Origin of the sequence: Flavobacterium gillisiae, from assembly GCF_900107635.1 — a bacterium.
GTDB classification, from domain to species: Bacteria; Bacteroidota; Bacteroidia; order Flavobacteriales; family Flavobacteriaceae; genus Flavobacterium; species Flavobacterium gillisiae.
Genome location: NZ_FNRD01000003.1, coordinates 173,015 through 342,233 on the forward strand (window position 1 = coordinate 173,015; position 169,219 = coordinate 342,233).

The 169,219-nt window shown below is 33.8% G+C and carries 134 protein-coding genes, 5 tRNA genes and 1 other RNA gene (1 of these 140 only partly in view); 68 read left to right on the top strand and 72 right to left on the bottom strand.

The window, feature by feature from the left end; genetic code table 11:
- The 4 genes from BLV35_RS05955 to BLV35_RS05970 all read left to right on the top strand — a co-directional run.
- A protein-coding gene (locus BLV35_RS05955; protein WP_091086267.1) for a hypothetical protein crosses the window boundary here: on the top strand, positions 1-572 show its 3' portion. The gene continues 43 nt to the left of window position 1, outside the view; only the last 572 of its 615 coding nucleotides appear in the window; its start codon lies beyond the left edge, outside the window; it ends in the stop codon at positions 570-572.
- 379 nt (positions 573-951) lie between these two features.
- Positions 952-3,483: a PIG-L family deacetylase gene (locus tag BLV35_RS05960; RefSeq protein WP_091086271.1), complete on the top strand. Its 2,532-nt coding sequence runs from the start codon at positions 952-954 to the stop codon at positions 3,481-3,483.
- A 121-nt stretch (positions 3,484-3,604) separates the two neighbouring features.
- Positions 3,605-5,332, top strand: coding sequence for a sodium:solute symporter family protein (locus BLV35_RS05965; protein ID WP_091086275.1), 1,728 nt, complete (start codon positions 3,605-3,607; stop codon positions 5,330-5,332).
- Between the two features lie 6 nt (positions 5,333-5,338).
- The gene (locus BLV35_RS05970) at positions 5,339-5,779 is read left to right on the top strand and encodes a carboxypeptidase-like regulatory domain-containing protein (RefSeq protein ID WP_091086279.1); all 441 of its coding nucleotides are present in this window, start codon (positions 5,339-5,341) and stop codon (positions 5,777-5,779) included.
- Positions 5,780-5,850: 71 nt separating this feature from the next.
- Here BLV35_RS05970 and BLV35_RS05975 read toward each other — a convergent pair whose 3' ends face one another.
- The 5 genes from BLV35_RS05975 to BLV35_RS05995 all read right to left on the bottom strand — a co-directional run bounded on the left by BLV35_RS05975 (position 5,851) and on the right by BLV35_RS05995 (position 9,519).
- Positions 5,851-6,693: a DUF2911 domain-containing protein gene (locus BLV35_RS05975; protein ID WP_091086283.1), complete on the bottom strand. Its 843-nt coding sequence runs from the start codon at positions 6,691-6,693 to the stop codon at positions 5,851-5,853.
- Positions 6,694-6,756: 63 nt separating this feature from the next.
- Entirely contained in the window at positions 6,757-7,422 is a 666-nt protein-coding gene (locus BLV35_RS05980; RefSeq protein WP_091086287.1) for an HAD family hydrolase, read from the bottom strand.
- 51 nt (positions 7,423-7,473) lie between these two features.
- The gene (locus BLV35_RS05985) at positions 7,474-8,190 is read right to left on the bottom strand and encodes a tRNA threonylcarbamoyladenosine dehydratase (protein WP_091086290.1); all 717 of its coding nucleotides are present in this window, start codon (positions 8,188-8,190) and stop codon (positions 7,474-7,476) included.
- 70 nt (positions 8,191-8,260) lie between these two features.
- Positions 8,261-8,917, bottom strand: a complete 657-nt coding sequence (locus tag BLV35_RS05990) for a TatD family hydrolase (protein ID WP_091086294.1) — start codon at positions 8,915-8,917, stop codon at positions 8,261-8,263.
- Positions 8,917-9,519 (bottom strand): DUF1684 domain-containing protein, encoded by a 603-nt coding sequence (locus tag BLV35_RS05995; protein ID WP_091086725.1) that lies wholly within the window; start codon positions 9,517-9,519, stop codon positions 8,917-8,919. Before BLV35_RS05995 ends, BLV35_RS05990 begins: the two co-directional genes overlap by 1 nt.
- A gap of 95 nt (positions 9,520-9,614) precedes the next feature.
- Between BLV35_RS05995 and BLV35_RS06000 the strand changes: the two genes are divergently transcribed.
- The 4 genes from BLV35_RS06000 (at position 9,615) to BLV35_RS06015 (ending at position 13,699) form a co-directional block, all read left to right on the top strand.
- The gene (locus BLV35_RS06000; RefSeq protein WP_091086296.1) at positions 9,615-10,835 is read left to right on the top strand and encodes an MDR family MFS transporter; all 1,221 of its coding nucleotides are present in this window, start codon (positions 9,615-9,617) and stop codon (positions 10,833-10,835) included.
- A 254-nt stretch (positions 10,836-11,089) separates the two neighbouring features.
- On the top strand, positions 11,090-11,458 hold the full coding sequence (locus tag BLV35_RS06005; RefSeq protein ID WP_091086299.1) for a BlaI/MecI/CopY family transcriptional regulator: 369 nt from the start codon (positions 11,090-11,092) through the stop codon (positions 11,456-11,458).
- A gap of 39 nt (positions 11,459-11,497) precedes the next feature.
- Positions 11,498-13,264, top strand: a complete 1,767-nt coding sequence (locus BLV35_RS06010) for a M56 family metallopeptidase (protein ID WP_091086302.1) — start codon at positions 11,498-11,500, stop codon at positions 13,262-13,264.
- A 294-nt stretch (positions 13,265-13,558) separates the two neighbouring features.
- Positions 13,559-13,699 carry an SsrA-binding protein gene (locus BLV35_RS06015; RefSeq protein WP_091086305.1) on the top strand — a complete coding sequence of 47 codons (141 nt, stop codon included), beginning with the start codon at positions 13,559-13,561 and terminating at the stop codon, positions 13,697-13,699.
- On the opposite strand, the gene BLV35_RS06020 is transcribed toward BLV35_RS06015, so the two are convergent.
- Complete coding sequence (locus BLV35_RS06020) at positions 13,696-14,208, bottom strand: adenine phosphoribosyltransferase (RefSeq protein WP_091086309.1); 513 nt, start codon at positions 14,206-14,208, stop codon at positions 13,696-13,698. The two genes, BLV35_RS06015 and BLV35_RS06020, sit on opposite strands and share 4 nt — an antisense overlap.
- 69 nt (positions 14,209-14,277) lie before the next feature.
- Here BLV35_RS06020 and BLV35_RS06025 point away from each other — a divergent pair.
- Positions 14,278-14,351: transfer RNA gene (locus tag BLV35_RS06025), tRNA-Arg, on the top strand.
- Between the two features lie 112 nt (positions 14,352-14,463).
- Here BLV35_RS06025 and BLV35_RS06030 read toward each other — a convergent pair.
- Both BLV35_RS06030 and BLV35_RS06035 read right to left on the bottom strand, forming a co-directional pair.
- A complete protein-coding gene (locus BLV35_RS06030; RefSeq protein ID WP_091086312.1) occupies positions 14,464-17,508 on the bottom strand; it encodes an AAA family ATPase in 3,045 nt (1,014 codons plus the stop codon).
- A gap of 12 nt (positions 17,509-17,520) precedes the next feature.
- Positions 17,521-18,744, bottom strand: a complete 1,224-nt coding sequence (locus tag BLV35_RS06035; RefSeq protein ID WP_091086315.1) for a metallophosphoesterase family protein — start codon at positions 18,742-18,744, stop codon at positions 17,521-17,523.
- 203 nt (positions 18,745-18,947) lie between these two features.
- Here BLV35_RS06035 and BLV35_RS06040 point away from each other — a divergent pair, with 203 nt between their 5' ends.
- Positions 18,948-19,595: an SIMPL domain-containing protein gene (locus tag BLV35_RS06040; RefSeq protein ID WP_091086318.1), complete on the top strand. Its 648-nt coding sequence runs from the start codon at positions 18,948-18,950 to the stop codon at positions 19,593-19,595.
- Positions 19,596-19,795: 200 nt separating this feature from the next.
- Here the strand turns inward: BLV35_RS06040 and BLV35_RS06045 are convergent, their stop codons facing one another.
- Entirely contained in the window at positions 19,796-20,176 is a 381-nt protein-coding gene (locus BLV35_RS06045) for a hypothetical protein (protein WP_091086322.1), read from the bottom strand.
- Positions 20,177-20,268: 92 nt separating this feature from the next.
- Between BLV35_RS06045 and tnpA the strand changes: the two genes are divergently transcribed.
- The 4 genes from tnpA to BLV35_RS06060 all read left to right on the top strand — a co-directional run bounded on the left by tnpA (position 20,269) and on the right by BLV35_RS06060 (position 22,615).
- Entirely contained in the window at positions 20,269-20,730 is a 462-nt protein-coding gene (tnpA, locus tag BLV35_RS06050; protein WP_091086325.1) for an IS200/IS605 family transposase, read from the top strand.
- Between the two features lie 28 nt (positions 20,731-20,758).
- The gene (locus tag BLV35_RS19140; RefSeq protein ID WP_143031841.1) at positions 20,759-20,974 is read left to right on the top strand and encodes a hypothetical protein; all 216 of its coding nucleotides are present in this window, start codon (positions 20,759-20,761) and stop codon (positions 20,972-20,974) included.
- Positions 20,975-21,360: 386 nt separating this feature from the next.
- Complete coding sequence (locus BLV35_RS06055) at positions 21,361-21,753, top strand: hypothetical protein (protein WP_091086329.1); 393 nt, start codon at positions 21,361-21,363, stop codon at positions 21,751-21,753.
- Positions 21,754-22,045: 292 nt separating this feature from the next.
- Positions 22,046-22,615: a pentapeptide repeat-containing protein gene (locus BLV35_RS06060; protein WP_091086332.1), complete on the top strand. Its 570-nt coding sequence runs from the start codon at positions 22,046-22,048 to the stop codon at positions 22,613-22,615.
- Positions 22,616-22,680: 65 nt separating this feature from the next.
- On the opposite strand, the gene BLV35_RS06065 is transcribed toward BLV35_RS06060, so the two are convergent.
- The 12 genes from BLV35_RS06065 to glyA form a co-directional block, all read right to left on the bottom strand.
- Complete coding sequence (locus BLV35_RS06065; RefSeq protein ID WP_091086338.1) at positions 22,681-24,108, bottom strand: TolC family protein; 1,428 nt, start codon at positions 24,106-24,108, stop codon at positions 22,681-22,683.
- Positions 24,086-27,265: an efflux RND transporter permease subunit gene (locus tag BLV35_RS06070; protein WP_091086342.1), complete on the bottom strand. Its 3,180-nt coding sequence runs from the start codon at positions 27,263-27,265 to the stop codon at positions 24,086-24,088. Before BLV35_RS06070 ends, BLV35_RS06065 begins: the two co-directional genes overlap by 23 nt.
- Positions 27,266-27,290: 25 nt before the next feature.
- The gene (locus BLV35_RS06075; RefSeq protein WP_091086345.1) at positions 27,291-28,373 is read right to left on the bottom strand and encodes an efflux RND transporter periplasmic adaptor subunit; all 1,083 of its coding nucleotides are present in this window, start codon (positions 28,371-28,373) and stop codon (positions 27,291-27,293) included.
- A gap of 828 nt (positions 28,374-29,201) precedes the next feature.
- Entirely contained in the window at positions 29,202-29,879 is a 678-nt protein-coding gene (locus BLV35_RS06085; protein WP_091086729.1) for an ABC transporter ATP-binding protein, read from the bottom strand.
- A gap of 1 nt (position 29,880) precedes the next feature.
- Positions 29,881-31,137, bottom strand: a complete 1,257-nt coding sequence (locus BLV35_RS06090) for an ABC transporter permease (protein WP_091086350.1) — start codon at positions 31,135-31,137, stop codon at positions 29,881-29,883.
- On the bottom strand, positions 31,137-32,225 hold the full coding sequence (locus BLV35_RS06095; protein WP_091086352.1) for an efflux RND transporter periplasmic adaptor subunit: 1,089 nt from the start codon (positions 32,223-32,225) through the stop codon (positions 31,137-31,139). Before BLV35_RS06095 ends, BLV35_RS06090 begins: the two co-directional genes overlap by 1 nt.
- A 134-nt stretch (positions 32,226-32,359) precedes the next feature.
- Complete coding sequence (locus tag BLV35_RS06100; RefSeq protein WP_091086356.1) at positions 32,360-32,857, bottom strand: GNAT family N-acetyltransferase; 498 nt, start codon at positions 32,855-32,857, stop codon at positions 32,360-32,362.
- Between the two features lie 102 nt (positions 32,858-32,959).
- Entirely contained in the window at positions 32,960-34,750 is a 1,791-nt protein-coding gene (locus BLV35_RS06105) for an ATP-binding protein (RefSeq protein WP_091086359.1), read from the bottom strand.
- A gap of 11 nt (positions 34,751-34,761) precedes the next feature.
- Positions 34,762-35,214, bottom strand: a complete 453-nt coding sequence (locus BLV35_RS06110) for a response regulator (protein ID WP_245712023.1) — start codon at positions 35,212-35,214, stop codon at positions 34,762-34,764.
- A 48-nt stretch (positions 35,215-35,262) separates the two neighbouring features.
- On the bottom strand, positions 35,263-35,817 hold the full coding sequence (locus BLV35_RS06115; protein ID WP_091086362.1) for a helix-turn-helix domain-containing protein: 555 nt from the start codon (positions 35,815-35,817) through the stop codon (positions 35,263-35,265).
- A 180-nt stretch (positions 35,818-35,997) separates the two neighbouring features.
- Complete coding sequence (gene miaE, locus BLV35_RS06120) at positions 35,998-36,591, bottom strand: MiaE family protein (RefSeq protein ID WP_091086365.1); 594 nt, start codon at positions 36,589-36,591, stop codon at positions 35,998-36,000.
- Positions 36,592-36,750: 159 nt separating this feature from the next.
- Positions 36,751-38,025, bottom strand: a complete 1,275-nt coding sequence (gene glyA / locus BLV35_RS06125) for a serine hydroxymethyltransferase (protein WP_091086372.1) — start codon at positions 38,023-38,025, stop codon at positions 36,751-36,753.
- A gap of 107 nt (positions 38,026-38,132) precedes the next feature.
- Here glyA and fahA point away from each other — a divergent pair, with 107 nt between their 5' ends.
- On the top strand, positions 38,133-39,416 hold the full coding sequence (gene fahA, locus BLV35_RS06130) for a fumarylacetoacetase (RefSeq protein WP_091086376.1): 1,284 nt from the start codon (positions 38,133-38,135) through the stop codon (positions 39,414-39,416).
- Between the two features lie 101 nt (positions 39,417-39,517).
- Here fahA and fsa read toward each other — a convergent pair whose 3' ends face one another.
- The 4 genes from fsa to ffs all read right to left on the bottom strand — a co-directional run bounded on the left by fsa (position 39,518) and on the right by ffs (position 41,569).
- Positions 39,518-40,174, bottom strand: a complete 657-nt coding sequence (fsa, locus tag BLV35_RS06135; RefSeq protein WP_091086379.1) for a fructose-6-phosphate aldolase — start codon at positions 40,172-40,174, stop codon at positions 39,518-39,520.
- A gap of 160 nt (positions 40,175-40,334) precedes the next feature.
- The gene (locus tag BLV35_RS06140; protein ID WP_091086381.1) at positions 40,335-40,535 is read right to left on the bottom strand and encodes a hypothetical protein; all 201 of its coding nucleotides are present in this window, start codon (positions 40,533-40,535) and stop codon (positions 40,335-40,337) included.
- Between the two features lie 2 nt (positions 40,536-40,537).
- Positions 40,538-41,341: an SDR family oxidoreductase gene (locus tag BLV35_RS06145; RefSeq protein ID WP_091086384.1), complete on the bottom strand. Its 804-nt coding sequence runs from the start codon at positions 41,339-41,341 to the stop codon at positions 40,538-40,540.
- 130 nt (positions 41,342-41,471) lie between these two features.
- An RNA gene (gene ffs / locus BLV35_RS06150) (signal recognition particle sRNA small type) lies at positions 41,472-41,569 on the bottom strand.
- 87 nt (positions 41,570-41,656) lie between these two features.
- On the opposite strand from ffs, the gene BLV35_RS06155 reads away from it, so the two are divergent.
- Together BLV35_RS06155 and hutI are read left to right on the top strand one after the other, a co-directional pair.
- A complete protein-coding gene (locus tag BLV35_RS06155) occupies positions 41,657-42,706 on the top strand; it encodes a glutaminyl-peptide cyclotransferase (RefSeq protein WP_091086388.1) in 1,050 nt (349 codons plus the stop codon).
- A gap of 14 nt (positions 42,707-42,720) precedes the next feature.
- On the top strand, positions 42,721-43,959 hold the full coding sequence (gene hutI, locus BLV35_RS06160; protein ID WP_091086391.1) for an imidazolonepropionase: 1,239 nt from the start codon (positions 42,721-42,723) through the stop codon (positions 43,957-43,959).
- 49 nt (positions 43,960-44,008) lie between these two features.
- Here the strand turns inward: hutI and BLV35_RS06165 are convergent, their stop codons facing one another.
- Complete coding sequence (locus tag BLV35_RS06165; protein ID WP_091086394.1) at positions 44,009-44,893, bottom strand: hypothetical protein; 885 nt, start codon at positions 44,891-44,893, stop codon at positions 44,009-44,011.
- Between the two features lie 100 nt (positions 44,894-44,993).
- Here BLV35_RS06165 and BLV35_RS06170 point away from each other — a divergent pair, with 100 nt between their 5' ends.
- Together BLV35_RS06170 and BLV35_RS06175 are read left to right on the top strand one after the other, a co-directional pair.
- Positions 44,994-46,031 (top strand): formimidoylglutamase, encoded by a 1,038-nt coding sequence (locus BLV35_RS06170; RefSeq protein ID WP_091086397.1) that lies wholly within the window; start codon positions 44,994-44,996, stop codon positions 46,029-46,031.
- A 132-nt stretch (positions 46,032-46,163) separates the two neighbouring features.
- Complete coding sequence (locus BLV35_RS06175) at positions 46,164-47,423, top strand: DEAD/DEAH box helicase (RefSeq protein ID WP_091086400.1); 1,260 nt, start codon at positions 46,164-46,166, stop codon at positions 47,421-47,423.
- Between the two features lie 419 nt (positions 47,424-47,842).
- Here BLV35_RS06175 and BLV35_RS06180 read toward each other — a convergent pair whose 3' ends face one another.
- The 4 genes from BLV35_RS06180 to aroC all read right to left on the bottom strand — a co-directional run bounded on the left by BLV35_RS06180 (position 47,843) and on the right by aroC (position 54,112).
- On the bottom strand, positions 47,843-50,011 hold the full coding sequence (locus BLV35_RS06180; protein ID WP_245712024.1) for a tetratricopeptide repeat-containing hybrid sensor histidine kinase/response regulator: 2,169 nt from the start codon (positions 50,009-50,011) through the stop codon (positions 47,843-47,845).
- 319 nt (positions 50,012-50,330) lie between these two features.
- Positions 50,331-51,611 (bottom strand): dicarboxylate/amino acid:cation symporter, encoded by a 1,281-nt coding sequence (locus tag BLV35_RS06185; RefSeq protein WP_091086405.1) that lies wholly within the window; start codon positions 51,609-51,611, stop codon positions 50,331-50,333.
- A gap of 81 nt (positions 51,612-51,692) precedes the next feature.
- Positions 51,693-52,973 carry a dicarboxylate/amino acid:cation symporter gene (locus BLV35_RS06190; protein ID WP_091086409.1) on the bottom strand — a complete coding sequence of 427 codons (1,281 nt, stop codon included), beginning with the start codon at positions 52,971-52,973 and terminating at the stop codon, positions 51,693-51,695.
- An 80-nt stretch (positions 52,974-53,053) separates the two neighbouring features.
- Entirely contained in the window at positions 53,054-54,112 is a 1,059-nt protein-coding gene (gene aroC, locus BLV35_RS06195) for a chorismate synthase (protein ID WP_091086412.1), read from the bottom strand.
- A 189-nt stretch (positions 54,113-54,301) separates the two neighbouring features.
- Between aroC and BLV35_RS06200 the strand changes: the two genes are divergently transcribed.
- Positions 54,302-55,147 carry a UDP-2,3-diacylglucosamine diphosphatase gene (locus BLV35_RS06200; RefSeq protein ID WP_091086416.1) on the top strand — a complete coding sequence of 282 codons (846 nt, stop codon included), beginning with the start codon at positions 54,302-54,304 and terminating at the stop codon, positions 55,145-55,147.
- 173 nt (positions 55,148-55,320) lie between these two features.
- A complete protein-coding gene (locus BLV35_RS06205; protein ID WP_091086419.1) occupies positions 55,321-55,824 on the top strand; it encodes a hypothetical protein in 504 nt (167 codons plus the stop codon).
- Positions 55,825-55,872: 48 nt separating this feature from the next.
- Here BLV35_RS06205 and BLV35_RS06210 read toward each other — a convergent pair whose 3' ends face one another.
- The 9 genes from BLV35_RS06210 to BLV35_RS06250 all read right to left on the bottom strand — a co-directional run bounded on the left by BLV35_RS06210 (position 55,873) and on the right by BLV35_RS06250 (position 66,686).
- Entirely contained in the window at positions 55,873-56,301 is a 429-nt protein-coding gene (locus tag BLV35_RS06210; protein WP_091086423.1) for a protease complex subunit PrcB family protein, read from the bottom strand.
- Positions 56,302-56,328: 27 nt separating this feature from the next.
- Positions 56,329-57,498, bottom strand: a complete 1,170-nt coding sequence (gene bshA, locus BLV35_RS06215; protein ID WP_091086427.1) for an N-acetyl-alpha-D-glucosaminyl L-malate synthase BshA — start codon at positions 57,496-57,498, stop codon at positions 56,329-56,331.
- A 99-nt stretch (positions 57,499-57,597) separates the two neighbouring features.
- Positions 57,598-60,600, bottom strand: a complete 3,003-nt coding sequence (locus BLV35_RS06220) for a serine hydrolase domain-containing protein (protein ID WP_091086431.1) — start codon at positions 60,598-60,600, stop codon at positions 57,598-57,600.
- An 18-nt stretch (positions 60,601-60,618) separates the two neighbouring features.
- Positions 60,619-61,101, bottom strand: a complete 483-nt coding sequence (locus tag BLV35_RS06225) for an ABC transporter ATPase (protein ID WP_091086435.1) — start codon at positions 61,099-61,101, stop codon at positions 60,619-60,621.
- A 50-nt stretch (positions 61,102-61,151) separates the two neighbouring features.
- Positions 61,152-61,943: a (Fe-S)-binding protein gene (locus BLV35_RS06230; RefSeq protein ID WP_091086438.1), complete on the bottom strand. Its 792-nt coding sequence runs from the start codon at positions 61,941-61,943 to the stop codon at positions 61,152-61,154.
- 82 nt (positions 61,944-62,025) lie between these two features.
- On the bottom strand, positions 62,026-63,363 hold the full coding sequence (locus BLV35_RS06235) for a 4Fe-4S dicluster domain-containing protein (RefSeq protein ID WP_091086441.1): 1,338 nt from the start codon (positions 63,361-63,363) through the stop codon (positions 62,026-62,028).
- Between the two features lie 5 nt (positions 63,364-63,368).
- The gene (locus tag BLV35_RS06240; protein ID WP_091086444.1) at positions 63,369-64,334 is read right to left on the bottom strand and encodes an MlaD family protein; all 966 of its coding nucleotides are present in this window, start codon (positions 64,332-64,334) and stop codon (positions 63,369-63,371) included.
- A gap of 48 nt (positions 64,335-64,382) precedes the next feature.
- Positions 64,383-65,516, bottom strand: coding sequence for an N-acetylmuramoyl-L-alanine amidase family protein (locus BLV35_RS06245; RefSeq protein WP_091086736.1), 1,134 nt, complete (start codon positions 65,514-65,516; stop codon positions 64,383-64,385).
- 111 nt (positions 65,517-65,627) lie between these two features.
- Positions 65,628-66,686: an N-acetylmuramoyl-L-alanine amidase family protein gene (locus BLV35_RS06250; RefSeq protein ID WP_091086447.1), complete on the bottom strand. Its 1,059-nt coding sequence runs from the start codon at positions 66,684-66,686 to the stop codon at positions 65,628-65,630.
- Positions 66,687-66,765: 79 nt separating this feature from the next.
- Here BLV35_RS06250 and BLV35_RS06255 point away from each other — a divergent pair, with 79 nt between their 5' ends.
- Both BLV35_RS06255 and BLV35_RS06260 read left to right on the top strand, forming a co-directional pair.
- Positions 66,766-69,513, top strand: coding sequence for a putative LPS assembly protein LptD (locus BLV35_RS06255; RefSeq protein WP_091086450.1), 2,748 nt, complete (start codon positions 66,766-66,768; stop codon positions 69,511-69,513).
- Positions 69,514-69,577: 64 nt separating this feature from the next.
- The gene (locus BLV35_RS06260) at positions 69,578-69,958 is read left to right on the top strand and encodes a RidA family protein (protein WP_091086453.1); all 381 of its coding nucleotides are present in this window, start codon (positions 69,578-69,580) and stop codon (positions 69,956-69,958) included.
- On the opposite strand, the gene BLV35_RS06265 is transcribed toward BLV35_RS06260, so the two are convergent.
- From BLV35_RS06265 to BLV35_RS06285, 5 genes are all read right to left on the bottom strand, one after another.
- Positions 69,939-70,313 (bottom strand): methylglyoxal synthase, encoded by a 375-nt coding sequence (locus BLV35_RS06265; protein ID WP_091086457.1) that lies wholly within the window; start codon positions 70,311-70,313, stop codon positions 69,939-69,941. The genes BLV35_RS06260 and BLV35_RS06265 overlap by 20 nt on opposite strands.
- A gap of 4 nt (positions 70,314-70,317) precedes the next feature.
- Positions 70,318-71,169, bottom strand: coding sequence for an N-acetylglucosamine kinase (locus tag BLV35_RS06270; protein ID WP_091086461.1), 852 nt, complete (start codon positions 71,167-71,169; stop codon positions 70,318-70,320).
- A 129-nt stretch (positions 71,170-71,298) separates the two neighbouring features.
- A complete protein-coding gene (gene gap / locus BLV35_RS06275; protein ID WP_091086465.1) occupies positions 71,299-72,303 on the bottom strand; it encodes a type I glyceraldehyde-3-phosphate dehydrogenase in 1,005 nt (334 codons plus the stop codon).
- 78 nt (positions 72,304-72,381) lie between these two features.
- A complete protein-coding gene (gene pfkA / locus BLV35_RS06280) occupies positions 72,382-73,368 on the bottom strand; it encodes a 6-phosphofructokinase (protein WP_091086467.1) in 987 nt (328 codons plus the stop codon).
- A 469-nt stretch (positions 73,369-73,837) separates the two neighbouring features.
- Positions 73,838-78,271 (bottom strand): translocation/assembly module TamB domain-containing protein, encoded by a 4,434-nt coding sequence (locus BLV35_RS06285; RefSeq protein WP_091086740.1) that lies wholly within the window; start codon positions 78,269-78,271, stop codon positions 73,838-73,840.
- Positions 78,272-78,475: 204 nt separating this feature from the next.
- Here BLV35_RS06285 and tsaD point away from each other — a divergent pair, with 204 nt between their 5' ends.
- The 9 genes from tsaD (at position 78,476) to BLV35_RS06330 (ending at position 88,111) form a co-directional block, all read left to right on the top strand.
- Positions 78,476-79,498 (top strand): tRNA (adenosine(37)-N6)-threonylcarbamoyltransferase complex transferase subunit TsaD, encoded by a 1,023-nt coding sequence (gene tsaD, locus BLV35_RS06290; protein WP_091086470.1) that lies wholly within the window; start codon positions 78,476-78,478, stop codon positions 79,496-79,498.
- A 3-nt stretch (positions 79,499-79,501) separates the two neighbouring features.
- The gene (locus tag BLV35_RS06295) at positions 79,502-80,209 is read left to right on the top strand and encodes a 16S rRNA (uracil(1498)-N(3))-methyltransferase (protein ID WP_091086474.1); all 708 of its coding nucleotides are present in this window, start codon (positions 79,502-79,504) and stop codon (positions 80,207-80,209) included.
- A gap of 109 nt (positions 80,210-80,318) precedes the next feature.
- Positions 80,319-80,957: a DUF4159 domain-containing protein gene (locus tag BLV35_RS06300; RefSeq protein ID WP_091086479.1), complete on the top strand. Its 639-nt coding sequence runs from the start codon at positions 80,319-80,321 to the stop codon at positions 80,955-80,957.
- A gap of 436 nt (positions 80,958-81,393) precedes the next feature.
- On the top strand, positions 81,394-82,338 hold the full coding sequence (locus BLV35_RS06305; RefSeq protein ID WP_091086482.1) for a zinc metalloprotease: 945 nt from the start codon (positions 81,394-81,396) through the stop codon (positions 82,336-82,338).
- Positions 82,339-83,062: 724 nt separating this feature from the next.
- Complete coding sequence (locus BLV35_RS06310) at positions 83,063-84,013, top strand: zinc metalloprotease (protein WP_091086486.1); 951 nt, start codon at positions 83,063-83,065, stop codon at positions 84,011-84,013.
- Positions 84,014-84,090: 77 nt separating this feature from the next.
- Positions 84,091-85,182, top strand: a complete 1,092-nt coding sequence (locus tag BLV35_RS06315) for an AI-2E family transporter (RefSeq protein ID WP_091086489.1) — start codon at positions 84,091-84,093, stop codon at positions 85,180-85,182.
- A gap of 2 nt (positions 85,183-85,184) precedes the next feature.
- Positions 85,185-86,366, top strand: a complete 1,182-nt coding sequence (locus BLV35_RS06320) for a THUMP-like domain-containing protein (protein WP_091086492.1) — start codon at positions 85,185-85,187, stop codon at positions 86,364-86,366.
- Between the two features lie 2 nt (positions 86,367-86,368).
- Positions 86,369-86,935, top strand: coding sequence for a hypothetical protein (locus tag BLV35_RS06325; protein WP_091086496.1), 567 nt, complete (start codon positions 86,369-86,371; stop codon positions 86,933-86,935).
- A 219-nt stretch (positions 86,936-87,154) separates the two neighbouring features.
- A complete protein-coding gene (locus tag BLV35_RS06330; RefSeq protein ID WP_091086500.1) occupies positions 87,155-88,111 on the top strand; it encodes an aldo/keto reductase in 957 nt (318 codons plus the stop codon).
- Between the two features lie 64 nt (positions 88,112-88,175).
- Here BLV35_RS06330 and BLV35_RS06335 read toward each other — a convergent pair whose 3' ends face one another.
- The 4 genes from BLV35_RS06335 to BLV35_RS06350 all read right to left on the bottom strand — a co-directional run bounded on the left by BLV35_RS06335 (position 88,176) and on the right by BLV35_RS06350 (position 89,237).
- Positions 88,176-88,832 carry a M15 family metallopeptidase gene (locus BLV35_RS06335; protein WP_091086503.1) on the bottom strand — a complete coding sequence of 219 codons (657 nt, stop codon included), beginning with the start codon at positions 88,830-88,832 and terminating at the stop codon, positions 88,176-88,178.
- 83 nt (positions 88,833-88,915) lie between these two features.
- Positions 88,916-88,989: transfer RNA gene (locus BLV35_RS06340), tRNA-Arg, on the bottom strand.
- Positions 88,990-89,028: 39 nt separating this feature from the next.
- A tRNA-Pro gene (locus BLV35_RS06345) sits at positions 89,029-89,103 on the bottom strand.
- 50 nt (positions 89,104-89,153) lie between these two features.
- A tRNA-Ser gene (locus tag BLV35_RS06350) sits at positions 89,154-89,237 on the bottom strand.
- Positions 89,238-89,477: 240 nt separating this feature from the next.
- Between BLV35_RS06350 and BLV35_RS06355 the strand changes: the two genes are divergently transcribed.
- Both BLV35_RS06355 and BLV35_RS06360 read left to right on the top strand, forming a co-directional pair.
- On the top strand, positions 89,478-90,656 hold the full coding sequence (locus tag BLV35_RS06355; RefSeq protein ID WP_091086506.1) for an acetyl-CoA C-acyltransferase: 1,179 nt from the start codon (positions 89,478-89,480) through the stop codon (positions 90,654-90,656).
- 64 nt (positions 90,657-90,720) lie between these two features.
- Positions 90,721-91,482, top strand: coding sequence for a C40 family peptidase (locus BLV35_RS06360; RefSeq protein WP_091086510.1), 762 nt, complete (start codon positions 90,721-90,723; stop codon positions 91,480-91,482).
- Between the two features lie 49 nt (positions 91,483-91,531).
- Here BLV35_RS06360 and BLV35_RS06365 read toward each other — a convergent pair whose 3' ends face one another.
- Both BLV35_RS06365 and gyrA read right to left on the bottom strand, forming a co-directional pair.
- Positions 91,532-92,803, bottom strand: coding sequence for a tetratricopeptide repeat protein (locus tag BLV35_RS06365; RefSeq protein WP_091086512.1), 1,272 nt, complete (start codon positions 92,801-92,803; stop codon positions 91,532-91,534).
- 54 nt (positions 92,804-92,857) lie between these two features.
- Entirely contained in the window at positions 92,858-95,506 is a 2,649-nt protein-coding gene (gyrA, locus tag BLV35_RS06370; protein ID WP_091086514.1) for a DNA gyrase subunit A, read from the bottom strand.
- 255 nt (positions 95,507-95,761) lie between these two features.
- Between gyrA and BLV35_RS06375 the strand changes: the two genes are divergently transcribed.
- From BLV35_RS06375 to BLV35_RS06385, 3 genes are all read left to right on the top strand, one after another.
- Complete coding sequence (locus BLV35_RS06375; protein ID WP_091086518.1) at positions 95,762-98,311, top strand: ATP-dependent Clp protease ATP-binding subunit; 2,550 nt, start codon at positions 95,762-95,764, stop codon at positions 98,309-98,311.
- Positions 98,312-98,452: 141 nt separating this feature from the next.
- Positions 98,453-99,826, top strand: coding sequence for a 30S ribosomal protein S6--L-glutamate ligase (gene rimK, locus BLV35_RS06380; RefSeq protein WP_091086522.1), 1,374 nt, complete (start codon positions 98,453-98,455; stop codon positions 99,824-99,826).
- Between the two features lie 10 nt (positions 99,827-99,836).
- Positions 99,837-100,346: a DUF421 domain-containing protein gene (locus BLV35_RS06385; RefSeq protein WP_091086525.1), complete on the top strand. Its 510-nt coding sequence runs from the start codon at positions 99,837-99,839 to the stop codon at positions 100,344-100,346.
- 104 nt (positions 100,347-100,450) lie between these two features.
- Here the strand turns inward: BLV35_RS06385 and BLV35_RS06390 are convergent, their stop codons facing one another.
- The 3 genes from BLV35_RS06390 to hutH are packed head-to-tail and all read right to left on the bottom strand — an operon-like array spanning position 100,451 to position 104,025.
- Complete coding sequence (locus tag BLV35_RS06390) at positions 100,451-101,788, bottom strand: inorganic phosphate transporter (RefSeq protein WP_091086529.1); 1,338 nt, start codon at positions 101,786-101,788, stop codon at positions 100,451-100,453.
- A gap of 30 nt (positions 101,789-101,818) precedes the next feature.
- Positions 101,819-102,463 (bottom strand): DUF47 domain-containing protein, encoded by a 645-nt coding sequence (locus BLV35_RS06395; RefSeq protein ID WP_091086532.1) that lies wholly within the window; start codon positions 102,461-102,463, stop codon positions 101,819-101,821.
- 53 nt (positions 102,464-102,516) lie between these two features.
- On the bottom strand, positions 102,517-104,025 hold the full coding sequence (gene hutH, locus BLV35_RS06400) for a histidine ammonia-lyase (RefSeq protein ID WP_091086535.1): 1,509 nt from the start codon (positions 104,023-104,025) through the stop codon (positions 102,517-102,519).
- A 682-nt stretch (positions 104,026-104,707) separates the two neighbouring features.
- On the opposite strand from hutH, the gene thrA reads away from it, so the two are divergent.
- The 5 genes from thrA (at position 104,708) to BLV35_RS06425 (ending at position 111,689) form a co-directional block, all read left to right on the top strand.
- Positions 104,708-107,155, top strand: a complete 2,448-nt coding sequence (gene thrA / locus BLV35_RS06405; RefSeq protein WP_091086538.1) for a bifunctional aspartate kinase/homoserine dehydrogenase I — start codon at positions 104,708-104,710, stop codon at positions 107,153-107,155.
- A gap of 38 nt (positions 107,156-107,193) precedes the next feature.
- The gene (locus BLV35_RS06410) at positions 107,194-108,114 is read left to right on the top strand and encodes a homoserine kinase (protein WP_091086541.1); all 921 of its coding nucleotides are present in this window, start codon (positions 107,194-107,196) and stop codon (positions 108,112-108,114) included.
- 114 nt (positions 108,115-108,228) lie between these two features.
- Positions 108,229-109,518, top strand: coding sequence for a threonine synthase (gene thrC / locus BLV35_RS06415; RefSeq protein WP_091086743.1), 1,290 nt, complete (start codon positions 108,229-108,231; stop codon positions 109,516-109,518).
- A gap of 528 nt (positions 109,519-110,046) precedes the next feature.
- Positions 110,047-110,760 (top strand): peroxiredoxin family protein, encoded by a 714-nt coding sequence (locus tag BLV35_RS06420; protein WP_091086545.1) that lies wholly within the window; start codon positions 110,047-110,049, stop codon positions 110,758-110,760.
- A 290-nt stretch (positions 110,761-111,050) separates the two neighbouring features.
- A complete protein-coding gene (locus BLV35_RS06425; RefSeq protein ID WP_091086547.1) occupies positions 111,051-111,689 on the top strand; it encodes a hypothetical protein in 639 nt (212 codons plus the stop codon).
- A gap of 237 nt (positions 111,690-111,926) precedes the next feature.
- Here BLV35_RS06425 and BLV35_RS06430 read toward each other — a convergent pair whose 3' ends face one another.
- A complete protein-coding gene (locus BLV35_RS06430; RefSeq protein WP_091086551.1) occupies positions 111,927-114,377 on the bottom strand; it encodes a hybrid sensor histidine kinase/response regulator in 2,451 nt (816 codons plus the stop codon).
- 210 nt (positions 114,378-114,587) lie between these two features.
- Here BLV35_RS06430 and BLV35_RS06435 point away from each other — a divergent pair, with 210 nt between their 5' ends.
- On the top strand, positions 114,588-115,097 hold the full coding sequence (locus tag BLV35_RS06435; protein WP_091086554.1) for a GNAT family N-acetyltransferase: 510 nt from the start codon (positions 114,588-114,590) through the stop codon (positions 115,095-115,097).
- A 158-nt stretch (positions 115,098-115,255) separates the two neighbouring features.
- On the opposite strand, the gene BLV35_RS06440 is transcribed toward BLV35_RS06435, so the two are convergent.
- The 3 genes from BLV35_RS06440 to BLV35_RS06450 form a co-directional block, all read right to left on the bottom strand.
- On the bottom strand, positions 115,256-115,639 hold the full coding sequence (locus BLV35_RS06440; protein ID WP_091086557.1) for a DUF3037 domain-containing protein: 384 nt from the start codon (positions 115,637-115,639) through the stop codon (positions 115,256-115,258).
- The gene (locus BLV35_RS06445) at positions 115,617-116,411 is read right to left on the bottom strand and encodes a HipA family kinase (RefSeq protein WP_091086559.1); all 795 of its coding nucleotides are present in this window, start codon (positions 116,409-116,411) and stop codon (positions 115,617-115,619) included. Before BLV35_RS06445 ends, BLV35_RS06440 begins: the two co-directional genes overlap by 23 nt.
- Positions 116,412-116,565: 154 nt before the next feature.
- The gene (locus tag BLV35_RS06450) at positions 116,566-117,417 is read right to left on the bottom strand and encodes an NAD(P)H-hydrate dehydratase (RefSeq protein ID WP_091086562.1); all 852 of its coding nucleotides are present in this window, start codon (positions 117,415-117,417) and stop codon (positions 116,566-116,568) included.
- Positions 117,418-117,653: 236 nt separating this feature from the next.
- Between BLV35_RS06450 and gcvT the strand changes: the two genes are divergently transcribed.
- The 4 genes from gcvT (at position 117,654) to BLV35_RS06470 (ending at position 122,761) form a co-directional block, all read left to right on the top strand.
- Complete coding sequence (gene gcvT, locus BLV35_RS06455; RefSeq protein WP_091086565.1) at positions 117,654-118,736, top strand: glycine cleavage system aminomethyltransferase GcvT; 1,083 nt, start codon at positions 117,654-117,656, stop codon at positions 118,734-118,736.
- 232 nt (positions 118,737-118,968) lie between these two features.
- Complete coding sequence (locus BLV35_RS06460) at positions 118,969-121,005, top strand: S41 family peptidase (RefSeq protein ID WP_091086569.1); 2,037 nt, start codon at positions 118,969-118,971, stop codon at positions 121,003-121,005.
- Positions 121,006-121,107: 102 nt separating this feature from the next.
- Complete coding sequence (locus tag BLV35_RS06465; protein ID WP_091086573.1) at positions 121,108-121,821, top strand: YebC/PmpR family DNA-binding transcriptional regulator; 714 nt, start codon at positions 121,108-121,110, stop codon at positions 121,819-121,821.
- An 82-nt stretch (positions 121,822-121,903) separates the two neighbouring features.
- Positions 121,904-122,761, top strand: a complete 858-nt coding sequence (locus BLV35_RS06470; protein ID WP_091086577.1) for a DMT family transporter — start codon at positions 121,904-121,906, stop codon at positions 122,759-122,761.
- 356 nt (positions 122,762-123,117) lie between these two features.
- Here the strand turns inward: BLV35_RS06470 and BLV35_RS06475 are convergent, their stop codons facing one another.
- From BLV35_RS06475 to BLV35_RS06520, 10 genes are all read right to left on the bottom strand, one after another.
- The gene (locus tag BLV35_RS06475) at positions 123,118-123,546 is read right to left on the bottom strand and encodes a hypothetical protein (RefSeq protein WP_091086580.1); all 429 of its coding nucleotides are present in this window, start codon (positions 123,544-123,546) and stop codon (positions 123,118-123,120) included.
- A gap of 504 nt (positions 123,547-124,050) precedes the next feature.
- Positions 124,051-124,350 (bottom strand): type II toxin-antitoxin system RelE/ParE family toxin, encoded by a 300-nt coding sequence (locus BLV35_RS06480; RefSeq protein WP_091086584.1) that lies wholly within the window; start codon positions 124,348-124,350, stop codon positions 124,051-124,053.
- Positions 124,350-124,595: a type II toxin-antitoxin system ParD family antitoxin gene (locus BLV35_RS06485; protein ID WP_091086588.1), complete on the bottom strand. Its 246-nt coding sequence runs from the start codon at positions 124,593-124,595 to the stop codon at positions 124,350-124,352. Before BLV35_RS06485 ends, BLV35_RS06480 begins: the two co-directional genes overlap by 1 nt.
- 105 nt (positions 124,596-124,700) lie before the next feature.
- On the bottom strand, positions 124,701-125,882 hold the full coding sequence (locus BLV35_RS06490; protein ID WP_091086591.1) for a retropepsin-like aspartic protease: 1,182 nt from the start codon (positions 125,880-125,882) through the stop codon (positions 124,701-124,703).
- Positions 125,883-126,017: 135 nt separating this feature from the next.
- Complete coding sequence (locus tag BLV35_RS06495) at positions 126,018-126,770, bottom strand: hypothetical protein (protein ID WP_091086595.1); 753 nt, start codon at positions 126,768-126,770, stop codon at positions 126,018-126,020.
- Between the two features lie 154 nt (positions 126,771-126,924).
- On the bottom strand, positions 126,925-127,428 hold the full coding sequence (locus tag BLV35_RS06500; protein ID WP_091086598.1) for a hypothetical protein: 504 nt from the start codon (positions 127,426-127,428) through the stop codon (positions 126,925-126,927).
- Positions 127,429-127,611: 183 nt separating this feature from the next.
- A complete protein-coding gene (locus tag BLV35_RS06505; protein ID WP_091086601.1) occupies positions 127,612-129,543 on the bottom strand; it encodes an amino acid permease in 1,932 nt (643 codons plus the stop codon).
- 300 nt (positions 129,544-129,843) lie between these two features.
- Positions 129,844-132,759: an FAD-binding and (Fe-S)-binding domain-containing protein gene (locus BLV35_RS06510; RefSeq protein ID WP_091086605.1), complete on the bottom strand. Its 2,916-nt coding sequence runs from the start codon at positions 132,757-132,759 to the stop codon at positions 129,844-129,846.
- Positions 132,760-132,884: 125 nt separating this feature from the next.
- The gene (gene nagB, locus BLV35_RS06515; protein ID WP_091086609.1) at positions 132,885-134,810 is read right to left on the bottom strand and encodes a glucosamine-6-phosphate deaminase; all 1,926 of its coding nucleotides are present in this window, start codon (positions 134,808-134,810) and stop codon (positions 132,885-132,887) included.
- 115 nt (positions 134,811-134,925) lie between these two features.
- Positions 134,926-135,675, bottom strand: a complete 750-nt coding sequence (locus BLV35_RS06520) for a DeoR/GlpR family DNA-binding transcription regulator (protein ID WP_091086612.1) — start codon at positions 135,673-135,675, stop codon at positions 134,926-134,928.
- Positions 135,676-135,892: 217 nt separating this feature from the next.
- Between BLV35_RS06520 and BLV35_RS06525 the strand changes: the two genes are divergently transcribed.
- From BLV35_RS06525 to BLV35_RS06625, 21 genes are all read left to right on the top strand, one after another.
- A complete protein-coding gene (locus tag BLV35_RS06525) occupies positions 135,893-138,952 on the top strand; it encodes a SusC/RagA family TonB-linked outer membrane protein (RefSeq protein ID WP_091086616.1) in 3,060 nt (1,019 codons plus the stop codon).
- 19 nt (positions 138,953-138,971) lie between these two features.
- On the top strand, positions 138,972-140,240 hold the full coding sequence (locus BLV35_RS06530; protein WP_091086619.1) for a RagB/SusD family nutrient uptake outer membrane protein: 1,269 nt from the start codon (positions 138,972-138,974) through the stop codon (positions 140,238-140,240).
- Between the two features lie 76 nt (positions 140,241-140,316).
- Positions 140,317-141,129, top strand: coding sequence for an N-acetylmuramic acid 6-phosphate etherase (gene murQ / locus BLV35_RS06535; protein WP_091086622.1), 813 nt, complete (start codon positions 140,317-140,319; stop codon positions 141,127-141,129).
- 11 nt (positions 141,130-141,140) lie between these two features.
- On the top strand, positions 141,141-142,649 hold the full coding sequence (locus BLV35_RS06540; RefSeq protein WP_091086624.1) for a sodium:solute symporter: 1,509 nt from the start codon (positions 141,141-141,143) through the stop codon (positions 142,647-142,649).
- A gap of 51 nt (positions 142,650-142,700) precedes the next feature.
- Positions 142,701-143,909, top strand: coding sequence for an anhydro-N-acetylmuramic acid kinase (locus tag BLV35_RS06545; protein WP_091086627.1), 1,209 nt, complete (start codon positions 142,701-142,703; stop codon positions 143,907-143,909).
- A gap of 29 nt (positions 143,910-143,938) precedes the next feature.
- Entirely contained in the window at positions 143,939-145,210 is a 1,272-nt protein-coding gene (locus BLV35_RS06550; protein WP_091086631.1) for an acyltransferase family protein, read from the top strand.
- Between the two features lie 188 nt (positions 145,211-145,398).
- On the top strand, positions 145,399-146,973 hold the full coding sequence (locus BLV35_RS06555) for a glycoside hydrolase family 10-like protein (protein WP_091086635.1): 1,575 nt from the start codon (positions 145,399-145,401) through the stop codon (positions 146,971-146,973).
- Positions 146,960-148,234 (top strand): MFS transporter, encoded by a 1,275-nt coding sequence (locus BLV35_RS06560; protein ID WP_176980587.1) that lies wholly within the window; start codon positions 146,960-146,962, stop codon positions 148,232-148,234. The genes BLV35_RS06555 and BLV35_RS06560 overlap by 14 nt, the downstream gene beginning before the upstream one ends.
- 173 nt (positions 148,235-148,407) lie before the next feature.
- Complete coding sequence (locus BLV35_RS06565; RefSeq protein ID WP_176980582.1) at positions 148,408-150,006, top strand: glycoside hydrolase family 3 protein; 1,599 nt, start codon at positions 148,408-148,410, stop codon at positions 150,004-150,006.
- Between the two features lie 215 nt (positions 150,007-150,221).
- Positions 150,222-151,679: a Na+/H+ antiporter NhaC gene (nhaC, locus tag BLV35_RS06570; RefSeq protein ID WP_091086644.1), complete on the top strand. Its 1,458-nt coding sequence runs from the start codon at positions 150,222-150,224 to the stop codon at positions 151,677-151,679.
- Between the two features lie 184 nt (positions 151,680-151,863).
- On the top strand, positions 151,864-152,502 hold the full coding sequence (locus BLV35_RS06575) for a peroxiredoxin (protein WP_091086647.1): 639 nt from the start codon (positions 151,864-151,866) through the stop codon (positions 152,500-152,502).
- An 87-nt stretch (positions 152,503-152,589) separates the two neighbouring features.
- Positions 152,590-152,898, top strand: coding sequence for a thioredoxin family protein (locus tag BLV35_RS06580; RefSeq protein WP_091086648.1), 309 nt, complete (start codon positions 152,590-152,592; stop codon positions 152,896-152,898).
- 41 nt (positions 152,899-152,939) lie between these two features.
- Positions 152,940-153,197: a DUF6952 family protein gene (locus BLV35_RS06585; protein ID WP_091086651.1), complete on the top strand. Its 258-nt coding sequence runs from the start codon at positions 152,940-152,942 to the stop codon at positions 153,195-153,197.
- A 188-nt stretch (positions 153,198-153,385) separates the two neighbouring features.
- Positions 153,386-153,883: a thiol peroxidase gene (tpx, locus tag BLV35_RS06590; protein WP_091086654.1), complete on the top strand. Its 498-nt coding sequence runs from the start codon at positions 153,386-153,388 to the stop codon at positions 153,881-153,883.
- 10 nt (positions 153,884-153,893) lie between these two features.
- Positions 153,894-154,268, top strand: coding sequence for a diacylglycerol kinase family protein (locus tag BLV35_RS06595; RefSeq protein ID WP_091086658.1), 375 nt, complete (start codon positions 153,894-153,896; stop codon positions 154,266-154,268).
- Between the two features lie 22 nt (positions 154,269-154,290).
- Positions 154,291-156,729, top strand: coding sequence for a DNA translocase FtsK (locus tag BLV35_RS06600; protein ID WP_091086661.1), 2,439 nt, complete (start codon positions 154,291-154,293; stop codon positions 156,727-156,729).
- A 4-nt stretch (positions 156,730-156,733) separates the two neighbouring features.
- Positions 156,734-157,375 (top strand): outer membrane lipoprotein periplasmic chaperone LolA1, encoded by a 642-nt coding sequence (locus tag BLV35_RS06605; RefSeq protein WP_091086747.1) that lies wholly within the window; start codon positions 156,734-156,736, stop codon positions 157,373-157,375.
- 8 nt (positions 157,376-157,383) lie between these two features.
- On the top strand, positions 157,384-158,823 hold the full coding sequence (locus tag BLV35_RS06610; protein ID WP_091086665.1) for an LptF/LptG family permease: 1,440 nt from the start codon (positions 157,384-157,386) through the stop codon (positions 158,821-158,823).
- 9 nt (positions 158,824-158,832) lie between these two features.
- Complete coding sequence (ribB, locus tag BLV35_RS06615) at positions 158,833-159,966, top strand: 3,4-dihydroxy-2-butanone-4-phosphate synthase (protein WP_176980583.1); 1,134 nt, start codon at positions 158,833-158,835, stop codon at positions 159,964-159,966.
- A 166-nt stretch (positions 159,967-160,132) separates the two neighbouring features.
- Positions 160,133-160,217 (top strand) — tRNA-Ser (locus BLV35_RS06620).
- A gap of 251 nt (positions 160,218-160,468) precedes the next feature.
- Complete coding sequence (locus BLV35_RS06625) at positions 160,469-161,707, top strand: site-specific integrase (protein ID WP_091086671.1); 1,239 nt, start codon at positions 160,469-160,471, stop codon at positions 161,705-161,707.
- Between the two features lie 235 nt (positions 161,708-161,942).
- Here the strand turns inward: BLV35_RS06625 and BLV35_RS06630 are convergent, their stop codons facing one another.
- From BLV35_RS06630 to BLV35_RS06645, 5 genes are all read right to left on the bottom strand, one after another.
- The gene (locus tag BLV35_RS06630; protein WP_091086674.1) at positions 161,943-163,721 is read right to left on the bottom strand and encodes a DUF6119 family protein; all 1,779 of its coding nucleotides are present in this window, start codon (positions 163,719-163,721) and stop codon (positions 161,943-161,945) included.
- 84 nt (positions 163,722-163,805) lie between these two features.
- Positions 163,806-163,946, bottom strand: coding sequence for a hypothetical protein (locus tag BLV35_RS19260; protein WP_176980584.1), 141 nt, complete (start codon positions 163,944-163,946; stop codon positions 163,806-163,808).
- Positions 163,947-164,009: 63 nt separating this feature from the next.
- Entirely contained in the window at positions 164,010-164,798 is a 789-nt protein-coding gene (locus tag BLV35_RS06635) for a hypothetical protein (RefSeq protein ID WP_091086677.1), read from the bottom strand.
- A 166-nt stretch (positions 164,799-164,964) separates the two neighbouring features.
- A complete protein-coding gene (locus tag BLV35_RS06640) occupies positions 164,965-165,462 on the bottom strand; it encodes a DUF4468 domain-containing protein (RefSeq protein ID WP_091086680.1) in 498 nt (165 codons plus the stop codon).
- A gap of 279 nt (positions 165,463-165,741) precedes the next feature.
- Complete coding sequence (locus BLV35_RS06645; protein ID WP_091086684.1) at positions 165,742-167,919, bottom strand: ATP-binding protein; 2,178 nt, start codon at positions 167,917-167,919, stop codon at positions 165,742-165,744.
- Positions 167,920-169,219 lie beyond the last annotated feature (1,300 nt).

Sequence of the window (169,219 nt, forward strand, 5' to 3'; positions counted from 1 at the left end):
TATCCAGTTCAATTCAAGCACAAGTTTCAGTAAATTTAAATATAGGAACAGCTCCAGCCTGGGGTCCTTCAGGATATGCAGCAGCAGAATATTACTATTTACCGGACGTACAAGCCTATTATGACGTTAGAGCATCCCTATTTGTATATTTTGGAAATGGAAGATGGGTTAGATCAAGATACTTACCAAGACAATATAGAAACTATGATTTATACAATGGATATAAAGTAGTGCTAAACGGGTACCATGGTCACAGACCTTATGCTCACTATAATAACCACAACCAAAGATATAGTGCAAAGTATAGAAATCAACGTCAAAGAACAATTGGACATAGATATGACGATCATAGATATGCAAATAGCAATCATAGAACATATGATAATCACAGATATGCAAAAAATCACAGGTATTCAAATGACAGAAGATATGCAGATAGCCATAGATCATCAAATGACCGTACATCTGTAAGAAACCATAAAAAATCCGATAATCATAAAAAGTATGATAATCGCAAAAGCAATAATAAAAAGCGTGGGAACCATGAAAAAAATAACCATGGGAGACGTTAATCTCAAGTATTAAATAGATTAAAAAAAGAGAGCACTATAACAGAGGGCACTGAAAAAATCTCTCTTTTTAAAAAGTCATTAAAAAATCGATCAAATAAGGGTTTGATTTGCTTTAATCTCTATTTTTTACTCAAATTTGATTTTCTGATAGCTCAAGGTTTTTAGAACAAGAAAAAAGAGCATAAACACTACCGTTTATGCTCTTTTTTGGTTTTTACTATTTCTTGTCTTGAAGGGACTTTTTCAGTGCCCTCCTATAACAGTGTTCTCTTTTTTTATATAAGTATATCAGTTTCTTTTCCAACAAAGAAAATAAGAAACCTAAAAAAAAAATATTTAATTACTACATTTGAGCTAATTGCAATTAAACTTTAAAAAAATGCTCAAAAATAAAATTCAATATATTTTAATTTTTCTTTTTTGTTTCCAAATACTACTAGCGCAACAGCCTCAAAAACCAAATTCAGTTGAAATTTACAACCAAATTCAGAAGTTAAATTTCTTAGGATCTGTACTCTATATCGCAGCACATCCAGATGATGAAAATACACGTCTAATTTCTTATTTATCCAATGAAAAAAAAGCAAGAACGGGATATTTGTCATTAACACGTGGTGATGGAGGCCAAAACCTAATAGGTCCTCAATTACGGGAATTGCTAGGAGTGATTAGAACACAGGAACTACTTGAGGCCAGAAAAATTGATGGTGGCGAGCAGTTTTTCTCCCGTGCCAATGATTTTGGGTTTTCGAAAAACCCTGATGAAACACTTGAAATTTGGGATAAAGAAAAAGTACTTTCTGATGTAGTTTGGGCAATACGAAAATTTCAACCCGATGTAATCATAAACAGATTTGACCACCGTAGTGCAGGTACAACACATGGACATCATACAGCCTCAGCATTACTTAGCACCGAAAGTTTTAATTTAACTAATGATGCTACCGTTTTTCCTGAGCAATTAAAATTAGTTAACACCTGGAAGCCTAAACGTCAGTTTTTCAATACTTCTTGGTGGTTTTATGGTAGCAAAGAAAGATTCGATGCCGCAGATAAAACAAATTTAACAACCATTGAAACCGGAGTCTACTACCCTAACCTAGGAAAGTCAAACCAAGAAATTGCAGCCTTAAGCAGAAGCAGCCATCAGTCGCAAGGTTTTGGCAGTACAGGAAATCGCGGTGAAGAATCAGAATATTTGGAACTTATCAATGGTGAAAGATTAAAAAACACGGCTGATATTTTTGAAGGAATTGATACCAGTTGGAATCGTGTTCCTGGTGGAAAACCCGTTGGAGAATTACTCTCTCAAATTGCTTCAAAATATGATTTTTCGAATCCTTCAGCAAGTATTTCTGATTTGGCCAAAGCGTATTCAATGATTCAGTCCTTAAAGGATAATCAATGGAAAGCACTAAAACTACAAGAAATTGAAAGTACAATCGCGGCTTGTTCTGGCTTGTATCTTGAAGCAGTATCTGTTAATCAGGAAGCAACTCCTGGTAGTATAGTACCACTAAAACTAGAAGCGATAAACAGAAGCAACATCGATATGCAATTAGTTAGCGTAACCACTTTGCCATCCCAAAAAAATACGGTCTTCAATACCGCTTTAAAAAACAATAGTGATGAAAACATAACCCTAGATTTTCAACTGCCTTCAACAATCGAATATACACAACCCTACTGGCTTAAAGAAAAAGGAACTGTTGGGATGTACACTGTTGCTGACCAGAAAAACATAGGGATTCCAGATATTATCAGAGAAGTAAAGGTGTTTTTTAATGTTCAAATTAACGGAATTACAATACCATTTGAGCGCTTTGTAGTCTATAAATACAATGATAAAGTAAAAGGAGAAATGTATAATTTTCTTGATATTGTACCCGAAGTGACTACAAGTATCACAGATCATGTTTCGTTTTTTAATAACGGAAACAAAAAGCCAATTGCGGTAAAAGTAAAAGCCGGAAAAGATAATATAAAAGGGAATTTACAACTAGAATTACCTAACAATTGGACTGTTTCACCGCAATCTATTCCCTTCACCTTAGATAAAAAAGGAATGGAACAATTGTTTTACTTTGAAGTAACTCCTCCCGCAACGCCTAGTGAAGTCATTGCTAAAAGTGTTGTTACTGTGGATACTAAAAGATTTAATAAAGATCAAGTAATAATAGATTACCCGCATATCACTAAGCAACAGATATTGAAACCTGCTGAAGCAAAATTTATCAAATTAGACCTTAAAATAAACAATCAAAAAATTGGTTACATCATGGGCGCAGGTGACGAAGTTCCCGAAGGTCTTACACAGATGGGTTATAAAGTAACACTTTTAGATCCTGACGAAATCACGCCTGAAAAATTAGAAGCTTTTGATGTTGTGATGACCGGAATCCGCGCTTATAATGTACTTCCTTCATTGGAAAACAAACAAAAAATACTTCTTGATTTTGTTAAAGGCGGAAAAACGATGATCGTTCAATACAATACACCAGACAGTGCAATTCCTGCCGACATTTCTCCTTATCCATTAAAAATATCTCGTGACCGAGTAACCGAAGAAAATGCAGAAGTACGATTTTTAGCCCCTAACCATCCTGTTTTAAATTATCCCAATAAAATCACGACTAAAGATTTTGAAGGTTGGACGCAAGAACAAGGTCTATATTATCCAAGTGAATTTGACAAGGCCTTCACTCCTATTTTATCTTCAAATGACAAAGGAGAAAGTCCAACAAATGGTGCCTTATTGGTTGCGCCTTATGGAAAAGGATACTATATTTATACCGGTTTAAGCTTATTCAGAGAATTACCGGAAGGAGTGCCAGGTGCTTATAGACTTTTGTCGAATATGATTTCGTTGAAAGCGCCAGTAACCGTTCCTGCACAAACCTTAAAAAACTAAAGTCATAAACATGGAACCAAAAAAAACAAAACCTTGGAAAAAGGATTACACAATGGTACTGGTAGCTAATGCTATTTATATCTTAGCTTTTTATCTAATAATGAAATTATACTCTTAAACTATGCAGTTATTCGATTGGATTGTACTTATAGGTACCTTACTTTTTATTGTGGTCTACGGCGCTTGGAAAACCAAAGGAAGTAAAAACGTAGAAGACTTTATTCTTGGTGGTAATGAAACACCTTGGTATACTGTTGGACTTTCTGTAATGGCCACGCAAGCCAGCGCCATCACCTTTTTATCAACTCCTGGACAGGCGTATCACGACGGAATGGGATTTTTACAGTTCTACTTTGGTCTGCCTATTGCTATGATTGTTATTTGTTTGACTTTTATTCCAATATACCATAAATACAAGGTTTATACCGCTTATGAATACCTCGAGCAACGATTTGATCTAAAAACCCGTTCGCTCGCCGCAATTTTATTCTTATTTCAACGCGGATTAGGAACAGGGTTAACGATCTATGCTCCTGCCATTATCCTATCGGCGATACTAGGATGGAATCTTACCTACATGAATATTGTCATTGGTGTACTTGTAATTGTCTACACCTTTTCAGGAGGTACAAAAGCGGTAAATGTCACCCAAAAACAACAAATGTTTGTGATTATGTCGGGAATGTTAATTACTTTTTTCCTTATTCTGCATTTTTTACCAAACGAAATGACCTTCAGTAATGCGTTGCATATTGCTGGTGCAAATGATAAAATGAACATTGTAAGTTTTTCTACAGATCCAGAAGATAAATATACCTTTTGGAGCGGAATCACTGGTGGTTTTTTCTTGGCTCTAGCCTATTTTGGAACAGACCAATCGCAGGTAGGTCGTTATTTGTCAGGGAAATCAGTTCGCGAAAGCCAAATGGGATTAATTATGAATGGGCTTTTAAAAGTGCCTATGCAATTTTTCATCTTATTGACTGGAGTAATGGTTTTTGTTTTTTTCCAATTCAATCCAGTACCTTTAAATTTCAATCCAAATAATAAAGTTACCGTTGATAAATCGCAATACAAAGCAGAATATCATGTTTTAGAACAGAAACTGGATGCGCTCTCAGAAGATAAAAAAGTAATTAATCTGCTGTATATAGATCAACTTAATCAAGACTATGATAATCCAATTCTACGAAAAGAATTAGTTGCCTTATCTACGAAGGAAAAAGATTTAAGGGATCGAGCCAAAGAAATTATTTTAAAAGCCGATAGCGGTAGCGAAACAAACGATAAAGATTATGTCTTTTTTCACTTTATATTAAACTACCTACCTAAAGGACTTATAGGACTATTATTAGCCGTAATAATCTCTGCTGCCATGTCTTCGACTGCTTCTGGTCTTAACGCCTTAGCTTCTACAACGGCGATAGATATCTATAAGCGAAATATAAAAGGAGTCAAATCAGATAAACATTATCTTAATGCCACAAAATTTTTCACTTTGTTCTGGGGAGTTATTGCCATATTATTTGCCTGTATTGGTACGTTGTTTGAAAATTTAATTCAATTAGTAAATATTATTGGTTCGATATTCTACGGAACAGTACTAGGAATTTTCTTGGTAGGGTTTTACATCAAATTTGTAAAAGCCCAGGCTATCTTTTACAGTGCATTGGTAAGTCAAATTACGATTTTTATAATATACTATTATGCAATCTATATCTATCCAAGCGGAGAAGAAAAACTGGGTTATTTATGGCTGAATTTCATTGGTGCCATGCTTGCCATTGTCCTTTCGGCAATACTACAATCTACTGTTTTTAGAAAAGAAAAAGACGCAATTAAAGTATAAATCCCAATGAAAAAATACCGCTTTATTTTACTATTATTTCCTAGCTTAGTTTTCTTTTTTGGATGTTCATCCATTAAAAACGAGTTGACACCCACATACAACAAGGGTGGGTATAAAGTAAATGTAATTAAATCTAAAATAAATTCAGATGAAGTAACTATTAAAGGGAAAGTCTTTGATGTCAAAACAGGTATTCCGATAGAGCGTGCAAGCCTAACTTTAGGATGTTATAAAATGCAAACTTCACCTCAAGGAGAATATTCTTTTAAAACTAAAAATTACAAATATGATTATGATTTCATCGAAGTAATTGCTTTTGGGTATAAAACAGTCCTAACCAATTATCTTGATTTGACCGCTAAAAATGAAGTTAAAATTGATTTTTATTTAATTGAAGATGATAGACCTTTTATCGATTGCCCAATGGTAAAACAGTTAAAAAACTAATTCTACTTCATAAAAAAATCCCGTTTCACAATCAAATGTGAAACGGGATTTCTTTATATAAGAATTGAGATTTACTTACTCCATTCTGAAATACTTTCTTTGTTCATTTTAACATAATCCTTATTTCCAGCGACTTCAGCAGCCTTAAGAGATAATTTTGCAGTTTCGACAGCTCCTTTTTTATCACCTTGTTTTGCTTGAATCAATGAACGCTGACGTAAAAAATAAAACGGTTTCTCCGCACTTAATTCTAATGCTTTATCAATGTAGGTTCTTGCTGTATTAATATCTCCGTTAGATTGATAGTAAAACTGAGCTGCTGAAAAATAATCTGTAGCAGCAGGACCAGCTAATACCTTTTCTATACTTGCAATCGCATTTTTTTGACTAGGTACTTCAAATTTTAAAGCAACACGAGAATTTTCCCAATACATTTCTAAGAAAGCAAAATTAGTATCCAAACCATTTATTCCAATTGTAAAAGTCTCCACCGCTTTTGGTGTAGATTCTTCCTTTACAACTGTACGTAGTGCAACATTTGCTTCATTAAATTCTTTTGGTGTACCCCAGTTGTCTGTCGCAGTATAAAAAATAACTTCCCAACTTTGAATATTTGGAATCGTATATAGTGCATATTTTCCTTTCTTCAATGTTTTACCATCGATGATGACGTCATCACTAAACGATATTGTGGTGTTTTCATTAGCTCCTGTTCTCCAAAGTTCTCCAAAGGGAACCAAGTTACCAAAAACCGCTCTACCTCTTGCAGATGGTCTAGAATAAACAATTTCTACATCCGTCAGACCTACAACTTGATCAATAGTCGACTTCGGACTCGATTGTGGTGTTTTAATTTGTGCCTCAATTGTAAATTGAGTGATGATAATAGCTAAAGCAATTAATATTTTTTTCATACTATTGTGATTATTTGTGAATTTCAAAATTACAAATTCAGATAGTTTAATATGTTAATTATTCTATAATTTGGATTTAATAGTTTTAACTTTTTCAAAATCTAATTCCGAAAAATGATTAATTATGACATCCGCCTCTGATAAATCTTGCATTTTAGAATGAATGCTATTGTAACCTACGCAGTAAATACCAGCCGCTTTAGCCGCTTTAACACCGCTTGTACTGTCTTCAATAATTATACAATTCGCTTTTGGAACAAGTGATAAAGAAGCGGCATGTACGAAAATTGCAGGATCTGGTTTGGATTTTGGAAAATCCTCACCACTCACAATATGTGTGAAGTAGTTATGCAACTTAAAGCGACCAAAAACCCTTTCAATAGTTACTTTGGAAGCGGAAGAAGCTAAAATTAACTGCATTCCTTTAGCATGAAAATCGATGATTAGTTTTTCTACTCCTTCTAATAATTCTAAATCTTCTTTGCTGTCGAAAGCATCATTGAAAATAGCTCTTTTTCTTTGGATCATCTCTTCAACATCCTGTTCCAAATTGAAAATAGCTTTTATTTTCTGAAAAACATTCCTAGTAGAATTTCCTGTAAATGAAGTAAATTGCTCTTCAGTTACATTTATATTTAATTCGCCAAACTGCTGAAAATAAGCATAACGATGTACCGGTTCGGTATCTACAATTACGCCATCCATATCGAAAATTACTGTTTGTATCATTTTTATTTTGCCACAAAGGCGTAAAGACATTTCGTCTTCTTTAATTTTTCACTACTCCTTTTTTAATAAATAACGAATCACGGTTTCAGCAGCGTATAGACCAAATAATCCCGGCATATAGCTGTTCGTTCCATAAAAAGATCTTTTATAATTTGAGCCATCGGTCATTTTCAAACTGGCATCATCTTGAATTTCCGATGAAAAAACCACTTTTAATTTATCGATTTTGACTTCTTTCAAACGTCTACGGATTGTTTTTGCTAGAAAACAATTTACAGTAGTACTGATATCAGACACTTTCACTTTTGAAGCTTCCATCTTTCCACCAGCACCCATGCTGCTTATTATCTTTACTCTTTTTCTTTTGGCCGCAATGATCAAATTCAATTTAGGCGTTATGCTGTCGATACAGTCTAAAACATAATCAAATTCTTCGCTAACGATTTCAAATGCACGTTCTGGCGAAAGGAATTCCTGAACTCGTGTCAGTTTTAATTCCGGATTAATATCCATCAATCGATCGCCTACGATGGTGATTTTAGGTTGTCCTATTGTCGAATGTAAAGCTGGTAATTGACGATTTATATTTGTAATATCGACCACATCTCCATCTACAATCGTCATGGTCCCTACTCCTGCTCTAGCCAAAAATTCAGCTGCGAAAGATCCCACGCCACCAAGGCCTACGACCAATACATTTGCTTTTTGTAGTTTATCTAATCCTTCTTTTTTAAATAAAAGCTCTGCTCTTTCTGTCCACTCTGCCATTGCTGTTTTTTTGTTTAAAAGTTTAAGGTTTAAAGTTCAAAGAAACTTCTCCTTCTGACTATTTGCTATTTTAAATCAAGTCCGTTTTAAAAACGGCTTGAAAATTACTGCTTATTTGTTTTTGGATTTCCTCCAAATTTACGCCCTTATATTTAGCCGCCAAATTATATACGGCATCTATATTTTCTTCTACAGTATCCGTTTCTAAGAAAAAACGATTATTTGGAATACTTGTAAAAACCGATTCCAATTCTGGATTACGTAATAAATATTTTCCAAACGAAATATAAAACCCGTTATCCAATAGTTGTTTGGCCAATTGCGTATTTTTAGAGTACCCATGAATAATCATAGGAACTGAAATATTCAATCTCTTCTTAGTATCAATCACTTCCTGAAAAGCCGCTACACAATGAATTACCACTGCTTTATTGTATTTCTGTGCCAAAAGCAATTGCTTTTCGAAAACTAATTGTTGCAGCTCTAATGGTATTTCTATTCTTTTATCTAATCCACATTCTCCTACAGCAAGGCAATTTTTTTCTTGTAATTTGCTTTCGATAATTGCCAAATCTGTTTCCACTCTATCCTCCACAATATACCAAGGGTGAATTCCGATGGAATAAAATGGAATCGTCGCGTCGAACTCCTGCGGATACTGATTAACTAATTCTAGCACATCAACATGGTTAGTGAATTTATGAGTATGGAAATTGAAGAATTTCATTAGTTATGAAAGTTTTTAACGCCCGCCTTAATTTCGATATCCAAATCATTTTCTAAAGGAACCTTAGGACAGGAATAAATATGATTGTAAGCACAATATGGATTATACGATGTGTTAAAATCTATAGCAATCGTGTTTCCTTTAGGTATTTCCAAATCGATATACTTTCCTCCTATATAACTTTCGTTGCCGCATGTAAGATCTGAAAACGGCAAAAATAAATAATCTTTGTATTTTTTCTGTTTCGAAAGTTCAATATTCTTATATACATTCAATTTTAATGCTTTTCCATCAATGGTGAAGTCCACTTCTCCATATTTCACATAGATTGGTTTTCTGTCCGTTGATGTTTTCATCTCAAACGGTTTCTCCTTTTCTGTTCTTGTAAATTGGGCTATAACAAAATATTTTTCATTTATTGGATAAAAATTTAAAGTCTTAAAACTTGCCAAATCACCCTTAGTTAAAGGACTTGTTTTAGCATCGGCATATTCACCATTAATTTCTTTTTGAAATTTCTCTGTAGAACTGATTTTAAATTTTTCTTGTGCAAAACCAAAAGTTAATTGCAATAAAAAAATAAGGAGTAGGCTGTTTTTCATCTTTTTCATTTTAGCAAAAATAGTTTAAAAGTTACAAAGCCGCAAAGACTTAAACTTACAAAGTTTTTTACCTTTGCAGTTCCTAACTAATTATAATGCTAAAAACCGCTTTTAATCGCTACATAAACAACTTCAAAGGATTTTCAAGAGAGATTTGGATACTTACCATTATTACGTTTATAAATCGTGCTGGAACGATGGTGCTTCCTTTCCTATCTAAATATTTAAAGGAAGATTTACATTTTTCCTATGGGGAAGTAGGTTGGATTATGGTTGCTTTTGGAATGGGATCCATGTTGGGCTCGTGGCTGGGTGGCAAACTTTCGGATAAAATAGGCTTCTATAAAGTAATGGTTTTTAGTTTGTTTAGCAGCGGCGTTTTCTTTTTCATTCTGCAATACATTACCTCCTTTTGGGGCCTTTGCTTAGGAATGTTCAGTATTATGACCTTGGCAGATATGTTTAGACCGGCAATGTTTGTGTCACTTGGCGCTTATGCTAAACCTGAAAATAGAACCCGTTCGTTAACTTTAGTGCGTTTAGCGGTGAATCTTGGTTTTGCTGCAGGACCAGCTTTAGGTGGTTTAATAATTATGGGAATGGGCTACAAAGGCCTCTTTTGGGTCGATGGAACCTCTTGTATTGTAGCTATTTTAATTTTTGCTATACTGGTAAAGGAAAAGAAAAAAGCTTCATATCAAGACCCACATGCTACTATATTAGCTGCTGCTTCTGTATTTAAAGATAAAATATTTTGGCTATTCTTATACGTTAGTTTTGTAACGGCTATGATTTTCTTTCAACTCTTTACCACTTTACCACTCTATCACAGTGAGATGTTTGGTTTAAGTGAGTTTCAATCCGGTCTATTATTAACCTTAAATGGGCTGTTGATTTTTGCCCTAGAAATGCCAATTGTTAGTTATTTTGAAAGAAAAAAAGTTCAGAAACTAAAAGTCATTCTTTGGGGTTCCCTTTTAATGTCCCTCAGCTTCTACACCTTATTAGTCAATGTTTGGGCAGGAATTTTAATCATCAGTATGATCTTTATCTCTATTGGTGAAATACTAGCTTTTCCATTTTCGAATACATTTGCTTTGAGTAGAGCACCAAAAGGTCATGAAGGACGATATATGGCTTTGTACACGATGAGTTTTAGTTTAGCTCATATTGTTAGTTCAAAAGCTGGACTTGAAATCATTGCTGCATTTGGTTACCAAATCAATTGGTTGGTTATGGGAACCCTAGGTGTCACAGCTGGCTTTTGTTGTATCTGGTTGCAAAAATTACTTAAAACCGAAAACAGCCTCGTCTAAGCTAACCACCACCTCTACTGCACTTTTATTTTTTCTTTTTATTTTTAAAGGAGTAGTTTTTGCGCCCTAATTTGCTTAAAACTTAAAAAATAGTTAAATAACTGCTTTTATAGTTTGTTAACTATAAATATAGTTGTAAGTTTGAATTGCGTTAAGGATAGTAGGCGACATCCTCGTAATCCCGACCTTTAGGGACAACGAGATACAGCCGGATAGCCTGACCCGTAGGGAAACGCCCAAATAAATATTATGCTATGCAAAAGTTAACAAACAAAGAAGAAGAGATCATGCAAATTTTATGGAAGCTAAAAAAGGCATTTGTAAAAGAAGTAATGGCAGAAATAACGGAAGATCAGCCACATTACAATACGCTTTCGACCATCGTGCGGAATCTGGAAGAGAAAGGATACGTTGCCCATAACGCATACGGAAATACGCATCAATACTACCCAATAGTAAGTATTGAAGACTATAGAAAACGTTTTATGAGTACGGCAATTGATACTTATTTTAATAGTTCATATAAAAATATGGTGTCCTTTTTTGCAAAAGAGGAAAAGATTTCGGCTGCTGAATTAAGGGAGATTTTGGCGATGATTGAAGCTCCAAAACAAGAGAAATAATACTATAATTTTAAGGAGGCGACACAAAAACTATCATTTATGGAATCAATTGCACTTTACTTATTAAAATCCGGTGGTTTGCTGCTGCTGTTTTTTGTTGCTTATCATTTTTTGTTGCGAAAAGAAACGTTTTTTACTAGCAACCGATGGTTTCTTTTGGCTGGATTAGTTACTTCAGCCTTGTTACCGTTACTGGTTTTTACAAAAATAATATGGGTAGAGCCAACTCCTATAAACTATGATTGGTCATCATTGCCACTCAGTACAGCCATTGAAGAAGATCACACCGAAGAATATATTTACTTAGGACTTGCATTAACGTACTGCACTGCAGTATTGAGTTTGTTGGCTAAATTTGGGTTTGATTTTTACAGTCTTCAAAAAGTCTTTAAAGGAAAGCCGATTCAACGGCAAGCTGATTTTAAATTTATTGACATCAAGGAAAACCTGGCTCCTTTCTCCTTCTTTAATACCATTGTGTACAATTCGGCTTTATACAGTACTGCGGAGCTAGAAAGTATAATAGAACACGAAAAAGTGCACAGCGAGCAGCATCATACCATAGATGTATTGATTTCGCGCTTATTTTGTATTGTATTTTGGTTTAATCCCATCGTTTGGTTTTACAAAAAAGCAATCCTACAAAATCTAGAATTTATTGCTGACAGCGAAGCTTCTAAAAAAATATTAGATAAAAAAGCCTACCAAATCACGCTTTTAAAAATAACAACACAAGAGAATTGTGTTGCCATTACCAATCATTTTTATCAATCATTAATCAAAAAACGAATTGTTATGTTAAACAAAAACCAATCAAACAAAAGGAATTCCTGGAAGTATGCAAGTGTAGTTCCTGCATTAGTTGGCTTTGTATTGTTGTTCCAAATTGAAGTTGTAGCACAAGAAAAGCTGAAAGAAGAAATTATTAAAGTGAGTTCAAATGATCCTTCTGGAGCTAATGATGTACTGCATCAAGAAAAAGATAGTACTAAGAAATATAGAGCTATCATGGTAAATAAATCCCAAAATAAAGGTTTGGATGCCAATACTGAAATTTTTATTGATGGAAAAAAAGTTACTAAAGAAGAGATGGATAATACTAATCCAAATGACATTAGTACTATGAATGTTTCTAAAACCAATGATAAATCGACCGTTACCATTATAACCAAAAAAAATAGCCTTAGTCCCGAAAGCAAAGTTTGGATCAATAATAAACTAACAGAGATTCCTGACGATGATAAGGTAATGGTTTTTGAACAGAATAGAAATGCAACTCAATTAGAGTTAGAGAAAATAGACCCTACCAATCTTAATGGCGTACAAAAACCAAAAACTACGCGTACTGTTACCGTTGTAAAAAGAGAGAAAGAGGGAATAACTTTAGATACCGATATTTATATAGATGGTATTAAATCCACTAAGAAAGAACTAGACCTATTAGATCCTACTTTAATAAGTAAGATGAACGTTACTAAATCTAAAAGTTCTACTGAAAAAAATGACAAAATTGAAATCCAAACTAAAAACAACAATGGCTGGGAAATAAATTTTCGGTTAAGTGATTCAAAGGATAACGTTAAAAATATACAGCAAGATAAAAATGTAGATTATAAAAAAGCAGTTGTAATAATAAATGGAAAAATAAGTGATTATAAAGCAATCGACAAACTAGACCCTGAAGATATTATTAATGTGGGTATACAAAAACCATCAAATGGAACTGAAATTACAAAACAAAACGCTATAAAGAAATATGGTGAAAAGGCAGTAAATGGTATTATAGAAATTGAAACTAAAAAATAACTTCATCCCACTATTAAAACCAAAAAAGACGGTCAGCATCATGAGGGCACTGAAAAAGTCCCTAAAATGTAAAAATTGTAAAAAACAAAAAAAGAGCATAAACAGTAATGTTTATGCTCTTTTTCATTATTATAAACCTCTGTAAACTCAGAAAATCAAATTTGATTAAAAAAAAGATATCAAATTAAATCAAACTCTTATTTAATCGACCTTTTAGCGAGTTTTCGAAAACAGGGACTTTTTCAGTGCCCTCAGCATCATGACCGTCTTTTTTTATATCTTTGAAAAAAAAGTATGTTTAAAATTCTGGCGAAAATCAATAAAATACTGTTACCAAGTTTTACAAAACAGCGAACGGATTTGGCCAAAGCCAAAAAATGGCAAATGGCAATCATTGGCTACCGCTATTATGTTACAACCCGCGCTTTAGGTTAATATGTAATCGCCGAAAAAATCTCATATTCCTTGATTTTTTCTCTTCCCTTTAGAAAAGAGATTTCCATTAAGAAATTCAATTGAACGATTTCACCTCCCAGCCGTTCTACTAGTTCGCACACTGCTTGTGCCGTTCCTCCAGTAGCAAGGACATCATCATGAATCAGTATCCTATCTCCTTTTTGGATCGCATCGGTATGAATCTCTAAAGTATCGGACCCATATTCTAAATCATAGCTTGCAGAAATAGTGTCAAAAGGTAACTTATTAGGTTTTCTAACTGGTATAAAACCAACATTCAATTCTTGTGCAAGCAGCATTCCGAAGAAAAATCCTCTACTCTCTACTCCTATCACTTTATCGATTTGCTTTCCTTTTAAGGAATCGACCAATGTTTTTAAGCATTCGGTTCTCCCTTTTGGGTCAATTAGCAAAGGAGTAATGTCTTTAAACAAAATTCCTTCTTTTGGAAATCCCTGAATATCACGTATATACTTTTTTAATGACATTTTTTTTAATTTTATATTAAATAAGACTTGCAAATCACACATTTATTCCTAACTTTGCACCCGCAATACGGCCTTGTGGCGCAACTGAATAGCGCACTTGATTACGGCTCAAGAGGTTACTGGTTTGAATCCAGTCAAGGTCACAAAACCCCAACAGATGTTGGGGTTTTTTTATGTTTTACAGTCAAAATCCGCCTAAAATCAACTAATTAGAGCTAAGATAGTATCAAGCATAAAAGTCGGGAACTAAACACCCTACCTCCAACTCTCTCTCACCACACTTCCATGCTCCTCATCCTTTATCACATTGATAGAACGAGGAATACGTTCTTGCAGTTCTGCAACGTGCGAAATGATTCCGACAATTCGGTTTTCCTTGTAAAGCGATTGCAGGGTTTCAAATACAATAGCTACACTTTCGGGGTCTTGCGTTCCAAAACCTTCGTCAATAAAAAAGAAATTCTTATCGTTTTTATTTAAGGATTGAACGCTCTCCGCCAATGCCAAAGCCAAACATAAAGAAGCTTGAAAACCTTGGCCTCCTGAAAGCGTTTTTACACTTCTAGAAGCACCGTCGTTTAAGTAATCAATCACTTCAAATTCGTTGGAAGTATTGATCGTCAAACTCAGTTGGTTTTTAGTCATACGATGAAAACGGACATTGGCCACATCTGCTAAATTTTGCAAATAAATACTAGAAACATAGTTTACAAAACCACTTGCGTTAAACATATTGGCCAGCGTAGCTAAGTTTGTAGAACGTGTATTTAGTACTTCAAACTGAGCTAATAAGGCTGCTTTTTCTACCAACGATGCGTTGATACGTTTTAAGTTGTCCTGCAAAGTAGATAGCTTTCCTAATTGCGTTTCAAACTTTAATTTACCCTCTGCAACCAGAATTCGTTTATCTTCAAAAATTGTACTATCAAAGCGCTCGTTCATTACCAACTTCTCTGATTCGATAACAGCATTCTCTGCTACTTTTAAATCTACAGCAAACTGCTTGGCTCGGGCTTTCTCTACTTCAATGTCCCAAGTTTTAGAAAGAATTGCCTGCACAGCATCTATCGAATCTAATTGATGTGTTTGAAGTAATGTTGTTATTTTCTTTTGGATTTCGAGTACTAATTGTTCGTTTGAAACCACTTGGTCACTGATCAGTTTCAAACTGGCTTCTATACCTGCTAATTCTTTATCTTGAAGTACAATCGCATCCGATTTTAATTTATATTCTGATGCTATTCTGCTGTTTTCTAAATGTAATTTTGTTTTTTTATCGCGAATTACCGCTATATCGGTTTGCGCATAAACCGCGAAGTCAAGTACTTTTAGCTGAGATAATTCATTGGTAATCGCTCCTGATATGGCTGCTTTTTCATTGGCGATATTTCCTTTATTTGTCGATTGAACTTTCAGTTGTTCTGCTAGTTGTTCCTGCAGTGTACGAGTATCTTTTTCCTTTTTTTCGGTCTCGGATATCGCTTTTTCAATAATTTGTTGCTCTTGCTTTTTCGCCAAGAAACCAGGATTATCTGTAGCACTAAATGCTGCCCAAATAAATTTTGAAAGATGAATTTTGGAGTCGGATTCCAAAGCTTCTTTATCAATAACAGTAAGTCGCAATTGTTCGACGGCATGTGTACTATCGTTTTCTATTTTGAAAGCTTTCTTTTCGAGTAAAGCAATTTCTTTTTCGCTATTTTCTAATTTTAAAATCGTGGCTTCCACAACCGCCAATTGGTCCGAAACATCTTCGGCTTGCATCACATGAGGATGTTCCAGCGACCCGCACAAAGGGCAGTTTTCGCCATCGTGCAAATTATGGGCAAAATGCGCTAATTCTTTGGAAACCAAAAGCTTTGTTTTGGTTGCCAAAACAGTTTTGTTTTCTTTCGAAAGCTGTTCTCGTTTTGTATCTAAAACTGTTTTCCAAGTCTCCACAGGCAAGTCTAATTCTGAAAACAAAACTTTTTGCTTCTCTAAATAGTCTTGAATAACACTGATTCTTGTCGCTTTCGTCGTTAATTGCTCTACTAAAGATTCTTGTTTAGTAAACCAATTCCCCAGCTCTCCCAATACGTTTCCATCGAGTTTTTTAGACTTCAAAGCAACCAATTCTGTTTGAATAGTCGCTAATTCTTTCTTTAACTCGATTTCTTTTTTTTCACTTTCTAAAAATAATAGTTCGCTAGCTTTACTCTTTTTCTCGATTAACGCAACTTCCAACTGCAAACCAACTATTTTTTCAATCGATTCTAAATCGGAGACTTTATTTTTAGAAGTTTCTAATTGGTCGAACAGCGGTTGTAATTGTTCCATTACAGTTTGATTCGCTTTCCTGCTCTCCTCTACTCCTTTTTTATTGCTTTCGAGCAAAACCAATTGTTCTTTTGCTTTAGATAAAGTTATGTTTGCAGCACCCAACTCATTTAGTACCACCTTAAAAGCTTTGTCTGTGATTTCAAACGTATCGATCTCCGTTTGTAGCGCATCCATTTTGGGTTTTTGTTCGATAAAAGTCGAAAGAAGGCTTTTCTTTTTTTCTAAATCTTCAAAATTAGTTTTTAAAGTGGTCATTTTTTGGAACTCGGTTTCCACCAATTCCAATTCGGTTTTATTCGTTTGTAATTCTGTATTCGCTACTTCTACTTCCTCTTCTAAAGCTGAAATGGTTTCTTTCGAAATCGCTTCAAACCCTGATAAAGCTCCTTTAAGTTGATCCAATTGTGTTCTGGCAGCACTTTGCGCGGTTGCCACTTTCGACGCTAAATCAAATCGCTGCAAATGAAAAATTTCTTTCATCATATCCGAACGATCTTTTCCTTTTAAGTCTAAAAATTCTTTGAACTTCCCTTGCGGAATGATGATTGTACGACGAAAATTTTCATAGGTAAGTCCGATTAATACCGTTGCATCGGCAGAAGTCATGGGAACCCATTCCTCCTCTTTCCATTCGTACGCCAAGCGTTCTATAGTTGTGGTTTCTTCAAAACGTTTTTTATTTCGCTTCCAATCGGCTACAAACTTGAATTTTCGTTCTTCAAAATTTAGAAATTCAAATTCGATATTAGCTCTATCTGATTTTAGATTTAGCATGTTATACGAACGTTTGTCTCTGCTGTTCAATCGCTCCGTTTCTCCATACAAGACAAAACCAATCGCTTCTAAAATAGATGATTTCCCAGAACCAACTGCTCCAAAAATCCCAAACAAACCCGCATTTGTCAATTCTTCAAAATCAATGGTTTGCTTTTTTTGGTACGAATACAAACCGCTAATACTTAATTTTAATGGTAACATAAAGGGTGTTTTTTAATCGTTTTTAGCTTGACTTCCGATAATTTCATTGAACAAATCCAATAATTCGTCGTTGGGTTCTTGTTTGTGTTTGGATACAAAGTAATCTTTAAATAATCCTTGAATATCTTGTTCCAAATTGACTTTGGGAGCATCCTTATTATCAGCACCATTCTTATTCACAATAGGAATAATGAAGATAATTCCGTCGTGGCTTTCATGGATTTTCTTTAAATCTTGAGTGGTAAAAAAGGTATCACTCACCAAGGTCAATTCAACCAAACAATACGGATTGTCTAGTAACCAACTTACGGCTTCGTCTATATTTTCAAATCTTTTTCGATGTAAAACCCGACCCGATTGCAACGGAATACCCGTAAATTTTACGGCCTCATTGGGTTGCGCTTCAATTAGAACTACTTTCTTTTCTTGTCCCGCTTCCGAAAAACTATAGGACAGTGGACTACTGGAATACACTACAGGACTTGGATGCCCGCCCACATTCTGAAAGCGATGCAAATGTCCCAAAGCAGTGTATTGCATTTGGTTCGGAATACAATCGGTATAAACGATATCAGCATTCCCAATACGCAATGGTTTTTCGCCATCGGGCTCTTCTAGGATTTCACCTCCACGCTTGAGCATGTACAAATGGGTAGTCAGGATATTCACACCCTTAGTATCGCAATATTTATCGGCAAGTGCAGCCCAAGAATCTTGCAATAACTGATTCAATTGTTGTTCTTTATTTTCGGCTCCTAAATAGGTTTTCAAGCGCATTTCGTTCGCGTAAGGCGTAGTTATTATTCGAATAGGAAAATCGTATTGCGGCAACTGAATTTCTATAAACCCGTTTTCTGATTGGGTTATTTCGAACCCGTTCTCAATAGTTATGGTTGGAATCGTAACATCTGGATTACCTACAAACAATATCCCACATTCACGCGCCAAAGGATTTGGGGAATCTATTCGATCTGGACTGTCGTGATTTCCTGCAATAGCAATTACAGGACGTTTGCCATTATTGGTGAGTCTTTTGAGCGTTTTATATAGTAAATCTATGGCTTCGATTGGCGGATTGAAGGTGTCAAATAAGTCACCTGCCACTATAACTACATCTGCATTTTGACTGTCGGCAATTTCGCAAATTTCATTCATGACGATCTTCTGTTCTTCCAATCGCGAAAAATGATCCAGTTTTTTTCCTAAATGCCAATCGGCAGTATGCAGTATTTTCATGCTATAATTTTATAATGTGTAGTTTATTATCAAATCGGTTCAACAGTAGCCTTCACAATAGCAAACTAGCCGAAAAATACCTTTTTATACAAATGAAACGTTGTAAAATTACTAAATTAAAAACGATCTTTAGTACGGAAAACCGTAATGTAATTCTCTAAATTGTTTGTATTATTGTTTTGAAAATAATTAAAATAGTCACTATGAACAGAACGTTAATCATCACCGGAAAAGGAAAAGTTTCAGCCACACCAGACATTGTTTACATTCGATTTCCTATACTAGTAAATGATGTCCATTATGCAACTGCTGTAAAAGGTTTAGACGGGATTGTTGCATCCCTTCGTAATTGTATAACCACAAATGGCATTAATAAAAACGAGCTTAAAACTTCTGATTTCAGGGTGAACACACAAACGAAATGGAACGACAATACCAAAGAATATGAGTTCTCAAAATTTGAAGCGCATCACGACCTCCTACTGCAATTGCCTTTTGATACAGAGCTGATAAACAATACCACTAACGACATCGTTAAACTAGAAAGGAATATCGAATTCCAAATTAGTTTTGGAGTAAAAGACAGTACCATTTATAAACAATTATTGATTGAAAATGCGATTTCCGACGCCAAAAAAAGTGCCGCTATTATAGCTCATGCATCTGATATTAAATTGAAAGAAATTCTAAATATCAACTACTCTTTTTCAGAAATAACCTTTAGGTCTGACCTAAACTACAGCTATGATAGTTGTCTTATGGAAACAAATGAAAAAATAATGCCCGACTTGAATCCCGATGCTATTGATGTTAATGAATCGATAACAATTACGTGGCGAATTGAAAATTGATCAATATCGTTATTTTGAATGGATTGAATAGGACGGATGGATTGAATAGGACGGATGGATTGAATGGACGGATGGATGGATGGATGGAAATCCATCCCTACAATATGGTCCGAGCCTACGGCTCTAAAGCTGCACGTAAAAGTTCCGTAGTATCGACCCTGTGGACGGACTGAAGTCCATCCTTACAATATAATCCGAGCCTACGGCTCTAAAGCTACACGTAAAAGTTCCGTAGGAACGACCCATTTTGTAGCAACGGATTTTAATCCGTTGAAAATAAAACGAACGCCCCATATTGCAACATCAAATTTTAATCCGTTGAAATTAAAACAAACGCCCCATATTGCAACAACAAATTTTAATCCGTTGAAAATAAAACGAACGACCCATATTGCAACATCAAATTTTAATCCGTTGATATTAAAACAAACGCCCCATATTGCAACAACAAATTTTAATCCGTTGAAAATAAAACGAACGATCCATATTGCAACATCAAATTTTAATCCGTTGAAATTAAAACAAACGCCCCATATTGCAACAACAAATTTCAATCCGTTGAAATTAAACGAACGACCCATATTGCAACAACAAATTTTAATCCGTTGAAAATAAACGAACATACATTTTTCATAACATACATTTTAATCCATTGAAATAAACACACACAACCATGGCCAATACCTATCATCAAGTTTACATACAAGCTGTTTTTGCTGTAAAATATAGAGAAGCTGTCATTGACAAAGAGTGGAAATCACAGTTAATGGCCGTAATTGGAAATTTAATTAACGAAACAGGTTGCAAGACCATTATAGTAAATGGAATCGAAGACCATGTGCATTGTTTTCTAGGATTAAAACCTGTGGTTTCTATTTCGGAATTAATGAAAACCGTAAAAGCAAAATCATCGAAATATATCAATGATAATAAATTAACCAAAAACAGATTTGAATGGCAAGAAGGTTACGGAGCCTTTTCTTATAGTCATTCGCAAATTGAAAATGTTTATAATTATATCGCTAATCAGGAAAAACACCACCAAAAACAAACTTTTATAGAGGAATACAAAGAATTCCTAAATAAGTTTGAGGTGCCATTTGATGAGCAATATCTTTTTGAAGATTTAATTTAATCCAGGGTTTAACACAAAAATTAAAAAAATGCTCCGAGCCTACGGCTCTTTGGTTTTGCTTATCGTTATTTTTGGATGGATAATATTGGACGGATTGAAGGACGGATTAAAATCCATCCCTACAATATGTTCCGAGCCTACGGCTCTTTGCTCACGTACAAGTTCCATAGGAACGACCCATATTGTAACAACGGATTTTAATCCGTTGACCAAACCACAATATGGTTCGAGCCTACGGCTCTAAGCTGCACGTACAAGTTCCGTAGGAACGACTCATATTGTAACAACGGATTTTAATCCGTTGACCAAACTACTTACAAACAGTGGAGAAAATGCTCCGAGCCTACGGCTCTTTGGTTTTGTTTATCGTTATTATTGGATGGATTAAAATCCACCCCTACAATATGGTTCGAGCCTACGGCGCTAAGCTGCACGTACAAGTTCCGTAGGAACGACCCATATTGTAACAACGGATTTTAATCCGTTGACCAAACACGAGTCAACTCTCAGTTTCCATCACCTACCATCTTATACCGCGGCAAATTAATCTCATGTGCTTGCGGATAAGGCGCTCAATGGGTACTTCTCACATCTTCTTTCATCCGTTGTTGGGTAATAAACTGATGGTCTTTGGCGTCCGAATACCTTGGATCAGGAGTTTTAGATAAACCAAAAAACCAAATCGAATTTTGGTTCAACCGGCACAAAGTATTAAAATTAAAACCAAATGAGCTCTTCAATGAATTAGTGTTGTTTCCGTTATACCAAGTCAATAAAACCCCGCTTTTTAATTCAAGAGAATTAGAAACAGGACTCTATATTATGAAAAAGGAAATTGGATTAATTAGTTGTTTAGAATTAGAAATTGATACCGACATACTTCAAATAGATGATTTTAAATTCATAACAACAGCATTCAAAAACGAGCGCTTTCTAAGTGAAATTAAATATCAAAATCAAAATTTGAATCCCGTAAAAAACGATACCGTTATTACCTATCAAACTGGTTTTGAGATTAAATAAATAGTACGTAATTACCTAAAATAGAAAAGAAAGTGTGTCCTTCACAATCCCAGTGGGCGACAAAGATAGAATCCTGTTTTGTAAAATCACTTCCTTCGTTATCTTAAACTGCTTTTCTATTCTTGCACTCAATTCACCTGATAATCAATCATTAAAAAAACATCGCGGCTTCTACAAATCTTGTAAAAAAAAACGATTTGAAATTTGTACATTTGACCGTATAAATAAACGCAATCATCTAAATAATCGATAATTGCGTTTTTATTTTTTACCACATTTACCCCTAAAACAAATGTCTGAATACAACCTTGATTTACAATACAATGATATCATTTATGATGAAAACGAAGTCAATTTCAAGGAATTTGAATCTTGCACTTTTACCAATTGTGATTTCTCCCAATGTAATTTTATTGCAGTAACGTTTATCGATTGCAATTTTAATTCTTGCAATTTCTCTAGTTCAAAAATAAATCATGTTGCCTTAAGAACAGTCTTTTTCAACAAATGTAAAATGACCGATGTGAACTTTGCTATGTGCGACAAACTCATTTTTGAAGTTCATTTTAAAGATTGTATTTTGGATTTCTCCAAATTTTATACCTTAAAGATGAAAGGGACTACATTTACGAATAGTAGTTTAGTTGCGGTTGATTTTATGAGTACTAATTTAACCGAGGTCTTATTTAGCAACTGTGATTTATACCGTTCTGAGTTTGAAAAAGCAGTCGCTGACAAAGCCGACTTTAGAACGAGCTACAACTATTCAATCGATCCTACAAAGACAAAACTTAAAAAAGCCCAATTTTCTATTGAAGGTCTTAAAGGACTGTTGACCAAGTACGATATCCTTGTTGCATAAATTATTTTAGCAAAAAAAAGAGCCGGAAAAATTTCCCGACTCTGATTTTCGAATTAAATTGGCAACTATCTCCAACCGCCTCCGAGATTTTTATATATATTTACAACGGCATTCAATTGATTTTTTCTGGTTTCAATCAATTCCAATTTTGTTTCTAATGCATCACGTTGTGTCAGTAATACTTCTAAATAATCAACTCTAGCCGACTTAAACAAATCATTCGACACATCGATAGATTTATCTAAAGCTGCTACTTGTTGCGATCTTAGATCATAGCTTTTCTCTAGATTATCAATATTAGAAAGCTGGTTTGACACCTCTAAATATGCATTTAAAATAACGCGTTCATAGTTGTACATCGCCTGAATTTGTCTTGCGTTTGCACTACTAAACTCTGCTTTTATAGCATTTCTATTAATTAACGGCGCTGCTAAATCTCCTGCCAAAGAGTACAATAAAGAAGCAGGTGACTTAAACAAAAACGATGTTTTGAAAGCATTATACCCTACTCCTGCTGAAATACCAAAAGAAGGAAAAAACTCTGCTCTGGCTACTTTTACATCTAATTTGGCTGCAGCCAATTCTAGTTCGGCTTGTTTAATATCCGGACGATTCGTTAGCAATTGCGAAGGAATCCCTGCATGAATAGATTCTGGAACAATACTCAAAACAGCGGTTCTGTCTCTAGGAATCTCCTGAGGAAAACGCCCTAAAAGAAAGTTGATTCTATTCTCCGTTTCCTTGATATTTTGATTAATATCAAACTCCATGCTTTGTGACTTAAGTACCTCTGCTTGAAATTTTTGTACCGCAAGTTCTGTTCCTCTAGCCGCTTCTTTCTGTAATTTTACAATCTCTAACGCATTTTTTTGAAGCGCTATATTTTGTTTTACAATTAGAAGTTGGTTATCTAAAGATTGTAATTCGTAATACGAATTAGCCACTTCAGCAACAAGATTAGTCAGTACAAAATTCTTCCCTTCTACGGTTGCTAAATAGCGTGTTACTGCTGCTTTTTTCGCAGTATGCAGTTTATGCCAGATATCTACTTCCCAATTGGCGTAAGCTCCAATGGAGAAATCCGTTAATGGATCAGGCGTTTCTTTGCCTGGTGCAATTTCAGTAGAAGCATCTCCCGCACCTTGGCTGGTGTATCGACCTACTTTTTCTACACCTGAACCCGCTCTAAGTCCAACTGTTGGTAATAAAAATCCTTTTCTAATTCGCGCCTCGTTTTTAGCTATTTCAATTTCCTGCAACGTAATCTGTAGCTCTTGATTATTTTGAAGCGCTATATCAATCAGGTTTTGCAGGTTCTTATTAGTAAAGAAATTTTGCCACTTCATACTTGCAATAGTAGTGGTGTCTGTACTAGTAACAAATGCATTTGGAACATCTACTTTAGCCGTACTTTCTACAACTGATGGTGCTTTACAGCCTACTATCGTAATACAGATAGCTATGGCAATACTATTTTTCTTTATGAACTTCATTGTTATCAATTTCTTCAGTTAATGGATTTTCTTCTTCATTTTTTACCAACTTGTATTTCTCTGCTATTCGACCAAAGATGTAATACAAACCAGGAATAACAAACACACCGCAAATAGTACCGATAAGCATTCCTCCTGCTGCGGCAGTTCCAATAGTTCTATTACCAATTTTACCTGGTCCGCTAGCAAACACTAATGGTAGTAAACCTGCTATAAAAGCAAATGAAGTCATCAAAATAGGTCGGAACCTTGCTTTTGCTCCTTCCATTGCAGCTTCTAGCACTGATTTTCCGGCGGCATGTCGCTGAATGGCAAACTCCACAATCAAAACGGCATTTTTACCCAGCAACCCGATCAACATCACCATGGCAACCTGAGCGTAGATATTGTTTTCTAATCCTGTCAACTTCAATAAAAGAAAAGCTCCAAATATACCCGCTGGCAAAGATAGAATTACAGATAATGGCAATATAAAACTTTCGTATTGCGCTGCTAATACCAAATAAACGAATCCTAAACAGATCAGGAATACCCAAATTGCCTGATTCCCTTGTGATACTTCATCTGCAGAAATACCTGCCCAATCAATATCATATCCCCTTGGCAATTTTTCAGCAGCCACTTCTTGAATAACTTTAATTGCTGTACCACTACTATATCCTGAAGCTGCAGCACCACTAATCTCTGTAGAAGTGTACATATTGTGCCTGGTAATCTCCGAAAGTCCGTATACTTTTTCTAACTTCATAAAAGCAGAATAAGGAACCATTTCATCTCGGTTATTTTTCACATAAAGTTTCAAAATATCCTCTGGCAATGCACGGTATTCTGGCGACGCTTGAACAATTACTTTGTAATTAATTCCGTATTTAATAAAACTAATCTCGTAATTACTACCTACTAACGTAGACAACGTATTCATTGCATTCTCAATAGAGATTCCCTTTTGTTGTGCTAAATCATTATCAATTTTCATCATGTACTGAGGAAAACTAGCACTAAAGAAACTGAACACATTAGATAACTCAGGACGTTTATTCAACTCTTTTACGAAGTCATTGTTAATCGCCTCCATTTTTTTGTAATCTCCTGAACCCGTTTTATCTAGTAAACGAAGCTCAAATCCTCCGGCAGCTCCATATCCGGGTACTGCAGGTGGTTGGAAAAATTCGATATTTGCACCTGGAATACTTTTAGATTTTTCTTCTAATTCGGCCATAATCTCAACAACAGAATGCTTTCTATCATCCCAGTCCTTAAGATTAATCAAACAAGTTCCTGCATTAGAACCTGTTCCTTCAGTCAGAATTTCATATCCAGCTAAAGAAGAAACTGATTTAACTCCATCTACCGTTTCAGCAATTTTTTGCAGTTTTACTGAAATATCATTAGTTCGTTCTAATGAAGATCCTGGAGGTGTTTGAATAATAGCATAAAACATCCCTTGATCCTCATTTGGAATAAATCCAGAAGGAACGGTGCTACTAATTAGCCATGTTCCTGCACAAAATCCTACCAATGCAATAAAAGTAATTGCTCTTCTATTTATAATTTTTCCCAGTAAATTTTGATATTTACCTTGCGTAAGGTTAAATAGGTTATTAAAACCATCTATAAATCTATTTACAGGCGTTTTCTTTTTAGGTTTACCATGATTGTTTTTTAACATCATCGCACAAAGTGCAGGTGTTAATGTCAACGCCACGATTCCCGAAAGAATAATTGCTGTTGCCATTGTAATAGAGAACTGTCTATAAAACACCCCAACTGGGCCAGACATAAACGCAACTGGAATAAATACTGCAGCCATCAAAAAAGTAATAGCCACAATAGCTCCTGCAATCTCATGCATCGCTTTTTTAGTCGCTTTTAATGGGCCGATATGTTCTTCCTCCATCTTAGCGTGCACCGCTTCAATAACCACAATGGCGTCATCGACGACGACTCCAATTGCCAAAACCAAAGCAAACAACGTAATTAAGTTAAGTGAAATATCGAACAATTGCATGAACATAAAAGTTCCAACTAATGATACTGGCACCGCAATTGCTGGAATAATTGTAGAACGCCAATCCCCCAAGAAAAGAAATACCACTAACCCTACCAAAATAAAAGCTTCGATTAAAGTGTGTATTACTTTTTCAATAGAAGCATCCAAAAATTTAGAAACATCATACGAAATTTCGTAATCCATTCCTTTTGGAAATTTTTTCTTGATGGTTTCTAGTTTGGCTTTTACATCTTCAATAACCTGATTTGCATTACTACCAAATGACTGTTTTAATACAATTGCTGCAGATGGTTTTCCATTTAGATTCGAATAAATATCATACATCGAACTTCCAAACTCGATATTAGCAACATCTTTTAATCTTAATATTTCGCCATTAGCATTGGATCGTAATATTATATTTCCATATTGTTTTTCGTCTGTGAATCTTCCTGAATATTTTAATACATATTCAAATGCTTGCGAACGTTTACCGGAGGCTTCTCCTGTTTTTCCCGGTGAAGCTTCTAAACTTTGACTTGACAAAGCCTCCATTACCTCATCAGTAGAAATTTTATAGGCCAACATACGGTCGGGTTTCAACCAAATACGCATAGCATATTCACGAGTTCCTAAAATATCTCCAGAACCAACACCATTTACCCTTTTCAATTCAGATAAAACATTAATATCGGCATAATTGTACAAAAACTTTTGGTCGGTATTTTTATCCGTACTAAAAAGGTTTACATACATCAACATACTTGGAACTTCACGAGTAATTTTCACACCTTCTCTTACCACTAATGGCGGTAGTTTATTAACTACCGAAGCCACACGGTTTTGAACATTAATAGCGGCTTGATTGGGATCAGTACCTAAGTTGAATACGACTTGAATACTAGCTTCACCGTCATTTCCAGCATCAGAAGTCATGTATTTCATTCCCGGAACTCCATTTAAGGCTCGTTCTAAAGGAATAACAACTGATTTGATCATCAATTCTCCATTAGAACCAGGGTAGTCTGCTGTAACATTCACCATTGGTGGCGAAATAGAAGGAAATTGGGTAATAGGTAAATTCATCACCGATAACACCCCTAAAAAGACAATTATTAGCGATATTACTATCGACAAAACGGGCCTTTGGATAAATTTATTAAACATTTTTATATTTTTTTATATGATTAATTTATTCCGCTTTTAATCTTAAATGCTCAATTACAAGTTTAGGATCCATTGTTTTGCATTTAATTTTATCGCCCTCTTTTACCTTTTGAACACCTTCTAATAAAATCATATCGCTAGCTGAAACACCACTTTTTAGCACATATAAATCAGGCATTTCCCCTTTAATTTCAATTTCTTGTGAATGTACAATGCAGTTTTTATCTACTAAAAACACATACTTTTTGTCCTGTATTTCATAAGTCGCCTTTTGTGGAATTACTAAAGCATTTTTAAGCGGAACAGTCATTAGCACTTTACCTGTTTCTCCATTTTTGAGCAATTTATCTGGATTAGGGAATCGAGATCTAAAAGCTATATTTCCAGTTTCGCTATCAAATTCACTTTCTATAACCTCTACTTTTCCTTTGTATTTCAATGGAGTACCGTTTGCTAAAAGTAAACCTACTTGGTTTTGAGCACGGTTTTTAATATCCGTTTCATAATCTAAATATTCTGGCTCAGAAACATTGAAATAAGCATACATTTCACTATTGTCAGAAAGGCTAGTCAATAATTCACCTTCGTCAATAAGACTACCTAATTTTTTAGGAAGTCTATCAATAGTTCCCGCGAATGGTGCTCGGATATCAGTAGCCGATAAATGAAATTTAGCCATTGCCATTTCGGCTCTTGCCTGATCTAATTTAGCTTTGGCTACAGCCAATTCATTTTTAGAAACTACATTCTTATCCGCTAAATCTTTAGTGTTTTGTAATTCTATTTCTGAAGCTTTTACTTCGGCTAGCGCCTTTTGATATTCAGCTTCGTACATCGTAGGTAATATTTTAAATAATATTTGACCTGCCTTCACATATTGACCTTCATCAACATAAATTTTTTGTAAGAACCCTTTTTCTAAAGCTCTAATTTCTATGTTTTTAACAGACCGAATTTGTGAGACATATTCCTTTGTAAATGAAGTGTCAACTACGACCGGATTTGTAACTGAAAACGTTTCTGCTACTTCTTTCTCTTCTTTTTTTGAGTTACAACTCGTTAAGCTTATTAGGGCGATTAGCCCCGATAAAATGGCAATTCTCTTCATGATGGTTTATGAATTGAGTACTTGATTGATTGGATTTAAAAAATTTTACAGGGTAAAACAAGGCATCAGTAACCATGACGTGTCCGAAAACCGTCATAGGAAAAAACAAAGGAATTCTTTTCTCTTAGAGATTAAAAATCATTAATTTATCAACTGATGAAGCCAATAATCAAATTCTTAAAACTCTTATTATAATGTAGATTGGTTGGGAATATCCAAAAAAAGACGGAAAGTTTTTTATGCCTTTTAAATAATCTTTTAAATAAAAGAAATTGGAATTTGTAATATACCATTTGTGAGTAGCCTCAAAATTTAATGGTGTAAATTTATTCGAGGTATTATCTGAATTAAGATTATCCTCTCCAGTATCTGTATCTTCAATAATTTTATTATACTGATCTGAATTATCACGTAAACCTTGATTTTCTAAAAAATGGTTTTGAGTCAAAGAGTTCTGCGTACTACAAGAATGTGTACGGTTAACAGTTAAATTTTCACCTTTGCAAAAAAAGAATGAGCAAAGGAATATAAAAAAAATTGTTGCTCTCATTTCGAGGTCAAATGTAGTTAAACAATGAAAGTGAAAAATAATTTTATGATTTTGTTAAGTAAAAATCAACGCAATCGTTTTTCTTGGAAATGGCTGCAGCAACGAAATAGTTATAAGCATTTAGAAAAGAATTAATTAGTACTTTTATAGACGAAACCTTTTATTATGAATTACTTTAAATCCTTATTCATTTTTACCGTATTACTTCTTAAAATGTACTAAATATTTGCTTTTTATATTTGAATAACTTTCAAAAAGTAAAAAAGCAATCTATTTTCCTAAGAAATTATTCGGCCGTCCTCCATTGTAATTATTCGATCTGTTTTATCGGCAAAATCAGGATCGTGAGTTACAATCAATATTGTTTGATTAAAATCTACAGTTAATCTTTTGAAAATATCAAATACGATATCACCACTTTTCCTGTCTAAGTTTCCCGTAGGTTCATCCCCCATAATAATCAAAGGATCATTTATTAAAGCACGAGCAATAGCAACACGCTGCTTTTCTCCTCCGCTCAATTGATTGGGCATTTTTAAAGCATGCTGAGCTATCTCTAATGTTTTTAAATGTCCCATCGCACGATGCTCTAATTCCTCTTTAGAATATTTTCCTAGCTTCAGTCCTGGAAGCATCACGTTATTTAGAACATTATATTCTGGTAACAGATAATGAAATTGAAATACAAAACCGATTTTTTCATTTCTAATTTTAGCCAAATTAGCATCAGATTGCCCAGTAATAAGCTCATTATGTATTAGTAGCTCTCCTTCATAATCCGTATCCATGGTAGATAGCAAATATAACAAAGTCGATTTCCCACAACCTGACTTACCCACTATAGATACAAACTCTCCATAATTAATCTTCAAATCAATGTCTTTGATTACTTGAAATTTCTTCGGATTGTAAAAATATTTGATTAACCCTTTGGTTTCTAAAGCTGTTTCTTTCATATCATTTTCCTCTAATAATTTCAACAGAATCTACCCTACTCGCTTTCATGGCCGGAAATAAACCAGAGATAATTGTTGTAAAAAGCGCAAATACTATTCCGATGCCGTAGTAAGCAATATTATAATCAATAGGATAGGTCGTAACAGATGGTACAGAAGTCGTTGTGAATGGGATAATGTCAATTATACTAGAAAAGATATAACCGAAAATTAATCCAAAAATGCCTCCCGCAACTCCTATTATTATCGATAACGATATAAAAATCCATTTGACATCGTTACCGGAAAAACCAGTGGCTTTAAGAATAGCAATACTATCCATTTTTTCATAAATCATCATATTCAATATGTTGTAAATTCCAAAACCGGCAACTATCAATAATACGATTCCTACTGCGTAAGAAATAATGCTACGAACAGTACTTCCTGTTTCAAATTGCACATTTGCGGCCAAGTAATCTATTGTGTCCAAATTAAACACAGTATGAAACTCTTTGGCCATAGCCTCAGCCAATTCTTTATTATAAAGATTAACTTGAATATCAGTAATATAATTTTTAGGTTGACCTAATAATTTTTGAGCGGTAGTTAATGACGTATAACTAGACATATTGTCAATATCAGCGATCCCTGTTTCAGAAATCCCTACTATTTTTAAGGAGGCTAAATTTCCATTAGAAGTGGATACTTTAATAATATCTCCTTTTGAAAGTAACATCTTATCCGACAAGCCTTTTCCAATAATGATGCTATTGTTCTGATTCAAATCAGACAATTTACCTTCTTTAATATAATCGCTTGTCTTAAAAAGAGTGTTCTCTGCAACAACATCTATTCCGTTTACAAAGCCAGAAATTTCGATAGTTCCTGAATTAAATAAAACAGAAGCAGTCACTTTTGGTGCGACATCAACTACTCGTTTATCTTGTTTTAAAGCCCTAATAATCGACATGCTGTTGTATATCGATTTTCCTCGATCTTTTGGTTTTATCGAATGAATAAAAGCAGCATTCCCCTTATATTCATAAGACAATGATAGAGGTTGATGATCCGATGGTTTTACTTCATTATACATCCGAATGTGTGGTGTTCTATTCAGCATTAATCCATCCAGTAATTCATTCAATCCGCTCATAAAACTGACCAAAGAGATAAACATAGCAATACTAAAAGTGACACCCACAGCGGCAACAATAGTTTGTTTAAGTCTAGCTCTAAGTAAATGAAAAGCGATATCTAAAATAAGTTTATAATTCACTATTTTGGTATATAAATGGTTTCATCCTTTTTCAATCCTTCTAAAATCTCCACCTTTTGGTAATCACTCAAACCTATTTTCACTTTTCTTCTCTCCTCATTATTAACAATCACATATTCATTGTCTACTAAATAACTTCTAGGAATAGTAATCGTATTTTCTTTTGTCTGAATAATTATATTTGCTTCGGCTGTTAGATTAGGATATAGTTTTCTTGGTGCTTTAACAAAGTGAGCTTCAATTTTAAATGTACGGGAACGGGCATCCATAATGGGATATATTTTATCAACAATTGCTTCAAAAACTTCTCCTTTATAACTATCCATAGTAACTAATACTTTCTGACCTAAAACTACACGTACCATATCATTCTCATCTACTTCTAGCTCCAATACAAACGAATTTGCCTTCCCTATTATCGCAAGTGGCGTCTGAGTGGTAACTAAGGTACCTTCATCAACCAAAACATCAAACAATTGTCCAGCAATAGCACTTTTAATACTAAAGTCACTTTGGGTGTTTTGGCTATATTTAAGATTGATGTTGTTGCGATCTTGGTCGTTCTTCAATTGTGCTTTGAGTTGTGCCAATTGCTTTTTAGTCGACTCATAATTTATCTTAGCGCTTTTATAAGCTAATTCGAATCTTTCAAAGTCAACTTCTGAGATCCCTTCAAGCGATCTGATTTTATTGTTTCTATTATAAATGGATTCGTCAAGAGTTAGCTTATCCTTTGCCGATTGTACTTTTAGCTCCATCTCTGCAATTTTATCTTTGATATAAAGGCTATTACCTTGACTAAGTTGGTAAGCTAATCTGGAGTTTTCAGTGTTTAATTCTGCTTTTTCGCTTTCAAGTTCAAAAAGCAACTGACCTTGACTTACAGCTTGTCCTGCAGTAACTTTAATATTTTGCAAAATACCATTTACAGTGGAGTAAACTGTATATTGATCATTTGCTTTAATAATTCCTGACGCATAGACACTTTCGGTTACAGTACCAAGGGTGGGTTTTATTCCTTCGTTTTTTTTCGAACAAGACAGCGCTAAAAACAGTACCGCTAATAAAGTATAATTTCCAAATTTCATTTCAATCGATTTAATAAAAATAAGTGACAAATAAACACTTAAATTTACCGCTTTTTTCTCACAATATATCTATTAAAATAGTTTTTAAAAGAACAACCAGACGGTTTCTTGAAATTACACTGAAGAAGCTAAAATTACAATTGTTTTTCTAACATGTAATCTTCCATTAAATAGCCGTGATCCAATTCTATATCTTCTTTTCCAACAATTTCAAAACCTAGTTTTTGATAGAAGGTTAATGCTTTATTGAATCGATTTACATTCAAGGAAAGAATCTTTGCGTGATTCTTTTTCGCATAATCTATAACGGAATCAATCAACAACTTGCCTACCCCTTTTCCTTGCGCTTCAGGAAGCAAGTATATCTTATGCAAACGAGTGACCTTATCATTTAAATAATCATGCTGAAAGGAAGCAAAACCAAGACAAACCTCTCCCTCAGAAGCTAAAATAAAATGATGTCCATTATTAGTCGCATTATCTCGTAATACATCCACAGAATAAAAGGCTTTTAACATATATTCCAATTGCGCTGCAGATAAAATTTCGCCATATACATCGGGCCAAGTTTTATAGGCAATTTCTCGAATTGTTTTAAAATCTTTAGAAGTAGCTTCTGAAATAGTTATCATGTAGATGGATTGTGAAATTTATAATTATACAAACGTAAAAAAAATAGTATTTATAAAACGTTTTTTTACCTGAACTTATTCTACTAAACCTACTATTAAATATTAAGCGTCTTTAGGTAGATAAATAGAAAACATAGTACCAACATTTGGTTCTGATTGAACTTTAATACACCCGTGGTGATTGTCAACTATTTTTTTACAAATAGCTAAACCTAAACCTGTTCCCGAATATTTAGGACCTGTTTCTAAACGTTGAAATAACATAAATATCTTTTCAGCATATTCTTGCTTAAATCCTATTCCGTAATCTTTAATTATAATTTTATGATAGTCACTATCCAAAATCAATTTATCGTGATAATATTCCTCGACACCAATATCTTCTGAATAAATATTAATATGAGGAGCAACAGTGTCCTTACTGTACTTTAATGAATTAGATATCAAATTTACAAAAAGTTGATCTATTTGAAAAGACATTCCTTTTATCGTAGGCAAAGTTCCTACTTCTATAACTGCTTTTTTATCTTCTATATCAGACGACAAATCATCAATCACCAATTTTACAATATCCTTTAAATTAACTTCTTCAAAAACCTTATCTCCTTTTACAGTTCTAGAATAATTAACTAAATCAATTAGTAGCGTTTGCATTTTATTAGCCGAAATACCAATTTTTGACAAATATACCTTTCCTTGTTCTGAAATAGTTTCCTTATCACTAGCCCCTATTCTGGAAATAAACATTTGAATTTTATGGAGTGGCTCTTGTAAATCATGGCTTACGATATTATTGAAAGACTCTAATTCTTCATTAATACTTTTTAGTTCTATATTACTTTCTTCTAATTTTAGTGTTTTTTCATACTGATCGGTCATGTCATAATTCACTCCCGTTTTTATCATTTCTCCTTTGCTATTTTGGGTAAAGCTTCCTACTGACTTAATGTATTTAATTTCGCCATTAGCCAATACAAAACGAAACGTTAGCGATGTAGGTTCATAGCTTATCAATGAATCCTTATGACTTTGTATGACATACGCTAAATCATCGGGATGAATGTATTTTGTGAGGTTTTCTAATTTGGGTTCAAAAGCATAAGGCTCTTCTCCTAAAAGACGATAAAAATTATCAGAGAAAGTATATAATCCTGTTTCTGCATTAATTTTCCAGTGACCAAATCCAGCTATTTTTTCAGCTTTGTTAAACGATAGATTTAAAAACTTTAATTCGTCATTGGCTTTTTTCAACTCAACAAGATCAACATTTGTTTTATTAAATGACAATAGCAAAATCAATAATGTAAGTATTACCAATAAAAAAGCACTTATAATAGAGTCTTCTAATTCAAATTGATGATTAACATTATGAACTTTTATTTTATCACCTTCAGCATTTATCGTTTTATAGACAAATGATTTCATCGTCTCCGTAAAATCATTACTCTCCTGAAGCTTAGCCTTGAATCCCTCACTATCAAAGGTTTTACTTTTTGATAACAATAAAGTCTCTCTAAACAAATTAAACCTATGATCTATTAACTTATTAAGTAAATCAATATCTTTAATTCTTCGGGGATTATTAGCTACTAATTTTTTTATTTTCTCAATATTTTGATCAATCTCCCCTCTTTTTAAAAATCTATTTTTAAGATAAGATTCGTCTTTCGTGATGATATATCCTCTTAGATTACTCTCATACATACTAATTGTTGATAGTACCTTTTCGAGCTCTAATTGGGTTTCGGTTGAATTTGTAATTAAGCCTACCGATGTGTCAAGACTTCTCATCTGGGTATAAAAAATGGACGCGATATAGCCTACCACCACAATTGCTACAACTAAAGCAACCTTAAATATTTGAGTATTTTTATATAATTTTATTAACTTCACAAGCAGTTTTTTTAGATGCTAAAGAAAAAGGTTTCCTTATTTAACCCTGAAGAATGAAACTGCCAGTTGATATTTAAAACATCTTTGATCACTTTTTTTAATTTGGCAAAATCATTGGGCTTTTTAATGTAAATATTAGCACCTTCAACAAATGTTTCTTCAATATCTTTTTCAGACGAAGAAGTTGAATATATGGCAATTGACACATCTTTAAATCTAACATCGGCTCTTATGACTTTAAGACATTCAAATCCTGACATGTAAGGCATATTTAAATCCAAGAACAATATATGCGGCATTATTATATCAGGGTTTGATAAATAATCCATTAAGTCTTTACCGTCGTTAAACAATGTCAACTTATTATTCATTTTAAGCTCCATCATTGCCTCACTAAAAAAAGTACGGTCATCCTCATCATCATCTGCTATCAAAATGTGCATAGAATCTTTATGTGAAATCATATATATACGGTGTTATTTTTTGTTTTTTACTTATTGCGACAATTGACGTTAATTGGCTAAATTTCTTCTCTTATCTACAATTCTTTTAAAGGCTGAAGGCGTTAACCCTGTCACCTTTTTAAACTGACTTGATAAATAAGCCACACTACTATAATTCAATTTATACGATACCTCAGTTAAAGTCAATTGATCTTCTAGTATTAATTTCTTTGCTCTTTCAATTTTTTGAATAATGATAAAATTCTCAATAGAAGAATAGGTGTTCTCCGTAAAAACATTAGTTATATATCCATAACTTAAATTAAGTTTATCAGATAAATATTGAGAAATAGTAATTGCTGGCAATTTATCATTCTCATAAATCATTTCTACGATAGTATCTTTTATTCTTTGTATCAATTGGCTCTTTTCATTGTTTACAATATAAATTGCGTACTTATTTAAAGAAGCTTGAAGTTCAGCAAAATCGGCATCAGAAACAGTATTGCTTATTTCAATCTCTCCTAATTCTAAAAGCTTGTGTTTGATATTTAATCTTTCTAATTGTTCTTGTAAAATCACTCTACAAGCAACAATTCCATCATATTTTATATAGAGCCTCATTTAATAAAAATTAAAATTGTTTAACATTATAGGTTATAAATATATATTAATTTTATTAATCGAAGAAAAAAATAAAGCTTCTGTTGCTTTATTTCTCCATTTCAAAAGCCTAATAATAGTATAATTTTCTGATTTCTATCCTTTTATATTGCATGCTAAATATTACAATCCACATCCCATTTATCCGTGAATCGTTTCGTTTTTACCGTAATTTTCTATTATGGAAGCTTCAAAATCGATCCATTCTCTCCAGCGTTTTTCTACATCAATTCCAGTTCCATATTTTCTCGCATAGGTAATAAACGTGGTATAATGTCCCGCTTCGCTTTCCATTAAATCACGATAGAACAGCGCTAATTCTTCATCCTGAATATTTTCTGACAGCACTTTAAAACGCTCGCAGCTTCTAGCTTCAATCATCGCCGAAAAAAGCAATCGTTCTACTAAACTGGAAACTCTACTTCCATTTCCGTTTTTTTTCATGTACGAATACAACTCATTCACATAATCGTCTTTGCGCTCGCGGCCTAATTTTAACCCACGCTTAATAATGATATTGTGAACTTGCTCAAAATGATCAATTTCTTCTTTGGCCAAAGCCAATAGATCCTTTACTAAATCCTGATGCTCTGAATTATTAGTAATTATAGTTATTGCGTTAGTGGCTGCTTTTTGTTCACACCAAGCATGATCCGTCAAAATTTCCTCGATATTTTTCTCAACAATATTTACCCATCTTGGATCCGTTGGTAATTGCAATCTTAATACACCCATCTTTTTTTGTTTAAAGTTTATAACAGTTTAAAGTTTGAATTCAAAAAAAAAAGTTTAAAGTTTAAAACATGCGATACATTTTCGTAAACACATCCTTTAAACTTTAAACCTGACCCGAGCTAAAGCGAACTGGCGAAGCGAACTTTAAACAAAAGTTTTTTAGAAAACGAAAATAGCTCTTTCGCTCATCATTTCGTTAACTTCATTAGCCACTTGTTCAATGATATCTTCATTTGTGTGATTCATCAACACTCTGTCGATTAATTCAACTATCGTTTCCATATCTTCTTCAACTAATCCACGAGTGGTGATAGCTGGAGTTCCAACACGGATACCAGAAGTTACAAATGGTGACTTGTCATCAAATGGAACCATATTTTTATTAACAGTGATTTCTGCTTTTACTAAAGCATTTTCTGCTTCTTTTCCTGAAATCCCTTTGTTTCTCAAATCAATCAACATCATGTGGTTGTCTGTACCTCCAGAAATGATATTGTACCCTCTTTTCACGAAAGCATCTGCCATTGCATTCGCATTTTTTTGCAATTGCAAAGCATAAGTAAAGAACTCATCTTTCAAAGCTTCACCAAAAGCAACTGCTTTTGCAGCAATGATGTGCATTAAAGGTCCTCCTTGGTTTCCAGGAAAAACAGCTAAGTCCAATAATGATGACATCATTCTGATATCTCCTTTTGGAGTTGTTAAACCAAATGGATTAGGAAAATCTTTACCCATCATAATCAAACCTCCACGAGGTCCACGTAATGTTTTATGTGTCGTAGTTGAAACGATATGGCAATGAGGAATTGGGTCATTCATTAAACCTTTAGCAATCAATCCTGCAGGATGTGAAATATCAGCAAATAAAATAGCGCCAACACTGTCAGCAATTACTCTAAAACGCTCAAAATCCATATCACGAGAATATGCCGAAGCTCCTGCAATAATCAATTTTGGTTGTTCTTTTGTAGCTATTTCTTGAATTTTATCATAATCTAAACGTCCTGTTTCTGCATCAACACCATAGAAAACTGGGCTATACAAACGTCCCGAAAAATTTACTGGAGAACCGTGCGTTAAATGTCCACCATGAGACAAGTCAAAACCAAGAATTTTGTCACCCGGTTTAAGGCAAGCAAAGAAAACTGCTGTATTAGCTTGTGAACCAGAATGTGGCTGCACATTAGCATATTCAGCACCAAACAATTCTTTAGCTCTATCAATAGCAATTTGCTCCACAACATCCACTACTTCGCAACCTCCGTAGTATCTTTTTCCTGGATATCCTTCTGCATATTTGTTAGTCAAAACAGAACCTGCTGCTTCCATTACTTCATCACTTACAAAGTTCTCTGAAGCAATTAGTTCTAATCCGTGTATTTGTCTTTCTTGTTCTTCTAGAATAAGGTCAAAAATTTGTTTGTCGCGTTGCATTTCTTCGTTTTTAGTTAATTTGAAGCAAAAATACAAAAAAACGTTTGTGAAACTGTTAGATTATAATATATTTGAAGTATAATTTTCAACAAAACAATTAACATATTATGTCAATAACAGCCAACGATACCAAAAGAAAATCATGGTTAGAGATACCAGAAAACAGTGATTTTCCAATTCAAAACATTCCCTTCGGAGTTTTTCTTACTAAAGAAAATGTGGTGACTGTAGGTACCAGAATTGGCGATTCAGCTATAGACTTGGGCGCTTTACAGCAATTAAATTACTTTGAAGGTATTGAATTGACTGATGATATGTTCATGCAAGACACATTAAATGATTTTATCTCTGATGGTAAAAAAACATGGCGATTAGTACGTAATCGTATTGCTGATATATTCGATGAAAACAATCCTAAATTAAGAGACAACGCAAAGCATAAAGACATCGTTATTTTTAAAATGGACGAAGTAGAAATGCAATTGCCCGTTCTTATAGGGGACTATACTGACTTTTATTCCAGTAAAGAACACGCTACTAATGTAGGAAAAATGTTCCGCGACCCAGAAAATGCTTTATTGCCTAACTGGCTTCACATCCCTGTAGGATATCACGGAAGAAGTTCTACCATTATCCCTTCAGGAATTCCGGTTCATAGACCTATTGGTCAAACATTACCAGCTGGTGAAACGACGCCAGTTTTTGGACCTTCTCGTTTAATCGATTTTGAACTAGAAACTGCATTTATTACTACTGACGCAAACGTAATGGGAGAAATGATTCCTATCAACGAGGCCGAAGATTATATTTTTGGAATGGTACTATTAAATGATTGGAGCGCTAGAGACATTCAAAAATGGGAATATGTGCCACTTGGACCCTTCTTAGCTAAAAACTTTGCTTCTTCTATCTCTCCTTGGATTGTAACTATGGATGCCTTAGAGCCTTTTAGAGTTCTTAGCCCAAAACAAGATCCGAGTCCACTACCTTATTTACAACAAAAAGGGAAGCACTCATTTGATATCCATTTAGAAGTAGCAATACAACCAGAAAATGTAGAACCTACTGTTATAAGCAATTCCAACTTTAAACATATGTATTGGACCATGAGTCAGCAATTAACACACCATACCTCAAACGGTTGTCGTGTAAATTCTGGAGACATGATGGGATCAGGAACAATTTCCGGACCTACGCCAAATAGTTATGGTTCTATGCTTGAGTTGACTTGGGGAGGAAAAAATCCAATAAAATTGAATGACGGTACAGAGCGTAAATTCATAAATGATAACGATACTGTAATCATGAAAGGTTTTTGCGAAAATAGCCAAGTTAGAATAGGTTTTGGAGAAGTTTCTTCTAAATTATTACCTCCTTATGTAAGAAAGTAATTTACTAATAATCATAAAAAAGCCCCATTTGCATCTGCAAATGGGGCTTTTTATTTCTAAGCAACATACTGTGAGTTATCACTGAATACTGCTATCTTCTTTTACTTATTTCCTTTTTCGAAATCAGCTACAAATTGAGCTAAACCGATATCAGTTAATGGGTGTTTCAACAATCCGTAAATCGCAGAAAGTGGTCCTGTCATTACATCAGCACCAATTTTAGCACAGTTTACAATATGCATTGTATGACGTACTGAAGCAGCAAGAATTTCTGTTTCATAACCGTAGTTATCATAAATCAATCTGATTTCTTCAATCAATGCCAATCCATCAGTTGAGATATCATCTAAACGACCGATGAATGGAGATACATAAGTAGCACCTGCCTTAGCCGCTAATAAAGCTTGACCTGCAGAGAATACTAATGTTACATTTGTTTTAACACCTTTATCAGAAAAGTATTTAGCAGCCATTACACCTTCTTTGGTCATTGGCAATTTTACAACGATTTGCTCATGTAAATCAGCTAATTCTTCACCTTCTTTAATCATTCCGTCATAATCAAGCGCATTTACTTCAGCACTTACATCACCGTCAACAAGATTACAAATGTCAACATAATGCTTCAAAATACTGTTTTTTCCAGTAATTCCTTCCTTAGCCATCAATGATGGATTAGTAGTAACTCCGTCTAAAACACCTAACGCTTGCGCTTCCTTAATTTGAGCTAAATTAGCCGTGTCAATAAAAAATTTCATAATATCTGTTTATTTAATTGTGTGTTTGTATTTTGGGCGTGACCACAAGGGTCAGGCTATACGCTACAAGTTCTCGCATAGTTTCGCTATCGCTACACTATACTGTGGGCTTTTCGCTGCTATCCTTCACGCAAATTCGATGTAAAATTACAATTTAAAATTACTTAACTAAATTGTTTTTATTCAATTCTTTCAATTCATCCCTTATTTCTTCGAGAACATTAAGCATATCCTCTTTATAGAGTTCATTATTATTCATTTTAGCACTAATGGATTTCAAGATTCCGCGAATGATAAACCAAAAAATAATAACAAGTAACCCCATTAGTATTTGAGGAAGTAATTCTTTTATATTTTCCATAACTATAGTTTGTAATGGTTCATTAGCATTTTTTCGTAAACTTTATCAGGAAGAATTCGTTTCAATACAATCGAAAACTTCTGCATAAAAGCCCCAACTTTATAATGGACATTCGGCTCTTTAGTCTGAATAATTTTATACACCGCTTCTGCCATTTCATTTGGATTACTACCACCATCGACATGCTCATCCATCGTTCGCAACGATTCTCCATAAGAAGCCTCATAAGCAGACCCCTTTATAACTGGTGCATGATAACGCCCCGAAGCAATATTAGTAGCAAAGTCACCTGGAGCAACATTTGTAATATGAATCCCAAAGGACTTCACTTCCATACGCAATGCCTCAGTTATTAGCTCTAAAGCTCCCTTTGAAGCAGAGTAAATGGAGCGATACGGCAATCCCATATATCCGGCAATCGAGGTAACATTAATGATCAAACCTGATTTCTGTGTGCGCATTTGCGGCAACACAGCCTTCATCACTTCAATAGGTCCGAAGAAGTTAGTCTCAAAATTATTTTTGATTTCTTCTGAAGGAATTTCTTCTAGTGGTCCCGTAATACCAACACCCGCATTATTAATCACAATATCTAATCTACCTGAAGTGGCGATGATTTTTGCGACAGCAGCCTCAATTGATTCAGAATTACGAACATCTAAAGCCACTAATGGAAAAATAGAATTGAGCACCCGTTCTGGGTTTCTACTCGTTCCATAAACAACAAATCCTTTATGATGTAAAAACTCCCCAATTGATTTCCCTATTCCGGAGGAACCTCCTGTAATCAAAACTACTTTACTCATTCATTGTTGCTTTTATTGGTTGGTTCAAAAATAAAAAAATCCTCCCGAAGGAAGACTACTTTTGAAATTATTTTGAAAACATTTTTAAAATTTGGCAAAAAAAAATCTGAACAATGTCCAGATTAAAAAAAAATGGCAAGCGACCTACATCGCACCGCTCAACCACGTACCCTTGCTATGTTCCCATCCTGGGGGAGTCTGCAGGAGCTGGTCGTGTAGGACTTGCCGGTGCAAATATACAATCTTTTTATATTTTTACAAGCGCTTTGCTCGCTAAAAATAACATTGTATATTGGTCTATTCAAAATTCATACTATGAAAAATTATAACTTACTATCAGTCATTTTATTAGCAATGACACTTTCTAATTGTGGAGATACAAAAAAAGGAGAAAATACTATATTTAATTTCGATACATCAAAATTTGCGGCAAAACACATGCCTGAAGAAGCACTAACTTTAGAAATTCTGAACCCACAATCGAAAGCTGTTGATAGTACTATATATTATGTAAACGATACTAAGATAGGAGCTACAAAAGGACTAGAGAAATTAATCTTAGAATTAAAAGACCAAAAACTTGGTTACCAAAACCTAAAAGCACTAGTATACTATGAAGGTGAAAATTCAGAAGCGACTGCCAGAGTAGAACTGGTATCAAGCGTACAGCCTAAATTATTGAACTATAAAATTGTAAATACACATCCACACGATACGCTTTCTTTTACAGAAGGTCTAGAATTTTACAAAGACACATTATATGAAAGCACTGGGCAAAAAGGCTCTTCTTACTTTAGAAAATACGATTACAAAACCGGAAAAGTATACAAGCAAGTAGATCTTGATGCTAAATACTTTGGCGAAGGAATTACATTCCTAAACGACAAGTTATACCAATTAACATGGCAAGAAAAAACAGGTTTTATCTATAATGCCAATACCTTAAAATTAGAAAAAACATTTGCTTTTACTAAAGATATTGAAGGATGGGGAATGACTAATGATGGAAAAAACATTTACCAATCAGATGGAACAGAGAAAATTTGGACAACAAATCCACAAGACCTAAAAATGTTAGATTACATTAACGTCTATTCTGGCAAAACTAAAATCAAATCAATCAACGAATTAGAATATATTAACGGTAAATTCTATGTGAATGTTTGGCAAAAAGACGCCATTGCGGTCGTAAACCCTGCAACAGGAGCTGTTGAAGGAATCATCGACCTATCAGGTTTAAGAAAAATGGTCAAAAATACCACAGCCGAAGTTTTAAATGGAATTGCCTACAACCCAAAAACCAAAACTATTTTTGTAACTGGAAAAAACTGGGATAAAATGTTTGAAATCACCGTTTCTGAATAACAAAATAAACAACAATGACCACATTAATTATAAATATAAAGGAATTGCTTCAGGTTCGCGAAATCTCAGTTGCCAAAATATCTGGTGCTGCAATGGCTATTCTTCCTACCATCAAAAATGCGTACTTACTTATAGAAGACAATTTGATTGCTGATTTTGGTTCTATGGATAATTTACCCAAAACACAAGCACATCAAACTATTGATGCCACAGGAAAAATGATATTGCCTTCCTGGTGCGACAGTCATACCCACATTGTTTACGCAGGCAATCGCGAACAGGAATTCGTGGATCGCATCAACGGCCTCAGCTATGAAGAAATAGCGAATCGTGGTGGCGGAATCTTAAATTCAGCTAAAAAGCTAAATGAAGCAACCGAAGAAGAAATCTACAATCAGTCCAAAGAACGTTTAGAAGAAGTCATGCGTTTAGGGACTGGAGCGGTCGAAATTAAATCTGGTTATGGCTTAACCATGGACGGAGAATTAAAAATGCTTCGCGTAATCAAACAACTGGCACAAAACTATCCCATAGCTATAAAAGCTACGTTTCTGGGTGCTCATGCAATTCCATTAGCTTATAAAGAAGATCGAAAAGGATACATTGATATGTTAATCAATCATATGCTTCCTGAAATTTCCAAAAATAACCTAGCGCAGTTCATAGATGTATTTTGCGAGACTGGTTATTTTACAGTTGAGGAAACAGAAAAAATTATAAATGCTGGAATACACTTTGGCTTAAAGCCAAAAATTCACGTAAACCAGTTCAATTCAATTGGTGGGATTCAAGCAGGAATCAAATACAATGCATTATCTGTCGATCATCTTGAGGTAATGACAACAGAAGATATAAAAGCATTAAAAAACACAGAAACGATGCCTGTAGCCTTACCTTCGTGTTCTTATTTTTTAAGTATTCCTTACACACCCGCACGCGAAATGATTGCAGCTGGACTTCCACTTGCACTCGCTACGGATTACAATCCTGGGTCGACTCCATCTGGAAACATGAACTTTGTTGTAGCTACTGCCTGCATTAAAATGAAAATGACTCCTGAGGAAGCGATCAATGCCGCTACCATCAACGGAGCGTATGCAATGGGAATTTCAGATACCCACGGAAGTATAACTATTGGTAAAAAAGCAAACATTATTATCACGAAACCAATCCCTTCCTACTATCAATTGCCATATGCTTTTGGCAGTAATTTAATAGACAGCGTATTTCTTGAAGGAAAAATTATTATATAAAAAAAGAGGAGCTATTAAGCTCCTCTTTTTTTTTAGTACAAGTTTATACTTAGTTCAAAGTAAAACTAGTTTTTGAAACGATTTCATTTTTATCAAAAACGTTTACATAATAAGTCCCTTTTGCAAAATCTTTACCAGGTAAATTTTCTGTAACCTGAACTGTTTTATTTTCGTATTTTACAGTAGTCATGAAGCTATACGTTAACGTATCATCACCAAAACTTACCGTTTTTTTGTCTCCTAAAACATTATTCTTACCATCAATAACTTGAACATAATATGTTTTATCTCCAGATTTTGCTACTTGATTTGCAGCAATTGTAAAACTAACTTTAAGCATATCTGCTCTGCTAGCTTTGTCTGTTTCGATTTGTTTTCCTGAACTTCTTACTTTAAACGCCGAACCTTGCATGTTCAGAACAGTTAATTTTGAAGCTTTTTCTACCGTTTTTGCTAATTCTTCATTTTGACCAACTAAAGCCTCATTGTATTTTTTAGATTCTCCAAGGACAACTACTGTACTATCACGTTGTGACGTTACCTTTACATTTTCCTTTTTCAACCCTTCATTTTCAGCCATTAAAGCTTTCATGTTGTTTTGAAGTGCAAAAAATTGCTTTTTGTATTTCGACATTGAAGCTACATCCCCTTTCGATTTATTCAAATCAGCCATAAGACTTACAACTTTGTCTCTTTCTTGAATCAACTCATCAGACATTGAAGTGTTTTCAGAAATTGCAGCGTCATAAGTAGCTTTTAATTCTTGTAAATCTTTCATGACTACTTCTTTGTCAGTCATTGTACTTTTCAATTCTGTTTGAACCGTTTTTACATCAGAAGTAACCTTAAAGATATAGATTAAGCTTCCTACTAATAAAACTGCTAATACAGCGATAACCGCCTTCAGACTTGAACTACTTTTTTGATTTTCCATTTTTAAAATATTTTTTTTTTCAAATTTAACAATATATATTCAAGTTATAACGTAAGTTAACACAATTATATTATTTTTGAAAAAAAACATTATTCTTTTTATGGAAAAGCTATTGCCTTTTACAATGAACGACCTTGCCAAAATCACCAATCACAGAAGTGGTGAAATAAAATTTGGAGAAAAAATGCTTACCGTACCCAAAGGAGTAGATGTTGTAACCTTTTTACAAAACTCTGAAGCAAAGTATGTCTTAATAGGAATCCCAGAAGACATAGGTGTAAGAGCAAATTTCGGAAGACCTGGTGCCGCTTCAGCATGGGACACAGCAATTAAAAGTATTGCCAATATTCAGCACAATCGTTTTTGTAAAGGGAACCAAATCATAGTTCTTGGGCAAGTTAATGTTTGCGAAGAAATGAAAGAAGTCGAACATTTAGATTTCCATGATATCGATGACCGTTCTAAATTGAGTCAGTTAGTTGAAAAAATTGACAAAGACGTTTCTCATATTATTTTTAATATTATCAAATCAGGTAAAACTCCGATAATAATTGGCGGAGGTCACAATAATTCCTACGGTAATATAAAAGGGACTGCTCTTGCAAAAGGAAAATCAGTAAATGCAATTAACTTTGATGCTCATTCTGACTTTAGAATCCTAGAAGGGCGCCACAGCGGAAATGGATTTTCATACGCTTACGAAGAGGGTTTTCTTAAAAAATATTTTATTTTCGGATTACATGAAAACTATACCTCCAAAAGTGTTTTAGATCTTATCAAAAAAACAGAGGACCGTGTACGATACAATACGTATGACAGCCTCGCAATTCGAAAAGAAAAGGATTTTAATCAAGAAATGATAAGTGCGCTTGAATTTATAAACACTGATTTTTTCGGAATTGAAATTGATTTAGATGCTCTCCCAAATATTGCGAGCAGCGCCATGACTTTGAGCGGTTTCTCAATAGAGGAACTCAGACAGTTTATTTCTTTTTTCGGTAAAAATAAAAATGCAGCTTACATACATATATGTGAAGGCGCACCCGACTTAGGAGAAGAAAAAAACAACCATTTGATAGGTAAGTTAATAGGGTACTTGGTGACTGATTTTATAAAAGCCAATAATAACACTAACTAATTCATACCTTAAAGTCCTTCAAAACAAGGATAAATCCAGACGAACTCAGTTAATAAATAAGCATCAAAAATAATAATACTATCTTTGCATGACTATCCTTGTACTTAATACAGGATATTTAATTTCAAAAATATGTTATTCGAAGATTTATCACTTTCAAAAAGTATACAAAGAGCCGTATATGAACAAGGCTATACAAACCCCACTCCTATTCAAGAACAATCTATTCCACTAGTATTAGCTGGAAAGGATTTAATAGGTTGTGCACAAACTGGAACTGGAAAAACAGCAGCTTTTGCTATACCAATTATACATCAATTACACCGTATTGTAGGCTCTTCAAAGAAAGCCAAACAAATTCGTGCCTTAGTAGTTACACCTACAAGAGAACTGGCTGTCCAAATTGGACAAAGTTTTGACACTTATGCAAAATACACCAACTTAACACAATTGACCATTTTTGGCGGTGTTTCACAAAACCCGCAGGTTGACGCCTTAAAAAGCGGTGTTGATATTTTAATCGCAACCCCGGGAAGATTACTTGATTTACACAAACAAGGTTTTATTGACTTAGATCATTTGCATGCGTTGGTACTTGATGAAGCAGATCAAATGCTTGATATGGGGTTTGTAAACGATGTAAAAAAAATCGTAAAACTTACTCCTAAGAATAGACAAACCTTATTTTTCTCCGCAACAATGCCAATCGCAATTCGCGAACTGGCTGAGATGTTTTTAACAAACCCAGAAACAGTAACTGTTTCTCCGGTTTCATCTACTGCTGAAAATGTAGAACAACATGTCTATTTTGTTGAAAAAACAGAAAAAAGAAACTTACTATATCACTTGATTAAGAATCAAGACTTATCTGATGTATTAGTTTTCTCAAGAACGAAACACGGTGCAGATAATGTTGTGAAAGCCTTACGTAAAAACGGAATTGCAGCTGAAGCCATACATGGTGACAAATCTCAGAATGCAAGACAACGTGTGTTAGAAGCTTTTAAAAATAAAGAAGTAGGTGTTCTGGTTGCTACTGATATTGCAGCTCGTGGAATTGACATTGATCAATTACCTTATGTTATAAACTTTGATTTGCCAAACATACCTGAAACATACGTTCATCGAATAGGAAGAACAGGACGCGCCGGAAATGGTGGTGTCGCTATTTCATTTTGTAGTAAAGACGAACACGGTTATTGGAAAGACATTCAAAAATTAATTAAAGTTGATGTAAAAACTGTAAGCGACCATCCTTACCCATGGCATTCAGGAAATCCTGAAACAGCTCCTGGAGGATCTACAAAACCAAAAAATTCAAATAGAAGTGGCGGAGCTCATAAATCAAGAAAGTCAGATGCTTCAAAGCAAAATAAAAAGCGCTGGTATTAAATAATTTATTATTACTGGTAAGTTATAAGAAACACCTTTTCCAACATGGAAAAAGGTGTTTCTTTTTTATTACACAACTACTTATATATGATTTAGTTAAATGCTATCATTGTTCACGAAATTGATATACACTCGTTTCTTTTATAATTTTAATAATCATTTATGACTAAAAAATTATGGAAGCATTAGTAAAATGAAAATTACTGTCGAAAAAAATTTGTTATCAATCCCTTTCTAGACCAATTAATCTTTACTAATAAAGTGATGAAAAGTAAATCAATACCAACTATAAAGAAGGTCTATTACATTTAGAAATTACCAAAAAAGAAGGTAAGAAAAAAAGTCATGAAGTGATTTGAATTAAAAATAGTCTAATATGACTTTGCGATTCTCTTTTATACTATTTGAATAAAAAAATTCTACACTAGCTCAGTCTCGTTTTCTTCATATAAGAGCTGATTGATCGTTTTAAACAATAGAATTGGCTCAAAAGGCTTGATAATAATGTCATTAATTCCAGCTGAAAGCGCCTCTTCAATAATTTCATCTTTGTCAAATGCAGTTAATGCAATTACGGGAGTAACTATACCTTTTTGACGCAGTCTTATAGTAGTTTCAAATCCATTCATCAATGGCATATTTATATCCATCAATATAATATCAAAGGTTTCAGTTTCAAGGATCTCCAGAGCGTCTATTCCTGAATCTACTACGATACATTTGTAATTATTTTTTTCAATAATTTTTTTGGTGATAAGCTGATTAATTTTGTTATCATCCACCACAAGTATCTTAAATATTTCGCTTGACGTTAAATCAACCTGAATCTTATTTATGAGCTCAATACTTTTAGCCGGGTCATGATCAAACGCAATGGTAAAAGTGAAGGTTGTCCCTTCTCCTATTTTACTTTTTAGCGAAATGGTACTATTAAACAATTCTAATAATCGCTTAACAATAGACAAACCCAAACCTGTACCTTGATAATCAATTTCTTTTCTTCCTATCTGTACAAATTTATCAAATATTTTTTCTTGATCTTCTTCAGCGATTCCTACTCCATTATCCTGTATGTTAAATTCGATAAAATGAGCTTTATTTTCGATTTTAACTAAATCTGCTTTAATTGTCACTTCCCCGTTGTTCGTAAACTTTAGTGCATTACTCACCATATTTATTATAATTTGAGAAAATCTTAATTTGTCTCCAATTAAATATTCTGGAATTGATGGATCAATCACAACATTAATATGATTATCATGACTTTTAGCAATGAATGATAATGAATTCTTAATCAGATTAATTTCATCCGACATGTTGAACGTTAAACTTTCGAGTACTATTCTATTTTCTTCTATTTTATTAATTTGAAGAACATCGTTTACAAGTGAAAGTAAATAACGTGCCGAGAATTTAAGGGAGCTTAAATGAGGGCTATCTGCTAATTCTTTATGCTCGTCTAACAACATATTTGTAATCCCGACAACACCGTATAAAGGCGTACGCAGTTCATGACTGATCGTCGACACGAACTGTGATTTTAAATAAGAAGCTTCTTCCGCTTTCTCTTTTGCAATGAATAATTTTTCATTCGCTATAATGAGATCCGCATTGATTTTCTTCTTGAAACTGTAATTTTTATAAACACTATAAAGCAAAAGCAGCACCACAGTCAAGGCAATAATAAATAGCACCACAATAACTCTTGACTTTTGCAAGCTTAAATATTGTAAGCTTATTTCATTTTCTATTGTATCAACCTTTCTCTTATACTCATCTAACTCTAGATTTACACCTACAATATTTGCTCTCTTGACTTTATCAGAATCTTCAAGTGACTTCCTTATTGAATTATAAATGACCAAATTTTCATACGCCTTTTTATAGTCTCCTTTTTTCTTTAAAAGATTAGCATACTCTTGATGTGCATAAGATAAATCAGATTTCTCATTTCCTTCATTTCCTAATCTAATTGCATTTTTAAAAAAGGAATCAGCTTTATCTAATTCTAATTTATTGGTATAATACATACCATTTAGCATATTTAGTGCGACAATTGTCCCTTTACCACCATAATCACTTTGATGTTTATTTATAAAATCTAAATAAGGTCTCCCTTTTTCAAAATTACCTCTATAAAAATAAGCCCATGCGATATTCATTTTTGTGATATAGATCCCTCTAGTATCATCAATTTTAGTACTATATTCTAATGCTTTTTTATAATAATTTACTCCTTCGTCAAGTTTATTTAATTCAAAACAATATATATTCCCAATGTTATTATTTAGCGAGCTCTTGATTGTATCATTACTACTCTTATCGGCATAAGCAAGTCCCTTTTTATAATAAAAAATAGCCTTATCAACTTCAGAAAGAGCTTCAAAAGTTGCAGCAATTGTATTGTAAGATTTAGCAACAAGGTAGTCATCATTTCTATTTATGGCGTAACGCAATGCCACTCTTGCGGTCGCAAGTGATTGTTCGAATTTAAATGCAGACAAATTGTCCGTAGCTTCAGCAGTTAATTTTAAAATTGCTTTTCTAGAGAGTGTGTCCGTTTTAGCAATAGGACCATTGCTAAACATATTTAACGTAAAAAAAAGGAATAAAAGTATCCGACTGTGCAGCATAAATTACTTTTTGGTTACCAAATATACATTTATATAATTGAGTATCAAGATTTAAATTAAATAGATATTAACAAATCATTAAATTATTAAAAAGAAATATCTTACAAGTTAATTTAGCACTATAAATTAAAAATATAGATGAAAACCTACAAACAAATTTTAACAGAAATTAAAAAGCCGTTCAGCGTATTTATTAAAGATAGATTCTCTTTAATAAATACGCTGAACGGCTTTTCTATAGACCAATAGTAAATGTCAATAAGTCAATTTCAACCTAAAAATCTTTTGGATGGTGTAACTTCCCTACTGATTTTGCCACTATAGTAGCAACCGTAGAGTCACTAGTCACGTTCACAACTGTTCGACACATATCCAAAGGTCTGTCAATAGCAAAAATAAGTGCTAATCCCGCCTCTGGAATACCAGCCTGACCTAAAACAATAACAAGCATTACCATTCCAGCACTAGGAACTGCCGCAGAACCTATAGAAGCTAGCGTCGCCGTAACAACAATCATTAATTGCGTATTTAAGTCTAAGGGATTAGGAAGCATTGCCTGAGCAATAAAAATAGCTGCCACCGCCTGATATAGACTTGTACCATCCATATTTACAGTAGCACCTAGCGGTAATACAAAACTAGATACTTCTTCATCAACCCCAACATGTTCTGTTACGCATTCCATGGTTACCGGTAATGTAGCGGCACTTGAACTTGTAGAAAAAGCTAACAATTGGGCAGGCGCGATCGCTTTGAAAAATTTTATTGGATTTACTTTTGCAAAAATCAATAACAAGGTAGGATAAAAAATAAAAGCCATAATAAACAACCCTAATACAACAGTCAATCCGTAAATTCCTAATGCTCTTAGCGTACTAAAATCGGGGATTTCTACCATTAAAGACGCCATTAAAGCAAAAACACCATACGGTGAGAAAAGCATTATAATGTCAATTATCTTCATAATAACTTCATTTAATCCTTTAAAAAAATCAACAACAGGTTTTGCTTTTTTTTCATCGACTAAAATAAGTCCAATACCAAGAAGGATAACGAAAAGTATAACTTGTAACATACTCCCATTATCACTCAACGCTTTGAAAAAGTTATCTGGAACAATATCAATCAATGGTTGAAGCGGACCACTCTTTTTAGCAGTTTCGGCCATCTGTATTTTTTGTGAGGCATCTACTGAGAAATTTTGAATCAAACTTTCTCTCGACTCTTTATTAATATACCTTCCAGGTTTTATTAGATTAGCTAATCCCAATCCAATACTAACGGCTATTACGGTCGAACATAAATAAAACAAGACCGTTCTACCACCTAGTTTTGAAAGTTTTGAAATATCTTTTAAATCCGCTAATCCAACTATCAATGAAACCACTATTAATGGAACAGCTATCATTTTAAGAAGATTTATAAAAATGGTACCAAAAGGTTTAATCCAATCTACTACGATTCCTTTTTGTTCTAGATTCTTCATTAATAATCCAAACAGTAATCCTAATATCATTCCTATTAAGATTTTCCAATGCATCGCAAGTTTTTTCATAATTCAAATTTTAATTTTAGCGGTCAAGCCAAATATACAAAAATAAAAAACTCCTCAAATTTGAGGAGTTCTTAGTATCATTTAGTCTAGGGGAGCTATATCTATTTCATTATTTTCTTCCCATTTTCCAACTACCGAAGTAGCTAATGCATTTCCTAAAACATTAGTTGCACTTCTAAACATATCGCAAAAATGATCTATCGGTAATATCAAAGCGATTCCCTCAATTGGAATATCAAACATACCACAGGTAGCGGCCACAACAACTAAACTCGCTCTTGGCACTCCTGCAATTCCTTTACTAGTAAGCATCAAGACTAACAACATGGTCATTTGAGTTGCCAAATCTAAATGAATTCCATAGGCTTGTGCAATAAAAATACTGGCAAAAGTCATGTACATCATACTTCCATCTAGATTGAAAGAATAACCTAAAGGCAACATAAATGAAACGATTTTGTCTTTTACTCCAAAACGCTCTAGTTCTTCCGTTAATTTTGGAAAAACTGCTTCGCTACTTGTCGTTCCAAAAGCAATAATTAATGGGCTAACGATTCTTTTCAATAGTACTGTCATTCTACTTTTTAGAAAAATATAACCCACAAGGATTAATACTATCCAAAGTGATGAAATACCAATTAAAAACGAACCGAAAAATTTAAAATAAGTGATTGCCAATTCTTGAAAATCCCTAACTGCAAAAACTCCTGCAATGGCTCCAAAAACTCCGATTGGAGCAAAATTCATCACATAATTCACCATTTTTAAAATGATATGCGACATTTTATCCAATGCAGTAACAACGGGTTTAACGTAGTCACCAATCGATGCAGCAGCTAAACCAAAGAAAATAGAAAACACTACAATCTGTAAAATTTCATTAGTAGCCAATGCTTCAAAAATACTTTTAGGAACAATATGCTCAATGAAATTTTCAAACGAAATACTTTGAGTTTTAGCCGCAACTTCTGATGCTGAAGATAAATCAACATTAGATAAATTCAATCCAACTCCAGGCTCAAGAACATTTACAAAAAACATTCCTAACAATAGAGACATTAAAGAAGCTGTAAAAAACCAGCCTAAGGCTTTTCCTCCAATTCTTCCTACTGCACTAACATTTCCTAATTTTGCAATACCCACAACTAAAGTGGTAAATACTAAAGGCGCAATAATCATTTGCACCAATCTAATAAAAACGGTAGCTAAAATTTTTATTTTATTACTAAAAGATAAGGCTGATTCTGCCGAAATAGAATTGTGTATTACAACTCCTAAAATGGCTCCTAGAACCATTGCAATTAGTATTTGAGTAGTCAAGTTCGATGATATTGACTTCTTTTGTGTTTCTGTAGAACTCATTTGGTTTTATGGGTTGGTTTTATGGGTTGGTTTATCATTAAAAGTACCTCCTTAAACAGGGGTTACCATTCAATTAGTTTTTAATATATTTTGTTAATCAAATAAAAGTCAGCTAATACAATTGCCGCCATCGCTTCCACAATAGGGACTGCACGAGGTACAACACATGGATCGTGGCGTCCTTTTCCTGTCATTTCTGTAATATTCCCTTGATTATCTAACGACTCTTGTTTTTGCATAATGGTAGCCACTGGTTTAAAAGCTACTCGGAAATAAATGTCCATTCCGTTGCTAATTCCACCTTGAATTCCTCCAGAAAGATTTGTTTTAGTCGTTCCGTCTGAATTGTATAAATCGTTGTGTTCACTACCTTTCATTTTAGCTCCACAAAAACCACTTCCATATTCAAATCCTTTAACTGCATTGATAGAGAGCATTGCTTTACCAAGCTCAGCATGTAGCTTGTCAAAAACAGGTTCTCCTAAACCAATTGGTACATTCTGAATCACACAGGTAACGGTTCCTCCTACGGTATCTCCTTGCTTGCGAATTTCTCGTATGTACTCTTCCATTATCACCGCCGATTCTTCATCAGGACAACGAACAGGATTATTTTCAGTTTTCGAAAAGTCTAAATCTTGGTAGGGTTTTTCCAGAAAAATAGGTCCTACTGAAGATACGTAGGCATTAATTTTAATATCTGGCAACATTTGCTTAGCAATAGCGCCACCCACTACTCTACTGGCTGTTTCACGTGCGGAACTTCTTCCACCTCCACGATAGTCTCTAACACCATATTTCTTTTCATAAACATAGTCTGCGTGACTGGGTCTATAATTATCTTTTATATGAGAGTAATCGTCTGATTTCTGATTTGTATTAGGTATAATAAAACCTATAGGCGTACCTGTTGTTTTCCCCTCAAAAATACCAGACAAAAACTGAACATCATCTGGTTCTTTCCTTTGTGTAACTATGGCAGATTGACCTGGTTTTCTTCTGGACATTTCAAGTTGAATTGCCTCTAAATCTAGTGTTATACCTGACGGACATCCGTCAATTATTCCACCTAATGCTTCTCCGTGGGATTCTCCAAAAGTTGTTATTCTAAATAGGGTCCCGTAGCTATTTCCTGCCATTATAATAAGTTTGGAACAAATATATGTTTTATGACTTAAAGTAAAAAATTTAAAATTAGGATTACACAACAAAGTTCCCAACATAAAAAGATAAAGTTTAGTTAATAGTTAATGCTAATTCATAACAATCTGATAAAATGGAATCCATAACCCAATGCCTAAATTTGTGAAACTTCAAATTAGAATCAATTGAAAAAAAGAAAAGTGGAGATCGTTGTAATTTCTGATGTGCATCTTGGAACTTTTGGTAGTCATGCCGTAGAGCTCAATAAGTACCTATCATCTATAAAACCCAAAATATTAGTTCTAAATAGTGATATCATCGATATATGGCAATTCAGAAAATCATATTTCCCTCAAACTCATTTGAAAATCATTCAAAAAATAATGAGCCTTGCTTCTAAGGGGACTAAAATCTATTACATTACAGGAAATCATGATGAAATGCTTCGGAAATTTAGTGATCTAAACATGGGTAACATCACACTAGTAGATAAATTAATATTGGAAATGGATGATAAAAAAGCATGGATCTTCCATGGTGATGTTTTTGATGCTTCCGTAAATCATGCAAAATGGATTGCTAAATTAGGTGGATTGGGATACGACTATCTCATTCTTTCCAATCGATTCGTTAACTGGTGTTTAAAAAAAATTGGTAAAGAGCCCTATTCCTTTTCGAAAAAAATAAAAGCAGGTGTAAAAAAAGCTGTCAAACACATTTCAGATTTTGAAGAAACGGCCACCGAACTTGCAATTGAAAAAAACTACGACTATGTAATCTGCGGGCATATCCATGAACCAAAAATTATAAAAAAGGAAAATAAAAACGGCTCAGTTTTATACTTGAATTCGGGGGACTGGGTCGAAAATTTAACTGCTCTAGAATACAACAAGAAAAGATGGAAACTATACCGTTATCAGGAATCCAATTTTTCAGAAGAAGAAAATCTTTTTGAAATGGAAGACAATTTAAGCTCTCAATTAATTTCAACTGTGCTCTTTTCAAATAAATTAACACATTCTAATATTTAATTAAAAATTCACTAGATTTTCAATAACTATAAAAATAAGTCAAACTACTGATAGTCAATATTTACTTTACAAATTAACAAAACATAAGGTGTGAATTTTGAAACAATTAACAATTATAATATAAATTATTCCTTAACATTTCGTTGTAACTTTGCAACAACAAATATTTATTTATGAAAAAAATTATTTTATCAGCTTTTATGTTAATTGGATTAGCATTTAGCACACAGGCACAAGACATCTCTAAAAATGCATTAGGTTTACGTTTAGGAGACAGTGGTGGTTTCGGAACTGAAATTACTTACCAAAGAGCTTTGGGAAGCAACAACAGACTTGAACTTGATTTAGGTTGGAGAAATAGAAAAGACTACAATAATAATGGTTATGATGACAACGCAATCAAACTTGCTGCTTTATACCAATGGGTATGGAACATCGATGGTGGTTTCAACTGGTATGCTGGTGTAGGTGGTGGTTTAGGTAGTTACAGTTATGATAACAACAACACTCATTACAATGATACATTTGCATTTGCTGCAGGGGACATAGGAATTGAGTATAACTTTGACATTCCATTGTTGATCTCTTTAGATTTCAGACCTGAATTTGGTGGAAATGGTTACTACAAAAACAACTACGGTTCTGATATTGCATTAGGAGTTAAATTCCAATTCTAGTATTACACTGTTTATATAAAAAATGCCACTAGAAATAGTGGCATTTTTTTATTTAATAATAATTTCCTTTTTAGAATTAATCTTGACAACACAAAACGGATAAGTGACACCTTGAGTTACCATCGCATCTGGCTCCGGACTACTCTCTTTTACATTGATAATTATATTTTTTTCGGTTTCCTGAACACTTTCAACCGCTACTGAATAACCTCCAGTACTTTTTTCACCCATATTCAAAATAACGAAATTTGATCTTTGAACATCAATAGAAGTAATCTTATTTTTCAACTGCTTATCGTTCTGCAACATTTTTATTTCATTTGGTTCAGTCAAGATCTCGTAGAAATGAATGTTTCCCCCTCCATCAGATTGTTGCGTCAATACTTCAAACAAAGGTCTTTTTACACCTACTTTTGTAGCTTTCGCTCCACAGGATACTAATAAAAAGACAATAAACAAAAAACTAATTTTTTTCATTGGGATATTTTAAGTCGATTAACTGCGTTATTCCTTTTTTGATTGATTCAAAAACTTATTTTTTTTCGAATACTTCTTAATTGCTTTTTGATATAAATCAACATACAATGGTAAAATGTTTTTAATATCAAACTTTTTTGCAACAGACAACGCATTTTCTTTAAATTTTAAAAGAACACTATTGTCTTTTAAAATTTTCAATGCATTCTCAGCCATTTCATCTGTATTTCCTACATCACTCAAGTAACCAGAAATTCCTTCGAAATTTACTTCAGACAATCCCCCAGAATTACTAGAGATGACAGGAACTCCCCAAGCCATCGCTTCTAATGCTGCGAGACCGAAACTTTCAGTTTCAGATGGCAATAAAAATAAATCAGTGTAACTTAAAATTTTATCAATTTCATTACTGTTTCCAAAAAAGATTACTTTGTCAGTAATACCTAATTCTTGACATAAATATTCTGCTTTTTCTTTTTCAGGACCATCACCTACCATCATTAATTTAGCAGGGATTCCCTGTTGAATTTTATGAAATATTTTGATAACATCAGGAATTCGTTTTACTTTTCTAAAATTACTGATATGCGTAATTATCCTTTCATCTCCTTTAGCCATCACAGAACGATGACAAGGAATATTGGGATCTTGAATATTCTTGTCTAACTCTATAAAATTAGGAATGACATGAATATCTTTTTTTATGTTGAACAACTTATAGGTATCGTCTTTCAAGCTCTGTGAAACTGATGTCACCACGTCTGATTTATTGATACTAAAGCTTACTGCCGGTTTATAAAAAGGATGATTTCCAACCAAAGTAATATCTGTTCCGTGAAGGGTAGTCACCATAGGAATTTCAATTCCTTCATCTTTTAGCATTTGCTTAGCCATATAACCCGCATATGCGTGAGGAATAGCGTAATGCACATGTAGCACTTCTATTTTGTAAAGTTTAACCATATCGACCAGTTTGCTCGATAGTGCTAATTCATAAGGCTGGTAGTGAAACAATGGATATTCAGGAACATTAACCTCGTGATAGTGAACATTGGGATTTAACAATGCTAAACGAACGGGTTGACTGTACGTAATGAAATGAACCTCATGGCCAAGGCGAGCTAATTCTAGCCCTAACTCTGTAGCCACAACTCCACTTCCTCCAAAGGTAGGGTAACAAACTATTGCAATTTTCATGTATTTATTTTAATGTAACGAAATTAAGGAAAATAGGGACGCTATTTTTTAAAATGCTAAAAGAAATCTTTAATCAGATATACGCTTTAAACTAATGTATTATCGTTCAATTGCATCATATATTATTTCTTGAATGTCTTCTCGAATATTTTCTCTTGATAATTTATTTGTTGAATCTCCAGGAAATGTTCTATTGGATAAGAAGATATATACGATTTCCGTTTCCGGATCTGCCCAAGCCATTGTTCCTGTAAAGCCAGTATGCCCAAAACTCGTCATAGAAGCACAGCCACAAGTGGGGCCTTTGTCTCCTAACTGCGGTTTATCAAAACCTACTCCTCTTCTGTTACCTTCTGAACAAAAATAACAGGTATTAAAGTCATCGAATGTTTTCTCAGAGAAATATTGCTTGTTCCCGTAATTTCCTTTTTGCAAATACAGTTGCATTATTTTAGCAACATCCATACTATTTGAAAAAATCCCGGCATGTCCACCAATTCCGCCTTCCATTGCAGCACCCATATCATGAACATACCCCTGTATAATCTGATGACGGAAATAGCTGTCAATTTCTGTTGGAGCGATTCTGTCTTTAGCAATTCTTTGCAACGGATTGTACATCGTATTATTGGCGCCAAGCGGTTTATAAAAGTTCTCACTGCTTAAAACATCTAATTTTTTTCCAGTAAGTTTTTCTAAATACTCTTTTAGAATAATGAAAGTGAAGTCGCTGTATCTGTATTTTTTTTGCGGAAGCAAATTACTGTCTACAATCAACTTCATAATCGTATCATGGTAATCATTTCTTAAATAAAGACTATCAGCTACTTTTGTTGAATACTGTGCCTCTGATATCTTTTTATAATATTTATCTAAAGGGTTACCCTTTTTGTCTACCGTAGCTTTATAAAAAGGAATCCAGGGTTGCAGTCTGGCATAGTGAGATAATAGCTCCTTAAAGTGTATGTCTTTCTTATTTGAATTTTTAAATACAGGAAGCATGGAGTCTAATCTCGTTTCCATGTTTATTTTCTGCTGATCATATTCCAACATTACATTGGGTAACGTAGATAAGATTTTAGTTAAAGAAGCAACGTCATACACATCAGTATTAGCTACTTTAGATTTCTTGTCATAAGTCTGATATCCAAACGACTTCTGATAAATAACTTTCCCTTTTCTTGCCACTAAAATTTGCATTCCGGGCGCCATCTTTCCATTGATTGCTTTTTGCGCTACCGCTTCAATTTTATTTAGAATTAAAGGATTCATGCCCACATTTTCAGGTGATGTAAATCCTAAAACATTCAATTTTCCTGTCGAAAGTCCAAAATTAGCAATAAAATCTGACGTGACAGTTACTGGCATTTTCCCTTTAGCTGCAATAGCACCAAAAATCAACTCAGCAGAAACCTCTTGTGCAATAGGGCTGTTTTGATACGAAAGCACTACACCTTCGATATCATTAAAACTTTCTACTGGAATCAAAGAATAAGGAGATGCAAAAACATCTAATATTACCTTATTATTTCTAGATATAAAGGCCAGTTTTTGTAATTCTGATTTGCTAAAATCAAAGTTCTTCCATGGAGAATCAGAAATATGGTAGCCAATAATAACCTTTGTGAATTTATTTAATTTAAGCTGTAAACTATCTAAATTAGTATCCGAAATTTCAGTGACTTCTGTATACTTTTTTAAGGTACTAAGAAAACGACTATTTGTAGCATCCCCAATTTTTACATAGGCAATTTTTTCGTTTTGTAAGTCCTTTATTGGTAATATAGCCTCTTCATTCTTTAATACCGTCAATGCATTTTCATATAATTCATACTGCAATGCATCGTTTTTAGAACTATTAAGATCTGCAACTAAATTATCAGTAACAATGGGTTTAAAGCTATTAAGCCCAGCAATATATTTATATTTTAAAATTTTCTTTACAGAATACTCTAATCTTTTTTCACTAAACAAAGAATCTTGAAAGGCTTTAGTCAAGGTTTCAATAGCCAAAGGAACATTCTCTGGAAACAATAAAATATCATTACCAGCTAAAAATGCGTCTAAGTCTATTTCGCCTGGTTTTTTGTAATTACTGGCTGCTTTCATATTCAAAGCATCTGTAAAAATTAACCCCTTAAAACCTAACTCTTTTTTTAAAATAGTAGTCACTACATTATAGGAAATAGAAGAAGGATAATTAGGTCTAGATTCTAAGCTAGGAACATTTAAATGAGCAACCATTACAGAAGAAAGCCCCTCTTTAAACATTTGCTTATAAGGGTAAAACTCCATTACTTCTAATCTTTCCTTAGAAAAATTTACTGTCGGCAGCGCTTTATGCGAATCCGTTTCGGTATCTCCATGTCCAGGGAAATGTTTTCCTGTGGCAAAAATCCCTTGGTGCTGCAGTCCTTTCATCAAAGCGATAGCTCTTGCTGTGACGTTATACTTGTCTTCTCCAAAAGAACGAAAACCAATTATAGGGTTTTTCGGATTGGTATTTATGTCCAATACGGGACCAAAATTAAACTGTATCCCAAGACGTTTACTTTGCTCTCCTATTTGAATTCCCATTTTTTCAATTAAATTCATATCCTGAACTGCTCCAAGAGTCATGTTCCAAGGATAGGTATAAGTTGAATCTAAACGCATACTCAATCCCCACTCCGCATCATTCCCTATAAATAGTGGGATTTTTGATTGTGCTTGAAACCTGTTGATAAGTTTTGCTTGTCTAACGGGACCCCCTTGAAAGAAAATCAACCCGCCCACTTTTGAATCTGAAATTAATTTTTCAATAGAGTTAACATGTGCATTATCTTTATTTGAATAAGCAGCAACCATAAAAAGCTGACCTAAACGTTCCCTAAAAGTCATAGTTGTATAGACACTATCTACCCATTTCTTGCGCTCCGTAAATAGAGCAATAGGTTCTTGAATCGTATCCGTATCCAAAGAATTGTCTACTATATATTCATCTACAACTGTAGGAATATGTGCAAATTTAGCTTTTGACTCATTCTTTTTTGTAGTACTACAGCTTGCTACAAAAAAAAATAAGACATAAAGAAATAAGTTTCTAATGTCTTTATTTTTCATTAAAGTATAATTTAATATTTAGAAAAAACGGCTATGCCAGCTATCGATAGCCGGAACTTCCCATGATTCATTATATTCCTGAATATTGTTAATTAGATTATTAAAAACGATAGTGTTTTCAGTAACCGCTTTGTCTTTTACCATTTTTTTAAAATCGATTAATGGCTTATGGGCAATATGCTCTCCTAGTTTAAAAGTAACATTCATTTTGTCCAATAGATCAACATTGTATTTCTTTTCCAGAGATTGGATAAATTCAACAGAAGAATCTATAGAACAACCCGTTGCTGTCTGAACATCTTGATCAACAGCCAGTATAATAAATCTATTGTATTTTAACTGATAAGAAGAAACTAAACTTGTTCCATGTGCAGCCCAATTTTCGAGAAATGCCTGCAAATCAGTTTCAATTTCAGAAAATTCGGCATCCGAAAATTTTCTATTCGATTGATAGATCCAAATTTTGGATTCTTCCGGTAAATCTTCAAATGGTACGTACATTTTTTTGTTTTATTTTTAAATTTCGAATTTTAGATTTTAACTCTAAAGTTCTATAAATCTTGAGCATTTGCAATTAATTCTGCAATGTCCATCACTTTTACATCACCTTCTTTTTCTTTGTTTTTAATACCATCCGTCAACATAGTATTACAAAACGGACATCCCGCAGCAATTATTTCTGGCTCGGTATCTAAAGCGTCTTCCGTTCTTTCAACATTAATTTCTTTGTTTCCTGGCTCTGCATCTTTAAACATTTGAGCACCTCCAGCTCCACAGCACAATCCATTAGCACGAGAACGTTTCATTTCTACTAACTCGGCGTCCAGTTTTTGAATCAGCTCTCTAGGCGCTTCATAAACATTATTAGCTCTTCCTAAGTAGCAAGGGTCATGAAAAGTAATTCGTTTTCCTTTAAATTGTCCTCCTTCGATTGTCAATCTTCCGTCATCTAACAATGATTTCAAGAATTCAGTGTGATGTACTACTTCGTACTTCCCACCTAATTCTGGATATTCATTTTTCAAAGTATTAAAACAATGCGGACAGGCGGTAACAATTTTCTTAGCTTCATACGCATTCAGAACTTCAATGTTCATCATTGCTTGCATTTGAAACAAGAACTCATTTCCAGCTCTTTTTGCCGGATCACCAGTACAACTCTCTTCAGTACCAAGTACTGCGAAAGGAACGTTTGCACGATTTAAAATTCGCACAAATGCCTTTGTTATTTTTTTTGCTCTATCATCAAAACTTCCTGCACAACCCACCCAAAACAATACTTCAGGTTGTTTTCCTTGGGCTAGCATTTCCGCCATTGTTGGCACTATTAAATTCTCTGACATTTCTTATTTTTTTATTCAGTTAGTTGACTAACCGGTTATTTGACAAGTGGCTAAAAAAAATACCCACCTAAACTTTACACAATTAATTTTCGTTTTTCCAATTCAATCTATCCTGCTGATTGTATTGCCATGGCGCTCCATTATTTTCAATATTGGTCATCATCGCATTTAACGGCATTGGTGCAGCACTTTGTTCCATAACTAGGTAACGACGCATATCCATAATGATAGATAACGGACTAATATTTACCGGGCATTCTTCAACACATGCATTACAAGATGTACAAGCCCAAAGTTCCTCTGGAGTAATGTAATCATTCAGTAATGTTTTGTTATCTGGAATAAAAATACCTTTATTAGCATCTATATTTCTTCCTACTTCTTCCATTCTATCTCTCGTATCCATCATAATCTTACGAGGAGATAATTTCTTACCTGTTATATTTGCAGGGCAAGATGAAGTACAACGCCCACACTCAGTACAGGTGTATGCATTTAACAACTGAACCCAATTTAAATCCTGAATATCACTAGCTCCAAACTTAGCGGGAACCTCACCCTCTGCAGGAGCTGGTGCAGCAGCAAATGGATCAGCATTAGGATCCATCATCATTTTAACTTCTTTAGTTACTGCTTCTAAATTATCAAACTGTCCTTGTGGATTCAAATCTGCAAAATACGTATTTGGAAACGCCAATAAGATGTGTAGGTGTTTTGAAAAATACAAATAGTTCATAAAAATTAAAATCCCAATAATATGCAACCACCAAGATGCTTCAAAAATCAGCATCACTAACTCGTTTGACATTCCGTTAAATAACGGTTCGATGAATTGGCTAATAGGAAAAGAGCCTGCTACTATAAAATGAGAAAAGCCTCCTGGTACATTTTGCAAATGTAAATCAGTTGCATTCATTAATAAAAACAAGGTCATCAAGACTACTTCAAAATAAAGAATATAATTAGCATCGTTTTTAGGGAAACCTGTTAGATCTTTATTGATGAATCGTTTTAATTTTATGACATTTCTTCTAATCCAGAAAACACTAACCGCAATCAATACTAAAACTGCCAATATTTCAAATGAAGCAATTAACACATCATAAGTAGCTCCTAAAAAAGCAAAAACTCGGTGTGTGCCAAATAAACCGTCAATAATAATTTCCAATAATTCAATATTGATAATTATAAAACCTAAATACACCACAATATGAAGTGCTCCAGCTACGGGTCTTTTTACCATTTTTGACTGCCCTAATGCAATCATAGCCATGTTTTTCCAGCGGGCGCTAGGATTATCTTTTCTATCTATCTCGATACCAAGATTGATGTTTCTTCGTATTTTTTTTATGTTAGCAAAAAAATAACCAAACCCGATAATTAATAATAGGGCAAATAAAATATTGTCTAAATAGCTCATAGTTGCTAGTTTTTTTCTTTTGAAATAGTATCGGTTTCAGGTGCTTTATACGGTTTGTTTTTCTTACCAAAAAGAGAAACATTTACATATCGTGTTGGATAAAGTCTCACATCTTGCAGCAAGAGCTCTAATTCTTTTGAAGTTTTAGATAAGTTGTTATACAATGCATCATCATTCAATAATTTACCCATTGTCCCGTTTCCAGATTCTAATCCTTTCATAATACCATCTACTTTCGCCAATGTCTTATTTAGATTTCTCACTGTTTTTCCTAAATCAGCTTTATTTAAAGAGTCTGAAATTTTAGAAAAGTCACCTGATATCTTATTGAAATTAGTTACAACTCCTTTAATCTGGGTTTTGTTTTCATCAAGTATAGTATTCATACTCAAGGAAGCCTTATGAAACTGCTCCATTGTCTTACTTAATTCAGCTAAACTCTTTCTCAAGTCTTCTTGTGCTTTCTTATCTAAAACGTTATTAACACCTGTGATAAGAACATCGGCATTAGCCATAATCTTATCTAGTTTTTCTTGAAGTGGAACTAGTTTCTCCCCTACTTTATCAGTAAGACCCAATCTAATTTCCCCTTTTAGGTTTTCGCCACTTAATGCCACCGACTTGTCTTTGAAGTTAGGCTCTATAGCAATTTGCTTTCCGCCAATAAAACCAGGCTCATAAATTGTAGCGATACTTGACCTTGAAATAGGAAAATCAGATTTAATTTGCAGTTCTACTAACAAATGACCCGTGTTTTCATTGATCGTAATTTTAGCTACTCTACCTATTTCTAATCCATTTAGCGTAACGGGTGCCGAGGAAGTCAATCCCTCTACTGTTTCGTATTCGACATATAATATTTTGTAACTATTTAATAGGTCTCTCCCTTTTAAGAAGCTGTACCCCCAAATAAATAATAATATCGATGCAATTACTAAAACTGCAGTTTTAATTTCTCTTGTTAATTTCAAAATGTAAGTATTTTGTACAAATTTAATATAAAATAACTGAACTTCTTATTATTTAATCGCTTCTTGGATGCTTATCTTCTTTCCGTTTTTAAAAGCAATCAGAAAGGCAGAGTTATATCCTCTTGCCTTAGCTTCCTCTAAAAGATTCTTAGACTCATCATAATCAGCAGTTTCACCGTACATATATTTATAGACATTGTTTTCATAGTCCATCGATATATTTTTTAAACCTTTAAAATTTCTGGGTTGTAAATCCATCTTTCTTCCACTTGCAGAAATTTGAACTTTGAAGAGTACTTGAGAACTATCTTGTTTACCAGCTACTTTGCGATTGTCTACTGATTCTGTAATCGTTTTTGTTCTAACTGGAGTTACAGTCGCAGCACTGTCAGTATTCCTTTGTGAAGGTCTAGCTTCAGAATTTTCTGCACCACCAGTTCCGTAATATTCGTTTTTATAACTAATTATTGCATTCGCAATAGCGCCGGCAATTTCATTTTGACCGTCCTCTGAGTCTAATCTATTTCCTTCAGCATAGTTAGATATAAAACCCATCTCAACTAAAACTCTTGGCATGTATGCCTTATGCAGCACCATAAAAGGGGCTTGTTTAACACCTCCACCACGGATTCTCTTTCCTAAACGTTCAAATTCATTTTCGATTTTACTGGCCAGCGAAATACTATTATCCAAATATTCTTCCTGCATCAAAGTCATTCCGATCATTGTTTCTGGAGAATTAGGATCAAAACCTTCGTATTTTCTTTTATAATCCTTCTCTAATGTAATTACAGAGTTCTCTTTCTTAGCCGCCTCAAGATTTGAAGCAATTTTATTCATACCCATAACATAGGTTTCTGTACCATCGGCAGCAGTATTTCTATTGGCATTACAGTGAATGGAAACAAAAACATGAGCGTTTGCTCTATTTGCAATATTGGCTCTTTCGACTAAGTCTACAAAAATATCCGTCTTTTTTGTATAAATTACATCGACTTTAGAATTAGCTTCAAGCAACTTACCAACTTTGAGAACAACTGCCAAAGCAATATTTTTTTCGACATGTCCATTGTATACAGCGCCAAAATCATGTCCGCCGTGACCTGCATCGAGCGTAACTTTAAAGTTAGTATTTTGACCTAAGGAAATATTACTAATCAAAAAGGAAAGAAATAATAACACTTTTAAAGCACTACCATTATTACTATTTATCAATTTCAAAATTTATTTATTTTTTACAAATTTAATTATTCTTCTCAACAACATCAAAACTATTATGACAAGACTTTAATCTTAATTACTGCTAACCACGAATGCATCTGGATATCCAACCATCTGAGCTTCAACTTGCATTTTATTGGCCTGTTCTAGACTAGATGTCTCCCCATACATGTATCTATATAAATCATTTTCAAATGTACTTGATATATTACTTAATCCATTGAAATTACTGGATATTAAAGGTATGTTTTTAGAGCTCGCCAAAAGTTGAACTTTATAAGTAATAGTATTACTTGAAGAACTGTTAGTACTTAAAGGAATATTATCTCGATTTTGAACTGCTCTATCTACAATAGATCCTGTTCCAAAATATTTCTTTTTATATTCTACTATTGCATTTGCTATTTGAAACGCCATTTGGTCTTGTCCATCATCTGAATTTAAATACTCACCCTCCTCTATATTTGATAGAAAACCGAGTTCAATTAATACACTAGGCATATAAACAGCATCTAAAACCCACAGCGGCTGTTGCTTAATCCCTCTAGAGTTTCTTTTTAAATTATTTGTGAAATTATCCTGAATCTCTGTAGCTAATATGATACTGTTGTTTAAATTTTCTTCTTGTAGCATAGTCAACCCAATCAAGGATTCTGGCTTATTGGGATCAAATCCCTGATACGTGTCTTTAAAATTATCCTCTAATAAAATTACAGAATTTTCTTTTTTGGCCACCTCTAGATTTAAATCACTTCGAGACAAACCCATTACAAAAGTTTCTGTCCCGTAGGGCTGAAAACTTTTTACTGAATTACAATGAATAGAAATAAACAAATTAGCATTCGCTTTATTCGCAATTTTAGGCCTATTAGCTAATTCGATAAAAACATCCGTAGTTCTAGTATAAATAACTTTAAAATCGGCTATTCTTTCCAAAAAACGTCCCACTTTAAGAGTCGTTTTAAGTGCAATGTCTTTTTCAGTAAACCCATGATACGAATTTCCTGGATCTTTACCACCATGACCCGCATCAAGTATTATTGTGAAATTTTGATCATTCTGAGAAAATACATCCGTATTGTTACACATTATAAAAATAGCTATCAACAAACTATAATAATTGAATTTCATATGTTAAAGTTAATTTTATTAGAACTCTAGTACTTAATTTTTTTATTTGATTATTTTTGCCAAATAATAATCTGTAAGTTTGACACTTCAAAAAACAGGCCATAATTTTACAAAATTAGCATTTAAACCTTTGCAGACAAACTTATTTAATATCGTTTTAGTATCATTTTTCCTAACAATGGGATGTGCCAATTTATATTCTCAGGATATATCAAAAAAAACGACCGCTATAACGCCTAAAAAGCAGGTAGACACTTCTTCGTTAGCCATTAATAAGGACAAATCATCTATTTCAGCCCTAAAAAAAGAAACGGATACTCTTCCTAAAAAAGATACTATTAAACCTAAAAAAGCCTTTCTTGATGGTAAGGTAAAATATAAGGCTGACCAATATGCGAAGATAGATCAAAAGAAAAAACTAATCACTTTATACGACAAAGCGGAACTTTATTATCAAGATGTTGAATTAAAGGCCGGAATAATCGTTATGGATTACGAAAAAAATGAAGTTTATGCCGGAAGGATAAAAGACTCTACAGGAAAATATACGCAATACCCCAATTTTAAGCAAGGAACAAATGAAGTACAACCGGACTCTATTCGCTTTAATTTTAAAACAAAAAAAGCATTAATCTGGAATTCAAGGTCGGAACAGGGAGAATTTAGAATCAAAGCTGCTATAACTAAAAAAGAAAACGATTCTGTTTACTTTTTAAAAGGTGCACGTTTCACAACATCAACCAACGTTGATAATCCTGAATATTATTTCCAAACTAACAAAGTAAAATTTATCCCTGGAAAAAAGGTAATTACAGGTTTAACAAATTTAGTTATTGCCGATGTTCCCACACCGATAGCACTACCCTTTGCTTATTTCCCGCTTAGTAAAGAGACTAATATATCCGGTATCATATTACCTAGTTACAACGACTCAAATACTAGAGGTTTTTCATTGCAAAATGGAGGGTACTATTTTGCTTTAAGCGATAATTACGACTTAACTATATTAGGAGACTATTATACTAACGGTAGTTATGGAATGCGTTTTGAATCCTCTTATGCAAAGCGATATGCTTTTAGAGGTAATCTGAATTTTAGATATGAGAACTTAATCACAAGCGAACGAGGCTATCCTGATTATGCCAAACAAAAAATTTATAATATTCAATGGTCGCATGCTAGAGATTCAAAAGCGAACCCAAATTCCAGTTTTTCGGCATCGGTAAATCTTGGAAGCAGTAAGTATTTCCAGCAATCGATAAATCAAGCTAATATTGGATCTAATCTTAACAACACCTTAAGCTCCTCGATTTCCTATTCGAAAACATTCGAAACAGTACCACAGGTAAGAATGTCTTTATCTGCGACCCATTCACAAAATACGCAAACTGAAGTAATTAACATGACCTTGCCTACACTTCAACTTAGTGTCGATCGAATCTATCCTTTCGTTGGAAAAGACGGTCTTAAAAAAGGTTTTTTCAAAAACATCAATCTACAATATAATTTAAATGGTCGAAATACCATTACAACTACCGATTCACTTTTTTTTAAACCACAAATGTTTAAAGATGCGCAGTTAGGAGTGCAACACAGCATTCCTCTAAGTACAAATTTCAAACTGTTTAAATATTTTAGTGCTTCGACCTCTCTAAATTATGAAGAAGTTTGGTATGCAAAAACAATTGAAAGAAGCTACGATGCCGACCAAAGTGCAGTTATCGATAAAACTGTAAGCGGTTTTGACGCATTTAGAACGTATTCCTTTTCATCAAGCGTTGGTACCACTATTTATGGTACTTTTAATTTTGGTGAAGACAAAAAAATAAAATCAATCCGACATGTCATGAGACCTTCTGTTTCTTATGGTTATACACCCAGTTTTGAAAAATACTATGACACATATGCTTCTGACGCTACTGGGACAATCACAAAACAATATTCACGATTTGAGGGCGGAATCTTCGGTGCTCCGGGACTAACCAATTCTAATACTCTTGGGTTTGATTTAAGCAATACATTTGAAGCAAAAATGACTGATAAAGACAGTACTAAAGTAGAAGCGAAAAAAGTAATGTTGCTAAACAACTTAAATCTCTCGACAAGTTACAATCTTGATGCAGACGGAGTAACTACACTTGCTTGGTCGCCGGTTAGGGTTAGTGGTGGAACACAATTATTTGCTAATAAAATGAACGTCAACTTTGGCGCTACCTTAGATCCTTATGCCATTGATAATTCAGGGACCAGAATCGCTACCTTTAATATTAATAACGGAGGAAGTTTATTTAGAATGACAAGCGCTAATATGACTTTAAATTATTCTATCTCCAGTGGTAAAAATGATAAAAAAGATAAAAATTCTCAAAGCGAAAGAAACGGTGGTCGGGAAGATGACCTTTTTGGAAAAAACACTATCGTAAATAACGGTTCTAAAAGTCAATTTGACGGTAGCGAAGAACAAGGGACAGATAAAATTTCAGAATTCTTCAAGTCAAAATTACCTTGGGACATGACCTTTGCTTATTCATTGACGTATGGCAATACTAATCGAGAAAATGAAATCATTGGCAACTCAATTATGATTTCAGCCAATGCTGATTTGACACCTAAATGGAAATTAGGAGTTTCAACTGGTTATGATTTTGTACAAAATGGAGTTACTTATACTCAACTTAGATTTGAAAGAGATTTACTTAGCTGGAGAATGGACTTCAACTGGACACCTTTTGGAACAAATGCCAACTGGGGATTCTTTATTGGAATAAAATCAGGGGTACTGAGTGACATCAAGTGGGACAAACGAAGTACAAATACATCGCGTTAATACGTTAAGTCTTATCTATTGATTTCAGCCGCATTAACCCATTAAAAAACTAAAAAACATTTATATGAAAAAGATAATTTTTACTGATAAAGCTCCAGCACCTATAGGACCTTATAATCAAGCAGTTCTTAAAGGAGACACACTTTATGCTTCTGGTCAAATTGCTATCAACCCCGCAACAGGAGAGTTAGTATTAGATACGATCGAAGCAGAAACTAAGCAAGTAATGCAAAATATGAAAGCAGTACTAGATGAAGCTGGAATGACATTTGAAAACATCGTTAAAACGACTATATTCATAATGGACATGAACGATTTCGCAAAAATAAACAGCGTTTACGCTACTTATTTCAATGAAAAAACCGCTCCAGCTCGTGAAACGGTTCAAGTGGCTTGTTTGCCAAAAAATGTAAATGTTGAGATTTCTATGATTGCAATTCTATAGCTTTCAATAATAATTGAGCGGTTGCTTCGTTTGTAGCTATTGGCACATTGTGTACATCGCACACACGAAGCAACATGTTTATGTCTACTTCATGAGCATGACTGGCCAATGGATCTTTGAAAAACAAAACCATTTTAGTTTTACCCTCTGCCACTCTAGCTGCAATTTGCGCGTCACCTCCCATAGGACCCGAAAGCATCTTTTTTACTTTAAATCCAGCTTTTTCAGCCTTACCTCCGGTAGTTCCAGTCGCAATAAGTTTTATTTTAATATGTTGTAATATAGCTGTGTTTTTATTTAAAAACTGAACCATATCCGCTTTTTTTCCATCGTGGGCAATAATAGCAATTTCCATATAATTATTTGTTCGCAATATGATAAGCAATTAAACCATCTATAGGTCTTCTAAGAACATTTCCTAATTGCAATTCATATTTATCAAAGGTTTCTTGTAATTCCTCTTTCAAATAGAATGCAATAGACCCCACAAAATGTACGGGCACCTCTTTGCAGTTATCATATTGTTTTATATAGTTTTTCACGAAAGACTTCATCCCTTTAAAGATAATCTTCCTGCAAAACTCTGTGTCTTTATGTTGAATTAAAAACTTTGCGAAAGTCGCTAAATAAGCATTCGGATTGTCTTCTTTATACAATTTACTTTTAATAAAATCAGGATCTACATTGTATTCTTTTTCAAATACAGTAGCCAATTCTTTTGGCATTTTATTGAAATAATACTTACGTAACAACTCTTTCCCAAAAACATTACCGCTACAATCATCCATTACAATATAACCTAATGATTGTACTTTTTGATGCAATTCTTTTCCGTCAAAATAACTACAGTTAGAACCTGTTCCTAAAATAGAAACAATTGCTTTTTCACCTCTAGGTGTAGTCGCATAAACTGCAGCGTAAGTATCTTCTTCAACCGATACAATTGCGTTAGTAAAATAGCTTTGAAAAGCTTGTGATAGATTTAATTTCATTCTATCTGTACCGCAACCTGCCCCATAAAAGAACAAATGTGTAGCTGATTTTTTACTTTGAACAATATCAAAACGGTCATTTAAACGTTCAATAATTTGTTCGTTTTCAAGAATCTCAGGGTTTAATCCCAATGTTTGTGTGGTAAACAACACTTTTCCATCATCGTCTATTGCAATCCAATCTGCTTTTGTAGAACCACTATCAACTAATAATCTCATTTCTTTTGGTTTTTGGTTATCTTCTCTTTCTTCTAAATGTAATAAAGATTTGGTTTAGTCCAATTTATCTTTAAAAATAAAAAAAAATCCCGTTTAAAAATTAAAAACGGGATTTTATTATAGTAAAGATTATTTTAATCCTGTAATATGTACAGATAAATCAATTAGTTTACTAGAGTAGCCATATTCATTATCATACCAAGAGATGATTTTGAAGAAAGTAGAGTTCAATCCAATTCCTGCGTTAGCATCAACGATTGAAGTTCTAGAATCACCAACAAAATCTTGAGAAACAACTAAATCTTCAGTAAATCCTAAAACACCTTTCATTGTAGTTTCAGAAGCTTTTTTCAATACTGCCATGATTTCTTCGTAAGACGTTTCTTTTGCAACTTTTACCGTTAAATCTACTGCAGAAACATCTGTTGTAGGAACACGGAAAGCCATACCAGTCAATTTTCCATTTAATTCAGGAATTACTTTTCCAACTGCTTTTGCAGCACCTGTAGAAGATGGGATAATGTTACAAGATGCAGCACGTCCACCTCTCCAGTCTTTTCTAGAAGGACCATCAGTAGTCATTTGAGTAGAAGTTGTAGCGTGAACAGTTGTCATTAACGCCTCAACGATTCCAAAATTATCATTGATAACTTTAGCCAATGGAGCTAAACAGTTTGTAGTACATGAAGCATTAGAAACGATCAAGTCAGACGCTTTAGCTTCCGTATGGTTTACTCCCATTACAAACATTGGAGCATCTGCAGAAGGTGCAGAAATGATTACTTTTTTAGCACCACCTTTGATGTGCTCATTTGCAGTTTCAACAGTTGTGAAGAAACCTGTACACTCAGCAACTACATCAACATCAACTTCATTCCATTTTAAGTCAGCAGGATTTCTTTCTGCAGTAATACGGATGTTTTTTCCGTTTACGAAAAGTTGTCCTTCTTTAACTTCAACAGTTCCATTAAAACGACCGTGAACTGAATCATATTTTAACAAGTAAGCTAAATGATCAACATCTAATAAATCGTTGATTGCTACTACCTCTACATTGTCTCTGTTAAAAGACTCTCTAAATACAATTCTTCCAATTCTTCCAAACCCGTTTATTCCTAATTTTACTTTTGACATCTTAATTAATTTTTTGTTTATTTTACTGTAACTTTCATTTAAAGTCTAATTTCCTCACAATAAACTTCATTTTTTTATTTATGTTGACATAATATCAGAGACTCTAAGTAACTCTCTGTCTATTTCTGTCTTTCCTTTTATGGCTTGCTCCAATGGTGTTAGTACAACAGTATCATTTTGTAATCCAACCATATAATTTGATTTTCCTTCTAATAATGACTCAACTGCTTTCACACCTAATCTACTTGCTAGAACTCGGTCAAAACAAGATGGTGAACCACCACGTTGCATATGACCTAAAACAGAAACTCTCACATCATATTCAGGTAAATTTGCTTCAACGTAATCTTTTAATTCGAATACATTTTTACCAATTTTATCTCCTTCTGCAATTACAACGATACTTGATGATTTTCCTGAAGCTTTACTTTTTTGTAAAGATTCTAATAATCTATCCAATCCTAAATTTTCTTCTGGAATAAGTATTTCTTCTGCTCCAGCTCCGATACCCGCATTCAAAGCGATATGTCCTGCATCTCTTCCCATAACTTCGACAAAAAACAGTCTATTATGTGAACTTGCAGTATCTCTAATTTTATCAATTACTTCAACCACAGTATTTAAAGCTGTATCATATCCTAATGTATGACTAGTCCCAAATATGTCGTTATCGATAGTTCCTGGAATACCCATCACTGGAAAGTCAAACTCGGCATTAAATATCATACCTCCTGTAAAGGTTCCGTCTCCTCCAATTACTACTAAAGCATCTATTCCAGCTTTTACAAGATGGTCATGTGCTTTTTTTCTTCCTTCTGGAGTTCTAAATTCAAGAGAACGAGCAGATTTTAAAACTGTCCCTCCTTTATTTACAATGTTATTTACACTTCGAGGTCCCATTTCTTTGAAGTCTCCTTCAATCATTCCCTGATATCCTCTGTAAATCCCTATACATTCTATATTATGGTAAGCACAAGTTCGAACAACTGATCTAATAGCAGCATTCATTCCAGGCGAATCTCCACCCGAAGTAAGAACACCTACTTTTTTTATTGTTTTTGGCATTATTTAAGTATTAAAGCGTAAATTTAGAAAACATAATGCACTTTTTACGTTATGTTTTTATTAAATTAATCAACTACAGTAAATTCAAACGTTTTCGTTAATAAGTTTTCGAAAAATCATAAAAAACACTGTTTTTTTTAATAAAAGTTAATTTATTTAAATATTATTTGCTAATTAACTACTATTTAGCAAAAACAGAAGCTAAAGGAGCATAAAGCAAAAGAACTCTAATACAATCCTAAACCATTCTTTTTCTTAATAAAAGTACTTATCGGAAATGAAGTAATACAATAGTATCTATTTCCAAAAAAACAGGAATGTGATATAACCAAGCATACTTGCGTCAAGCCAGCTGCTATCTATCCAGTGCCAATATATTTCCATAATAATTATCAGGGACAGTCCTTAATTAAACACACGACAAACTAAAAAAAATGTTGTTTAAAGATCTACGCAGAATAGAACAAGCTTAATCCTCCTCTGGGATTATTGCTTCATTACTTTTCTTGGGAGTTTCAGTTTTAGGACTCTTAGGCTTAGAGAAATTAATATATTCTGGCGCTAAGTTCGAATCCTGATATTGCTGAGTAAAAGTACTTTCTACTCCTAATTTTTGATTTTTAAATATCTTATTAACCAATTCTTTAAAGGTATCAAAATCTACTTCGTAAGTCACCCCTACTCCTTGCGTATATCCAATTCCTTGTCCAATGTAATTGATGTCATTTTCACGGTTAAACAAACGTAAATTAAGAGTTCCATCTTCATTTACTCTGTATTGAATTTCTAAATCCCCAACAATTGCCGACTCATTAATCCCACCGAAAGGCACACCTACTTTTCCGTTAATCGTGATTCTCTCATTCACTTTTGATGAAATCGTCGCGACAAATCTTCCGTCAGTTTCTTTTCCTATTCTTCGATCTGCTGAAATATAATTAAGACCAACTTTGAATTTTTCATTATCTGATTTTATAATACCACCCAATAAACTGGAGGCGGTTTCAAACAAACTTCCTGAAAAATCAGACTGACTTACTCCTTCAGGACTTAAAAACCCACCTGTTGATAATAAATAAAGTGCTTGCGTTTGTCTGATGTCTTTGTCATTCAACTTGTATTGAATCTCTGATTTTAAGACACTGCTCACTGTTGGGAACTCAATATTAAAATCAGGTTCAGGACTAGCTAAATCCCCACGAATTCCAATAACTACCTCTACCGGTACTTTTCTATTAAATGATGAATTTTCTAATAATACTGCTGGGTTGGCAATCGTTTTATACACAGCTTCCAGATTCAGTTGTGCTTTCATTGGGTTTCCTTCCCAAGAAATTGAACCTCCTTTCTTAACATCAAATTTCTTATCAATTAGTCCACCATATTTAAAATTATAGGATCCTTCATATGCCTGGAAATCACCCCACATATTAAATTTTCCTAAAGTGTTAATCTTAAACAATAAGGATCCAAAACCTCTCCCTTTGATTCCATGTCCTGAATTACGATCTAAAATCACTTCCACTTCAGCATCATCTGTGATATCAAGATCAAACTCTAATTCTAATCCTTTATACTTCCTACTATCTTCAACGATTCCCATCTGGATATTATACTTCTCCTTGGCGGTCAAAAAATGAACAAAAGAATTATCACTAACACTTTCGGCATAATTTATCGGGATTTTGACTTCAGTACCCTTCTCTGATTTTGCCTCTACTTTAATAAATAAACCATTCGTTGGCCCTTTTATGGTAGCATTACCATCTATAAATGCTGTCCCATAATATGCTGCATCTTCTTTATCCACAGTATTTAACACTAGTAATCTTTTAGTACTTACCGCCAAATCCAGTTTCCAATCTCCAAAATTATTATGCTCGATACTCCCATTTAAAATTCCCTTTGTTCCAAATTTTGAATCAGTCAAGGTATTGTTTCTAAACAAAAACTTCTGACCAACAAGATCGATTACCGATCTGTCATTTAATTCATAATCTACATTCAAATAAGGAATTGTCAGACCCGTCTTTTCAACATATAAACGTCCATTAATTGCGGGCTTTTTTAAATTACCCTGAATCGTAGCGTTTCCACTAACTAGTCCTCTTATATTTGAAATTACATCTCCTCCTAATGAACTTAAAACTCCTAAATCAAATTTAGCAAATTTCAATTTCATATCAAGAACTGTTTCTTTATCGATAATTTGGAAATTCCCAAAAGCATTAAACAATTCAAAATTTTCATTTTCTAAAAAGGAATTTATTGTAAATTTCTCTAAATTCTGGTCTCCTTCAATATCAAATTTTAAATCCCCAAGATCCGTTTTATTTATATTCAAATGATCTATAACCAGTGAAGCTGTAGGTTTGTAAATTGCTTTATTCTGTTTAAAACTAATATCTCCGTTTATATTTCCTTGAAAAACAAATTTATCGTCTTCCGGTGTTATCTTATAGAGATCAACATCTTTAAAACTTAGTTTTAAATCCTTGTTTGTATTGTCTTTTATAGTTCCTTTTAACGATATAGCTTGATCTTCATGAGATAAAATGATATCATCTATCTTGAAGTTTTTAAAAGACTTGTCAAAAACAATTTGATTATTTGGCGTTTCCTCTTCATTTAAAAACCACAAATAATCCTTAAATTTCATCTCGGACTTACTTAATCCTACAACATTATCGTTGTCCTTATTAATAGTATGGTATAAATTCAGATTAAAATAATCTTCTCCTTTTGGTCCACCTTTAAATTCTGACCTAAAGAATAAAGTATCCTTCATCGTTATATTAATAAGACTAAAATCACGGATTTTGTAATATTTAGTTTTAATACTATCTAGTTCAACATAAGCATTGTAAAGTGGGTTTTTATTATCAATCGACACTCTGATATTATCGAATGTATTTTTTGCTGCTACAATTTGCGGTGAATTAAATTTTAGTTTAAATTCTTGAGTATCTGATTTAATGTTCCCTTTTACAACGGTGTTAGAACCAATAGCAATTTCAGGATACAACAATTCGATAATTTTACTATAAATCGTAAAATCAAACTTTAAAAACTGTCCTTTACTAACTTTGTTGGGCTTGAAATTAGTATATAAACTCCCCAAAGAATTCTTAACTAAATTCCCGAGTTCGCTAAATTGAAATTTCCCCACAATTTCACCTTCAATAATATCAGGAGAGTTTACGGTAATTGTTCGAACTCTGTCCGCATCAAAACTGGAGTTGACATTAAAATCATCAAAATTATAAGTGTCTTTTCCATTTTGATAAGAAGTCTCTTTTATATAGACGTTTCCTTGTAAATTTTCAATTGAATTCCCAGTAACCTGAACAACTACATCTCCTTTAAATATAGAAGTAGAATCGTTAACAAACTTCAACTTGTTTAAGTCGGCATTTTCTACATTGATATGAAAATCATATTTGTTTTCTTTATTACTTAAATCCAATAAACCGTCAAAGTTCATAATAAGATTAGGGTCGTTTATCGAAATCTGCCCCTTGTAATTAGGAGCTTTAAAATTACCGTTCACTACTACATTAGTATAGGTATAATCATTAAAATCAATTTTAGAAACATCCCCTTTAAGCGCTGTATTAAGATATTTCTCTGTAAATCCTTTACCGTCTACATCAATGTTCATGGTAATTTTCCCCAGATCTTTGCGGTCTAACAAAGTTCCCAAATCAAAATCTTCCAAAACAACATTACCCATATAAGAAGCTTTGTCGATAAAATCAATACTTTTCATACTGAAAAACGATTTTACGCTCCCTAAATCGGAGACCAATGTAAAATCAGCATCAATGGCAGTAACACTTAACTGAGAATTACCTACTAAAGTAAATCTGCCCAATTTTTTTAGTTCCACCGGTAATTTCTTTCCTAAAATATTAGGAAGTATGGTTACCAAATTATCATAACTACTTGAAATTCTGCCAAACTCGCCATCCATATAAAACTTCTGATTAGCGTCACCAAATAAGTTTTTGAAAACTATTGAACCATCAATACGAGTATTGTTTGAATCAGCTAGATTTAGATTTTTGATGTTCAACTTATTTAATGGCCCTTTAATATCAGCATTTATTTTGAAAAATAGGTTTTTACCTAATTCATTATAAAAATGTCTAATGTCATTGGTAGCAATTTGCGAGGGTTTGATTTTAACGTCAAAATTCACCTTGTCCGTGAAATTTGAAAAATCACCTGCTTTATAATTTAGAATTACATTAGCCTTGAATTTTGATTCTTTAGTAGTCAAATCAAGATTGCCAAATTGAATTTTCTTTTTAGTATAAGTAAAGTTAGAACTCATATTTACAACATACAAACCACGATGATCAAGAAAAGACATTTTAACTATGTTTGTCTTTAAATCTGGACCATAGAGTAAAAAATTACTAAGAGTAGTATTTAAATTTGTGAAATTAATGTCAACTGGATTTGTTTTATTTTCATCTGTGACAGTAAAATGAGCATCAGTAACGTAGGCATTATCAACTTTTAATAAAAATTTCCTTGTGGAGGGTGTGTCACTATCGAAGGCATTTATAAACTGATCTAAATTAGTTTGTTTTTCATTCTTATATAAATTAATTTTAAACAACAAGCCATCAAGTCTGACATCTCCAAAAATCAAATCCCCATCTAGAATTTTTTTCCCTTCTAGTATGTTAGTATTTACAATTTTAGAAAAAATCAAAGTATCTTTATGATGATCTAATATTAAAACATTTTTAAACTTCACGCCTCCAAAGGCAGACACACGAACTGCTTCAATGGAAATATTTGTTCCAAAGTCTTTATTAATACTATTTGTAAAATGCTGTGCTATTTTTGTCTGAACAAAAGGTATCGAAAGTGCAATACCGAGTAATAGTATGAGCACAATTAGCCCCAAAATGAAACGGAAAAATATTTTAATGAATTTTTTGATACCTATTGTTGTTTTATTTTTATCTTAAAATATTATTTTGCCCAAGGAAAGAGCGGCACCTTTAATAAAAATTCTTTAATTTTGGCTGCGCCGTAAAATTATAAAAAATAAAATCGGTTTGTAAATATAATTCAAAATTTGTGCCTTTTTATGCAAAATTCCGAGGTTTTTATTCTTGCTATCGAAAGTTCCTGTGATGACACGGCAGCTGCCGTTTTACATAACGACAAAGTACTGTCTAATGTTGTGGCAAATCAGCTCATTCATGCCCAATATGGTGGCGTTGTACCCGAATTAGCGTCACGCGCGCATCAGCAAAATATTGTTCCAGTTATAGATGCGGCACTTCGCAAAGCAAACATCAGCAAGGAACAATTGTCAGCAATTGCTTTTACCCAAGGTCCTGGATTAATGGGTTCGCTTCTTGTGGGGAGTTCTTTTGCTAAATCAATGGCTTTAGCCCTAGAAATTCCTCTTGTTTCAGTCAATCATATGCATGCTCATATATTAGCTCATTTCATAGATGAAGAAGGATTTGAAAAACCTAGTTTTCCATTTCTGGCTTTAACGATTAGTGGCGGACATACTCAGATTGTGCAAGTCAATGACTTTTTTGACATGACTATCATCGGAGAAACAACGGACGATGCTGTAGGCGAAGCATTCGATAAAAGTGCAAAAATATTGGGTCTTCCTTATCCTGGTGGTCCTTTAGTTGACAAGCATGCTCAACTAGGAAACCCAAAGACATTTGCATTTACCAAACCCAAAGTTCCTGGATTGAACTTTAGTTTTTCAGGTTTGAAAACGGCTATATTATATTTTGTACAAAAGAAAAAATTAGATAATCCCGATTTTATCGCTGAAAACATAAATGACATTTGTGCTTCTATTCAATATACAATTGTCGAGATCTTAATGGATAAATTAAAATTAGCTGTAAAAGAAACCGGAATTAATCAAATTGCCATCGGTGGTGGCGTATCTGCTAATTCTGGAATCAGAAAAGCCATAAAAGACGCAGAACAAAAATACGGTTGGAAAACATTTGTTCCAAAATTTGAATATACTACCGATAATGCCGCAATGATTGGAATTGTGGGTTATCAAAAATTTTTATCAAAACAATTCGAAACTGCTGCTGTAGTTTCTAAAGCACGAATACAATTCTAAATTATGCAATTATTTTATAACCCCAATATAGACGCAACGACCGAAACCTTTTCTTTTGACAAAGAAGAAAGCAAACACATTATAAAGGTATTGCGTAAAAAAGATACCGATATATTGTTTGTAACTAATGGCGAAGGAGATTTATTCGAAACTGAAATTACCCTAGCTTCTGACAGTAAGTGTACCGTAAAAATTATTTCTTTCGAAAAAAAGCCAAAATCAAAATACCAATTGCACCTAGCCGTTGCTCCAACAAAAATGAACGACCGCTACGAATGGTTTCTTGAGAAAGCAACTGAAATAGGAATTCATGAAATCACACCCATTATATGTGACCGCTCTGAAAGAAAAGTGATTAATAAAGAGAGATTTGACAAAATCATTTTGACTGCCATGAAACAGTCTAATGAATTGTATCTTCCTAAATTAAATGAGGCTGTTTCTTTGAAAGATTTTTTAAAGCAAAAAAATGAAGGTCTGCAATTAATAGCACATTGTGAAGAAACAGATAAAAAAACGTTGAAATCCGTTTTGCAACCAAATGAAAACATCACTTTACTTATAGGTCCTGAAGGTGACTTCTCCGAAAAAGAAATAGCGATGGCAATTGACAATCATTATATTCCTGTGTCTTTAGGAAACACCCGATTAAGAACGGAGACTGCAGCAATTGTTGCCTGTCATAGTGTTGCTTTTTTCAATGAAGAATAGCATTTTAAAAAAATTATACTTGTAAAAAGAGGAAGGACTTGTTTGAATAGTATGGGGCAATGCGAACTGAAAATTACATATCACCTATAAGAATAATACGTATTACCATATGAAAAAGATATATTTTGTTTTACTACTACTCTCCATCTCGTCCTTTTCTCAAGAAATTGCTTTAGTAAAATATAGTGGTGGTGGTGATTGGTACGCTAATCCCACTTCATTACCCAATCTAATTAAATACTGTAATTCAAATATAAATACTACCATAAATATAAAACCCGCAACAGTAGAACCGGGGAGCCCTGATTTATTTTCTTACCCTTTTATTCATATGACGGGACATGGAAATGTTGCTTTTAGTGATGCTGAAATCAGTAATCTAAACAAATATATGGCAGCAGGAGGCTTTCTTCATATTGACGATAATTATGGAATGGATCAATATATTAGAAAAGAAATAAAAAAAATATTTCCAAATAATCCACTTATTGAAATACCTGCCAACCACCTTATATTCCAGAAACCCTATCTCTTTTCCAGTGGATTACCCAAAATCCATGAACACGAAGGAAAACGTCCCCAAGCTTACGGTATTTTCATAGAAAACAGACTTGTATTGCTTTATACTTTCGAATGTGATTTAGGCGATGGTTGGGAAGATGCAGAAGTGCACAATGACCCGGTAGCGGTCCGTGAAAAAGCATTAAAAATGGGAGCAAACATAATAAGTTACATTTTTAACAATTAATATTTTTGTTAAATTCTACCGTAAAGAATCCATAATTCAATTTTAAAAGAAACCGCTTCTTCTCATAATTTTATTTTTTTTAGCCAAAAGACAACTTTTTCTTTTTGCAAAATTAAAAAAGCATCTCGCTTGATCCATTTAGTGATAAACTAAGATGGATCTTTTGTCATTCCTCATGGCTAAAAACACTTCGATTAACCCATTTATTAAAATTAGCAGCTGTATTTTCATCAAACGACAATTAATAAAAAGTAAGATATATCGTTCTTTTTAGCATAATTTTTTATAGCTGAATTTTAAAAAAGCCCGCCAAATAAGCAATCTTAAATTTTTGTTAATTTATTTTTTAAATTTATTTTTTTTATTTGTGTTTTTGTTATAAAATTGCGGAATGGTTTCCAAAAATCATATTTAATTAACATAACCTACAGTTTTTATGAAAAAGATTATTTTATCTGCAGCAGCATTTTTAATGCTATTCTCTTGTCAAAATGACCAGACAGAATCAACTACAACAACAAACGCGATTGCCCAACGCGGTTGTGCATCACAAGAAGTGCTTGCTGCCCAATTGGCCGCTGACCCCACTTTAGCAATCCGAATGAATCAAATTGAAGCCTTTACGCAAAACGCTAAATTAACTGGTCGTTTAGTAAACGGAAAAGTTGAAATTCCTGTCGTAGTAAACGTGCTATACAGAACTGCAGCTGAAAACATTTCTGACGAACAAATTCAATCTCAAATTGACGTTTTAAACGAAGATTTTAATGGAGCTAACGCTGACTATAATGATGTCCCAGCTTTATTCTCTGGAGTAAAAGCAAATGTGGGAATAACATTTGTACTACAAAACATAGTAAGAAAATCTACAAGAACAACTTCCTTTTCTACTAATGATGCTATGAAAACTTCAAATAAAGGAATCGCACCTACATCACCTACAACGGTACTAAACATGTGGTCATGTAATTTAGGCGGTGGTATTCTTGGTTATGCACAATTCCCTGGAGGATCATCTTCAACTGACGGTGTTGTAATTGATAATAATGCATTTGGGCGAATTGGTACCGTTTCTGGAGTTTACAACTTAGGAAGAACAGCTACACACGAAGTAGGACACTGGATGAATTTACGTCACATATGGGGTGACGCTACTTGCGGAAGCGATTTAGTTGATGACACTCCTTCACACAATACTGCGAACTATGGTGTTCCAGCTTACCCACATTATAGCACATGTACTGGTACTCCAGTAGAAATGACAATGAACTATATGGATTATACAGATGACAAAGGTATGTACATGTTTTCTAGCGGACAAAAAAGTAGAATGGCTGCAATATTTGTCTCTGGTGGAGCAAGAGCTGGTTTCGGAATCTAATTACAACCAAATATAAAAACACTAAAACTCGCTACTTGTTAGCGAGTTTTTTTGTTTACTACCCCTTAATTATAAAATCGACTAAACCGATTGAGTTTAGAATCACGTTCTGTTTTTTTACTTACTCTTATTGTATAATATACTAATACTGATTCCTTCCTTGCGAAAAGAAAGGCTCTACAATAATTTTACAGTTGTTCGATTACTGTCCAAAAACAACTTTTGCCAACATTATTTTAAATATCCACGAATACTAAAAAAAGCCAATAAATTTTAAATTACCTGAAACATCAGAACAAATCGAGAACACTTTGGTAAAATCAATAAATTTTTTAGAAAAAATATTCAACTAATATAAAGTCAATTTAGCTTACCATAAAAAAATGGAACTTTAAATCTAAAAGACATCACAAAAAAGGCAGCTACTAAGAAGCTCGATTTCTTAAATAAGAAAAACATAAAAAACTTAACAGCAATATATTAAATAACAAAATAAACCAATTTAAAGGCTTAAAAACAGGATGGAATTGTCGAAATTAAACACAAATTTACCTTACAGAAACACAAATATATATTGCAAACATTCCATCAAAAAACTATTTGTTAAAACCATTATTTTTAACAAAAAATTATTATTTTCTTGTCAATAATTTTTATTTTTAAATAAATTGTTATAAAATTGTGATATTATTAACCGAAACCAATTTTTTATAACAACTTTATTATGAAGAAAATTATTTTATCCGCCGCCGCATTCATGATGCTTTTCTCGTGTCAAAATGACCAAACAGAATCAGCAACTACAACAGCAAATGCTATTACCCAGCGTGGTTGTGCATCTCACGAAGTACTAGCTGCCCAACTAGCCGCTGACCCTACATTGGCAATTCGAATGAATAAAATCGAAGCTTTCACACAAAATGCAAAGTTAACAAGTCGTTTAGTAAACGGCAAAGTTGAAATTCCTGTAGTAGTGAACGTATTATACAATACTGCTGCCGAAAACATTTCCGATGCACAGATACAGTCTCAAATCGATGTTTTAAACGAAGATTTCAATGCTGGAAATTCTGATTACAATTCAGTACCTACCATATTTTCTGGAGATAAAGCAAATGTTGGAATCACCTTCGTTTTAGAAACTATCAACAGAAAATCTACTAAAAAGAAGTCATGGGGAACCAGAGACACAATGAAAAATGGAAAAAGAGGTGGTATTGACGCAACTTCTCCAGATACTAAATTAAACATGTGGGTTTGTACAATTGGAGGAGGAATCCTAGGATACGCACAATTTCCTGGTGGAAATGATTCAACAGATGGTGTTGCGATTGATTCTAAATACTTTGGTTTATCTGGTTCTGCAAATGCACCTTATAACTTAGGTAGAACAGCTACTCATGAAGTTGGACACTGGATGAATTTACGTCATATTTGGGGTGATACAACTTGTGGTGATGATTTAGTTTCTGATACACCTACACACAACACAGCAAACTACGGTGTTCCTGCTTATCCTCATTACAGTACTTGTACTGGGACTCCGGTAGAAATGACAATGAACTACATGGACTATACTGATGATCCAGGTATGTATATGTTTACAAACGGACAAAAATCAAGAATGGCTGCTTTATTTGTTTCTGGCGGATATAGAGCCGGTTTTGGAATCTAAATTTTATTAAAATATCAATACTAAAACTCGCTACTTGTTAGCGAGTTTTTTTTATCTTTATATCCTAAAAAAATTAAATGGTTACGTCAAAAACTATAGCAAACGGAATTTTAAGAGCAATTACCGTTATTGTATTGAGTGCACTTCTTCTTTATTTTCTATACCAAATCCAATCCGTATTAATATACCTAATAGTGGCGTTAATACTTACTCTAATTGGGAATCCAGTTTTAGATTTCTTTAGAAAAAGATTAAAATTTAATCACGTTTTTGCAACCATTGGTACCTTATTTATTTTTATGATCATTATCGCTGGCTTTATAATGATGTTTATTCCTTTAATTTTATCGCAAGGTCAAAATTTGTCACTACTAAATACTAGCGCCATTGAGCAACAAACAATTCAATTAGTAAGCCAAATAAGTGTATTTTTAGAGAACCATCATATTGATTCATCAAAAGCGTTAAGCGCATCAGAAATCAGCTCTAAAATAAATTTCAACATTATCCCCAATTTTTTAAATGCAATTCTGGCAACTATCAGTAGTTTCGGAATGGGATTAGCATCTGTTTTGTTTATAACATTTTTCTTCCTTAAAGAAAGGAAATCATTTTTTACAGGAGTAAAAAAACTAATTCCAGACAACCATGAAGAACAAGTTCTGAATTCCTTAGAAAAAATAAACTCCTTGTTGTCCCGTTATTTCATTGGTTTGTTACTGCAATTATTTATTGTTTTTGTTTTATATCTTACCGTCTTACTAATCTTTGGTGTTCCCAATGCCTTTATCATTGGTTTCTTATGTGCTGTTTTAAATATTATCCCTTACATAGGACCATTAATTGCCTCGGTTTTAGCAGCAATTTTAACGATGCTTAGCAACCTAGGAAGTGATTTTCAATCGGAAATTTTACCTACGACAATATATGTTTTACTTGGTTTTTGGATTGTTCAAGTTATTGATAATAATTTATCCCAACCTATTATTTTTTCAAAAAGTGTTAGTTCTCATCCATTAGAAATATTTCTTGTGATACTCATTGCAGGTTTCCTTTTCGGCATTTTAGGAATGATTGCCGCGGTTCCTCTTTATACCATACTAAAAGTGATAGGCAAAGAATTTTTTCCGGAGAATAAAATAATCCACCTTTTAACTAAAAACATTTAATTTTGGATTTAAACATACTAAATTCTGAAATTCAAGAATTTATAGATCGTAATATTGGCGTCAGCATTTCAAAATTGGCATTGTTAAAAAACCCATTTCCAGAAGTACAATGGATTTCTATTTTGAATCAAATTGAAGCAAAAACAAAAGCAAAAGATAAACTACCTAATTGGTTCAACACCAAGAATATTATATACCCCAGTAAAGTTTCTATAGAACAAACTTCCTCAGAGAAAACAGCGCTATATAAATCTACTGTTGTTTCTGGTAGTTCGCTAATAGATTTAACAGGAGGTTTTGGTGTAGATGATTATTATTTTTCGAAAAGTGTTACTACTGTTAACCATTGCGAAATTAATCCAGAACTATCTGAAATTGTAGCACATAATTATATACAGCTAAGCATTGAGAATATCACTTGCCATGCCGGAGACAGCTTAAATACTTTAGAGTCATTAAACCAAAAATGGGATTGGATCTATATTGATCCTTCTAGACGTAATGATGCCAAAGGAAAAGTTTTTATGCTAAAAGACTGTTTGCCAAATGTTCCTGATAATCTCAATAATTATTTTAAAAACTCGGAAGCTATTTTAATAAAAACAGCCCCTTTACTTGATATTTCAGCAGGCGTATTAGAGCTAGAAAATGTAAAAACCATTCATATTGTGGCTTTAGAAAATGATGTAAAAGAACTACTGTGGGAATTGCATAAAGACTACCTGGGAAAAATAATGATTAAAACAGTCAACATACAAAAAGACAAAACAGAAACATTTGATTTTATTTGGAATGATCAATCTCAGGCATCAAACTACAGTGTACCTCTCAACTACCTATACGAACCGAATAGCGCTATAATGAAATCAGGTGGGTTTGATGAAGTAAGTCATTATTATGCCTTAAACAAGCTTCAAAAACATTCTCATTTATATACTTCTGCAAATTTAATTTCATTCCCCGGAAGAATTTTTGAAATTAAAAACTGTATTCCCTACAACAAGCTAGAAATGAAAACTTTTCTACAGGATAAAAAAGCAAATATCACCACTAGAAATTTCCCGGAAACCGTTGAATACATTCGTAAAAAATGGAAAATAAAAGACGGAGGAAACTCGTACTGTTTTTTTACTACTGACGAGAATAACAATAAAATTGTCTTAATTTGCAACAAAATACAATAAAAATGAAACAGCTAGTTATAATAGTATTCTTATTCGTAACAGGAAATCTATTTGCCCAAACACCATGTGACTATAGTACGAACGTCAATGATTCTATAGGAACTTACAAATCAACCAGAGAATATATGATCTCTGAGAAAAACTTTGCAGGAAATTCGAGTTATATTTTTTATTCGTTAGCACTAGCTGACGGCACGCCAATATTAAGTGTTCAAATTATTCAAAAAAGTAAAGGCTTTTTAAAAGCAAATTGTTTTGATAAAAATTCGAAACTATTTTTACAGCTACATAATGGAAAAATAGTGACTCTATTACATATCGATCAAGAAAATTGTGGCACCATGCTGCGGGATGACAAAGATTTCGACAATAGAGTTATGGTAGGACAATTTATGTTTATGAAAGGTAGTATTGAAGATTTAAAAAGTTCTCCTATTTCCTTGATGAGGATCAAGTATTTAACAGAAACTGAAGATTATGTAATCAAAAAAGAATTCCAATCGGAATTAAATAACGAAGTATATCAGCCTGAAAACTATTTCATTACTAACTTGAGATGTATCGAATAACATATCCGCAATCCCATTTCACATTAGAAACTTTATCTTTTATTCCTTATTTAAAGCTATAACACACTTATTTACAGTGTTTTAACCAGTTTTTGAGTAAAAAAGCAAAATACCATCTGAATAAAAAACGACTCAAGTTTATTTCTATTCTCTTGATATGATTACAAATTGTAGCATCAGATGAATACTATTTTCGTCTTTAACCTCTAAATTAATACTATGAAATATAATAGATGTGGAAAAAGTGGCTTGTTACTACCACAAATATCGTTGGGATTGTGGCATAATTTCGGATCTGTAGATTCGTTTGAAAACGCAGAGAGTATTGCCAAAGAAGCTTTTGATAAAGGAATTACTCATTTTGATTTAGCTAATAATTACGGACCAGTACCAGGTTCGGCCGAAACTAATTTTGGCAAAATACTTAAAAACAACTTTCAAGGAAACTTGCGTGATCAAATGGTTATTTCAACTAAGGCAGGATATACTATGTGGGAAGGACCTTATGGCGATTGGGGTTCCAGAAAATATTTATTATCTAGCTTAGACCAAAGTTTGAAACGAATGAATATTGACTATGTTGATATTTTTTATTCACATCGTTTTGATCCAGAAACACCTTTGGAAGAAACAATGATGGCTTTAGACCATGCTGTGCGTAGCGGAAAAGCATTATATGCCGGAATTTCTAATTATAATACTGAGCAAACTCGCGAAGCAACTACTATATTAAAACAATTAGGAACACCTTGCCTGATACATCAAGAAAAATACTCCATGTTTGTGCGTAAAGCAGAAGAGGGACTATTGGATCTTCTGGAAGAAAAAGGGGTAGGTTGTATCGCATTTTCACCATTGGCGCAAGGACTGTTAACAGACAAATATTTAAATGGCATTCCTGAGAATTCTAGAGCTTCTAATCCCAACGGACATTTAAAAACTGATGAAGTTACTGAAGGGAGAATACAGAAAATTATCGCGCTAAATGCAATAGCGCAAGAGAGACGTCAGTCTCTAGCTCAAATGGCACTGGCTTGGTTGTTAAAGGACAATAGAGTTAGTTCTGTTTTAATTGGAGCCAGCTCTGTAGGACAGTTGAATAATAATATTGATAGTCTGAAAAACTTAGTTTTTTCTGAAGATGAATTATTAGCAATAGAAACTATTTTAGAATAAAAGGTTTTAGTTTGCTAAAAAAAAACGTAAAACTCAAAATATAAATTTCGCCTTTCTGAATAACTTATTCGCAATCCCATTTCACATTAGAAACTTTATCTTTTAAGCCCGATTTTAAATTATAATGCCACCATTCTGAATCGAAGGAATTGAAATTAACAGCTGTCATTACACTTTTCAACAACATTCTATTGTCTTTTACTTTTTGAGATAAATTATCATATCCATGACTGGCTTCAACACCAAAAAAATCAAAGGGAGTTCCCATATCCAGTTCATTGCCATCAGTGTCAACTAAAGTGATATCTACGGCTCCTCCTCGATTGTGGATAGATCCTTTGGCTGGATCAGCAACATATTGCGGGTTCGAAACAATTTTCCACATTCTTTTTTGAATATCCAAAGGGCGATAGCAATCAAAAAGTTTAATTCTATACCCCTTTTTGATAAATTCCTTATTGGCTTCAACCAAAGCTACAACTGTTTTCAGACGCAAATAGCACTCCGCACAGTCATATACCTTTGCCTTCAAAAAATTATCTTCAGCCGCATATTTCATATCATATACGAAATCGCTACTATAATCTTTCAGATTGACAAAGGTTGTGTCATTAACTAGAGATAGGTTGTCATTATTTATAGGAATTTGTACTTGTGATTTACAAGAAACTATGGTAAAAAATAAAACAAATAGAAAGAAGGATTTATTTTCAAAGGTCATGTGGGGTTATTTTTTTTTATAAAAATAAAACATTTGAAACTATTATATACAAAAAAACGACACTATTACTAGTGTCGTTTTTGTGAAGGCAGAAGGATTCGAACCTTCGACCGCCTGCTTAGAAGGCAGGTGCTCTATCCAGCTGAGCTATGCCTCCATTTTTCTTTTAAAACTTAAATGGAAAAAGTTTTTATTGTCGGGGTGGCAGGATTCGAACCTGCGGCCTCCTGCTCCCAAAGCAGGCGCGATAACCGAGCTACGCTACACCCCGTAACAATCTTTCAATAAACAAACTTCAAAATCAACGACTTTAAAATTATGCGGAGGGACAGGGACTCGAACCCTGGCACCGATTGCTCGGTGACAGTTTAGCAAACTGCTCCATTACCACTCTGGCACCCCTCCAAGCTCAAAGAAAACATGTCCTTTTTGCGGTTGCAAATGTAACACTTCATTGCATTACTCACAACTATTTTGCGGCTTTTTTTTAATGTTTTTTTACATTTTTATAAAACGAGTTCACTATCAAACATATAGCTTTAAATAAAAACAATATTTATTTTGCAAAAATATAATAATCAAATCAAAATCAGATTTAGTTTTAAAATGATTAAATTTGCTACATAAACCAACATTATAAAAATCATGAACAAAAGAGTTGTTATCGTTTCTGCCGTTAGGACACCTATCGGAAGTTTTATGGGTGGATTATCTACAGTACCCGCTCCAAGATTAGGCGCAATAGCCATTAAAGGAGCATTAGATAAAATAAAGTTAGATCCAAACTTAGTTGATGAAGTTTATATGGGTAACGTTGTTCAGGCTGGCGTAGGACAAGCTCCCGCACGTCAAGCAGCAATTTTTGCAGGTTTACCTAATACTGTTGCTTGTACAACAATAAATAAAGTATGTGCATCCGGTATGAAATCTGTTATGCTCGCAGCCCAAGCTATCCAATGTGGTGACGCCGAAATCGTAGTTGCAGGTGGTATGGAAAACATGAGTTTAATTCCTCACTACATGAATTTGAGAAATGCAACAAAATTTGGTCCTTCTAGTATGGTTGACGGAATGCAAAAGGACGGTCTTGTTGACGCCTACGACAATAATGCTATGGGCGTTTGTGCAGACTTATGTGCTTCTGAATATGATTTTACTAGAGAAGACCAAGATAATTACGCAATTCAATCGTATGAGCGTTCTGCAAAAGCTTGGCAAGATGGTAAATTTGATAACGAAGTTGTTCCTGTTTCAGTTCCTCAACGAAAAGGAGATCCAATTATAGTATCCAAAGACGAAGAATTTACAAATGTTAAAATAGATAGAATTCCAACGTTAAACGCTGTTTTTTCAAAAGATGGAACTGTAACCGCTGCAAATGCATCAACTATAAATGATGGAGCAGCAGCTATGATTTTAATGAGCGAAGAAAAAGCAATTTCTTTAGGTTTAAAACCTTTAGCCTTTATCAAAAGTTATGCTGATGCGGCACAAGAACCAAAGTGGTTCACAACAAGTCCGTCGAAAGCAATTCCTAAAGCCTTAGACAAAGCAGGTATAAGCATCAGCGATGTTGATTATTTTGAATTTAACGAGGCATTTGCAGTTGTAGGATTGGCAAACGCTAAAATTTTAGGTCTAGACAACGATAAAGTAAATGTAAATGGTGGAGCAGTTTCACTTGGACACCCACTAGGTTGTTCTGGAGCCCGTATTATCATTACATTATTGAATGTTTTAGAACAAAATAATGCTAAAATTGGAGCCGCAGCCATATGTAATGGCGGAGGTGGTGCTTCAGCAGTTGTTATAGAAAGAATTTAAATAATTATGAGTTATGAGTTTTCATACTCATAACTCATAACTATTAACTCATAATTTTACATAAATGTTCGGAATTTGTAATCTGGCTATAATCCCGCTTCGGTTTGAACCTAGTGATAGAAGCGAAATCGTTTCTCAAGTTTTATTTGGTGAGCATTTTGAAGTTTTAGAACAACAGAAACAATGGTCTCGTATCAAAATGCATTTCGACAGATATGAAGGCTGGGTAGATTCTAAACAATACCAAGTTATTTCTGAATCAAACTTCAATCGGCTATCAGAGGATCCTATCATTTTAAATTCTGATTTAATCGAATACGTTACAGGACCTTCTAACCTGTTAATGCCAATACCTCTAGGAGCTTCTATTACGTTTATCAGCAATGACAACATAAACACAAGTCATTTTGATTTTGAAGGCACTACAGTCAATGGCGTCAAAGACAAAAAGCACCTCATCAGTACAGCATTTTTATATTTGAACGCGCCTTACCTTTGGGGAGGAAAAACGCCTTTCGGTATTGATTGTTCTGGTTTTACCCAAATGGTCTACAAACTTAATGGGTACAAATTATTAAGGGATGCATCACAACAAGCTACTCAAGGAGAAGCTTTAAGTTTTATTGAGGAAAGCGAACCAGGTGATTTGGCTTTTTTTGACAACGACGAAGGCAACATCATACACGTGGGCATTATCATGGAAAACAATTATATTATTCACGCTAGCGGAAAAGTACGAATTGACAGATTAGATCATTTAGGAATCTACAATGCCGAAATAAATAAGCATACCCACAAACTCAGAGTTATAAAAAAGATTATATAAAAAAAGCCTATCTGAATCAGATAGGCTTTTTTTAGTCTTAAAGAATATATTACTTCATTTTTGCTTCTAAAGCTTTTTTCTCAGTAGTCATTTCCAATGCACTATACACATTCAAAAGTGTTTTAGCAACATCATCGTTTTTTGAATCTACTTCTAATGCTTTTTCAAGAAAAGGAATAACACTCTTAAATATATTTTGTCTTTGAGTTTTCAAAACTGCGTAACGCTTCATATCTTTATCTGAAGTCCCTAATTTATTCATCTCCACAATAATAGAAGTCTCTGCGTCTAACTTTAATGCTGCCATATTGATATAAGCATTAACATATTTAGGATTGATCACAATCGCTCTTGCGTAATATTTTTCAGCATTAACAGCATCTTTAGCATTAGCACTTAACACTCCTAAGTTAAAAACTAAATCAGCATCGTTAGGGCTTTTTTCTAATACTTCATTAATTAATTTTTTGTAAGTCTCAAAATCCTTAGTTTGCAAATATAAATTTGCCTGAGTCAAAATCAATGAAGTATCTTCAGGGTTTGCAGCTCTAGCTTCTGAAATCGCTTTTTTAGCTTCTTCTGTTTTACCAGCATCAACCAATATCAAAGCCATGTTTTTGTATATCTCTCCTCTTTTAGAAGGAATAACTTCATTTCTTGGCTTCTCATGAGTACCTAATTTAACCACTTTATCTCTTTCTGCAGCAGTAGTAAAAAGATCTTCTTCGTCTGATATTTTATTTACTGCTAAATAATTAGTTGCTTTTCCAGAATAATTATTCGCTTTCAACTCTTCATATAACTTCATTGCTTTATCATACTCCTTTGCGTTCACATAAGTAGAAGCAGCATAATATAAATTCAAAGTATCTTTTTTATCTAACAAATAAGCATCATAAAGTTTCTTTGCACTTTCGCCATGTTTATCAACTTTAGAGTCAGCAATAGCGCTATTTATCAATTTGTACTTTATCTCAATAATTGATTTAGTAGCCTGAGACGAATATTTTGATTTCCCAGATGCTTTCTCCACATCTACTAAACTTAAATAAGCATCTGCAGCCAAAGATAAATTTTTATCTGTATCTACTTTTTTATTTGCTAAATCTAGGTATGTATTTCCCTTTAAAAAGAAAAACTGCGCTTTCTCATCATCACTTGCGTTAGAAATTAACGATTCAGCTCCTTGTAAAATAGTCGCTGCTTCTTGTGAGTTTCCTTTTTTAAACGCTTTTTCAGCAGCTTTCATTTCGTCTTTTTGAGCAAAAGATGCTACCGATATCAATAAAGCTGATGCTAGTACTACATATTTACTTTTCATAAAATTCTATTTTATATTTAATTAATTTTTCTTGTTTTTGTATATTATTCTTAATTATGATTCATCATCATCGTCCGACTCATCTTCAACCTCTTCTTCATCGTTTGAATCTTCATCTTCGTCTTCATCGTCTTCAACAACCCCATCATCTTCTAAAACTTCTAAGACAGGCTTAACTCTTTCGATTGCTTCGACTTCAACAACATTACCGTCTTCATCAACAACAACTTCTTCAGGATCATCTTTCATTACCTTAGTAACAGCAGCAATCGAATCTTTACCTTTTAAGTTAATCAGTTTCACACCTTGAGTAGCACGCCCCATAACTCTTAAGTCTTCAACAGCCATTCTAATAGTCAATCCTGATTTGTTAATAATCATTAAATCATCTGCATCAGTAACCGCATTTATCGATATAAGATTACCAGTTTTCTCAGTAATATTTAAAGTTTTAACTCCCTTACCACCACGATTGGTAATACGATAAACATCTTCTCCATCGTCATCAACTAATTTAGTTCGTTTTCCGTATCCATTTTCAGTTACTACTAAAACTTGTGAATCGTTTACAGCATCCTTATCTACAGTAACCATGCCAATTACCTCATCAGAATCATCTTTAAGAGAAATTCCACGAACTCCAGAAGCTGTTCTTCCCATTGGACGAGTCTTAGATTCTTCAAAACGAACTAACTTTCCAGACTTCACAGCAAGGATAATTTGGCTTTCACCATTCGTTAATTTTGCTTCTAGTAACTCATCTCCTTCTTTAATTGTGATTGCAGCAACACCATTAACTCTAGGTTTAGAATATTTCTCTAAAGACGTTTTCTTAACCTGACCTTTTTTAGTTACCATAATCAAATTATGACTCTTAATATAGTCTTGATCTTTTAGATCCTGAGTACAGATAAATGCTTTTACCTTATCATCGCTCTCTATATTCACAAGATTTTGAATCGCTCTACCTTTAGCTGTTTTACTTCCTTCTGGTATTTCATAAACACGCATCCAGAAACATTTTCCTTTTTGAGTAAAGAACATCATATACTGATGATTCGTCGCCACAAACATGTGCTCTAAGAAATCTTGATCTCTCGTTCCTGCACTTTTTTGACCAACTCCTCCTCTATTCTGTGTTTTGTATTCCGTTAGGTTTGTACGTTTAATATATCCTGCATGAGAGATTGTAATAACCACATTCTCATCAGCAATTAAATCTTCAATACTTACATCACCACCTGAATATTCAATTAAAGAACGACGTTCATCTCCGTATTTCTCACGAATTTCAACAAGCTCTTCTTTAATCAATGCAATTCTTAAATTCACATCTGCTAATAAACCTTTTAAGTAATCAATTAACTTCATGATTTCATCATACTCAGCTCTTAACTTATCTTGCTCAAGACCTGTTAATTGACGCAAACGCATTTCAACAATTGCTCTTGCCTGAATATCGGATAATTTGAATCTTTCAATTAATTTTCCTCTTGCTTCTTCAGTATTTTTCGAAGCCTTGATAAGTGCAATAACTTCGTCAATATTATCTGACGCAATAATTAATCCTTCTAATATATGTGCTCTTTCCTCTGCTTTACGCAATTCAAATTGAGTTCTACGAGTCACTACATCATGACGATGCTCTACAAAATAGTGAATCATGTCCTTCAAATTCAACATCTGAGGACGGCCTTTTACCAATGCAATATTATTAACACTGAAAGAAGACTGTAATTGAGTATATTTATATAGTGTATTCAAAACTACATTAGGCGTTGCATCCCGTTTCAAGATATAAACGATACGCATACCATTTCTATCTGATTCATCACGAATATTTGCAATTCCTTCAATTTTCTTATCATTTACCAGATCAGCAGTACGCTTAATCATGTCCGCTTTATTGACTTGGTAAGGAATTTCAGTAACAATAATACACTCTCTTCCGTCTACTTCTTCAAAACCAACTTTAGCACGCATCACCACTCTACCTCTTCCGGTTTTGAATGCTTCACGCACCCCTTCATAACCGTAAATAATACCACCAGTTGGAAAATCTGGTGCTTTAATATAGTTAATCAGTTCATCGATCTCGATATCGTTATTATCCATGTACGCCAAAGTACCGTTGATTACTTCGGTAAGATTGTGAGGCGGCATATTAGTTGCCATACCTACCGCAATACCAGTTGCTCCATTGATCAATAACGTAGGAACACGGGTCGGCATTACTTTTGGCTCATATAGAGTATCATCAAAGTTCAATTGAAAATCAACTGTCTCTTTTTCGATATCTGCCATAATTTCTTCCGAAATTTTACGCATTCTAGCCTCAGTATAACGCATTGCTGCAGGGCTATCACCATCAACAGAACCAAAGTTACCTTGACCGTCAACTAGTAAATAACGCATGCTCCATTCCTGAGCCATACGAACCATAGCATCATAAACAGACGTATCTCCGTGCGGGTGATACTTACCTAAAACTTCTCCGACAATTCTGGCGGATTTTTTATGGGCTTTATTTGAAAAAACTCCTAAATCATACATTCCATAAAGAACTCTTCGATGAACTGGTTTCAAACCATCTCTAACATCTGGAAGTGCTCTTGATACAATTACTGACATCGAATAATCGATGTAAGCTGATTTCATTTCATCTTCTATGTTAATAGGAATTATGTTTTCTCCTTCAGACATAAGTTGTTATATTAAAATATTATATTAGTTTCAAAACGTGCCAATATACAGCTTTTTGAAATTTTTTAAAGCATTTTAACATTCTTATTTGAAAGATTTATTAACAAATTATCTCCCCCTTTTGTTTAATAAATTAAATGCCATTTTACGATATTTCCCCATTTTTTTTGTCAATTAGCTGACACGACATCTTCAGGTATGATTCTTGTTTTTAAAATACTAATTCACTAAATTTACATATACAAAATATACATTATGGATGATAATTTTTCACCAAGAGTAAAAGATGTTATTACCTACAGCAAGGAAGAAGCCTTGCGACTAGGTCATGATTTCATAGGAACTGAACACTTGATGCTAGGTATCCTTCGAGATGGAAATGGTAAAGCAATTCAAATTTTAAATAACCTTTCTATCGACTTGGACCATCTGCGTAGGAAAGTAGAAATACTAAGCCCCGCAACCCCTGGCGTAGAGACTAATTTAGAAAAGAAAAATCTTCATTTAACTCGGCAAGCAGAACGCGCTTTAAAAACCACTTTTTTAGAAGCAAAAGTGTTTCAAAGTTCCTCTGTTAGTACAGCGCATTTATTGCTTTGTATTTTAAGAAATGAAAACGATCCCACAACCAAGTTACTGAATAAACTTAAAATTGATTACGATGTAGCTAAAGAACAATATATAAATATGACACCAAACGAAGAAGAATTCTTGGAAAATTTACCAAGAGCTACAGACTCTTATAATGACGACGCAGGACAAGATGACAGTCTTAAAGAAGGTAATTTTAATAATCCAGCCAATAAATCCAATAAGAAATCTAAAACACCTGTATTAGACAATTTCGGAAGGGATTTAACAGAAATGGCCGAAGAAGGTAAACTAGATCCCGTTGTAGGACGTGAGAAAGAAATTGAACGTGTTTGCCAAATTTTAAGCCGACGTAAAAAGAACAATCCACTCCTTATTGGTGAGCCTGGAGTTGGAAAATCAGCTATTGCCGAAGGTTTAGCTTTGCGTATTATACAAAAGAAAGTATCTCGTATCCTTTTCAATAAACGTGTTGTTACCTTAGATTTAGCTAGCCTTGTTGCAGGAACTAAATACAGAGGGCAGTTTGAAGAGCGCATGAAAGCAGTTATGAATGAATTAGAGAAAAATGATGATATCATTCTTTTTATTGATGAAATTCACACTATTGTGGGTGCTGGTGGAGCTACTGGTTCATTGGATGCATCCAATATGTTTAAACCCGCTCTAGCAAGAGGAGAAATCCAATGTATCGGTGCGACAACACTTGATGAATACAGACAGTATATTGAAAAAGACGGTGCATTAGAGAGACGTTTTCAAAAGATAATTGTAGAGCCAACTTCTGTTGAAGAAACAATTACAATTCTAAACAACATCAAGAACAAATACGAAGACCATCATAATGTTATTTACTCACAAGAAGCAATTGAAGCTTGTGTTAAATTAACAGATAGATACATGTCAGAACGCTTCTTACCGGACAAGGCTATTGATGCTTTAGACGAAGCAGGTTCTCGTGTGCATATAACCAACATTGAAGTTCCGAAAAAAATTCTTGATTTAGAACGTCAACTGGAAGAGATTCGCGAACTAAAAACCGCTGTTGTCAAAAAACAAAAATATGAAGAGGCTGCAAAACTTAGAGATGACGAGAAACGCATCGAAAAAGAATTAGCAATCGCTCAAGAACAATGGGAAGAGGACGCAAAAAACAATCGGATTGAGGTTACGGAGGACAATGTTGCCGATGTAGTGTCAATGATGACTGGAATTCCCGTGAACCGTATTGCACAAACAGAAAGCAACAAACTAGCTATATTACCACAACTTATCGAAAGTAAAGTTATTGGACAAAAAGAAGCTGTTTTAAAAATCGCGAGGTCTATTCAAAGAAATCGTGCTGGATTGAAAGATCCAAACCGACCAATCGGCTCCTTTATTTTTCTAGGGCAAACAGGAGTTGGAAAAACACAATTAGCCAAAGTTCTTGCTAAAGAATTATTTGATTCTGAAGATGCATTGGTTCGTATTGACATGAGTGAATACATGGAAAAATTTGCAATCTCTCGTTTAGTTGGTGCACCTCCGGGATACGTAGGTTATGAAGAAGGTGGTCAATTAACAGAGAAAGTACGTAGAAAACCATATTGTGTTGTATTATTGGATGAGATTGAAAAAGCACATCCAGACGTTTTCAATATGTTACTACAAGTCTTAGACGATGGTTATTTAACTGATAGTTTAGGTCGAAAAATTGATTTTAAAAACACCATAATTATCATGACTTCAAATGTTGGAGCAAGACAATTAAAGGATTTTGGTCAAGGCGTAGGATTTGGAACAGCTGCAAGAGCCGCAAGTGTAGATGACAATTCTAAGAGTATCATCGAAAATGCGTTAAAAAAAACCTTTGCTCCTGAATTCTTAAACAGAATTGATGATGTAATTGTATTCAACACATTAGAGAAACATGATATCGATTTAATTATCGAAATCGAATTGAAAAAATTATATGCTCGCCTTACTGAACTAGGATATAAACTGACTCTTTCTGACAAAGCAAAAGCTTTTATTGCAGACAAAGGTTTCGACAAACAATTTGGTGCAAGACCATTAAAAAGAGCCATTCAAAAATATGTTGAAGACTCACTTGCCGAAGAGATTATTACTTCTAAAATTTCTTCAGGAGATGAGATATTCATGGATATTGAAGAAGGAGCTCAGGAATTAAGCGTAAAAGTTAATAAAGCCGAAGAGCCTACAAAACAATAGAAAATCGTATTTTAGATAACAAAATAAACCCGTTACGTTTTTATAACATAGCGGGTTTATTCTTTATGTAAATTTATCCTGTTATTAAAAACAAATATTTACATTTGACTTTTATAATTAGACATTAAAAAAATAAATATTATGCTTCAAGAAAAAGTTATTCTAGGTAGTGAAGAATGGTGCTCCTTTCCTGAACTGGGAATTCCCACAATAAAAGCCCGTGTAGATTCTGGTGCAAAAACATCTGCTTTACATGCTATTAACATAGCTCCTTTTATTAAAAATGAAACAAACTGGGTACGATTTGACATCAACCCTATTCAGAATAATTTAAAAACAGTCATCCATTGTGAGGCCCCACTAATCGATAAGCGTATCGTAAAAAGCTCCAGCGGTTTTAGAGAGCAACGCTATGTGATTCAAACAAATTTAAAAATTGGAGACTCTATTTGGCCTATTGAAATGACTTTGACTAATAGGGATTCCATGGGATTCAGAATGCTTCTAGGAAGAGAAGCCATGAGCGGAAGAGTTCTTGTTGATCCAGAACAACAATACCTATTGGGTCAACCTACCACTGACAATCTAAAAGAATTATATAAAAATTCAGAGAAAGCAGCTACCGGTTTGCGCATCGGAGTTTTAGCCAGTAATCCAGAATTATACAGTAACAAACGTATTATGGAAGCTGGAGAAATGCGTGGTCACGAAATGCACTTCTTAAACATTAAAGAATGCTATATGAAGCTGGATGCACAAACTCCAGAAATTCATTATAGAGGCGGAATAATCTTGAATCAATTTGATGCCATTATTCCTAGAATAAGACCAAGTATTACTTTTTACGGTTGTGCCTTAACTCGTCAATTTGAAGCTTTAAAAGTTTATAGTTTAAACTCGGCGAACGCCATTACACAATCAAGAGATAAATTATTCTCTTTACAGTTGTTATTAAATAGCGGAATTGGGATACCTACTACTGGTTTTGCCAATTCTCCATTGGATACTAATGACTTGATTAAAATGGTTGGTGGTTCACCATTAATTGTAAAATTATTAGAAGGAACTCAAGGAAAGGGTGTTGTACTTGCTGAAACTAAAAAAGCAGCAGAAAGTGTCATTAATGCTTTCAAAAGTGTAAATGCTAATATACTTGTTCAAGAATTCATCAAAGAAGCTGATGGTAAAGATTTACGATTATTTGTAATTGACGGAAAAGTAGTCGCAACGATTCAGCGTGAAGCGATGCCAGGCGAATTTAGAGCTAATATTCACCTTGGCGGAACTGCTTCTATCATAAAACCAACTGCTGAAGAAAAAAGAATAGCCATAAAAGCAGCTAAGGCAATGGACTTAAAAGTAGCAGGAGTAGACATTATTCGTTCTTCTAAAGGTCCTTTGTTACTAGAAGTAAACTCTTCTCCAGGATTAGAGGGAATTGAAGGTGCTACTAATAAAGATATCGCTGGTGAAATGATCAAAGCTATTGAGAAAAATTTTAAACATAGAATGTAAATAGCCGCTAATGAATCTCTACCTCGATATCATATTTAGGACTACCGCCGTCTATTTCTTTATGATTATCGCTTTGCGTGTTTTTGGTAAAAAAGAATTATCTCAACTCAATTCAAGTGATATTATCTTAATTTTATTAATCAGCAACTCGGTTCAAAATGCCATGGTTGGTAGTAACAATAGTCTAAGCGGAGGTTTAATAGCAGCTACAGTACTTTTTTTGATTAACTACATTTTAAAAAAAGCAATGTTCAAATTTAAATTTTTAAAGGATTTAATTCAAGAAAAACCAGAAATACTGATCCATGATGGCAAAATTGATTTTAAAATTTTAAGTAAATTGAATATCACTTCTGATGAATTAAGAGAAGCTATGAGAGAGCATGGAATTGATCATTTCTCTGACGTAAAACTATCAATGCTTGAAGTAGATGGAAATATAAGTATGATTTCAGGAAATGGTAATCTAAAACAAACGCATTATAAAAGATTGAAAAAATTAAAAAAAATAGTCGAATAAATTCAAAATAGCCATTTCAGGAAAAGACATTCATTAAACTACAAAAACCATCCTAACTTTACAATTAGGATGGTTTTTTATTTATTTCGAAAAATAAAATACTCTTATAAAAACAAGCTAAGGAAATAGTAAACTAATCCTGCCAATAACGCCGAAATAGGAATCGTTAACACCCAAGCCCATAAAAGACTCACTGTAACTCCCCATCGCACCGCAGATACACGTTTCGTCAGACCAACTCCGATGATAGAACCAGTTATAGTATGAGTGGTACTCACCGGAATTTTTAAATGTTCGGTGAAATACAAGGTTAAAGCTCCAGCTGTTTCAGCAGCAACACCTTCAAACGAAGTTACTTTTGTAATTTTAGAACCCATTGTTTTTACAATTTTCCAACCACCACTTAATGTCCCTAATGCAATTGCTGTATAACAAGCTAATGGAATCCAGGCAGGCATCACACCCGCTACATCATCTTTTGGTAAAACAACATTTAACCAGTCAGGCATACTATCTTGAGCTGATCCTGTAGTATGAATATATACCGCAACTGCCGCTGCAATTATACCCATTACTTTTTGTGAATCGTTTCCACCATGACCTAAACTAAACGCAGCAGAAGACAATAACTGCATTTTTTTCAACCATGCAGTAGCTTGATTCAAGTTCAAACTACTAAAAATTAAACAAAATGAGCTAATGGCTAAAATGATAAACGCTACCAAAAACCATTTAAGATTATGCGACTCAAAAGCCACACTCCAAAAATGAGAATCAAATCTTGGTTTTTCTATTGCATCATAATATTTCATTTGACTCTCCACAAACCAGATCGTAATACCCATTATAGCTAGGGTAACCAGTTTTGGGGTAATCGTTTTTTTAGACGCATTTAAAAGCCAAATTGAAATTAAATATGACATCAGAGCTCCCAATAAAGGGGCTAATACTATAAAAAGAATAATGATAGAAACACCTGAGGGCACTCCGCCGTCTTTCCCTGCTTTATACCAACTGACAATATCGTACCAGTAAGCAGTAGTTCCATCCTCTAGTAAATAACCTGAAAAACCATGAACAGCAATCGCATGAGCAACTGCAGCTCCCGCAAAACCTCCTATTAAGGTATGCGATGAACTTGAAGGTATCCCCAACCACCAGGTCAACAAATTCCAACAAATCGCAGCAATAACACCGGCAAGTATAACCACAAGATTAATCTCCATCGTATGCGCCGTTTTAGCTACGGTATCAGCCACTCCAAATCCAAAAACCCAATAGGCCAAGAAATTAAAGAAAGCAGCCCAAAGAACCGCCTGAAAAGGAGACAAAACTTTTGTGGCAACAACGGTAGCAATAGCATTGGCCGCATCATGAAAACCATTGATGTAGTCAAAGATTAAAGCCAATACAATGATAACTATAAGTAAAGTAAATTCCATAAATGTAATTTCAAAAAGTAACCGATTAAATTAAGAATGCTTGACAGCAATTGATTCTAAAACTCCGGCTACACTTTTACACTTGTCCGTTGCAGTTTCTAATACCGATAAAACTTCTTTGTATTTTATTATGGTGATTGCATCAGTTTCATTTTCGAATATTTCAAAAATCGCTTTGTTATAAACGGTATCTGACTTATTCTCTAATTTATTAATTCTGGCGCAAGCCTCAGTAATATTCTTGATGTTCTTAAAATTTTTCAATTCTTTAACTGCGACATCAATACTCTGACAAGCTTCAAGATTAATTTCAGTCAATTTTCTAATCGACTTTGTAATTTTATCAACTTGATACAATCTCATTCTGCTTGCTGCACCCTGAAGATTATCAGCAACATTGTCAATAGATGTTATTAAGGAATGTATATCTTCTCTGTCAAATGGAGTAATAAAATTTCTACTCAATTCAAGATTTGTTTGACGGGTAATATGTTCTCCTTTTTGCTCTAATTTATCAATTTTCTGAAAAAGTGCTTCTCTTTCTTTTAAAGGAAGATTTACCGCTTCATGCAAGTTTGAAGCTAATTCAATTAAGTTGCTTGATGCTTCTTCGAATAAGGGGAAAAACTTTTTATCCTTTGGGACTAAAAACTGGAAAATACTATTTATTGACATCTTATTATTTTTTAGGGCGCAAATTTACTATAATTATATATTGGATTGACTAATTAGTCTAACAATTCCTCTTCAATTTGAAAACTATTCAAAAAAGAAACGGTTTTCTCTATGTCATAATGTAAAATACGATCTTCTTTTACAAACGGAACTTCTTCTCTGTACGAGCTCAAAAACATTTCGATAAACTCACTTGACTCAAGCGGTCTTCTAAATTCAATCGCTTGAGAAGCATTCATTAATTCGATTGCTAAGATACGCTCTAGATTGTCCATCACACGTAACGCTTTTGTAGCACCATTCGCTCCCATACTCACATGATCTTCTTGCCCATTACTAGAAACAATGCTGTCTACACTAGAAGGTGTCGCTAATTGCTTGTTCTGGCTAGCAATACTAGCAGCAGTATATTGCGGAATCATAAATCCGGAATTCAATCCTGGATTATCCACTAAAAATGCAGGAAGGTTACGCAATCCCGAAATCAATTGATAAGTTCTTCTTTCAGAAATACTACCTAGTTCAGCTAAAGCAATTGCCATAAAGTCTAAGGCTAATGCCAATGGTTGTCCGTGAAAATTACCTCCTGAGATGATTTGGTCACTTTCGATAAATATATTTGGATTGTCTGTAACCGAGTTAATCTCCGTTTTAAAGACTTTCTTAACGTAATCAATAGCATCTTTTGAAGCTCCGTGAACTTGCGGAATACAACGGAAAGAATATGGATCTTGTACATGTACTTTCTCCTGTTCGATAATTTGACTTCCTTCCAGAAATTCTTTTACACGACTTGCCGTTGTAATTTGGCCTTTATGAGGACGTATAAAATGGATCAACTCATTAAATGGTTCGATACGACCATCAAATCCTTCCAAAGATATTGTACCAATCAAATCCGCTAAATAGGAAAATTTATTGGCTTTCATTAAAATATGAGCACCATAAGCACTCATAAATTGCGTTCCATTTAGCAAGGCCAATCCTTCTTTGGACTGCAATACGATTGGCTCCCAATTAAAGTGCTCCATTATTACACTTGAATGAACTTTTTTACCTTCAAAATACACTTCTCCTTCTCCTAATAATGGTAAAGACAAATGCGCTAAAGGAGCTAAATCACCAGATGCACCAAGAGAACCTTGGGTATAAATAATAGGTAAAATATCATTGTTGTAAAAAGCAATCAAGCGATCCACTGTCTGTAATTGTATTCCTGAATGTCCGTAGCTCAAAGACTGAATTTTCAGCAACAACATTAGTTTTACTATTTCATTTGGAACTTCTTCTCCCGTACCACAAGCATGTGATTTTACTAGGTTTTCCTGAAGTTTTGATAAGTTTTCATTAGAGATTTTAACATTACAAAGTGAACCAAAGCCAGTATTTATTCCGTAGATAGGTTCAGAGTGCGTTGCCATTTTTTTATCTAAAAAATCCCTGCATTTCTGAATGTTAATTTTGGCCTCATCAGACAGTTCTAACAACATCTGATTTGCAATAATTTCGTTTACCGTCTCTAGGGAAAGTAGTGCGGTACTTATATAATGTGTATTGTCCATTTAATCTTAAATTTTAAAAGCCAAAATTGGAGAAATCAATATTAAAAAGCAACATATAATAGCAATAATTTAAAACTTAGATTAAAAAGCATCACTTTACTAAATTTGATGCATTTTACCACAGAATAATCCTGCTTTACAAAGAGACTATTTTAACTACTGCGGCGTCGTTAATAATAAGGTTACTACCACAGTTTTTAAAAGTCGACTAACGTCCCGAAAAGTAAAAAGGATTACTCACACCCCATAAATGAGAATAAATTAGCAATTGAAATTAAAAAAAGGAGCTCAAATACACCTAATTATATCTTCTTGCATCCAAATTAAATAACAATAGCCTCCACAATCTGCTCATAAAATAAGAAATATTCAACAGAAGCTGATTTCTCTCCTTTTTATTAAAATATTCGCAAAAAACCATATAAAGGAGGTTGATTTTTATAAAAAGCTGTATTTTTGGAAAATAATAATGACAAATAACAGAACAACATATCAATCTTCGATAACAACTCAAATTTGGGTTGCAACTTCTGTTACTTCTACATTTACAGCTACAACAACTACTACCCCTTAGGGGTATACATTTTACATATAATCCTATTTTATATTTTTCTTTTTTTAAGAAGGAAAGATTTTAGGTGGGTAAATAGCATTGCCATTTTTCTAAAATAAAACAAACACAATGAAAGTATTAAAATTTGGCGGAACTTCGGTAGCCAATGCACAAAATATAAAACTAGTCCTTGAGATAGTTCAAAACCAAGCAAAACAAGACCAATTAATCGTAGTTGTATCTGCCCTTAGTAAAGTAACTGATCTACTTCAGTTGGCTTCATTAAGAGCCGCTTCTAATGATGAAAGCTACAAGGAAATTGTGGCTGATATTGAGAAAAAACATTTAGATGCTGTAAAAGAATTGATTCCTGTAAGCGAGCAAAGTAGCTTACTAAGTCATATCAAACGCATCATCAATCATCTAGAAACTTTATTAGACGGTTGTTACCTTCTAGGAGAACTATCAAATAGAACTGCTGACACTATTTTGAGTTTTGGAGAATTGCTTTCTTCTTATATCATCGCTGAGGCACTTAAACAAGATTTTAAAAGCAGTAATTATAAAGACAGCCGTGAGTTAATTAAAACCAACAATAATTTTGGAAAAGCTGCCGTAAATTTCAAAGTTACTGATGAATTAATTGTTGCTTTTTTTGCCTCGAATGAAAGTCAGGTGGTTGTAATGCCTGGTTTTATTTCGTCTTCTATTGATGGAATCAACACTACTTTAGGACGTGGTGGATCAGATTATACCGCTGCAATACTAGCTGGAGCATTAGACGCGACTGATTTAGAAATCTGGACTGATGTCAACGGTATGTTTACGGCTAACCCGAAAATCGTAAAACAAGCCCAACCAATTGCTTCTATATCGTATCAAGAAGCGATGGAGTTGTCTCATTTTGGTGCCAAAGTGTTGTTTCCACCCACTATTCAGCCAGTTCTAAGAAAAAATATTCCTATTCATATCAAGAATACTTTCGAACCAAAAGCAGAGGGAACTTATATTTCTAATCAATCTATTTCTAATGGTCAGCCTGTAAAAGGAATCAGCCATATTGAAAACATCACATTGATCACACTTGAAGGTCCAGGAATGATTGGAGTATCTGGTTCGTCAAAAAGACTTTTTGAAGTTTTATCTCTTGAAGAAATCAATGTTATCTTTATTACTCAAGCTTCTTCCGAACACTCTATTTGCATTGGAATTCTAAATGAAGATGCCGAAGCCGCCGAAGCTGCAATCAACAAAGCCTTTGAAATCGAGATTTTGCAACACAAAGTAGATCCTTGTATCGTAGAAAAAAATCTATGTATTATTGCTTTAGTTGGCGAAAACATGAAAAACCACCAAGGATTGAGCGGTAAAATGTTCAGTACTTTAGGAAAAAACAATGTCAACATTCGTGCGATTGCCCAAGGTGCTTCTGAAAGAAACATATCAGCAGTAATCAATCAAAGAGATGTAAAAAAAGCATTGAATACACTTCACGAACGTTTCTTTGAAGACAATACAAAACAGTTGAATTTGTTTGTTATGGGTGTTGGTAATGTAGGTGAGAAATTCATCGATCAGATCAACCAACAAAAGAAGTTCCTAAAAGAAAACTTAAAAATAAATCTTCGTGTAATCGCTTTGTCTAATTCACGCAAAATGATTTTTGATGAAGATGGAATTGACTTAAAAGCATGGCAACCTCTTATCGAAAAAGGAGATGCTGCGGACCAACAATTGTTTATTAACAAAGTAAAAGAGCTGAATTTACGTAATAGTATTTTTGTGGATATCACGGCAAACGAAGGTGTTTCTAAAACATACGAGCATTTCTTAAGACAAAGTGTAGCCGTTGTAACTTGTAATAAAATCGCCTGCTCTTCTGCTTTTGAAAATTATAAAAATCTTAAAACTTTATCCCGAAGATACAATGCCCCTTTCTTGTTTGAAACAAATGTTGGAGCAGGATTACCTATCATTGACACAGTTAAAAATCTAGTCGCATCAGGAGATAAAGTCAACAAAATTCAAGCTGTTTTATCTGGTAGTTTAAACTTTATCTTTAATAATTTTGATGAAAATAACGCTTTCAATGAAGTAGTAAAAGAAGCTGGTGTTCAAGGATTTACAGAGCCTGACCCAAAGATAGATTTGAGCGGAATTGATGTCGCCAGAAAGATTCTAATTTTGATTCGCGAGAGTGGTTACGAAATGGAAATTGAAGAAATTGAAAATCAATCTTTCCTTCCTGCTGCTTGTATGGAAACTACAAATAATGAAGATTTCTTTAAATCTCTTGTAGAACATGCTGCTCATTTTGAAGGTATTTTGGCGGAAGCTAACGCCAAAGAAAGTCGCCTAAAATTTGTTGCTCAATTTGAAAATGGTAATGCTAGTGTCGGTTTGCAATTCATCCCAAAAGACCATCCTTTTTACAACTTAGAAGGAAAAGACAATATTGTATTATTCTATACAGATCGTTATGTTGACCAACCTTTATTGATAAAAGGTGCAGGTGCCGGAGCTGCAGTTACTGCTTCAGGAATTTTTGCCGATGTGATTCGAATTGGAAACGTATAGCCCCTAACCCCTAAAGGGGAACAAAAACTATAAAGAAAATGAACGAAATAAAAATATTCTGTCCCGCTACAATTGCTAATCTATCCTGTGGATTTGATGTACTCGGTCTTTGCTTAGACAATGTGGGGGACGAAATGATTATTAGAAAATCAGATCAAAAGGGGATTCGCATCACTAAATTAGTCGGTGCCGATTTACCCTTAGAAACGGAGAAAAATGTGGCTGGAGTTGCTGCTTTGGCAATGCTCGAAGCTTTGAAATCAGACGCGGGATTCGAAATCGAAATATACAAAAACATCAAAGCCGGTAGCGGAATCGGAAGCAGTGCTGCCAGCTCTGCAGGAGCGGTTTTTGGAATCAATGAATTGCTTGGTCGCCCTTTTGAAATAAAAGACTTGGTGCAATTTGCTATGCAAGGCGAAAAACTAGCTTGCGGAAACGCTCATGCCGACAACGTTGCTCCTGCCCTATTGGGTGGATTTACATTAGTGCGAAGCTACAGTCCTTTAGATATTATAAAAATAGAAAGTCCATCAGAATTGTATGCGACGGTAGTTCATCCTCAGATTGAACTTAAAACATCCGATGCTCGTTCCGTATTAAAGCAAACGGTTTCCCTAAAAAGCGCAATTATGCAATGGGGAAATGTGGGCGGATTAATTGCCGGTTTATATACTAAGGATTATGACTTGATAGGCCGCTCGCTACATGACGAAATCGTGGAGCCGTTGCGTTCTGTATTAATTCCTGGTTTTGACTTAATCAAACAAACCGCATTAGAAAACGGTGCTCTAGGATCTGGAATATCAGGTTCTGGCCCTTCTATTTTTGCTTTAAGCAAAGGAAGAGACGCCGCCGACAAAATCGCCAAAGCCATGAGCGCAGTCTATGACGAAATGAAATTACCGTATGAAATTCACGTTTCAAAAGTGAATCCTGATGGAGTACGTATATTATAACACAATTTAAAAATATTTAAGATTTTTGATTAACGATTTTTGATTTCAGATGTAACTTACGTTGCTAGAAAAAATCAAAAATCAAAAATCGTTAATCTTCAATCAAAAATCACAATGAAATACTACAGTTTAAACCATAACGCCCCAAACGTTTCCTTTCAGGAAGCAGTAATACAAGGATTAGCTTCTGATAAAGGATTGTATTTTCCAGAAAACATAACACCACTGCCTCAGGCCTTTTTCGATACTATCGAAAATTTAAGCAATGAAGAAATTGCTTTTGAAGCTATTAAACAATTTGTAGGAGATGAAATTCCCGCTGATGTACTTAAAGAAATCATTGCTGACACCCTGTGTTTTGATTTTCCGGTGGTCGAAGTAGAGAAAGGAATTTACTCCCTTGAATTATTCCATGGCCCAACAATGGCGTTTAAGGACGTAGGAGCGCGTTTCATGTCACGATGTTTGGCCTACTTCAATAAAGACAAAAAAGACAGTAAGAACACCGTTCTTGTTGCTACTTCCGGAGATACCGGTGGTGCAGTTGCAAGCGGGTTTCTAGGTGTTGCTGGCGTAGAAGTGATCATTTTATATCCTTCTGGAAAAGTGAGCGACATTCAGGAAAAACAGCTTACGACTTTAGGTCAAAACATTAAAGCACTCGAAGTAGATGGTGTTTTTGATGATTGTCAAGACATGGTTAAAAAAGCTTTCTTAGACGATAGTTTAAAGCATCATAATCTAACTTCGGCAAATTCGATTAATATCGCACGGTGGTTGCCGCAAATGTTTTACTTTTTCTTTGCTTACAAGGAATTGAAGAAGCAAAATAAGGAATTGGTATTCTCTTGCCCGAGTGGGAATTTCGGAAATATCTGCGCCGGAATCATGGCAAAAAAGTTAGGCTTGCCCCTACTTCATTTTGTGGCTTCCACCAATGTAAATGATACAGTGCCCCGATTTTTAGCAAGTGGATTTTATGATCCTAAACCATCCAAAGCAACGATTTCTAATGCGATGGATGTTGGGAATCCAAGTAATTTCATTCGAATTCAGGAAATGTACCACAACGATTTGGCCCAATTCAAGAAAGACTTCTCTTCTTATACTTTTACAGATGAAGAAACAACTGAGGCGATGAAAACTATTTATAACACAAACGGCTATATCGCTGAACCGCATGGTGCCGTGGGTTATTTAGGATTGAAAAAAGAATTGCATAACTATCCAAATGCTATTGGTATTTTCCTTGAAACTGCACATCCTATTAAATTTTTGGACGTTGTGGAACCAGCTTTAAATGTAAAATTACCGATTCCTGCACAAATAGAAAGTGTGATGGATAAAGAAAAAGTAAGCACTAAAATTAAAACATACGAAGAGTTGAAAGCTTTTTTAGGATAAACTTTCAACATCAAATATAACAACCGACTGAGAAGTGATTTTCAGTCGGTTTTTTTTATGTAACTAATTCTCCGTTTTTATAATTAGTTTTCTGTAAGTAAAATCACTAGTTTTGATTTAAATAGTAGAAAAATAGGGATAAGATAAATAACCCTTTGATTTTAGATCTCTATTCGACTTTGTAGTACTAGCATGAACTAATTGCTTCTCCTATTGAAAAAGACAATGTTACTACTAATGCTTTTATTTGGAATGCTATCTTGTTCGTCAAAACAAAACCAGAAGAATAAAAGGACTTTTTTTGTTATAAAAATTTTAGAATTAAAATTATATGAACATCATTCTTTAGATTCCAAACTCATCAAAAAATAAAAATGGGAGAAATTTATAACTTATATACTTTTTAAAAACAGAACAATCAAAAGAAGATGGCAACACAAAATTAGCATAATCGATATTTATTACTAAATCAAAGGTCATTGCAACTATTCTTATACAAACCTTTATCTATACAATAAAACAACACTTATGAAAAACATTCAACATATCATTTTAATTATCACATTGTTCTGTGCAAATACGATTCAGAGTCAGGAAGAAACTATCGGCGTAAACTGGTCAAAGACTTTTGTCGAAAAGGATTTTAATAATACCAAGCTCTATAATAAAAAAACAGGAATCGAAATCTCAAAGAAAGAGTTTGGAATACTCGTTCAAGAAAATCCGAATTTGTCTTTGGAGAAGGAGATCGATGAGGCTGGAAATGTTACTAGGTATATGTATGATCCGAATAATCTAAATAGTTATGAAAAACGAGCACTTAACGCTACAGCATCTGCTAAAGGTAACTTTCCAAATTTCAAGCTAACAACAATTGACGGAACACAAATAGAACTTTCTAAACTAAATGGGAAAATTGTTATTCTGAGATTTGAACTTTTTGCTACCGATTTCCATTTTAAAAAACAAGAAATTCAGGAACTTGACGAAAAAATCAATGCACTAGAAAATAAAAATGCCGTTAAAGCTATTATCGTCTTTCAATGCTCTGAAAGTGATGTGCGAAAAGGTTTTGACCTCGAGAATTCGAATTTTGAATTAGTCGCCAATGGACAAAATTTTATTGAAAAATATGGCATATCACGATTCCCATCAACACTACTAATTGACCAAGATGGAAATCTCATTGAGAAATATGTTTATTCGGAAGATATTACTTTAAAAGATCATATTAAAAAATAGTACTACAGTATCATGTCTTGAATTAATTTATCTGATTTACACTTAATATAGTAAGTGCTAATATTGTTCATACAACACTTTTTTGTCTGAAATAGATTTAACAAGTAAGTCTTATTGAGCAAACCAACTATATGGCTTTTTATAGTCTAAAAAATTCTTGTTTTTAACATCTCTTAACATACTGTTTTGTACGATTTAACATTAAATAACTTGTACTCTTTACACTATAAGGGATGTCGTCTATCTTATTATGCCTAATTTTACATCAAACTTTAAAAAAGGATAATACAATGAAAAACTTAAAACTGATTGCTCTGGCAATGATTCTGATTACTGCCGTTAGCTGTAAAGATTCTAAGAAAGAGACGGAAGGAACTACTACAGAAATTCAAACGACAGATGGAACGTACAGTGTAGTAAATGATTCTACCAAAGTGAGTTTTACTGCTTATAAAACAACAGACAAAGCAGCTGTTGGCGGTACATTTAAAGAAATAACATTAACGAATTCAGGACAAGGAGAAACAGCATTAGAAGCTTTGAACGGTACTAAATTTAGTATTCCAGTAAGTAGTTTATTTACTAATGACGCTACGGGAACCAGAGATCCTAAGATTTTAAAATTCTTTTTTGGAGTGATGAAAAACACAGAACTTATCTCGGGTGAGTTTAAAGTTGCTGCAGATAATACTTGCTCTATAGATATGCTATTAAACGGAAAAATAGCAAATATTCCTTTACAATATACCACGAATAGTGATACTAGCTTGTCTTTTGATGGAGTGATGAATTTAGAAAACTGGGATGCTTTAGCAGCAGTAGCGTCAATCAATAAAGCATGTGAGGCATTGCATACAGGTAAAGATGGTGTAAGTAAAACATGGAGCGAAGTAGCAGTACATGCTGATGTTTTATTAAACAAAAACTAGACTGACTAGTATTCAGTTCTACTGAATTCTTTCGTTTGGAAAGCAAATACCTATTTAGTTATAAAGCTACTGACAATGTAAAGTTAGTAGCTTTTTTTTTATGAGAGTAATTATCGATATCCCTTCTTATTTACATTAATATTCCGCACGTTAAATCTACTTCATCAACTCAATAACAGGACAAACATGGTCTTATAAACTTGTTCTAGAAGAAGACAGAGAATAGACTAATTACACTTAGTCTTTGAAGTATTTAAAAATCAAAAGTTTCAATTCTTCCACTTTTAAAGGCTTTGAAATATAATCATTACAATTTGCATCAATTGCTCTTTCCATATCTCCAACTAAAGCGTATGCGGTTTGTGCAATTATAATTACCTCTTTATTGAATTTTCGTATCTCTCTGGCCGCTTCATGACCATCCATTATTGGCATCTGAATATCCATAAATACCAAATCTATATCCGGATTATTACGACACGCTTCTACTGCTTCTAATCCGTTTCTTGTATTGATAATTTCACTCCCGTATTCTTTAATGACTTTCGAAATAAGCTTTTCTGATATTGCATCATCTTCGGCAATAACTATTTTTAGCTTTTTACTAAAGCCTGTTCTAACTGGTGATACAATTTCGCTACTAATTGTTTTCTCAATACTCAGGTCCTGTATAAACGGAAGCGTAAAATAAAATACCGTTCCTTCTCCTTCCTCAGACTTAAGCCTTATTGATCCTCCCAAAATTTCTACATAGGCTTTAGAAATAGACAATCCTAAACCAGCGCCTTGCAACGCCATCTTATTGGCAATATCAGCCTGAATAAATCGTTCAAAAATTGCTTCTTGTCGGTCTTTTGGCACCCCAATTCCGGTGTCTTTTACATAAAATTCAAGAAAGTCATCCTTTATCGTATAACCAAATTCTACACTTCCTTTTTCGGTATGATTGATCGCATTTTTCACCAAATTTGTCAATATTGCAAATACTTTTTCACGGTCAGTTGTTATGAAGGCTTCATTAGAAGGCAAAGTATGTTTATAGGATAGCTGAACACCTTTTTTTTCTGCCTCTGGAATGAAGAAAGTATAGATGTATTCTAATTGTTCATTAATATTCGATTTCTGAAGATGAACTTCCATTTGTCCGGACTCAATTTTCGAAATATTAATAATATCATTGATAATATTGAGCATTCTTAACCCACTTTTTTCAATAATCTTAATGTACTTTCGCTGCTTTTTCCCTTTAAGATTGGGCTCTTTTAACAATTCTGCAAAACCTAAAATACCGTTCATAGGCGTACGTATTTCGTGACTCATATTAGCAAGAAAAGCTGATTTTAAACGATCTGATTCTTCTGCCTTTTCTTTAGCAATATTAAGGTCTATCTCTAATTGTTTCCTTTCGCTAATATCAAATTCTATCCCATCCCAGCAAACCAATCCACCAATGATTCTAGGCTTTGCTATAGAATAAGCCCATCTAATACTTCCGTCTGGATTTATTACTCGGACTTCTACGACATAATTAGACATATTGTGTATTGCCTTTAATTCTGCGACTCTCATGATTTCTATGTCGTCAGGATGAATCCTTCTGTAAATTAAGCTAGCATCCTCAATTACTTCAGCTGCCGTGCATCCGTAAAGTTTAACAACGCCATCACTCACATAATTAAATTTTCTTCTGTTATCATCGAGCGTAACTATCTGGTAAATCATACCGTTTACTAGATTATCCGCAATTAATTTTAATTGGTTTTCGTTTTCTCCGGCTTTTTCTTTTGCTTTAAAGAGCTCTTCAGTTCTTACTTTTACCCTTTGTCTTAGTAATAATACAAAAACTAATGAAAGAATTAAAACTATAAAAACGACAAGAACAAACCACTTTATATAACTAGGGACTAGCAATTTAGCATCCTTCTCTAACCAGTGAAATAATGACTTATAATATTTAGAACTAGCATCATTTTTTAATTCAGAGATATTTCTATCGAATAATTCAACCATCGCAGCATTTTTATTTTTTGTAAATGCAAAATGCAATCCTAATGGTCTAATTAAGATTCCCGTTGGTTTTATAGTCTTGTCAAATAAGTTTGAAAAAGTAAAAAAGCGATCGGCTATGATTACATCAATTTTACTGCTTTTAAGATCATTAACACATTGTTTATAACTATCATACGTATAAAGCTTATAAGTAATATCAAACTCCTTAGAAACAAAATCTGTCATGTATCTCTCTTCGATAGAACCTTTTAAAACACCTACTTTCAGGTTTTTTAAATCCAATATTGAATGTAAATTCAATTCCTTTCTAGAAAACAATTCTGCCCACGAACTTAGTACAGGTAATTTACTTAAGGTAAAAATAGAATCTCGCTCTGCTGAAAATACTACATCGGGTAACATATCAATTTCACCAGTTTGCAACTTTTTATAAAGATTGTCCCAAGTGTTAAACTCGTATTCAAATTTCAAGTTTTCCCTTTCCCCAATTTCTTTAATAATATCAATAAAAAAACCATCGGGTTGTCCGTTCTTATTCAGAAATATTTTTGGAGGATTATCATACACTCCTACTTTTATAACCTTACCGCTATTATTTTGTGAAAAAATCGTTCCAGAAACCCCAGAACAAATTAGAATCAAGAGAAACGTATAATAACTATATGTGTAATTTTTCATCTCTATCTATTCAATAATTTGGTAAACACGAATATATAAATTTTATCTGAATAAATACATTTGCAAATTTCCAATTACAGAAATCAATTGAGTCACTTCATGCCATGGATTTCAACCTAATTAACACTGTATAAGAACTCCAATAAAATCTCATTTTGTTCCCTTTTTATTTATATTTGTAACTATAAAACACAATTCAGTATTTCCAAAATGATTACAATAGCAACACTAGAAGACGTTTCAGAATTAAGTAGATTAATCAACTCGGGGTATCGCGGGGAATTTTCTAAAAAAGGATGGACCACCGAAGCCAACATATTAGAAGGTAGCCGAACGAACGAAGCCGAACTGAAGGAAATCATTGGTACCACTGAAAATACGTTGCTAAAATTCACGGAGGACAACCAGATTATTGGATGTGTTTTGTTGGTCGAAAAAGAACAACAATTGTATTTAGGCATGTTGACAGTATCACCGGAATTACAAAATAGCGGAATTGGAAAAAAATTATTGCAACAAGCCGAAGTCCATGCTCAGACATTGGGTTTACCTACAATTGTAATGACAGTTATCTCAATTAGAACGGAGTTAATTGACTGGTACAAACGCCACGGTTATGTGGATACAGGAGCTAGAGAAGCTTTTCCAGAAAGCGACATTCATATTTCAATCGTAGAACAGCCTTTGGAGTTTATCGTTTTAGAAAAAAAGATAGATTAAATCTACTACTATAAAAATTGTTACCCCTCTAGGAAGTAGCGAATACAAACAAAGTGGAATCAAATTTTTCTTTCACCATATAAGTAATCGAAGTTCATTTAAGTTCGTTAAGAAGAACTTCCTCTTCATACTTATATGGCTATGTCTTTAATTATAATTTATAAAACCATATCTTTAAACAACCTTTGTACGGTGCGTTCTAAATCATCACACAATCCCGGATGTGGTCGTGATGTTTGAATTGCCGAGCTACGCAAAGCCGTTAACCAACGAAAACGCGATGGAATATCAAATTGTGCAATGGGTCCGCCCTGCTTTGTTCCGTGCGCTATTTTCTGGAAGGACTCCAGATTTAACTGCAGTTGTTCCAAATCTAAATCACCAGAAAACAGCTCCATCTTTGCCAAATCAATAGTATAAAGCATCTTTATGAACTTCGCTTTTTTGCAAAAAACAATAATCCCTACATTGAGGAACTCTTCACGCTCTACCCTTGGTACAACGCGGATTACCGAGTACTCATATAAGTGCTTCTCTTGCATTTTGGGCTTCTTTAATAAAAATTTGAGAATGGTTCAGGCGCATTGATAAAAACTGAAAATAAACTTCACGTACTGCTTCAGGGCTTTCATCCGTATCTTGCCAGTCCAGCCATTCCAGAGGAATAAGATCTACTATCGATTGCAAGGTTTCTGGCGTTAAAATGGTTTTGAATAAAGCATCTGCTTCTTGTATCAATGAAGCTTGCGGCAACAATACATGGTCTTTAATAAGTGCAAACGGGCTTTGGGCGTGTTTCTCCCAATTAGTCCACGAATGATGAAAGTAAAAACTTGCGCCATGATCAATAAGCCATAACTCTTTGTGCCAGATCAGCATATTGGTATTCCTGAAAGTTCGATCGACATTAGTGATAAAAGCATCTAACCAAACAATCTGCGAAGCCAGTTTAGCATCTACTACCGTGACTACAGGATCAAAATTGATAGCTCCCGAAAGAAAATGTAACGCTAAATTGAGTCCTTGACTTCCTTGCAATAAATCCTGGATTTCCTCATCGGCTTCCGTGCGACCAAAGGCTTCATCGAGATTTGCATATACTAGCACGGGAATTTGTAACTTTAAAACACGAGCAATCTCCCCTCCTATCAATTCGGCGATTAAGGCTTTCACCCCATGACCCGCTCCCTTGAATTTTAAAACATATTTAAAATCATCGTCGGCTTCCGCCAAAGCTGGTAACGAACCACCTTCGCGCAAAGGCGTAATGTATCGGGTAACATTTACAGTTCTAAGATTGAAGTCTCTTTTCATATTCGGAATTTACTGAGGTACAAACTTACAAATAACTAGGGTGAAATTAAAACCTCTTTTATATAATGATTTTCTTCTATGTCCCAATTACTCTTACTATGTAAAATGAGATTCCTCCCTTGTCGGAATGACAATTTTGCGTTTAAAACAATAATTACTCCAAATTTTCTAAACTCAAATACGCTTTTCCTATATTAGAAATAATATCCGAAGCGATAAAGGCTTGATGTCCAGTTTCTGGGAGTGCGATATCGGCCGTTAAACCATGTAAATAAACTCCCAAAATAGCTGCATCAATAGGTTCATAGGATTGTGCCAGTAAACTCGTGATTATTCCGGTTAAGACATCTCCGCTTCCGGCTGTGGCCAAAGCGGCATTTCCCGTGCTGTTCCTGTACACCGTTTCGGCATCAATAATGTACGTTGGCGCTCCTTTCATTACTACAATTACATCGTAGTGCAGCGAAAAGTCAATTGTTTTCTGAAACTTTTCTTCCTCTGAATCCCATTCACCTATTAATCGTTCCAATTCTTTAGGGTGCGGTGTCAGAATCGTTTTGGAAGGTAATAACGTAAGCCAAGATCTATTTTTTGATAAAATATTCAATGCATCAGCATCTACTACTAATGGAATGTTGTTCGCTATCAAGAATTCGTGAAGTGCTTTTTGCGTTGGTTCCTCCTGCCCTATTCCTGGACCAATTCCTATCGCTTGCGGTTTAATGTCGAATACAATCGCGGAAATGTGTTTTTTCTCAACATCAGTTAAAACCATGGCTTCGGGAATAGCTATTTGCACAATTTGGTAGCCGCATTTAGGAACAAAAGCCGTTACTAAGCCACAACCCGTTCTCAAACATCCTTTTACAGCCAGTACTGCTGCGCCTATTTTACCATAACTTCCCGCAATAATTAGCGCATGTCCTTGAATGCCTTTGTGCGTATGTGCATCTATGGGTTTGTAGCGTTTTAGTATTTCGTTTTGGTCAATGTAAATCGGATTCATCTGATAATTTGTTTGTTTAAAATTACGTTTTTTATCTGAAACAGAATCGTTCTCAATCACGAAATTACCTAGCCCAGATAGAAATGGAAATCCTTTTACTTTTATATTTAAAAAGTAAAAGATTGCAATGGATAGCTGGAAATAGCTCCTAAAAACTATTGAATTTACATAAATAATGCCTTAAATATGATAATTTTTGAATAAATTAGCCACTTCAAATTTTATATACACACACAATGAAAAATACTGCGCTTACGCACATACACGAGAGTTTGGGAGCAAAAATGCTTCCGTTTGCTGGATACAATATGCCCATTTTATATGAAGGGGTGAATGCTGAACATGAAACGGTTAGAAATGCTGTGGGTGTCTTTGATGTTTCACACATGGGAGAATTCTTGCTTTCAGGCCCAAATGCCTTGGCTTTGATCCAAAAAGTGACTTCAAATGATGCATCAGTTTTGACTGTTGGAAGAGCGCAATATTCTTGTTTACCAAATAGTGACGGAGGAGTTGTAGATGATTTGATTATCTATAAAATGAAAGAAGAGCAGTATTTATTAGTCGTAAATGCTTCGAATATTGAAAAAGACTGGAATTGGATTTCGGCTCTAAATGATTTGGATGTCGACATGAAAAACATTTCTGAAGACTATTCATTATTAGCAATCCAAGGACCAAAAGCGGTTGAAGCGATGCAAGCCTTGTCTTCCATTGATTTAGCAGCTATCAAATACTATCATTTTGAAGTAGCTGATTTTGCCGGAATTGATAATGTGATTATCTCTGCAACAGGTTACACTGGTTCAGGAGGTTTTGAAATTTATTGTAAAAACACCGAAGTAGAACAAATCTGGAATAAAGTATTTGAAGCTGGAGCAGCTTACGGAATCAAACCAATTGGTTTAGCGGCACGTGATACTTTGCGTCTTGAAATGGGTTTCTGTTTGTACGGAAATGACATTAGCGACACCACTTCACCACTTGAGGCTGGATTGGGTTGGATCACAAAATTCACAAAAGAGTTCACCAACTCAGAGAATTTGAAAAAACAAAAAGAAGAAGGAGTTATTAGAAAACTAGTTGCTTTTGAAATGCAAGAGCGTGCTGTACCTAGACATGACTACGAAATCGTGGACGGAACGGGAGCCGTAATAGGTATTGTAACTTCAGGAACAATGTCTCCATCAATGAACAAAGGAATTGGATTGGGTTATGTAACTGTAGCAAATAGCGCCGTGGATAACGACATCTATATTCGCATCAGAAAAAATGATGTTCCTGCTAAAGTGGTAAAATTACCATTCTACAAGAAATAAATTAGAATTTATTCTATAACCGCCGCTCATTCGCTAATTTTTTACAACATCACTTAGTATGTTTTAAGAATCAGCGAATTAGCGGCTTTTTTTTAAGTATTCTTCAATTTTAGTAGTCAAATATTAGGTTTAATTAGTCGTAAAAAATTAGCTGAAATCCAGCACTTTACGTAACTTTATAATTCAGCAAAATTGCTTTTTTTTAGCTTTTTTCGAAATTAATAAAGTGGAGATGAAAATAATTTCACTGGTCTTCTTGCTTACTTCCTTTTCGCTTTTCGCCCAAAGTGATACTAAAACATGCATTTTACTTTCTAAAATAAATAAGCTTATTCAAAGCGAGCATTTTCAACCAAAACCGATTGACGATAGTTTATCTGTTTTTATATTTGATAACTTTATTGATGGACTCGATCCTTCTAGAAATATTTTACTAAAGTCAGAATACGAAGCACTTTCCTTTAAATTCCGTTTGAACCTTGATGACTTAATCCTTACTAACGATTGCTCATTCCTGCCTGAAATTGTTGCGGTTTATAAAAATGGTCTATCGAGAAATAAAGCCATTTTAGAAAAAATGAAGACTGATACCATCGGTTATAAAGTAAAAGATACGATTCGGTTTTATAAAAAAATATTTCCATTCTATCTGGAACAAAATCAACTGGAAACAGCCTGGAGAAAAAGCATAAAATATAAAATCCTTGATGATATTGTTTCTCAAAACAATAATCTAGACTCCATAGCAACTACGTTCACAGCCTTAGAACCCATCTCTAAAAGATTAATTATAGCAAACGAAATCTGTAAAATAAATGCGATTTTGGAAAAAGAATCGGGTTTTAAAGAAAATTTATTCGATAATTTTTGCAGTTATTTCGACCCACACTCTGCCTACTTCAACGTCGAAACCAAATCCAGTTTTGTGGCTTCCTTATCAAAAGAGCATCTGTCAATGGGCATGAACGTAAGTTTGAATGATCGCAATGAAATTATAGTCATAAAAATAGATCCCAACGGCCCCGCCTTTCAAACTGGAGGAATAAAAAAAGGAGATCAAATCATTGCAGTTTCCAACCTAAAAGAAACATTACAGGTTTCCTGTGCCACTCTGGAATCTATTTCAAACATGATTCTTTCCGATGCAAATAAAAAAATAATGTTGACATTGAGAAGAAGTTCTGGTAAAAACTTTGATGTACTAGTGGAAAAAAAACTGATAAAAGACGAAGGCAATGCTGTCTATAGTTTTATTATTGCTAATAAAAAACGCAGATATGGCTATGTGAAAATCCCGAGTTTTTACACTGACTTTGAAGGTAATAGTGGCAAAGGATGTGCCGAAGACGCAGCGCTAGAAGTACTAAAACTGCAGAAAGACAGTATTCAGGGTGTTATAATTGATTTGATAGACAACGGAGGAGGCTCCATGGACGAAGCTATAAAACTCGCGGGAATGTTTATCGATATTGGACCTATCTCTATTATACTGGATAATAAAAAAGTGCAAACCATTATAAGCGACCCTTATCCTGGGATGATATACAAAGACCCTATAGTGATACTGGTTAACGGGAATTCAGCTTCGGCAAGTGAGTTTTTTGCTTCCGCATTACAAGATTACAATAGGGCGCTGTTGATGGGAAGCGCTACTGTGGGCAAAGCAACCATGCAGTCGATAATGCCATTAGAACCTACTGATACAGAAAACTTTGTAAAACTCAGTATTAACAAATTTTATAGGATCGACGGGAAAAGCAATCAGGCTACAGGAATTATTCCCAATGTGTTAGTTCCCGAAATCTATGAAGTCCTATACACTAAGGAGTGCAACAATCCTACTGCTTTTAAAAACGACAGTATTGCAATTTCTCTTGTTTATAACCAATTCATTAAAAATACCGCGATGGCAAAAATCGCAAAGAAAAGTACCGCTAGAATCGCTACGAACTCCTATTTCAATGAAACAAAAAAACTGAATAAAAAAATTGAATATTTAGTAAACACACCAAAATTACCACGGCCGGTAACCATAGATACGGTTATTAAAGACCAATCTGAAATCAATGCGATGTGGGAGGAAATTAATGCATTCGATACAAAAAGTAACAATTTGATCATTCATAATTCAAACCTCAATAATTATCTGCTGACCATCAACCCTTCGGAAAAAGCAAATAATGAATTCCAACTGGAAACATTGAAAAGAAACCACTATTTAAGTGAGGCTATTGCGATAATTAATGATTTGAATTCCGTGAAAAAATAACGAAAACACAATATTACCCAAATTTCATAAAAAGAACGGAAGAGGGTTTTGGTATAAATAAGGAATAACTGTATTTTTGCAGTTCAATATAATAAATAAGAAATGGGAAGAGCGTTTGAATTCAGAAAAGGGAGAAAAATGAAACGTTGGTCAGCAATGGCTAAAGCATTTACTAGAATTGGAAAAGACATTGTAATGGCCGTTAAGGAAGGCGGACCAAATCCTGAAGCTAATTCAAGATTAAGAGCCGTTATCCAGAACTCTAAGGCAGCAAATATGCCTAAAGAAAATGTAGAACGTGCCATTAAAAAAGCAACTGATAAAGATACTGCAAATTATAAAGAAGTTTTGTTTGAAGGCTACGCTCCTCATGGGATTGCGCTTTTAATTGAAACGGCTACTGACAATAATAATAGAACTGTTGCTAATGTGAGAAGTTATTTCAACAAATGTAATGGGACTATGGGAACACAGGGTTCTGTTGAATTTATGTTTGACCATACTTGTAACTTTAGGATTCCAGCAGACGGACTTGATCCTGAAGAATTAGAATTGGAATTAATCGATTTTGGAGCTGAAGAAGTTTTTGAAGATGAAGATGGAATTTTAATTTATGCGCCTTTTACAAGTTTTGGAACGATCCAAAAAGAGCTTGAAAACCGTAATCTAGAAATCCTTTCTTCTGGTTTTGAAAGAATTCCTCAAAACACTACCAAACTAACAGAAGCTGAAATGGCTGATGTAGAAAAATTGATCGAAAAAATGGAAGAAGATGATGACGTGATGAACGTATATCACACTATGGAAGAAGCATAAAACTAAATCCTGACTATATTTAAAACTCTAGCTTCGGCTGGAGTTTTTTTGTTTCAAATTGTATAATATAAAATTACCACTCATGTTATTTCTTATTTTAAGTATTTTATGCAGCGTTACTGTAGGTGTGATTTTTAAATTGTCGCGCAACTATAACATCAGCGTTATTCAAATTGTCAGCTGGAATTACCTTTTTGCTTTAGTATTGTGTTTCTTTACTTTTAGCCCAGATTTCAATGCCATAGATCACACAGCACCATGGTCCATCTATATCACATTAGGAATTTTGCTGCCATCGATATTTATCTTTTTAGCCGTCTCCATAAAACATATGGGAATCGTAAAAACAGATGCTGCCCAAAGGCTTTCGCTATTCATACCGCTACTTGCCGCCTGGCTAATTTTTAAAGAAGATTTCAATCTACTAAAGATTACGGCTTTTTTGATAGGCTTTCCTGCCCTATTACTTATCCTTTCTAAACCGGCAGCCAATACCAGCAATAAATGGATGTATCCTGCTGCAGTACTCATTGGATTTGGACTCATCGACATCCTTTTCAAGCAAATTGCTCTATATACCAGCCTTCCATTTACGAGTTCGTTATTTGTGATTTTCGCAATTTCCCTAACACTCATGATTGCAGCAATCTTGTACGATGTTATCGCACGAAAAACACCATTAACAGCCATCAATATTCTTTTTGGTGCATTGGTAGGTGCTTTTAACTTTGGTAATATCCTTTTCTATCTAGAAGCGCATCAAGCTTTTGCCGACAATCCCTCAACTGTTTTCGCGGCAATGAATATGGGTGTTATTATTCTGGGGAGTCTTTTGGGTATTCTCGTTTTTAAAGAAAAAATGAGTAAACGAAACTATGTGGGACTTGCATTGGCATTAGTTTCTATTGTATTAATTGCGCTTTCGCAAATGGATGTTTAGAATGCTATTTTTTATGGCTGTGGCCAAAATAGATTGAAAAGCCTTATTTTCAATTTTAACTACTCTAGGAATTATGCAACATTAAAAGTTGGTAAACGGATGAAACGAATTTTAACGCATAATCACTGATTAGAATTACGAATAACCCGTTTATATCAGTGTTATTCGTGTTATTCGTGGTTTTTATTTTTGAGTATGTCTTAGCTGACACATAGATTTATTACTATCAAGCGCGGCTTCGTTGTTCATCTTTAATGATGCAACGCACATCTAATTTTTTTGATTTAGTTTACGGGCACGGAATGCAATTCCGCGCTATCACAGGATAATTGTCGAGATTTATCCGAGCGATCGGGTTAGTTTCCAGCACTTAATGAATAACTTCCGTCTCCTTTGAATGAGGTCAGCGTAATAGTAACAGTCCACTTTCCAGGTTTTCCAACGCTTGTCACACCATCTATACTGTCAGGATCCGTATTGCCATTAAGGCTTCTATTAAGCACGACAGTCCCATTAGCGTCTGCAACTACAATCTGGAATATTCCAGATGCTGTGGCAGTAATATCAGCATTATAGTCAGCTGTTGTCAAATTATTTGTCCAAGTAATTGTTCTTGATCCATTTCCGCCTTTTCCAGTAAAATCTCCACCAATGTCTCCTGAAGGCCCTTCGTTAACAGTAATATTTACATTCGACTCATCATCATTAGAACAAGATGTAAATGTTCCAATGAATAGTGTCATTGCAATTAAAATTGTAAGTAGCTTAAAATTTGAGGTTTTCATATTTTTTTAATTTTTGTAAATTATTTATGTATAATACGATTAAGTCGATCAAATTCCTAATTATAGATAACGAAATTATTTTGATTTAATTTTAATATAAAGGTTTAAAGTAAAAAAAACTTTTTTATCCGTTAGATCAGTGACATCCATGGTCAATTTTTGACTCAATTTAAGTGGATTCATAGATTTATTATATAGCTGTCGCCAAAGTCGATTGAAAAGTTTTTTTTTTCAATTTTAACGATTCTAGGAGTTATGCAACTTTAAAAGTTGGCCAACGGATGAAACGAATTTTAACGCATTATCACTGATTAGAATTACGAATAACCCTTTTATATCAGTGTTATTCGTGGTTTTTATTTTTGATTATGTATTAGCTTATTACTATCAAGCGCGGCTTCGTTGTTCATCTTTAATGATGCAACGCACATCTAATTTTTTTGATTTAGTTTACGGGCACGGAATGCAATCTATTTAGGAAAGGCTGTTAGCCAGTAGCTTTTTTTACTCCGCTAATCTATTTTCAATATCCATTCTTTCGTATAAAACTCTAACGACTTCAATTTCATTTTTCTTATCTTTTTTGAAGAAAATTAAATGTGATTTTACTTTTGAATATTTATATGATTTTCTAATGTTTGCGGAGTCACGAGCCATCTCAAAATTAACTACGATATATTCAATTTCGTCAATAATTAAGTTATAATATCTATCTGCTTGTTCAGCAGACCAATTTTCTGCCGTATAAATCCAAATGTTGTTAATATCTTCTAATGCCTTTTCACTAATTATATACGCTGACATTATTTTTGAAAATTAGCTTTTAGCGTTTCTAGATTTATATCGCGGTCAAAATTTCTAATTTTACTACTCTTTTCTCCCATTTTTAATTCATTGATAAGAGATTTTGCTTTATTTTCTTCTTGCTCAAAAACTCTTAAAGCAGTTCTAACAACTTCACTTACTGAACTATACTTTCCTGTAGAAATTTGTTCATTAATAAAATTTTCAAAATAGTCTCCTAATAATATCGATGTATTACGTGCCATAATTTTTTTTTCAAAGATACCAAAAATTGGTATTAGTTCAAAAGAGTCATCCTTTTTTTTGATTTTTTTAGACTGATACTTATTTATTCACTGTAGATTCGCTCATTATTTCGGTAGTTTTTTATTTATTATAATTTCAAATATCTCTCCTTTTTGTGGTTTTACTTTCAATTTTATATCCCCTTCATTTTCTGAAATTAAATCTTGGGTTACTAAATCACATATTTCGATTTCCTTCCCATTAATTTCGAGGATTTCGTCGCCATAGCTTATTTTCTTGTTTAGTTCGGTATCCCATACAAACCCAATTATTAATTTCTCGTTTTTTAGTGTTCTAGTAAAATTAAATTCAGACTTCTCTATATTTACCTTTTTAGATTTAGGATTTAAGTAAAATCGTTTATTTACATAGTCAATTGTTATAACGGCGTATTCCAATAATTGAGTACCAATTCTTGAATTATTATCATTAATTGTATTTGTAATACAGTTCTCAATTTCAAGTTCATTAATTTTTAATAAAGGTAAATGAAGTCGGATATGCTTTTCAACGGGCACGTCACCAAATAAGCCAAGCGAAGAAGCCCCAACACTTTCTCCTATTTCAGTAAAGATCTTTTCTTTTTTAAAAACGTCATAATGTTTATGAGAAATATCATAAAGTCCTCCCATCCCTGTATCAATTAAAACTTGTTCTTTTCCGCTCTTTTTCCCTTGGAGATTAATCCATAAATACGGACTACTTTGAGCTCCAATAAGTTCAATTTTATTAGACTCTTTTTTACTAAGAGATAAGTTTTTTATATTGTCAGTAAGTCTTATTTTCTTTAATCCGGCATCAATTTGTATAATTGAATTTCTTAACATATTGCTACCAATAAAACCATCAATTCCAAAACATTTAAAAACAAAATTAGCACGTAAATCATAAACTAAAGTTGCCGTATTTTCGAATATTATGTTTCCAAAATTTAGCTTTTCTATAGATACCACCTTTAGCTTAGCTTTTATTCCACTTGCATCCGTTATTGGTATCGTTTTTAAGAGTTGAGGCTTTATTAAATCATTAATCTCTTTTGAAATGATATTTGGAGCACCCGTATCAAGCATAAATTTATATGTCACTCCCTGAATCTCAACAGGAACAATAATTTTATCTCTGATAAATTCAAAGTCAAATTCTTCGAAGTAGTTTTTTGATTTCGTTTCTCCAATATTTAAGTCAATATCTTGAGCAAAAACAGTAGCTGTCACAAATATAAATAAGTAAATAAATTTCTTTTTCATTTTTTAATTTTAAAATCATAATTGATATTTGTCTGTCTCCAAATCGTTCGTGAGATCGTAACCACTCCATTTTCAGCTTAACTAAAACGCGATGCGAAACGGTAATTCCACTAAATTCCAGCTAGCTCAAAATGGCTAATAGTGTGTGTTATTTCTTTCCATTTCGGTGATTTCTATTTCAATTGGCTTTTCATATTTGGCAGTCGTAATTTCTCCTAAACTTGTTTTCTTATGAGTAAAAATTATTTTTCCGTTTTTAACTTCAATTTTGTCAACTAAATAAAATATGTCTTCATAAAAATATAAATTTCTAGTTGTTATATTTTGAATATCGTTTTTTTTATCAAAGTATTTCACTACAATTTTTGACAAAGTTTTTTTCGGATTAATCATATAACCAATTTCAATTTTATATGAATGTGTTTCTTTGGTTTTATATGCGATTTCAATTTCCGTTTCAAATTTATTCAGCAAATTTTGCACTTCAATTATTTTTTCAATTTTTTTGTTATCTTTTTCGAAAAGTAAAGTTAAAGATTTAAATGTAACGTCTTTGACTAATTGATTTTTTTCAAATTCTGTTAGCGAATTAAATGTTTTTGGTTCAATTCCATAATCAACATATTTTATCCGTTTGTCTAGAAATTTTTCGCTTTCAACTAAATTTCCCGATTTTAGATTTTCGGTAAAATTTATATAAATATGATCAAATTCTCCAGATATAAATTCACACTCATTTAGTTTTCTTGCAATTCGTTGACCGATTGAATTTGTATCGTCAGTAATCTGGTAAACATTACCAATAAGTCCGTTAAAATCTCCAGTGAAATCTTTCGGTTTTATTTCGTAATAGCGAATATCTTTTAAAATTCTGTCGGTTAATCTCATTCGGTTTTTCAGTGATATACACTAACGTTTAGTATAAGAATATGTAGCTGAAAGCGTGGCACTTTCCTGTCAAACTAGGAGAAAACTGAAGCGGGCTAAAACCCTCGAGTTTACTTCTATTTCGGCTATTATTTTTATACATTGTTGACGGTAGTTATTTTTTCAAGTCTGGGTCAGCTGCAACCTTCCCAACAAATGCTTTTTCTCTGTCTTTATCAAAATCATCAGAACCAAATTCTAATTCTCCTCTAACTGAATTTCTCAAATCCACTATTATGTCTGTAGATACTGATTCAGATATTATTTTTTTTAAGGTTTCAATTACCTCAGTTTTATCACAAGAACAAGCTAATTCGTTAAAACAAGTCCTTACCTCTTCAGTCGTTATTTTTCCGGGTTTAATATCTCCTTTTTTAGCATTTGGGTATTCATAATTACTCAATAATGCATCTGCAATATTCAAGGCATTTAAGCACGCAGCTCTCTTAATTTGCCATCTATTTTCTCTTAATGATTCCTCTTTTTTAAGTAGGTTTTCAAATGATTTTAAATCCTTATTGATTTTAGGTAAAATCCAGTTGTTATATAGTATTCCATTTATTAATGTTGCACCAGTTAAAGTGAGTCCAACTACTGCAAATATTTCTGTTATATTCATAATGCAATTCCTTTTGTTAATTACCATCAACTTGTACATTACATCAAATATACACTTCTTTCTCACATGCTTTCATACAATAATACTATTTTTCTTATTTAAATTTTACGAATCAAAACAACTCGACATAAAAAAACCGCCTTGAACTGAATCAAGACGGCATTGCTATAGATTTTGTATTTCTTAGGCTTCTTTCAAATTCAGCTTACTGTTTTTTCGGCTAAAGCCAAAGTAAATCATTAGGCCTATCAGCAACCAAGCCGTGAAATAAATCCAGTTCCACACACTTAGTTCTGCCATCATGTACAAACAACTCACCAGACCTAATAATGGAATCAAAGATAAATTTTCAGCAAAAGACCAGAACGTAAGTCCTACCAAAACAATAAGGAAAATCCACATTGGGATTTTGTGTTTAAACAGGCTAAGACCACTTTCATATTTCAGCGAATTGTCTATTGGTAATCCTGCCACAACAGCGGCATATTTAGCATCCTCTTTTTGGTACTGACTCAGTAAATTTTCTAAATCCAGAGTCGCATCAGTCGTTTTTTGCGCTCCAACACTTACTAGGTAATCATATACTTTTGTAGATTCTTCTTTATTTAATGAAGTGATAATTGTAGTAGCATTGTTTACTTGGGTTTCATTAGTAAGGAAATCCATTGTCGCTTTATTATTATAATTAAAAGCATAATACAAGCCCGCGGCCAACATGAAAGGAATCACGTATTTTGAGTTTACGTAAGGCGTTTTAAATTTTCCTCTTGGTATATCAGTTCTATTCTGCAATACCAAAACTCCGGCACAAACCAATACAAAGGCAAATAAGGTTCCAATGCTACACAAATCAGTAACCATTGTCAAGTTTAAAAACAAGGCCGGAACCGACACTACAAAACCTGTTACTATAGTTGCATAAGATGGTGTTTTATACTTGGGATGTACTCGTGAGAAACGTTTTGGCAACAGCCCATCACGACTCATACTCATCCAAATACGAGGTTGTCCCATTTGGAAAACTAATAAAACACTCGCCATGGCTATCACGGCACTTACCGCAACAATACCAGACATCCATTTTAAATCTAATTTATGAAATACAAATGCTAAAGGATCACCCACATTTAACTCGCTGTAATTGACCATTCCGGTTAACACTAAAGCAACAACAATATATAAAATAGTACATATTATAATCGCCCACATCATACCACGTGGTAAATCCCGTTGCGGATCTTTACATTCCTCTGCAGTAGTTGAGATAGCATCAAAACCAATGTAGGCAAAGAAAACTGCTGATACTCCTTTCAAAACTCCGCTCACGCCATTAGGAGCAAATGGAGTCCAATTATCAGTATCAACATAAAACACCCCTACTGAGATTACCAGAAGAATAATACACAGCTTTACCACAACCATCATGTTACTGGCATTACGTGATTCTTTCATTCCACGATAAACTAAGGCCGTAATCAATATGATAATAAACAAGGCAGGTAAATCGGCCACAAAATGAAACGAACCTATTGTTGGCGAAGTTGTCCAAGCAGTATAAGATGCTTTTAAACCTTCTCCTAAATTCTCGTATGATTTTCCGCTTTGCATTAGTGCCGTAGCGTCTTTATATCCATTTGATGCGGTTAGATAATCCATCTGAATCCATTGAGGCAAATGAATGCCACCACTCTCTAGTAGTCCTGTAAAATAATCACTCCAGGAAATGGCGACCGTAATATTCCCAATGGCATATTCCATGATTAATGCCCAACCAATAATCCAGGCAATTAGTTCCCCAAAGGCAACATAGGAATAGGTATATGCACTTCCAGAAACGGGAACCATAGACGCAAACTCTGCATAAGCAAAGGCAGCAAAACTACAGGCAAGAGCCGTAAATAAAAAAAGGAAAATTACAGCTGGGCCTCCATCGGAGCTAGCCTTACCAATTGTACTAAAAATACCGGCACCAACGATGGCAGCAATACCAAAAGCCGTCAAATCTCTTGCCGTTAAATGTCGACCTAGCGCTTCGTGGCCGTCGGCTTCATTTTTTTCAATCTGTTTTAAGATATCCTGAACGGTCTTCTTACGAAATAAACTAGAAAATGCCATGCGTTAAATTTTTACATTAAAAATTATTATCCTGTAAATAACATCCCATTATTTTAGCAATAACGTAAGTTTTATTTAAAAACCAAATGTATAAAACAATTTCAAATTCCAATGATACGACCCTTATTATTTATTAAAATACAATAAAAAGTCAAATTTCAAATTACAACCTGATTTAAAAGTCAATCCGTTAATTAAGAATGCCGTTAAAAATTAAAAAGATTGCAATGGCAATTCCGCTGTAAAAACGAGCTTTCAAAAAAGAGCAATTCCTCCCTTCTAAAAGTCAAAAAACGCTAATTATTTCAGAAAAGTATTCAAAATACTTACCGGATGTTGTGCTTTTCTATTGGTTCCATCAAAAATTTGATGGCGGCAACTTGTACCTGCTGCGGCAATAGAAGTTGTTGCAGCGGTGGACCTTATTTTTGGAAATAAAGTATCCTCTCCCATCTGCATACTAATCTCATAATGCTCTTCTTCATAACCAAAAGAACCTGCCATCCCACAGCAACCCGAATTATAAATCGTAACTGTACTGTTTTTTGGCACGTTCAACATAGCAAAAGTCGCCTCTATTGAACTTAAGGATTTTTGGTGGCAATGACCGTGAATTTTTATATCTCTTACTTCATCAGAAAACTGCTCCGAATTAATTTTACCCAATGCGATTTCCTTTTTGAAAAACTCTTCAATTGTCAAGCAGTTTTCGGCTAATTTTTCGGCGGAAGTCTTGTCATCAGCCAGACGAATGTATTCATCTCTAAAAGTCAATATAGCTGATGGTTCGATACCAATCAACGGAGTTTCAGCCGATATAATTCCTTTAAAAGTATTCACGTTTTTAGTAGCAATAGCTTTCGCTTCTTCCAGAAAACCTTTGGATATATAGGCTCTTCCACTTTCTTCATGATCTACAACAACAACTTCGTAGCCCAATTTAGAGAGTAATTCAAAAGCATCAATTCCTACTGAAACATCATAATAATTCGTGAATTCATCACAAAAAAGATAGAGTTTTCCATTGACATAGGAAGCAGCTTTTGTTTTTGATTTATTACTTTCGATCCATTTTCTGAATGTTTTAGGAGCTAATAATGGTACTTCCCTTTTTGAAGCCACACCCATTCCTTTTTTTACCAAAGGTTGATTGACCATAAAATTAGTCAATGCCGGAAAAACACTTCCTAGTTTATTCAGTTTGGCGTTATTAGCAAAAATCTTATTTCGAAGAGAAAAACCATTTGCCTTTTGGTATTGGTATAAAAATTCAGCTTTAAGCGCACCCACATCCACATTAGAAGGACATTCACTGGCGCAAGCTTTACAACTTATACAAAGTTCAAAAACTTCGTATAATTCTTTGTGATCGAATTTATTATCTTTTTCTGAATGTGTCAAATATTCTCGCAAAGTATTAGCACGGGCACGAGTAGTATCTTTCTCGTTACGGGTAGCACGATAACTAGGACACATAGTTCCTCCTGCCGATGGTAATTTCCGACAATCACCAGAACCATTGCATTTTTCGGCAGCTCTTAGAACGCCCATGCTATCTGAAAAATCTTGAATCGTTTTGATATTAGGTTCCTCTCTCCCAGTTTCGAAACGAAGATTTTCGTCCATTTTTAACGCATTAACAATTTTTCCCATATTCAAAACTGAATTCGGGTCGAAAGCCAATTTGATGCGTTTTAATAACTCGTAGTTTTTTTCGCCAATCATAAATGGCAAAAATTCACCACGTACAATTCCGTCTCCATGTTCTCCACTCAAGGATCCGCGGTATTTTTTTACTAACTGCGCTACTTCGGTAGCAATATTTCTAAACTGATAAACGCCTTCTTTTGTTTTTAAATTCAAAACCGGACGCAAATGCAATTCTCCTGCACCAGCATGAGCATAATAAATCGCCTCTTGTCCGTGGCGTTTCATCATCGCCGAAAAGTCAGCAATATAATTGGGTAAATCACTCAATTCAACAGCAGTATCTTCAATAGAATCGGCTGCTTTTTCATCACCTACAATACTTCCTAAAAGTCCGAGACCTGCTTTTCTAAGTTCGTTTACTTTCTCGATATCAGCACCGTATAATTTTGGCGAAGCATAACCAAAATTATTCTCTTCTAAATCTTTAATTAAAGCATTAGCTTGCATTTCGGCATCTTCCATACTCGTATGCGAAGCTACTTCAAACATCATTATTGCTTTGGGTTCACCCTGAATAAAAAACCTATTTTTACTCTGCTCTTTGTTTGTTTTAGTACAATTAAGAATCGTATCATCAATCATTTCACAGGTGTACAAATGGTGTTTCATGGCAATCATGACCGCCTCTAAACTCTCTTGAACACTGGTAAAATGCGTTACTACCATCACATTATTAGTAGGTGGTAAATCATCAACTTTTAAAGTGACCTCAGTCGTAAAAGCTAAAGTTCCCTCAGAGCCACAAAGCAATTTACCAACATTTATTGTAGGTTGGCTTCCGCCAAAAAGATCAGAATACAATAGAATATCTACTGCATATCCTGTATTTCGTCTATGGATTTCTGGTTTCGGGAATTCTTTTATAATTTCCTTCTGTGTAGCTTCATTCGATAATTCCTCGTAAAGGATTCTGTAGATTTTATTTTCGAGAGAATCGCCTTTTGTTTTTTCGATAAATTCAGCAGAAGTTAATTCGCCAAAAACAACTTGAGAGCCATCACTTAAAATAGCTTTTATCTCCACAATTTTATCTCTGGTCACTCCGTAGCGTATCGACGTGGTCCCAGATGAATTATTCCCTACCATTCCTCCTATCATACAACGATTAGAAGTAGAAGTATTAGGTCCAAAAAATAATCCGTGGGGTTTTAAATATAAATTCAGTTCATCCCTGATCACACCGGGCTGAACGGTAATCGTTTTATTTGCTGCATCGAAAGAGACAATCTTAGTAAAATGTTTAGACACATCTACAATAATACCGCTACCAACTGTTTGTCCCGCTAAGGAAGTTCCCGCAGTTCTAGGTGTTAGAGCAAGCTTATTTATATTGGCAAAACGGACCAACTTTATAATATCGGCCTCATTTTTAGGTAAGGCTGCCGCCAAAGGCATTATTCTATAAGCAGAAGCATCTGTCGCATAGAGTGTTTTATGAAGATCATCAAATAGAAGAGTTCCTTCTAAGGATGTAGCTAATTCTTTTAATTGAGGCAAGTTGGGCATTAGTAAAATGTATTGCTTTTGTTTTCACAAATATAAATGATAGCGCTTTATAATGGAACATTAATAGCTACTAAAACAAAACACCTAATCGCGATTTTGTTATAGCAGCCATATTGTATCATTTTTTAGTAGTCAAAACGCTTGAAAGCTTCTATAGCCTCATATTCAGCCAAGCCTAAGTTATCATAGCTTTTTGCCGTACTTTTATTGCGCTCCTCTGCTCTTACCCAAAATTCTCTAGAATCATTCCCTTGAAACATTACACGATCCTTTTGAGACTGATGGAATAAAATAGCATGTCTTTTTAATAATACTTCATCCGGACTAAGCGGTACTGCCATATCAATTTCATCAATAGCCCACTCATGCCAAGCACCTCTATACAACCACAGCCAACAATCATCCATAAACGACTTGCTTTTTAGCGTAGCCATAGCTGCAAAAATGGCATTCAAACAAACCTCATGTGTTCCATGCGGATCTGCTAAATCTCCAGCTGCAAATACTTGATGCGGTCTTATTTTTTCAATAATATCCATAACAATGGTAATATCAACTGCAGCTAAAGGATTTTTCTTGATTTGACCTGTTTCATAAAATGGCAAGTCCAAAAAGTGAATGTTAGTATCGTTCAAACCAATATATCTGGTTGCTGCATACGACTCCCTTCTTCTGATAAGCCCTTTTAATTTTCGAACTTCAACGGAATCCATTTCATCTTCTTTTTTATTATTTAAAAAATGAATTACCTCTTTAAAATCTATCTTAGTTCGGTCTTCGCCAATAAGATCATTGCATACCTCAGCAAATTTCAAAGCTTCATCATCCGTGACGGCAATATTTCCAGATGTTTGATACACCACATGCACATCATGCCCTTGCTTAATTAGCTTTGAGAAAGTACCTCCCATTGAAATCACATCATCATCTGGATGAGGGCTAAAAAGAATAACTCTTTTTTTAGACGGGTTAGCTCTTTCCGGTCTGTTAGAGTCATCCGTGTCGGGTTTACCTCCTGGCCATCCAGTAATCGTATGTTGTAACTGATTAAACATATTAATATTCAAATCATAAGCTGATCCTTCTTGTGCTAATAAATCAGACATTCCATTGTTATTGTAATCTCTGTCCGTTAGTTTTAAGATGGACTGATTTGTTTTTTGGCAAAGCCACACTATTGCCTTACTTTTTAATGCCGGAGTCCAAACACATTCCTCTACTAACCAAGGTGTTTTTAATCGGGTTAATTCAGAAGCCGCTGATTGATCTAACACAAAGGTTGTATTATCATGATTTTGTAAAAAAGTAGCAGGGATTTCTGGGCTAATTTCTCCTTGAATCGTTCTTTCTATTACATCTGCCTTGTTTTGCCCCCAAGCTAATAAAACAACTCTTTTAGATCTAAGAATAGTAGAAACTCCCATGGTTATGGCTCTAGTAGGAACATTGTTAATTCCATTAAAATCTGAGGAGGCATCTACCTTTGTAATATGATCTAGCGTTATTAGTCGGGTTCCAGAATTGATATGTGATCCTGGTTCATTAAAACCAACGTGCCCGGTACGTCCTATTCCTAATAACTGAAAGTCAAGCCCACCAGCATTTTTAATTTTCGATTCATAATCAGCACAGTATTGATGTAGCTCTTCAATAGCAACTGCGCCATTAGGCACATTTACATTTTCAGGCTTGATATCAATATGATTGAAAAGATGGGCGTGCATGAAGTAGTGATAGCTTTGCTTATTTTCTTTTTTCATTGGATAATATTCGTCCAAATTAAAAGTAATCACATTGCTAAAGCTAAGACCTTCTTCTTTATGCAAACGCACTAACTCATCATACACTCTTATAGGTGAAGAGCCCGTAGCCAATCCTAGTATGCATTTTTTATTTTCGGCTTGCTTTAATTTAATTAGTGTCGCTATTTCTTGCGCAACAGCTTTTGAAGCGTCTACTGAATTTATAAAAATTTCATTATGAATTTTCTCAAAACGAGTTGTTTCATATTTTCCTGGTGCTACATAGCTTAGGTTACGAATGGCATCCATAATTTAGTTGTATTTTTAAGAAGGTTAATACAACAAATGTAGAAAATAAAAATCTAATAGCGCATTTAAACGCGTTATTTTAACGCTAAATTATCAAATAACGCAAAATACCGCATTAAAGTATCATAACCCCAGCTCTGCGGTATTCTTCTAACACCTCATCCTCTGGATCTAAGTCGGTTACCATCGTGTTTAGTCTACTAATATTACAAACTACATGGGGCATTTTGCTATTTAATTTATCAGCAGTAAACATTAAAACTACTTTATCAGAAGCTTCCAGCATTGCTTTTTTAACAATCGAAACTTCATAACCCATTTCCGTCAGGCCCTGTTTAGCACTTATACTACTTACTCCCATAAAACAAATATCTGCTTTGATTTTAGATAAGACCTGCAGCACATCCATTCCAATTGTTACCATAGCATTTTTTTGCATCTTCCCACCTATGAAAATTAGGTCAATATTCGGGTATTGAGATAATTGCATAGCAATAGGCAAACTATATGTATATATTGTTGCTTTTAATAATGGCGGCATTAACTTCGAAAAAACCAAGTTTGTAGTACCACCACTCATAATTATCACCTGACCATCATGAAGTAAAGAAAGTGCCTTATGTCCTATTTCTTTTTTCTTATTCTCGTTAGATATTACAATATTAAATACATTTCTAGGTTTATCAGCAACGGGTATCGCGCCTCCATAAACTTTTTCAAGAAGCCCTCTTTCATCCAACTTATTTAAGTCTCTTCTTATAGTATCTTCAGAGACAGCCAAAAGCTCAGCCAACTCAATGGTACTAATTCGCTGTTCTTCAGCAAGTTTATTCAGTATATAATTGCGTCTTTCTGCTTTTAACATAGTCGTAATGTAAATGATGGAATGCAAATGTATTAAAATAAATCATTAATACGGAGACAATTAGCGAAGCCACGAGATTAAATGCGATTTTAAACCAACAAAACATGCGTTATATTGCATTATTAAAGCTGAAAATGAAAATAAATCGAAAGATATCGCATTTATATGCATATTATAAATATATTTGTGTACTAACCATAACATAAACCAAATAATTATGAAAAAATTATTCCTGATTTCATTATTGTTTTTGTTTGTTCAAACCACATTTGCACAAACAAAAACAATTACTGGAACTGTAAAAAACAAAGCTGATGGGATTCCTATTCCAGGAGTTACAGTTCTTATTAAAGGTACTACTAAAAGTAGTGTTACTGATTTAGATGGTAACTATACGATTAATGCATCGTCTACTGACGCGCTTGTCTTTAGTTATATTGGTTTTGAAACAAAAGAATTTAAAGTAACGGAAAAAACAACTAATTACAGTATCAATTTATCTGAAGAACTTAACACTTTAAACGAAGTTGTCGTTCTTGGATCTACAGTGCGAGTTACTAGGAAAGAACTTGGAAATGCTGTTACAAGTTTGAAAGCCGAAGGACTCAATCAAGCCAAACCTGTAGACCTTTCATCTGCTTTACAAGGAAAAATTGCTGGCGCCCAAGTTTCTCAAAACTCTGGAGATCCTGCTGGAGGATTTAGTATCAAACTTAGAGGTACTTCCTCTATTCTAGGTTCATCAGACCCTTTATATGTTATAGATGGAGTTGTACTGAATAATGCAACGACAAATCTAACAAACCTTAATGTAAGTAAAGGAAATTCGAATCTACAAATTGGACAAAATAGATCCTCTGATATAAACCCAAATGATATTGAAAGTATTGAAATATTAAACGGAGGTGCCGCTGCAGCAATATATGGCTCACGTGCTGCTAATGGAGTTATTTTGATCTCAACAAAAAAAGGAAAATCAGGAGACACTAAATATACGTTTTCAACAAGCATGACTTCAAATAGCCTCCGTAAAAAAGTTTATGTTAATATGTCTGACAAACAATTCGTCAATTCTTCTCCTGCATTATTTCCGATACAAGGGCAGCCAGCAAGTGCAACTACTGTATTAGTAGCTGGTAGAAATCTAGAAACTCGAACTATTTCTGGAATAAAAAGATATGATTATCAAGATGATGTTTTCACTACTGGAATAGGAAATGACACCTATTTTTCTTTACGAGGAGGCGATGACAAAACAAAATATTTTTCCTCTATTGGTTATTTGAAAAATGAGGGAATTGTTAAGAATACTGATTTTGAAAGATTAGGAGCCAAATTAAGGTTACAGCATGATTTTAGTGATAAACTAACAGCATCAATTGGTCTAAATTATATTACTTCTAGCTCTAACGAGAAGCCAGATGGAAATGTTTTTTGGAGCCCAATTAATTCTATAACAATAACAAATAACATTTATGATATCAATCAAAGAAGCTCAAATGGTGATCTATTGGCAGTAGACCCTAATAGAGTAAATCCTTTATCTGTAATTGAAAATTTCAAAATCACACAAAAGACAGATCGTATGGTTTCTGATATTCAATTGAATTTCAAACCATTCGAAAACTTCAATGCAGACTTTATTTTTGGATTAGATAATTACAACCAAAAAGGAAAAGTTTTTATACCTAGATATCCATACGCTCCTGTTAATGGAACTTACTTTAATGATGGTTATGTTTCCGAAGCATCAAATAGGGTCGTACAATTCAACAATGATTTGAACTTGAGATACCTTTGGAATATTACTAAAAATATAAAATTAACATCCTTTGCCGGTTATAATATTCAGACTTACAGAGACGAACTCTTTGCTATTGAAGGAAGAAACTTAAAACCATTTGTTGAAACAATTAATGCTTTTAACACATTACTTCCAGGATCGCCTAACGCTGGCGAATCAAAATACAATTTATGGGGATACTACTTACAGGAAACTATAGGGTTCAAAGACAAACTTTTCATAACTATTGCTGGAAGACAAGATGCGTCAACTGTTTTTTCAAAAGAAAATCGTTCTCAGTTTTATCCAAAAGTAAGTGCTAGTTACGTAATATCTGATGAAAAATTCATGCAAAATTCTCCTATAACCTCTGCAAGATTGCGTGGTTCGTGGGGAGAATCTGGAAGTTTAACAGCAATAACTCCATATGCAAGGTTCACAAATTATGCTACAGGAAATCTTATAGGAAATACTTCCTTTACCCTCGAAGGTTTCAAAAAAGGAAATTTAGACTTACGACCTGAGAAAAGCTCAACATACGAGGTCGGTGCAGACATAGGTCTTCTAAAAGACCGGGTAAATCTATCTTTTAGTTATTACAATGCAGATATAAAAGATTTGCTTTTACCTGTACAACTAGCAAGTTCAACAGGCTCTACCAATACCATCCAAAATATTGGAGAAATGAACAATAAAGGTATAGAAATTGGGTTACGTTACGATGTCATCAAGAAAGAAGATCTTAATCTTGATTTATACGTAAATTATAGCCGCAATAGAAATAAAGTGACTGGTTTACCGCAACAAAGATTCAAATTAGACAGTAATCCTTCCGGAGCCCCCGTATTTGTGGAGAAAGGGCAACCTATTGGTATATATTATGGGACTTACTACGCTAGAAATGCCGACGGTAGTTTATTACTAACTACTGCTGGTTACCCTCAAGTCGAGAAAGGTGATACTTCAACAGGAACTGCTATAAGAGATGCTTCTGGACAGCCCACAGGAACGATATTAAACAAACAAATAGGAAACCCTAATCCAGAATATATTATTTCTTTTGGCGCCAATTTAAATTACAAAAAATTTGGAATGTCTATTTTATTTGATGGTGTTCAAGGTGTTGATGTATTTGACGCTGATTATAGAACAAGACAAGGAGTTGGAAGTGGTGAATTAGTTGAAAAAGAACTTAACGGTGAATTACCAAGAGGATATATTTGGTCCATATATGGAATTGAAGAATTTAGAGTTGTCGATGGTAGTTATATTAAATTGAGAGAAGTTTCCCTAAGCTATTCTTTCGGGAAATTGAATAACTTTTTTGATGACTTAACCATCAATGCAAGTGGTAGAAACTTATTTTCATGGGATAAATTCACGAGTTTTGACCCCGAAACTAATTCTGGAGGGCAGTCATCTGTAGCCAAATATAATTTTGGTACAGTGCCTATTCCTAAATCATATTCATTAGCATTAAAATTTCAATTTTAATAAAAAAAAAGAAAAAAAAATGAAGAAAATATTTATATCCATACTAATAGTAAGTGTTTCATTTACTTCTTGTAACGAGGAATTCATAGATCCTACTAAACCTTCACAAGAGCAAATTCTTAATAGTAGAGATGGTTTAATAGGAGCGGCAAATGGCCTCCAGCAGTTGTGGAGTACAACTAGACTAAGCCCTGTTTACACTATAATTACAGCAAACGGGTTTTCTACTAATGAATTGAGACTAATCAATGCAGGTAATGCAGATGAGGGTGAATTATCAATTGGAGGTGTTTCTTTAACTTCTAAAAATGCACTAACCAATAACCTGTGGTCACAATGTTTGGTAATTAACGCTGAATCCCAAAAAATAATAGACAACATTAATGTAATTACTATTGAAAATGAAAAAGCAAGTGTTTTTACACATGCTTCAATTTATAAAGCAATGGCATTGGGTTCATTAATTCAATTTTATGAAAGTATCCCATTGAAAACAATGAAAAATGCTCCATTTAATTCAAGAACCGAGGTACTAACTGCAATAATAGCTACATTAAAGTCTACTGAGCCTTTTTTAGCTAATGCAAATGGATTTACAGGTTTAGTATCTGGTATTAAATATAAAAATACCGTAAATGCACTGTTAGCACGCTACTATCTAATGTCTAATAATTATGATAAAGCAATAGAACATGCCAATTTAGTTGATTTAGCCTCTAAATCAACATTTACATATGATGCTGTAAGTAATAATCCAATTGCTTTCAATTCGATTTTAACCAACAATGTATATCAGCCAATAGACAGAAGCTTCGGCCTACCTAGTAGTCTCGCACCAATAAGTGCAGATGCTCGTATCGACTTTTACATCACTCCTGGTTCTAGTCCCGCGACTGCCGCTGGTTTTTTTAATTCAAATATAAAAGCTATACCAGTTTACTTACCTGGAGAAATTACATTAATTAAAGCTGAGGCATACGCCAGAAAGACTCCTAATATGCTCGTTGAAGCAAAAGCAGAACTTGATAAAGTATTGACAAAGACAACAGCTAATGATGCATTTGGAATTGGCGCAAATTTACCTCCATACATTGGTTCATTAAACCAAGCGAGTCTTTTATTCGAAATTTATAGAAATCGTTGTATTGAATTATACATGTCAGGTCTAAAGTTAGAAGATAGTAGACGTTTTAGTCGTCCGACAACAGAAAGAAACCGAAACTGGTATCCTTATCCAGACTCAGAACGCTTTAATAACAGTAATACACCAGCTGATCCTGCTAATTAAAAAAATTAACGAGGTATTTAATCTTTATTTACCTCGTTTTTATTTAAATGAATTTCTTTAGGGAAAAAAAAGAAAAATGAAAGAAAAAAAACCTGATACTGAAAAAAATTCTCTTTATTCTAATTTGGAAAAAATGAGTGTACAAGAAATTCTTTATGGCATTAATGCCGAAGACAAGAAAATAGCTGATACAATTAAAGAGCAAATTCCCAATATTGAAAAATTAGTCGAAGCTATTGTTTTAAAAATGAGATTGGGTGGGAGATTGTTTTATATTGGAGCAGGTACTTCGGGAAGAATCGGCATTTTAGATGCGTCAGAATGCCCTCCTACTTTTGGGGTCCCTCACGATCTAGTTATTGGAATTATCGCAGGCGGTGATTCTGCAATCCGCAAAGCAGTTGAAAATGCTGAAGATGATTATAATCAAGCTTGGGATGATTTAAAAAAACAAAAAATTACAAATTCAGATTTTGTAATTGGTATAGCAGCGTCTGGAAATACCCCTTACGTTGTAGGTGGACTAAAGAAAGCAAAAGAAAATAATATTTCAACAGCAAGTATCGCTTGTAATAGCGACTGCTTAATTTCTAAGGAGTCCAATTATCCTATCGAAATAGTAGTTGGTCCTGAATTCTTGACCGGGAGCACTCGCATGAAAGCTGGGACTTCTCAAAAATTAGTACTTAACATGATTTCTACATCAGTAATGATCAAACTAGGTAAAGTTTATGGCAATAAAATGGTTGACATGCAATTATCCAATAAAAAATTAGTAGAAAGAGGTGTAAAAATGCTTATGGATGAATTGAATATCGATAATGATTATGCTGAACAATTATTATTAGAACACAAAAGTGTCAGAGCGGCAATAATTGCCAGTAAGTAAAAAAAATATAAATGACTCCTCATATAATTCTAATTCTTTTCATCTCTTATTTCGCAATCCTATTCTTTATATCTCATGTTGTTAGTAAAAATGACGGTGGAAATGATGCTTTCTTTAAAGCGAATAAGAATTCAAAATGGTATTTGGTAGCTTTTGGAATGATTGGTACTGCGCTTTCAGGGGTCACCTTTATTTCCGTTCCAGGAGAAGTTGGTTCACCCAATGGTGAACAATTCAAATATTTCCAATTCATTATAGGGAATGCAATAGGTTTTATTATTGTTGCAAAACTGCTTCTTCCCTTATACTACAGAATGAATTTAACTTCTATATACGGATATATTGAACAACGTATGGGGCTATATAGTTATAAGACAGCAACCTCTATATTTTTGATCAGCAGAACCATATCTTCAGCCTTTAGGCTATACTTAGTGGTTATTGTTTTACAACGATATGTCTTCGATTATTATAATATTCCTTTTGCTATAACGGTCTTAATCTCATTACTATTGATATTTTCATATACTTATAGAGGAGGATTAAAAACAATTATAATAACAGATACTTTGCAAACTTTCTTTTTAGTGGCCTCTGTTTTTCTGACAATTTACTTTATTTGTAATAGTCTTAATCTGAGTACTACAGAAGCCTTTAATGAAGTAAAAAACAGCAACTACTCTAAAGTGTTTTTCTTTGACGACTTCCTTACAAGTAAATATCATTTTATAAAACAAATACTAGGAGGAGTATTTGTTACAGTAGCAATGGTAGGACTTGATCAAGATTTAATGCAAAAAAATCTAAGTTGTAAAAATATAGGTGAAGCACAAAAGAACATGTTTAGCTTTACAGGAATATTCGTTATTATCAATATATTTTTTCTAAGCGTAGGAGCACTACTTTATATTTATGCTAAAAAAAATAGCATTGCTATTCCACTAGATTTAATAACCAATAAACCCCGAACTGATTTACTATTCCCAGAAATAGCTTTAAAACATCTTTCGACGATACCAGCTATTATTTTTCTTTTAGGTTTAATTGCAGCCACTTTTGCAACGACCGATTCTGCATTAACAGCTTTAACGACTTCTTTTTGCGTGGACTTTCTCGGTATGGATAAAGTAGAAAATAGTGGAGCAAAAAATATGATTAGAACAAGATATCTCATTCATTTAGGTTTTTCTGGTTTAATTTTTCTAGTAATACTTGTCTTTAACTCCATAAATGACAGTTCAGTTGTTGGTATGATTTTTAAAGTAGCCTCTTACACTTACGGTCCATTGTTAGGTTTATATATGTTTGGACTGTTTTTAAAATCAAAAAAAGTAAATGACAAAATAGTGCCTTTTATCTGTTTATTATCGCCATTACTAACCTATTTGATTGATGAAAACTCAAAAATACTATTTTGGGGCTATGTATTTGATAATGAATTAATTATTTTAAATACCATAATTACATTTATCGGTTTATGCATTATCAGTAAAACTACGAATGAACGCTATCAGTTTTAGATTAGCGCATCAGGCCCGTTATTATATTAGTAAAGTTTAAAAGTTGTACTCATGAACAAAAATATTGAATCCCTTTATAATATTGCTAGAAAACCCGTTCGGAAAATTATTGGATTAATGTCTGGCACATCATTGGACGGACTTGACATAGCTTTATGTGAAATTTCAGGTTCGGGAGAAAATACAAGTGTCATAGTAACAAATTTTGAGACCTCAGAATATTCTAATGAGATTAAAAAAGAAATCCGTACAGTTTTTGCTGAAAGAAATATTGATTTTCAACATTTGGTATTACTTAATGAATGGATTGGCTTGCTACATGCAAAAATAATAAATAAAGTCCTTCTAAAATGGAACTTGAAGCCCTCTGAAATTGACATAATAGCATCACATGGGCAAACAGTAATGCACATTCCTAAAATCTTACATAGAATAGATAAATTTCCAAATGCGACTTTACAAATTGGTGATGGAGATCATATAGCAGTAAAAACGGGAATTATTACAATATCTGATTTTAGACAAAAACATTTGGCAGTAGGTGGTGAAGGAGCTCCGCTGGCAGCGTATGGAGATTATTTTCTTTTTGGAAAAAAAGATAAAAATAGAATTATGTTAAATTTAGGAGGAATTGCTAACTTTACTTATTTACCATCAACTATGAATTCTGAAGAAGTTTTTGTAACCGATACAGGAACAGGAAATACTTTAATTGATGCTTTTACACGTTTACATTTTCCACAAATGGCTTACGACAAAGACGCTAAAATAGCAAAAAAAGGACAAGTAAATCAACCTCTGCTATCTCAGCTAAAATCAGATTCTTTCTTTAAAACTTCATTTCCCAAAACTACTAGCCCTGAATTATTCAATATCGGATATGTTCAAAAATCTATCCTAGAAAGCAATACTAACGCAATCAGTGTCCCAAACTTATTAGCAACATTAACCCGTTTTAGTGCTGAAACAATTGCTGAAGCTATAGAGCATGCTGTCAAAACTGCGGGTTTAAACATCAACCAATTTACTATTTACGTCTCAGGAGGCGGAATGCACAATCCACTATTAATCAAATATTTAAACGAACTGCTTTCTTGTGAATTTAAGAGAACCGATGAATTGGGAATTTCAGGTGACGCGAAAGAAGCGGTATTATTTGCAATTTTGGCGAATGAAACTTTATCAGGTGGTGAAGCTAAATTCGGAAAAAGAAAAGGTATCCCTTCCATTTTAATGGGCAAAATTTCATTTCCAAACTAAAACCCCTATTCATTCAAAAATAAAAAATAATGAAAAATGACAGAATAATTTCAGTCGATATTTTAAGGGGAATGACGATTCTATTGATGATTATCGTCAATAATCCTGGGAATTGGGGCGCAGTATATACTCCACTATTACATGCAAAATGGAACGGCTGCACTCCTACAGATTTGGTTTTCCCAACCTTTATTTTTGTCTTAGGAATTGCTATTCCCTTGGCAATGCCAAAAAAAAATTGGAATCAAGAAACATTCATTAAGATCATAACACGAACACTTCGAATCATTAGTTTAGGTTTATTTTTAAATTTCTTTAGCAGAATCTCCATTTTTAGTGATAATCAAATCTCGTTACTTTTCGTTCGCCTAAGCATAACAATTCTTGTAGGATATGCTTTATTAGGTAATTTCAATCCAAAAATCAAACTTTTCTTAGCCGTTTGTATTTTTACGATTTTACTTTTCTTAGCCTATAGCGGAATTGAAAGTTTTAAGGACGTGAGATTACCTGGTGTCTTACAACGCATTGGTATCGTTTATCTCATAGCTAGTGTAATCTATCTAAAAACAGAATTAGACACACAAATAGTGATTACAATTGCTTTATTAATTGGTTACTGGGCAATACTTACCATCGTTCCTGTCCCCGGAATTGGAACCGCAAATTATAATGAAGGAACGAACCTTTCCGCTTGGTTAGACTATTATCTTTTGCAAGATCATATGTATGCTGCTACCAAAACTTGGGATCCTGAAGGTATACTAAGTACGCTTCCTGCCGTTGCAACTGCATTAATAGGACTAATCATAGGGAAATTGCTACTTACTAATGATTCCAAAATTGAAATTATTAAAAAAATGGCTATTATCGCTTGTGTTTTGACCGTTACTGGATTACTATGGTCGTTTCTTTTCCCGTTGAACAAATCACTTTGGACAAGCTCTTATGCTTTATATAGTGCCGGAATAGGTTTATTTATACTAACCTTTATACATTACATTATTGAAATAATCGGTGTTAAAAAAGGATTCTTCTTTTTCTTAATCTGGGGAGTGAATCCTATGATTGTCTTTTTTCTATCAGGAATCCTGCCCCGTGCTTTAGGGATGATTACTTTTCAGAATCCTGAAAATGCCGATGCTAAAATATCAATTTTAAACTATGCTTATCAATTTTGGATTAACCCTAATTTTGACAACGAGAAATCAGCTTCCTTGACTTATGCGCTACTTTATGCTTGCCTATGGTCGTTACTACTATGGTTTTTCTATAAGAAAAAATTATTTTTTAAAGTTTAAGAAAACGATACTTACATAATGATTTAATTTACATTGGTTTAATCTAAAATAGGGCTACTGAGCCGTTTTAATAAAAATAGCTTTGGCAAAGTAATTGAAGTAGTCAAAAAAGTAAAAATTTAATACTTAAATTTCTCATAAACTTCACTAAAAAAACTATTTTTGAACTCTATAAAAACATCCCGATAATGAACCCTAGCAAATACCTATATTTATTTATTTCCTTTATTTTGTTGTCTTTTTCTGAAGGAAGTGCACAAGAAAAAGCGAACTATCCTAAAAACGAATTTAGAGCAGTTTGGATTGCCACAGTGGTAAATATCGACTGGCCAAAAAGCGGTTCGGATCCTATTGAGAAACAAAAAGCTGATTATCTTGAAATTTTAGATACCTATAAAAAATTAAATTACAATGCTGTAATTGTACAAATTAGAAGCGTCGGTGATGCTTTTTTCCCTTCGAAACTAGCCCCTTGGTCTAAATATTTAACTGGAAAAGAAGGCCTAGCACCCAACCCTTATTATGACCCATTAGAATGGATGATTACGGAAGCTCATAACCGTGGTTTTGAATTTCACGCTTGGTTGAACCCTTATCGTGCCACTATGGATTTAAGAACTGATATTCTAAGTCCTACCCACGACTATTTTAAACATCCAGAATGGATGATTAAATATGGCGGAAAGTACTATTACAATCCTGCCTTGCCTGAAGTCCAAACTCATTTAATTGCGGTAGTGGACGAGGTGGTTAGGAACTATGACATCGATGCCATCCACTTTGACGATTATTTCTATCCTTATAAAATAGCGGGAGAAAATTTTAATGACACTGCTTCATTCAAAAAGTATGGTGGGGGAATGAGTTTAGCCGACTGGAGGCGTTTGAACGTGAATAATTTTGTGAAATACTGTTCCTTTTCTATCAAAACAATAAAGCCTTGGGTTCAATTTGGGATTAGCCCGTTTGGTGTTTGGCGCAATAAATCGGTAGATCCAAGAGGTTCCGACACGAATTCTGGACAAACAAATTATGATGACTTGTTTGCAGATCCGGTTGCCTGGATGGAAAACTGTTGGATTGACTACCTACTTCCGCAATTGTACTGGAGTATCGACCATAAAACAGCTTCTTATGCAAAATTGATCAAATGGTGGGCTGAGAACTCAACAAATACCGCAATTTACATGGGGAATGGAAGTTATAAAATCAACACCGATTCAGATAAAAAATGGAATATTCCAAGTGAAATTCCTGATCAGATTGATTTGACTAGAACCTATAAAAATATTGGAGGAAATGCTTTTTTCAGTGCTAAATCATTTGTGAATAGAAACAAAGCGGTAACCGATTTGCTTTTGCAAAATCAATACAAGTATCCAGCACTTCCCTATGTTGTTCCTAATTCAAGAAGAACAGACATTGAGATGCCAGCAGTTACTAATATTACAACTAACCATTTGATTTCGACTGTAACACTTAATTACCCCTTGCTGAGCAAAATACGCTATGTACTGGTTTATGGTGCCAAAGACAGTTCTAAACTGGATGTTAATAATCCAAGTCAAATTATTGATAAAATAGCTTTTAAGGAAAAAAAGGATAGTATCAGTATCAAAATCCAGAAGAGTCTTTTAGAAAAAAATAATATTTGCGCCATCTCTTTTATTGATTATTATGGGAATGAAAGTCAGGCAGTTCTTTTAAATAAAACAACAGAAACCAAAACGATTCAAAGTTCTTTAAATGATGAAAACAGATAATAGACCCTGGTATTGGATACCTTTTTTGAACTTTGCCTCGGGCTTGCCTTACGCTATCATTATCTCGGTTTCGGTTATTATGTACAAAAACCTGGGAATTGACAATGAAGACATCGGAATATATACGAGTCTATTGTACCTCCCTTGGGTAATAAAACCATTATGGAGTCCATTTATCGATATGTACGCGACCAAAAGAAAGTGGTTTTTAGCCATGCAATTAGTAATTTCTATTGCCTTTTTACTTGTGGGATTAACGATTCCTATGAATAATTTCTTTGTAATAAGTCTTGCCATTTTTTGGGTCGCGGCTTTTGCATCTGCGTCGAATGATGTTGCAAGTGATGGTTTTTATATGTTGGCTTTAGAGAAAGAACAACAATCTTTTTTTCTTGGAATACGCAGTACCTTCTATCGTCTTTCCATGCTTACCGGAAATGGATTGATTGTAATAATTGGTGGTTATCTAGAACAAGAATATGGCGATAAACAAAAAGCGTGGTCTTACACTATGGTTATCGTTGGTTTGATTATGGCTGCATTAACTATTTACAATTATTTTTCTACGCCAAGAACTGAAGTAGCGACAACTAAAGACGAGAAATCATTGGAACCAAAAGTCAGTTTTGGAGCCGTTTTCGCTAGTTTTTTTCAAAAGAAACAAATTGGATTTGTGCTGGCATTTATACTATTATTCCGCTTGGGCGAATCCCAATTACTTAAAATGCTAACTCCTTTTCTAATTGACGACCAAGGTGTTGGCGGAATGGGACTGACGACACAAGATGTAGGGATTATCTATGGAACGTTCGGAGTGATTGCGTTGACTGTTGGTGGAATCATTGGCGGAATTGTAATCTCAAAAGATGGTCTTGGTAAATGGATGCTACCTATGATTCTGGCAATGCACTTGCCTATAATTGGATTTGTTTTATTAGCACATTTTCATCCCTCCTCTGTTTATTATATTTATGCTACTGTTATTGCAGAGCAATTTGGTTACGGTTTTGGTTTTGCTGCCTTTATGATGTATTTGATTTATGTGGCGGACGGCGAATCGAAAACCTCGCATTACTCGATTGCTACTGGATTTATGGCATTGGGAATGATGCTTCCCGGTATGGCAAGCGGATTTATCCAAGAATATTTAGGCTACGGAAACTTCTTTATCTGGGTATTTCTAGCCACTATTCCCGGATTGATTCTGTCAAGATTCTTGATTTTTCCGAGGGATTTTGGAAAGAAATCGGAGGGGAAATAGCACGACTATTTTCGATAGCCACTAATTCACTAATTTTTTTTTGAATTTGAGAGTTCGCAGTTAATATCGAAGCATATAAATGATTTAAAATCTGCAAAATTGATTAACAATCTTTACTATTTTTAATCTATGGATTTGTGGCAAATAATCAGTAGAAAATAATTTTTATCAAAATGACATTAGAACAAAAAATAGGGCAATTCTTTTTTCCAGCCGTTTTTATTAACGATACCGAAGAAAACATTCAAGCAACTGAAGAATTAATTAAGAAGCACAACATCGGTGGTCTTACTTTTTTCCATAGTAGAGCCAGTGCTGCCACTAATTATGAAACTAAGAAAAAAATTGTTTTTAATGACGACAGTTACCAGCGACTTACTGCTTTAATTGTGCGGTATCAAAAGTGCGCTACTACTCCATTATTGATGAGCATTGATGCGGAATGGGGATTAGCCATGCGCGTCGAAAAAACACCACAATATCCTTATGCCATAACATTAGGCGCTTTGCCAATTAGTGAATCTCATTTGGCTTATGAAGTAGGAAAACAAATAGGCCTAGATTTAAAATCAGCGGGGCTTCATTATAATTTGGCACCACTAGCTGATATCAATAACAACCCGAATAATCCAGTGATTGGATACCGTTCCTTTGGCGAAAACAAAGAAAAGGTAGCCCATTTTGCTTTGGAATACTTACGCGGAATGAACGACGTAGGTATTTTAGGCTGCCTAAAGCATTTTCCAGGACATGGCAATACGAACGTAGATTCTCATTTAGGATTACCCGTTTTAGAGGAAACGTTGGAGCAATTACTTGAAAATGAATTATATCCTTTTATAAAGGGAATCGAAAGTGATGTCGACTCAATTATGATAGGACATCTCGCTGTTCCTGCGTTGAATGAAGGAGCAAATACTTCGGCTACTTTATCCAAATCAGTGATTGAGACCCTTTTGCGAAAGCAATTGAATTATGATGGACTAGTGATTTCGGATGCATTGAACATGCATAGTGTTTCCAAGCTGTACGAAAGAAAAGGCCAACTGGAATGGGAAGCCTTTAATGCTGGAAATGACGTTTTGTGCTTTGCCGAAAATGTACCAGAAGGCATTCAAGAAATACTTAAAAATGCAACTCCAGAACGCATTGAAGAAAGTTACAATCGCTTGATGAAATGCAAGAAAAAAGCAGGGTTATTCGAAGAACAAAAACAAACAACTACAGAATTAGATTTTGCAACAGCTTCTCTTTTGAATCGTAAAATAGCCCAACGCTGTCTTACTAAGCTTAAAGACAATAAAAACACAGCAGTTGCTACTGATGCAGTGAAAAGAGGCACATTAGCAAAACTGAGTATCTATAAAAACACTGAGAATACTTTTTTCAAAACCCTTGCTCCTTCCCTATCTGCAAAAGAATATTCTGTAGAAATGGATACTACGAATAGTCTATCAGCAATTGAAAAAAGTCTAAAGGATTATGACACTATAATTATTGCTCTTTTTGTTCCAAAGGCAAAACCAATGAATAATTTTGACATTGAAGAGGCTGTTTTACAATTACTCAAAAAATTATTTTTATCAAAAAAATGTATTTTATATGTATTTGGTAACCCTTATGCTTTACAAATTTTGCCGGACTTACAATCCGTTAGTGGTCTTGTTCAGGTATATCAAGATTTCGAGGAGTTTCAGGAAGCGGCCGCGAATCAATTACTTGAGAACCTACCCTCTCAAGGAACTCTACCCGTGCACATTAACAACTTGTAAATAGACTTAAAAGTGTAAGCCTCGTTTTTAAAAGGAGAACTGTATTTAAGTCCTTTTCCCTACAATGGAAATCAAATTCTAATAAAAAAACAGAAATATATCCGTTTTTCGCAAAGATATTTCATTTAAACAAATAGCTGAACGGAAGTTTTCACAAAATCTGTTTAGGCTGATAGGAACTTTTTTATCTATATTGCAAACTCAAACGATATAGAATGGATACAAAAATTCACAGAAATAAAGAATTATCAATTTGGGAAGCTTTAATTCCAGTTGCGGCACTTGTCGCAATGCTCGGTTTTAACGTATATGTATATGGCGATGAAGCTTTGAGCGGCAGTAATCAATTTGTTTTATTGTTAGGCGCTGCTGTTGCTGCGATTGTAGGCTTTTTTAACAAAGTTACTTATCACAAAATGATGGAGGAAGTAGCTGAAAACATAAAATCTACTGTTGGTGCCATTCTAATATTGCTAATGGTTGGTGCTCTGGCTGGTACCTGGTTAATAAGCGGAATCATTCCGTCAATGATCTATTACGGCTTACAAATTCTGAGTCCAGCTATCTTTTTACCGGCTACCGTAATTATATGTTCCATAATTTCTATTGCGACAGGAAGTTCGTGGACTACGAGTGCTACCGTTGGTATCGCTCTAATCGGTGTTGGTGGTGCCTTGGGATTTGATTTAGGTATGGTTGCTGGAGCAGTAATTTCTGGCGCTTATTTTGGAGATAAATTATCACCGATGTCAGACACAACTAACCTTGCTCCTGCAATGGCTGGAACTGATTTGTTTACCCACATTAGATACATGACATTAACCACCATTCCAACGTATGTTATTACACTAATCTTATTTATTATCTTGGGATTATCTGTTGACATAAAAGGAGATGTAAATATTGCCGCCTTGCTAACAGATATTGAAGCTTCTTTTACTATTTCACCTTGGTTGTTTGTGGTACCCGTGATCGTAATTGGCTTAATCATCAAAAAAACAGAGCCTTTAATTGCGTTATTAATCGGAACATTATTAGCGGGAATCTTCGCTATAGTATTTCAACCCCATATTATAAATCAAATTGCAGGTGTCGAGCATATGACTTTCCAATCTGCTTACAAAGGAGTTATGGATGCCATAACTGGAAAAATACAAATACCTACCGATAATAAAACGCTGGCTGATCTCTTTACTTCAGGAGGGATGCAAAAAATGCTAGGCACCGTTTGGTTGATTCTTTGTGCTATGGTTTTTGGAGGAATTATGGATGCTATAGGTGCTTTGGCAAGAATAAGTCATACATTATTAAAATTAGCACATACCACTTTCGGACTATTCGCTTCTACTGTTGGAAGTTGTTTAGCGTTAAACATTACTGCTTCTGATCAGTATTTAGCTATTGTAGTTCCCGGTAAAATGTTTGCAAAAGCATATAAAGAAAAAGGTCTTGCTCCAGAAAATTTAAGTAGAACACTTGAAGATGCCGGAACAGTCACTTCTGTATTAATCCCTTGGAATACCTGCGGAGCTTATCAATCCGGTACGCTAGGTGTTTCCACTTTAGATTACTTGCCGTATGCCTTCTTTAATATATTGAGTCCGTTTATGACTTTGATATTTGCTGCATTCAATATCAAAATCAGACAATTGGTAACTGATGCAAAAAATTAATTAAGAAAACGACTAATCACATACATTCCTAATGCCATGACTATCTTACAGTTGTGGCATTGCTTTTTAATACAATAATCTAAAACTATAGCTCTATCAAAATATATAATTAAAACTGATTGTTTGAACATGACCTTATTACCTACTTTTGCCGAAACAAAAATTAATAATAAAACATATAATTATGTCATTAGTAGGTAAAAAATTCCCAAGTATTGCAGTTGACGCTATCTCAGAAATGGGAGACAACTTGAAAATAAACATTTTTGAAGAAGCTACAAAAAACAACAAAAAAGTAATTTTATTTTGGTACCCAAAAGATTTTACATTTGTATGCCCAACTGAACTTCACGCTTTTCAAGCAGCTTTACCGGAATTTGAAAAAAGAAATACAATAGTAATTGGTGCTTCTTGCGATACAAATGAAGTTCATTTTGCTTGGTTAAACACTGCAAAAAACAATGGTGGAATTGAAGGTGTTACTTACCCAATTCTTGCAGATACTAACAGAAACTTATCTAACATATTAGGTATCCTTGATATCGACTCAACTGAATACAGTGAAGAAACTGACTCAGTAATGATTGAAGGATCAAACGTAACTTTTAGAGCGACTTACTTAATTGATGAAACAGGGAAAATCTTCCACGAAAGTGTAAACGATATGCCTCTTGGTCGTAACGTAAACGAATATTTACGTATGGTTGATGCTTATACTCATATCCAAGAAAAAGGAGAAGTTTGTCCTGCAAACTGGGAAGCTGGAAAAGAAGCAATGAGCGCTGACAGAAAAAGTACTGCTGAATACTTAAGCTTAAACTAAATCAATAACAATGTCAATTGCAATAACAATTTTCGATTAAAAATATTGAATATTACTATTGCAATTGCATTTTGAAATTTAAACGATATGTTAATAGATTTAAACGAAGATACATTACAGAATTTAATATCAAAAAACGAGAAAGTAGTCGTTCAATTTTCGGCATCTTGGTGCGGGAATTGTCGAATAATGAAACCAAAATTCAAAAAATTGGCTTCAGAAAACGATGCAATTACTTTTGTACTTGTTGATGCTGAAAACTCTCCTGAATCAAGAAAATTGGCCAACGTAAGTAACCTTCCTACTTTTGCGACTTTCGTAAACGGGGTATTGGTAAACGAAACACAAACTAACAAACAAGAAGTGCTAATTGAATTAGTGAATGAAATAGTATAATTTATTTAACTGTTTTCATTTCTAAAATATAAATAAAAAACATGAAATTACCCGTAATAAAGCATTTGACGCAGTTTATAGAAGAAAATGATCAAGACTATATCATTGAAACTATCGACGTTCTGGAAGCAATGACAGAAATCCCATCTTTAAAAGATGAAGAATTAGATGTCATCGGTGAATTAATTTCTAACATGTATGGCGCAATAGAAGTTCATAAAATGGTAAAAAATGGAACTGATAAAAAAGAGGCCTTAAACACTTTTATGAAACGAGTTTTAGGTTCTATCGATAAATAAAAGTCTGGCAACGGGCTCAATCATACGAAAAACGCACTCAGAAATGGATGCGTTTTTTTCTTTTACGGCCTATTTATCAAAAAGACACTCGATTACACACGTTTGTTCAATGTTCTAAAATCTTAAATCTTAAAACCTAATTCTTAAATAATTTTCATACTTTTGAACCACAACGAAAAACAAAAAACATGGCATCAATTACATTAGGAGGAAATCCAATACATACTTCAGGAGAATTACCAAAAGTGGGAACGCAACTAGCTGATTTTAAATTAATACAAAACGATCTATCTGTAGCTTCACTAAGTGATTTCGCAGGAAAAAGATTGGTACTAAATATATTCCCAAGTATCGACACTGGAACTTGTGCTACTTCAGTAAGAAAGTTTAATGAAAGTGCTGGTAAATTAGAAAATACAGCAGTATTATGTGTTTCTAGAGATTTACCATTTGCTCAAAAACGTTTTTGTGGCGCTGAAGGACTTGAAAATGTAGTTAACTTATCTGACTTTAATTCAGGAGATTTTGGTAAAACAAACGGTCTTGAAATCCTTGACGGTCCATTGGCTGGCTTGCACTCAAGAGCGCTTATTGTGGTTGACACAAACGGTACAATTATCCATACAGAGCAAGTTCCAGAAATTGCTAGTGAACCAAATTACGAGGCTGCTTTAGCCGTACTATAACATTACTTTAATGGAATTTCAAAAAGACAATAGCTTCGTTACAGGAAGGCTGAAAAGTGTCGGTTATGCCGTAAAAGGCGCTATCAAGTTAATCACGACGGAACACAGTATAATGGTCCAATTTTCATTGGGAATTTTAATTACCATTGCTGGATTTTATTTTCACATTACTGCAACGGAATGGCTTTTCCAAACTTTGGCAATCGGCTTTGTGATGAGTATTGAAGGCCTAAATACGGCTGTGGAAAAAATCGCTGATTTTATTCATCCCAATTATCATGAAAGAATTGGTTTCATAAAAGACATTGCCGCAGGAGCTGTATTTTTTGCAGCTTTAACAGCAATAATTATCGGTTTAATCATATACGTGCCACTAATTTTTTAGGCATTAGTACATACAATCAAGGATGGCGAAAACAACAAAAAAAGAACCTTTAGACAAGAAAAACAATTCAAAAGCTAAAGAAAGTACACCGTGGGTATTAACGAAACAGCACAAGATCGTGCTGGGCAGTCTTTTAATCTTATTTTCTGTTGCTTTACTGGTTGCTTTTATCTCCTTTTACATTCACGGACAAGAAGATCAAAGTGCCGTTTCTGAACTTACAGATCGATCGGAAACGGTTCAAAATTGGCTTGGTAAATTCGGGGCTTTTTTGGCAGATTTGATTGTTTACAAAGGTTTTGGACTTGCCTCTTTTCTATTTGTTCGCTTATTTTTCTTGACTGGAATCTTTTTCATTCTTGGCATTTCATCTAAGAAGCTGAAAGGAATCTGGTTCTGGGACTTATTTGCTATTATTATTTTGTCGGTATTATTTGGTTTTTTTGCTACTTCAGTACCTGAATTAGGAGGAACTGTTGGTTATGAGTTGAATTTATTCCTACAAGATTATATTGGAAAAACAGGAACACTTTTAACTTTGATTTTCGGTCTGATTCTTTATGTTATTTTTAAACTTAAACTCTCTCCGGAAAGAATCCAATCTTTTTTCGAAAACACAAAAAAAGAAATCAAGTCGGATTTAGGCTCGAATACATCTCCTGATAAGGGTAGCTCTTATAATTTAGAAGAGTTCGCCATAGCGGAAGAAAAAGAATTAGATAGTCCTCCACCGCTTCCAAAACCTTCGCAGTTTGAAGTTAACAAAGAAGCTTTAAAACCAACGATAAGTCATTCTTCAGAAATCAATCTCGATCCCGTTGTTAAACCAAAGGCTGTTGAAGAAGTATTGATGGATAAAAATGCCGTTGATGATTCATTTGTTATTGAAACAGCACCTGAAGAAGATCTTATTGAAGAGAATTTAGCTTCAAGGCTAGTTTCTGATTTTGGTTTATTCGATCCTACTTTGGATTTATCCAACTATAAATACCCTACAATTGATCTTTTAAAAGAATATTCAACTGGTGGAATCACGATTAATCAGGAAGAATTAGAAGAAAACAAAAACAGAATTGTAGATACGCTGCGCAATTACAAAATAGAAATTGCACAAATTAAAGCGACTGTTGGTCCATCTGTAACCTTATATGAAATAGTTCCTGAAGCGGGAATTCGTATTTCAAAAATTAAAAACCTGGAAGATGATATCGCTTTATCACTTTCGGCATTAGGAATTCGTATCATTGCTCCTATTCCTGGGAAAGGAACAATAGGAATCGAAGTTCCTAACAAAAATCCAACCATGGTTTCCATGAAAAGTGTAATTGGTTCTGCTAAGTTCCAGGAAGCTGAAATGGAGCTACCCATTGCATTGGGTAAAACAATTTCTAACGAAACCTTCGTGGTCGATTTAGCAAAAATGCCTCACCTATTGATGGCAGGTGCTACCGGACAAGGAAAATCTGTGGGTTTAAACGCTGTTCTTACCTCATTGCTTTACAAGAAACACCCTGCGGAAGTTAAATTTGTATTGGTCGATCCTAAAAAAGTAGAACTTACTCTTTTTAATAAAATTGAAAGACATTATTTAGCGAAGCTTCCAGATAGCGAGGATGCCATCCTTACTGACAATGCTAAAGTAGTCAATACTTTGAACTCTCTTTGCGTGGAAATGGATAACCGTTATTCGTTATTGAAAGATGCGATGGTACGAAACATTAAAGAATACAACGATAAATTTAAGGCTAGAAAACTAAATCCTGAAAATGGACATCGATTTTTACCCTACATTATATTAGTAGTGGATGAGTTTGCCGATTTGATAATGACCGCCGGAAAAGAAGTCGAAGTTCCCATTGCCCGTTTAGCACAATTAGCCAGAGCGATAGGAATTCATTTGATTATAGCAACACAAAGACCTTCGGTAAATGTAATTACAGGTTTAATCAAAGCCAACTTCCCTGCTAGAATTGCCTTTAGAGTAACATCAAAAATCGATTCAAGAACTATTTTGGACACTTCTGGAGCTGATCAATTAATTGGACGTGGAGATATGCTTTATACGAATGGTAATGATATTGTGCGTATACAATGTGCTTTTATAGACACGCCCGAAGTAGAAAAAATAACCGATTTCATTGGTTCCCAAAAAGCATACGCAACAGCTTATTTACTTCCAGAGTTCGTGGGAGAAGATAGTGGCATCAATCTTGATGTAGATATCTCCGAGAGAGATACTTTGTTTAGAGAAGCTGCCGAAATTATTGTTAATGCACAACAAGGCTCAGCATCATTGTTACAAAGAAAACTAAAACTAGGCTACAACAGAGCTGGCCGACTAATCGACCAATTAGAAGCTGCTGGAATCGTAGGACCGTTTGAAGGAAGTAAAGCACGTGGTGTAAACATCTTAGACATGAGTTCTCTTGATCAATTTTTTAACAATGAACAAAATAATTAATACTATGAAAAAAATTATTCTAATTACATTTATCCTACTTTTTAGCTTTTCGACACAAGCACAAGACAAAAAAGCAAAAGCGCTTTTAGATCAAGTGACTGCAAAAGTTAGAAGTTATGACAACATTGTAATTGATTTTAAATATTCTTTGAACAATTCAAAAGAAAATATCAATCAGGACAGTAAAGGAAATGTAACGATGAAAAACAATCAATACGTTTTGAATTTCATGGGTATTACTAAAATATTCGACGGTAAAAAAACCTATACTATTGTTCCGGAAGATGAAGAAATTACGATTTCGAGCTTTAACGAAAAAGATGACAGTGCCATTACACCTTCAAAAATGTTAACATTTTTCAATAGTGGTTACAAATACTCTATGGATATCCTACAAGATGTAAGAGGACGCAAAATACAATACATCAAATTAATCCCTACTAATCCTAGAGATCAGCGAAAAGAAATACTATTGGGTATTGATGTTCAAACAAAACACATCTATAATTTGATAGAAATGGGTAAAAAAGGAACAAAAACTACTTTAACCGTTAATTCTTTTAAAACCAATCAACCTTTGTCAAAAAATCAATTTACCTTTGCCGAAAGTAAATATCCAAATTACTACATCAATAAATTAGATTAATACTCTAGGTGAAAATTCTCGACAAATACTTATTAAAAACATTCCTGATTACATTTACTACGGTATTTGTAATCTTGTTTTTTATATTCATACTGCAGACTGTTTGGCTCTTTATAGCTGAACTAGCTGGTAAAGATCTGGATATAGCTTTAATCATTAAGTTTTTGATGTTCTCGATGCCTCGAATAATTCCGCTGGTATTACCCCTTTCCATATTGCTTGCTTCGATAATGACCTTTGGAAATCTAGCGGAGAACTATGAGTTTGCAGCTATGAAATCAGCGGGCATATCATTGCAAAGAGCTATGAGAAGCCTCACCGCATTTATTCTTTTATTAAGTATTGTTGCTTTCTTTTTTGCCAACAATGTAATTCCGTACGCAGAATATAAATTTATCAATTTCAGAAAAAACATCGCGCAAGTAAAACCAGCCATGGCCATAGCCGAAGGACAGTTTAGCGATGTGGGAGATTACAATATCAAAGTCAATAAAAAGTCTGGCGATAACGGGAATATTTTGACTGGTATTACTATCCATAAGAAATCCAGTATAGGTGACGGAAGTAAAACCGTAATCAAAGCAAAAGACGGAAAATTAGTCAGCAGCGAGAAATCTAGTATCTTACAATTAGTACTTAATAACGGTAACTATTATGAGGATCTCGTTCCTAAAAAATATGAAGACAGAGCAAAATTGCCTTTCGCGAAAAGCGCCTTCAAAAAATATACTCTCAACATCGATTTATCGCAATTGAATAAAGTGGACGTCGATGAAAATAATATCGCCAACACCAATACAATGCTAACGATTAATGAGTTAAGCTATACATTGGATTCCTTGCATAAAAATTTGAAAACCGAAATCGTATCGTATTCGGAAAACATCAATTTAAGAACTGGAATAACCAACAACAACATTCTCCCTAAAACAGTCGTCGAGAAAAGAAAACAACTTCCCGCCGATATTTTATCAGTGTATACTGATAAACAAAAATTGGAGATATTAAAAATGGCAAACAGCAACACGGTCAGTACAGGATACTCCATTGATGCTACTAGGGTTAACTTAGAAAACAAACAGAAAAACATTAACAACCATCAACTTGCATTTTACGATAAATTTGTAATCGCATATGCCTGTTTTATGATGTTTTTTATAGGAGCTCCTTTGGGCGCCATTATTAGAAAAGGTGGTCTTGGATTGCCTATTATATTTGCTGTTTTAATTTTTATTTCCTTTCACTTTATAAACACTTTCGGAAAAAAAATAGCACAAGAAAATGGCCTATCTCCTTTTATGGGAGCCTGGATGTCATCCTTTATTCTGACCCCATTAGCTATACTATTAACCTATCGCGCAACAAATGATATAGGATTAATAAACATGGACGTTATTTTAAGTCCATTCCAAAAACTATTTCAAAAATTATTTCCATCTAAAAAATAAATACCTATCATGGTTAAAAATAAAATACAACTTAACACAATAGAAGAAGCAATCGAAGACATCCGTCAAGGGAAAATAATCATAGTTGTTGACGATGAAGATCGTGAAAACGAAGGTGATTTTTTGGCTGCAGCCGAAAAAGTAACACCGGAAATGATTAATTTCATGGCTACTCACGGCCGTGGGTTGATTTGTGCTCCATTAACTGAAAGCCGTTGTAAAGAATTAGGATTACACGTGATGGTTACTAACAATACTGACCCGATGGAAACTGCTTTTACGGTTTCTGTAGATTTGAGAGGTGGTGGTGTAACCACAGGAATATCTGCTGCAGATAGAGCTAAAACTGTTTTATCTTTCGCTAATTCTGATACCAAACCACATGATTTAGCCAGACCGGGACATATATTTCCTTTGATAGCTAAACAAGGAGGCGTCCTTAGAAGAACAGGTCATACTGAAGCTGCTATTGATTTCGCAAGATTGGCCGGTTTTAAGTCGGCGGGAGTTATTGTAGAGATTATGAACGAAGATGGCTCTATGGCACGCTTGCCTGAATTGGCAAAAGTGGCTAAAAAGTTCGATTTAAAATTAGTTTCTATCGAAGCTCTAGTAGCCTACAGAATGCAACACGACAGTCTGATTGTTAAAAAAGATGATTTTGATATAGAAACTCGTTTTGGTACTTTTCGTTTGAGAGCGTACGAGCAAACGACCAATAAACAAATTCATATCGCACTTACGAAGGGAACTTGGAATCTAGGCGAGCCTGTTTTAACAAGAATCAATTCATCTCAAGTAAATAACGATTTATTAGGTACTTTAACTAATAATGCAGACCAGCAGCTTGATGATATGTTTAAAATCATAAACGAGCAAGGTAAAGGAGCTGTTATCTTTGTCAATCAAGATATGCAGTCCGTAAATTTACTGAACCGTATCTCCGAATTGAAAGCATTACAATCAGAAGGAAAAATGAAAGCTCCTAAAATCATTATTGATAGTAAAGATTATGGGATTGGTGCTCAAATATTACACGACATTGATATTTCTAAAATTAGATTAGTCTCAAATACAGAGCAAGGAAAACGAGTTGGAATGATTGGATACGGCTTAGAAATCACGGAATATGTAAAATACTAAAATATTTTGATTTTATTTCTAAAAATATTTTCAAGCTAATATAAAGGAAATGAAACGATTAAAAAATAGTTTAAAAAACAGTTGAAATTTTTCTTCAAATTGTTTTTGTTAATCGAAAAAGGTGCTTATATTTGCACTCGCAATCAGGTAATGGTTGTCGCTCACTGGAGAAATGGCAGAGCGGTCGAATGCGGCAGTCTTGAAAACTGTTGACTGTAACAGGTCCGGGGGTTCGAATCCCTCTTTCTCCGCTGGTTAATTCAAATAACCTCCCAAAACCCTTTAAATCGTATGATTTAGAGGGTTTTTTCTTTTATACCCCTTCCAAATTATTCATAGTTTATCATATTAAAAGGGGTACTATTCGGGGCACTTGCAAAATTCAAAAAAATTGTGCCCCTACCTATGGTAATCCCAATAATAGCAAGGAGTTCATTAAATGGACATCTTGTTTTGTGTTGATAGTAATTTTAAATTTCTATTAACTTAAAGGTCACCAGCTATGAATGAAAACATCTCAATCCTCTTTTACTTAAAAAGAGCCAAAGTCAACGCACAAGGGTTAGTTCCTATTTTTCAAAGAATAACTATCAATGGCAAACGCATTGATAATAGTACAGGAAAGTTTATTGATCCCTCCAAATGGCATACCGAAATGTCTAAAATGAGGGGTGCCTCAGAAGAAGCTCGTTCAATAAATGGACATCTTGAACATTTGAAATCCAAAATATACGATGCTGAGAAAAACTTAATCAAAACCGACATTCCTATAAATTCTGAAACATTAAAAAACAAATTACTAGGTATCAAAGAACGCCGCAGAACCCTCATCCCTATCTTCCAAGACCACAACAACAAAATCAAAGAATTGGTGGGTAAAGAATATGCACCAGGAACATTGGAACGTTACAATACTTCTTTAAAGCACACCAAAGATTTTCTGGAATGGAAATACAAAATATCCGATATCGAGATTGATAAAATAAACCATGCTTTTATAACCGATTATGAATTCTACTTGCGTAGTGTTCGAAACTGCGCCAACAACACCGCGGTTAAATACATAAAGAACTTCAGCAAAATCATCAAAATATGTTTGGCCAATAATTGGATTGACAGAAACCCTTTCAGTAACTACAAAGCCAAAGTCAGAGAAGTGGAACGCGTATATTTATCAGAGAAAGAGATTCAGAATATCATCAACAAAGATTTCAAAACAGATAGATTATCATTAGTACGCGATATCTTTCTTTTTAGCTGCTTTACCGGCTTGGCATACATTGATGTCAAAAACTTAACAAAGTCCCACATAAGCCTTGGTATTGACGGAGAGAAATGGATATTTACACACCGCCAGAAAACAGAAACGGCTTCGAAGATTCCAATTCTTCCAATTACCCAAATGATTATTGATAAATACGAAGATCATCCAGAATGCTGCAATCAAAACAAACTGCTACCCATTTTGAGTAACCAGAAGATGAATGCCTATTTAAAGGAAATTGCCGGCGTTTGTGAAATTGAAAAAGAACTTACTTTTCACATTGCCCGACATACTTTTGCAACCACTGTAACACTCACAAACGGGGTTCCTATTGAAAGCGTGAGCAAAATGCTAGGACACAAAAACTTACGAACCACACAACATTATGCAAAAGTTTTAGATAAAAAAGTGAGTGAGGACATGATGATTTTGAGAGATAAATTTAAAGAAGGTTTAATGGTTCAATCGATGATTTAGTTTTTATTTTTAGAATTAAGAAAAATCTGTTTATATTTTCATCTAATAATTTATAAATTAAAGTTTGAGACATTTAAAACAGAGGGAATTATTGTAGGAGGGCCTGATACAGATAACCTAATTTATATACAAGTAAAGAGATCCTACATTCATAACCCTACAAACTATCTGTTTTTACATATAAAACGAGTTTACTTTAGATATATTATGAATTGAAAGAGTCTTACAATGACATTCATTCTCGATTTATCTGAAAAGTCAACATGTCATAATAATTTGCTCTCATTTCACTTGAACATTGAATTAGTGAAAATCGTGCAATATTCGATTCAAATTTATCAATATGACTTTCAACTTTTAAATCAACTTTTAGTTGAGAAGTAAATGCCAATACAAAAGTTATTTTTCTATTAAACAAGTTTTTAAATTCTTCTAATGATAAGCCGTCAATATTATGTTGCTTTTTAACGAGACTATTATAAAGTTTATCTAATATGTTTTTTTCTTTTGTACCTAATGCATCTTTTAAACGCCTTGCGGCAATAGTTACTTGATTTGTGAGTTCTCGCATGTTAGAACTAAAGCCATATTTTACATGAATTAAATAGATATTTGAATCGTCATAATTTAAAATATCACATAATTCCACACCATCAGTAATAATTGTATCAATTACAATGTAGTTTGGAATATTATTGTACTGCAAATTATATTGCTTTTCAGTATTTATTAATTGCTTATTCCAACTTAATTTGAGAATATGCTTTGGCGCGGGATAAGTTTTTAAGATATGTACCGTATTTATTTTCAAATCATTTATAAACGAATCACGCAAAATATACCATTTTGTGTCTATGAGAAATACTGGTTTTCCTTGTACAGGAAATTCTGTTGAAATGTGAAATAAAAAGCCTGAAGTAACTGTACTCTTTTTATTATTGTTTTGGTAACAAGAAATTCTAACACCTTGAAGAAAAATTTTAAAATTAAATAGATCATTATCTCCATATTTCTCAACAGCTCTTGACAAAACAGCATCATAAATTTCAGTTTTATCGTTTACTTTTTTAAACATAACATACCCCCCACCTTCTGTTTTTTCTTTTAATTTATATTCATCAGCTTCATAAAATTTTTCAATATTGTTGGGATTGGCAAAGTCGTATTCAAATTTATTATGAGGACTTAAATTTCGATTTCCTACATTTCCAATATCATTATACATTCTTTTAATTAATTCCGGCTTGCAAAAATTATCTATAAATACATTATCGGTGATTTCCTGATATGAGCTTAAATAATCGGATGGAACTAATTCAGAAATATAACCCAGTTCAATAATGATCTTGTGTAGGCTTTCAAAATCAACACCTTTTTTTATTTTGAAAGCTTTTCCAACAAATACTTGGATTCTATCATTAGGTTTACTTTTTAAAAAATTGAAATGTAAATCTGTTATTTCTTGACTTAATTTCAAGTGTATTTCTTGAGGAACTTTTCCGAATTTTATAAAATCTATTATTCGGTAATTTCCACGGAATTGTTGATTTTGACCTGCAACTGCCCCTGTAATACCTCTAGATTTTATTGATGCTAATTCGTCTAATTCAGGTTTCATAATCCTGGCATAAACATTAAGCCCAAACGAATGATCAATAAAAGGAAGAATCATTTGATATGCATTACCTCCAATAACGCAAAAAATATCATATTCCGTTACTATGAATAATATTAGTGAAAGTTTTTGTTGGCTAAAGTTTTCATCATCTCTTAAATTGTGTGGTAAAAATTCATGCCAATCAGAAACAAATTCTTTTGAATTAAATAAGTAGAGATAATATGTGAAATTTTCTTTTGTTATGCTTTTTAAATTCTCGGCTTTGAAGTCTGACTTGATTCCAAGAACCTTTATTGACGTAGTAATTACTTTCACAATTATAGATTCAGCGTCTTTTAAATCCTTTAAGATACGCTGCTTTTGATCAATTCTATAAATCTTTGGATTTTGTGTCATGAGCTGTCTTTTCTTATCTGATTGTTTATGTGATTAACGATAGAGTGATTTCGTATAGAAAGCGCTAAAAGATCTTTTTAGAACTCAATTTAAAGTAAACATAGTTGATTTGTCGTGCAAAAAAGGCGCATTATAAAATATTTGAACTCTACCACTATAAGAATCAATTCCCATAAGTAAACTACCGCCGGTTCCGTTCAACATGGACTTTATTACTTCGTCCATTAGCTCTCGCTCGGGTGTTGGATTTTCAAGCCCAACCTTAGCTGTTAGCCGATCGCCCTATATTTAATTAAATTCCGCTTTTATAAATGTTAAACCGTTTTTTTTCATCATTCTGTACTTGTCGTTCAATTCAGTCCAAGGAAGAATTTCGTAGATATAAAGCCAATATCTGTCAAAATCATCAATTTTAAGATATTTTGCTTGGTCTTTATATTCCTTTAAATATGCTTTCTTTTCGTGTTTTTTGTCATAAAGGAATGAAACCATCATAAATATACAATCTGTTGATAAAATTGAATCATCTTTAAGCGTTGTTAAGTCAATTTTAAAATCATATTTTAATGACCAATAAACGGCATAGGAACAAGCTTCATGTATTTTTTTCTTAACACCGTAAGCATAAATATCTTTTGCAATTTCTTTGATAATTGATTTGTCAATATTATGGGTTTCAAAAACTTTAACTTCAAGTAGATTTATTAAATATGGATATAATAAAACTAGATGATGAATTTGCTTTATGTAATAATTTTTTGCGTTTTTATCTAAATGCTTATTAGATATGATTTTTATTGCATAATTAATGATTGAACCATCTGATTCTTCATCTAACATTAATTCAATTGCAAAATCTAAAAAACCTTTTAATTCTTTTACTCTAATTGCTTCTTTTCCATTTACTATGTATGTGTTAGTAAAATTAAAATGATTCAATTTCGTAACCCAATTCTTGACACTTGCTTGTGGCAATGGAATTGTTTTGGATTTTTTATTGTTTAACGCTAATTCATATTTTTTTAATTCTTCGGATAAACACAAAAAAAATCTGTCAGATTCTTCGTGAGAATCCACATTCTGGTTCTATCCGTTTTTCTACTGTGTTGTCTGACGCTTTGCCGCTTTGAAATGGCGCATGCTTCGTAACCTTTCGGTTAACGTGTTAAAATAAAGTTGATACGAAACGGCAATTCCACTAAATCATACACCAGCTCAAAGGCTGTTAACTGTAGTGCATTTTTTACCAATCACTTTTCTTATTTGTATTTTGTAAAATATATATTTTTAATTCATCTATTGAAGTTTTTATGTCTTTTTCAGTTGACTTAAAAATCGATTTTTTGAAACCTAAACTTTTGCTTTCAAAATCCATATTTCCTGAACCAGAGCTATAATAACTGAAATTAGAATAAGTATATCGCATTTTTCCATCTTTAAAATCTAAAACTAAAGTATGAGAAATAAAACCTTCCTTCATAAACAATGTTGATCTGAAATTACCTTTCGCAATTATTTTTAAACTTTCTTTATCTGCTAGTTGAATAACGTCTTTTGCTGATTTATAATTTAGCACAATCCATTCCTTAGCTTTAGTGAAAATTACATCAGCTTTTAAACCGTCAAGTGCAATTATTTCACTCGCTTCATATTTTTGAGAAATACTGTCTTTTACAATACTTTGTCCAAATGTGTTTATTGAAAAAAGAGTAAATAAACATACTGCAAATAATTTTTTCATTATATTTTTTTTATAGATTCCAATTTTGACGCGCAGGCATTATAGTTAACGAGTAAACATCATCAAATATATACAACTTTACAGGAATTATTAAACTTAGTAATCTCCAATAATAAACAAAAAAAACAGAAAGCTACTCCCCTATTTTCTGAGACCTTACCGACCTTATACTATTATGAATAACCAATCCCCTTAAGTAAACTACCTCCAATTCCGCTCAACATTGCTTCATTGTTCGTTTTTCAAGTCCAACGAAACCTTATCTGTTAGCAGCAGTTCTTAATTTAGATTACACGTTTTCTCATATAAATCTTTCAAGTGATTTACTGACATATCGATCAATGGTTCAAACATAAATGCGTTTATATGAATATTCTCTGGGGTCATCAAATTAACTTTATCAAGAATTGAAACAGCTGGACTAGTGGAAAATTTAATTTTATATGCTTGATATAATACATTTGTCTGATTGTTTGTAATCAAGTTCAAATCGACTTCTGGTAGTTTGCAGATAAGATAAATTTCAGCTTTCAGCCTAATAGCTATTGCAAGCGTTATTTTATTTTCTATGTTAATTTCATTTAAATTAGGATCATTACTTATTGCATCAGCCGTTTCAAATATGAATTCAAATAGATTTTTATTTCCAAAGTCTATTGTCTTTCCGTCAAGCTTTATTAGTCTAGATTGAAATATATCAAAAGTATTCTGAACGGTTAAACTTTCAGAACCTCTCTTTTTATGCATTGAGCTAGTCAATAATTTGTAATCTTCACATTCGATAGATTCGGTATACTCAATTATATTTCTGACAAACGCAATTAGACTAATAAAGAATCTAGGCTTTTTGTAGTTAGAGACTAAATGCGCAAAAAGGTCATTCCGATACTGTCCCAGATGAAGCTTTATTTCTTTTTCATCGCTTTTAGTAGCCATGTAAACAACTTTATGTGGTAGGGCAATTCTAGAAGCAATTGTGCGATAGAAGTCAAAATTATGAGTAAGAATAACTATTCGAAAATCGTTTGACAAATGTAAGTCACGGATATATTCAATAATAGCAAATTTATTTTTATAGTCAAACGAATCCGCAACATCATCAAAAATTATCAGGTGTTTGTCCGTACTATTTTTTCTTGATTCAATTTCGAATAGAAATTGGAGAATAAAATATGCTCTTTGCTCTCCTTTGCTAAGAATTTTTAAAAGATTTTCGCTGTTTTGACGTACAGGATTTTCGTTTTTATCGATGTAGTCAAATTCTAAATTAGCAGTGTCTTCCTTTAAAAGAATATCTTCTTGATTTACCAGAATGACCTCAAAAGGAACATAAAATCTAGAATTGAAAGTCTGAATAATTTTTTTCCAAAGATCAATTTCCTTTTTGGCTTCAATTATAATTTTCTCAATTTCAATTTTTTGTACTTCATAGTGTCTCGCTAAAACTTCAGTATCAGATTTTATTTCTGATAAATAATTTACCCAAATCTTCTTTTGAAAACCATTATAGTCGCTTAATTCTACTAAAATTGAATTGTCTTTTTCTATGACTTTTTTAAATGTTCTGAGTTCTATATTTGAACCAATTGCTTTATCAAATTTTTCGAAAGCTTGAATAAGCTTTTGATCACTTAGGATTTTGCTCATTTCTTCTTGGACAAGTTGTTTTAAGGTAGCGGCATCTATAATTTCAGTTCCGTCCTCTAAAACAAATTTATGTCCTGCTTCAAAAAAAGCATTGTCTTCGGTTGATTTTAAAATTTCATTTGCTTGTGCTGTACCAAAAGGGTTATTTGATTGCTTAAAAAAATTTGATTTAGATAATAGATCTTTGTAGTCAGAAACGTATTGATCAAGAAGTTTTTGATTTTTATCTAAAAATTTTTTGACATTATCTTTCTTATCAAAAATATCATTGTATCGAAAGTTATATTTTTCAAATGACACTTTTAGACTTTTTGATGTGTCTAACAAAACTTCAAAAAATGTATTTTTCGATTGATCTGCAAAGCTTTCAATAAGTTCCGTTTCACAATCTGTACTTTGAGAAACAGCTTTTAGTTTTTTAATAAATTCTATTCTACGCTCTTCAAGTTCAAAATATATTTTTTCGTACTTTTTTTTCAAATCAATACTTGCTAAAAAATTACTAATTCGATGAGAGGCATCGAAACCATTGTCTTCAGCATTAATGACCAAAATACTTTCAGGTTTAATTGCGATACCATCAGAATAAATTTCATATTTCGGTATTTTTTTGACGTGAACTTTATCACAAGGCATATTACTAGGTACATTTTTTGAAACCAAATCAAACGTTTTCGCAAATGAAGTTTTCATTGTCCCGTTTGGCGCATAAATCATAAATGTATTTGAGTTTTGTGCATTGAAGTCAAATTCGTGATTTAACTTACCTATGCCAAAGCAATTTTCCCAATCAATTTTAATTATTTCCATATCTTGATATTTAACCTAATTCGTGATAGAATTACTACCACCTAATATATAACATCAACAACTTATACTTTTTTAAAGTTTCAAGCCCTATTTACCTCCGCTCGTAAATAAAAGCTTTTCAAATCATTCTTACAATACCCACTTTTAGTGATATTGATACATCTTTATGAAGTAAAAGTATTCCATTATAATTTTAATCTTTTACGGCTTTCCTCACTTTAAAAAAAAAGTGCATAAAAAAAGACACTTCACAGCATCTTTCTATTTCCATTTCTTTCTCCTCCAACTATCATTACAAAAATAATTCTTCCTAAACTCATAAAGGGGTACCCCTTATGAAAACTCCAAGTAAGTATATCACAACTAGCCCTATTATTTCATTCCATACCTCAAATGTAAAATGAGTAAGTATGGTTCCTTTTACGAGCAACTCAGAAACTTCGTTTTCGACAACTCTTTCTCCCGAATTGACAACAAATACTCCCAAATTGATAACTCTTTCTCCCGGAATGACAACTCCCCTCCCGAATTGACAAGTCTTTATCCCGAAATAACAACACATGCTCCCGAATCGACAACAAATACTCCCGAATTGACAACTCCTCTCCCAAATCGACAACAAATACTCCCGAATCGACAACTGCTCTCCCGATATGACAACAAATACTCCGAATCGACAACAAACACTCCCAAATCGACAACAAATACTCCCGAATCGACAACTGCTCTCCCGATATGACAACAAATACTCCGAAATGATAACTCTTTCTCCCGGAATGACAACTCCCCTCCCGAATTGACAAGTCTTTATCCCGAAATAACAACACATGCTCCCGAATCGACAACAAATACTCCCGAATTGACAACAAATACTCCCGAATTAACAACTCTTTCTCCCGAATTAACAACAAATGCTCCATAATTGACAACTCCTCTCCCGAACTGACAATAAATTCTCCCGAATTGACAACACATACTCCCAAATTGACAACAAATGATCCCGAAATGACAAGTCCGCTCCCGAATCGACAACAAATACTCCCGAATTGACAAATGATCCCGAATTGACAACAAATGCTCCCGAATTGACAACTCCCCTCCCGAATTGACAACTATATCTCTAAGTAGTACCAAACTGACATCTAGCAGTATTTTCTATTTCAATTCATCTCCTTAAAATTCATATAATCCTAAAATTATACTCCTAAAACTAATTTAAGACCATAATCGAACTTAATTTCCCCTATTCAATTCCCGAATTGAACACTATACTTTTAGCTTCAAATAATTTATTTTGATA

Coding starts and splice junctions, on each gene's coding strand:
- BLV35_RS05960 (WP_091086271.1), top strand. CDS start 952: ATGCTCAAAAATAAAATTCAATATATTTTAATTTTTCTTTTTTGTTTC.
- BLV35_RS05965 (WP_091086275.1), top strand. CDS start 3,605: ATGCAGTTATTCGATTGGATTGTACTTATAGGTACCTTACTTTTTATT.
- BLV35_RS05970 (WP_091086279.1), top strand. CDS start 5,339: ATGAAAAAATACCGCTTTATTTTACTATTATTTCCTAGCTTAGTTTTC.
- BLV35_RS05975 (WP_091086283.1), bottom strand. CDS start 6,693: ATGAAAAAAATATTAATTGCTTTAGCTATTATCATCACTCAATTTACA.
- BLV35_RS05980 (WP_091086287.1), bottom strand. CDS start 7,422: ATGATACAAACAGTAATTTTCGATATGGATGGCGTAATTGTAGATACC.
- BLV35_RS05985 (WP_091086290.1), bottom strand. CDS start 8,190: ATGGCAGAGTGGACAGAAAGAGCAGAGCTTTTATTTAAAAAAGAAGGA.
- BLV35_RS05990 (WP_091086294.1), bottom strand. CDS start 8,917: ATGAAATTCTTCAATTTCCATACTCATAAATTCACTAACCATGTTGAT.
- BLV35_RS05995 (WP_091086725.1), bottom strand. CDS start 9,519: ATGAAAAACAGCCTACTCCTTATTTTTTTATTGCAATTAACTTTTGGT.
- BLV35_RS06000 (WP_091086296.1), top strand. CDS start 9,615: ATGCTAAAAACCGCTTTTAATCGCTACATAAACAACTTCAAAGGATTT.
- BLV35_RS06005 (WP_091086299.1), top strand. CDS start 11,090: ATGCAAAAGTTAACAAACAAAGAAGAAGAGATCATGCAAATTTTATGG.
- BLV35_RS06010 (WP_091086302.1), top strand. CDS start 11,498: ATGGAATCAATTGCACTTTACTTATTAAAATCCGGTGGTTTGCTGCTG.
- BLV35_RS06015 (WP_091086305.1), top strand. CDS start 13,559: ATGTTTAAAATTCTGGCGAAAATCAATAAAATACTGTTACCAAGTTTT.
- BLV35_RS06020 (WP_091086309.1), bottom strand. CDS start 14,208: ATGTCATTAAAAAAGTATATACGTGATATTCAGGGATTTCCAAAAGAA.
- BLV35_RS06030 (WP_091086312.1), bottom strand. CDS start 17,508: ATGTTACCATTAAAATTAAGTATTAGCGGTTTGTATTCGTACCAAAAA.
- BLV35_RS06035 (WP_091086315.1), bottom strand. CDS start 18,744: ATGAAAATACTGCATACTGCCGATTGGCATTTAGGAAAAAAACTGGAT.
- BLV35_RS06040 (WP_091086318.1), top strand. CDS start 18,948: ATGAACAGAACGTTAATCATCACCGGAAAAGGAAAAGTTTCAGCCACA.
- BLV35_RS06045 (WP_091086322.1), bottom strand. CDS start 20,176: ATGGGTCGTTCGTTTAATTTCAACGGATTGAAATTTGTTGTTGCAATA.
- tnpA (WP_091086325.1), top strand. CDS start 20,269: ATGGCCAATACCTATCATCAAGTTTACATACAAGCTGTTTTTGCTGTA.
- BLV35_RS19140 (WP_143031841.1), top strand. CDS start 20,759: ATGCTCCGAGCCTACGGCTCTTTGGTTTTGCTTATCGTTATTTTTGGA.
- BLV35_RS06060 (WP_091086332.1), top strand. CDS start 22,046: ATGTCTGAATACAACCTTGATTTACAATACAATGATATCATTTATGAT.
- BLV35_RS06065 (WP_091086338.1), bottom strand. CDS start 24,108: ATGAAGTTCATAAAGAAAAATAGTATTGCCATAGCTATCTGTATTACG.
- BLV35_RS06070 (WP_091086342.1), bottom strand. CDS start 27,265: ATGTTTAATAAATTTATCCAAAGGCCCGTTTTGTCGATAGTAATATCG.
- BLV35_RS06075 (WP_091086345.1), bottom strand. CDS start 28,373: ATGAAGAGAATTGCCATTTTATCGGGGCTAATCGCCCTAATAAGCTTA.
- BLV35_RS06085 (WP_091086729.1), bottom strand. CDS start 29,879: ATGAAAGAAACAGCTTTAGAAACCAAAGGGTTAATCAAATATTTTTAC.
- BLV35_RS06095 (WP_091086352.1), bottom strand. CDS start 32,225: ATGAAATTTGGAAATTATACTTTATTAGCGGTACTGTTTTTAGCGCTG.
- BLV35_RS06100 (WP_091086356.1), bottom strand. CDS start 32,857: ATGATAACTATTTCAGAAGCTACTTCTAAAGATTTTAAAACAATTCGA.
- BLV35_RS06110 (WP_245712023.1), bottom strand. CDS start 35,214: ATGATTTCACATAAAGATTCTATGCACATTTTGATAGCAGATGATGAT.
- BLV35_RS06115 (WP_091086362.1), bottom strand. CDS start 35,817: ATGAGGCTCTATATAAAATATGATGGAATTGTTGCTTGTAGAGTGATT.
- miaE (WP_091086365.1), bottom strand. CDS start 36,591: ATGGGTGTATTAAGATTGCAATTACCAACGGATCCAAGATGGGTAAAT.
- glyA (WP_091086372.1), bottom strand. CDS start 38,025: ATGCAACGCGACAAACAAATTTTTGACCTTATTCTAGAAGAACAAGAA.
- fahA (WP_091086376.1), top strand. CDS start 38,133: ATGTCAATAACAGCCAACGATACCAAAAGAAAATCATGGTTAGAGATA.
- fsa (WP_091086379.1), bottom strand. CDS start 40,174: ATGAAATTTTTTATTGACACGGCTAATTTAGCTCAAATTAAGGAAGCG.
- BLV35_RS06140 (WP_091086381.1), bottom strand. CDS start 40,535: ATGGAAAATATAAAAGAATTACTTCCTCAAATACTAATGGGGTTACTT.
- BLV35_RS06145 (WP_091086384.1), bottom strand. CDS start 41,341: ATGAGTAAAGTAGTTTTGATTACAGGAGGTTCCTCCGGAATAGGGAAA.
- BLV35_RS06155 (WP_091086388.1), top strand. CDS start 41,657: ATGAAAAATTATAACTTACTATCAGTCATTTTATTAGCAATGACACTT.
- hutI (WP_091086391.1), top strand. CDS start 42,721: ATGACCACATTAATTATAAATATAAAGGAATTGCTTCAGGTTCGCGAA.
- BLV35_RS06165 (WP_091086394.1), bottom strand. CDS start 44,893: ATGGAAAATCAAAAAAGTAGTTCAAGTCTGAAGGCGGTTATCGCTGTA.
- BLV35_RS06170 (WP_091086397.1), top strand. CDS start 44,994: ATGGAAAAGCTATTGCCTTTTACAATGAACGACCTTGCCAAAATCACC.
- BLV35_RS06175 (WP_091086400.1), top strand. CDS start 46,164: ATGTTATTCGAAGATTTATCACTTTCAAAAAGTATACAAAGAGCCGTA.
- BLV35_RS06180 (WP_245712024.1), bottom strand. CDS start 50,011: ATGTTTAGCAATGGTCCTATTGCTAAAACGGACACACTCTCTAGAAAA.
- BLV35_RS06185 (WP_091086405.1), bottom strand. CDS start 51,611: ATGAAAAAACTTGCGATGCATTGGAAAATCTTAATAGGAATGATATTA.
- BLV35_RS06190 (WP_091086409.1), bottom strand. CDS start 52,973: ATGAGTTCTACAGAAACACAAAAGAAGTCAATATCATCGAACTTGACT.
- aroC (WP_091086412.1), bottom strand. CDS start 54,112: ATGGCAGGAAATAGCTACGGGACCCTATTTAGAATAACAACTTTTGGA.
- BLV35_RS06205 (WP_091086419.1), top strand. CDS start 55,321: ATGAAAAAAATTATTTTATCAGCTTTTATGTTAATTGGATTAGCATTT.
- BLV35_RS06210 (WP_091086423.1), bottom strand. CDS start 56,301: ATGAAAAAAATTAGTTTTTTGTTTATTGTCTTTTTATTAGTATCCTGT.
- bshA (WP_091086427.1), bottom strand. CDS start 57,498: ATGAAAATTGCAATAGTTTGTTACCCTACCTTTGGAGGAAGTGGAGTT.
- BLV35_RS06220 (WP_091086431.1), bottom strand. CDS start 60,600: ATGAAAAATAAAGACATTAGAAACTTATTTCTTTATGTCTTATTTTTT.
- BLV35_RS06225 (WP_091086435.1), bottom strand. CDS start 61,101: ATGTACGTACCATTTGAAGATTTACCGGAAGAATCCAAAATTTGGATC.
- BLV35_RS06230 (WP_091086438.1), bottom strand. CDS start 61,943: ATGTCAGAGAATTTAATAGTGCCAACAATGGCGGAAATGCTAGCCCAA.
- BLV35_RS06235 (WP_091086441.1), bottom strand. CDS start 63,363: ATGAGCTATTTAGACAATATTTTATTTGCCCTATTATTAATTATCGGG.
- BLV35_RS06250 (WP_091086447.1), bottom strand. CDS start 66,686: ATGAAATTCAATTATTATAGTTTGTTGATAGCTATTTTTATAATGTGT.
- BLV35_RS06260 (WP_091086453.1), top strand. CDS start 69,578: ATGAAAAAGATAATTTTTACTGATAAAGCTCCAGCACCTATAGGACCT.
- BLV35_RS06265 (WP_091086457.1), bottom strand. CDS start 70,313: ATGGAAATTGCTATTATTGCCCACGATGGAAAAAAAGCGGATATGGTT.
- BLV35_RS06270 (WP_091086461.1), bottom strand. CDS start 71,169: ATGAGATTATTAGTTGATAGTGGTTCTACAAAAGCAGATTGGATTGCA.
- gap (WP_091086465.1), bottom strand. CDS start 72,303: ATGTCAAAAGTAAAATTAGGAATAAACGGGTTTGGAAGAATTGGAAGA.
- pfkA (WP_091086467.1), bottom strand. CDS start 73,368: ATGCCAAAAACAATAAAAAAAGTAGGTGTTCTTACTTCGGGTGGAGAT.
- tsaD (WP_091086470.1), top strand. CDS start 78,476: ATGCAAAATTCCGAGGTTTTTATTCTTGCTATCGAAAGTTCCTGTGAT.
- BLV35_RS06295 (WP_091086474.1), top strand. CDS start 79,502: ATGCAATTATTTTATAACCCCAATATAGACGCAACGACCGAAACCTTT.
- BLV35_RS06300 (WP_091086479.1), top strand. CDS start 80,319: ATGAAAAAGATATATTTTGTTTTACTACTACTCTCCATCTCGTCCTTT.
- BLV35_RS06305 (WP_091086482.1), top strand. CDS start 81,394: ATGAAAAAGATTATTTTATCTGCAGCAGCATTTTTAATGCTATTCTCT.
- BLV35_RS06310 (WP_091086486.1), top strand. CDS start 83,063: ATGAAGAAAATTATTTTATCCGCCGCCGCATTCATGATGCTTTTCTCG.
- BLV35_RS06315 (WP_091086489.1), top strand. CDS start 84,091: ATGGTTACGTCAAAAACTATAGCAAACGGAATTTTAAGAGCAATTACC.
- BLV35_RS06325 (WP_091086496.1), top strand. CDS start 86,369: ATGAAACAGCTAGTTATAATAGTATTCTTATTCGTAACAGGAAATCTA.
- BLV35_RS06330 (WP_091086500.1), top strand. CDS start 87,155: ATGAAATATAATAGATGTGGAAAAAGTGGCTTGTTACTACCACAAATA.
- BLV35_RS06335 (WP_091086503.1), bottom strand. CDS start 88,832: ATGACCTTTGAAAATAAATCCTTCTTTCTATTTGTTTTATTTTTTACC.
- BLV35_RS06355 (WP_091086506.1), top strand. CDS start 89,478: ATGAACAAAAGAGTTGTTATCGTTTCTGCCGTTAGGACACCTATCGGA.
- BLV35_RS06360 (WP_091086510.1), top strand. CDS start 90,721: ATGTTCGGAATTTGTAATCTGGCTATAATCCCGCTTCGGTTTGAACCT.
- BLV35_RS06365 (WP_091086512.1), bottom strand. CDS start 92,803: ATGAAAAGTAAATATGTAGTACTAGCATCAGCTTTATTGATATCGGTA.
- gyrA (WP_091086514.1), bottom strand. CDS start 95,506: ATGTCTGAAGGAGAAAACATAATTCCTATTAACATAGAAGATGAAATG.
- BLV35_RS06375 (WP_091086518.1), top strand. CDS start 95,762: ATGGATGATAATTTTTCACCAAGAGTAAAAGATGTTATTACCTACAGC.
- rimK (WP_091086522.1), top strand. CDS start 98,453: ATGCTTCAAGAAAAAGTTATTCTAGGTAGTGAAGAATGGTGCTCCTTT.
- BLV35_RS06385 (WP_091086525.1), top strand. CDS start 99,837: ATGAATCTCTACCTCGATATCATATTTAGGACTACCGCCGTCTATTTC.
- BLV35_RS06390 (WP_091086529.1), bottom strand. CDS start 101,788: ATGGAATTTACTTTACTTATAGTTATCATTGTATTGGCTTTAATCTTT.
- BLV35_RS06395 (WP_091086532.1), bottom strand. CDS start 102,463: ATGTCAATAAATAGTATTTTCCAGTTTTTAGTCCCAAAGGATAAAAAG.
- hutH (WP_091086535.1), bottom strand. CDS start 104,025: ATGGACAATACACATTATATAAGTACCGCACTACTTTCCCTAGAGACG.
- thrA (WP_091086538.1), top strand. CDS start 104,708: ATGAAAGTATTAAAATTTGGCGGAACTTCGGTAGCCAATGCACAAAAT.
- BLV35_RS06410 (WP_091086541.1), top strand. CDS start 107,194: ATGAACGAAATAAAAATATTCTGTCCCGCTACAATTGCTAATCTATCC.
- thrC (WP_091086743.1), top strand. CDS start 108,229: ATGAAATACTACAGTTTAAACCATAACGCCCCAAACGTTTCCTTTCAG.
- BLV35_RS06420 (WP_091086545.1), top strand. CDS start 110,047: ATGAAAAACATTCAACATATCATTTTAATTATCACATTGTTCTGTGCA.
- BLV35_RS06425 (WP_091086547.1), top strand. CDS start 111,051: ATGAAAAACTTAAAACTGATTGCTCTGGCAATGATTCTGATTACTGCC.
- BLV35_RS06430 (WP_091086551.1), bottom strand. CDS start 114,377: ATGAAAAATTACACATATAGTTATTATACGTTTCTCTTGATTCTAATT.
- BLV35_RS06435 (WP_091086554.1), top strand. CDS start 114,588: ATGATTACAATAGCAACACTAGAAGACGTTTCAGAATTAAGTAGATTA.
- BLV35_RS06440 (WP_091086557.1), bottom strand. CDS start 115,639: ATGCAAGAGAAGCACTTATATGAGTACTCGGTAATCCGCGTTGTACCA.
- BLV35_RS06445 (WP_091086559.1), bottom strand. CDS start 116,411: ATGAAAAGAGACTTCAATCTTAGAACTGTAAATGTTACCCGATACATT.
- BLV35_RS06450 (WP_091086562.1), bottom strand. CDS start 117,417: ATGAATCCGATTTACATTGACCAAAACGAAATACTAAAACGCTACAAA.
- gcvT (WP_091086565.1), top strand. CDS start 117,654: ATGAAAAATACTGCGCTTACGCACATACACGAGAGTTTGGGAGCAAAA.
- BLV35_RS06460 (WP_091086569.1), top strand. CDS start 118,969: ATGAAAATAATTTCACTGGTCTTCTTGCTTACTTCCTTTTCGCTTTTC.
- BLV35_RS06465 (WP_091086573.1), top strand. CDS start 121,108: ATGGGAAGAGCGTTTGAATTCAGAAAAGGGAGAAAAATGAAACGTTGG.
- BLV35_RS06470 (WP_091086577.1), top strand. CDS start 121,904: ATGTTATTTCTTATTTTAAGTATTTTATGCAGCGTTACTGTAGGTGTG.
- BLV35_RS06475 (WP_091086580.1), bottom strand. CDS start 123,546: ATGAAAACCTCAAATTTTAAGCTACTTACAATTTTAATTGCAATGACA.
- BLV35_RS06480 (WP_091086584.1), bottom strand. CDS start 124,350: ATGTCAGCGTATATAATTAGTGAAAAGGCATTAGAAGATATTAACAAC.
- BLV35_RS06485 (WP_091086588.1), bottom strand. CDS start 124,595: ATGGCACGTAATACATCGATATTATTAGGAGACTATTTTGAAAATTTT.
- BLV35_RS06490 (WP_091086591.1), bottom strand. CDS start 125,882: ATGAAAAAGAAATTTATTTACTTATTTATATTTGTGACAGCTACTGTT.
- BLV35_RS06495 (WP_091086595.1), bottom strand. CDS start 126,770: ATGAGATTAACCGACAGAATTTTAAAAGATATTCGCTATTACGAAATA.
- BLV35_RS06500 (WP_091086598.1), bottom strand. CDS start 127,428: ATGAATATAACAGAAATATTTGCAGTAGTTGGACTCACTTTAACTGGT.
- BLV35_RS06505 (WP_091086601.1), bottom strand. CDS start 129,543: ATGGCATTTTCTAGTTTATTTCGTAAGAAGACCGTTCAGGATATCTTA.
- BLV35_RS06510 (WP_091086605.1), bottom strand. CDS start 132,759: ATGCCCAACTTGCCTCAATTAAAAGAATTAGCTACATCCTTAGAAGGA.
- nagB (WP_091086609.1), bottom strand. CDS start 134,810: ATGGATGCCATTCGTAACCTAAGCTATGTAGCACCAGGAAAATATGAA.
- BLV35_RS06520 (WP_091086612.1), bottom strand. CDS start 135,675: ATGTTAAAAGCAGAAAGACGCAATTATATACTGAATAAACTTGCTGAA.
- BLV35_RS06525 (WP_091086616.1), top strand. CDS start 135,893: ATGAAAAAATTATTCCTGATTTCATTATTGTTTTTGTTTGTTCAAACC.
- BLV35_RS06530 (WP_091086619.1), top strand. CDS start 138,972: ATGAAGAAAATATTTATATCCATACTAATAGTAAGTGTTTCATTTACT.
- murQ (WP_091086622.1), top strand. CDS start 140,317: ATGAAAGAAAAAAAACCTGATACTGAAAAAAATTCTCTTTATTCTAAT.
- BLV35_RS06540 (WP_091086624.1), top strand. CDS start 141,141: ATGACTCCTCATATAATTCTAATTCTTTTCATCTCTTATTTCGCAATC.
- BLV35_RS06545 (WP_091086627.1), top strand. CDS start 142,701: ATGAACAAAAATATTGAATCCCTTTATAATATTGCTAGAAAACCCGTT.
- BLV35_RS06550 (WP_091086631.1), top strand. CDS start 143,939: ATGAAAAATGACAGAATAATTTCAGTCGATATTTTAAGGGGAATGACG.
- BLV35_RS06555 (WP_091086635.1), top strand. CDS start 145,399: ATGAACCCTAGCAAATACCTATATTTATTTATTTCCTTTATTTTGTTG.
- BLV35_RS06560 (WP_176980587.1), top strand. CDS start 146,960: ATGAAAACAGATAATAGACCCTGGTATTGGATACCTTTTTTGAACTTT.
- BLV35_RS06565 (WP_176980582.1), top strand. CDS start 148,408: ATGACATTAGAACAAAAAATAGGGCAATTCTTTTTTCCAGCCGTTTTT.
- nhaC (WP_091086644.1), top strand. CDS start 150,222: ATGGATACAAAAATTCACAGAAATAAAGAATTATCAATTTGGGAAGCT.
- BLV35_RS06575 (WP_091086647.1), top strand. CDS start 151,864: ATGTCATTAGTAGGTAAAAAATTCCCAAGTATTGCAGTTGACGCTATC.
- BLV35_RS06580 (WP_091086648.1), top strand. CDS start 152,590: ATGTTAATAGATTTAAACGAAGATACATTACAGAATTTAATATCAAAA.
- BLV35_RS06585 (WP_091086651.1), top strand. CDS start 152,940: ATGAAATTACCCGTAATAAAGCATTTGACGCAGTTTATAGAAGAAAAT.
- tpx (WP_091086654.1), top strand. CDS start 153,386: ATGGCATCAATTACATTAGGAGGAAATCCAATACATACTTCAGGAGAA.
- BLV35_RS06595 (WP_091086658.1), top strand. CDS start 153,894: ATGGAATTTCAAAAAGACAATAGCTTCGTTACAGGAAGGCTGAAAAGT.
- BLV35_RS06600 (WP_091086661.1), top strand. CDS start 154,291: ATGGCGAAAACAACAAAAAAAGAACCTTTAGACAAGAAAAACAATTCA.
- BLV35_RS06605 (WP_091086747.1), top strand. CDS start 156,734: ATGAAAAAAATTATTCTAATTACATTTATCCTACTTTTTAGCTTTTCG.
- ribB (WP_176980583.1), top strand. CDS start 158,833: ATGGTTAAAAATAAAATACAACTTAACACAATAGAAGAAGCAATCGAA.
- BLV35_RS06625 (WP_091086671.1), top strand. CDS start 160,469: ATGAATGAAAACATCTCAATCCTCTTTTACTTAAAAAGAGCCAAAGTC.
- BLV35_RS06630 (WP_091086674.1), bottom strand. CDS start 163,721: ATGACACAAAATCCAAAGATTTATAGAATTGATCAAAAGCAGCGTATC.
- BLV35_RS19260 (WP_176980584.1), bottom strand. CDS start 163,946: ATGGACGAAGTAATAAAGTCCATGTTGAACGGAACCGGCGGTAGTTTA.
- BLV35_RS06640 (WP_091086680.1), bottom strand. CDS start 165,462: ATGAAAAAATTATTTGCAGTATGTTTATTTACTCTTTTTTCAATAAAC.
- BLV35_RS06645 (WP_091086684.1), bottom strand. CDS start 167,919: ATGGAAATAATTAAAATTGATTGGGAAAATTGCTTTGGCATAGGTAAG.